Below are 218,346 nucleotides of genomic sequence, written 5' to 3'. Positions count from 1 at the left end.
AACCACCTGATCCCATACCGAACTCAGCAGTGAAACGCGTCATCGCCGATGGTAGTGTGGGGCTTCCCCATGTGAGAGTAGGTCATCGCCAAGCATTTAATTAAGTGAAAACCCCGGTCTCCATGAGATCGGGGTTTTTGCGTTATGGGCCGCGCAAGAACCGCATCAAGATTTACGCAGAACTTCCAGCTACCGCTCCTACCTCATCAAATATCAGACTCGCTTACCCAGGTGCGACATTCTGCGCCAGGCATGCTGTCGCGTAGGACGTGATCATATAGCGACAACATATTCATGCTGGCCACGAGGAGCCTCCCTGTGATGTTTTCGGACTTCTATATAGGGGTATTTAGCCGTGAACTGATGCGCAATGCACAGGTGCGTTGTGGATGCTCTGGCTAGTCTTGGTTGTGGAGATTGTGCATAACTAGCTGTTTGAAGTTATACACATGGGTAACTCATGTGGCGGAGTAGAATGTGGAACAAAGAAGAGTCATGTGATGAAAAGACAGGTGTGGATAAAAACGGATAAAAAAAGGGCCCCGATGCGATCCTTGTCTGGGGCCCTGTCACCAACATCCGTGTCAGCCGCTACACATACCTGTGCAGTCTGTGAGGTCTGCTACTGATCCTGTGTAGCCAAGTCACATCCTCTGTGAACCTCGAGAGCATAATAGCCATCCATTTAATAAGGATATATAGGAAAAAATCCTAATTTACCTCAGGCCGTGATACCGTACTGATCACGGTAGGCGCGAATTGCGTCCAGTTCTGCGGTCATGTTCCCTTGCTGTTCGAGGTACTCTGCCAGGTCATTCAGCGTGATAATGCTGATAACCGGCATGTTGTAATCACGCTCGACTTCCTGGATGGCTGAAAGTTCGCCTTTGCCTTTTTCCTGGCGGTCCAGTGCAATCAGGGTCGCAGCAGGGCTGGCTCCGGCCTGTTCGATGATCGCCATGACTTCGCGAATGGCGGTACCGGCTGTAATGACGTCATCAATGATCAGCACGCGGCCTTCAAGTGCAGCACCTACAAGGTTACCGCCTTCGCCATGATCTTTGGCTTCCTTACGGTTGAACACATAGGGAACGTCCTGGTCATATTCATTGGCCAGAGCAACACTGGTGGCTGCTGCAAGGGGAATGCCCTTGTAAGCCGGACCCAGCATGACATCGTAGTCGATACCGGCGTTGTTCAGGGCTGCTGCATAAAAGCGGCCCAGTTTGGCCAATGCCTGGCCGGAGTTGAACAGGCCGGCATTGAAAAAATAGGGGCTCTTGCGTCCGGACTTCAGAGTGAATTCGCCAAAACGGAGAACCTTTTTCTCCAGGGCAAATTCGATAAATTCACGTTGATAATCCAGCATCTTGGCCTCCGCAGCAGTAATGAAATCCGCGTAATGATACCTGCTGTGGGCCTTAAGGTGCACCTGATAGATCAGTAGAAAAATTTTAAATTCGGCACGGCTCTGGGTACAATTCGCGTTTACCTTTTCTTCCCAGGTTCGTTTCAATCACGCTCAACGGGGCTAAGACGCTATGCGTGTGATCACCTTCAATACTCAGGGTATTGAACAGGCTGCAGACAAGGGCTTTTTCGACTGGATGGTTCGCCAGGATGCCGATGTTGTCTGTCTGCAGAATCTAAAGGCCAAGGAATATCAGCTGGATGGCGATCGTTATCATCCAGAGGGTTACCATGCCTATTTCTTTGACGCCTTTGAAGACGGCTTTAGTGGGGTTGCCATCTATACCCGCCATCTGCCTAAGGCCATCATGACGGGTCTGGGCTTTGAGCAGTGTGACTTTAACGGCCGCTTTATCCAGGCTGACTTCGACAAGGTCAGTGTCAGCTCAATGACCATTCCGTCCGGTCTGCGCAGTCCTGAAGCTCAGGCGGGAAAGATGGAATATCTTGATCTGTTCATGGGGCATCTGAAAAAGACGCTGCGTAAGCGCCGAGAGTTTATTTTTGCCGGTACCTTCAATATCGCGCACCGCCCGATCGACCTTAGCAACTGGTATGTAAACCAGCGTGTATCAGGCTTTCTGGAAGAAGAGCGTGCATGGATTGAAGAAGTGCTGGGCGAGATGGATTACGTGGATGCCTTCCGCCAGGTGAACAAGGCCGAGCGCCAGTATACCTGGTGGCCGGACTATAACCGTGCCTGGACGTTGAATGAAGGTGCGCGCCTGGATTATCAGGTGACGACGGCCAATCTGCGTAAGAATGTGAAAAGTGCTCGTATCTACCGCGAAGAGCGTTTCTCTGAGCATGCTCCTCTGACGATCGATTACGACATCGATATCTGAGGTATCAGGGCTGCCGGCACCCGCCAGCAGCCCTGTACGTCCTTTTATCAGCTTTCCAGTGCCTGCTTCTGCAGCGCGACCAGTTCGTCGATACCCTTACGTGCAAGTGCCAGCATGGCGTTGAGCTCGTCCTGCGTATAGGGAGCACCTTCGGCAGTCCCCTGAACTTCGATGAAGCCACCCTGATCATTCATGATTACATTCATGTCCGTTTCTGCGGCAGAATCTTCCGGGTAGTCCAGATCCAGCACCGCTTCACCCTTGTAGATGCCTACGGAAACAGCGGCGATCATATGCTTGATCGGGTTGCCTTTCATGGCACCGTTCTTGTCTTTTTTCAGGACGGCAATGGCATCCATGAGGGCAACACAGGCGCCAGTGATGGACGCGGTGCGGGTACCGCCATCGGCCTGAATTACGTCACAGTCAATGGTGATGGTGTTTTCACCCAGCTTGTTCAGGTCCAGCGCTGCACGCAGGGAGCGACCTATCAGACGCTGAATTTCAATGGTACGGCCGGTCTGCTTGCCACGCGCCGCTTCACGGTCTGAACGGGTATTGGTGGAACGGGGCAGCATGCCGTACTCGGCAGTCACCCAGCCGGAACCGGAGCCGCGCAGGAAGCGGGGCACGCCACGATCAACGCTGGCAGTACAAATGACCTTGGTATCACCGAACTCGACCAGCACCGAGCCTTCGGCGTGACGGGTGAAGTTGCGGGTGATCTTGATCTCGCGCAGCTGATCGGGCTGCCGGCCGCTCGGGCGCATTTTGTTCAGTCCCAGGTTTTGCAGCTGTTCGGAAAAGCTCGAGCTCATGATTGTCTACCCTTTACCCTTGTGTTCTTCGGTCGGTTCACGCACGGTTGTAAACTGACTGTTAAAATATTCGCAAAGCGCAATTCTAATAGAGATCGACCGAATATGACACGAAGCATGACCGCCTTTAGCCGGCAGGAACGGCAGGAAGCCTGGGGTACACTGACCTGGGAGCTGCGTTCGGTAAACCATCGCTACCTTGAGCCGCACTTCCGCCTGCCGGAGTCCCTGCGTGACATAGAGGGCTCACTGCGTGAGCGTCTGCGCAAGGCCGTTAGTCGCGGCAAGGTCGAAGCGACGCTCAGATTCGTGCCTGAGCAGTCGAAAGAGCACCTGCAGATCGATCAGGACCGCTTGCAGGAAGTGGTTAATGCAACCAGCCAGCTGGAACAGACCGGCCTTGCCATGCAGAAAGTAAACCCGCTGGAGCTGTTGGCCTGGCCGGGTGTCATGGTGCAATCGTCGCTGGATATGGCAGTGATCAAGCAGGCGGCGATAGGCCTGTTTGCAGACGCGCTGGATGACCTGTTGCAGGGCCGTGAACGTGAAGGGGCCGAGTTGCAACAGCTGATCACACAGCGGCTGGATGCTATTGGCAATACGGTTACCGAAGTTCGCTCCCTGTTGCCGGGTATTCTGCAGGCGCAGCGGGATAATCTGAATTTGAAGCTGGCCGAGATACAAATTGAGCTCGACCCGAGCCGTCTTGAGCAGGAAGTGGTGCTCCTGGCACAGAAAGCGGATGTGGACGAAGAGCTGGACAGGCTTGAGACACATGTACAGGAGGTCCGTCGCGTACTGACACAAAAGGGTCCGGTAGGACGTCGCCTCGACTTCCTGATGCAGGAACTGAACCGTGAAGCCAATACGCTCTCGTCCAAATCGATTGTCGCCAACACCACGCGCAGTGCAGTAGAGCTGAAGGTGCTGATCGAACAGATGCGCGAGCAGATCCAGAATATCGAATGATCGAAAACGCGCTACCCGAAACAGCAACGCCCGGCACTGCCGGGCGTTTTGGTATATGAACCTGCTCAGGTTCAGAAGCGGTATTTCAGGCTAGCAGTTACGCTGCGGGATTCACCGTAGTAGCACCAGTAATCGCAGCTGGCGACATACTCTTCATCGGTCAGGTTGCTGATGTTGAGTTGGGCTGTCCACTGGCTGCCGAAATCATAGCTGGCCATCAGGTCGGCCAGGGTGTAATCCGGCACACGCAGGTCACCATCGACAGACTCGCCCACATGTCGCAGGCCTGCACCCAGTTTCAGGCCGGCCAGGTGGGTACCCTGAAAGTCATAGTCCAGCCACAGGGATGCCATATGACGCGGGATGAGGGCTGCCCGGTTATCGTCCTTGTCGCGGGCGTCCGTATAGGTATAAGCGGCTGTTACCTGCAAGGCATTGCTCAGGTAGCCGCTGGCTTCCAGTTCCAGGCCCTTTGACGTGCGTTTGCCATCCTGGCGCGCAACCGGCCCCGGAATGATGCTGTTGTTTTCCTCAATATCAAAATAGGCGGCGGAAACGTAGCCATCCCAACCCGCAGGCGCGTATTTGATGCCTGCTTCCCACTGCTGCCCTTCCAAAGGTTCATACAGGCTGCCTTCGGAGTCCGTTTGCAACTGGGGTTCAAAGGACTCGGTATAGCTCAGGTAAGGGTTCAGGCCGCTGTCAGAGAGATACATGGCACCTGCCGACCAGGTCAGGGCGGTGTCATCGGAGACCTGTTTGATCCCATTGGTCTGATCGATGTTGTCGGTCTGGGCATCATCATAGCGAACCGAGCCCAGCAGCACCCAGCGGTCATCGATACGAACCTGATCCTGGAGGTACAGTCCCAGCTGCTGTTTCTCGATATCACGCTGGATGAACTGGTCGGCGCTGACCGGTGTGTAGTGTCCGTATTCCGGATTGAACAGGTCCATCGCTTCGCCGAACGGGAAGGGGTCCGCTTCGCGACCATCGACCTGTTGGTCCTGGTAGTCGAGACCGATCAGCAGCGTATGCTCGGTACGGCCTGAGCGCCAGTTACCCACCAGGCGATTATCGAGGGCATAGCTTTCAACCTTGCCGTCACGTTGCAGGTGTCCGCGCATGCCTTGCTGCTCATCCAGTGCATAAAAGATATAGGTACTGCGCAGGTCGAGATCCAGGCGGTTGTAGCGGAAGTCCTGCTCGAACGCCCAGGTACTGTTGAACGCATGGCGCAGCTCGTAACCGATGGATGATTGCGAATGCTCGTCCTTGTCGTAACCCGGCTCGCTGTAGTTGGTTTGCGGGTCGACTTTACCGTTGGAAGTATCCAGAGTGCCGTAGGGCAGTTTGAACGCATTTGTGGGAACGCCGTCGTCCTTCTGGAAACTGGCGAGGAAGGTTAGTTGCGTTGCATCGGATACATCCCATTCAAGGCTCGGAGCAATGTAGTAACGATCGTTATAGGTATGATCCAGATCGCCATCTCGCTCCTTGTACAGTCCTACCATGCGGTAACGCAGGCTCCCGGTTTCATTGGCAGGTCCTGAACTGTCAAAACCGATTTGGCGATGGCTACGGTTCCCGGTCTGAATCTCGATTTCGTTCTGGGGCAGGGATGTCGGGCGCTTGCTGACAGCGTTGATGACGCCGCCCGGAGGTGCTTCACCGTACAGAATAGACGCCGGGCCCTTGAACACTTCAACACGCTCCAGCCCATAGGGTTCGGGCAGCCACTGGTAAAAACCGGTGCGATAGATACGCAGGCCATCCTGATAGGTGGACTGGTCAAAACCACGCACCTTGAACCAGTCGGTGTTGTTATCAGAACCATAGAGCCCTGCCAGAACACCGGCACGGTAGCGGAAGGTTTCGTCCAGCTGCTGCACGTTACGCTTTTCCAGCTCTGTTCGGCCAACGCTGGAGACGGAGCGAGGCGTTTCGAGTAGCGGCGTTTCCACTTTCAGGGCTGTAGCGCTGATCACCAGCGTATCGGATTCAATTTGAGCCTCCTCTGCCTGAGCGTAAGTGGCAAAGAGCATCAGGCTCAAGGCGGAGTGAACTGCAAGCGTCAGAGGCTTGAGTCTTGGCGTGTGTAGGGAAGCAGGTTGCATGGATCAGCCTTAGATAGTTTTGAGTCCAAATTGTGAATCTATAATCAAATGATAATTATTAGCTATAACTATCTCAATAATAATTCTGCTTTTTCTGTTTTGCCTTGGTAATAGAGCCAGGTTTATGGAGCGAGCGCACGGGGTTTTGGCTGCCGGGGGAAAGGTACTAAATGTTGGGTTTACTGAGTGTAATGGCAGCCTGAAAATCCTGGTCTACACTGCATTCAATGTCTTGAAAGCAGCAGGCCTGAGTGGCCTTGGACGGATTTAATTCTTTTCATAGCGATGCATTATATTGCAGCGCCCTATAACAGTGCATAAATGGCATTTTTCGCGTTGATTCCCGTAATTCCTCTCCTTTTCCGTGAAATTGCTGCTTTTTTATACACTTTCCGGTCTTTTTTTTGTAAACCTATTGTTAGGTATGCTAAATATTTATCCTGTATAGAGCGAAACAGCATTTGCCGTGCTTTCTTAAACGGAAGTAGTGCAATCAATTGACGATTGGAGATCTGATATGACCAAGCTGAAAAAACTGGTGGGCGCCTGCACGGTTGCAATGGCCACACTGGGTGCAACCCTCACTGCGGAAGCGGCCACCTGGCGTTACGCATTTGAGGAAGCCATCACGGACGTGCAGGGTGTGTACGCGTCCAAATTCAAGGAGTATATCGAAGCCAACTCCGATCACAGCATTCAGCTGTTTCCCTACGGTACCCTCGGTGAGTCTGCCGATATCATGGAACAGACACAGGCCGGCCTGCTGCAGTTTGTTGACCAGTCGCCCGGTTTCACCGGTTCTCTGATTCCGGAAGCACAGATCTTCTTCATTCCGTATCTGTTGCCGGAAACACACGAAGCGCTGGATCACTTCTTCCGTAACAGCAAAGCGATCAACGAAACCTTCAAGGCAACTTACGCTGAGCATGGCCTGGAACTGTTGAAGATGTTCCCGGAAGGTGAGGTTGTTATCACCACTCAGGAAGAATTCAAAAAACCGGCAGATCTGGATGGCGTGAAAGTGCGCGTCATGACCAACCCGCTGCTGGTTGAGTCCTACAAGGCATTTGGCGCTACACCGACACCGCTGCCCTGGGGTGAAGTATACGGCGGTCTGCAGACCAACATCATTCAGGGCCAGGAAAACCCGCTGTTCTGGGTAGAGTCGGCCAAGATGTATGAAGTAACCGACGTGCTGACCTTTACCGGCCACAACAACTTCACCACTGCGGTGATGGCGAACAAGAACTTCTATGATGGCCTGCCGGCTGAAGACCAGAAGCTGGTTCAGGACGCCATGGATGCCGCGTTCGACCACATCATGGAATACCAGCAGGGCCTGAGCGAGCGCTCGCTGGAGAAGATCATGGAGCAGAAGCCTGAGATGAAGGTGGTACGCCTGAGCGAAGAAGAACGGGCTCCTTTCCGTGCAGCAGCGGAAGAGGTGGAAGCCAAGTTCATCGAAATGACTGGCGACAGCGGCAAGGCGCTGCTGGAGCAGTTCAAGAAGGATCTTGAGGCCGCCAAGGCTCAGTAATGCTGCTCATCCGGGTGTCGGCCTTCGCGTCGACACCCGTTGCTCAAGGTGACATCCATGTCCGATAACCCTTCCATACGGCATGAGTCGTCATTGCCCGGCCCCCTGGGTTGGATTGATGCCTGGCTCGGACGTGCCGAAGCGCTGATGCTCGGGGCCGGTGTCCTGCTCATGGCGCTTAATACCGTGGCCAATGTGCTTGGCCGTTTTGTCTTCCAGAACAGCCTCTTTTTTACTGAAGAGGTCAACCGAATCCTGATTGTCATGATTACTTTTGCCGGTATCGGTTATGCGGCGCGTCATGGCCGGCATATTCGCATGTCGGCGGTCTTTGATGCCCTGCCTGTCGGTGCCCGTAAATGGATGATGGTATTTATCTCCTTCGTCACCGCCATGGTGATGTTTGCGCTGACAGTGTTTTCCGTCCGCTACATCGGCAGTGTTGCTGATTCCGGGCGCATCCTGCCTGCGCTGCAGATACCCGTCTGGTGGATCTTCCTCTGGGTACCGCTGGGGTTGGCGGTGACCGGAATACAGTATCTGTTTACTGCCCTGAAGAACCTGGTGGCCAAGGATGTGTACCTGTCCACTCAAGTACTGGACGGGTATGACGATGATGAAACCGAGGTCTGAGCCCGGCCTCGGCTGTACAGGAGTACTCACATGACTGCCATTATGGTCAGCACAATGATTGTGCTGTTGTTACTGGGCTTTCCCATGATGATTCCGCTGATCGTGGCGGCGTTCATCGGTTTCTATTCCATGTTCGGCGGCTTTGATCAGATGAACTTCATGATCCAGCAGTTCATGGCCGGGATTCGCCCTGCATCGCTGATCGCGGTGCCAATGTTTATTCTTGCTGCCGATATCATGACTCGAGGACACTCGGCAGACCGGCTTATTGATATGGTGATGAAGTTCATCGGCCATGTAAAAGGCGGCCTGGCGATCAGTACCGCGACCGCCTGTACCCTGTTTGGTGCCGTGTCCGGCTCGACACAGGCCACTGTAGTGGCTGTGGGTTCGCCCTTGAGACCGAAGATGCTCAAGGCCGGTTACAAGGATAACTTCGTCCTGGCGTTGATTATCAACTCCAGTGATATCGCTTTCCTGATCCCTCCCAGCATCGGCATGATCATTTATGGGGTGGTTTCCAATACCTCCATCTCTGAGCTGTTTATTGCGGGCATAGGGCCGGGTCTTCTGATTCTTGGCATGTTTGCGCTCTACAGCTACATCTATGCCCATATTCACAAGGTACCCACGGAAGAGAAAGCGACCTGGCCGGAGCGCTGGCAGGCCGTGCGCAATGCCATCTGGCCTTTGGGTTTTCCGGTCATTATTGTTGGCGGTATCTATGGCGGCATTTTCAGCCCCACTGAAGCAGCGGCTGTCTGTGTGCTTTATGCCGTGGTGCTGGAATTCATCGTATTCCGGGCGTTGAAACCGATCGAGCTGTACAAGATTGCCAAGTCTACGGGGCTGATTACCGCCGTGGTCTTCATTCTGGTGGCCGCCGGGGCTGCCTTCTCCTGGATTATTTCCTTTGCCCAGATTCCCCAGAGCATACTGGCGTCGGTGGGCCTGGCTGAGGCGAGTCCAACCGGTGTGCTGATCGCTATTTCGATCGCATTCTTTGTTGGCTGCATGTTTGTGGATCCGATTGTGGTGATACTGGTGCTGGTGCCGATTTTTGCGCCGGTGGTGGAATCGGCAGGGCTGGATCCAGTGCTGGTCGGTGTGCTGATTACCCTGCAGGTTGCAATCGGGTCTGCCACACCGCCCTTTGGCTGTGACATCTTTACAGCCATCGCAATCTTCAAGCGGCCCTACATGGAGGTGATTCGCGGAACACCGCCGTTTGTATTCATGCTGGTGCTGGCGGCAGTACTGTTGATTATGTTTCCGCAGATTGCACTCTTCCTGCGTGACCTGGCCTTTTAAGGCCGGGTTACCTGGGGACCGAACGAGGAGGGATTATGTTCAAGCGAATACTGGTGCCGGTTGATGGCTCCGTCAAGGCACTGGAAGCACTGGACAAGGCTGTCGAACTGCAAAAGCTTACCCATGCGGAAATTCTGCTGTTATGTGTCTTCAAACACCACAGCCTGTTTGAAGCGTCGCTTTCGATGGTGCGTCCTGGGGATCTGCAGATTCCGGATGATGCCCTGCGCGAGTATGCCCGTGAAGTGGTGGACTTTGCCCGCGAGCATGCGGTGAATGAGGGTGCTGAGAAACTGCGTGGTTTTGTGAAGGGCGGCAGGCCTTCGCGCGTTATCATCCGCTTTGCCCGCGAGAAGGACGCTGATCTGATCGTTATGGGCAGCCGAGGAACCTCTGGAGATGTGGACGGCATGTTGATGGGCAGTGTGTCCCAGCGCGTGGCCGGCCATGCCCACTGCCCGGTACTGGTGGTTTGATCGCCGTTCGGGCGCAAGCTATAGTGCCCGCTTTGGCTGACAGCTTCGGAACAGATTGATGACACAACTTGCCGGTACTCTCTATATTCTTTCTGCCCCCTCAGGCGCGGGCAAGACCAGCCTGGTGAAAGCGTTGCTGCAACAGGACGCAGATGTAGTTGTTTCCGTCTCCCATACCACCCGTGACATGCGTCCGGGAGAGCAGGATGGTGTCGATTACAACTTCGTCACCATGGACGCCTTTAATGCTCTGATCGAACAGGGCCAGTTCCTGGAATATGCAGAAGTGTTCGGCAACAAGTATGGTACTTCCCAGCAGTGGGTACGGGACCAGCTTGAAGCCGGGCGTGACGTGATCCTCGAGATCGATTGGCAGGGTGCCGAGCAGGTGCGTCGCTTGATGCCGGAAGCGGTAACCGTGTTCATTCTCCCGCCAAGCCGTGCGGCCCTGCGTGAGCGCCTCAACGCCCGTGGCCAGGACAGTGAAGAGATTATCGATGGCCGCATGGCTGAAGCGATCAGCGAGATGAGCCACTATCCGGAATATGACTACCTGCTGATCAACGATGATTTTGCGCAGGCACTGGATGAACTGGCCAGCCTGTTCAAAGCCCGCCGCTTGCGTCAGGGTGCACAGCAGCAAAAGCAGGCTGCGCTGCTGACGGATCTCTTGTCTGAGGTCTGAAATCTACGTACACTATTCTGTCATTTTATTGGTTCCAACCCGTTCGAGGTCGTAATGGCACGAGTCACCGTTGAAGATTGTCTGGAAAATGTTGATAACCGCTTTGAACTGGTGATGGTCGCCTCCAAGCGCGCACGCCAGATCGCTGTTGGCGGTCAGGACCCCAAGGTTGAGTGGGAAAATGACAAGCCGACCGTTGTTGCTCTGCGTGAAATCGCCGAGAACCTGCTTGATAAAAAAGACGTGCTGGATGATCAGGAACAGGCCTGATCTTTTCCTGACGACCGTAATGCGGCATCATCAGGGGTGAATGGTCGGCCATTGCCGACCTTTGATCCCAGCGGAGACGTGGATGCCGACGATAGACGCCCTTTCACATCGCCTTGAACATTATCTGGCCAATGACCAGATAGCCACTGTTCGGCGTGCCTACTTTTATGCCGAGCAGGCGCATGATGGCCAGCGACGTAAGAGTGGTGAACCCTACGTAACCCATCCCCTGGCCGTTGCCAATGTGCTGGCCGGCATGCATATGGACCATCAAAGCCTGATGGCGGCCATGCTGCATGATGTCATTGAAGATACCGAAATCGATTATGGCGGCATTGAAGGCCAGTTCGGCACGACCGTGGCCGATATCGTTGATGGCGTCTCCAAGCTGACCCACCTGGAATTCGAGACCAAGGCTGAAGCGCAAGCGGAAAACTTCCAGAAAATGGTGTTGGCCATGGCGGAAGATATTCGCGTCATTCTGGTCAAACTCGCCGACCGTCTGCATAACATGCGCACCCTGGGTGCCATGCGTCCGGACAAACAGCGCCGTATCGCCCGCGAAACCCTGGATATCTACTCACCCATCGCCGCCCGCCTGGGCATGCGCGACCTGCAGGTCGAACTCGAAGATCTGGCGTTCCAATCCTATTACCCCATGCGCGCCAAGCGTATTCGCCGTGCCGTGGTGCACGCACGCGGACAGCGCAAGGACATAATCGAGCAGGTTCGTGATTCCATGCAGGCCCGCCTCAATCAGGAAGGGCTGAGTGGCGAAGTCAGTGGACGTGAAAAACACCTGTACAGCATCTACCGCAAGATGAAAGTACAGCGTAAGGCGTTTGCAGACATCATGGATGTCTTTGCCTTCCGCGTTGTCACCGATAGTGTCGACGACTGCTACCGTATTCTGGGCGCCGTGCATAACCTGTACAAACCGGTGCCGGGCGGGTTCAAGGACTATATTGCCATTCCCAAGGCTAACGGTTACCAGTCGCTGCATACGGTGTTGTTTGGCGCACGTGGCATGACCATTGAAGTACAGATTCGCACCCGCGACATGGACGCTGTGGCCAGCCAAGGGATTGCCGAGCATAGTCACTACAAGGTGAAGGGCAGTACCGAAACGGCCATGGGTTCCTATAACCGTGCGCGCAAATGGGTGCAGGGTCTGCTGGAAATGCAGCAGAACGCCGGTGACTCCATGGAGTTCATCGAAAACGTGAAGAAGGACCTGTTCCCGGACGAGGTTTACATCTTCACGCCCAAGGGGCGTATCCTGGAGCTTCCCCGCGGCGCGACCCCGGTCGATTTCGCCTATGCCGTGCATACGGATATCGGCAACTCCTGTGTCTCCTGCCGCATCAACCGTCGTCTGGCACCCCTGTCGGAGCCGCTGCAGAGCGGCCAGACCGTTGAAGTTATCACCACCCCCCGTGCACAGCCGAACATGGCCTGGCTCAACTTTGTTGTCACAGGCAAGGCGCGCAGCAGCATCCGCCACTTCCTCAAGAGCCAGCAACGCAATGAGTCCATCGAACTGGGCCGGCGTTTGCTGGGGCAGTTCCTGAGCAACTACGGTGCATCCCTGGATGACGTTGATGGGGCTGCATTGAAGCAACTGCTGAAGGAAGCTGACTTCACCAGCCTGGATGACCTGCTGGAAGATATCGGCATGGGCAACCGCATGGCCTATGTGGTGGCACGGCGCTTGCGTCCCGAGTCGGCAGTCCAGGATGGCGAGCCCGAAGTAAACAGCAAGGGTCGCCCCATGGCGATCCGCGGCACCGAAGGCATGGTGATGCAATATGCTCGCTGCTGCCACCCGATTCCAGGGGATGCCATTATTGGTCATATCAGCAGTGGCCGTGGCCTGGTGGTGCACTGCACCGAGTGCCGCAACATCGGCTATCTGCGTGATAACCCCGAGAAAACCATCTACCTGGAATGGTCGGATCCGGAAAACAACGAAGAAGAGTTTGTGGTGGGTTTGCAGCTGGAAGTGGAATCCCAGCGTGGCATCATCGCCAACCTGGCAACGGCCGCTGCCCAGATGGGTGCCAACCTGCTCAAGATTGACAGTGGTGAACGGGATGGCCAGCTATGCAGTGTGCAGATGGAGCTGACCGTATTCAACCGTGTGCATCTGGCACGGGTTATCCGCAAACTGCGCAGCCTGACCTCCGTTAACCATATTCACCGTCAATAGAGGCCAGGCCCGCACGCCTTTGTGCGCAGTGGCGCCGGGTCAACCACCCAGTGCCAGGCCCTCCCGTCGGGGGTCCACACCGGACTCCCAGCGCCCATCAGAATGCCGACGCATCAGATGCAGGCCACTGTTCAAGTCTCTTACCTTGATGCTATGCCCTCGGGTTTCCAGGCCTGTCTTGAGGCTTTCTGCATCCGTACCCAGCTCCAGTTCGGTAACCCCGTTTCGGTTACTGATATGGCCACGCTGTAACAGAGTTTGCAGCGGCTGATCCGAGTGCAGTGCACGCAGCAAGGTCTGAGCCACATAGTTGATGATGCGGCTGCCGCCCGGAGAGCCCAGTGCCAGTACCGGCTGTCCCTTTTGATCGAACACGATGACCGGAGCCATGGAGCTGCGGGGGCGCTTGCCGGGCTGAACCCGGTTAGCGACAGGACGGCCTTCGTCCTCGGCAACAAAGGAGAAGTCGGTGAGCTGGTTGTTGAGCAGGAATCCGCCCGCCATCAGAGTCGAGCCAAAGGCCATCTCGATGCTGGTGGTCATGGATACCATATTGCCGTTGCGGTCGCGTACCACGAAGTGGCTGGTGGAAGGGCGCTCAGGTGCCTGGTCATCGCTGCGGGCCAGTTGCGCCGGATTACCGGGCTGCGCCTGCCCCATATCCTGATTCGGGTTAATCAGTCGGGAGCGCTGCTGCAGATACGCCGGGGACAGCAATCCTTCAACCGGGACCTCGACAAAGTCCGCATCTGCCAGATAGCGGGCGCGATCGGCATAGGCCAGTCGGCTGGCCTGGGTCAGCAGGTGGCTGAACTCAAGGTCCGCGCTGTCGCCGCTGGGACTCAGGTCAAAGGGTTCCAGTAACCCGATGATCTGCAGCAGCGTGACGCCACCGGAGGTGGGTGGCGGAAAACCACACACCTGCCATTGCAGGTAAGGGCGACACACAGGCTGGCGCTCCAGGGCACGGTAATCTGCCAAGTCCTGACGGCTAAGCTGACCGGGATTGTCCTTGGCCTCATCCAGTGCCGCTACAATCTGCTCACCGATAGCGCCTTCATAGAAGGCGTCCGCTCCCTCTTGGGCAAGGGTTTGCAGCGATTGCGCCAGTGCCGGGTTGCGGCGCAGGTAGCCCACCGGCAAAGGCTCACCCTCGGCGGTGAAAAAATACTCGCGAGCGGCCTGGTAGCGCCCCAGTCCCGGGTTGATGCCGCTGGCAATCAGCTGGTGCAGGCGGGGGCTGACCTCAAAGCCGGCTTCGGCCCGGGTAATCGCAGGCTGAAAAGGTGTGGCCCAGGGCAGGCTGCCATGTTGTTGATGCGCCAGCTCCAGCATCCGCAACACACCGGGAGTGCCCACGGAGCGGGCACCCACCAGCGCATCGTGCCAGCGCATGGGTGTGCCGTCTGCCTTCATGAACAGTTCGGGGGTGGCGCTTGCTGGCGCGGTCTCACGGCCATCAAAAGCCTGCAGGCGCTGCTGGTCGGCATCCCAGTACAACATGAAAGCACCGCCGCCGATGCCCGAGGACTGGGGCTCCACTAACGTCAGCATGGCTTGAATGGCGAGGGCTGCATCGACGGCGCTGCCACCCTGCTGCAACATGGCATAACCGGCTTGTGTCGCCAGCGGATGGGCACTGACAACCAGTTGCTCGCGGGCAAAAACAGATGTGGCCTGTTGCATGCCGGTGGCATGTTCGGGGGCCGGCGCTCCCTGTGCCTGACTCAGAGGTGTCAGGCTGATCATCATGGCCAGTGTGGCGCCGCTGAGCCAGCGCATCAGTCACGCTCCTGGAACTGGCCGGCAGCGCGATTTTTCACGGTGTTCTCGGGATGGAAGACGCGGCCGTTCATGTAGATATAGACGCCTTCAGGCATTGCCTGTGACAGGGCTACAGCACCACCCAGGTTGAAATGGGCGTCTGTGTCTCTGAAGCGGGCGGGCTGCATGGCGCCGGTAAGCACGATGGTGCGTCCGCTCAGGCCCTGCAGGCTCATGGCGGTCTGTACCAGGGTGTCGGTACCGTGGGTGATGACGATGTGGCGGCAGTCGTCTGCCTCAATGGCCGCACGCAGTTTTTGCCGATCCTGGTCATCCATTTCCAGGCTGTCCTTGCGCAGCACCGATTCGATGCGGTACTCGTAGCCCACTCCAGCCTGGGCCATCAGGTCGGTGGCGGCGGGGTCGCCAATGCTGTATTCACTGAGGGCATCGAAGTAAACCTTATCGATTGTGCCGCCAGCCGTCAGAATCTTGATCTGCATGATTGTATCCGTTTCCTGTAATGCCTAGGCTAGATTGTTTTAGTATGCTTGATACCGATATACAAGCCTATCCCAGCCCTGCAAGCGGAGAGAAGACCTTGTCCTTAGGAGTTTCAGTCCAGCCTTTAATCGACACCTCAGCTATCCGCCTTGTGCTGTTGCACGACCGGGACGGCAAGCTGCTGGCGTTGTTGCCGGGTGAGCAGATGCTCGACCTGACGCGTCTTGCTCAGCTGACAGGCCGTGATCTACAGCCGGTTAAAGGTGAGGATGCCAAGCGCTTTTTTGCCCAACCCGGCATGCAGACAGCGGCGGGGCTGGAAAAACTGCTGGCGCTTCCGCTGGCCCTCGATTCGGGGTGCCCTGAGGGGGCTGTGTCAGGTTATGAGCCGCATACCGGTTGGAGTTTTCAACTGACGGGGCTGCCGGCACATGAGCAGGTTGTGAAGGGTACCTTTGCACTGCCACCACAGGAGCCGCACAAGGCGGCTGCCGGTGCGGCTGATGAGGTGGTCATCACCCGAGCGGTGGAAAAATTCACCAGCCTGAGGGTAAAGCAGCGGCTGGAAGACACTCTGAGCCTGCCGGGGCTGTCCGAGTCCATGCAGCTGATCGTCAAGCTGCGCTCTGATCCCTCCGCCGGCGTGGATGATCTGGTGCCGGTGATCAAGCGCGACCCAAGCCTGTCCGCTCAGGTGATGGGCTGGGCATCCTCTCCCTACTATGCGGCACCCGGCAAGGTGCGCTCCATTGAAGATGCCATCATCCGTGTGCTGGGCTTTGATCTGGTGGTTAACCTGGCACTGGGTGTCGCCATGGGCCAGGTGCTGAAACTGCCGGACGATACCCCGCGCGGTGCGGTTTCCTACTGGGATCAGGCGATCTATACGGCGACACTGGCTGAAATGCTGGCGCAGCGGTCCACGCTGGAGCCGCGTCCGCGTCCCGGGATTGCCTACCTGGGTGGTCTGCTGCACAACTTCGGTTATCTGGTACTGGGGCATCTGTTCCCGCCGCATTTCTCGCGACTGTCACGCTATATCGAGGCCAATCCGCATCTGGAACAGCGACTGATCGAGCAGGAAGTGCTGCATGTGACGCGTGAACAGGTGGGGGGCTGGTTGCTGGATAGCTGGAAGCTGCCCAGCGAGGTGTGCACCGGTGTGCGCTATCAGCAGGAGCCGGAGCTGGCCAATGAAGAAGAGCGTATCTACGCACAACTGATCTATCAATCCAGTCGCTTGCTGCGCAGCCGCGGCCTGAGCGACGGTCCGCATACGGATTGCCCCGAGGGCTGGCCGGAAGCCCTTGGCCTCACGCCGGAGCAGGTACAGCAGTCACTGGATGAGATCTGTGCCCAGACCGAAAGCCTGGCAGAACTGTCCGGCATGTTTCACCGGGGACGCTGATCAGGCGTCCTCCAGTTCCTGCTCCAGCGCCTCCAGGGCGTCCTGCTGCTCCAGCCAGTCGGCTTCAACAGCTTCCAGTTGACGGCTGATCTCGGCCTGGCGCTGCAGCCAGGTTTTCAGCTCGTCCTTGCGGCTGTCGTCATACAGGCCCGTATCCGCCAGGGCATTCTCCACTTCACTTTGCTCGTTACCGAGCGTTTCCATCTGCTGTTCCAGCTTGCTCACGGCCTGGCGCAGCGGACGCAGCTTGGCGCGCTGCTCTGCCTGCTGGCGCTTCAGCTCCTTGCGCTCAGCGGCGCTGAGCGAGCGTGAGGCATCGGCCTTGGGTGCTTCACGGGCTTCTTCGCGCTCGCGGCTTTGTTCATCACGGCGCTGCTGTGCCAGCCAGCGATGGTAATCCTCCAGGTCGCCCTTGAACTCTTCGATGCGACCATCGGCCACAAGAACAAATTCGTCGACGGTGTTGCGCAGCAGGTGACGGTCATGGGAGACCAGAATCAGAGCGCCTTCAAACGCCTGCAGGGCCAGGGTCAGCGCCAGGCGTACTTCCAGATCTAGGTGGTTGGTCGGTTCGTCCAGCAGTAACAGGTTGGGTTTCTGCCAGGCGATCAGGGCCAGGGCGACACGCGCCTTTTCGCCACCGGAGAAGCGTCCCACCGGGTCCAGTGCATCGTCACCGTTGAAGCCGAAACTGCCCAGGAAATTGCGCAGCTCCTGATCACTGGCGTCGGGGCTGATACGCTGCAAATGGGTAAAGGGGGATGCCTGCATATCCAGCGCTTCCAGCTGGTGCTGGGCAAAGTAGCCGATGCGCAGGTGCTCACCTTCATGACGCTCACCCGCGACCAGAGGCAGATCGCCCACCAGTGTCTTGATCAGGGTGGACTTGCCGGCACCGTTGGCGCCTAGCAGGCCGATGCGGGTGCCGGGCAGCAGTGTCAGCGACTGCTGCTTGAGAATGGTGCGCTCCGGGTAGCCCAGATCTGCCTCATCCAGCGTCAGCAAGGGTGATGACAGCTTGTCACTGGTATCAAATCTGAAGCTGAAGGGGGAGTCCACATGCGCCGGTGCAATCTGCTCCATGCGCTCCAGTTCCTTGACCCGGCTCTGTGCCTGTTTGGCCTTGGATGCCTTGGCCTTGAAACGGCGTACAAACTGCTCGATCTGTTCGATACGGGCCTGCTGTTTCTCGAACGCGGCTTGTTGCTGTGACAGTTTCTCTGCACGCAGTTTCTCGAAGGCCGTGTAATTGCCCTTGTACAGCGTCAGCGTTTGATGCGCCTGGTGAACGATATGGCCGACTACGTTATCGAGGAAGTCGCGGTCATGAGAAATCAACAACAGCGTCCCGGGATACTGGCGCAGCCACTGCTCCAGCCAGATGGTCGCATCCAGGTCCAGGTGGTTGGTGGGCTCATCGAGCAGCAGCAGGTCAGACGGGCACATCAGTGCCTGCGCCAGGTTGAGCCGGATACGCCAGCCACCGGAAAAGCTGCTGACCGGACGGGCAGCATCATCGGTGGCAAAGCCCAGGCCTGCCAGCAGCTGGTGCGCGCGGGACTCAGCGGTGTAGCCATCCAGCGCATCCAGGGTAGCGTGGAGTTCGCCAATACGCTCGGCCTGATGTTCGGCTTCGGCCTGCTCAAGCTGGGCCTGGGCGGCACGCAGCTGGTGGTCGCCATCGATGACGTACTCCAGTGCGCTGCGACTGGTGCTGCCCACTTCCTGCGCCATGTGTGAGATACGCAGGCTGGCCGGCAGTTTGAGCTCGCCAGCATCCGCCTGCAACTCACCGAGCAGCAGCTTGAACAGGGAGGATTTGCCCACGCCATTGGCGCCCACAATACCGACTTTCCAGCCGGCATGAAGGGTCAGGGTGGTATCCGCTAGCAACGCCAGGGCGCCGCGGTGTAGGCTAAGGTCTTGTATCTGAATCATGGCGGGAGATAGTACCAGCATGGCACTGGAAAATCCCCTCTGGCACTATGTGTTGCGGCTCTATGGCGCAGCCGGTGTCGAAAGCAGCTGTCTGGCACTGCAGCAGCAGGGGGCCGCGGTCAATGCTCTGCTGCTGGCCTGCTGGGCGGGGCGGCAGGGTATTCCACTCACTGCCGCACGCTGGCGGCAGCTTCCGGTCAGCTGGCGTTCGGATGTGGTTGAACCGCTGCGTCAGCTGCGTTTCCGGGTACGGGAGCAACGCCAGCAGCAGCCGGAGCTGGATACCTGTTACCAGGCACTGAAACAGGCGGAGCTGGCCTGTGAGCAGGTGGAGCTCATGCAACTGCATGCTGCATTGGTCACTTTGGACTGGCAGCCGGAGGATCGTCGTGCGGTGGAAACACTGATACGTGACAATTTGGCCGCCTATTGCGACCATGCAGGGGTTGCGCAGAATACGGATCTGTTGGAAACATTGGTTCGCGCGACGCTGGAGACTCCTGACGTCGGCTGAACTTTCCCGATTACAGGTGTACTAACGCCTTGAGATGCACGCACACACACGTGAGATAAGGATTAACATGATGAAGAAAAGCATGCTGGCCATCGCACTGGGCGGCGCTCTGATCGCTGCACCGGTCGTCCAGGCCGAAACACTGGAGACCGAGCAGCAGAAATTGAGCTACAGCCTGGGTCTGATTCTGGGGGAACGTCTCCAGGCAGATGTAGATGACCTGGATATCGAGGCCTTTACTCAGGGTGTCGAGGCGATCTACAACGAAGAGACTCCTCTGCTGAACCAGGAGCAGATGGCTGAAGTAATGCAGGCTTTCCAGGCACAGAAGATGGAAGAGCAGCGTCAGGCGACCGCTAAGCTGGCGCAGGACAACCTGGACAAGGGCAAGGCCTACCAGGACGACAACGCCAAGCGTGATGGCGTTCAGGTGACCGATTCCGGTCTGCAGTACGAAGTACTGGAAGCCGGTGAAGGCGCCAGCCCTGAAGCCAGCGATACCGTCAAGGTTCACTACCGTGGCGAGCTGATCGACGGCACCCAGTTCGACAGCTCCTATGCGCGTAACGAACCGGTTTCTTTCCCGCTGGACGGCGTAATTCCTGGCTGGACCGAAGGTCTGCAGCTGATGAAGGAAGGTGGCAAGAGCCGTCTGGTGATTCCGGCTGAGCTGGCATACGGTCCGGGCGGCATGGGTAATGCCATTGGCCCGAACGAGACGCTGGTATTTGAAGTTGAGCTGCTGGAAGTAAACCCCTCTGACGAGGCGGCAGCAGAGTAATACTGCGCAGTGGAGCTGTCGGGTCCGTATTCGGCAGCTCCGCGTTTCCTGAGCAGGAAGTGTAAATTGATGAGTTTTGCAGAAGCAGGCGAGCGGATGTGCTGCTCTAGCGCAGCCAGTTCATCAGCCCGTTAGACCCTACCGCCAGCCAGCTGGCACCATCAGCACCAAACTCCACCGCAAGCACACCTGTACTGGTCGGCCCGTAGGCGGCCCGTTTGTCCAGCTTCCAGCGTCGCTGCACGCTTTGACGGTTCAGGTCCCAGAGTTCTACGACGCCATCGGCACGGCCTACCAGCAGTTGGTCACTGTTGGCTGAAAAACGGGCACTGAGATAGCTGACGCGTTTGGGGAAGAAGGTTTCATCACCGCTGAGATGGAACAGCGGCTCACCTGTACTGGTATTCCAGACCACCGCCTGATCCAGACTGCCGGAACTGAAGGCCAGACGACCATTGGGTGCCAGGGCAACAGTATCCACGGTATTGCCGAGCTCGATACGCTGCAGCTCGGTCCCGTTCTGCAGATCCCAGAAGCGGGCGACATAGTCGTCGGCACCGGTCAGGGCGTATTGCTCATCACTGCTCAGGGACAGGCTGCGAATCCGTGCCGGGTGGCGCAGGCTGGCGCGTATGCCGCCCTGGCGCACATCGAAGTACACGGCCTCATGGTTGCCCAAACCGAGCAAGGCATAATTACCATCGCGCGAGAGGACCGCATCGAGAATCTCGCCGGGTGAACTCCAGAACCCTTCTGCTGCGCCGGTGGAGACATTCCACAACACCAGGTCCTGTGGGTTGGCTGTCAGGGCGTAGCGTCCGGACGGGGAAAAATCCACCGCAGACAGCACCGAAAATTCACCGGCCCGGTGGTTCCAGTCAAACTGGCGGGCCTGCTGATTCAGGTCCCAGAGGCTGCCACCGTGGGTGACAGCACCCACCAGAGCATGACTGCCATTGGCCGACACGTCAGCGGTGTAGGCACCACTCATCTCGGTGAGCGCCAGGCTGTCAGACGCGGAGTCGGCACTGCTGCCACATCCGGTCAGCAGGCCAGCGGCCAGCAGGCAGCCGAGACAGGTGCGCATGTTCACGAGGCGTCGACCAGGTCCTTGTGTGCGGTATGAAGAATCTCGATCAGCTGGTCTTCCAAAGCAAAGCGCTCTTCCAGAACCTCACCCAGATCGGACAGGTCCAGTGACAGCTGATACAGCTGGCGCAGCGTCGGCGAGCCAAGCTGGCCGTAGCTGTCGTTGAAATCCAGTGCCTTGTCGGTGGAGGTCTGAATCATCGGCAGCAGCTGCTGTGCCTGTTCCAGGCTGCCATCGGCGAACTCGCTGCCTTCACGCAGCAGCTGTTCGTAGACCTCGAAGTGACCGGAGGACAGATAATCCATCAGCAGATCACAGAACTCGGACAGTGAACTGTTCAGGGCCGGGCCGGCTTCCTGGCCGGGAATGGCTACGAACACGGAGATCAACTGCTGACGTTCTTCCAACCAATGGTCGATGATCGTACTGACGCCACCCCAGCGTTCTTTGGCGTTACGACATTGTTCGAGCATGGTCTCTCCTCCTGGTTGCTTGAGCCTCATACTACTGCCAGCCTGAAAGGGGTGCAATACACCTTGCAGCGTGGCAGCTGAGGGGGAATGACAGGTATACTCGGGGCCTAAAGGATAGACAGGAGTGGTGACATGGGGCGTAGCGTTGTACTGACTCTGGCCATGCTGATCGGCCTGCTGTTTCAGCCGCTGATGGCGGAGGAAAAAACGGCCGAGGATTACATCAATTACATCGAACTCAAGCCGTTCGTGACCAATTTCGGTGGCCCGGGACCGGTTCGCTTTCTCAAGGCGGAAGTGACCATTCAGGTTGAAACCCAGGCGGCTCACCATGCGGTAAACGCGCACAAGGCACATATCCGCAACGATCTGGTATTTCTGTTCTCGGCGGTGAAGGAAGAGGATATCGGTTCGGTCGCGGCCCAGCAGGTACTGGCCGAAAAGGCACTGCATGCGGTGCAGCAGTTGTTGAAGGACGAGACCGGAGACACCCATGTCTCCGACCTCTTCTTCACCAGCTTTGTGACCCAGTAGCGCGGTATCAGCTGGCGACGTAGTCCGCCAGGAAATCGGCAAACGCAGGCTGTTCGGCCTGCTCCAGCGCAGCCTGTGCCTGCAGTGATTCAGCGGCGGCACGGGTGAAGCGCTCACGGGCCTCGGCGGTCAGTTGAGGCTGCAGCGTTTCCCGGTGTTGCCGGCTCAGCTGCAATACCCATTCACTGTGGCTCAAGCCACTTTCACGCAGAGCGGCCAGTACCTGTGCCGAGGGTGTCAGCGACGGGTTGGCGATCTTATCACGCTGAGCCGCAACGGCGTCGGTGTGGGCGCTGCTGCCTTCGGCGGCATCCAGTATGTCGGCAGTCTTGGCAACCTGGTCGAGGATCTTCTCGGCCAGGGTTTCGCGGCTGACTTCACCTTCACAGCTGAACAGGGTCAGGCCCGGCTCGCGACCACGGTTGACGATGCGGCTGTGGTTCTCGGTGACACGCTGGCATTCCTGATCGTCCAGATCATCGGCGCGGCCCAGCAGGCAGCTGATCAAAAATGCATTGATAAAGCGTGACTGGCTTTCATCGATCCCCAGCGGCAACAGCGGGTTGATATCCGTATTGCGCACCTCGACATATTCCACGCCACGGTGCATCAGTGCATGCACGGGTTTTTCCCCGGACTCGGTAACCCGCTTCGGGCGCACGTCACTGTAATACTCATTTTCGATCTGCAGCACATTGGTGTTGAGCTGGCGATAGTGACCATTTACTTCAACGCCGATCTCTTCGTAGGCCGGGTGTGAAGTATGGATCGCCTTGTGCAGCGAGTCGGCATAGCTGTCCAGGTGGTTGAAGCAGATGTTCAGGTCTGCCTGAGCCTTGTTGGAATAGCCCAGGTCGCTCATGCGCAGTGAGGTGGCATAAGGCAGGTACAGGGTATCGGCATCCAGCTGTTCCAGGCTGTGCTGGCGTCCGGACATGAAGGACGCGGACAGGGCGGGTGAAGCCCCGAACAGGTACAGCAACAGCCAGCCATAACGGCGGAAATTACGGATCAGGCGGAAGTAACCGGCGGAACGGAACGCCTGCAGGCTGTCGGTGTTACCTTCCAACTGCTGCCAGGCCGGCCAGAATTCATCCGGCATGGAAAAGTTGTAATGGATGCCGGCGATGGTCTGCATCATCTTGCCATAGCGGTATTTTAGGCCCTGACGGTAGACATGCTTGAGACGGCCTACGTTGGAGCTGCCGTATTCGGCGATGGGAATCGCCTCTTCGGACGGAATCTCGCAGGGCATGCTGGCACACCAGAGTTCCTCATCACCCAGCTGTTCAAAACTGAAGGCATGCAGCTGGGTCAGGAAATCCAGCGCCTCGGCCGGGCTGTTCTGAACCGGTGTAATAAATTCCAGCAGGGCTTCCGAATAATCGGTAGTAATAAAGTCATGCGTCAGCGTAGAGCCCAGGCCGCGCGGGTGCGGTGTCTGGGAGATTGCGGCATCGGCAGTGGCGCGCAGGCCTTCCTTCTCGATGCCCTGACGGGTACGGATAAGCAGGTCAGCCTGGCCCGCGCGGGTCAGGCGATCAAGTTGCTGTTCGAGGGTTGCCAGCACCGTTGTGATTCCTGTGGTTGAGCCTTAGGGGGCGCATTATACGTCCACCCCTTGGCAAATTGCATCTGCTCAGCGGCGGCGAGAACTCAGGCCAGCGGCCTGCAGCTTGTCGGCCAGTGAGCCTTTTACCGGTGCCTGCTGCGCCGGCTTGGCGGCTGCACGTCCCTTGGGCGCTTGCCCTGAGGATGGCGTTGGCTTGTCTGCGGCTGCGCCGGACTTCATGGTCAGTGAGATGCGCTTGCGCGTTTCATCCACTTCCAGAACACGGACGCGAACGATCTCGCCGCTGCTGACGATCGTGTGCGGGTCACTGACAAAACGGTCAGCCAGCTGAGAAATGTGAACCAGACCATCCTGGTGTACGCCAATATCAACAAAGGCGCCGAAATGGGTCACGTTGGTCACCACGCCTTCCAGCTCCATGCCGGGTTGCAGGTCCTTGAGTGTTTCCACGCCTTCGGCGTATTGCACCGAGCGGAACTCGGGGCGTGGATCACGGCCCGGTTTTTCCAGCTCGCTGAGCACATCGCGTACGGTATAGCTGCCGTAACCCTGGGCCTCCAGTTGCGCCGGATCCACCTGTTTCAGCTTGTCGGCCTGCTGCAGCAGCGCCTCGAGTTTGACGCCACAGCTGGTGGCAATGGCCTGTGCCAGCGGATAGCTTTCCGGGTGAACGGCAGAGTTATCCAGGGGTTCCTCGCCATCGCGGATGCGCAGGAATCCGGCGCACTGTTCGAACGCCTTGGGCCCCAAACGCGGCACCTTGAGCAGTTGACGACGGTTACGCAGAGCTCCGTGCTCATCACGCCAGGCGACGATATTGTCGGCGGTGGTACGGTTGAGACCGGCAACATGGCTCAGCAGGGCAGAAGACGCCGTGTTCACGTCGACACCCACATGGTTTACACACTGCTCGATGACGCCATCAAGGGATTCACCCAGACGGTTCTGGTCCACATCGTGCTGGTACTGACCTACGCCAATCGATTTGGGATCGATCTTGACCAGCTCTGCCAGCGGATCCTGCAGGCGACGGGCAATCGATACGGCGCCACGGATGGTGACATCGATATCCGGAAATTCCGCAGCGGCCAGCTCGGACGCAGAATAGACAGACGCACCGGCCTCGTTGACCAGCACCGCCTGTACCGCCTGAGGCACCGCCTTGCAGACGGCCTGGGCCAGCTGTTCGGTTTCACGGGAGGCGGTACCGTTGCCCACGGCGATCAGTTCGGCGCCGTGCTTCTTTGCCAGCGTTGTCAGCGTATGCAGGGACTTGTCCCACTGCTTCTGCGGCGCGTGCGGGTAGATGGTGGTGTAATCCACCAGCTTGCCGGTGGCATCAATCACCGCCACCTTAACGCCGGTTCTCAGACCGGGGTCCAGGCCGATGGTGGTTTTGGCGCCGGCCGGGGCTGCCAGCAGCAGATCGTTGAGATTACGTGCGAACACCTCAATGGCGGACTGGTCGGCCTGCTCACGCAGGAGTTTCACCAGTTCGGTTTCCAGCGAGGGGCGCATTTTTTTCTGCCAGGCCTGTTCCAGCGTTTGCTGCATCCAGCTGTCCAGTTGCGCCGAGCGCAGCTTGTGGCGTCGGGCCATCTGCTCTTCCGGCCAGCCATTGAGGCTTTCGGGCAGATGCAGACTGGCCTTGAGTACGCCTTCAGATACACCGCGCAACACGGCCAGAGCACGATGGGAAGGCACGCGGGCGATGGGCTCGGCATATTCGAAGTAGTCACGGAACTTGCTGTCCGGGTCTGCCTTGCCGCGCGAAGCACGGACCTGGAATTCACCCTGTTGCCACAGGCGCTGGCGCAGCTCGCCGGTCAGATCGGCATCTTCGCTCAGGGTTTCCAGCAGAATCTGGCGTACCCCTTCGGCCACCGCATCCGCGTCGGCAAAGCCGGCCTCGGGATTGAGGAACTGGTTCAGTTTTCCCTTGGGCAGGGCGCCCTGCTGCAGCGTTTCTTGCGCCAGAGGCTCAAGCCCTGCTTCCCGTGCTTCCTGCGCCTTGTTGCGGCGCTTGGGGCGATAGGGCAGGTACAGATCTTCCAGTCGGGCGCGGCTGTCGGCCGCGTTCAGCGCCTGCTCCAGCTCCGGTGTCAGCTGGTTCTGCTCACGCAGGCGACCCAGAATCGACTCACGTCGGCTTTCCAGGTCACGCAGCTGGCCCAGTCGTTCGTGCAGCTGGCGCAACTGGGTGTCGTCCAGCGCGCCGGTTTGCTCTTTACGATAGCGGGCAATAAAGGGAAGGGTGGCGCCCTGATCCAGCAGGGCGAGGGTGGCGGTGACCTGAGCTGGCTTGATGCTCAGCTCGGTCGCCAGTTGCTGTTCAATGGACATGGCAGCTCGTCTAGGTTCAGGGCACCTGCAGAATCTGCAGGGAATTGGTGCCGCCATGCTCGCCGATGCTGGCACCACGGGTCAAGATAACGCGATCACCGCTTTGCAGCAGCTCGCGTGCCTGCAGGCCGGCCAGTACTTCCTCATTGAGGCGCGTTTCATCGACCGCAGTGGCGTCGAAGAACATCGGCATGACACCACGGTACAGTGCCATACGGCGCATGGTGCGGTGGTTGCGGGTCAGGGCGAAGATCGGCAGGCCGGAACGGATTCGGGACATCCACAGCGGTGTGGAGCCGGATTCGGTCAGGCAGATGATCGCCTTCACGCTGTCCAGACCGTTCGCTGTATACATGGCGGCGCGGGCGATAGCTTCATCGGTGCGGGTACACAGATGATCCGGTGCCACCGGTGCCGGGCGTGACAGCTGGTGCTTTTCGGCACCCTGACAGATGCGGGTCATCGCTTCGACCACTTCGACCGGGTAATTGCCGGCAGCGGTCTCGGCGGACAGCATGACGGCATCGGTGCCATCCAGAATGGCGTTGGCCACATCGAAGACCTCGGCGCGGGTCGGCATCGGATTCTGGATCATGGTTTCCATCATCTGGGTAGCCGTGATCACCACGCGATTAAGCTGACGAGCACGTTTGATGATGTGTTTCTGTACCCCGATCAGCTCGGCATCGCCGATCTCGACGCCCAAATCTCCACGGGCAACCATAACGCCGTCGCAGGCGTTGATGATGGCATCCAGCGCTTCGGGGCTGGCCACGGTTTCGGCGCGCTCCACCTTGGCGATGATCTCGGCGCTGCTGCCAGCCGCTTCCAGCAGTTCGCGCGCGGTGTTCAGGTCATCAGCGGTACGCGGGAAAGAAACGGCGACATAATCCATCTCCAGCTCGGCCGCGACCTTGATGTCGTGTTTGTCCTTGTCGGTCAGCGCTGCGGCGCTGAGACCACCGCCCTGACGGTTGATGCCTTTGTTGTTGGACAGAGGGCCACCTACGGTGACTTCGGTTTCAATGCGGCTGCCGTTAATCTGCAGTACTTTCAGTTGTACTCGGCCGTCATCCAGCAGCAGGATATCGCCAGCGGTGCAATCTTCCGGCAGGGCCTTGTAGTCGACGCTCACGGCCTGCTGGTTGCCGCCGGTTTCATCCATGGCAGCGTCCAGCACAAAGTGATCACCGATCGCCAGCTGGATCGGACCCTCCTTGAAACGGGAGATGCGAATTTTCGGACCCTGGAGGTCGCCCAGCAGCGCCACGGATTCGCCGGTGCGACGGCAGGCTTCGCGTACCGCCTCCACACGGCGGCGGTGATCATCAGCACTGCCGTGGGAGAAGTTCAGGCGCACGGTGTTCACGCCGGCACGAATCAAGTCGTCCAGGCGGCCCGGTGCATCAGTAGAAGGACCCAGAGTCGCTACAATTTTGGTACGCTTAAGCATCAATTCTGATCTCTTGTCAGTGGAGGGTCGAACGTCTCGACTAAAGTATGGCTCCAGACACCATTTTTCAAGCGCCCAGCCCCAATCTTCCGTTGCTGTTCGGCATGGACAAGGCTGAATAATGCGCCTGGGTAAGCTACGTCGTTATCGGCCTTTGTCCCTGTTGTTGGGCGTAGTGCTGTTCCTGATCGTGATGATGCAGGTGGCTTACCTGAGCCGTCAGCAGGCACTGGAGGAACTGCAGCAACAAGCTGTTGCGAATATGGGGCGCTACGTGCTCAGCGTGCAGCAGAAACTGGACCGCTACAAGGACCTGCCTCAGGTGATGGCCAGCCATTCGCGCCTGCGTGATGCCCTGGCGGAGCCCGGGGACGCAGGGCGCATTGACCGGGCCAACCGCTATCTGCAGCAGATTACCGACGTGGTGGGAGCGACCGACAGTTATCTGATGGGGCCGGATGGCGTGACGCTGGCATCCAGCAACTGGGACAAGGAGAAAAGCTTTGTTGGCCTGAATTTCAGTTTCAGGCCCTACTTTCAGGATGCACTGGCGGGCCGTGCCGGTCGTTATTTTGCCCTGGGTACAACTTCACGCAAGCGCGGGTATTACTTCTCCTGGCCTGTACAGCAGCAGGATGAAGTAACCGGTGTTGTTGTCGTGAAAATTGACCTGCATGAAATTGAGCAGGACTGGAATGACCCGCTGCAGGACATTGCCGTGACGGACGAGGACGGGATTATCGTTATTGCGACCCGGCCCGAGTGGAAGTTCCATGCTCTGCGCCAGCTTTCACAGGTGGATTTGCAACGTATCGTCGGCAGCCTGCGTTATCTCGATCACCCGCTGGCCGCACTGGAAGTGGTGCGGCGGGAACGGCTGGAAGGCGATGCAGAGCTCATAACCTTACTCGAGGGTGAGCGTATCAGTGGCAAGGCGCTGGATGGTCTGACGACGTCTGAGTACCTGCTGGTACAACGCCCCGTACCCGGCACCGGGCTGAACGTCTCCATCATGGCACGCCTGACCTCGGTTAATGAGGCGGTGCTGCAGGCCATGGTGCTGGCGGCCTTTGTCTATATCGCGCTGGTGTTGCTGGTGCTGTTCCTGCAGGCGCGTTGGCGTATCGGCCGTGAGCGGCGCGCGTTTCAGCGTCGGGAACTGAATGCACTGGCGGAACGTGAGCGCCAGGTCAGCGCCATTATTACCAACACCCATGCCGGCCTGATTACGCTGGATAGCCAGGGCCGGGTTGAATCGGTTAACCCGACGGCGGAAAAACTGTTCGGGATCTCCGCCGAGTCGATCCGGGATTATGCCTTTACCGAGCTGATTCGACCGGAAGAGCATGAAGCCTGTGAACGCGTAATCGGCGCGGCGTCCTGCCGTGACATGCCGGAGCTGACGCTGGAGTCCAGCGGTGTGCGCGCCGACGGCAGTCATTTCCCCATCGAGTTGACCATCGGTTGCATGGCATTGGCGGGAGACCGCCACTTTATCGTCACCGTGCATGACATGACCGAGCGCAAGCAGTATGAAGATGAGCTGCAGCGTGCCCGTGAGGCGCTGGAAACCCGGGTGGAGGAGCGTACGTCGGACCTGCGCCGTACCAACGACCGTCTGCTGGAAGAGATGCAGCAGCACCGCAGCACCCAGAATGAACTGATCCAGACCGCCAAGCTGGCGGTGTTGGGGCAGCTGGCGGCAGGGATCAACCATGAACTCAACCAGCCGCTGACGGCGATCCGCAACTACGCCGACAATGCGGCCGCGTTTCTCAAATTGAACAAACCCGAGCGGGTGGAAGTGAACCTGCAGGAGATCGCCGGTCTGACCGAACGTATGGCCAAGATCATCCATCCGCTGAAGGAATTCTCGCGCCAGAGCAGCGACCAGCCGGGGCCGACTTCGCTCAAGGCTGTGCGTGACGGGGCCATGTCGATGATGTACGGGCGTCTGGACAAGTCCGGTGTTGAACTCAACTGGCCAGAGCTGAACGATATCTATGTACTGGGCGATACCCTGCGCCTGGAACAGGTGCTGGTCAATCTGCTGTCCAATGCCCTGCAGGCGATGGCGCAGAGCCCGGTCAAACGCATTGATGTGACACTGGAGCAGGCCGAAGGTCTGGTGCGCCTGAAACTGCATGACACCGGCCCCGGTATTGCCGCCGACGATATGCAGCGGGTGTTCGAGCCCTTCTTTACCACCAAGCAGCGCGGTGAAGGGCTGGGCCTGGGCCTATCGATTTCGCACCGGATCATGGAGAATCTGGGCGGACGCCTGAGCGTTGCAAACCACCCACAGGGCGGTGCCCTGTTCACCCTGGAACTGCCGGCCGTGGCTGAGCGTGAATACAAGGAGATGCCATGAGCAGTCAGCCGCTGCCCGTGATCCTGATCGACGATGAGCACCATATCCGCATGGCGGCAGGGCAGACGCTGGAGCTGGCCGGCTATGACCTGATCACCCTGGAAAAGGCTGAGCCGACGCTACAGAAGGTGAATGAGGACTGGCCAGGCGTGGTTGTCAGCGATATCAACCTGCCGGGCATGGATGGCCTGGAGCTGATGCGTCAGGTGCAGGCGATCGATCCGGACCTGCCGGTGATTCTGATTACCGGCCATGGTGATATTTCCATGGCGGTGGGTGCCATTCGCGACGGCGCCTATGACTTTATCGAGAAGCCGTTCGCATCGGAACTGCTGCTGGATGTGGTGCGTCGAGCACTGGACAAGCGCAGCCTGACGCTGGAAAACCGCCGCCTGCGTGATGAAGTGGAAGCGCAGAATGTACCGGGTCCACGCATTATCGGTAACACCCAGGCGATTCGCTCGCTGCGTCAGCTCAGTCGCTCGGTCGCGGATATGCCGGCAGATATCCTGATCCAGGCCGAAACCGGATGTGGCAAGGACCTGCTGGCGCGTTATCTGCACGAGCACGGCAAGCGCCGCGATCACAATTTCGTCGCCATCAACTGCGGCGCCGTTCCGGAAAACCTGATCGAAAGTGAGTTGTTCGGTCACGAAGCCGGTGCCTTCACCGATGCCAAGGCGCAACGGATCGGCAAATTCGAGCACGCCAACGGCGGCACCCTGTTTCTGGACGAAATCGAAAGTATGCCCATGGCGCTGCAGATCAAGCTGCTGAGAGTGCTGGAAGAGCGTGCCATCGAGCGGTTGGGATCCAATGATGTGATTCCGTTGGATCTGCGTGTGATTGCCGCCACCAAGCTGGACCTGAAGGCCGAAGCCGAGGCGGGCCGCTTCCGCGAAGACCTCTACTACCGCCTGAACGTGGTACGTCTGGATATTCCGCCGCTGCGTGAACGACGCGAAGATATCGCGCTGCTGTTCCAGCACTTTGCCCTGGTGGCTTCGTCACTGTACAACCGGGAAATTCCGCAGCTGTCTGCCGAGCGCATGCACAGCCTGATGATGCATGACTGGCCCGGCAATGTGCGGGAACTGCGTAACCTGGCCGAACGCTATGTGTTGCTGGGGGAAGGGTGTACCTTCGATTTCGACAACCGTCCGATCACCTCGGATGATCAGGCCGACAACATGACCTTGCCGGAGCAGGTGGAGCGGTTTGAAAAGATGTTGATCCACACCGAACTGGGCCGTCATGGTGGCTCGATCAAGGACACTCTGGAAAGTCTGGGGGTGCCGCGCAAGACGCTGTACGACAAGATGAAAAAGTACGGTCTGGATAAGAACGACTACAAGCAGTAGTGCTGATACCACTGGAAAGCACGCAAACAAGAAGGCCGCCCGAGGGCGGCCTTCTTGTATCTACAGTCTGGATCAGAGTTTGAAGCGGCTGAGCATCTGCTCCAGCTGCTGTGACAGCTGTTCCAGCTCGTCGGATACCCGGTTGAGGTGTTCCGAGCGCTCGGCGGTTTCCTCGGCACTGCGGCTGATCTCGGTGATGCTTTGCTCCACGCTGCTGGCCATGTCGCTCTGTTCGCGCACCGCGCTCGCCACCTGGTGGTTGAGGTCATTGATGACCCGCACTTCTTCATTGATGTTGGTGAGCGTGGTGTTGCTCTGGCGCACCTGCTCAACACCGTTACCGGCGGCTTCCAGCGCTTCCTGCATCACGGAGACCGCTTCCTTGGCGTCGTTCTGCAGCGCCACGATGATCTGGTTGATCTCTTCGGTGGAGTTATGGGTGCGAGAAGCCAGGGTACGCACTTCATCTGCTACCACAGCGAAGCCGCGTCCCTGCTCACCGGCACGAGCCGCTTCGATGGCCGCGTTCAGTGCCAGCAGGTTGGTCTGTTCGGCGATTTTCTGAATCACTTCCAGCACCGTGCCTACGTTCTGGCTCTGGCTGTCCAGCTTCTGAATCACGTCGGTTGCGCGCTCAATATTTTGCTGCAAGCGTTCGATGGCGGTAATGGCCTGCTGTGTGATCTGCGCGCCTTCGTTACTTTCCTGCAATGCCATATCGGAGGCGGACACGGTGTTCTCGGCGCTGGCCGCGACACTGCGGGTGGCGGCTTCCATCTGCTCCATGGCCGAGGCAACCGAGGTGGTCTGCATCTGCTGATGGTGAACGGCGGATGCGGAGTCGGTGGCGACACGGCTGATACGGCTGCCCGACTCTGCCAGGCGGCTAACGGTGTCGTTCACGTGTTTCATGCCGTCATGGATGTTGTCCAGCATGGAGTTGAACGCAACCGACATCTGGCCAATCTCGTCACCGGAATTGATCTGTGAACGCAGGTTCAGGTCGTTGTCGCGCTCGATGCTGTGGATGGTATCGGCCAGAGCGTTAACCGGTTTGATGACGATACGGCGCAGCAGCAGGCTGATCAGGATGATGCCGGCCACGAACAGGCCCAGTTCGATCAGCGCCACGCTGATCAGGTTCTGGTTAACCTGCTTGTCCAGCGCTTCAAAGGAATAGGTAACACGCACGGCGCCAATGACTTCGCCTTCCGGTACCTGGTGGCACAGCAGGCAGTTAGTGCCCTTGTAGTCGGACAGGGCTTTCATCGGTGTCACTACGGTGAGGCGATGGCCCTGTTCGTCGTCCAGTTCTTCGATCACGTGTTCGCCCTTCATGGCGCGTTTATCGAAGTCGTCGACCGGGTGGGAGTCATCGCTGCCGGGGCCGTAGACGTCACTGATCTGCTGGCCACGGATGATGCGGGCTTCGGTGATCGCCTCGTTGGACAGCATCTTTTGTTGCAGGGTGCTGCGGTTGGCCATGGCGCCGCTGAGCATGAGGATGTTGATACTGTCGAAGTAGGAGTCGGCGGCATCCAGAGTGGATTGGGTAACAACGTTATCGACCAGTGAAGTTTCACTGCGGTAGATAGTGGTTAGCGAGCTGATCAGGATGACCAGGAACACCACAACCAGGGACAGGTTGACCTTATGCTGAATCGAAATGGAGCTGTTCACGTTATTCCATCCTGATCTCTGAGCTGCGCTGTTAATAGGCTTGCGTTATTAAAAATGTCGTTACCAGTATACAGATCCTATGCAAAAAAAAGCTGATCTGCCACAAGAGTTTGTTTTCGCTGGATTTGGGTGGAAATCCACCCATTTGTTGTAGGTGTTTGTGTCGAAAGCCGCTGAAAACGGGCTGGGAAAAAGGCGTGAAGTATTTTTGCTGATGTGTTTTAAATAATTGATATAAAAAGGATATTTAATTTATTTAGCGCTTTTTTGTAAATTTGGCCTCAGCCTTGCTTAGTGACTCCTGTGTTTCCTGCGACCGATCACCCCCAAGAAAAAGATCGGCATGAAGGCACCAACAACAGAAATAACAGGAGAAACTTCATCATGCGCTTACTGACCGCTGCTGCTACAACTCTGGCCCTGACCCTGGGTGCTCAATTCGCTGCTGCTGCTCCTATCGAGCTGAAATTTTCCCACGTGGTGGCCGAAAATACCCCGAAAGGCCAGATGGCTCTGAAATTCCGTGATCTTGTTGCCGAGCGTATGGGCGACAAGGTTGAAGTAAAGGTGTTCCCGAACTCCCAGCTGTTTGGTGATAACAAGGTACTGGAAGCCATGCTGCTGGGCGATGTGCAGATGGCGGCACCGTCCCTGTCCAAGTTCCAGAAGTACACCAAGTCCCTGCAGGTATTCGACCTGCCGTTCCTGTTCAAGGATATGGAAGCTGTTGAGCGTTTCCAGCAGAGCGACAAGGGTCAGGAACTGCTGAACTCTCTGCGCAAGCGTGGCCTGGTGGGCCTGGGTTATCTGCATAACGGCATGAAACAGCTGTCTGCCAACGACCCGCTGCGTGTACCGGCTGACGCAGCCGGCAAGAAATTCCGCATCATGACCTCTGATGTGCTGCAGGCGCAGTTCGAGCAGGTCGATGCCGTGCCGTTGAAAAAGCCGTTCTCTGAAGTGTTCACACTGCTGCAGACCAAGGCGATCGACGGCGCTGAAAACCCCTGGTCCAACATCTACTCCAAGAAATTCCACGAAGTACAGCCATACATCACCGAAACCAACCACGGTGTGCTGGACTACCTGGTTGTGACATCTGCCGAGTTCTGGAACGGTCTGGATGATGATGTGCGTGCCGAGCTGAAAAAAGCACTGGATGAATCCATCGCTTACGGTAACTCCATCTCTGGTTAGAAAGCGGCTGAAGATCGTCAGGCGATCATCGACTCCGGTCGCAGTGAAGTTCTGCAGATCTCTGATGCCGAGCGTCAGCAGTGGGTGGAAGCCATGAAACCGGTGTGGAAAGAGTTCGAAGACGAAATCGGTGCTGACCTGATCGAAGCGGCTGTTCAGTCCAACCAGTAATTCACTGAACACAAGATCCATCAGGGGCGGTCGCACAGGCCGCTCCGCAGCAGCCCTTCGCCCGAAGGGCTGTCCGAGACCGGGAAAAAGCTATGTCTGTACGTAATCTGGTAACGCACATCGAAGAGGCGATCCTGTCGCTGCTGCTGCTGTCCATGACCCTGCTGGTATTTGCAGAAGTGGTCGCGCGCTTCGGTTTTAACGCCGGCATTCACTGGGCGCAGGAGGTCACCCTTCTGCTGTCAGCCTGGTTTGTGTTGTTCGGTGCCTCCTACGGTGTCAAAGTCGGCGCCCACATAGGTGTGGATGTCTTCGTTAAAATGCTGCCGGCCGGGGTACACCGTGGTGTGACTCTGATTGCGGTTGCGCTTTGTCTGTTCTACTGCGGCCTCTTCCTGTACGGCTCCTGGATTTACCTGGCCAAGATGAAAATGATCGGTATCGAGCTTGAGGATGTGCCCATTCCCAAGTGGACCGTGATGACGATCCTGTTGATCGGTTTTGGCCTGCTGGCGCTGCGCTTTTTGCAGCTGGGCTGGAAAGTCCTCAAGGGTGAAGCGGACGGTTTCCACTTTGCCGATGAAGCCGAAGAGAGTATGGAAATTGCCCGTGACCTCAAGGGCGATGACGGGGAGGCACGCCAATGACCACTGCCATGCTGTTTATCATCCTGTTCGGCTGCATGCTGATGGGGATGCCGATCGCGATTGCACTGGGTCTGTCCAGTGTCACCACGATCCTGCTGTTTTCCAACGATTCGCTGGCGTCGGTGGCGCTGAAGCTGTTCGAGGCTACCTCTGAGCACTACACCCTGCTGGCGATTCCCTTCTTTATTCTGTCATCCGCGTTTCTGTCCACCGGTGGTGTGGCCAAGCGCCTGATCAACTTCGCTATTGATGCCATCGGCCATGTCCGTGGCGGTCTGGCGATGGCATCAGTGATGGCCTGTATGCTGTTTGCTGCCGTGTCCGGTTCCTCGCCGGCGACTGTTGCGGCCATCGGCACCATCGTAATCGCGGGTATGGTGCGCTCCGGTTATCCGGAAGCCTTTGCCGCAGGCGTTATTGCCAACGCCGGTACTCTGGGGATTCTGATTCCGCCGTCCATCGTGATGCTGGTGTATGCTGCCGCAACCGAAGTATCGGCCTCGCGCATGTTCATGGCCGGCTTCATTCCGGGCCTGATGATGGGTCTGCTGCTGATGGTGGCGATCTACATTGCCGCGCGCATCATGAAGCTGCCGTCGCAGCCGTTCCCGGGCTTCAAGCAGCTGTTCCGTTCCGGCGGCATCGCCATGGGCGGTTTGATGCTGATCGTGATCGTACTGGGTTCCATCTACGGTGGTATCGCCTCTCCGACAGAAGCTGCAGCCGTTGCGGCCGTGTATGCCTACCTGATCGCTGTCATGGGCTATCGTGATATCGGCCCGTTGAAAGGTGTGGCCTGGCGCAATGAAGGTGAGGCCATGGGCAGCGCCGTGGCGCGTAACCTGTTTCAGGTGGTGATGGCGATTCCGCGCTCCATTTCCCACCCTGAAGTGCGCAAGGTGTTTGTGGATGCCTCCAAGGTTTCCATGATGCTGCTGTTCATCATCGCCAACGCCATGTTGTTTGCCCACGTGCTGACTACCGAGCGTATTCCGCACAACATTGCGGAAATGATCATGCAGTGGGGCCTGCCGGCCTGGGGCTTCCTGATTGTGGTTAACATTCTGCTGCTGATTGCCGGTAACTTCATGGAGCCGTCGGCGATCCTGCTGATCATGGCGCCGATCCTGTTCCCGATCGCCATGCAGCTGGGTATCGACCCGATCCACCTGGGTATCATCATGGTGGTGAACATGGAGATCGGCATGCTGACACCGCCAGTGGGGCTTAACCTGTTCGTGACCGCCGGCATAACCGGGCGCAACATGATCTGGGTAATCAAGGCCTGTCTGCCCTGGCTGGGCCTGCTGCTGTTCTTCCTGATACTGATCACCTATATACCGCAGATATCGTTGTTCCTGCCGGAGTATATCGATCAGCTGAAAGGTTACTGATCCACCACAGGAGATCCGACCTTCGTCAGCAGGATGCTGACAGAGGTGAAACCGCTGCCTTCGGGCAGCGGTTTTTTTATGTGTGGCGGTTGGCGCTATAATGCGCGTTTTCGTTCATCCGACAGAGAGTCTTTATGCTCGGAGTAATTGCAGCACTCTGGGGCTTCACCGGCATCTGCCTGCTGTTTTCCAGCGCGATCTATCGCTTGGGCGGCATGGCGCTGGAGATGCCGTTGGGCAATTTTGAGTGGTATCACTGGCTGGCGCTGGCGCTGTGTCTGGCCTTTATGGGCTTTGCCGAAGGGTATCGAGGCTTTCAGCAGAATTTCTCGCCCCGTGTGGCTGCGCGGATTCGCTATCTGAAACAGAATGTGACGCCGCTGCGAGCGGTGCTGGCACCGGTATTCTGCATGGGTTTTTTCCATGCACAGAAACGGCGCAAGATTGTCACTTACTGCCTGACCGGCGGCATTATCGGCCTGATTCTGCTGGTACGGATGCTGGAACAGCCCTGGCGTGGCATCATCGATGCCGGTGTGGTGCTGGGGTTGAGCTGGGGGATTATCTCGCTGGCGCTGTTTACCCTGCAGGCACTGACCCGACAGGAGTTCGAGTATTCACCGGAAACCCCGGACCAGCCGCGCTGAGCAACGCAGCCGGCGTTTGCGCCCCGCCACAGTGTGAGTGACGGGGCTCGCGGTCAGCCGAGGAACAGCTTGTAGGCGCTGTTGCCGGTTTCGTCGTAGTAGGTGTACCCGATCTCTTCCAGGAAGGCGACGACCTGGTCGCGCTCCGCATCTGGCACTTGCATGCCCACCAGTACACGCCCGTAGGCGGCGCCGTGGTTACGATAATGGAACATGGAAATGTTCCAGCGCCCGCCCAGTTTGCTGAGGAATTTCATCAGCGCGCCCGGACGTTCCGGGAATTCAAAGCGGTACACGACTTCGTTATCCACGCTGGTCGGAGCATGGCCACCGACCATGTAGCGCACGTGCAGCTTGGCGGTTTCGTCATCGGTCAGATCGACCACTTCATCCAGATGCTCGTGCAGCTCGCCCAGCAGTTCTTCACGGCCATCATTGTTGGGACGGATCTGAATGCCGGCAAAGACGATCGCCTGGTCGTCATCGCTGTAGCGGTAGTTGAATTCGGTGATGTTGCGCTTGCCCAGTACCTTGCAGAACTGTTTGAAGCTGCCCGGTTTTTCCGGGATCTTGGCGGCGATAATTGCTTCGCGCTGCTCGCCCAGCTCGGAACGCTCGGCAATATGGCGCAGGCGGTCGAAGTTGACGTTGGCACCGGAATTGATGGCGATCAGGGTCTGGTCGCTGATGCCTTCGCGGGCGACATATTTCTTCAGACCGGCCACACCCAGCGCACCGGCCGGCTCCGTGACCGAGCGGGTATCATCGAAGATATCCTTGATGGCGGCACAGATTTCGTCGGTGGAGACGGTGACCACCTCGTCGACGAAGTCCTTGCACACTTCCCAGGTATTTTCGCCGATCTGGGCGACGGCAACGCCATCGGCAAACAGGCCCACCTGATCCAGCACGGCACGATGGCCTTCCTGCATGGCCAGCGCCAGGCAGGCGGAGTCGGCATATTCCACGCCGATCACCTTGGTTTCCGGACGCAGGTACTTCACGTAGGCCGCGACGCCGGCAATCAGGCCGCCACCGCCCACAGGGACGAAGATGGCATCGATATGGCCGCTTTCCTGGCGCAGGATTTCCATGGCGATGGTGCCCTGGCCGGCAATCACGTCCGGATCGTCATAGGGGTGTACGTAGACCATCCCCTTTTCTTCCATCAGCTTCTCGGAGTGGCGGCGGGCATCATCAAAGGCATCCCCCACCAGTACGGCCTTGCCACCCAGGCGCTTGACGTTATTCACCTTTACGTCCGGGGTGGTTTTCGGCATCACGATGGTGGCCTTGATGCCCAGCAGACGGGCCGACAGGGCGACACCCTGGGCGTGGTTGCCGGCGGAGGCGGTAATGACGCCACGGGCCTTTTCTTCTTCGGACAGCTGCGAAATCTTGTTGTAGGCGCCACGCACCTTGAATGAGTACACCGGCTGCTCATCTTCACGTTTCAGCAGCACCCGGTTGCCCAGGCGTTCGGTCAGGCCGCGGGCCTCGTCCAGCGGTGTTTCAACAGCGGCGTCATAGACCCGTGCTTCGAGGATCTTCTTGATATATCGATGTGGCATAGGACAGGTATCTGTATCTCGGTAGGGCCGCTGCAACAGGGCCGGTGTGAGCAATGTTTCGCCAAATGGTATCGGCTACATGTGCCAGCGTCTACAAGGGCAACGGCGGGTTGCGTATAATTGCTGTTCAGTTTGAATCAGCAACGGGCACAACCATGACACAAGACGAGATGAAACAGGCGGTCGCACAGGCTGCCGTCGATCACATTCAGGGCCGCCTCGAAGATGACAGCATCATCGGTGTGGGCACCGGCTCGACCGCGAACTGTTTTATCGATGCACTGGCCAAGATCAAACACCGCTTTGCCGGTGCTGTAGCCAGCTCTGAAGCCACAGCCGAGCGTCTGCGCGGTCATGGTATCGAGGTACTGGATCTGAACTCGGTCAGCCAGATGGAGTTTTACATCGATGGCGCTGACGAGTTCGACCCGCACCTGAATCTGGTGAAGGGCGGCGGCGGAGCGCTGACCCGTGAAAAGATCGTAGCAGCCGTGGCCAAGGAGTTTGTCTGTATCGTCGATCAGAGCAAGCAGGTGGATCTGCTGGGCGCGTTCCCGCTGCCGGTGGAAGTGATTCCGATGGCGCGTTCCTATGTGGGGCGTCAGCTGGCGGCGCTGGGTGGTCAGCCGCAGTACCGTGAGGGCTTTGTCACCGATAACGGCAACATTATTCTCGACCTGCACGATCTGGAAGTGCTGGATCCCAAGGCGCTGGAAGCCCAGATCAACAATATGGTGGGTGTGGTCACCAACGGCCTGTTCGCTCGACGTGGCGCCGACATTATCCTGATGGGCACGCCCGACGGAGTGGAAACCATCCGTCACGCCTGAAGCGTTTGACTCTCAGCCTCCGCCGTATCCGCGGCGGGGGTATCTTTTTTCGGGCTTTGTATTGCGCGTATTCGGCCCGAATGTCCCCCCTGTCTCCTCCCGGTTTGGCACCGAAATGGATAGCATCAGAACGTCTTTATTTTGCTTAGCCCGGTCCGGGCCTGGGAGAGTGTCGCGGAGGAGGGTGTCAGGCCTCGGCGTTGCAGGCAGAGCCATGTAAGTACGCTAAGGCCTGTGCGGCGTGTCAGTTCAGCTGTCTTGAGGAGCGACGTGACAACAGCCCGCCAGTGGTGTGTTTACCACTGCACCACTTTGGTCAGAGCGATGCTGACCGGCATGGTGATCCACAGCAGCGCCAGGATATTGATGAAAATCCAGCCGTAGCCTGCAGGATCGCGGAAGTTTTCGTCGTGGTCAGCCATCGTCTACCCTCACTTGAAATGTTTAATTGTTGATCAAAATCAAGGTCGGCGATTATAGCCAATACGCTGGCGCTTTTATAGCCAGGTATTGGCATTGTTTTTGTAGGGAGAAAGGATTAACTCCCAAGTGCTTTCAGCCTGCGCGCAACAGACGGTAGCAATGCTCCAGTTTCAGCGGTCGACGGATCATCCAGCCAATCAGCAGGAAGATCAGTGCAGCCAGCGGCGGCAAGCTGAGCCAGAGCCCCAGATGCAGGCGAGGCGGTATCTGCAGCAGCCACTGGTGCAGCATTGCCAGCACGGCTTCAGCACCGGCACTGGCCAGCACGCCGCAGACCAGGCCGATCAACAGGAACTCCAGCAAATCCAGCCGTCGCGCCTGATCGGCCGTGACCCCCAGTGTCTGCAGCAGCGCGCTTTCAAAACGTCGCTGTTCCAGTGCCTGTAGCAGGGTAACCCCCAGCAGCATTAGACCGCAGCCCAGACTCAAGGCCAGGATCAGCGCCGAACTGTCGCCCAGACGTTGCAGCCAGCCGGCCAGCTGGTTCAGCACCTGGTCAATGTCGATCAGAGTCAGAGAGGGAAACTGTTGCAGCAGTTCACGACTGACCGCACGCTGTTCCGGCTCCAGGTGGAAACTGGTAATCCAGGTAGCCGGTGCATTTTGCAGCGCTTCCGGGTTGAAGATGATGTAGAAGTTGGGACGGAACGAGGTCCAGACCACTTCGCGGATGTTGCGAATCTCGCCTTCAACCCGCACGCCGCCGACATCGAACCCCAGCGTATCGCCCAGTTCCAGACCCAGCTCCTGCGCCATCTCCTGCTCGATGGAAATGGCACCGGTGTCACCCGGCTGCCACCACTCGCCGGCGACCAGCGGGTTATGCTCAGGGCGTTCAGCCATCCAGCTCAGGTTGAGCTCGCGTCTGAGAGTGTTGTGGTCCTGTTGCTCAGGGGTGAGCTGTGGCTTGATCGGCTCGGCGTTCAGCTCGGTCAGGCGACCACGAATCATCGGGTACAACTCGGTTTCCAGCTGACGTCCGGCAAAGAACTCGTCCACACCCTCTTTCTGCCAGGGCTGAATGTTGATCAGGAAGTAGTTGGGCGTGTCCTGCGGGAACTGTGCCTGCCACTGCTCGATCAGATCGGAGCGGCTGATCCAGACCACACTGAGCAGGGTCAGCAGCATCACCACGACCGCCGCCTGCAGGCGGTGCCATTGGCGTTGCTGGCGCAGGCGCATCAACAGGAGGCGCCCCAGCAGCAGGCGTTTGGCCAGCGGACGGGCGCAGAGCTGTAATCCGGCCTGGGCCACCCAGCCGAACAGGGCACCGCCCAGCAGCAGGAACAGCAACAGACCCAGTGCCGCCAGCGGCGCTTCCAGAAAGGCCAGCAGCGTGGCCGCCAGTAGCAGCAGCGAAGTGGCCTGCAATATCAGCGCGGTGCGATCACGCGGCGGGGCATCACCGCGCAGCAGATGGGCGACCGGAATACGGGCCAGCTGCAGAATCGGCGGTAGCCCCAGCAGGACCAGCAGAGCCAGACCCAGGGCTGCGCCACTGAACCAGCGCAACCAGTGCGCCGCCGGCAGAGCTTGCGGCAGCAGTTCGGCCAGCCATTGATAAACCGCCAGCTCCAGCACAAAACCGGTGAGTACGCCGGCCGTTGCGGTGAGCAACCAGGCCAGCAGCAGCTGGTACAAATACACTCGAATCAACTGGCCTGGTCGCAGGCCCAGGTTTAACAGAAGGGCGCTGCGCGTATGTTGGCCCAGACTGAAACGGCGCAGGGCCAGCACAATGGTCAGTGCTGACAGCAGCAATGCAATCAACGCACTGAGCTTGAGGTAGCTGAGGGCGTTGCCCAGTGCGTTGCCGGTGAGCGGTTGGTCCTTGCTCAGGGCATGCACGCGTTCGTAATCCGCCAGTGTCGGCTGCAGGGCGGTATTCAGTGCGCTTATCGCTTCGGCGGGACCGGCAAAGAGAATACGGTAGTTGGCGCGGCTGCCCGGAGCCAGCACGCCACTGGCTTCAAGGTCCTCAGCATTGACCAGAATATGGGGACTGAAGCTGCGGAAGCCGGTGCCGCGGTCGGGTGAACCGAGCAACTCACGGCTCAGATTCAGGGGCTGATAGCCAAATTCCAGCGTATCGCCCAGGCTCATCTCCAGCTGGGTCAGTACGCGTGCCTCGGCCCAGACTTCACCCGGTGCCGGAATGCCGGAGCCGGCGGGAGCGGTTGTCAGCTCACCGCGCAGCGGGTAGGGGGCCTGCAGGGCGCGGACAGACACCAGCATCAGGTTGTCGCCCTGTCCCACCATGCTGGGGAACTGAATGACCTGGGTTTGCTCCAGCCTATCCAGCGGCAGACCCTGCAGACGGTCGGGCGCGATGGGCCGGCTGCTGCTCAAGACCAGGTCAGCCCCCAAAAGGGCGGCGCTCTCACGCAGCAGGCCGCGCTCCAGGCGGTCGCCAAGTACCGCCAATAAGGTTGTCAGGGCAATGGCAATCCAGCTGGCCAGCAGCAGTGCACGCCATTCGGTGGTGCGCAGCTGTGACAGGAGCTGGCGTCCTGCCAGGCGGGTCAACAGACTCATGCGCTGACCTCCTCCAGGCGCCCGTTGTGCAGGTGTAGCCGGCGCTGGCAGCGGGCCGCCAGGTCGGTGTCATGGGTAATCAGTACCAGGGTTGTGCCCACATCCGCGTTGAGGCGGAACAGCTGTTCGATGATTTGATGTCCGGTGTCGTCATCCAGATTGCCGGTGGGCTCATCGGCGAACAGTATCTTGGGCTCGGTGGCAAAGGCGCGGGCGATGGCGACACGCTGTTGTTCACCGCCGGACAGTTGCGCCGGGTAGTGATCCAGGCGTGCGCCCAGGCCAACCTGTTCCAGCCAATGGCGCGCCTGGGCGTCGGCATCGGCGCGGCCCTGGATCTCAAGTGGCAGGCGTACGTTGTCCAGTGCATCCAGCTCGGGCAGCAGGTGAAAGGACTGGAAAATAAAACTGATCTGCTGCAGGCGCAGCTGGGCGCGGGCGGCATCGTCCAGCGTATCCAGCGGCTGGCCGTCGAACAGAATGCGGCCCTCGGTGGGTGTGTCCAGCCCGGCCAGCAGACTTAACAGAGTGGATTTGCCGGCGCCGGAGCGGCCGATGATAGCCAGACTCTCGCCCCGTTGAATTTCCAGCACCAAATCCTGGAACAGCTGCACTGATCCGGCTTGTGTCCTGAAACTTTTTGCGACATCTTGGGCCTCAATAAGCGGCTTTTCCTGGTTGAGGTGTGACATGCGATCCCTGATTTCCATTCTGTTCATGTTGCTGATGTGGGTGTCTCCCCTGCAGGCGAAAACCCTGCTGGTATTGGGGGACAGTCTGTCGGCCGCCTACGGAATCCCGGCCGAGCAGGGCTGGGTTCATCTGCTGGAGCAGGAGCTCAAACAGCGTGAGTGGGCAAACCGTGTTATCAACGCCAGCATCAGTGGTGAAACCAGCAGCGGAGGCCTGCAGCGCCTGCCACGGCTGCTCTCTGACTACCAGCCTGATCTGGTGGTGCTGGAGCTGGGGGCCAACGACGGTCTGCGCGGAACGCCCTTGAGCGTTATGGAGCAGAACCTGCGTCAGCTGGTGGAATTGAGCCGCCAGTCAGGTGCAGAGGTCATGCTGGTCGGTATACGAATCCCACCCAACTATGGACCGCAATATACGCAAAGGTTCTATTCCATTTACACCGATCTGGCACAGGAGTATCAGCTGCCGCTCGTCCCCTTCCTGCTGGAAAGAGTCGCGCTCAAGCCTCAGTTTATGCAGGCTGACGGTTTGCATCCAACCGCGGCGGCACAACCGATTCTGTTGCAGACGGTCTGGCCTCACCTCGCACCTCTGCTGCAACCAGAGGAATCCTGATACTGATCCGGGTGCCTTCACCCGGCTGGCTGTGCAGATCAAATTCGCCGTGCAGGGCGCGCACCCGCGCCTGCATGCCGAGCAGGCCAAAGCGGCGGCTATGACGCTGGTCGGCAGGATCGAACCCCTGACCGTTATCACTGATCTCTAGTTCTACACGATCATCGAGCGTATCGATATCCAGCCGTTCCAGGCGCAGGCTGACCTGTCGGCACTGGGCATGACGCTGAATATTGGTCAGTGCCTCCTGAATCAGGCGGTAGAGGGTAATGTTGTAGCGTTCACCCATCTCATTGAGTGCCCCCTTGAGGGCCAAATCCACACGGATACCCTGGCGCTCCAGCTGGCCGCCGCCGACCAGTTCGCGTAAGGCATCAACCAGACCCAGATCATCCAGCAGTGTGGGGCGCAGGGCGTGCATCAGGTCGTAGGTAACGTCGTAGATGTGGCCGGCAATGCTGTCGATGTTCTCGGCATGCTGGTGCACGCTGCTGTCGGGGTCAGGGTGGTCCTGCAGCAGCATGCGGGCATCGGTGCGGATGGCGGTCAGGCACTGGCCCAACTCATCATGCAGCTCCTGCGCCAGATGACGCCGTTCGCGTTCCTGAATATCCAGAATACGATGGGTCAGCAGCTGGTTCTCGTTGAGCTGCTCCTGCAGAGCCTGGCTGTGTTGCTGCAGGTGTTGCTGCAGCTGATGTACCTGCTGGCTTTCCAGGCGGCAACTGGTGGTGGCCTCGCGCTGACGCAGCCAGGCCAGAAACAGCAGGCTGCCCAGCGTATTGAGCACCAGCGCCAGCAGCTGTGGTCCCCAGCTCAGTTGATGCCAGAACACCGGGTAGTCATAGGCCAGCTGCCATGTCTGCTCATCCAGTTGCAGTGAAAAGGATTGCGGCAGGTAAAACAGTGGCGTGACATCCGGCGGCGAGCTCAGCACGGGGAAGGTTTTATCGCCGGCGACCAGGTTCAGTACACTGCCAGCCGGCAGATCCTGAGCATCGAGCAAATCCGACAGGGAAGCGGTCAGGCCCAGCAGATCGGCGCTATTGCCCACCGGTACATACAGACTGACGGCAGGCCCGCCCTGTTGCAGGCGATACACTTGGGAATAGCGGGGTGTGTCGGCACTGGGAGTGCTCATGACCGCGGCTCTGTGCGCCGGGCTCAGGCCAGGATCGGTGCCGGGCTGCCAGGGTGCTGGAGCCTCGCCTTCGGACAGAGCCATGATCACTGGATGATGCACCGGATTACCGCTGTCAGGGCTAACCGGGGGGAGCGTCATGGGGCTGAGGCCCTGGAGCTGGTAGCCGGGTTGGCGCCGCCGCATCTGTTTCAGAAAGGCGTCCACATCCGGTTCTTCCACCCGCTGCATCAGGTACAGCTGCTGCACGGCCGTGGACAGATTTAACAGAGCGTGCAGGTGATCCTGCAGGTGAAAGGGCAGTGGTCGGTAACGGTCAGCCAGGTGGGCAGCATGCTGCAGCACTGCTGCTTCATGGGCCAGACCTTTTTGCAGGTTCTGCTCCAGCGTCCGTACCAGTCCTTCGCGGTGCTGACTGATGCTGGCGTAATCCAGTCGCAGGATCAAAGTGCTGGTAATGACGCCCAGCAGAAGCCAGAACAATAGCGCTTTGCGGGTGGTGGGAGTGAGCATTCTGAGGCTGTCCTTGCCGACGGAAATGTCTCGATTATAAACACAAAAGGCGCCCGCAGGCGCCTTTTGAAGATCACGACAACGCTATCAGGCGTTGTAGTTTTCGTTGACGAAGTCCCAGTTGACCAGCGCCCAGAAGTTCTTCAGGTATTCCGGACGTACGTTGCGGTAGTCGATGTAGTAAGCGTGTTCCCACAGGTCGACAGTCAGCAGAGCAGTCTGGCCTTCGGTCATCGGCGTGCCAGCGTTGCTGGTGTTGACGATGTCCAGGGTGCCGTCGGCATTCTTCACCAGCCAGGTCCAGCTGGAACCGAAGTTGTTCACGGCCTTGTCGTTGAACGCTTCCTGGAAGGCTTCGAAAGAGCCCCACTTGGCAGCAATTGCGTCAGCGATCGCGCCGGTAGCTGCGCCACCACCGTTCGGAGACAGGCAGTGCCAGTAGAAGGTGTGGTTCCAAACCTGAGCAGCGTTGTTGAATACGCCACCAGCCGGAGCCGTTTTGATGATCTCTTCCAGAGACTTGCCTTCAAACTCGGTGCCCGGTACCAGACCGTTCAGCTTCACAACGTAGGTGTTGTGGTGCTTGCCGTGGTGGTATTCCAGGGTTTCCTGGGAGATGTGCGGTTCCAGTGCATCAATAGCGTACGGCAGTGCCGGCAGTTCGAAGCTCATAGTAATCCCCTATATATCTGACAGGTTCAGCATAAAACTGATTGTTGTGTATGGAGGCGTGCCTCCATGGTGACCCGATAATAGCACCGATGTTCGGCATTATCATGACACAGTTTGTGCGGGCATCAGGTGCAATCGAAACGGTATATCAGATCACCTGATACAGAGTTCATATGGGCGCAAACACAAAAAACAAGGGTCAGTCTGTTTTGGCCAGACGCTGTTGTACCAGGCACAGGGCTGCGATGGCCCGGCCCTCGGAAAACTCTTCGCGCTCGAACAGTTCCGGCAACTTGCTGAGTGGCCAGGGTATGACTTCCAGCGGTTCGGGTTCGTCGCCCTCCAGCTTGCTGGGGTAGAGGTCGCGGGCCAGCATGACTTCAAGACGGTGTCCCATGTAGTTGGGCGCGGCGGTCAGTTGGCGCACATGGGAGACTTCGCGCGCGCCGAAGCCGGCTTCTTCCTGCAGCTCGCGATTGGCTGCGGTGGCTGCGTCTTCGCCCGGGTCGATCAACCCTTTGGGCAGGGTCAGTACATATTCTTCCAGTCCGGCCGCATATTCGCGGATCAGCAGAACCTCGTCACGGCCGTTGATGGCCACGATCATGACGGCGCCCTGGCGGCCTGTTCGCAGACGCTCATACTGGCGTTCAACGCCGTTGCTGAAACGCAACTCCATGGCTTCGATGTAAAACAGCCGGCTGTTGGCGACTTTGGACAGCTTCAAAATTTCGGGCTTGGCGGTCATACTGATATATCCGGAAACTGTTGTTAGCCCTCAGAGTGTTCACTGAATATGCTTGATTGGCAAGCCATAGATACGGTCCTGCTGGATATGGACGGTACACTGCTTGATCTTCACTTCGATTCCCACTTCTGGCTGGAGCTGTTGCCCGAGCGTTATGCCCAGCACCATGGCCTTGAGCTGGAGCCGGCACGGGCCTGGCTTCACGAGCGTCTGCGCCAGGAGCAAGGCGCCTTGAGCTGGTACTGCCTGGACTTCTGGACCGAGCAGCTCAACCTGCCCATCGCCCTCCTGAAGCGTGAAATCATGGATCGCATCGGTTTTCGTCCGGGCGCCAAGGCATTTTTGCATGCCTTGAGAGCCAGTGGTCGCCGTACCCTCATCGCCACCAATGCCCACCGTGACAGTCTGGCGCTCAAGGTGGAGGTCACAGCCATTGATACCCATGTGGATCTGGTGGTTTGTTCCCATGACTTTGGCTACCCCAAGGAAGAACAGGCGTTCTGGCAGGCGCTGCAGGAAGTGGAGCCCTTTGATCCGGCCCGCACGCTGCTGGTGGATGACAGCCTGGCGGTATTGGCCTCGGCGCGGCGCTACGGGATTGCGCATCTGTTGTCGATCACCCAGCCGGACTCTACCCAGCCCGAACGCCAGATTGATGAATATCCGGCCACCAACGATTTCAGTGAGGTCATTGCAGCCCTATGAGCCATGGACACAAGCAGGCACAGAAAGAACAGGACAGTAAAAGTGTGCGTCTGGACAAGTGGCTCTGGGCGGCGCGTTTCTACAAGACCCGCGCACTGGCGAAACAGATGATTGAAGGTGGCAAGGTGCACTATGACGGGCAGCGTACCAAGTGCAGCAAGGCTGTAGAACTGGGCGCCTTGATCCGTGTGCGCCAGGGTTTTGAGGAAAAGACCGTCGAAGTGCTGGCGCTGTCTGATCAACGCAAGGGCGCCAGTGAAGCCCAGCTGCTGTATCGTGAAACCGAAGACAGTCAGCGCGCCCGTGAAGAACGTGCCATGGCGCGCAAGACTCAGGGCAGTGCACCTGATCATCGACCCAACAAGAAGAGTCGTCGTGAACTCTTGCGCATCAAGGGCAGCTGGGATTAACCGGTTGCTGTCAGGGCAGGGTGATCGAGCCCTGTTCAGACAAAGCTCTGTTCAGATAAAATAGGCGTATAGATTTTAAGCAATACCCTTTTCAGTAAAACCCTGGCAATCCGGCCAGGCTCAACACCTGTGGAAACCTGCATGAGCAACCCCGACCAGATTCAGCGCATCCTTTTTGAACAGATCGACGTCCGCGGCGTAGTCGCCGGCCTGGACGCCAGCTACCAGGAAGTGCTGGCCCGTCATGATTATCCGCCGGTCCTGCAGCGGCTGCTGGGGGAAATGCTGGCTGCAGTCAGCCTGCTCAGCATCACGCTCAAGTTCGAAGGCCGTCTGTTATTGCAGGCGCAGGGTGAAGGTAATGTATCGCTGCTGATGGCCGAGTGTAATCACCACCAGCACCTGCGTGCCATCGCGCGTTATGAAGGCGAGGTGGATGAATCGCTGGCATTTAACGAGCTGCTGAAAAAAGGGCGCATTGCCCTGACCATAGAGCCAGAACAGGGACAGCGTTACCAGGGCGTGGTGCCGCTGGAAGAAGCTACCCTGGCGGGCTGTCTGCAGGCCTATTTTGAACAGTCCGAGCAGTTGGGTACATCTATCCAGCTGACCGCGGATGGCAACCGTGCTGCTGGTCTGATGCTGCAGGTGTTGCCGGCAGAGGAAACCGGTGACGAAGACTGGTCCCGTGTCAGCATGCTGGCATCCACTCTCAGCGATGACGAGTTGCTGAACCTGGATAACGAAGCCCTGCTGTTCCGCCTGTTCCACGAGGAAACCTGCCGTCTGTATGAACCTCAGCCATTGGTGTTCCAATGTGACTGTTCCCGTGAGCGCAGTGCCGAGGCGCTGAAGTTCATGACCGAAGACGAATTGCTGGATATTCTGGAAGAACAGAATGGCCTGATTGATGTGGGCTGCCAGTTCTGTAATCAGCAGTATCATTTTGATGAAACTGATATTCGTGCCCTGTTCAGCGAGCCCGGATATTTGGACCAGGAAGGTCGTATGCATTGAGGAATCAGCAGCTTAGATAGTTGCAGCTTGCGAATAATTCCTATTTTGAATGCGGTGGGGCCGAACGGTCCCATTACGGCCCGTTTTGTGCAATAATATGCCCCCAAAATTGACCCGAACTGCGTTAACCCGAACGCAGGTGCCTTTTTGCTTTCAGGTAATAGTTTGGCGAACAGCCAAGGGAATCCAGTAATGACCAAAGAAACCGTCAATAGCGTACACGTGAATCTGACCCCGGCCGAGCTGGTTGAGAATGCGATCTCGCGTAACGAAGGTGTCCTGGCCGACACCGGAGCACTGGTTGTCACCACCGGGCAGCGCACTGGCCGCTCGCCGATGGACCGCTTCATCGTGGAAGAGCCGAGCACGGCTGACGCCATCGAGTGGGGCAACATCAACCGTCCGTTCGATGCCGACAAGTTTGATGCCCTCTGGGCGCGTGTAGAAGAATATCTGGCGGACAAGGAACATTACGTATCCAACGTACACGTGGGTTCCGATCATAACCACTACCTCGCGGTGAGCATGACCACCGAGACAGCGTGGCAGAACCTCTTTGGTCAGAACCTGTTTATCCGTCCGCATGAGTACAACCCCAAGGGTAAGGAAGAGTGGCAGATCATCAACGCTGCCGGCTTCCAGTGTGAGCCTGAGCGTGATGGCACCAACTCCGATGGCTGCGTCATCCTCAACTTTGCCAAGCGCAAGGTACTGATCGCCGGCATGCGTTACGCCGGTGAAATGAAGAAGGCAATGTTCTCCGTGCAGAACTTCCTGCTGCCGGAAAAAGACGTGCTGCCGATGCACTGCTCCGCCAACATTGGCGAAGACGGTTCCACCACTTTGTTCTTCGGTCTGTCCGGTACCGGCAAGACCACCCTGTCTGCTGACCCTGAGCGTTACCTGATCGGTGACGACGAGCATGGCTGGGGCAAGGGCGTTGTCTTCAACCTGGAAGGTGGTTGCTATGCCAAGACCATCAACCTGAGCAAGAAGAATGAGCCGATCATCTGGGATGCGATCCGTTTCGGCGCTATCGTCGAGAACGTTACTCTGGATGACAAGCGCAAGGCGGACTACAACGATACCTCTCTGACCGAGAACGGTCGTTGTGCCTACCCGCTGGATCACGTTGAGAAGCGCTCTGCCACCAACATGGGTGACGAGCCGGATTCCATCGTCTTCCTGACCTGCGACCTGACCGGCGTACTGCCGCCGGTATCCGTGCTGAGCAAGGAAGCGGCTGCATACCACTTCCTGTCCGGTTACACCGCGCTGGTTGGTTCTACCGAAATGGGTTCCGGTGGTGGCATCAAGTCCACTTTCTCCACTTGCTTCGGCGCACCTTTCTTCCCGCGTCCGGCACACGTTTATGCCGAACTGCTGATGAAGCGTATCGAAGAGTACGGCTCTCGTGTCTACCTGGTTAACACTGGCTGGACCGGTGGTTCTTACGGTACCGGCGAGCGTTTCAGCATTCCGACTACACGTGCCATTATCAGCGCCATCCAGAGCGGTGCGCTGAAAGATTGCAACACTGAACAGCTGGATGGCATCAACCTGGCGGTACCGACTGAAGTACCGGGCGTTGACGGCAAACTGCTGAACCCGCGTGAAACCTGGGCTGACAAGGCTGCCTACGATGCAGCTGCGGCTGATCTGGCGAAGCAGTTCGTCACCAACTTCACCAAGTTCGACGGTGTATCTGAAGAGATCCTGGCGGCCGGCCCGAAAGTCTGATTTCGGCCTTGGCTCCTGATCTGAAAACGCCCTGCTGATGCAGGGCGTTTTTGTTTGTGGCTCTGGTGAAAGCCGAGAAGAAATTCAGCCCGGCGGCTCAGGGTTGAGCGACAGAACGTACCAGCCAGCGCTGGCTAGACATGCGGCGCATCAGACGGCTGAGCAGCCCGATGATCACCAGGGCAAAGACAATACGGGCCCAGAGAATACCGCTCAGGTCGGCGCCGATCAGCATGACCAGCAGGGTATCCTCAATCAGACTGTGACACAGGCCCAGCAGACTGATGGAACAGAAGATGTCAGCCGGTTCTATATCGCCCCGTTCCGCTTCCCGAATCAACAGCCCGCCACCATAGGCCAGCCCCAGCGTCATGCCGATCAGAGTGATCGACAGGGCCGAGGGCGCGATGCCGATCAGCTTCAGCAATGGACGCAGCAGCCACTCCAGCAGGCGCTCTACGCCGATCAGGCGCAGTATGCGCAGGGAGGTGAGCAGTAATACGATCACCAATGCGGTCCAGGCCAGCATTTCAAGCTGGGACAGGCTCCAGCTGAGCCAGTCATCCTTCTCAGTGCTGAGCGTCCAGGGGACCGGCTCCACCATCTGAAGGCTGCCACTGAGCTGGTAACTGTGGTGCAGAATGATGCCGAACAAAAGGCCGCCGCCAACACGCATCAGCAGCTGGGGCCACAGTCGGCAGCCGGCTTTCTGGGCCACTCGCAGCTCCACCGGCAGGTTATGGGCACTCAACAGCAGGGTACCGAGAATGGTGACCTGGGCCAGCGTCCAGCCATCGGTGCCGGCAGTGGAAAAAAAGATCACCACGCCGGTGTAGATGTTGGTCAACATGGCACTGGCCCAGATCAGGCCGGCTTCAGGAGGCAGGCCCATCCAGCCCATCACGGGTGCAAACACCTGACCCAGTATCTGGGCCGCGCCCAGTTCTGTCAGGACTTTGACCACCAGGATGGCGGGGACCATGATGCGAAACAGGGTGACAATGACCTTCCAGCTGTCCGCGAGAATTTCGCGACAGCTGCGTATCAGTGCGCTGGGCATCAGCTGAGTTTCAGTTTGAAGTCGATATTGCGCAGGTAGGTGGCTTCCTGCTCCAGGTCGGCCCGCGTCAGCGGGTGGTGATCGAGCCAGCCGTCGGGGAAGCTCAGTTCGATTTTGCTGCCATCCACATTCAGTTCAAAGGCGGGCAGGCGCGCTGTGCTGCGGCTGCGGTGCATGATCACGGAAAGACGCAGCAGCAGGCACAGGTAGCGATAGGGCTCGCGCAGGCCGGCAGCCAGCTGGCGGTACTCTTCTTTGGCGAACTTGCGGCGGTGGCCGCGCACCAGGAAAGCCAGCAGCTGTTGTTCCTGCTGGGTAAAGCCGGGCAGGTCGGAGTGTTGCAGCAGGTAGGCACTGTGCTTGTGGAATTGGCTGTGCGCAACGGCCAGGCCGATTTCGTGACTTCGCGCTGCCCAGCTCAGCATCTCCTGATAATCGCTGCTTTTGAGCTGCCAGGCATCCTTGACCTGTGCCAGTGCGATCAAGGCGGTCGCTTCGACCCGAGACGCCTGTTTGCGGTCCACGTGATAGCGTTTGGCCAGCGCGTTGATGGTGCGCTCACGCACATCTTCGTGACGCAGCCGACCCGCCATGTCATAGAGGACGCCTTCACGCAGAGCGCCGTCGGAGAAGCTCATGGCTTCCACGTCCAGCGACTCGAAAATGGCGCTGAGGATGGCCACGCCTGCCGGTAAAACGGCGCGTCGCTCCGGTTTGATGCCTTCTATATCCAGCTTGTCGCTGTGACCCTGCTGAATCAGGTAATCACAGAGTTTCTTCAGCGCGTCGCGCGTAATGAATTCGGTGCTGAAGCCCAGCGACAGGCAGGCCTGACGCGCTGCCTTGACGGTGCCCGAAGCACCCACGCTGCTGTTCCAGCCCAGGCGGCGGTAGTCACGGCGGATGGACAGCAGTTCCTGCATGGCGGCGGTGCGGGCCTTGTGCATGGCGCTGGCGGTAATCTGGCCATCGGCAAAAAACTGGTCGGTGTAGCTGACACAGCCCATATGCAGGCTTTCGCAGACACGGGGCTCGAAGCGTTCGCCGATAATGAATTCGGTACTGCCGCCACCGATATCGATGACCAGGCGGCGCCCGGTGTCATCCGCTTGTGTGTGTGCCACGCCAAGATAGATCAAGCGGGCTTCTTCGCGACCGGCGATCACTTCCACCCGGGTACCCAGAAGTGCTTCGGCACGTTCGATAAACTGATCCCGATTCTGCGCCTGGCGCAGTGCATTGGTGCCGACGACACGAATCGATTGGCGCGGCAGGGCCTGTACCCGCTGGGCGAAACGGCTGAGGCAGTCGATACCGCGCTCGATTGCGGCTTCGGTCAGGTTATCTTCCTCATCCAACCCGGCGGCCAGTTGTACCTTGTCCGAAAGCACATCCAGCGTCGTCAGTTCGCCGGCGAACAGGCGTGAGACAATGATGTGAAAACTGTTCGATCCCAGGTCGATGGCGGCCAGCAGTGGCGCTTCGGCAGCGGGAACGACGGATGGATCCTGAGCATGCATCAAGCGGTATCCTCAATCTCGGGCAAACGCAATATGACCCTAAAAAATACCGGTAATAGCAGGTCCGGCGCTACCTTTTTTCATGACAAGGCTCTCTTGAATGAGCAAAAAAGGACCGAATTTGGCAGTCATTCGTAGCAGGTGTTATCATCGACCACTGTTTCTAACGCACCTGGTGCACTGGAGAATCTATTCATGAGTGAAAATATCGTCAATGTAACTGATGCCTCTTTCGAGGATGACGTGCTCAAGGCTGATGGCGCCGTACTGGTAGACTACTGGGCCGAGTGGTGCGGACCCTGCAAGATGATCGCCCCGGTGCTGGAAGAGATTGCCAAGGAATACGATGGCAAGCTCAAGGTCTGCAAGCTGAACATTGACGAGAACAACGAAACTCCGCCCAAATTCGGTATCCGTGGTATCCCCACGCTGATGCTGTTCAAGGGTGGTAACGTTGAAGCGACCAAAGTAGGCGCGCTGTCCAAATCTCAGCTGGCCGCCTTCATCGACGCGAACCTCTAAGCGTCTATACCGTTAAAACGCAGCCTCAGGGCTGCGTTTTTCGTTGTGGCGCTGGACAGCCCCCAGGTTACCTTTTATAGTAGCTTTACTTATCGGCCCGGCGTGCCATTGCCAGGGCTCCAATTGCAGTACCTGAACCTTTATTACATTCTTCCGACTAACCGTCCGGTTACCATCCGTAACCAGCCAGCTGTGGCTGCTTCCTGAAAACTATGAATCTTACCGAACTGAAACTTAAAAGCGTTCCGGAACTCCTGGAAATCGCGACCGAAATGGGCCTCGACAACATGGCCCGCTCCCGCAAGCAGGATGTCATCTTCGCGATCTTGAAGCGACATGCCAAAAGCGGTGAGGACATCTACGGCAACGGCGTACTGGAAATTTTGCAGGATGGCTTCGGCTTTCTGCGCTCTGCCGATTCTTCCTACCTGGCCGGCCCTGACGACATCTATGTATCGCCCAGTCAGATCCGTCGCTTCAATCTGCGTACCGGTGACACCATTGCCGGTAAGATTCGTCCGCCGAAGGATGGCGAGCGTTACTTCGCGCTGCTGAAGGTCAATGAGATCAACTATGACCGTCCGGAAAACGCGAAGAGCAAAATCCTGTTCGAGAACCTGACACCGCTGTTTGCGCAGGAACGTCTGCGCATGGAGATCGGTAACGGCAGTACCGAGGATTTGACCGCTCGTGTGATCGATCTGGTCTGCCCGATGGGTAAAGGCCAGCGCGCACTGATCGTGTCGCCGCCGAAAGCGGGTAAGACGCTGATGCTGCAGAACATCGCCAACAGCATCACCCGTAACAACCCCGAGTGTTACCTGATCGTGCTGCTGATTGATGAGCGTCCCGAGGAAGTAACCGAAATGCAGCGCACCGTGCGCGGCGAAGTGGTTGCGTCGACCTTCGATGAGCCGCCGTCACGTCACGTGCAGGTTGCGGAAATGGTGTTGGAAAAGGCCAAGCGTCTTACCGAGCACAAGAAGGATGTGGTGATCCTGCTCGACTCCATCACCCGTCTGGCCCGTGCCTACAACACCGTGATCCCGTCGTCCGGCAAGGTACTGACCGGTGGTGTGGACGCGCACGCACTGGAACGCCCCAAGCGTTTCTTCGGTGCGGCACGTAACATCGAAGAGGGCGGCAGCCTGACCATCATCGCTACGGCGCTGGTCGACACCGGCTCCAAGATGGACGAAGTGATCTTTGAGGAGTTCAAGGGTACCGGTAACTCCGAAGTGCACCTGGACCGCAAGGTGGCCGAGAAGCGCGTATTCCCGGCGATCAACATCCGCCGTTCCGGCACGCGTCGTGAAGATCTGCTGACCTCGGAAGAGGAGCTGCAGCGCATGTGGATTCTGCGCAAGCTGCTGGATCCGATGGAAGACACGGCAGCGACCGAGTTTGTCATCGACAAGCTGAAGGACTTCAAGACCAACGACGAGTTCTTCCTGTCGATGAAGCGCAAGTAATCCGGTGTCACCCCTGCGGTGATCCGAACCGGGTAGAAAAAGGGTAAGCTCACACTTACCCTTTTTTGTATCTGTCGGCTGGCTTCAGGTCTGCCGGCAACGAACTTCAAACCCTCTTGCCCTCAGGGCGGCCTGGCTGGAACGAACCTTCTCATGTCGACACCCAAGTACAAGGACCTGCGTGATTTTATCCAGATGCTGGAAGCACGTGGCGAACTGAAGCGGATCAGCATGCCGGTAGACCCGGTGCTGGAAATGACCGAAATCTGTGATCGCACCCTCAGGGCCGGTGGTCCGGCGCTGCTGTTCGAGAACCCCAAGGGATATGACATGCCGGTGCTGGGCAACCTGTTCGGCACGCCCGAGCGTGTAGCGCTGGGCATGGGCGAAGAGTCGGTCAAGGCACTGCGTGATGTCGGTAAACTGCTGGCCCAGCTGAAAGAACCTGAGCCGCCCAAGGGCATGAAAGATGCCTGGGACAAGCTGCCGCTGTACAAGCAGGTGCTCAATATGGGGCCCAAGCAGGTACGCAAGGCCCCCTGTCAGGAAGTGGTGATCGAAGGTGACGACGTCGATCTGAACCACATTCCGATTCAGACCTGCTGGCCCGGGGATGCCGGTCCGCTGGTCACCTGGCCACTGGTGATCACCCGTGGTCCGGAAAAGTCGCGGCAGAATCTGGGTATCTACCGCCAGCAGCTGATCGGCCGCAACAAGCTGATCATGCGCTGGCTGGCTCACCGTGGCGGAGCACTGGATTTCCGTGAGTGGAAAGCGGCGCATCCGGGCGAAAAATTCCCGGTGTCGGTGGCGCTGGGTGCAGACCCGGCCACGATCCTCGGAGCGGTGACGCCGGTGCCGGATACTCTGTCCGAGTATGCCTTTGCCGGCCTCCTGCGTGGTGGCAAAACGGAAGTGGTCAAATGTCTGGGCAACGACCTTCAGGTGCCAGCCAGTGCCGAGATTATTCTGGAAGGCTATATCGACCCCGACGAGATGGCGGACGAGGGGCCTTTTGGCGATCACACCGGCTATTACAACGAGGTGGATCGTTTCCCGGTGTTTACCGTGGAGCGCATCACGCGGCGCAAGGATGCCATCTATCACAGTACCTACACCGGCCGTCCGCCTGATGAACCGGCAGTGCTGGGCGTCGCGCTGAACGAAGTGTTCGTGCCGATTCTGCAGAAGCAGTTCCCCGAGATCGTGGATTTCTACCTGCCGCCAGAGGGCTGTTCCTACCGCATGGCGGTGGTGACGATGAAGAAGCAGTACCCCGGTCATGCCAAACGCGTGATGCTGGGTGTCTGGTCTTTCCTGCGCCAATTCATGTACACCAAGTTTGTCATAGTCTGTGATGACGATGTAAACGCACGCGATTGGCAGGATGTTATATGGGCGATTACCACGCGTATGGATCCCAAGCGGGATACGGTGATGATCGACAATACGCCGATCGACTATCTCGATTTTGCCTCCCCGGTCTCCGGTTTGGGGTCCAAAATGGGGATGGATGCCACCAACAAGTGGCAGGGCGAGACTGATCGCGAATGGGGCGAGCCCATCCAGATGGACCCGGATGTTAAAACGCGGGTCGACGAGATCTGGGACGAACTGAATATTTGTTAAACCCAACTACTCGAGCTGCGATTCTGCTCGACCAGGGAGTGATAACGTGTTTCCCGTAGAACAGAAACATTGCGACATTACCGGCTTTGAGGCCCTTAACCACGATGTGTACCGGGTGCGCCTGCGCCTGGAGGCCAGTGACAGGCAGAACGTGCATTTCCATGCCGGCCAGTATCTGGATCTGTGCCTGCCGGAAGGCAAGAAGGCGTCTTTTTCCATCGCTTCGGCACCGGATCAGGGCCGTGATCTGGAGCTGCACATCCGCGAAGTGCCGGGCAGTGAATTCAATGCCATGATCCTGAACCACCTGCGCAGCCAGTCGCAGGTGGATGTGGAGCTGCCCAAGGGCAAGGTGCATCTGGTTGAGGCCGAGCTGAAACCGGAGACCCGCTTTGTCTTCGCTGCTGCCAGCACCGGCTTTGCCCAGATCAAGAGCATGGTTGAGCACCTGCTGGCGAACCAGGTCTCCAACCCCATCGATATCTACTGGGGCGCGCGAGTGGAAGCGGACATGTACCTGGAGAAGCTGCCGCAGCAGTGGGTTTCCGAGCATGCCAATGTGCGCTTCGTACCGGTGGTGAGTGAACCGGAAAACAGCCCGGGCTGGGAAGGCCTGACCGGTCTGATGCCTAACGTGCTGGCGGATCAGCTGGAGAGCGTTGATGAACACCTGGCGGTTTACGCCTGTGGTTCACCGGGTATGGTGCATGCGCTGGTGGATCGACTCGAAGAGAAGGGTGTGAGCGAAGCTCAGATTCATTCGGACGTGTTCGCCTGGGCGCCGCGTCCGGACAAGAAAGCCTGAGCTGACTGACGTCAGACTCAAGGGATACAAAAACGGGCAGCCCAGGCTGCCCGTTTTGCTTTGTGTTTCAGCCTCAGCTGGTGGCTTTGGCTTCACCGGTATCGGCATTCGCAGCGCTTTCTTCCCTGGCCTCTTCGGCTGGCGGAAGTGGCAGTGCCGGCAGAGCGGTCGAGGTTTGCAACAGCTGACGTTTGAACAGCTGCTGCAAGCGCTCATGTTCGCCCAGATGCAGCAGCAGGCGCTGCAGTTCCTCGGCGGCTTCGCCACCGGGCTGCAGTTCCAGACTGCGTTCCAGGTGATCAATCGCCTTGCCCCAGTTCTCTAGACGCATGTTGAGGCGGCCCAGTGTCAACTCCAGTTCGGCTGAATCCGGGTTACGCTTGAGCCAGCGCTGTGCCTGCTCCAGCTGCTTGTGCGGGTCCTTGCCCTGCACCAGACCGTATAGACGCACCAGAGGCGCATCCCAGCGACGCTTGATCAGGTCCAGCAGAACACTTTCGGTCTCATGCTCGGCACCGATCGAACGCATCAGCTCAACATACTCCGCGGCCAGCTCGGGGTCGCGTTGCAGCGCCTGAGGCACGGCCTGCCAGCTGCGGCTCAGCGTACGCAGTTTTTCATCACTGTCGCTGCTGTCCTCCAGCGGCTGCAAGCATTGCTGCAGGCGGTTGCGGTGACACTGGCGTTCCAGCTCGGTGGCTGCTTCGGCTTCCACTACATGCTGCTTTTTCAGTTCCGGTAGCAGCTGGATCAGAGCCAGCCAGTCTTCCAGGCGCAGGTAAGTATCCTTCAGCATGCGCAGCACCTGAGTGTTCTTCGGTGCCCGGCGACGCAGGTTCAGCAGGTTGGCCAGGCAGGGCTCAAGCTGACCGCGCTCAAGCTGCAGCTCGGCCTGAGTCAGGCCGACCGCCACTTCCGTTTTCGGGCTGCTTTCACGCGCCTTGGCCAGCAGAGCGTCCGAGGCTTTGGTGTCGCCCTGTTCGTGGGCGGCACGGGCCGCGGCCAGGTAGTTCACTACTGGCAGGTCGGAACGCTCGGCTGCCTGGCTCAGGTAACGCTGGGCTTTCCACCAGCTGCCTTCAGACAGGGCAGCCAGACCCTTGAGGGTCTTGTTGTGGGCGACACGGCGGTTACGATTGCTGCGCCAGCTGCGCACCTTATCGCCGGGCAGACGGGCATTGCCGATCAGGTTGAGCAGCCAGTGCACCAGCGCAAAGCCGACGATCAACAGCAACAGCAGCACCCAGAGGCTGGTTTCCACTGTTGTCTGCTTGTAGGCCAGCAGGACATAGCCCGGGTCCTGCACCATCAGCTGGCCCAGCCAGGCACCGACCACGAGGAATATCAGCAGGAAGATAAACAGTTTCTTCATCGCCTTAACCCTCCTCGCGCAGTTTCTGCATCTGCTGCAGGTAAGCCTTGAGGGTGGTCAGCGAGCCGGAAATGTCTGGCAGCTCCGGTGCTACGTTGATGCCCTGGAGTTCTGTCAGACCGCGCAGCAGTGCCTGGGTATTGGCATCTTCGGCATCAAAGTGCGTGCCGATCCAGGTGTGAGCTTTTTCCAGGCTGGCGTCGTACGCCTGCTGTTTACGCTGCAGCAGGGCCATCTGGGCCTGTTCCAGCATCAGGTGCAGGTTCTGCTGCAGGAAGAAGGTCTGTTCCGGTGACATCAGCGGTTTGACCGGCTCATCATGATGCTGGATCACGATCAGCTGCTCAAACTTGTCCACGGCCTGGTTCCAGCTGGCCTTGATATCCTGCCCCCAGGTTTCTTCCACGCTTTCCGGAGTAATGTCTTCCAGCAGTGATGGCAGCTTGCGCTTGTCGGTAATCGGGGTGACACGCAGGTTGTCGACCTGTCGGTTCAGGGCTGACAGTTTCAGGAACATGCCCTCGGAATCCAGCTTGGGCACGGCTTCCAGTGCGGCGATATCCTCTGCCAATGCCTTGCGCACATCGTAGAGGGTGACGTCGTCGGTTTCGCGCAGGATCTGGTCGGCCGACTTGAGCAGGTTAAGCGCGCCATTGGCGGTCTGCTCCATCAATACGCGCTGGTTGGCCAGGCGCAGCAGGTATTCCACTTCAGCCATGAGCCAGTCCTTGCGGCTGACTTCGGCGGTGGCCGTGACCTGCTGAATGCTGCGGGTCAGGCGATCCTGCAGCTGGTCGATATTGGCCTTGTCTGCTTCAGCCTGCGCCTGCAGCTGGCCCAGTTGCTGGCTGACGCTGGCCAGGGTTTCTGCCGTATCAGCGCGGCCGTTGGCCAGTGCGGTTTCGACCTGCTGCGAGATCTGGCTCTGCTGCTGGCTGCTGGATTGTTTCAGCTGCCAGCCTTCCCAGAACAGGTAGCCTCCGCCACCGAGTGCGACCAGTGACAGGGCCAGGGCCAGTTTGCCGGGCCAGGTGGCACCCTGACGGGCAGGCTGTTCGGGCTGGGACTCTGCTTTGGCGGGTTCAGCGGCCGGTGGAGGAGTCGTCTCGGCCTTTGCAGGCTCGGCTGCTTCGGTTGCCGCCTTGTCTGTCGCGGCGTCCGGCTTGCTTTCCGGGGCCGGCGCATCGGTTGCAGAGGCGTTTTCACTGTCCTGAGCCGAGGCAGTATCGGGCGTGGTGTCTTCAGGCAGCGAAGAGTTGGTGTCCTTATCCTGTTGATCGTTGCGCTTGTCTTTCATGCCGTATTCCGGTTGTCATGCGGGTAGCAGTGTATTGACCATGGACGTGTCGTCCGGTCCTGAGGCTACCCGGATTCGGTTGAATCCCAGCGAACGGGCCAGCTCGGCAAGGCGGGCACTGGGAACGATGACGGTTGTATCAGTCAGGCGGTTATTGAAGGTTGCGCACAGCGTCAGCAGATTACGCAGTGCCTGACCACTGGTAATCAGCATAGCCGATAAGGGCTGTGCATAAATAGTACTTTGGATAAGCCCTGGCGGGTATTCGGGACAGCCGCGGCGATAGATATGGGCATAGTCGACGCGGGCACCACGCTGTTGCAGTGTCTGTGCCAGGAGGTCGCGTCCGCCTTCCGCGCGTAAAATCAGTACGCGCGCGTCATCCATCTGCTGCATGCTGGGGTCGGCCAGCAGGGTTTCAGAGTCATAACCGCCGGCTGCGTGCCAGGCATCAAAGCCGAGCTGTTGCAGGGTATCGGCGGTTTGCTTGCCAATACCGACCCAGCGTACGCCTAAAGGCAGCTGTGGCCAGTAGTCGTCAATCCAGTCGGCGCCAATGCGGGCGGCGTTGGGGCTGACGAAAATCACATCGCGGTAGAGGTCCAGATCGAGAATGCAGGCCTTGCACTGCTGGAAGTCGGCGCCATCTGCAGCGGTGGTGGACAAAATTTCCAGCAGTGGCAAGGGTACCGGCTCGGCACCCAGTTGGCGCAGCAGTTCGATCTGGTTAGCGGCCTGGTGTTCGGGGCGGGTGACCAGCACCCGTTGCCCGGCCAGTGGCAGGGAGGGCTCAGCCACGCTCGCTGTACACCTCGCGCAGAATTTCATCGGCACCGGCGCCGAGCAGGCGGTCGGCCAGGGTGATTCCCATGGCTTCTGCTTCGGCGCGCGGACCGCGAATCTCGTCACGCAGCACACGGGTACCATCCGGGCGGCCGACCAGACCACGCAGGTAGAGCTCTTCACCTGCCTCATCTAGTACGGCGTAGCAGCCGATCGGGACCTGGCAGCCGCCTTCCAGGCGACGGTTGAGGGCGCGCTCGGCCAGTACACGACTGGCGGTATCGGCGTGGTGCAGCGGTTTCAGCAGCTCAATCAGTTCAGCGTCGTCATTGCGGCACTCGATGCCGACGGCGCCCTGGCCTCCGGCGGGCAGGCTCTCTTCCGGTGTGATCTCCTGACGAATACGTTCATTCAGTTCAAGGCGCATCAGTCCGGCGGTGGCCAGGATGATGGCATCGTACTGGCCTTCGTCCAGCTTGCGCAGGCGGGTCTGTACATTGCCGCGCAGGAAGTTTACCTGCAGGTCGGGGCGACGCTCGCGAATCTGTACTTCGCGGCGCAGGGACGAGGTGCCGACAATGGCGCCTTCGGGCAGCTCGTCCAGGTTGTTGTACTGGTTGCTGACAAAGGCATCGGTCGGGCGTTCGCGTTCGCAGATCACCGGCAGGCCCAGGCCTTCCGGGAACTCCATGGGCACGTCTTTCATTGAGTGCACGGCGATATCGGCACTGCCGTCGAGCAGGGCGTTTTCCAGTTCTTTTACAAACAGGCCCTTGCCGCCGATTTTGGCCAGGGGCGTATCGAGAATCTTGTCGCCGCGGGATTCGATCTTGAGCAGCTCGACCTGGATTCCCGGATGGTGCCGTTCCAGTTCGGCCTTGACGTACTCGGCCTGCCAGAGGGCCAGCAGACTGCGACGGGTAGCGATGCGAATGGTGCAGGACATGAACTCTCCTTGGGCAAGCGTCAACTCGACAAGCGGGAAAATAAAGCCAAGTGTACCAGATCGCTGCAGATAACGGCCAAGCGTGCCCAGGCACAAGACTGATACAGGGCAGGGTTGTTATAATCGTCGTCAAACAGACAGGGCCGCAGCGGTGGCCGCATCAGTAGCAGGAGATTCCCGGCATGAGCCAGACAACCAATCAGCAGTGGGGCGGCCGTTTTAATGAGCCGACCGACGCATTCGTAGCCCGTTTTACCGCATCCGTCGATTTCGACCAGCGCCTGTACAAGCAGGATATCCAGGGCTCGGTGGCGCACGCGCGCATGCTGGCCAAGGTGGGTGTGCTGACTGAAGACGAGCGTGATGCCATCATCCGCGGTCTGGGCGAGATCCGGGTTGAAATCGAGCGCGGAGAGTTCGACTGGTCCGTCGAGCTGGAAGATGTGCATATGAACATCGAAGCGGCGCTGACCAAGAAGATCGGCATTACCGGCAAGAAGCTGCACACCGGCCGTTCCCGTAACGATCAGGTCGCCACCGACATCCGTCTCTACATGCGTGACGAGATCGATCAGGTGCTGGCCGAAATCAGCCGCCTGCAGGATGGTCTGCTGGGTCTGGCCGAGCAGGAAGCCGACACCATCATGCCGGGCTTTACTCATCTGCAGACGGCCCAGCCGGTCACCTTTGGTCACCATCTGCTGGCCTGGTTCGAGATGCTGAGCCGTGACTACGAACGCTTCGCCGACTGCCGCAAACGTGTCAACGTGATGCCGCTGGGCGCTGCTGCGCTGGCCGGTACCACTTATCCGATCGACCGCGCCTACACGGCTGAGCTGCTGCAGTTTGATGCCCCGGCTGGTAATTCCCTGGATGCGGTGTCCGACCGTGACTTCGGTATCGAGTTCTGTGCCGCTGCCAGTGTGCTGCTGATGCACATGACACGCATGTCGGAAGAGCTGGTGCTCTGGACCTCGGCCCAGTTCAACTTTATCAACCTGCCGGACCGCTTCTGCACCGGTTCTTCCATCATGCCGCAGAAGAAGAATCCGGACGTGCCGGAGCTGGTGCGTGGCAAGAGCGGCCGTGTGTACGGTCACCTGATGTCACTGCTGACCCTGATGAAGTCCCAGCCGCTGGCCTATAACAAGGACAACCAGGAAGACAAGGAACCGCTGTTCGACGCCGTGGATACGGTGAAGGGCTGTCTGCGTGCGTTCGGTGACATGGTGCCGGCGATTGAGTCGCGCAAGGACGAGATGCGTGAAGCGGCCCGTCGTGGCTTCTCCACCGCGACTGATCTGGCTGACTACCTGGTGCGCAAGGGTGTGGCCTTCCGTGATGCCCATGAAATCGTGGGTCTGTCCGTGGCCTACGGCATCAAGACCGGCAAGGATCTGTCCGACATGACGCTGGAAGAGCTGCAGCAGTTCTCCGACACCATCGAGCAGGATGTGTTCGAGGTGCTGACGCTGGAAGGTTCGGTGGCGGCACGTAACCATATCGGCGGTACTGCACCGGACCAGGTGCGTGCAGCGGTGATTCGCGGCCGTGATCTGCTGGCGGCTCGCGCAGACTGATTGAGCGTACTGAACGGCGGGTTCCCGCCAGGTATGAAAAAGCCGCCCTCGGGCGGCTTTTCTGTATCTGCAGCCGTTAGCGCAGGGTGATATCCACCATCAGGTCACCGGCAATAGCTTCCAGTGCCTGCTGCAGCTCGTCCGGGTCCAGGTCGGCCGGGGCCAGCAGCTCTGCTTCCGCCTTGAACAGCTCTTCAGCCGACATGGAGCCGGATGTCAGCTCGGTGCTCAGGCGTTCCACGTTGATATGGCGTGCTGCCAATGCCTGGGAAATTTCGCGCACGATGCCGGGCTTGTCGTGACCGACCAGCTCCAGGGTCATCGGCTGCAGGCTTTCGAGCGCAGGGGTTTCCTCGCTGCGCTCGGCGGTAACTTTCAGGCCCTGAGTGCTAAGTGCTTCCAGAGCGGCAATCAGTGCGTCGGCTTCGGCGGTCGGGACCTGGGTGATCAGGATGCCGGCGAACTTGCCGCCCAGGCGTGACATGCCGGACTCCAGCCAGTTACCCTGATGGTCGGCGATGGTGCGTGACAATAAACCAACCAGGCCGGGTTTGTCCGGGCCGATAATAGTGAGAACCAGGGATGTCATCATAACGCGCAGCCTCTTCCGCTATCTTCATTGGGTTTCTATAAGGGAATGTATCTCAGATGCTGGCCATTATCACCGCTCTCTGGCCTGTTTTTGCCTTGTTGCTGCTGGGACACCTGGCGCGACGCTTTGATTTTCCCGGCGAGGGCTTTTGGGCGCCGGCGGAAAAAGCGACCTACTATGTGTTCTTTCCGGCGCTGCTGGTCAGCCGTCTTGCCCAGTCTGAGCTGACCGGAGGGGCGTCATTGTCACTGGTGGCAGCGGTACTGCTGTTGCTGGGTGCCGGAGTGCTGGTCTGTTTGTTGCTGAAGCCTGTTCTGGGTTTGTCTGCAGCCGCCTATACCTCCTTTTTTCAGGGCGCAATGCGTTTCAATACCTATGTGGCGCTGGCGGCAACGGCTGCACTCTATGGCGATGCCGGCATCGTTTATGCGGCGATTATCACGGCGGTGATGATTCCGCTGCTGAACCTGTTGTGTGTGCTGGCGTTTTCATCGTTGGCAACGCAGGGGGCAGGCGTCCGTCGTGTACTGCGTACGCTGGCAACCAATCCGCTGATTTTGTCCTGCCTGTTGGGGATTGCACTGAGCTTGAGTGGGTTGGGTTTGCCGGTCTGGGTTGGCAGTGTGCTGGACCTGCTGGCACGTATGGCCTTGCCCCTGGGGCTGCTGGCAGTAGGGGCGGGGTTGAGTGTGCGCAGTCTGCACGGCTCCTGGCGTGTATTGGGTTGGTCCAGTGGCATCAAGCTGCTGCTGTTCCCCCTGTTGGCACTGGGGGCGGCAGGGATGATGGAGCTGGATACGCTGGCGACTCAGGTACTACTGCTGTTTGCTGCGGTACCAACCGCCACATCTGCGTACATCCTCGCGCGCCAGTTAGGCGGAGATGCCGACTTGATGGCTGCCATTATTACCCTGCAAACCTTATTAGCCATGCTAAGCCTGCCGTTGGTACTGGTTTTGGTGGTCTAATAGTCGTTAAATGCCGACATCTTAAGCTGAGGTTCGCTTTGTTTTTCTGGGATTTAGCGAAAGTTCTAAAAAAATGCGGATAAGATCAGGAAAAAGCGCTATTTGGGGTTGAAAAAAAACGGCTCTGTGAAACACTAGGGTTCGTTACGCTTTTTTCAGCTGTTTCAACGGCTAACCATAATAATCGGACAAAGAACTTTTAATGCTATGAATAAAAGCCCTGATCTGGTGTTGGTACTCGTAGTCGCATTTGTAGTCGGTGCAGTGATGACCGGAATTTCGCAAAGTGACCTGCAATTGGCATCAATGGTTCAGCAGGCGTTTAATAGCTGATTCCATAACAGGCATTATCCGTTACTACCGCATTCAGGGGCACATCCCAGGGCTCCAGGGGTAACGCGTCTCTTCTCTGCAGCTCGTGGGCCAGGCCAACCAGGCGAGGGCCTCTCAGGCGCTTTTCTGCCAGCTTGAATGCAAAGGTTCGATCATAGTATCCCCCTCCCATGCCCAGGCGACCGCCTCCGGGTGAAAAGGCAACCAGTGGCATCAATACCAGATCCAGTGCAAATGCCGGGCGTCGAGGCTGGCCTGTGGGCACAGGTTCGCTGATGCGATAGCGGTTCAGTCGCATCGGTGTTTTTCGCGTATAGGGTGTAAACCAGAGACGGTTGTGACGTACCGGGTGCAGTACGGGCAGATACAGGTGCTGACGCTGACGTCGGCATAAAGCAATGATGGGGCGGGTATCGATTTCGCCGTCGTTGGGCAGGTAGAGTGCGATGTGACGGGCGCGTCTGAACCAGATTTGGCGGCTCAGTTGCTGTGCCAGTTGCCTGCCGGCCAGTTGTTGTTGGCTGCGGCTGAGCGCTCGGCGCTGCTGACGTATTTCACGGCGGAGTGCTTTACGGTCCTGCATCATGGTAAGGAGGCTTCCCAGAGTGCCGGTGTCGGTCGTGGCCCTGAACCCTAAGGTTCAGAGTGGAAGTGGTCACAGACAAATCAGGCTTTCCGTCACGCGGACATGCGCACATCATCTGTTGAACACTGCCTGGGTATTGCTTATCGGCTCGAGGGACTTGACCAACTATCGAACACTCCAGGAACCTGAATCCCATTATACGCGTCCGTGCTTCAATGTCAGCCCTTGAAATTCTGTCGAAGTTTGCTAGGGGTGTCTCTATGCTTTTGTTATATAAAAGCTTTTCAGGAGGATGAAGAGTTTTCATGTCGCTTGGCATTGCTGCTCAAGCTATGATCAATCTTCTGTCCCAGGCGGCGCAGATTGGTTTCAATATTCTGGCGCTGCTGCTCGTGGTTCTTGATCAGCTCATGTGACATATTCAAGGCGGCCATGACAGCGATCCGCTCCAGTCCGATGATTTTGCCGGACTGACGAATCTCCTGCATTTTCTGGTTCAGGTAGTCGGCCGAGGCCAGCAGCTCCGCTTCTGCGCCATCGGGGCAGCTGATGGTGTATTCCTTGTCCAGCAGCTTGACTGTTACCGTACGTGCATCCGCGCTCATGAATTCTGCTCCAGTGCCTTGAGTCGCTGTATCATGCCTTCAACCTTGCCGCGGGTTTGATCGTTGAGCTGCACCAGCTGCGCACGCTCCTCTCGCAGTTGCTGGTTTTGCTGTCGCAACTGTTCATTGTCTCTTTCCAGCTGCTCGACATGATCCAGCAGCTGATCAATCTTGTGCTCAAGGGCGTTGAAATAGTGCTCGCTCATACCCGTTCCTACATCCTAACCTGTCGACTATAAACAGCTGCTTGAGCAGGGTCAATTGACGGCAGATGGCTCTGCCTATGGTGAGATGCTAGCATAGGGAAGCATATTATGCCGGCTTATGTCGGCCTCAACCCGCCACCCCAAGAAACGACCCGGATGCTGCACATGACAGAAGAACAATCGACCTCCGTTGAACTCCCGGACTTCGATGTCCTGGCTGACCTGCTGGTAGAAGAGGGAGCCTTGACCCTGTCACCGGCCGAACTGCACGGCATGCTTGCCGGTCAGGTTGCAGCAGGTGCGCGTTTTGATCCTGCGGGTCTGCTGCAGCGTATACAAACCCTGTTCGACATTGAGCCATTCCGCAACGAGGCCGCCCGACGTGGTGCCATGCAGGTCTATATGGCCATCCTGCAGCAGTTCCAGGCGCCTGACTTCAGCTTTGAGCTGATGTTGCCGGATGATGATCAGCCTCTGTCGATTCGCGCTGAATCCCTGGGGGTCTGGTGCAGCGGTTTTCTCAGCGGTTTTGGCATGCAGGAACAGACGGGGTCGGGTGGGCTCTCAGTAGAAGGACAGGAAACCCTGCGTGATCTGGCTCAAATCGTTCAAATCAGCACCGAGGCGGATGCCGAGGGTGATGAAGATGAAGCCAATTTGATGGAAGTGCAGGAGTATGTGCGTATGGCTGCGCTGCTCATCTTCAGTGAATGCAATGAGCCTGACGCCAAGGCCGAAGCCCCTGCTTCCGGCGAGCCTCCCATTCTGCACTAAACAGGAAATAGCATGAAAATTGCCCAGGATGAATTTGCCCGCCGCCGGGCTCAGCTGCTGGCGGCTGTGCCGGCAAATGCCGCAATTCTGGTTGCAGCGGCAAGTCTGAAAACCCGAAATCGTGATGCGGAATACGCTTTTCGTCAGGACAGCGACTTTTATTACCTGACCGGCTTCAACGAGCCGGACGCCTTGTTACTGCTGTTGCCGGGTCGTGCCGAAGGTGAAACGGTAATCTTCTGCCCGCCCCGTGATCCGCAGATGGAAATCTGGACCGGCTATCGCGCCGGCCCGGACGGCTGTGTGCGCGACTTTGGCATGGATCAGGCGTTCGAGCTGAAGCAGATCGAGACAGAGCTGCCGGAGCTGCTGGACGGTCGTCTGCGCCTTTATTACGCCCTGGGGCAGGATGAGACACTGGATACACGGGTACGTGGTTGGGTTAACCAGGTGCGTGCCAAGGCGCGTCAGGGTGCCGAGCCGCCCCGCGAGCTGGTGCAGTTGGAAACGCTGCTGCATGAACAGCGCCTGTTCAAAAGCGAAGCCGAAATGGCGCTGATGCGCCGTGCCGGTGAAATCTCGGCTGCTGCCCACGTACAGGCGATGCAGGTATGCCGCCCGGGTATGGGTGAGTACCAGCTGGAAGCCGAGATTACAGCCCACTGCATGCGTGAAGGTGCGCGCTTTCAGGCGTATTCACCCATCGTGGGGGGCGGTGCCAATGGCTGTGTTCTGCATTACATCGACAATATGGACCTGCTGCAGGACGGCGACCTGGTGTTGATTGATGCCGGCTGCGAGCTGGACAACTATGCCAGTGATATTACCCGTACCTTCCCGGTTAACGGACGTTTCTCGCGTCATCAGGCTGAACTCTATCAGCTGGTGCTGGATACCCAGCTGGCGTGCATTGATGCTATTCGCCCCGGTGTGCCCTGGAACGATATCCATGAGCTGTCCGTGCGTATTCTGACTGAAGGCCTGATGCGTCTGGGGCTGCTCCAGGGAGAGGTTGATACGCTGATCGAAGAGGGTGCGTATCGCCGTTTCTACATGCACCGTGTCGGGCACTGGCTGGGCATGGATGTGCATGATGTGGGTGAATATAAACAGAAGGGCGACTGGCGACCGCTGGAACCGGGCATGGTCATGACCGTTGAGCCGGGCTTGTATGTGGCACCGGATGACGAAAGCGTCGAGCCTCACTGGCGGGGGATCGGTATTCGCATCGAAGATGATGTGGTGGTCACCGAGCAAGGCTGTGAAGTACTGACGGAAGCAGTGCCCAAGCAGATTGCCGATATCGAAGCACTGATGGCCGGAGCCTGACGGGAGAAGAACATGCAGGGGTACGATCTGGTGATTATCGGCGGCGGCATGGTCGGCGCCAGTCTTGCAGCGGCGCTGCTGCCGCTGGCCGAGTCCTTGCAGCTGCGCATGGCGCTTATAGAAGCTCAGCCGTTACCGGATGACGGCCAGAGTGAACCCCGCTTTGTACCCAGCTATGATGCCCGCTCGACAGCGCTGGCTCAGGGGGTACGCACCCTGTACAAGCGTATGGGGATCTGGTCTGCCTTGAGCGAGCACCTGACTCCCATCGACACCATTCATGTATCCGAGCGTGGCCGCTTTGGCACCACGCGCCTGCGTGCTGAAGAAGAATCCGTGCCGGCGCTTGGCTACGTGGTGGAAAATCACTGGCTGGGTCAGGTGTTGATCAGTCATTTGCAGCAGCACCGCAGTGAATACCTGGATTTGATCAGCCCCGCTGAAGTCACGGGACTATCGCCCATCGAAGGGGGACAGCAGGTCGAGCTGCAGGTCAATGGCGAAACCCGAACGCTGCAGGCACAGCTGGTCGTGATGGCTGATGGTGGACGCTCTGCCCTGCGCGAGCGTATCGGTATCCACTACAGCGAAAAGGCGTACGGCCAGCATGCGTTGGTGGCCAATGTCTCGCTGGATCGAAGTCATGACAATATCGCCTATGAGCGTTTTACCGAAGGCGGCCCCATTGCGCTGCTGCCGGGAGAAGCGTTGAACGGACGCCCGCGCTGTGGGCTGGTCTGGACGTTGTCGGACGAAGCGCTGGACGAGGTGCTGGCACTGGATGATGCGGCCTTTCTGCAACGCCTGCAGCAGACGTTCGGTTTTCGTGCCGGGCGCTTTGTGGCTGTCGGTGAGCGTTTTCACTATCCATTGAAACTGGCGCTGGCACAGGAACAGGTGCGTTCGGGTCTGGTCGTACTGGGTAATGCGGCGCATGCGCTGCACCCGATTGCCGGTCAGGGGTATAACCTGGCCCTGCGCGGTGTGGTGGCGCTGGCCGATCTGATTATCGAGCGTCGCCGGGCCGGGTTGGCACTGGGCGATATTGAAGGACTGAGCCGCTTCGTGCAGGAGCGTCAGCAGGATCAGCAGCGTACCATCGGTTTCAGTGATCTGACCCTGAGGGCCTTTACCAGCGACAACAGCCTATTGCGGTTAGGGCGTGGTGCCGGTCTGCAGCTGCTGGATGTCTGTCCTGCACTGAAAACCGTCTTTGCCAGGGCAGCCATGGGGCTGGACCAACCGGCGGCGCGGCTGCGCTGAATATGCCAATCACGGGATAAGTTGATGAATCAGAACACAGACTATGATCTGGTGGTGGTGGGTGCCGGCATGGTTGGCCTGGCACTGGCTCTGGGTGTTGCCCGTACGGGGCTGCGCGTGGCCTTGCTGGAACAGCGCCCCGGAGACCCGGTCGATTGGCTTGAGGCTGTGGCGGAACGCGGCAGCAATGAGTACGAAAACCGGGTCAGTGCGCTTAACCTGGCATCGGTACAGCTGCTGAAAAACCTGGGTGCCTGGGACGCTATTACGGCATCAGGTCGGGCCTGTGATTATACCGATATGCAGGTCTGGGACGGTGAGGGCAGTGGTTCCATCCATTTCAGTGCGGATGCTCTGCACGAGGACTGCCTCGGCTATATCGTCGAAAATGCCGTTATTCATGCCGGTCTACTGCAGGCGTTACAGCAGCATGAGCATCTGGAATTGATGACGGGCACCCGTGTGCGTGCCCTGTCAGCACCCGCCGCCGCTGGTCAGCGAGAGCTGGAACTGGAGGATGGGCGCCTGCTGCAGGCCCGTCTGGTGGTCGCGGCGGATGGTGCCCTGTCGCAGATTCGCAAACTGGCAGGTATCCCTGCCACCGAATGGGATTATGGCCACCATGCTTTGGTGACCAGCGTCTGGACCGAACAAAGCCATGCTCACTGCTGCTGGCAGCGTTTCACCGAGGACGGCCCGTTGGCCTTCCTGCCACTGACCAGCACCGAGGCGAATGTGTCGTCGATTGTCTGGTCGACCTCGCCGGCGCATGGCCGTGACTTGATGGCACTGTCCGATAGCGAGTTCCTCACCGCCCTGGGTCGCGCTTTTGAAAATCGTCTGGGTGAGGTGACTGCCTGTACCGAGCGGCAGCTGATCCCCCTGCGTCAACGTCATGCCCACCGTTATGTAGAGCCGGGACTTGCGTTGATCGGGGATGCGGCGCACACCATCCATCCGCTGGCCGGTCAGGGCGTGAACCTGGGCTTCATGGATGCCGCTGCATTAGTGGATGTGCTCTGTCGTGCCGAGGCTCGCGGTGAATCCATTGCCGACCTGGCTGTGTTGCGCCGCTTCCAACGCCAGCGCCGCAGCAGCAATCTGGGCATGGCCGCGACCATGGAAGGCTTCCGGCGCCTGTTTGCGCCTCAGCCGGCACCGGTGCGATTGCTGCGCAGCTGTGGCATGAACCTGATGGATCGGCTGGAGCCGGTAAAGCAGCATCTGGTGCTGCAGGCCATGGGGCTATCCGGCGAACAACCGCCATTGGCGCGGCGCCCGCGGGTGTGAGCGGCGGCTAAAGATTGAACTGGGGCGCAAATGCCGATACATTGTCATCCCTTTTTTTGTGTTAACCGGTTGCAACATGGCTTAGGCTTAAGCTTCGGAACACCGCCTGTAGATGAGTTTGCCGATGGTACATAAGACTGCACTTCATGCACAACATCAGGCGCTGGGCGCCAAACTGGTAGACTTCAGCGGCTGGGACATGCCGCTGCACTATGGCTCCCAGGTTGAGGAGCACCACAAGGTTCGGCAGAGCGCCGGCATGTTCGATGTTTCCCATATGACCATTGTCGATGTGGCCGGTGCCCAGGCGCGCAGCTTCCTGCGTCACCTGCTGGCCAATGACGTCGCGCGTCTGGAGAAAAAGGGCAAGGCCCTTTATACCGGCATGCTGAACGAGCAGGGCGGTGTCATCGATGACCTTATCGTATACCTGATGACCGAACCCGGCGCGTCCGGCGAATGGTATCGTCTGGTTGTGAACTGCGGTACCCGTGACAAGGATCTGCGCTGGATGGCCGATCAGGCCCTGCGCTTCGATGTCACCCTGACTGAACAGCCGGAACTGGCCATGGTCGCCATTCAGGGCCCCAAGGCGCGTCAGCGCGTGGAACAGGTAGTCAGTGAATCCCGCGCCCGTCTGATCTCTGAACTCAAGCCCTTCTTTGGCCAGGAATCCGAAGGCTGGTTTATCGCCCGCACCGGCTATACTGGCGAAGATGGTCTGGAAATCATGCTGCCCGAAGATGAAGTTGTCGATTTCTGGCATCAGTTGCACGAGGCGGGTGTTGCGCCCTGCGGTCTGGGGGCACGTGATACCCTGCGTCTGGAAGCGGGCATGAATCTCTACGGCACCGATATGGATGAGAGCGTGTCACCGCTGGAAGCCGCCATGGGCTGGACGCTGGCACTGGAGCCGGCAGATCGCCAGTTTGTTGGCCGTGAAGCCGTTGAAAAAATGAAAGCAGAAGGTGCACCGCGACGTCTTGTCGGTCTGGTTCTGACCGAACGAGGTGTTCTGCGCGGTCATCAGAAGGTGATTGTCGAAGGCGCAGGCGAAGGTGAAATCACCAGTGGCAGTTTCTCGCCCACGCTGGGTCACTCCATTGCACTGGCGCGTGTACCGGCCGGTACAGCGGATACAGCGGAAGTTGAAATGCGTGGCAAGCGTGTTCCGGTCAAGGTTGTCCGCCCGCCTTTCGTCCGTCATGGCGAAAAAGTATTTTCCTGAACCTGTCAGATAGGAAACCGAGATGAGCAACGTCCCGAACGAACTGAAATATGTAGCCAGCCACGAGTGGATCCGTGAAGAGGGTGAAGGTGTGGTCGTAGTCGGTATCACCGACCATGCACAGGACCTGCTCGGTGATGTGGTATTTGTTGAGCTGCCGGATGTGGGCGCCGAGATGAGCGCTGGCGACGATGCGGGTGTAGTGGAGTCGGTTAAGGCGGCTTCTGATATCTACGCGCCGCTGAGTGGTGAAGTCGTTGCCGTCAACGAAGATCTGGAAGATGCGCCGGAAATGGTGAACTCAGATCCCTATGGCGATGGCTGGTTCTTCAAAATCAAGCTGAGCGATACCGCCGAGCTTGAAGACCTGCTGGATGCGGACGGTTATGCCGCCCATTGCGAAGCGGAAAGCTGATCGGCCCAGCCGTATCAAACCCCTGTACTGTCCCGGCTTTTGCCGGGACAGTCATTTCAGAACATAGATAGAGCACAATGAACCTCAAACCCCTTACTCTCAAATCAGGTGCGGACCGGCGCCTGCGTGCTGGCCACCTGTGGGTCTACAGCAACGAAGTTGATACCCGTGTAACGCCCCTGAAGGATTTTGAGCCGGGCGAACAGGTGGTTGTGCAAACCTCATCCGGCAAGGCGCTGGGTATCGCGACGCTGAACCCGAATACGCTTATCTGCGGCCGTATCATCAGTCGTGATCTCAAGCACCCGTTGGACCGCTCCCTGCTGGTGCATCGTTTCAACGTAGCGAAGTCGCTACGTGAACAGTGCTTCGATCAGCCCTGCTACCGTGTCGTATTTGGTGATGCCGATGGCCTGCCGGGTCTGGTGGTGGATCGCTTCTACGATATCTTTGTGGTGCAGATCTCCACGGCCGGTATGGAGTTGATGCAGGACGCCATTATCGATGCGCTCAACAAGGTGTTCCAGCCGCAGGCAATCGTGCTGCGTAATGACGGCAAAATGCGTGCAACCGAAGGTCTGGAAACCTTTGTCGAGGTGGTACAGGGCGAAGTACCGGAGCTGGCGCCGTTGAACGAAAATGGCGTCGACCTGGTGGCTCCCATCCTGACCGGACAGAAAACCGGCTGGTTCTACGACCACCGCGAAAACCGCGCCCGTATGCAGACACTGGTGAAGGGCAAGCGCGTACTGGACCTGTTCAGCTACGTGGGTGGCTGGGGTGCCCAGGCGCTGGCTGCCGGTGCCAGCGAGGTAGTCTGTGTGGATGCATCGGTGACGGCACTGGAAGTGGCGGCAGAGAATGCGCGCATCAACAACGGCGAAACCCGTTTCCGTGGTCTCCAGGGCGATGCCTTTGACCTGTGCAAGGCGCTGGTAGCCGACAAGGAGCGCTTCGATGTTGTGGTTGTTGACCCGCCCGCGTTTATTGCCCGTCGCAAGGATATCCGCAACGGTGAGCGTGCCTATGCCCGCATCAACAACCTGGCCATGCGTCTGCTGAACAAGGACGGTACGCTGATCTCGGCGTCCTGCTCCATGCATCTGGGCAAAGACCGTCTGGTCGATATTCTGCGTGCCAACAGCCGTGAGCTGGACCGCAGTGCGCAGATCTTTGCGCAGGGCAGCCAGGGCTCGGATCATCCGATTCATCCGGCGATTCCCGAGACTGAATACCTCAAAGCCTATTTCCTGCGTGTGCTACCCTCGATCTGAGCCAGTACACCTTGCCAAGCCGATAGAAGGAGAGAGCAGATGGATTACCTGACACTGGGCCGCTCCGACCTCAAGGTCAGCCGTATCGCCCTGGGCACCATGACCTTCGGACGCCAGAACAGCGAAGCCGAAGCCTTTGAGCAGCTGGACTATGCGCTGGAGCGCGGGGTCAACCTGATCGATGCGGCGGAGATGTATCCGGTACCGACGGCCCCCGAATACCAGGGGCGTACTGAAGCCTATATCGGCAACTGGATGCACCAGCGCGGCAATCGTGACAAGGTTATCCTTGCCACCAAGGCGACGGGTCCGGGTGACATGGTCAGCTATCTGCGCCCGAATATCCGCCATGATGCCGCGAATCTGCGCCAGGCGGTGGAGGGTAGTCTGAAGCGATTGCAGACGGATTATATCGACCTCTACCAGCTGCACTGGCCGGATCGCAGCACCAACTACTTCGGTCAGCTGGGCTATCAGCATAACCCTGACAGTCAGGGCACGCCGCTGGCGGAAACTCTGGCAGTGCTGGGCGAGCTGGTTGCCGAGGGCAAGATACGTCATATCGGCCTGTCCAACGAAACTCCCTGGGGTACCATGAAATTCCTGCAGCTGGCCGAGCAGCTGGGCCTGCCCAGAATCCTGTCGGTACAGAATCCCTACAGCCTGCTTAACCGCAGCGCTGAAGTGGGGCTGGCGGAAGTCATGCTGCGTGAAGACGTGGGGCTGCTGGCCTACTCGCCGCTGGGCTTTGGTGTGCTCAGTGGCAAGTATGCCGCGGGTGCCCGTCCCGAAGGCTCGCGCCTGGCGCTTTTCCCCGAGTATCGCCGTTACCTGACCGAGCAGGGGCTGGCAGCCACCGAGTGCTATCTGCACCTGGCGGCGGAACATGGTCTGAACCCGGCGCAAATGGCGCTGGCCTACGTGAACAGCCGCCCCTTCCTGGGCAGTAACATCATCGGTGCGACCAATCTGGAGCAGCTCAAGACCAACATCGATTCAGTGGATGTGAGTCTGTCTCCGGAGCTTCTGGCCAAGATCGAAGAAGTGCATCAGCGCTACCCCAACCCCTGCCCCTAGGCTTCCTCGCGCGCCCGTGTACATTCGAGTACGCGGGCGCGCGCCTCCTTTGCCATACTCAAGGCAGTCTTCGCAACGGAAGGAGAGTGCCGACATGCAACAACAGCAAGTACAGGATCTGATGCAGCCCGTACCCAACCCCTTGCGGGTGGATATGCCGCTGGCCGAGGCGGTGGATCTGATTCTGCAATCCGGTCAGATCGGTTTGCCGGTGGTCGATATCGGACGCCAGGTGTGCGGTTTTCTGTCCGAGCATGATTGCATCGATTATCTGGTCAGTGGCAGTTACCACTGCGATAGCCGTGCCAAGGTGGGGGAGATGATGTTTCCCGAGCCGCTGTGTACCTCGCCGCACGAAAGCATCATCGATCTGGTGCAGAAGATGGGTGGTAACAAGCCCAAAACCTGGCCTGTGGTAAAAGACGGCCAGCTGGTCGGAGTGATCAGCCGGCGTCAGATCATGCAGGCGTTGAACGCCACCATGAAAGGCTGTCGTTCACGCGTCTGAGGCAGGCATCAGGTCGAGAATCTGCCAGCCGCGTGCCTGGGCAGTTGCACGCAGGCGATCATCCGGATTGGTGGCGACCGGGTTATCCACAGCTTCCAGAAGCGGCAGGTCATTGTTGGAGTCGCTGTAGAACCAGCTGTCTTTCAGGCTGTGGCCCGTTTGTTCCAGCCAGGCATTCAGGCGCGTGACCTTGCCTTCACGGAAACAGGGAGTGCCTGCAACCTTGCCGGTGAACAGGCCATCGATCTGCTCGGGGTCGGTGGCCAGCATGTCATCCACACCCAGACGCCTGGCGATGGGGGCCGTCACAAACCGGTTGGTGGCCGTGATGATCAGCAGGAAGTCACCCTGCTCGCGGTGCTGCTTCAATAGCGCTTCGGCCTTGGGCAGGATGATCGGCTCAATGCACTCGGTCATGAACTCGGCGTGCCAGGCATTCAGCTGTTCGGGGGTGTGCTGGGCCAGCGGGTTAAGGGCGAAATTGAGAAATTCGTGAATATCCATCTCGCCGCGCAGGTAATCTTCGTAAAAGCGGTCGTTGGCAGCGCGGTACTCATGCTCGTCGACAACACCCTTTTTACATAGAAACTCGCCCCAGGCGTGGTCGCTGTCGCCGCCGATCAGGGTATGGTCCAGGTCGAAAATCGCAAGACTCACCGCTATTCCTCACTTTTCTGGGCCCGTTTTGTCGGGCGGATAAATGCGCAAGCATAGACTTCAGGGGGTAGCCACGCAACGCCGGATACTGCATGCTATTTGCCAGACGCAGGATCTGTGGAACAATAAAACCCAATAACCTTTACAGATCGGGATCAGAATTGTGATTGATGCAGATGGATTCAGACCGAACGTCGGAATCATTCTGGTTAATTCGCAGGGTCAGGTTCTTTGGGCAAGACGCATAGGGCAAAACGCCTGGCAGTTCCCGCAAGGTGGTATACAGTCAAACGAAACGCCCGAACAGGCGATGTATCGCGAACTCGGTGAAGAGGTCGGACTGTCGCCCGCGGATGTGGAAATCCTGGCGGTAACGCGCGGATGGCTGCGCTATCGTCTGCCTAAACGTATGATCCGGCGCCACTCGCACCCTGTGTGCGTGGGCCAGAAACAGAAATGGTTCCTGTTGCGCATGCTCAGTGATGACAGCGCTGTCAGGATAGACGGCACCGACTCGCCAGAATTCGACGGCTGGGAGTGGGTAAGCTATTGGTATCCCTTGGGGCAAGTGGTGTCCTTCAAGCGCGAGGTATACCGCAAGGCAATGAAGGAACTCTCACCCCGGCTGTCGCGCTTGTCGATAGCAAGGTGACCTGAACAGGAGCAAGCCATGAGTATGCTCAGCGTGCTGCGCAAAATCGTACAGGAGGTCAGTGCCGCTCCGGATCTGGAGTCGGTGCTGGACTTGATTGTACGGCGTATTCAGCGCGCCATGCGTACTCAGGTATGTTCCATTTTCCTGTTTGACCCCGTACATCAGCGCTATGTCTTGCGGGCCACCCAGGGCTTGAATCAGGAAGCGGTGGGCAAGGTGAGCCTGTCCATGACCGAGGGTATCGTCGGTCAGGTCGGCAAGCGTGCCGAGCCGATCAACCTGGAAGATGCGTCCCGCCACCCCGCATTTCACTACCTCCAGGCTACCGGTGAGGAGCGTTTCCACGCCTTCCTCGGGGTACCGATCATTCATCATCGCTCCGTTCTGGGGGTGCTGGTGGTGCAGCAGATGGAGCATCGTCGTTTCGACGAGAGTGAAGAAGCGTTCATGGTCACGCTGTCGGCACAGCTGGCCGGTATCATCGCCCATGCCGAGGCGACAGGGTCCGTTAACATGGAACCGGTTGCCTCCCCGGATAAAACGGGTACCGAGAAGGTGCCGCCGGTGGTGGTGCATGACAAGCGTTTCAACGGTGTGGCTGCTGCGCCGGGGGTGGCGATTGGCGAGGTAGTCATTGCCACTGTGACGGCCGAGCTGGAAACCGTGCCGGACAAGCCCGCCCGTGGTGTCGAGCGAGAGCTGGAAGACTTTCAGGCCGCGCTGGAGTCGGTACGGGATGATCTGTCGACGCTGGGCAAAAGCCTGGCGCAGCGTTTACGCCCGGAGGAGCAGGCGCTCTTCGATGTCTACCTGCGCATGCTGGATGACACGGCATTGCGCGGTGAGATTGAAAAACGCATCCATCAGGGGCAGTGGGCGCAAGGCGCCCTGCGGGATGTGATTCTGGCGCAGGTACAGCAGTTCAGCCGCATGGAAGATGCCTATCTGCGTGAACGTGCCACCGATGTGCGCGACCTGGGTCGGCGCATTCTCAGTTATTTGCAGGAGAGTGCCGGTCCGGTGCAAATGGAATGTCCGGACAACGCCATCCTGATTGCCGATGAGCTGTCACCGGCCATGCTGGGCATGGTGCCTGAGGAAAAACTGGCCGGCCTGATTGCGGTCAGCGGCTCGGGCAACTCCCATGCGGCCATTATGGCGCGCTCCATCGGCATTCCCACTGTGATGGGGGTGGTCGATCTGCCGTTCACCCGCCTGGAAGGGCGCAAGGTGATCGTCGACGGCTACAGTGGTCGTGTCTATGTAAATCCCTCCGATCAGTTGCTGGAAGCGTTCGAGCGTGTCATCCGTGATGAGCAGGCGGTAGCGGCCGGTCTGGAGGGGCTCAAGGATCTGCCCGCCGAAACCACAGACGGCTACCGCATGCCGCTCTGGGTGAATACCGGTCTGGTGGCGGATGTAACCCGTTCGCTGGATCGCGGTGCCGAGGGCATCGGTCTTTACCGTACCGAAATCCCCTTCATGATCCGTGACTTCTTCCCCAGTGAGCAGGAGCAGCTGCAGAGCTATCGCAACCAGCTGGAAGCTTTTGCGCCACGCCCGGTGACCATGCGTACGCTGGATATCGGCGGCGACAAGGCGCTGCCGTATTTCCCGATAGAAGAAGACAACCCCTTCCTGGGCTGGCGTGGCATACGTGTGACCCTGGACCATCCGGAAATCTTTCTGGTGCAGGTGCGGGCCATGCTGCGTGCCTCCGAGGGCTTGAATAATCTGCGCATCATGCTGCCGATGGTCACCAGTCTGCACGAGGTAGAAGAGGCGCTGCGCCAGATCGACCGTGCCGTTGAAGAGTTGCAGGACGAAGGCTATCAGGTGAGCCGTCCGCCGGTGGGCGTGATGGTGGAAGTCCCTGCGGCGGTGTACCAGGTGCGCCGCTTTGCCCGTCTGGTGGACTTTATCTCGGTCGGTTCCAATGACCTGACCCAGTACATTCTGGCGGTGGATCGTAACAATCCGCGTGTGGCAGGACTCTATGCTGCCTATCACCCGGCCGTACTGCGTGCGCTGCAGTATATTGCCCGCGAAACACGACGTGAGGGCAAGCCGGTGTCCATCTGCGGTGAAATGGCGGCGGACCCGGGCGGTGCGCTGCTGCTGATGGCGATGGGCTATGAAGTACTGTCCATGAATGCCAATAACCTGCCGCGGGTTAAATCGGCTATTCGTGGTGTCAGTCTGGTTCGGGCTCAGTCATTGCTGAGCCGTGTACTGCGCATGGCGGATGCCGAAGAGATCCATCAATATCTGCGTGAAACCCTCAAGGGGCTGGGGCTGGGTCAGTTGACCCGTCCGCATCTGCCTAATCAGCAATAATCCGCTTCGACCAGAAGGGGGCGCTGCAATTGATAGCGGCGGCGCCCGCTTATGCTGGCATCCGCCGTATAACTTTCCTCAACGAACAGCAGGCGACCACTGCGGTGTTGCAGCAGCAGGCTGCTGGCGCGGGTGCCGTAGTCGGCTGACTGGATGAAACAGGACGAGAGCAGTCGCTCGCGTTCCAGCGACAGGCCGGTATCAGGCAGGTATGCATCCTTTGGTCGGCTGGTTTCATGCAACAGATGCAGCAGTGACTCCGGCTGAGGCAGGCCTTGCGCCAGTTGCTGCTGCAGACAGGCACGTGCCCTCAGCGTTTTTGGCCAGGGGGTATCCAGCAGGGCGTTGCTCAAGCCAAACACGCCGGCGCCAAGCCGTTGGCAGCGCTGGCCGATGTTGCTGTAGTGGTACCAGCCGGTTGTATCCCTCAGCAGCAGGTTAAAGCCGGCGTAGTCCCTGGCCTCCAGCTGGTTGCAGAAGTCGGGAGCGGTCAGTGGTGAGTTGACAAAGTCGGCCACCAGATTGCCCCGCGAGCGGGCGTTTTCCGGTTTCGGCAGACGCAGGTTGCGGTGGTTGGTGACCAGTACAAAGCGGTTGTTGTCACCCAGTGCCATCCAGCTGCCGCCGGCCTCCAGGTCGCGGCCGCCCAGTAGCGGCTGGTCATGCCAGACGCTCAGTGCTGCTGTGGGGCGGGCATGGAATTCATCACGGTTGCCGACCAGAATCAGGGGCCAGTCGGGGTGGGCATTGAGGGCAAAGGTGGCCAGACACATGAGGTTTCATCTACCGGTTTGAGGCTCTAAGATAGCCGCTTTCCTGTGCGGATGGAATTAGCATGTTAACAACTCTGCTCCTCTATGTGGTGCTGGGCGCGTTTGCGGGTGTGGTGGCCGGTCTGTTTGGTATCGGTGGCGGGCTGCTGATTGTGCCGGTGCTGATCTTCTCGTTTGAGCTACAGGGCGTATCGCCTGACGTACTGACGCATATGGCGGTTGCGACCTCGCTGGCAACCATCGTGGTCACTTCAATCAGTTCGGTGCGTGCGCATCACAAGCATGGTGCGGTGCGTTGGGAGCTGTTCAAGCCTCTTGCCATCGGCATTCTGGCGGGCGCGGTATTGGGTGTGAACACCGCTGTTCAGTTACCGGGTGGTGTACTGCAGATTGCGCTGGGGGTGTTTGCCCTGCTGGTTGCGGTGCAGATGGCACTGAATTTCAAGCCCGGTGCCGGTGATCAGACGCCTTCGCGTGTTGAGTTGGGTCTTTCGGGTGGCTTTATCGGCTGGGCGTCATCCATCTTCGGGATCGGTGGCGGTACCCTAAGCGTGCCTTACCTGAGCTGGCGCCGCGTGGTGATGCAGCAGGCAGTGGCAACCTCGGCTGCCTGCGGCCTTCCGATCGCTCTCATGGGGGCGCTGACCAATATTTGGCTGGGCTGGGGGGAACCTGAGCTGCCGCAATGGAGTCTGGGGTATGTCTACCTGCCGGCATTTGCCGGTATTGTCCTGGCCAGCTCCTTCACTGCGCCCCTGGGTGCGCGTCTGGCTCACCGCTTGTCGCAGCCGATGTTGAAAAAGGTGTTTGCGGTGTTTCTGGTGGTAGTGGCCGGACGTTTTATTTTCTCCAACCTGGGATAAGTTTGCATGTGGGTACATGATATCGATCCGCTGGCGCTGGAACTGGGGCCGGTACAGATTCACTGGTACGGGCTGATGTACCTGATCGGCTTTGCCGCGGCCTGGTGGCTGGGTAATTATCGGGCGCGCAAGCCGGGCTCCGGCTGGACGGAGCAGCAGGTGTCCGATCTGGTGTTCTGGGGCGCCGTGGGTGTGATCCTGGGTGGTCGTGCCGGCTATGTGCTGTTCTACAACTTTGATTACTTCCTGCAGGACCCGCTCTGGCTGTTTGCGGTCTGGCAAGGTGGCATGTCGTTCCATGGCGGTCTCTTGGGTGTGCTGGTGGTGCTGGCGGTGTTTGCCCATCGCAACCGCAAGTCCTTCTTTGAAATCGGCGACTTTGTGGCACCGTTGGTGCCCATTGGTCTGGGGGCGGGGCGTCTGGGTAATTTTATCGGCGGTGAGGTCTGGGGGCGTGCTACCGATGTGCCCTGGGCGGTGATCTTCCCGCGTGCGGGCGATAACCTGCCGCGCCATCCGTCACAGCTGTATGAAATGCTGCTGGAGGGTGTTGTGCTGTTTGCACTGCTCTGGTGGTACTCCGCCAAGCCGCGACCACGCATGGCTGTGTCGGGTCTCTTTTTGCTCGGGTATGGCAGTTTCCGCTCACTGGTAGAGCTGGTGCGTGAGCCGGATGGGCATCTGGGCTTTATCGCCTTTGATTGGCTCACCATGGGTCAGCTGCTGTCCTTGCCAATGGTAGCGTTGGGCGCACTGTTGATCTGGCTGGCGTATCGTCGACAGAACTCTGTGAGCGGATAAGAGCCGGCTTTAACGGCTTTGGCTGGCGTGGCAGGAGCTGGTCGCCACATTCCTCCTTCACTGCGACCCGCTTTGCGCCATCCCTGGCGGCAGACGGTCGCAGGCAAGGAGTAATGCCGCACCCGGGCGCAGCTCTGGTCTCTGAGCTGAGTGAAGCATAGAATAAACCCTATTTGTTTTTAGAACGGGGCGGCTATGCGGCAGTATCTGGACCTGATGCAGGACATCATTGATAACGGAGTGGATAAGGGCGATCGCACGGGCACGGGTACACGCTCGCTGTTTGGGCGTCAGCTGCGCTTCGATCTGTCGGAAGGCTTTCCGCTGCTGACCACCAAAAAAGTGCACCTCAAGTCGGTGATCTATGAGCTGCTCTGGTTCCTCTCCGGCAGCACCGATAACACCTGGTTGCAGGAACGCGGCGTGCGGATCTGGAATGAGTGGGCACTGGAAGACGGTGATCTGGGGCCGATCTACGGCAAGCAGTGGCGCTCCTGGGCGTGCCCGGATGGTTCCACCATTGATCAGATCAGTCAGGTGGTGGAGCAGATCAAGCGTACGCCCAATTCGCGTCGTCTGATTGTGAGCGGCTGGAATCCGGCTGATCTGCCGGATGAGCGCATCAGCCCGCAGGACAATGTACGCCAGGGCAAGGCAGCGCTGCCCCCTTGCCATACGCTGTTCCAGTTTTATGTGGCGAACGGCAAGTTGAGCTGTCAGCTGTATCAGCGCAGTGCCGACTATTTCCTTGGGGTGCCTTTCAATATCGCCTCCTATTCACTGCTGACTCATATGATTGCGCAGCAGTGCGATCTGGAGGTGGGTGATTTCGTTCACACCTTTGGTGATCTGCACCTCTATGCCAATCACTTGAACGACCCCTCCATTGTGCAGGAACAGTTGTCGCGTACTCCCAAGGCGCTGCCGCAGCTCAAGTTGCGTCGTCGTCCGGCGGACCTGTTCAGCTATGAATACGATGACTTTGAGGTGGTCGGGTATGACCCGGATCCGGTCATCCGTGCCCCTATTGCCATCTGAGATAAGGAGACAGCATGCGCCTGGCCATGATTGCGGCCCAGTCCCTCAATCGAGTGATTGGCATTAACAACAAATTGCCCTGGTATCTGCCGGGGGATCTCAAGTATTTCAAGCAGGTTACCCTGGGCAAGCCCATCGTGATGGGTCGCAAGACCTTCGAGTCCATCGGCAAACCTCTGCCTGGCCGCACCAATATCGTCATTACCCGTGATACCGAGTGGAATCATCCCGGTGTGCGCGTGGTGCACGGCCTGGACGAAGGGGTCGAGCTGGCAGAAAGCCTGGCGTTGATTGATGGCGTGGAAGAGACGGTTGTGATCGGTGGTGCGGAAATCTATGCACTCTGTCTGCCGCGTGCGGATCGCCTTTATCTGACACAGGTACATGCAGAAGTAGAAGGTGATGCCTTTTTCCCGCCGCTGGATGCAACTGAATGGCAGGAAGTCGGGCGTGATGATTTCAAGGCGGAAGGGCCTAATCCCTATGATTACAGCTTTATCGTGATGGACCGCGCTGGAGCTGCTGATGCTGGATAAGCTGCTGCAGGTACTCGCCGATGGCGCCTTTCATTCCGGTAGTGCCATCGGGCGTGAGCTGGGGATGAGTCGCAGTGCCGTATGGAAGCACATGCGTCGCCTGGAAGAGCTGGGGGTTGAGCTCTACAGCGTCAAGGGGCGTGGCTACCGTATCCCGGGTGGGCTGGACCTGCTGGATGCCACCCGTCTGCAGGCGAGCCTGCAGGATATTCCGGGTTTGGCAGAGACGGAGGTGGTCACGGAGATCGACTCGACCAATGTGCGGGCGCTGGAGCGTTTGCAGCAGGGTGTGCCGGGCGGTTTGTATGTGGCGGAGTTCCAGCATGGCGGTCGTGGCCGTCGCGGGCGCCAATGGCTCAGCCCGCTGGCGTCCAGTCTCTGCTTCAGTCTGGCCTGGCGCTTCAACTCCGGGGCGGCTGCGCTGGAAGGTCTGAGTCTGGCAGTGGGAGTTGCATTGCAGCGTGCCTTGCGGCGCCTTGAAGTGCCGGATGTCTGTCTCAAGTGGCCCAATGATCTGTTGGTCGATCAGGCCAAGTTGTCCGGTATTTTGATTGAATTGAGCGGCGATGCCGCCGGTGAGTGTCAGGTCGCCATCGGTGTGGGGTTGAATGTACGCCTGCCAGATGCTTTGCTGGAAGAGCTGGACCAGCCGGCAACGGATTTGAGTCGGCTGGGTTTTACTGGCAGTCGCACGGAATTGCTGGCAGCCCTGGTCGCAGAGCTTGTGACCGTGCTGGAGTCGTTTGAGCGAGGCGGGTTTGCTCCTTTGCGGCCGGATTGGGAAGCGGTAAATGCTTTTGCCGGACGCGAAGTGCGGCTGACATCGGGCAGTCACAGCTACGAAGGTGTGTGTGTCGGGGTGACCGATCAGGGCGGTTTGCGTTTGCAGACGGCGGCGGGGGAAGAAGTCTTCCATGGAGGAGAAATGAGTGTCCGTATCCACGAGCCGGCTTGAGCTGGATGCCGGAAATACCTTCATCAAATGGCGTTTGCGTCAGGCAGGTGTAACCCTGCAATCGGGGCGCTGGCTGACGGCCGAATTTAACGCAGACTGCCTGCGTCAATGCGCTCATTCTCCCGCATCTGTCTGGTTGGGCTCCGTTGCCGGGGCTGCATTGAATCAGCGGCTGGCAGCGGCCGTGCGTGAATGCTGGGGTGTTGAGCTGCAGCAGGCGTTCACTCAGGCGCAATGTGCAGGGGTAAGTAACAGCTACTCGGATCCGAGCCGTATGGGGGTAGATCGCTGGCTGGCGATGCTGGCGGCCTGGCAGCATACACGGGGTGCCTGTTGTGTCGTCGATGCCGGCAGTGCCATTACCGTGGATGTACTGGATGACCGAGGGGAGCATCAAGGTGGCTATATCCTGCCGGGGTTGCGGCTGATGCAGACATCCCTGCTTGGGCGTACCGCCGAAATCAAGGTGGAGGATGCGCTTGAGCGTGTTGCCTTGAGCCCGGGGCGCAGTACCGAGGAAGCTGTTTCACACGGTGCCCATCTGCTCATGCTGGCGCTGGCCGAGCGGGTTGATAAAGGATTGCCGGGTCAGAAGGGTTCCTTGCCGGTATTGGTAACGGGCGGGGATGCCGAAGCGCTCCTGCCTTATCTGTCTCAGGCGCAACACCATCCAGACCTGGTGCTGGATGGCTTGCAATGGACACTGGGGTGAAATGATGCTGCGCTGGCTGGCTCTGCTGCTGTTATTGGGAAATGCGTTGCTGCTGTTCTGGTATGGGCAGCAGCGGCAACTGGCGGAGCCGGCGCCTGAGGCGACACTGAAAAATCTGCACCTGCTGCATGAGCTGGATCGTTCGGCGCAGCTGCAGCCCCGTGAATTGCAGTGCTATCGCCTGGGTGTGTTCATGTCGGAGTCGGAGCTGCAGCGCGCGCGCGGTCTGCTGGCAGACAAGGGGTTTGTGATCGAGCGTCAGGATGCGCAATCAGCGGTGATTGGCTATCACCTGAGGGTGAGCGTGCCGGCTGACGCTGAAGCGCGTATCCAGTTACTCGATGAGCTGGCATTGGCCGGCTGGGTGCCGCAAACGGATGCCGGTGATTTTGTGCTGGGGCCCTTTGTCGGAGATGAGGCACAACAGGCTGCGCGAACCGAACGGCAGGCATTGATGGCCGTTCTGGATGTGGATGTGCGACAGGTGCCGATTCCCGATCCGGATCCCGGTCATGATCTGCTTGTCAGCATTCCGGCGGGTGATGAACTGGACGATGTTTTGCGCCAGTTGTTGCTGTCCGGATGGCCGGGCATAAAAATTGAAAAAAAATCCTGCGAGGGGGTTGCACGCCCCTAATGGGATCAGTAAGATACGCACCACTTCGACAGGCAAGGCCGGTATAGCTCAGTTGGTAGAGCAACTGACTTGTAATCAGTAGGTCCGGGGTTCGACTCCTCGTGCCGGCACCATGTCTGAAGAAGGTTTGAAAGGCTGGTGGGGTTCCCGAGTGGCCAAAGGGATCAGACTGTAAATCTGACGCGCAAGCTTCGGTGGTTCGAATCCACCTCCCACCACCATCTCCGTTTCAGCGGGTATGGTATAGTGGCTATTACCTCAGCCTTCCAAGCTGAAGAGGCGGGTTCGATTCCCGCTACCCGCTCCAAACGGGGCAAAGGAAAACGCGTTATGCTCATGTAGCTCAGGGGTAGAGCACACCCTTGGTAAGGGTGAGGTCGGCGGTTCAAATCCGCCCATGAGCTCCAGTTTTGATGAAGGGTAGATATAGTGATATATCTACCCTTTGTTGTATTTGGCGTCTTTGAAAACGACTTGATCAGGTTGACCTTGCCATGGCTAAACAATCATTTGAACGTAACAAGCCCCACGTTAACGTTGGTACTATCGGCCACGTTGACCACGGTAAAACTACTCTGACTGCCGCACTGACTCGCGTATGTGCAGAAGTATGGGGCGGCGCTGCCGTTGCCTTCGACGGCATCGATAACGCTCCGGAAGAGCGTGAGCGTGGTATCACCATCTCTACTTCCCACGTAGAGTACGAATCTCCGACTCGTCACTACGCGCACGTAGACTGCCCGGGACACGCCGACTACGTTAAGAACATGATCACCGGTGCTGCCCAGATGGACGGCGCGATCCTGGTATGTTCTGCTGCTGACGGCCCCATGCCGCAGACACGTGAGCACATCCTGCTGTCTCGTCAGGTTGGCGTACCGTACATCGTTGTGTTCCTGAACAAAGCAGACATGGTCGACGACGAAGAGCTGCTGGAGCTGGTTGAAATGGAAGTTCGCGAACTTCTGGAAGAGTACGACTTCCCGGGTGACGACACTCCGATCATCGTTGGTTCTGCTCTGCAGGCGCTGAACGGTGAAGATCCGGAAAACTTCGGCCAGGCTGCTGTTAAGAAGCTGGTTGAGACTCTGGACGAGTACATCCCTGAGCCGGAGCGTGCCGTTGATCAGCCGTTCCTGATGCCGATCGAGGACGTATTCTCTATCTCTGGTCGTGGTACCGTAGTAACCGGTCGTATCGAGCGTGGTATCCTGAACGTTGGTGACGAAATCGAAATCGTCGGCATCAAGGACACTACCAAGACTACTTGTACTGGTGTTGAGATGTTCCGCAAGCTGCTGGACCAGGGTCGTGCAGGCGAGAACGTTGGTGCGCTGCTGCGTGGTACCAAGCGTGACGAAGTTGAGCGTGGTCAGGTACTGGCCAAGCCGGCATCCATCACTCCGCACACTCAGTTCGAAGGCGAAGTTTACGTGCTGAGCAAGGAAGAAGGTGGCCGTCATACTCCGTTCTTCAAAGGCTATCGTCCGCAGTTCTACTTCCGTACCACTGACATCACTGGTGCGTGTGAGCTGCCGGAAGGCGTTGAAATGGTAATGCCGGGTGACAACATCCAGATGTCTGTTACCCTGATCAACCCGATCGCGATGGAAGAAGGTCTGCGCTTCGCCATCCGTGAAGGTGGTCGTACCGTGGGTGCCGGCGTGGTATCCAAAATTATCGAATAAAAATCGATAATTACCTGTTGCATACAGGTGGGGAGGCGCCTATAATGTGCCTCCCTGTTACGCAACAGGCCAGTGGCTCAATTGGCAGAGCAGCGGTCTCCAAAACCGCAGGTTGGGGGTTCGAGTCCCTCCTGGCCTGCCATCTTCAATCGAAGATGGTGTCACATCAAAGCGCAAGCTTTTCAATTGCCGAGGCTCCTAGCGTGAACTCTAAAGTGACGTCCGAAGGATCTAAGCTCGATGGCCTGAAGTGGGTTGTCGTTGTAGCACTGGTTGCGGCCGGTGTGGTAGGAAACTCCGTGTTTGCAGGTGAGTCTTTGCTGTACCGTGTTTTGGCGCTGGTTGCGCTGGCACTGGTTGCGGGCTTTGTGGCGCTGCAGACAGCAAAAGGTAAGGCTTTCTTCCAGTTGTTTAAGGAAGCCAAGAATGAGATTCGCAGAGTGGTCTGGCCAACGCGTCAGGAAACCCTGCAAACAACCGCTATCGTAGTTTTGACTGTGCTGCTGGTCGGTCTGGCGCTCTGGGGTCTTGATACCCTGTTGGGTTGGCTGGTGTCCGGCGCTATTGGTTAAGAGGTGTAAGTAAGCATGGACATGGACAAGAAGCGTTGGTATGTCGTGCATGCCTACTCCGGCTATGAAAAGCGCGTCATGAACAGCCTCAAGGAACGGATCGAGCTGCACAGCATGCAGGATCTGTTCGGTGAAGTGCTGGTGCCGACTGAAGAAGTTGTTGAGATTCGTGACGGCAAAAAGCGCAAGTCAGAGCGCAAGTTTTACCCCGGTTACGTGTTGGTGAACATGGTCATGAATGATGAGACCTGGCACCTGGTGAAGAATACCCCGCGCGTAATGGGCTTTATCGGTGGTACCGCAGACAAGCCGGCCCCGATTACCAAAAAGGAAGCGGACGAAATTTTGCAGCGCGTCGAAAGCGGTGCAGACAAGCCGCGTCCCAAGACTGTTTTCGAACCCGGCGAGATGGTGCGCGTCATCGATGGTCCTTTTGCCGACTTCAACGGCGTTGTCGAAGAAGTCAACTACGAAAAGAACCGTCTGCAGGTGGCTGTGCTCATCTTCGGGCGCTCGACTCCGGTCGAGCTGGAATTTACTCAGGTCGAAAAGGGCTGAGTTTGGTAGCAAAGCCGCCGTCAGGCGGTTTTGCCGTTGTAAACATGGGGAGCCCTTGCGGCGTTTGAACCCATAAGGAGTAGCTTAATGGCTAAGAAAATCAATGCTTACATCAAGCTGCAGGTAAAAGCGGGTCAGGCTAACCCTAGTCCCCCCGTAGGTCCTGCTCTGGGTCAGCACGGTGTTAACATCATGGAGTTCTGTAAAGCGTTCAACGCACAGACTCAAGGTATGGAACCGGGTCTGCCGGTGCCGGTTGTTATCACTGTATACAGCGACCGTAGCTTTACCTTTATCACCAAGACTCCGCCGGCGTCCATCCTGCTGAAAAAAGCAGCTGGTCTGAAGAGCGGTTCTTCTCGTCCGAACACTGAGAAAGTGGGTACCGTTACTCGCGCTCAGCTGGAAGAGATTGCAACAACCAAGATGCCGGATCTGACTGCGGCTGACATGGATGCGGCTGTTCGCACCATCGCTGGTAGCGCTCGCTCCATGGGTCTTGAAGTGGAGGGTGTAGAGTAATGGCTAAGCTGACCAAGCGCCAGAAGGCGATCCGTGAGAAGGTTGAGAGCGGCAAGCTTTACCCGCTGACAGATGCTGTTGCACTGCTGGGTGAGATCTCTTCAGTCAAGTTCACCGAGTCTGTTGACGTTGCTGTGAACCTGGGTGTTGATCCGCGTAAATCCGACCAGGTTGTACGTGGTTCTACAGTACTGCCGAACGGTACAGGCAAAGATGTACGTGTTGCTGTGTTTGCTCAGGGTGACAACGCTGAGAAAGCAAAAGCGGCAGGTGCTGACGTTGTTGGCTTTGAAGACCTGGCTGAACAGGTTAAAGCCGGCAACCTGGATTTTGACGTAGTGATTGCGACTCCTGACGCTATGCGTGTTGTCGGTCAGCTGGGTCAGATCCTGGGTCCGCGTGGCCTGATGCCGAACCCGAAAGTCGGTACCGTTACTCCGGACGTGACCACTGCAGTAAACAACGCCAAAGCAGGTCAGGTGCGTTTCCGTACTGACAAGAACGGTATCGTTCACTGCTCCGTTGGCAAGCTGGGCTTCGAAGGCAAGGCTATCCAGGAAAACCTGGAAGCACTGCTGGCGGACCTGAAGAAGCTGAAACCGGCTTCTGCCAAGGGCGTTTACGTGAAGAAAGTGACCCTGTCCACTACCATGGGCCCGGGTCTGTCCGTTGATCAGAGCTCTCTGAGCTTCTAATCAGCGCAAAGGTTTTTTGAGGGTCTTCGTGACCTGTAATACAGAGGCGAAGGCCGTCAAAGACCGCAGGTGATGTTGTTACCTCGGTGGCGGCATCTTAATGGAAACACCAGCCTGCGCAGACGGTGAGATTCACGCGAATCAAAAACCACCGTACTCAGAAGCCCCGCAAGGGGTGGTTGGTAAACAGTCGAAAGACTAAATCCAGGAGTAAATCGTGGCATTAGGACTCGAAGACAAAAAAGCGATCGTCGCTGAAGTCCAGGAAGCTGCCAAGTCTGCTCTGTCTGCAGTAGTTGCCGATTCTCGCGGTGTAACTGTAGAAGACATGACTGCTCTGCGTAAAGAAGCCCGTGCAAACGGCGTATGGCTGAAAGTCGTACGTAACACTCTGGCTCGCCGCGCAGTTGAAGGCACTGACTACGCATGTCTGCAGGACAGCTTTGTCGGTCCGACCATCATCGCATTCTCCACCGAGCACCCGGGTGCCGGTGCGCGTATCCTCAAGGATTTCGCGAAAGATAACGAGCAGTTCGAACTGAAAACTGCTGCGTTTGAAGGTGAAGTGGTCGACATCGCCATGCTGGCAAGCCTGCCGACTTACGACGAAGCAATCGCCAAGCTGATGAGCGTTCTGAAAGAAGCATCTGCTGGCAAGCTGGTTCGTACTATTGCGGCTATTCGCGACCAGAAAGAGCAAGCTGCCTAAGACGTGTTCTTGGCGGTTTATTGAAAGTTTTAACGAGCTATCGCTCTACCCAATTATCAGGATTTGAATCATGTCTCTGACTCACGAAGATATCATCAACGCTGTTGCTGAAATGTCTGTAAAAGACGTTGTTGCTCTGATCGAAGCAATGGAAGAAAAATTCGGTGTTACCGCTGCTGCTGCTGTTGTAGCTGGCGCTGCTGGTGGCGACGCTGGTGCTGCTGAAGAACAGTCTGAGTTCGACGTTGTTCTGACCGCTGCTGGCGACAAGAAAGTTAACGTCATCAAGGCTGTTCGCGGCGCAACCGGTCTGGGCCTGAAAGAAGCCAAAGAACTGGTTGATGGCGCTCCGTCTACCATCAAGGAAGGCGCAGAAAAAGCTGAAGCTGAAGAGCTGAAGAAAGCTCTGGAAGAAGCTGGCGCGACTGTCGAACTGAAGTAATCGCGTTGATGCGCAAAAAGCGGCTTAAAACTGCTTAAAAAGCGTATGGCTGGTGGCGAAGCGCCACCGGCCTTTTTCCGTTATTTATAGACAGCAAATAAATAATGGCTACACAGCCCATCGCAGGCATGCGACGGACTGGCTTCTCAACCTGGGTGCAGATGCTGGGGAACACTGATGGCTTATTCATATACTGAGAAGAAACGCATTCGCAAGAATTTCGCAAAGTTGCGGCAGGTAATGGATGTGCCATACCTGTTGGCGACTCAGCTCGACTCCTATCGCCGCTTCCTGCAGGACGGCAGCGCTGGCGAGGGTCGTCGCGACGAGGGCTTGCACGCTGCGTTTAATTCCGTATTTCCAATTGTCTCTTACTCTGGCAACGCAGCCCTGGAGTACGCCGGCTACCGTCTGGGCGAACCCGTATTCGACGTGAAAGAGTGTCAACAGCGTGGTATCACCTACGCCGCACCTCTGCGCGTCAAAGTGCGCCTGGTGATCTATGATCGCGATTCATCTACCAAAGCGGTCAAGGACATCAAGGAGCAGGAAGTCTACATGGGCGAAATGCCCCTGATGACTGAAAACGGTACCTTCGTTGTTAACGGTACCGAACGTGTAATCGTATCTCAGCTGCACCGCTCTCCGGGTGTGTTCTTCGACCACGACAAGGGCAAGACACATTCTTCCGGCAAACTGCTGTACTCCGCGCGTATCATTCCTTACCGCGGTTCCTGGTTGGACTTCGAGTTCGACCCGAAAGACAGCCTGTTTGTCCGTATCGACCGTCGTCGTAAGCTGCCGGCAACTATTCTGCTGCGCGCGCTGGGCTACGAAGCTGAAGAGATTCTGGAAACCTTCTTCCACACCACTGGCTGGACGCTGGAAGGGGAAAACATCTGGATGGACCTGATTCCGGAACGTCTGCGTGGCGAGACCATGTCGTTCGAAATCAAGGATCCGGATGGTAATGTGATCGTGGAAGCGGGTCGTCGTATCACGCCGCGTCACATTCGTCAGATGGCCAAGGCCGGTATGCAGCAGCTGGATGTTCCGGCTGAGTACCTGATCGGCAAGGCGCTGGCACGTAACCTGATGGACCCGACCACAGGTGAACTGATCGCCAACTGTAACGCCGAAATCACTGAAGAGATGATCGGCAAGATGCAGGTGCTGGGCATTGATCGCATCGAGACGCTGTATACCAACGACCTGGATTGTGGTGCGTTTGTATCTGACACTCTGCGTATCGACCCGACCCGCAACCAGTTGGAAGCACTGGTCGAAATCTACCGCATGATGCGCCCGGGCGAGCCGCCCACCAAGGAATCTGCGGAAGCGCTGTTCGAGAACCTGTTCTTCTCTGACGAGCGTTACGACCTGTCAGCTGTAGGCCGCATGAAGTTCAACCGTCGCCTGGGTCGCGACGAAGTCACCGGTTCCGGCATCCTCGACAAGGATGACATCCTGGACGTGATGAAGACCCTGATCGACATCCGTAACGGTAAAGGCACCGTCGACGATATCGACCACCTGGGTAACCGTCGTATCCGTTCCGTTGGCGAAATGGCCGAGAACCAGTTCCGTGTCGGTCTGGTCCGTGTTGAGCGTGCCGTCCGTGAACGTCTGTCCATGGCCGAGTCCGACAACCTGATGCCGCAGGACCTGATCAATGCCAAGCCGGTGGCTGCGGCGATCAAGGAATTCTTCGGTTCTTCTCAGCTGTCCCAGTTCATGGACCAGAACAACCCGCTGTCCGAGGTTACACACAAGCGTCGTGTATCCGCACTGGGCCCGGGTGGTCTGACCCGTGAGCGTGCCGGCTTTGAGGTGCGAGACGTACACCCGACTCACTACGGTCGTGTATGTCCGATCGAGACCCCTGAAGGTCCGAACATCGGTCTGATCAACTCGCTGGCAGTATTTGCACGCACCAACGATTACGGCTTCCTGGAAACGCCGTACCGTCGTGTTGTTGATGGTCAGGTGACTGACGATATCGACTACCTGTCTGCGATCGAAGAGAACAAGTACGTTATCGCCCAGGCCTCTGCGACCATGGATGATGACGGCCGTCTGACCGACGACCTGGTAACCGTGCGTCACTTGAACGAAACCACGGTAATGCCGCCGGAGCGCGTACAGTACATGGACGTGTCCGCACGTCAGGTTGTATCTGTGGCTGCGTCCCTGATCCCGTTCCTGGAACACGATGACGCCAACCGCGCATTGATGGGTTCCAACATGCAGCGTCAGGCTGTACCGACACTGCGCGCCGAAAAGCCGCTGGTGGGTACCGGCATCGAGCGCAACGTGGCACAGGACTCCGGTGTGTGTGTGGTTGCCCGTCGTGGCGGTGTTATCGAGTCTGTCGATGCGGCGCGTATCGTCGTACGCGTCCATGATGACGAAGTACAGGCCGGTGAAGCGGGTGTAGATATCTACAACCTGACCAAATACGTGCGTTCCAACCAGAACACCTGCATCAACCAGCGTTCCATCGTGAACCCGGGTGAAACCGTGCAGCGTGGTGACGTCATGGCCGACGGTCCGTCTGTCGATCTGGGCGAGCTGGCTCTGGGTCAGAACATGCGCATCGCGTTCATGCCGTGGAACGGCTACAACTTCGAGGACTCCATCCTCATCTCCGAGCGTGTGGTTCAGGAAGACCGTTTCACCACGATCCACATTCAGGAACTGACCTGTGTGGCGCGTGACACCAAGCTGGGTCCGGAAGAGATCACCTCCGATATTCCCAACGTGGGCGAGTCTGCGCTGGCGAAGCTGGATGAAGCCGGCATCGTGCATATCGGTGCTGAAGTGGGTCCGGGCGACATCCTGGTCGGCAAGGTAACACCCAAGGGTGAAACCCAGCTGACACCGGAAGAAAAACTGCTGCGCGCCATCTTCGGTGAGAAGGCGTCCGACGTTAAGGACACCTCTCTGCGCGTCAAGACCGGTACCGTTGGTAAAGTTATCGACGTTCAGGTCTTCACCCGTGATGGTGTACAGAAAGACGAGCGTGCGCTGTCTATCGAGAAGTCCGAGCTGGATGGTATCCGCAAGGACCTCAACGAAGAGTTCCGCATTGTCGAGCAGGCAACCTTCGAGCGTCTGGGACGCAAGCTGGTCGGTCTGAATGCTGAAGGTGGTGCTGGCCTGAAGAAAGGCGAAGCCATCACTGAAGACTTCCTGGCCGATCTGAAGAAGTCTGACTGGTTCAAGATCCGCGTCGCCGACGAAAGCGTCAGCGAAGAGCTGGAACTGGCCAAGAAGCAGCTGGAAGAGCGTCGTGCCAACCTCGACAAGCGCTTCGAAGACAAGAAGAGCAAGCTGCAGACCGGCGATGATCTGGCACCGGGCGTGCTGAAGATCGTCAAGGTGTATGTTGCCACCAAGCGTCGCGTACAGCCGGGTGACAAGATGGCAGGTCGTCACGGTAACAAGGGTGTTATCTCCGTGATCATGCCGGTTGAAGACATGCCGTACGATGCCCATGGCGAGCCGGTGGATATCGTCCTCAACCCGCTGGGTGTACCGTCCCGTATGAACGTGGGTCAGATCCTCGAGACTCACTTCGGTATGGCGGCAACAGGCCTGGGTCGCAAGGTAAATGCGCTGCTGGAACAGGAGCAGGCCAAGGCCGAGAAGGTCAAGTCACTGCGCGAATTCCTGGGACAGATCTACAATGATGATCACGGCGGTCTGACTGCCGGTCGTCAGGAAGATCTGGACAGCTTCAGCGATGACGACATCCTGGAACTGGCGGCTAACCTGCGTAAGGGTGTACCTCTGGCAACGCCGGTATTTGACGGTGCCAAAGAGAGCGAAATCAAGGCGCTGCTGCGTCTGGCGGATATGGACGACAGTGGTCAGTTCACCCTGTTCGACGGCCGCACCGGTGATCGCTTCGACCGCCAGGTAACCGTGGGTTACATGTACATGCTGAAGTTGAACCACCTGGTCGACGACAAGATGCACGCACGTTCCACTGGCTCCTACAGCCTGGTTACCCAGCAGCCGCTGGGTGGTAAGGCGCAGTTCGGTGGTCAGCGCTTCGGTGAGATGGAGGTCTGGGCACTGGAAGCCTACGGTGCCGCCTACACCCTGCAGGAAATGCTGACGGTCAAGTCGGACGACGTGAACGGTCGTACCAAGATGTACAAGAACATCGTGGATGGCGATCACCGTATGGAACCGGGCATGCCGGAATCGTTCAACGTGTTGATCAAGGAAATCCGCTCGCTCGGTATCGATATCGAGCTGGAAAGCGAATAAGTCCTGAATGATCACCAGCCGGGGCCCCTTGAAGATTCGAGGGGCCTTCGGCGCAGAGAACTCCGCGAGGAGCTATAGACAATGAAAGATTTGCTGAATCTGCTGAAGAACCAGGGACAGTCCGAAGAGTTCGACTCTATTCGCGTATCCCTGGCGTCACCGGACATGATCCGTTCCTGGTCCTACGGTGAAGTTAAAAAGCCGGAAACCATCAACTACCGTACCTTCAAGCCGGAGCGTGACGGCCTGTTCTGTGCCAAGATCTTTGGCCCGGTGAAGGACTACGAGTGTCTGTGCGGCAAGTACAAGCGCATGAAGCACCGTGGTGTCATCTGTGAGAAGTGTGGCGTTGAAGTGACCCAGACCAAAGTGCGTCGTGAGCGCATGGGTCACATCGAGCTGGCCTCTCCGGTTGCTCACATCTGGTTCCTGAAGTCACTGCCGTCTCGTATCGGCCTGATGCTGGATATGACCCTGCGTGATATCGAGCGTGTGCTGTACTTCGAATCCTTCGTCGTAATCGATCCGGGCATGACCACCCTTGAGCGTGGTCAGCTGCTGAACGACGAACAGTACTTCGAAGCACTGGAAGAATTTGGTGATGACTTCGACGCCCGTATGGGTGCTGAAGCGGTTAAGGAGCTGCTGTCTTCCATCGAGCTGGATGAAGAATGCCAGCAGCTGCGTGAAGAACTGCCGCAGACCAACTCCGAAACCAAAATCAAGAAGCTGTCCAAGCGCCTGAAGCTGCTGGAAGCCTTCCACAAGTCCGGCAATGATCCTGCCTGGATGATCATGGAAGTGCTGCCGGTTCTGCCGCCGGACCTGCGTCCGCTGGTACCGCTGGATGGTGGTCGTTTCGCGACTTCGGATCTGAACGATCTGTACCGCCGTGTAATCAACCGTAACAACCGTCTGAAGCGTCTGCTGGACCTGAACGCACCGGATATCATCGTGCGCAACGAGAAGCGCATGCTGCAGGAATCCGTCGATGCGCTGCTGGATAACGGCCGTCGCGGTCGTGCCATCACCGGTTCCAACAAGCGCCCGCTGAAATCCCTGGCTGACATGATCAAGGGTAAGCAGGGTCGTTTCCGTCAGAACCTGCTCGGTAAGCGTGTTGACTACTCCGGCCGTTCCGTAATCGTGGTAGGCCCGTACCTGCGTCTGCACCAGTGCGGTCTGCCCAAGAAAATGGCGCTGGAGCTGTTCAAGCCGTTCATCTTCTCCAAGCTTGAGCTGCGTGGTCACGCGACTACCATCAAGGCTGCCAAGAAGATGGTTGAGCGTGAAGAGCCTCTGGTATGGGATATCCTCGACGAAGTGATTCGTGAGCACCCGGTTCTGCTGAACCGTGCACCGACACTGCACCGTCTGGGTATCCAGGCATTTGAGCCGGTACTGATTGAAGGTAAGGCAATCCAGCTGCACCCGCTGGTGTGTGCTGCGTACAACGCCGACTTTGACGGTGACCAGATGGCGGTACACGTACCGCTGACCCTGGAAGCCCAGCTCGAAGCCCGTGCCCTGATGATGTCCACCAACAACATCCTGTCACCGGCCAACGGCGAACCGATCATCGTACCGTCTCAGGACGTGGTACTGGGTCTGTACTACATGACCCGTGAGCGCGTGAATGCCAAGGGTGAAGGCATGGTCTTCTCCGACATTCGCGAAGTTCAGCGTGCGCATGGCGCCGGTCAGGTTCACCTGCAGGCACGTATCAAGGTGCGTATCCCTGAAGTGATCCGTGACATCGAAGGTAATGTTGAAGAGCGCTATGGTCTGCAGGACACCACTGTCGGCCGTGCCATGCTGTTCGATATCGTACCTGATGGCCTGCCGTTCTCCCTGGTTGACCAGGCGATGAAGAAGAAGGCGATTTCTCGCCTGCTGAACGAGGCCTACCGTCGTTGTGGTCTGAAAGATACCGTTATCTTTGCCGACCAGCTGATGTACATGGGCTTCCGTCAGGCGACCATGTCCGGTGCCTCTATCGGTGTGAACGACTTCGAGATCCCGGCCGAGAAGGTCAACATCATCGCTGAAGCTGATGCGGAAGTGAAAGAGATCGAACGTCAGTTCGCCGACGGCCTGGTAACTCAGGGCGAGAAGTACAACAAGGTTATCGACATCTGGTCCCGCGCCAACGAACTGCTGGCGAAGAAGATGATGGACAACCTGAAGGTTGAAACCGTCGTCAACGCCGATGGCGAAGAAGTCGAGCAGGAGTCCTTCAACTCCGTTTACATGATGGCCGACTCCGGTGCGCGTGGTAGTGCCGCCCAGATTCGTCAGCTGTCCGGTATGCGTGGTCTGATGGCGAAGCCGGATGGCTCCATCATCGAAACGCCGATCGTGGCGAACTTCCGTGAAGGTCTGAACGTACTGCAGTACTTCATCTCGACCCACGGTGCTCGTAAGGGTCTGGCGGATACCGCACTGAAGACCGCGAACTCCGGTTACCTGACGCGTCGTCTGGTAGACGTAGCGCAGGACGTGGTTATCACCGAAGAAGACTGTGGTACCGAGCGCGGCGTAGTGGTTCAGCCGATGATCGAGGGTGGCGACGTAATCGTAACCCTGGGTGAGCGTGTACTGGGTCGTGTTGTAGCCGAAGACGTGCTCAACCCGTCCGAGACCGAGACTCTGATTCCGGCCGGTACCCTGATCGATGAAGCCTGGGTACACCGTCTGGAAAATGACGAAGACTACAGCGGTATCGACGAGATTCTGGTGCGCTCTGCGATCACCTGTGAATCCCAGCACGGTATCTGCTCCAACTGTTACGGCCGCGACCTGGGTCGTGGACACCTGGTCAACCGTGGTGAAGCGGTCGGCGTTATCGCTGCCCAGTCCATCGGTGAGCCGGGTACACAGCTGACCATGCGTACCTTCCACATCGGTGGTGCGGCATCTCGAGCTGCAGCCGTTGACAGCATTCAGGTCAAGAACGGCGGTGAAATCCGTCTGCACAACCTGAAATATGTAGAGCGTACGGATGGCAACCTGGTTGCGACCTCCCGTTCCGGTGAAGTCGGTGTGACCGACGAACACGGTCGTGAGCGTGAACGCTACAAGCTGCCGTACGGTGCCCTGATCAAGGTGCGTGATGGTTCCAAGGTTGATGCCGGTGCCGTCGTTGCCAACTGGGACCCGCATACTCACCCGATCGTCACCGAGGTGGCAGGTAAGGTCGAATTCGCGGGCATGGAAGATGGTATTACCATCAAGCGTCAGACAGATGAGCTGACCGGTCTGTCCACTATCGAGATTCTGGATGCCAAGGATCGTCCTGCCGCTGGCAAGGATATCCGTCCGATGATCAAACTGGTGGATGCCAACGGTAACGATGTCTTCCACCCGGGTACCGAAATGCCTGCGCAGTACCTGCTGCCGGCTAAAGCGATCGTTAACCTGAACGACCGCGCCGAGGTACAGATCGGTGACATCCTGGCGCGTATTCCGCAGGAAGGCTCGGTCAACAAGGACATCACCGGTGGTCTGCCGCGCGTAGCGGACCTGTTTGAAGCACGTAAGCCGAAAGAGTCTGCCGTACTGGCAGAGATCTCCGGTGCTGTCAGCTTCGGCAAGGAAACCAAGGGCAAGCGTCGTATCGTGCTGAGCCCGACCGATGGTGCTGATCCGTATGAGATCATGATCCAGAAGTGGCGTAACCTGAACGTGTTCGAAGGCGAAACCGTGGAGAAGGGTGAAGTCCTGTCCGACGGTCCGTCCAACGCACACGACATCCTGCGCATTCTGGGTGTGGAAGAGCTGGCCAAGTACATCGTCAGCGAGATCCAGGAGGTTTACCGCCTCCAGGGTGTAGCCATCAACGACAAGCACATCGAAGTTATTGTGCGTCAGATGCTGCGCAAGGCCGAGATTCTGGATGCCGGCGATTCCCAGTTCATCCCGGGTGACCAGGTTGAATACCAGGCAATCGTTGAAGAAAACCAGCGTCTGGAAGCCGAAGGCAAGATCCCGTGCAAGTTCGAACGTGTACTGCTGGGTATCACCAAGGCCTCCCTGGCAACCGAGTCCTTCATCTCCGCGGCCTCCTTCCAGGAGACAACCCGCGTACTGACCGAAGGTGCGGTAACCGGCAAGCAGGACTTCCTGCGTGGTCTGAAAGAAAACGTTGTTGTGGGTCGTCTGATTCCGGCTGGTACCGGTTTGGCATACCACAGCGAACGCAAGCGTAAACGTCAGTCGGCGACTGAAAGTGTCAGCGTGAGTGCCGAAGAGGTACAACAGGCGCTGACCGAGGCTCTGAACGCCTCCATGTCGCCAGACGCTGAGTAATTATTGCTCAAAAATTGACGTATGGGGCCGGAATTGATTAAAATTCCGGCCCTTTCGTGCTGGATATAGAATCCGGCGTTAAATGGTGCTTAAAAACCAATCGTGGAGTTTGCTTAAATGGCAACAATCAACCAGTTGGTACGCAAGCCGCGTAAGCGCAAGGTACAGCAGAGCGACGTTCGTGCGCTTCAGGCATGTCCGCAGCGTCGCGGTGTATGTACCCGTGTTTATACGACTACTCCGAAGAAGCCGAACTCGGCTCTGCGTAAAGTATGTCGTGTGCGTCTGACCAACGGCTTCGAAGTGTCTTCCTACATCGGTGGTGAAGGCCACAACCTGCAGGAACACTCCGTAGTACTGATCCGTGGCGGTCGAGTAAAAGACCTTCCGGGTGTGCGTTACCACACTGTTCGTGGTTCTCTGGACTGCTCCGGTGTTAACGACCGTAAACAGGGTCGTTCCAAGTACGGTACCAAGCGTCCTAAGTCCTAATCCCGTCGCTCCGACGGTGAAGCTGTTCCAGCCGGTGGCCATCTAGGGTTACGCAGCTGTTAAAGCAAGACCGAAAGACGATAAGAGTAAGGGCGGATGTGAATACATACCGCATTATCCTGAAGACCTTAAACATTTTTTAGAGGGCTTATCCATGCCAAGAAGACGCGTCGCTGCGAAGCGCGAAATCCTGCCGGATCCTAAATTCGGTAACATTACACTGGCAAAATTCATCAACCACCTGATGGTACACGGCAAGAAGTCTGTTGCTGAACGTATCGTATACGGTGCGATGGATAAAGTTGAAGAACGCACCAAGCAGGATCCGCTGGAGCTGTTCGAAAAAGCACTGGAAACAGTACAGCCGATGGTTGAGGTTAAATCTCGCCGTGTAGGTGGTGCTACCTACCAGGTACCTGTTGAAGTACGTCCCTCTCGTCGTATGGCTCTGGCCATGCGCTGGCTCGTAGATGCTGCTCGTAAGCGTGGTGAAAAATCCATGGCTCTGCGTCTCGCCGGTGAGCTGGTTGACGCTTCTGAAGGACGTGGTGCTGCTGTCAAGAAACGTGAAGACGTGCATCGTATGGCTGAAGCCAACAAGGCTTTCGCTCACTATCGCTTCTAAAATTCAGAGGAATTGAGTCGTGGCTCGAACTACACCCCTCGCGCGCTACCGTAATATCGGTATCTGCGCGCACGTTGACGCCGGCAAGACTACCACCACTGAACGTGTTCTGTTCTACACAGGCCGTAGCCACAAGATGGGTGAAACCCATGATGGTGCATCTACGACTGACTGGATGGAGCAGGAACAGGAGCGTGGTATCACTATCACCTCTGCCGCTGTAACCTGCTTCTGGAGTGGTATGCAGCAGCAGTTCGAGGAACACCGTGTCAACATCATCGACACCCCGGGGCACGTTGACTTCACTATCGAAGTAGAACGTTCTCTGCGTGTATTGGACGGTGCTGTAGTGGTTCTGTGTGCCTCTTCAGGCGTACAACCGCAGACCGAGACTGTATGGCGTCAGGCCAACAAGTACGAAGTTCCCCGCATGGTGTTCGTCAACAAGATGGACCGTGCCGGCGCCAACTTCTACATGGTTGAAGAGCAGCTGAAGAAGCGTCTGAACGCCGTACCTGTGCCGATCAACCTGCCGATCGGTGCGGAAGACGAGTTCAAGGGCGTCGTTGACCTGCTGCGCGGCAAGGCGATCCTGTGGAACGAAGAAGACATGGGTATGACCTTCGAAGAAGGCGACATCCCGGCCGACATGCAGGACAAGGTTGATCAGTACTACGAACAGATGGTTGAAGCAGCTGCTGAAGCCTCTGAAGAACTGATGGACAAGTACCTGGAAGAAGGCGAACTGTCTGTTGAAGAGATCAAGGCTGGTCTGCGTGCCCGTACCCTGAACAACGAAATCATCCTGATGCAGGCTGGTTCCGCGTTCAAGAACAAGGGTGTACAGGCGGTTCTGGATGCGGTTATCGAATATCTGCCGTCTCCGACCGAGGTTAAGGCGATCGAAGGTACTCTGGATGACGCGGCTGAAACCGTTGAAACCCGTGAAGCCGATGATGATGCTCCGTTCGCGGCGCTGGCATTCAAGATCGCGACTGACCCGTTCGTAGGTACTCTGACCTTCGTACGTGTCTACTCCGGTGTTCTGCAGTCTGGCGACAGCGTTTACAACTCTGTTAAACAGAAGAAAGAGCGCATCGGTCGTATGGTGCAGATGCACGCCAATAGTCGTGAAGAGATCAAGGAAGTGCGTGCCGGTGACATCGCTGCCATGATCGGTCTGAAGGACGTTACTACCGGTGATACTCTGTGCGACCTTGATCAGAAGATCGTTCTGGAACGTATGGAATTTCCGGATCCGGTAATCTCCGTTGCTGTGGAGCCGAAATCCAAGGCTGACCAGGAAAAAATGGGTGTTGCGCTGGGTAAACTGGCTCAGGAAGACCCGTCTTTCCGCGTTGAAACTGACGAAGAAACCGGCCAGACCATCATCTCCGGCATGGGTGAGCTGCACCTGGACATCATCGTTGACCGCATGAAACGCGAGTTCAAGGTTGAAGCTAACATCGGTAAGCCTCAGGTTGCCTACCGTGAAAAGATCCGTCAGGCCGTTGTTGCAAACCACAAGTTTGCGCGTCAGTCCGGTGGTCGTGGTCAGTACGGTCACGTAGTGATCGAATTCACCCCGAGCGAAGACGAAGGTCTGGAGTTCGTGAACGAGATCGTAGGTGGTGCTATTCCGAAGGAATACATCCCGGCGGTTCAGAAGGGCGTTGAAGAGCAGATGAAGAACGGTGTTATCGCCGGCTATCCGCTCATCGGCCTGAAGGCACGTTTGTACGACGGTTCCTTCCACGAAGTTGACTCCAATGAGATGGCGTTTAAAATCGCGGCATCTCAGGCGCTCAAAAAGTATGCGCAGGAAGCTAGTCCGTGTCTGCTTGAACCGATGATGAAAGTTGAAGTTGTTACCCCTGAAGAGTACATGGGTGACGTTATGGGTGACCTGAACCGTCGTCGTGGTCTGGTACAGGGCATGGAAGACAGCACTTCCGGTAAGGTTATCAACGCTGAAGTACCGCTGGGTGAGATGTTCGGTTACGCTACCGACCTGCGCTCCGCGTCTCAGGGTCGTGCGACCTATTCTATGGAGTTTAAAGGCTATGCCGAAGCTCCGCAGAATATTGCTGATGCCGTTATCAAACAGAACTGATAAGCCAAATACTGAATCAAGAGGATTTAATCGTGGCTAAACAATCATTTGAACGCAACAAGCCCCACGTTAACGTTGGTACTATCGGCCACGTTGACCACGGTAAAACTACTCTGACTGCCGCACTGACTCGCGTATGTGCAGAAGTATGGGGCGGCGCTGCCGTTGCCTTCGACGGCATCGATAACGCTCCGGAAGAGCGTGAGCGTGGTATCACCATCTCTACTTCTCACGTAGAGTACGAATCTCCGACTCGTCACTACGCGCACGTAGACTGCCCGGGACACGCCGACTACGTTAAGAACATGATCACCGGTGCTGCCCAGATGGACGGCGCGATCCTGGTATGTTCTGCTGCTGACGGCCCCATGCCGCAGACACGTGAGCACATCCTGCTGTCTCGTCAGGTTGGCGTACCGTACATCGTTGTGTTCCTGAACAAAGCAGACATGGTCGACGACGAAGAGCTGCTGGAACTGGTTGAAATGGAAGTTCGCGAACTTCTGGAAGAGTACGACTTCCCGGGTGACGACACTCCGATCATCGTAGGTTCTGCTCTGCAGGCGCTGAACGGTGAAGATCCGGAAAACTTCGGCCAGGCTGCTGTTAAGAAGCTGGTTGAGACTCTGGACGAGTACATCCCTGAGCCGGAGCGTGCCGTTGATCAGCCGTTCCTGATGCCGATCGAGGACGTATTCTCTATCTCCGGTCGTGGTACCGTAGTAACCGGTCGTATCGAGCGTGGTATCCTGAACGTTGGTGACGAAATCGAAATCGTCGGCATCAAGGACACTACCAAGACTACTTGTACTGGTGTTGAGATGTTCCGCAAGCTGCTGGACCAGGGTCGTGCAGGCGAGAACGTTGGTGCGCTGCTGCGTGGTACCAAGCGTGACGAAGTTGAGCGTGGTCAGGTACTGGCCAAGCCGGCATCCATCACTCCGCACACTCAGTTCGAAGGCGAAGTTTACGTACTGAGCAAGGAAGAAGGCGGCCGTCATACTCCGTTCTTCAAAGGCTACCGTCCGCAGTTCTACTTCCGTACCACTGACATCACTGGTGCCTGTGAACTGCCGGAAGGCGTTGAAATGGTAATGCCGGGTGACAACATCCAGATGACTGTTACCCTGATCAACCCGATCGCGATGGAAGAAGGTCTGCGCTTCGCCATCCGTGAAGGTGGTCGTACCGTCGGCGCTGGCGTTGTATCCAAAATCATCGCGTAATCTACGTGTTTGATTGATTGAAAAAGCCCTCTTCGGAGGGCTTTTTTGTGCCTGGCGAAAAATGAACCAGAAAAGTGGTTAAAAATTAAACTTTCAGTTGACGCTGCAGGCGCCTCTGAGTAAAATTTGCGTCCCCTTCATCCGAGGGGAGGTCGGCTATTGCCGTAAAAAAACTTACAGGAAATGCGTGATCAGAATGCAGAACCAAAAAATCAGAATTCGTCTGAAGGCTTTTGATCATCGCCTGATCGACTCGTCCGCTCTGGAGATCGTTGAGACTGCCAAGCGTACAGGTGCTCAGGTGCGTGGTCCGATCCCACTTCCTACTCGCAAAGAGCGTTACACCGTTCTGATCTCTCCGCACGTTAACAAAGACGCGCGTGATCAGTACGAAATTCGTACGCACAAGCGTGTTCTGGACATCGTTGAGCCGACAGAAAAAACTGTCGACGCACTGATGAAGCTGGATCTCGCTGCGGGTGTTGAAGTGCAGATCAGCCTCGGCTAATACGCACTGCGCAGAATTATTCAATTAATGAAGCGCTATTTGTGGAATGCGCCTGAAAAGGGCAGCCATAGCGGGTGACAGCCCCGTACACAACTGGCAAGAGGTAAAAACATGTCTGTAGGACTTATCGGACGTAAAGCGGGTATGACCCGTGTCTTCACAGAAGATGGCGTGTCCGTGCCAGTCACCGTCATCGAGATGGAACCGAACCGTGTAACCAACGTCAAGACTGTCGAAAAAGACGGTTACGCTGCGGTACAGGTGACTACTGGTAGCAAAAAGGCTAACCGCCTGAGCAAGCCGGAAGCAGGTCACTTTGCCAAGGCTGGCGTAGAAGCCGGTCGCGGTTTGTGGGAGTTCCGTGTGAATGGTGACGAGGAAATCAACGTCGGCGACGCGCTGACAGTTGAGCGCTTCGAAGCAGGTCAGAAGATCGACGTTACTGGTCAATCTAAAGGTAAAGGTTTCCAGGGTGGCGTTAAGCGCTGGAACTTCTCTACTCAGGATATGACTCACGGTAACTCTATCTCTCACCGTGCTCCGGGTTCCATTGGTCAGTGCCAGACCCCGGGTCGTGTCTTCAAAGGTAAAAAGATGGCCGGTCACATGGGTGCCGAGCGTTGCACAGTACAGACTCTGGAAGTCGTACGTGTTGATGCTGAGCGTAACCTGCTGATCGTCAAGGGAGCAATCCCGGGCGCCACTGGCGGCGATGTCATCGTTAAACCTGCTGTTAAAGCACGCGCCTAAGGAGGTTTGCCATGAATCTGAATCTGACTGGAGCCACTGGATCGGTTGAAGTATCCGATCTGGCATTTGGCAAAGAGTTTAATGAAACGCTTGTGCACCAGGTTGTTACTGCCTACATGGCAGCTGGCCGCCAGGGTAGCAAAGCGCAGAAAAACCGTTCCGCAGTATCTGGTGGTGGCGCTAAGCCGTTCCGTCAGAAAGGTACCGGTCGTGCCCGTGCGGGTACTAGCCGTTCACCGCTGTGGCGTGCGGGTGGTGTAACCTTCGCTGCTCAGCCGCGTTCTTTCGCTCAGAAAGTAAACAAGAAGATGTACCGCGCTGCCATGCGTTGCATCCTGTCTGAGCTGGTACGTCAGGAGCGCCTGGTTGTCGTAGAAGACTTCCAGCTGGAAGCACCGAAAACCAAGCAGTTCGTAGCCAAGCTTGACGAGTACAAGCTGGATAACGCTCTGCTGATCACCGAAAACGTCGAGCAGAATCTGTATCTGGCTGCACGCAACGTTCCGCATGTGGACGTACGTGATGCTGCTGGTATCGACCCGGTTAGCCTGGTTGGTTTCGAGAAGGTCCTGGTGACAGTTCCTGCTCTGAAGAAAATTGAGGAGGTGCTGGCATGAACCCGGAACGCATTTATAAAGTGCTGCTCGGACCGCACATCTCTGAAAAAGCCACCATCGTTGCTGAAGGCAGCGAGCAGGTAGTATTCCGTGTGGCTTCAGACGCAACCAAGCCGGAAATCAAAGAAGCCGTTGAGCAGCTGTTCAACGTCAAGGTTGCAGGCGTCAACGTTCTGAATATCAAAGGCAAGACCAAGCGCACCATGCGTGGCATGGGCAAGCGCAACGATGTTCGTAAAGCGTATGTTCGTCTGGCCGAAGGTTCTGAAATCGATTTCCTGGCGGGCGAATAAGAGGGGTTGAACCATGGCAGTTATTAAAGCGAAGCCGACCTCTGCTGGACGTCGTCATCTCGTCAAGGTGGTCAGCGAAGGTCTGCATAAAGGCAAGCCTTATGCGCCGCTGCTGGAAAAAAACAGCAAGAGCGGTGGTCGTAACAACAATGGTCGCATCACGACTCGTCACATCGGTGGCGGTCACAAGCACCATTACCGTGTAATCGACTTCCGTCGCAACAAGGATGGTATCCCGGCTCTGATCGAGCGTGTGGAATACGATCCTAACCGTTCCGCGCACATCGCCCTGGTGAAGTACGCTGACGGTGAACGTCGTTACATCATCGCGCCGAAAGGTCTGGAAGCTGGTGCTCGCATCATCTCCGGCGAAGATGCCGACATCAAGATCGGTAACACGTTGCCGCTGCGCAACGTACCGCTCGGTAGCACCGTTCACTGTGTTGAGCTGAAGCCTGGTAAAGGTGCTCAGCTGGCACGTTCAGCAGGTGCTTCCGCACAGCTGGTAGCCCGTGAGGGTACTTACGCTACTCTGCGTCTGCGTTCTGGTGAAACCCGTAAGGTTCTGGCTGAATGCCGTGCCACTCTGGGTGAAGTCAGCAACTCTGAGCACAGCCTGCGTCGACTGGGTAAAGCTGGTGCTAGCCGCTGGCGTGGTGTTCGTCCGACCGTTCGCGGTGCGGCGATGAACCCGGTTGATCACCCGCATGGTGGTGGTGAGGGTCGCAGCTCTGGTGGTCGTCACCCGGTTACTCCGTGGGGCGTACCGACCAAGGGTCACAAGACTCGCAAGAACAAGCGTACCGATAAACTGATCGTACGCCGTCGTAAGGCTAAATAAGAGGAATCAGCTGTGCCACGTTCACTGAAGAAAGGTCCATTTATCGACCTTCACCTGCTGAAGAAGGTAGAGGCTGCAATCGAAGCTAACGAACGTCGTCCGATCAAGACCTGGTCACGTCGTTCTACGGTTTTCCCGCAGTTTGTGGGACTGACTATTGCAGTACATAACGGTCGTCAGCATGTTCCGGTATTCATTACCGAAGACATGGTCGGCCATAAACTCGGCGAGTTCGCTGCGACACGTACATACCGCGGTCATGCAGCCGACAAGAAGGCCAAGAAGAAGTAAGGGGGTAGATGATGGAAGTTATCGCCAAGCACACAGGTGCTCGCATCTCCGCCCAGAAGGCCCGACTGGTCGCTGATCAGATCCGCGGTAAGTCTGTGGGCGAAGCTCTGAATATCCTGGCGTTCAGCACCAAAAAGGGTGCACACCTGGTTAAGAAAGTACTCGAGTCTGCTATCGCGAATGCGGAGCACAACGAAGGTGCTGACATCGATGAGCTGCACGTTTCTGCTATCTTCGTTGACGAAGGTATGACCATGAAGCGCATCCAGCCGCGTGCCAAGGGCCGCGCTGATCGCATCCTGAAACGTTCGTCACATATCACCGTCAAGGTGTCCGACTAACGGCTGATTGCTAGGAGATTTCAATATGGGTCAGAAAGTCAATCCGACCGGTATTCGCCTTGGCGTCGTCAAGGACCATGCGTCTGTATGGTATGCCGACAAAGCGGAATACTCAGCGAAGCTGCTGAATGACCTTCAGGTGCGTAAGTACCTGGATGAGCAGCTCAAAAATGCATCTGTAAGCCGCATCGAAATCGAGCGTCCGGCCCAGAATGCCAAGATCACCATCTACACGGCGCGTCCGGGTATCGTGATCGGCAAGAAAGGTGAAGACGTCGAGAAGCTGCGCAACGCTGTTTCCCAGATGATGGGTGTGCCTGTTCACATCAACATCGAAGAAGTGCGTAAGCCGGATCTGGATGCGAAACTGGTTGCACAGGGCGTTGCCAGCCAGCTGGAACGTCGTGTCATGTTCCGTCGTGCGATGAAGCGCGCGGTTCAGAACGCGATGCGTCAGGGCGCCAAGGGCATCAAAATTCAGTTGGGCGGTCGTCTCGGTGGTGCCGAGATCGCGCGTACTGAATGGTACCGTGAAGGTCGTGTACCGCTGCACACTCTGCGTGCGGACATCGATTACGCTACCTACGAAGCCCACACCACTTACGGTGTGATTGGCGTAAAAGTCTGGATCTTCAAGGGTGAGATCCTCGGTGGTATCGAACAGGTACGTGCCGAGAAGAACGCACCCAAGAAGAAAGGTAAGTGAGGTAGACGTCAATGCTGCAACCGAAACGACTGAAATACCGCAAGGTAATGAAAGGTCGCAACCGCGGCCTGGCACAGCGCGGCAGCAAGGTCAGCTTTGGTGAATTTGCACTGAAAGCGACCGGGCGCGGCCGAATCACTGCGCGCCAGATCGAAGCTGCTCGTCGTACCATGACTCGTCACGTAAAGCGTGGTGGTAAAATCTGGATCCGTGTCTTCCCGGACAAGCCGATCACAGGTAAGCCGCTGGAAGTACGTATGGGTAAAGGTAAGGGTAGCGTTGAATACTGGGTTGCCCAGATTCAGCCTGGCAAGGTCCTGTTCGAAATGAGCGGTGTACCTGAAGAGCTCGCCGCTGAAGCCTTTGCGCTGGCTGCTGCAAAGCTGCCGGTTTCTACAACTTTTGTTAAACGGACGGTGATGTAATGAAAGCTACAGAACTGCGTGACAAGTCCGTTGAGGAGCTTCAGCAGGCTCTGCTGGGTCTTCTGAAGGACCAGTTCAACCTGCGTATGCAGAAGGCGACTGGCCAGCTGGCACAGACTCACCTGCTGGGTCAGGTTCGTCGCGACATCGCTCGCGTTAAGACAGTACTGAACGAAAAGCAGGTGGCTAAATGAGCGCGGAAAAACGTACTCGGACTGTGACCGGTAAGGTCGTCAGTGACAAGATGGATAAAACCATCACTGTTCTGGTTGAGCGTAAAGAGAAGCACCCGATTTACGGTAAATTCGTTAAGCGCTCCACCAAACTGCATGCTCACGATGAGAAGAATGAGTGTCAGATGGGTGACCTGGTGACTATCGCCGAATCCCGTCCGCTGTCCAAGACCAAAACTTGGTCTTTGATTCGCATTGAAGAGCGTGCAGCAAAGGTGTAAACTTACGCACCTTTGCTCCATTACGCCAATTCACCGTGGCTGTTTAAGGCGGTTGCGGTGATGGTTTATACAGTTTGTGGAGTAGACCATGATTCAGACTGAAACGATGCTTGATGTTGCTGACAACAGCGGCGCCAAGCGAGTGCAGTGTATTAAGGTCCTGGGTGGTTCTCACCGCCGCTACGCCTCTGTTGGCGATGTCATCAAGGTGACTGTCAAGGAAGCGATTCCGCGTGGCAAGGTGAAGAAAGGTCAGGTTCTTAAGGCTGTCGTAGTACGTACCCGTAAAGGTGTTCGTCGTCCGGACGGTTCACTGATCCGCTTTGATACTAACTCTGCGGTTCTGCTGAACGCGAACGATGCCCCGATCGGTACTCGTATCTTCGGCCCAGTAACGCGTGAGCTTCGTAATGAGAAGTTCATGAAGATCATTTCCCTGGCGCCTGAAGTGCTGTAAAGACTCTGTTTTCATAACAGATTCTGTAAAAACGCCACTCCCGTAATGGGTTTGGCGTTTTTGAGCATGAGAGGGTAGCAGGAAAGATTAAGGTAAAATAATGCGTAAGATTCGTCGCGACGATGAAGTCATCGTTATCGCAGGTAAAGACAAGGGCAAGCGCGGCAAGGTTGTGCGCGTATTGCAGAACGATCGCCTGATCGTTTCCGGCATCAACATGATCAAGAAGCACCAGAAGCCGAACCCTATGCTGGGTCAGCAGGGTGGTATCGTTGAGAAGGAAGCGGCCATCGCTACTTCTAACGTTGCCATCTTCAACGCTCAGACTGGCAAGGGTGATCGCGTGGGCTTCAAGCTGCTGGAAGACGGCACCAAAGTCCGCTTCTACAAGTCCACCGGCGAAACCATCGTTGGTGATAAGTAAGGAGATTGGTGCAAATGTCTAGATTGAAAGCGCTTTACGCAAACGAAGTTAAGCAGCAGCTGAAAGACGAGCTGAACTGCCCGAACGTCATGGCCGTTCCTCGCGTTACCAAAGTAACCCTGAACATGGGTGTTGGTGAAGCACTGGGCGACAAGAAACAGCTGGAAAATGCTGTTGCTGATATGACCGCTATCGCTGGTCAGAAGCCGATCGTTACCAAAGCACGCAAATCCATCGCGGGCTTTAAAGTACGTGAAGGCTGGCCGATCGGTTGTAAAGTCACCCTGCGTGGCGAACGTATGTGGGAATTCCTGGATCGTCTGGTAGACGTTTCTATCCCGCGTATCCGCGACTTCCGTGGCCTGAACCCGAAATCTTTCGATGGCCGTGGTAACTACAGCATGGGCGTTAAAGAGCAGATCATCTTCCCGGAAATCGACTACGACAAAGTCGACAAGCTGCGTGGTTTGGATATCACCATTACCACCACCGCGAAGAACAACGACGAAGGTCGTGCTCTGCTGGCTGCGCTGCAGTTCCCGTTCAAGAAATAAGAAGGGTTGAATAATGGCTAAGGTTTCAATGATTCAGCGTGAGCTCAAGCGCGAGAAGCTGGCAGCAAAGTTTGCCACCAAGCGTGCTGAACTCAAGGCAATTATCACAAGCCCGAACAGCTCTGAAGATGATGTTTGGGAAGCACAGGTCGCGCTGCAGAAGCTGCCGCGTGATGCTAGCCCGGTGCGTAAGCAGCGTCGCTGCCAGGTTACTGGTCGCCCGCACGCTGTATATCGCAAGTTCGGACTTTGCCGCAACAAGCTGCGTGAAGCAGCGATGCGTGGCGATGTCCCGGGCCTGAAAAAGGCGAGCTGGTAATCCGGCTCGCAAATGGTAAGCACGGTGGTCTGGGCAGGAAACTGCTACCGCATCGAGCTGCACTCAAGAGGACGTTAATAGCATGAGTATGCAAGACACCCTCGCGGATATGTTTACCCGTATCCGCAACGGCCACATGGCTGAAAAAGCCCATGTTGCCATGCCGTCTTCCAAACAGAAAGTTGCCATCGCAGCTGTTCTGAAAGAAGAAGGCTACATCGCTGACTTCGCCGTTGAAGGTGACGTCAAGCCGGTTCTGTCTGTCGAGCTGAAGTACTTCGAAGGCAAGCCGGTAATCGAAGAGATCAAGCGCGTAAGCCGTCCGTCTCTGCGTATCTACAAGAACGCATCGGAACTGCCGAAAGTCGCTGATGGTCTGGGTATCGCCATCATCTCTACCAGCAAAGGCGTCATGACTGATCGCGCTGCTCGCAAGGCAGGCATCGGTGGTGAAGTGGTCTGCACGGTCTTCTAAGAGGTATTCCAATGTCACGTATTGCGAAGAAACCCGTAGCAGTCCCGGCTGGCGTTGAGATCAAGCTGGCTGGCCAGTCTCTGACCGTTAAGGGCAAGCAGGGCGAATTGAGCCTTGATCTGCACCCGGTTGTGACTGCTGAACAGTCTGAAGGTCAGCTGGTTTTCGCTCCGCGCGATGGCGCCAAGCAGTCTATGGCACTGACTGGTACCACCCGTGCGCTGGTGAACAACATGGTGGTTGGTGTAAGTGAAGGCTTTTCCAAGACCCTGAATCTGCTGGGTGTTGGTTATCGTGCCCAGGCTAAGGGCAAGGTTCTGAACCTGACGCTTGGCTTCTCTCACCCGATCGATTACGAACTGCCCGAAGGCGTTACTGCCGAGACCCCTAACAACACTACTGTTGTTATCCGTGGTGCTGATAAGCAACGCGTAGGTCAGGTGGCTGCAGAAGTTCGCGCATTCCGTCCGCCGGAGCCCTACAAGGGTAAGGGTGTTCGTTATGAAGACGAATATGTACGCCGTAAAGAGGCTAAGAAGAAGTAAGGCAGGGTCATGAACGTTAAGAAACAAGCTCGTGTTCGTCGTGCGCGTCGTGTGCGCATGCAGATGCGTGAGCAGGGCGCCGTTCGTTTGTGCGTCAATCGCTCTCCGCGTCACATTTACGCGCAGGTTATCTCTGCTGACGGCAGCCAGGTTCTGGCCTCTGCGTCCACAGTAGAAAAGGATCTGCGTGAAGGTGCTACCGGTAACATCGAAGCAGCCAAGAAAGTGGGTGCTCTGATCGCCAGCCGTGCTAAAGAAGCCGGCGTATCCAAGGTAGCGTTTGACCGCTCCGGTTTTAAATACCACGGTCGTGTTGCAGCTCTTGCTGATGCTGCTCGCGAAGGCGGCCTGGAATTCTAAAGGTTTCTATTATGGCAAATCACGAACAGAAAGACGGTGAACTGCAAGAGAAGCTGGTTCAGGTTAACCGCGTCGCCAAAGTGGTAAAAGGCGGTCGAATCTTCGGTTTCACAGCACTGACTGTCGTAGGTGACGGTAACGGTCGCGTCGGCTTCGGTCGCGGTAAAGCACGCGAAGTACCTGTTGCTATCCAGAAAGCGATGGAGCAGGCTCGCCGTAACATGATCAGCGTACAGCTGAACGGCCACACTCTGCAGTACCCGGTGAAAGCCCGTCACGGTGCTTCCAAGGTATACATGCAGCCCGCATCTGAAGGTACTGGTGTTATCGCCGGTGGCGCGATGCGTGCTGTACTGGAACTGGCAGGTGTCCACAACGTACTGGCGAAGTGCTACGGCTCTACCAACCCGGTAAACGTAGTGCGTGCAACCATCAACGGTCTGAAGCAGATGTCTGCGCCGGAAGATGTTGCGGCCAAGCGTGGCAAGTCCGTTGAAGAGATTCTGGAGAGCTAAACGATGGCCAAGACTATCAAGGTAACTCAGACTCGCAGCACCATCGGTCGTCTGCCGAAGCACATCCAGACTGTTAAAGGTCTGGGTCTGCGTCGTATCGGCCACACCGTTGAGCTGGAAGATACTCCGGCTGTGCGCGGCATGATCAACAAAGTCAACTACATGGTTAATGTAGAAGGCGAATAAGAGGAGTCACCCAATGCGTCTGAATTCTCTGCGCCCGGGCGCCGGTTCCAAACACGCTCCCAAGCGTGTAGGTCGTGGTATCGGCTCCGGTCTGGGTAAAACTTGTGGCCGTGGCCACAAGGGTCAGAAGTCCCGTTCTGGCGGTAGTGTAAAACCGGGTTTTGAAGGCGGTCAGATGCCGATTCAGCGTCGTCTGCCGAAGTTTGGCTTCACTTCCCGTCAAGCGCGTTACGTTGCTGAGGTTCGTCTGAACGAACTGGCAGCTGCTGGTGTCGACACTGTTGACCTGGCTGCGCTGAAACAGGCTGATATCATTCGTGAAGAGATCAAATCTGCACGTGTGATTCTGTCTGGTGAGATCACAAAAGCAGTCACCGTTAAAGGTCTGAAAGTGACCAAAGGTGCACAGGCTGCGATCGAAGCTGCTGGCGGAAAAGTCGAGGCGTAAATGGCTAAGCAAGGACAAGTACCGGCGGGCATGCAGAGCGGTCTGAAAGAGCTTTGGGCTCGACTCAGATTTGTTCTGCTGGCGATCATTGTTTACCGGATCGGGGCGCATATCCCCGTACCTGGTATCAACCCGGATCGCCTTGCTGCGCTGTTTGATCAGAATCAGGGGACGATCCTTAGTCTCTTCAATATGTTTTCGGGTGGCGCTCTGGAACGCATGTCGATCCTGGCGCTGGGTATCATGCCCTACATCTCTGCCTCTATCATTATGCAGTTGATGACCGTTGTGAGCCCGCAACTGGAGCAGTTGAAGAAGGAAGGAGAGGCCGGTCGCCGCAAAATCAGTCAGTACACGCGCTACGGCACGGTCATACTGGCAACCTTGCAGGCACTGGGTATGTCGGTTGGCCTGGCCAACCAGGGTGTGGCTTTCGCAGCCGACTTCAGCTTCTACTTCGTTGCTGTCGTGACTCTGGTAGCCGGTGCAGTATTCCTGATGTGGCTGGGTGAGCAGATCACCGAGCATGGCATCGGTAACGGCATCTCTATTCTGATCTTTGCCGGTATTGTGGCCGGGTTGCCAAGTGCAATCGGCCAGTCCTTTGAAGCAGCGCGTCAGGGTGACCTGAATATCCTGGCGCTGCTGGCGATTGCGGTACTCGCAATCGCGACTGTGGGCTTTGTAGTGTTTATGGAACGTGGCCAGCGCCGCATCACCATCAACTATGCGAAGCGTCAGCAGGGCCGTCGTGTCTATGCTGCCCAGTCCAGCCATCTGCCGCTGAAGGTCAATATGGCGGGTGTTATTCCGCCGATCTTCGCGTCCAGTATTCTGCTGTTCCCGGCGTCTGTAGGCCAATGGTTTGGTCAGTCAGAAGGCATGGAATGGTTGCAGGATGTGGCTCTGGCCCTTGGGCCGGGACAGCCGTTGTACATTCTGCTGTTCGCAACCGCGATTGTATTTTTCTGCTACTTCTACACGGCAATTGTTTTCAATCCGCGTGACGTAGCAGACAACCTGAAAAAATCAGGTGCCTTTATTCCAGGGATCCGTCCCGGTGATCAGTCAGCACGATACATTGATACCGTGCTCAGCCGTCTGACTCTGTTTGGCGCGCTGTATATCACAGCCGTTTCGCTGATGCCCCAGTTCCTGGTGGTAGCGTGGAACGTACCCTTCTACTTCGGTGGCACCTCGCTGCTGATCGTAGTGGTGGTAGTGATGGACTTTATGGCTCAGGTGCAGTCACATCTGATGTCACACCAGTACGAATCACTGATGAAGAAATCGAATCTTAAAGGCGGCGCAGGACTGCTGCGCTAAGCCTAATGAGGTGGATCATGAAAGTACGTGCATCTGTTAAAAAGATTTGCCGTAACTGCAAGATCGTACGTCGCAACGGTTCCGTGCGCGTGATCTGCAAAGTGGAGCCCCGTCACAAGCAGCGCCAGGGTTAATCCACAGCTGGCCGGGAGTGGAGGTGCGTAGCCTTGATTTATTTTTGATCAGGGTGTAGTATTGCGCGCCTTCCACGAACTAAAGAATGACTGGTTCTGGTGAGCATCTCCCAGAACTCTTAATATGGAGTACATTGAATGGCCCGTATAGCTGGCGTCAATATTCCTGACAATAAGCATGCGGTAATTTCTCTGACTTACATTTTCGGGATTGGCCGCACGACTGCCAAACAGATCTGTGAAGCTACCGGCATCGCGCCGAGCACAAAGATCGCAGAACTGTCTGAAGAGCAGCTCGATAATGTTCGTGGTGAAATTGCCAAGTTGACTGTCGAAGGCGATCTGCGCCGTGAAGTCAACATGAACATCAAGCGTCTTATGGACCTCGGTTGCTACCGTGGCCTGCGTCACCGTCGTAACCTGCCGGTACGTGGTCAGCGCAGCAAAACGAATGCGCGCACCCGTAAAGGCCCGCGCAAGCCGATCCGTAAGTAAGCGATAGGAATTTCCGAATATGGCTAAGCCAGGTAATCGCACTCGTAAAAAGGTTAAAAAGCAGGTAGCGGATGGCCTCGCGCACATCCACGCCTCTTTTAACAACACTATCATCACCATTACCGATCGCCAGGGTAACGCTCTGAGCTGGGCAACTTCCGGTGGTTCAGGCTTCCGTGGTTCTCGTAAGAGCACACCGTTTGCTGCACAGGTTGCAGCTGAGCGTGCCGGTCAGGCAGCTCTGGAATACGGTCTGAAAAACCTCGACGTGTTTGTGAAGGGCCCGGGGCCGGGTCGTGAGTCTGCAGTTCGTGCACTGAACGGCTGCGGCTACAAGATCACAAATATCACGGACGTGACACCGATTCCGCACAACGGTTGTCGTCCGCCGAAGAAGCGTCGCGTTTAATCTGGAGACGGTAATATGGCTCGTTATCTTGGACCTAAGTGCAAGCTGTCCCGTCGTGAAGGCACCGATCTCTTCCTGAAGAGTGGTGTCCGCGCGCTTGACAGCAAGTGCAAAGCAGAAACAGTACCCGGTGTTCACGGTGCCCGTCGCGGTCGCCTGTCTGAATACGGTCTGCAGCTGCGTGAAAAACAGAAAGTACGTCGTATCTACGGCGTCCTGGAACGTCAGTTCCGTGGTTACTACAAAGAAGCAGCCCGTCGTAAGGGCTCAACAGGTGAAAACCTGCTGCAGCTTCTCGAAGGCCGCCTGGACAACGTTGTATACCGCATGGGTTATGGTTCTACCCGTGCCGAAGCACGTCAGGTTGTTTCCCATCGTCAGATCACTGTTAATGGTCAGGTTGTGAATGTTCCTTCCTACCAGGTACAGCCTGGCGACGTAGTAGCAGTTCGCGAAAAAGCCAAAAACCAGCTGCGTATCAAACACGCTCTGGAACTGGCTGCTCAGCGTGCTCCGGTTGAGTGGGTTGAAGTTGACTCTGCGAAGATGGAAGGGACTTACAAAGCCCTGCCGGAACGCAGTGATCTGTCAGCCGACATCAACGAGCACCTGATCGTCGAGCTCTACTCGAAGTAATTTTGAACTCTTGACTGGTGGAACTATGCAGCGTTCAGTAAACGAGTTTCTATACCCACGTCACATTGACGTACAGGAGATCAGCAAGACTCGCGCTAAGGTGACTCTCGAGCCGCTTGAGCGTGGGTTCGGCCACACTCTGGGCAATGCGCTGCGCCGTATCCTGCTCTCCTCCATGCCGGGATGTGCTATCTCGGAAGTGGAGATTGAAGGTGTACTGCACGAGTACAGCAGCATCGAGGGTGTTCAGGAGGATGTCATTGAGATCCTGTTGAACCTCAAAGGTGTTGCGGTTGCTCTGCATAACGGTGACGAAGCGCTCCTGACTCTTTCCAAGTCAGAAGCCGGAGCTGTGACCGCTGGTGATATCCAGCTGAATCAGGACGTCGAGGTTGCTAACCCCGACCACGTGATTGCACACCTGAACCCGGGTTCTACGCTTAACATGCAGCTGCGTGTAACGCGTGGTCGTGGCTACGTGCCTGCCGATGCGCGCACCAGCGACGAAGACGAAACTCGTGCCATTGGTCGCCTGCAGCTGGATGCCAGCTACAGTCCTGTTCTGCGCGTGTCCTATGCAGTTGAAAGTGCACGTGTAGAGCAGCGTACAGACCTGGATAAACTGGTGATCGATATTGAGTCTAACGGCACAATCGATCCCGAAGAGTGTATCCGTCGTGCAGCTACCATTCTGCAGCAGCAGCTGGTGGTCTTCGTAGACCTGGAAGATGCTGGTGAGCAGACCCGTTCTGAGCCGGATGAGCCGGAGATCGATCCTGTTCTTCTGCGTCCGGTTGACGATCTGGAGCTGACTGTACGTTCCGCGAACTGTCTGAAAGCAGAGCAGATCTACTACATTGGTGACCTGATTCAGCGCACCGAAGTAGAACTGCTGAAGACTCCTAACTTGGGCAAGAAGTCTCTGACTGAGATCAAAGACGTGCTGGCATCCAAAGGCCTGTCTCTGGGCATGCGCCTGGAAAATTGGCCGCCGGCCAGCCTGAAAGGCGACGATAAAGTCGCGTCTTGAGTCTGACTTCCAGCCCTAAGTTGCAAAGGATTTAGAAAATGCGTCATCGTAAATCTGGTCGACACTTAAATCGTACAAGTGCGCACCGCAAAGCGATGTTCAAGAACATGGCAGTCTCTCTGTTCGAGCACGAGCTGATCAAGACCACTCTGCCGAAAGCGAAAGAACTGCGCCGTTTTGCTGAGCCGCTGATTACTCTGGCCAAGACTGACTCGGTTGCTAACCGTCGTCTGGCGTTCTCCCGTACCCGCAGCAACGAAGCTGTAGGTAAACTGTTCAACGAGCTGGGCCCGCGTTACGCGGCTCGTCCTGGCGGTTACGTTCGCATTCTGAAATGTGGCTACCGTGCTGGCGACAAAGCCCCGATGGCTTACGTTGAGCTGGTTGATCGTCCTGCTGGTCAGGCTGTAGTTGAAGAAACTTCTGAAGATTAATTTCTTTAGCAGTTAACAAAAAACCCGGTGCCGCAAGGTCCCGGGTTTTTTTGTGTCTGCAGATCAGAGGAAGTGCCTGGCCATGCAGGGATGGAGAGGAGCATGCTGCTACATGCTCCATTCCCGGCAGGTTTACAGCATGGGTTTCAGGAAGCGTCCGGTATGGGATTGCTCGATGGCGGCGACCTGTTCCGGTGTACCGGTGGCAATGATTTCACCGCCACCACTGCCGCCCTCAGGGCCAAGATCCACAATCCAGTCGGCTGTCTTGATCACATCCAGGTTATGCTCAATGACCACGATGGTGTTGCCGTGTTCGCGCAAGCGATCCAACACATTGAGCAGCTGCTGAATATCGTAAAAGTGCAGGCCGGTTGTCGGCTCGTCCAGAATATAGAGTGTCTTGCCGGTATCGCGCTTGCTGAGCTCACGTGCAAGTTTCACACGCTGGGCTTCACCGCCTGACAGCGTTGTTGCTGCCTGGCCCAGACGAATATAACTCAGACCCACATCGATCAATGTTTGCAGGCGACGTGAGAGCGCCGGGATGGCATCAAAGAATTCACGCGCATCCTCGACGGTCATATCCAGCACCTCATCGATGCTCTTGCCCTTGTAGAGCACATCGAGAGTTTCGCGGTTGTAACGTTTGCCCTTACATACATCACAGGGTACATACACATCCGGCAGGAAGTGCATTTCCACCTTGATGACGCCATCGCCCTGACAGGCTTCACAGCGTCCACCCTTCACGTTAAAGCTGAAGCGCCCCGGTTTATAGCCACGCGAGCGAGCCTCCTGTGTGCCGGCAAAGAGTTCACGTATGGGGGTGAAGATTCCGGTGTAGGTGGCCGGGTTTGAACGTGGTGTGCGGCCAATCGGGCTCTGGTCGATATCAATGACCTTATCGAGCTGTTCCAGCCCTTCAATACCGTCATGGGGAGCGGCATCCAGCGTCGTGGCATGGTTCAGCACCGTTGCCGTGACCGGATAGAGCGTGCTGTTGATCAAGGTTGACTTGCCCGAGCCTGATACACCGGTAATGCAGGTCAGCAGGCCCAGCGGGATTTCCAGATCCACGTTTTTAAGGTTGTTACCGGTGGCGCCGGTGAGCTTGAGAACGCGTTCGTCATCTTTCGGCTTACGTTGGGGTGGTACTGCAATCTCACGTGTACCGCTGAGGTACTGGCCGGTAACCGAGTCAGGCGTGTCCATGATGGTTTGCGGTGTGCCTGCGGCAATCACCTGGCCGCCGTGTACGCCTGCGCCCGGGCCGATATCGATCAGATAGTCAGCCATGCGGATGGCATCTTCATCATGCTCAACCACAATTACGGTGTTACCCAGGTCACGCAGGTGTTCGAGGGTATGCAAGAGGCGTTCATTATCACGTTGGTGCAGGCCGATTGAAGGTTCGTCGAGCACATACATAACGCCGACCAGACCAGCACCAATTTGGCTGGCCAGGCGGATACGCTGGGCCTCGCCACCGGAGAGAGTTTCAGCGCTGCGTTCCAGGGACAGGTAATCCAGCCCCACATTGACCAGGAACGTCAGGCGCTCACGAATCTCTTTCAGGATCTTCTCGGCAATCTCACCCTGTTTGCCGCTGAGTGTGAGCTGTTCAAAATAATCCCGTGCCTGGCCAATAGGCATGCGTACCACATCGGCGATGGTGCGTTGATCAATAAAGACATGGCGTGCATCAGGGCGCAAACGGCTGCCATCACAGCTGGGGCATGCATGCATATTGAGATACTTGGCCAGATCATCACGAACGGTATCGGATTCCGTCTCACGATAACGGCGCTCAAGGTTGTTGATCACGCCTTCAAAGGGGTGTTCTTTTTTAACCTTGTCACCGCGATCATTGCGGTAATAAAAGGCGACATCGTCATTGCCGGAACCATGCAGCACAACACTCTGGTGTTCACTGGACAGTTGTTCGTATGGCGTGTCCAGATCAAAGCCATAATGCTGAGAGACTGCCTGCAGCTGCTGGAAGTAATACAGGCTGCGCTTGTCCCAGCCGCGGATGGCGCCCTGTGCCAGGGTCAGTGTCGGGTCCTGGATCAGCTTGCGCGGGTCAAAGTATTGCTTCACACCGAGGCCGTCGCACGAAGGACAGGCGCCGTGTGGGTTGTTGAACGAGAACAGGCGCGGTTCCAGTTCCTGGATGCTGTGACCACAGGTAGGGCAGGCAAAGCGGGCCGAGAACACCATCTCTTCCAGCCCGTCTTCCATCGGGATTACTCGCGCGATGCCGTCGGTGAGCTCCAGTGCTGTTTCAAAAGACTCGGCCAGACGTGTCTGCAGGTCATCACGGACCTTGATGCGGTCAACGACGACTTCAATGTCGTGCTTCTTGTTCTTGTCCAGCGTTGGTGCATCATCCAGATCAACTACCAGGCCGTCGATGCGTGCGCGGACAAAGCCCTGGCTGCGCAACTGGTCGAGCAGATGCAGGTGCTCACCCTTGCGTCCTTGAATGACAGGCGCCAGCAGCATCACCTTGCTGCCTTCGGGTAGCGCCAATACCTGATCAACCATCTGGCTGATGGTTTGCGCCGCCAGTGGAAGGTCGTGCTCCGGGCAGCGAGGCTCACCGGCACGGGCAAACAGCAGACGCAGGTAGTCGTAGATTTCAGTGATGGTGCCCACGGTTGAGCGCGGGTTATGAGAGGTCGACTTCTGTTCAATGGAAATGGCCGGTGACAGGCCTTCGATGTGGTCCACATCGGGCTTTTCCATCATCGACAGGAACTGGCGAGCGTAGGTGGACAGGGACTCAACATAGCGCCTCTGGCCTTCCGCGTAGAGCGTATCAAAGGCGAGAGAAGACTTGCCCGAGCCGGACAGGCCGGTGATCACGATCAGTTTGTCGCGGGGAATATCGAGGTCCACATTCTTCAGGTTGTGGGTGCGCGCACCCCGTACCAGAATCTTGTCCATTAGTGCTCCGCTGTCGCTGGCAAAAGAACCATTATAGAGCTTTGGCAGCGGGGGCTAAACCGCACTTATAGACTCTCGGGTATGGGGGCAATCAGCCTTACTATGACAACCGACGGTATGTTATTCTGGACGTTTGAATCCAGCGGCAGGATGCCTGCAGAGACGAACACCTGAAACGGGAGAGAACTAAATGGCGCGTGGTATTAACAAGGTCATTCTTGTCGGCAACCTGGGGGGCGACCCCGAGGTGCGTTACATGCCTAATGGCAATGCGGTCACCAACGTAACGCTGGCGACCAGCGATAGTTGGAAGGACAAGCAGACTGGTCAGATGCAGGAACGCACGGAATGGCACCGGGTTGTGTTCTTCAACCGACTGGCCGAGATTGCCGGTGAATACCTGCGCAAGGGTTCCAAGGTTTACGTTGAAGGTGCATTGCGTACCCGTAAATGGCAGGGCCAGGACGGTCAGGACCGTTACACCACTGAAATCGTTGCCAGCGAAATGCAGATGCTGGATAGCCGTGGCGGCGGCGGTGGTGATGCCGGTTATGGCCAGGGCGGAGACATGGGCTATGGCCAGCCGCAGCAGCAGGCTCCGCGTCGCCAGCCCCAGCAGCCTCCTCAGCAGCCGCAGCAGCAGGCGCCTCAGGCTCCGCAGCAGCCGGCACAGGGCTTTGACGACTTCGACGACGATATCCCGTTCTAAGCAACCTCGCTGTTGCTACACGTCGCGCTAGAAGCCCCGCATTGCGGGGCTTTTTCGTTAGTGCTCAACGGACCATGCGCGCTTGCCGCCAGATATTGATGCGGCCGCTCAGTAGGAAAAATACCAGCACGCCCAGTGCATACAGCATCTGCTCACCCAGCAGCATCAATACCAGTCCACACAGCAGGGTTGCCAGCAGGGCCATCCAGCGGGCCCAGCCCCGCAGCAGTACGCAACCCGCGGCCATGCTTAACAGGTAAACCAGAATGAAGTTACCGTTGGCGTAGCGCATCAGCTCTTCGATGCTCAGGCCCCAGCTCCAGCCTGCCAGGGCGCAGACGGCACAGGCAAAGACGACCAGGTTGAAGGCACGAGCCGGGACGCCGTGCCGGTTACGCTGTGCCAGCGATGCCGGCAGTTTGCCTTCATCTGCCAGACTCCAGAGCAGGCGGGCAAAACCCTGCAGATAAATATTGATGGATGCGAAGCAGGCCAGGTAACCGATGGCGGCTGCCAGCCAGCGCCAGTGTTCACCCCAGAGCAGAGCGACCAGCTGGGGCAGCGAGGTGGTGTTGCTTTGGTGATCACCATAGGTGCCAAAATTGACCACAGCGAGGGAGCAGGCCCAGTACACAGCGCCCGCCAGCAACACTCCAAGCAGCAGGGCCAGCGGGAAATCGCGTTGGGGGTTTTTGAACTCTTCACCCATATGGGTGAAGGCTTCCAGGCCGACAAAACACCAGAACATCAGCGCCAGGGCAGCGGGAATGGCGGACCACTGGGTACCGCTGATTGGCATGAGATCCGCCGTGTTGTCAGTAAGATCGCCAAGCCACCAGAAGGATGCCACCGTGGTGATGATAATCAGGGCAATGGCCGTCTGGACTTGGCCCGAGGCGCGGGCAGGCTTTTGCCCCAACACCAGCATCAGGCCCAGTGTCAGCAGCTGGATGGCCATATCACCGGTGGGTGTGATCGGTGCGATGGCGTACCAGAAACCGCTGGTCATTTTCAGCGCTGCCGGCAGCCCCACGGGGATTACGGCCAGAAACAGCAATGCCACGCTGCGCTCCATGGACAGGCCAAAGGCGCGGCCGATCAGTGAGGGCGCACCGCCGGCATGGGGGTACTGCTGTCCCAGTTTGGCGAACGTGAAGGCTACTGGCAGCACCAGCAGTGTCAGCAGGGGCCAGGCCCAGAGCGATGCCTCACCGGCCATTGCTGCGGCTGCCGCCGGAACCACAAAGATACCGGTGCCCAGGAGAGAGGTGGTTAGCAGGCCGATGCCCTGCAGCAGGCTTAATTCCCTGTTCAAGCGACTCATGGCAGTCATTCCAGACAGGCTCCCCGTTGAGGTTGCGGGAGCGGGTGATATTCAGTCAGAGGCGCATAGCCTACGCGCCCCGGCTGCTGGAAGGAGCTGTCAGAGCGCCGGCAATGAGCTGCACTTTGCCGGAAAATCGCGGCATAATGCAGCCGATGGCCAGGCTCGACTATCGCAGCTCAAAACGGCAGTCATTCAGGGTGCTCAGGGATAAGGAACGATCAGTTGGACAAGTTCGATCAGCAAATTCTGGCGTTGTTGCGCAATGATGCCCGCATGGCGGTTACGGCGATTGCTCGGCAGGTGAGTCTGTCACGTACGGCGGTGAGTGACAGGATTCGTCAGATGGAAGAGCGAGGCATTATTCGTGGTTATCACGCCGATGTCAGCGATGGTGAGCCCCCTGCAGTACGTGCCTTTCTGGAGCTGTTCTACAATGAGAGCCGCTGCGAAACCTATGTGGATAAAATCCGTGCCTTTCCCGAGGTGAAGCGCTGCTGTGGCATCAGTGGTGATACCGATATGCTGATCTATCTGGAAACGGCCAGCATGGAACGGTTGATCGAAATTCGGGCGGCCATTGAGGGTTTCCATAAGATGGTGCGCGTGAAAACCCATATCGTCATGAAAGAGTGGGATATGTAGCTGGGTGTGTGGCTCTATGCCGACACAGGTCATCAAATGATGTGACACAACCCCATGTTTGTCAGGGGCTTTTTCGTTTCTGAAAGGCAACTTTTTGCAGTGCAGCAGGTGTGCAGGGCAGATGAATAGGGTATGCTCGAAGTAACCTTACATCCGTTTTATTGCCAGCAGTGTCAGTTTGAGTTCAAGCCAAATGGTAGCCAGCGCTTATACAACCTCAGCTAAGGTCCTGGTCCTCGGGGCCGCCGGTCAGGTCGGCCATGCACTGGTCGAACTGCTTGAAAAGTCTCCGGGTATAGAGCCGATCGGCTTCACACGTCGTCAGATGGATATCACATCCGCGGATGCTGTTCGTCAGCAGCTGGAAAAGCATCTGCCGGATTACGTGGTCAACTGTGCTGGTTTCAACCGTGTGGATGCTGCCGAGCGCCAGGTTGATGAGGCGTTTGCCGTCAACCGTGATGGCCCTGCCAATTTGGCGACCGCCTGTGCGGCATTGAGTATTCCTTTACTCCATCTCTCATCCGATTATGTCTTCGATGGCCACTATGCCAGTGGTTACAGTGAAGGTGATGATCCGGCACCGCTGGGCACCTACGGCCGCAGCAAGTGGGAAGGGGAAGAAAAGGTACGCCAGCTGCAGCCGCAGCACCTGATTCTGCGCGTGAGCTGGATTTTCAGCGCACGGGGGCACAACTTCCTGTTGCGCATGCTGGAACAGGCGAGGCAGGAAAAAGAGATCGAAGCTGCTGATGACCGCCGCGGCTGTCCTACATCTGCCGATGATGTGGCCCGGGTCATTCTGGCGATTTTGCGTCAGCTGACCTGTGGTATCGATGTCTGGGGGACCTACCATTATTGTGGTGCCGAAATCACTACGCGGTATGGATTCAGTGAAGCGATTCTGGCGGCGGTACGTCAGTACGAAGAGCTGGAAGTGGAAACGCTTAAGGCGGTATCGACCGCGGACCTGCACCCATTGGCGGAACGGCCCGCTTCATCGGTACTCAAGTGCCGCAAGCTCCTGTCGACCTTTGGCATCCGACAGCGCCCCTGGCGCTCGGAGCTGCAGCGGGTCATTCGCGAAATCTATGGCGAGTCCTGAGACCCGCCATACCTCTACTCAATCACTTACAGACCCAGCGTGGGTGAGCGCGTAATGGCGACGGCCAGCACATAGCCAACACTGGCGAGTGCGGCCAGCAGGGCCAGGCTGCGCGTGCGCAGGTTGCGACCACGCTTGAGGGCAACGGTACCAAAACCGATATAGGCCAGCAGTCCGACCACCTTGGCGGTGAGCCAGTGATGGGTCAGCGGATATTGCGAGATAATCAGCATCAGGCCAATGGCACTCAGTAGCAAGAGCGTGTCGATGACATGCGGGGCAACTCTGAGCCAGCGCGCCTTGAGCGCACCCGGCCAGGCATACATGCACAGGGCTCTGATCATGAACAGCGTAATGCTCAGGCCCACCAGTGTCAGGTGGGTATGCTTCAGCATGAGGTAAGTATTCACTTGTGCGTCTATCCCTATAATCGTGGTCGTGTTGTGGCCTGAACCTGCGGCTGGCGCCGTATGTCCGGGGCAGCTCAATACGCAAGCACTATAACGGCCCGGCGAGGTGTTTTGAATCATATTGCGACAAACTTCGTTCGGGTGGGCGGACTGCAAAGCGGCGCATAACAGGGTAAAATGTGCGCTTTTACCAGTCAGAGACGTTAAGCGCGCGCATGAACGCAGACAAACAGGCCCAAGACCCTTTTCAGTCCATCCGCCCCTACCGGGACAATGAAGTCGAGGCGGTACTGCAGCGTCTGATACGGGATGACGAGTGCATCTCGGCATTGACCCGCTATCAGTTTCCGCGAGCTTCTGGCCCCCTGGGCTGGCTGCTTAAGCCCATGGTGCGTATTGCCGTGGCTGCGCGTGTCGGTGATATCGAGGATGTACACGGCTTCCAGATGATGGTGGCTGATTACATGCAGAAGATGATCGCCCGCACCACAACGCGCGTGAGCTGCTCGGGGCTGGAACGTCTGGATCCCAATGAGTCCTACCTGTTTGTGTCCAATCACCGGGATATCGCCATGGACCCGGCGTTCGTCAACTGGGTGCGTCATCAGGGTGGCATGTCTACCGTGCGCATTGCCATCGGGGATAACCTGCTGCGCAAACCCTACGTATCTGACCTGATGCGCCTCAACAAGAGCTTTATCGTCAACCGCTCGGCCAAGGGGCGTGAGATGATGACGGCACTGACGCAGTTGTCGTCCTATATCGATCACAGTGTCTGCAATGGCCACTCGGTATGGATTGCCCAGCGTGAAGGGCGTGCGAAAGACGGTAACGATCAGACCGACCCGGCGCTGATGAAGATGTTCTACATGTCACATCGCAAACAGCGCAGCCTGTCGGAAATGGTGGGTCGCCTGAATATCGTGCCCGTGGCGATCTCCTATGAACTGGACCCCTGTGATGCACTCAAGGCGGAAGAGCTGGCGGCGGTTGCCCTGCATGGGGCCTACGAAAAATCCGAATTTGAAGATATTGCCAGCATCGTGCGGGGTATCACCGGTAACAAGGGCGCTGTGCATGTCGGCTTCGGTGAGCCTCTGCAGGGTGAGTTCGAGTCTCCCGAAGCACTGGCCGAAGAGATTGATCGCCAAATCTACCTTAACTACCGTCTGCACCCGAGCAATCTGGCCGCAGCGGGCGAAAATGTTACCCCGGAGCAGCAGGCGGCCTTTGATCAGCGCATGAATGCGGTGAGCGATGAAGCCCGTCCTTTCCTGCAGGCCATGTATGCCAATCCGGTGCGCAACTATCATCAGGCACAGCAGGAGGCTTCATGAGTCAGCTTACCCATTTGAACGCCCATGGCGAGGCCCGCATGGTGGATGTCAGCGAAAAGGCTGTCACCGTCCGTGAAGCCACGGCCAGTGGCTGGGTTGAAATGAAGCCGGAAACGCTGGCGCTGATTCAGGATGGCGGGCACCCCAAGGGTGATGTGTTGGCTGTTGCCCGCATTGCCGGTATTCAGGCCGCCAAGAAAACCTCTGATCTGATTCCGCTGTGCCACCCCCTGATGCTCAGCTCGGTGAAGGTTGAGCTGACGCCGGAGCCGGAGTTGAACCGGGTGTCGATTGAGGCGCGTTGTCGCCTCAGTGCCCAGACCGGTGTGGAGATGGAAGCCTTGACGGCTGTGAGCGTGGCGGCACTGACCCTGTATGACATGTGCAAGGCGGTGGACAAGGGCATGCGCATCAGTGGTATCGAGCTGGTGGAAAAAACCGGTGGCAAAAGTGGCGACTGGCGCCGTGAGGACAACGCATGAAAGTGATTTATTTTGCCCGCGTGCGTGAGCAGCTGGGGGTGGATGAAGAAACTCTAACCTGTCCGGCGGGCGTGTCTACCCTGGCCGAACTGGTTGACTGGCTGGCTGCCGAGCGCGGTGCGCCCTGGGATAAGGTGCTGCAGGCGCCCGACCTGATCTGCGCAGTGAATCAGGAGGTGGTTGATCGTCAGGTGGCCGTGTCTGATCAGGATGAAGTGGCTTTCTTCCCGCCGGTAACAGGAGGTTGATGTGAGTGCCACCAACGCTGCACCCAAGGCATCACCCTTGCTGTTTCTGCGCTCGCTGCTCTATTACGCGGGCTTTTACCCGGTCACGATGGTGTTCTCGCTGATCTGTTTGATCATCGGTCCGCTGCTGCCATTTCGGACGCGCTTCAAGTTCCTGACCCTCATCAACTATTTCTATATTGCCTGGCTGCGTATCTGCTGTGGTGTCAAAGTGCGGGTTACGGGACGCGAGAATTTGCCGGCCGAGGGCAGTTATGTGGTGATCGCCAACCATCAGAGCGAATGGGAAACCCTCTACTTTCAGCTGCTGATTCGCCCACAGGCGGTGGTGCTCAAGCGCGAGCTGCTGCGTATTCCCCTGTTTGGCTGGGCGCTGGCGCTGTTGAAGCCGATCGCACTGGATCGCAGCAAGCGCCGCGGTGCACTCAAGCAGTTGCTGGAACAGGGCAAGGCCCGGCTGGCGGACGGCATTCCCTTGTTGATCTTCCCGCAGGGAACGCGACTGCCGGTAGGTAAACTGGGCAAGCTGAACAAGGGCGGCGCCATGCTGGCGGTCAGCAGTGAAGTACCGATTGTGCCGGTGGCCCATAATGCTGGCCTGTATTGGCCCGGCAAGTCCTTCATCAAGTACCCGGGCACGGTTGAAGTGGCGGTCGGGCCGGCGATTGCGACTCAGGGGCGTACGGTCGATGAGGTCCACAGTGAAAGTACTGCCTGGCTTGAAGCAGCGATGAAGCAACAGGGCAGTCTCGATTAGATCTGTTTGGTTCAGGCACAAAAAAACCGCTCACTGAGCGGTTTTTTTATGGCCGACCGGCAGGGCCGGTCGTACAAGTATCTCGCTTAGCCTTCAAATTTCTCGAACACCAGAGTGGAGTTGGTGCCGCCGAAGCCGAAGCTGTTGGACATGACGCGCTTGAGGTCTACGCCATCCTTGCGCTCGGTGACAACCGGCATGCCTTCGGCTTCCGGGTCCAGCTCTTCGATGTTGGCAGATGCACAGATGAAGTTATTCTGCTGCATCAGGATCGAGTAGATCGCTTCCTGTACACCAGTGGCGCCCAGAGAGTGACCTGTCAGGGACTTGGTAGAGCTGACCGGCGGCATGTCATCACCGAAGGTCTGCTTCATCGCTTTCAGCTCCTGGATGTCACCGGCCGGAGTGGAGGTGCCGTGGGAGTTGATGTAGTCGATGTCGCCGTCAACAGTGCTCATGGCTTGTTGCATGCAGCGGATGGCGCCTTCACCGGACGGGGCAACCATGTCGTAGCCGTCGGAAGTAGCACCGTAGCCCACCAGCTCGGCATAGATCTTGGCACCACGCGCCTTGGCGTGTTCCAGGTCTTCCAGTACCAGCATGCCGGCACCACCTGCGATGACGAAGCCATCACGGTTGGCGTCGTAGGCGCGGGAGGCTTTTTCCGGTGTTTCGTTGTACTTGCTGGACAGGGCGCCCATGGCATCGAACATGACGCTCAGGGACCAGTGCAGTTCTTCACCGCCACCGGCGAAAATTACGTCCTGTTTACCCAGCTGAATCTGCTCCATTGCGTTACCGATGCAGTGTGCGCTGGTGGCACAGGCAGAGGTTATGGAGTAGTTCACGCCCTTGATCTTGAACGGAGTGGCCAGACAGGCAGACACTGTAGAGCCCATGGTACGGGTCACGCGGTAAGGACCGACGCGGCGCACACCCTTGCTGCGCAGGATATCGGCGGTTTCCACGATATCGGCAGACGAAGCGCCACCGGAGCCCGCGATCAGGCCGGTGCGTACATTGGATACCTGGTCTTCACTCAGGCCGGAATCTTCGATGGCCTGCTTCATCGCCAGGTAGGTGTAGGCAGAAGCGTTGCCCATGAAACGGCGCAGCTTGCGGTCAATCAGGCTGTCCAGATCGATATCGATGCTGCCCGCTACCTGACTGCGGAAGCCCAGCTCTTTGTATTCCGGCTGGAACTTGATGCCGGAACGGCCCAGTTTCAGTGATTCCAGGACGGTTTCCTGGTCATTACCCAGGCAGGAAACGATTCCCATACCGGTCACTACGACGCGTCGCATGTGTAGCCTCTCTTCAACTCGTTCAGAACTATCAGTCTTATTATAAGGTAGTCAGACGGGGCCCGCTCGCAGCAGGCCCTGCATCAGAAGTTATCAGTCTGCTTGAACAGACCCACACGCAGATCCTTTGCGGTGTAGATGACACGGCCATCCACGGCCACAGTACCGTCAGCAATACCCATTACCAGCTTGCGCTCGATAACGCGCTTCAACTGGATATGGTAGGTCACTTTCTTGGCTTCAGGCAGTACCTGGCCGGTGAACTTCACCTCGCCGGAGCCCAGTGCACGACCGCGGCCTTCATTGCCACGCCAGCCCAGGAAGAAACCAACCAGCTGCCACATGGCATCCAGGCCCAGGCAGCCAGGCATCACCGGGTCGCCCGGGAAGTGGCATTCGAAGAACCAGAGGTCCGGACGGATATCCAGTTCGGCAATGATTTCGCCCTTGCCGTACTCGCCGCCGTCTGTGTTGATCTCAAGGATACGATCAAGCATCAGCATGTTGCCAATCGGCAGCTGTGCGTTGCCGGGGCCAAACATTTCGCCGTGGCCGCACTGCAGCAGTTGCTCGCGTTCAAATGAAGAAGGTCGTGTCATAAGAAACCGTTATTCCAGAGGCATTTCATCAATATTTCCGCGATTATACCGGTTTGCACCCCTTCAGGCACGAGCTGCGTCATGTATTTTGCTCATTCGCTGTACGGGATACCGGGCGTTTCTGATCGCCTGAAGGCGGGGTCGGGAAAAATTGATGCTGTTAACGAATAGGACAGCAAGTGGGCAGGCAGGTTCAGACGGGGCCAGCAGATCGCTGTACCCCGCTCGTGAAGCAGGCTTACTGGGTGCGATCCAGTGCCTGTTCGGTCAGTGTGATCAGGGTGTCACGGAAGGAGGTGGCCGGCAGTGCATCAAGAGCGCTGACCGCCTTATCCAGCTCGGCGCGTGCCTGATCACGGGTGTAGTCGATGGCACCGGTGCGCTGAACAATCTCCAGAACCGGCTCCAGGTCGTCCAGGCCGCCTTCGCGGATGGCGCGACGAATCAGTTTGCGATCATCTTCGCTGCCAACGCGCATGGCATAGATCAGCGGTAGAGTGGCTTTACCCTCGGCCAGATCATCACCCACGTTCTTGCCCATGGTGTCGCTGTCTGACAGGTAATCCAGCAGGTCGTCCACGATCTGGAAGGCGATACCCAGGTGGCGGCCATACAGACGCAGGGCTTCACGTTCTTCGGCAGGGGCATCCGCCAGGATGGCACCCACTTCGGTTGCCGCCTCGAACAGCATGGCTGTCTTGCCCAGAATCACCTGCATGTAGGAATCTTCGCTGGTGTCCGGGTTACGCTGGTTCAGCAGCTGCAGGACTTCGCCTTCGGCGATCACGGTGGTGGCGTTGGAGATTACCTGCATGATTTCCATGCGGCCGATATCCACCATCATCTGGAAGGAGCGGGAGTAGAGGAAGTCGCCGACCAGTACGCTGGGCGCATTGCCCCACTTGGCATTGGCGGTCGCGTTACCGCGGCGCAGTTCGGAGTTGTCCACCACATCGTCGTGCAGCAGAGTCGCGGTGTGGATAAATTCGATCACCGCGGCCAGTGGAATGTGCTGTTCGCCCTTGTAACCGCAAGCGTTGGCACTGAGCAGAACCAGCAGAGGGCGCAGGCGCTTGCCACCACCGGCAACAATATGATGGCCTATTTTCTCCACCAGAGGCACGTTGGAGCCCAGATGGTTGAGAATGTAATCGGTAACGGCATCGAACTGTGGCTCAATGGCCGAGTTTAGCTGGTGTGGCTGCATGGACGGGTTCTGTATGTGGACTGAACACCCGCCGCATGCTAGGCGGCAGGGTCTGGGGTGTCAAGTCAGCCCCGTGGAAGGCCCGTTATTACGGCAGGATAAAGTCACCTGGCCGGTTGCGGGGAGGTGGCGTTTGCAGTACAATTTCGCGCCTTAAACCTGTCCATCGACGCTCCCTACCATAGGGTGCCAGAATCCACCGCGGTTTCGGCCATTAGAAGTAGGTTTCGTATCCAGTAGCCGGGCAGGTTAAATCTTGGAGAAAAGCATGTTCGCAGTAATCGTAAGCGGCGGTAAGCAGTACCGTGTGCAGGAAGGTCAGACTCTGAAACTGGAGAAACTGACTGCTGACGCTGGTTCCAGCATTGAATTCGATCGTGTGCTGCTGGTCGGCAATGGCGACGACATCAAAGTTGGTGCGCCGGTTGTAGATGGTGCCAAAGTGGCTGCAGAAGTTGTTGGTCACGGCCGCGGCGAAAAGGTCAACATCATCAAGTTCCGTCGTCGTAAGCACCACATGAAGCGTCAGGGTCACCGTCAGTGGTTCACTGAAGTGAAAATCACTGGTATCAGTGCCTGATTAACCGAACTTAGGAGATAGAAGAATGGCTCATAAGAAGGCTGGTGGTTCAACGCGTAACGGACGCGACTCAGAATCGAAACGCCTCGGCGTTAAGCGTTTTGGTGGTCAGGCTGTTACCGCTGGCAACATCCTGATGCGTCAGCGTGGCACCAAGTTCCACGCTGGTGAGAACGTAGGTCTGGGTAAAGATCACACTCTGTTCGCTAAAGCGGATGGCGTGGTCAAGTTCGAGACCAAAGGTCCTCACAACCGTAAATTCATCAGCGTCGTACCTGCCTAAGGCATTTGCACGCTGTATCAAAAAGCTCCGCCCAGGCGGAGCTTTTTTCGTTATGAGCCCAGTGTCGTTGACGCCGGGTTCGCTCCCCCGAGGTATACTGTGCCAGGGGTTATGTATTTTAAGTGTTGGAGGTAGCGATGAAATTTGTCGATGAGGCAACCATTACGGTGGAAGCCGGCAAGGGGGGCAACGGGTGCCTTAGCTTCCGGCGCGAGAAATACATCCCCAAAGGCGGCCCGGACGGTGGCGATGGTGGTGATGGCGGTTCTGTATTTGTAGAAGCGGATGAGTCGCTTAACACGCTGATCGATTATCGCTTTACCCGTCGCTTTAAGGCGGAAAGCGGTGAAGCGGGCAGTGGGCGCAACTGTACCGGTTCCAAGGGTGAAGATCTGGTGCTGAAACTGCCGGTGGGTACCACTGTCGTCGACGTGGATACCAACGAGGTGTTGGCAGACCTCACTCACGTGGGTCAGCGCGAGAAGATCGCCCAGGGTGGCTGGCATGGTCTGGGTAACACGCGCTTCAAGAGCAGTGTGAACCGTACCCCGCGCCAGACCACCAAAGGCAGTGAAGGTGAATTGCGTCAGCTGCGTCTTGAGCTGAAGGTACTGGCGGATGTCGGTTTGCTGGGCCTTCCCAATGCGGGCAAGTCGACCCTGATCCGTTCCATCTCGGCTGCACGTCCGAAAGTGGCGGACTACCCGTTCACCACGCTGGTTCCTAACCTGGGTGTTGTACGTACCGAAGCGCACCGCAGCTTCGTGGTGGCTGATATTCCGGGCATCATTGAAGGCGCGGCCGAGGGTGCCGGTTTGGGCATTCGCTTCCTCAAGCATCTGGCCCGTAACCGCGTGTTGCTGCACCTGGTAGACATGGCGCCCTGGGACGAGAAAACCCCGGCGGAAGCCGCGCTGACGGCTGTGCGAGAGCTGGAAAAATTCAGCCCTACGCTGGCCGAGCAGCCGCGCTGGTTGCTGCTCAACAAGCTGGACCTGCTGCCGGAAGAGGAGCAGGAAGAGGCCTGTCAGGCCGTGATTGATGCACTGGGCTGGGAAGGCCCGCTGTATCGTATCTCGGCGCTGAACAAGAGCGGTTTGACGCCGCTGGTACACGATCTTCAGGAGTATCTGGATGCCCGTGCCGAAGCGGTGGCGGAAGAACCGGAGCTGCTGGAAGAAGAGCGTCGTATCCGTGCCATTATCGATGAAGAGGCGCGTGAGAACCTGCGTCGTCTGAAAGCGGAAATGCGCGCGCGACGCGAAGCGGAAGATGATCTGGATGATGATGACTTCGATGACGATGATTACGACATCGAAGTGGAGTATGTGCGCTGACGGAGTGTGACAAGTGACAGCGGGACGCAAGGGCTTGGCCCAGCCTGGGCGCTGGGTGGTGAAGATTGGTAGTGCGCTGTTGACCAATGATGGTCAGGGGCTCGACCAGAACGCAATTGCCGGCTGGGTTGACCAGCTGGTGGAGCTGACCCGTCGCGGGGTCGAGGTGATCCTCGTCTCCTCGGGTTCAGTGGCCGAGGGCATGACCCGGCTGGGCTGGTCCGAGCGACCGCGTGAGATCTACCGCCTGCAGGCCGCCGCCGCTGTCGGTCAGATGGGGCTGGTACAGGCCTATGAAGCCAACTTCCGTCGTCATGGCATGCACACCGCTCAGGTGCTGTTGACCCATGACGACATGTCCAACCGCAAGCGTTATCTCAATGCGCGTTCAACCCTGCGTACCCTGATCGAAATGGGTGTGGTGGCGGTGGTCAACGAGAATGACACCGTGGTCACCAGTGAAATCCGTTTCGGTGACAATGACACCCTGGGTGCGCTGGTCGCCAACGCGGTGGAAGCGGATGCGCTGATTCTGCTGACCGACCAGAACGGCCTCTACACGGCCGACCCACGCAATAACCCTGATGCTGAATTGATCACCGAAGCCATGGCGGGCGAAGAGCGTCTGGATGCCATGGCCGGTGGTGGTGGCAAGCTGGGGCGTGGCGGTATGGCGACCAAGGTGCGGGCGGCCAAACTGGCGGCGCGCTCAGGTGCGGTCACGGTGATTGCCAGTGGGCGTGAGCCGGATGTGCTGCTGAAGCTGCATTCAGCCGAGCAGGTCGGCACCCTGTTGTTACCTGAGCGTGAGCCCATGGCGGCACGCAAGCAGTGGATTGCCGGTCATTTGCAGGCACGTGGCACGCTGGTGCTGGATGCCGGTGCAGTTAAAGCACTGGTGGAAGGTGGCAAGAGCCTGTTGCCCGCGGGTGTGCGTTCGGTCAGCGGTGACTTCTCCCGTGGCGAGATGGTGATCATGATGGATGAATCCGGGCGTGTGATAGCCCGTGGTCTGGCCAACTATGGTGCCGTGGACGCCGATAAAATCATAGGTCGCCCCAGTAGCGTGATTGAAGAACAGTTGGGCTTTATGGGAGAGGAAGAGTTGGTGCACCGGGATAATCTTATCCTGGCCTGATTCGCCCTCGGCAAACGACAGACACAAAAAAACCGGCAGATGCCGGTTTTTTTATGCTTGCCTGAGCGGCTTATGCCATCGCTTTGATGCGGGCGTTCAGACGGCTCTTGGTGCGGGCGATCTTGTTCTTGTGGAAGATGCCTTTGTTCACAGAGCTATCCAGTACCGGCTGAGCGGCCTTGAATGCTTCCTGAGCTGCAGCCTGGTCACCGCTATCGATAGCAGCGAAAACTTTTTTCATGTACGTGCGCGCCATGGAGCGCAGGCTAGCGTTGTGCTGACGACGCTTCTCCGCCTGACGAGCGCGTTTTTTGGATCCTGCGGAATTAGCCACGATCCGGCTCCTTTAGGTAATTAGTTGATCAAAAACGGCGATGGAGTGCCGAAAAATTAGACGCGACATTATTCATGCCAGACGCCAGAATGTCAACTAAATGACCAGTTATCACGCGGAGTTTTGTCTGTTTAGTAAACAGGGATATGATCTGCGCTCATTTTACGGAAGGCGGTCGGGGAGGCCTAGTGGCGGACGAGCAAAAAACGGAAGGGGGCGGTCTGCTCCGTTCCAGCGCGATGGTTGGCATCATGACCCTGATATCGCGAGTGCTGGGGCTGGTGCGCGATGTGGTTATTGCCGGCTACTTTGGTGCCAGTGGCAGTGCCGACGCCTTCTTTGTCGCCTTCAAGATTCCCAACTTCCTTCGCCGCCTCTTTGCCGAGGGTGCGTTCTCGCAGGCGTTTGTGCCGGTGTTGTCCGAGTATCGCACCCAGCGGGATCTGGCGGCCGTGCAGGAGCTGGTGCACCGGGTGTCCGGTGCGTTGGGCTCAGTGCTCATTCTGATTACCCTGATAGCCGTATTGGGTGCGCCGGTGCTGGCGGCGCTGTTTGCGCCCGGCTTCTACATGCAAGACAGTGAGAAGTTCGCGCTGGCGTCGGACATGCTGCGAATCACCTTCCCCTATCTGTTGTTGATCTCACTGACGGCCTTTTGTGGCGCCATTCTCAACAGCTACGGCCGCTTTGCCGTTCCTGCCTTTACGCCGGTATTGCTCAACCTCTGTCTGATCGGCTCCGCGGTGCTGCTCAGTCCGCTGCTGGAAACGCCGATCATGGCGCTGGCCTGGGGGGTATTGATGGCCGGTACGGTACAGCTGCTGTTCCAGTTGCCGTTTCTGGCGCGCATGAAACTGATGCCAATCCCCAAATCCGGATTCAAGGACGAGGGTGTGCGCCGCATTCTCAAGCTGATGCTACCGGCGTTGTTCGGTGTGTCGGTGGCGCAGATCAACCTGTTGCTGGATACGGTGTTGGCCTCCTTCCTGCAGACCGGCAGTGTGTCCTGGCTGTACTACTCAGACCGGTTGTCCGAGTTGCCACTGGGGGTATTCGGGATTGCCATCGCCACGGTGATCCTGCCCAGCCTGTCGCGTAATCATGCCGGCAAGGACCCGGAGCGCTTTGCCCGTACGCTGGACTGGGCCATGCGCATGGTGCTGCTGATCGGTCTGCCGGCGGCGCTGGCGCTGGCGGTACTGGCGGAGCCCTTGATTGCGACCCTGTTCCACTACGGCGAGATGACCGACTTCGATGTGCAGATGGCGGCGTTGAGTCTGCGTGCCTATGCCTTTGGCCTGCTCGCGTTCATGCTGATCAAGGTGCTGGCGCCGGGATACTTCTCGCGTCAGGACACCAAAACGCCGGTGAGAATTGCCGTCAAGGCGATGTTGGCCAATATGGTGTTCAACCTTATTCTGATCTGGCCGCTGGCTCATGCCGGGCTGGCGCTGGCGACCTCGCTGTCGGCGTTCATGAATGCCGGCTGGTTGCTGCACGGATTGATTCGCGAAGGCGTGTTCCGTTGGCAGCCGGGCTGGGGCATGACACTGGTGCGTCTGTCGGCGTCGGCTGGTGCGATGGTAGCGGTTCTGTTGGCCATTCAGTCCCAGTTGGATGACTGGCTGCAGGCGGGGCTCTGGGTGCGAGTGCAGTGGATGGCGCTGCTGGTTGTAGCCGGTGGCGGCTCCTATGTGCTGATGCAGCTGTTGCTGGGGTTGCGGCCACGTCATTTGCGCGGTTGAGCACTTTCTGAGCGGTACTCGTGACAGGCTGAGTACGGTATACTTCGCAGTCCACATTCTGGCGCTGGTTCAGCAACTGCATGGAACTGATACGAGGCTTACATAATCTGCGTGACCGACACCGTGGCTGCGTAGCGACGATCGGCAACTTCGATGGCGTACATCTGGGCCACCGCAAGGTGTTGGCGCAGGTGAAAGCGAAGGCGGCTGCACTGGGATTGCCCAGTGTTGCGATCATCTTTGAACCCCAGCCAAGGGAGTTCTTTGGTGGTGACAGCGTGCCGCCGCGCCTGACGCGTTTTGACGAGAAGGTACGCCTGCTCGCCGCCGAAGGGGTGGATCGTGTCCTGTGCCTGACATTCAATGCCCGCCTGCGCCAGATGTCGGCAGCTGAATTTGTCGATGAGTTGCTGCTGAAAGGCCTGGCGGTCCAGCATTTCGTGGTTGGCGACGACTTCCGTTTTGGCTGTGATCGCAAGGGCGATTTCAACATGCTGATCGAAGCCGGCAAACGCCACGGCTTCAGTGTCGAACATACCGCGACCTTCATGCTGGACGGCGACCGTGTCAGCAGTACCCGGATTCGTCAGGCGCTGCTGAACAAGGACTTTGCTCTGGCCGAGCGTCTGCTGGGTTGGCGTTATGCCGTCACCGGCCGCGTCATGCACGGCCAGAAACTGGGGCGCCAGCTGGGCGTGCCGACGGCCAATGTGCGCATGCACCGTTATCCTTGCCCCCTGCGCGGCGTCTTTGCCGTCCATGCCCTGCTGGGTGGCGAGCGACTTCAAGGTGTGTGTAACGTGGGGATGCGGCCCACGGTAAATGGCCGCCAGCCGGTGCTGGAAGTCCATTTGTTGAATTACAGCGGAGAGGAGATCTATGGCCGCCTGATGCGGGTCGAGTTTCTCCACTTCATCCGGGACGAGCGCGCCTTCGACGGCATCGACGCGCTCAAGACCCAGATCGAAACCGATATTGACCATGTCCGTGCCTGGTTTGACCAGGCGGCTCGAGACTGACTGACCTCAGGAAGCGACCTGTTATGACCGATTACAAAGCCACACTGAACCTGCCGGAAACGGCCTTCCCGATGCGCGGCAACCTGCCCAAGCGTGAGCCGGGCTGGCTGGAGCACTGGGACAAGATCGACCTCTACGGCCAGCTGCGTGCTGAGGGCAAGGGGCGCAAGAGCTTCATCCTGCACGACGGCCCTCCCTACGCCAACGGCAATATTCATATCGGTCATGCGGTGAACAAGGTGATCAAGGACATGATCATCAAATCCAAGACCCTGAGCGGCTTTGATGCGCCCTACGTGCCGGGCTGGGACTGTCATGGTCTGCCCATCGAGCACAAGGTCGAGACCCTGATCGGCAAGGCCGGTGACAAGGTGCCTTACCGTGAATTCCGTCAGAAGTGCCGTGAGTACGCCGCCGAGCAGGTGGCCGGTCAGAAAGCCGACTTCATCCGTCTGGGTATCCAGGGTGACTGGGACAATCCCTACCTGACCATGAACTTCGACACCGAAGCCAACATCGTCCGTGCACTGGGCAAGATCATCGAGAATGGTCACCTGGTGAAGGGCTACAAGCCGGTGTACTGGAGCGTGGTCGGTCAGTCTGCGCTGGCAGAAGCCGAAGTGGAATATCAGGACAAGACCTCCACCGCCATCGACGTGCGTTTCACCTTTGTCGATCAGGACAAGGTACTGGCACTGTTCGACACGGCTGCCGGTGAAGCGCCGGTCTCCGTTGTGATCTGGACCACCACTCCCTGGACCATTCCGGCCAACCAGGCTGTCTCCCTGAATGGCGAGCTGGACTACGCGCTGGTTGAAGCCCACACCGAGCAGGGCGTTGACCGCATGGTGCTGGCCGCTGAAATGGTCGACGACATCATGGCGCGCTGGGGTGTGGACAAGTACGACGTACTGGCGACCTGCAACGGCAGCGCGCTGGAACTGCTGCAGCTCAAGCACCCGGTCTACGACAAGCAGGTGCCCCTGATCCTGGGTGATCACGTCACTACCGACGCCGGTACCGGTGCCGTACACACGGCGCCCGATCACGGTATGGAAGACTTTGTGGTGGGTCAGGAATATGGTCTGAGCACCCTGAACCTGGTGCAGGCCAACGGTACCTACACCGATGCGGCAGGCGAGTTTGCCGGTGTCCACGTGTACAAGGCTGACGGCCCTGTGTGCGAAGCACTGGAACGTGAAGGCAAACTGGTTCACCTGAAGCGTTTCCAGCACAGCTACCCGCACTGCTGGCGCACCAAGACTCCGCTGATCTACCGCGCCACGCCGCAGTGGTTCGTGTCCATGGAAGCCAAGGGGCTGAAGAGCTCGGCAATGGATGCCATCAAGGGCGTGCAGTGGTTCCCCGAGTGGGGCCAGAACCGTATCGAGTCCATGGTTGATCAGAGCCCGGACTGGTGTGTTTCCCGTCAGCGTACCTGGGGTGTGCCGATCACCGTGTTCACCCACAAGCAGACCGGTGAACTGCACCCGAATACCGCGGCCCTGATCGAACAGGTGGCCGAGAAGATCGAAGAAGGCGGCATCGATGCCTGGTTCGAGCTGGATGCAGCTGAATTGCTGGGTGTCGAAGCCGGTGAATACGACAAGGTCACCGATACCCTGGACGTCTGGTTCGACTCCGGTGTGACTCATCATGCCGTTCTGCGTCAGCGCGAAGGCCTGAGCTTCCCGGCGGACATGTACCTGGAAGGTTCCGACCAGCACCGCGGCTGGTTCCAGTCCTCTCTGAAAACGTCCATCGCCATCAATGGCTGTGCGCCGTACAAGCAGGTGCTGACCCACGGCTTCACCGTGGACGAGAAGGGCTACAAAATGTCCAAGTCGCTGGGCAACGTGATCGCGCCTCAGGAAGTGACCGACAGCCTGGGTGCCGACATCCTGCGCCTGTGGGTGGCATCGACCGATTACTCTGGCGAGATGGCCGTGTCCAAGCAGATCCTGCAGCGTACAGCCGACAGCTACCGTCGTATCCGTAACACCTCCCGCTTCCTGCTGGCCAACCTGAACGGGTTTGATCCGGCTGAGCACATGGTCGATGCTGCAGACATGCTGGCGCTGGACCGCTGGGCGGTGGATGCAGCAGCCCAGCTGCAGAAGAAAGTCGTTGCGGCCTACGACAGCTACCGTTTCCTCGATGTGTACCAGCAGGTTCACCACTTCTGCGTGCAGGAGCTGGGTGGTTTCTACCTGGATATCATCAAGGACCGTCAGTACACCACCAAGCCGGACTCGCTGGCGCGTCGTTCCTGCCAGACCGCACTGTTCCACATCGCTCAGGCGCTGGTGCGCTGGGTTGCGCCGATCCTCAGCTTCACCGCTGAAGAGATCTACGCGGCACTGCCGGGCGAGCACCGTGACTCCATCCTGCTGACCACCTGGTACGAGGATCTGTTCGAACTGGCTGAAGACGAGCCGTTCGGCAGCGACTTCTGGCAGCGTGTGATGGCGGTTAAAGGCGCGGTCAACAAGTGTCTGGAAGATGCCCGTAACGAAAAACTGGTGAAAGCCTCCCTGGCGGCAGAAGCAACACTGTATGTGGACGCTGACCTGCACGCCGATCTGGCACGTCTGGGTGACGAATTGCGCTTCGTGCTGATCACCTCTGAAGCCAACCTGAAGCCGCTGTCCGAGGCTGGCGATGCCCGTGCCACTGACGTGGAAGGCCTGAAGGTGGCGGTTGTTGCCTCTGAACACGCCAAGTGTGGCCGTTGCTGGCACCACCGCGAAGATGTGGGCAGCCACAGCGAGCACGAAGAACTGTGCGGCCGCTGTGTCACCAATGTGGAAGGTGAGGGCGAACAGCGCGAATTTGCCTGATGACAATCGCCACTTCCCCCACGACTGGAGCCAGCGCCCTGCGCTGGCTCTGGCTGACTCTGGTGGTACTGGTGCTGGACCTGGGAACCAAGTTCCTGGCCGACACCCTGCTGACCTACGCTGACCCGGTGCCCCTGCTGCCGGTATTTGATCTGACCCTGCTCTATAACACAGGTGCTGCCTTCAGCTTCCTGGCCTCACATGATGGCTGGCAACGCTGGCTGTTTGTCGCCATCGCGGTGGGCATGAGCCTGTTCCTGCTGCACTGGATGTGGCGCACACCCAGGGCGCAGAAAGCTTTGGGAATTGGCCTGGCACTGGTGCTGGGCGGTGCTCTGGGCAACCTGTTTGATCGTACCGTGCATGGGTATGTGGTGGATTTCATCTCCCTGCACTGGGGTGGGTACTACTTCCCGGCATTCAATATTGCGGACAGTGCCATTACCCTTGGCACCCTGTTGCTGCTGCTGGACATGTTCCGGCCCGGTACAGGCTCCTCAAAAGACTAGGTATACAGATAGATGACAGATGTAGCTATCGGGCCGGGCACGGCCATTACGCTGAACTTTGCGATCAAGCTGGAAGACGGCCAGATCATCGACAGCAACTTCGATGCCGAGCCGGCCCGTTTTGAATTTGGTGATGGCAACATCCCCGAAGGCTTTGAACAGGCATTGCTGGGGCTGAAAACCGGTGAGCATGTTGAACTGACCATCGCACCCGAGCGCGGTTTTGGCATGCACAATCCGAGCAATATCCAGATCATGCCACGCAGCCAGTTCAAGGATATGGAGCTGGAGCCGGGTCTGGTGGTGTCCTTCCAGGAACCCGGTGGTGAACTCCCCGGCATGATCACCGATTTCAACGACGACAAGGTCACCGTGGACTTCAACCATCCGCTGGCCGGCAAAACCCTGATCTTTGAAGTAGACGTCAAGGCGGTCGAAGCCGCTTGACGGTTGCGTAAAAAATGACCAGTCTCTAAGGGTGAGGTCAAGGAATGACCACTAATCCACCCATTCATGAAACAGGGATGAATCATGAGCGTCTGCTTGTTCTTTGCTCCTGCCAGGCAGCAGGGGCTGAGCTTGGTAGAGTTGATGGTAGTTGTTGCTGTTCTGGCAATAGTCATTGCCGTTGCTCCAGGCTCTTTTATATCACTTGTCGAAAGCAACCGGCAGGATACAGCCCAGAATGAAATCACATCGCTACTTAACCTGGTACGGTCAACGGCAATTAGCAGTAACAGCCGTGTAACCTTATGTCGCACCGGTAATTTGCAGCAATGCTCGGGAGATATCCGTATAGGCAACCAGCGCTGGCAGGGCGCCATAGCATTTATTGACTTAAATCAGGATAGAACTGTTGGTGCTCAGGAAACTGTACTCCGCGTTGCTACTTTTGATGATCCCGTGCGCATAATTTGGAACCGGGGAGATTCACTGGTGTATCAGCCTGATGGCTCTGTGCTAGGTGGCTCCAATGGCACGTTTACGATCACCACACCCGGCAGTTCATATTCGAATCTTGTCGTTGTATCGCTACCAGGGCGCATTCGCATTGCTTCAACAGGCAGCTAGTACGCGAAGCTGGTGAATGTTTATCTTCAGACGAAAAGGGGGTGAAATGTCTGATTATGTAATCGTAGGGGCTGGCGTCATCGGTTTGATGACGGCACGTTTTCTGGCGCAGGGTGGCGCCAAGGTTAAACTGATCGAACGCGGTACCAGTGCGCGCGAGGCGTCCTGGGCCGGTGGCGGGATCGTCTCGCCCTTGTACCCCTGGCGCTACCAGGACGCCGTGACCTCACTGGCGCTCTGGTCCCAGAGCAGTTACGTGCATCTGGCGCAGGAGTTGCTGGCCGAAACCGGTTGCGACCCTGAGTTGCGCCAGAAAGGCATGCTGATGCTGGATGTGAAGCCGGAAGAAGAAGCGGTGGCACTGGATTGGGCACGCCGCTACCACCGCCCGCTGACCAAGGTTGGCGCCGACTTTATCTACCGCACCGAGGAACATCTGGCGCCGGGGTTCGAGTCCGCCATCTGGATGCCGGAAGTTGCCAGTATCCGTAACCCGCGTCTGGGTCAGGCATTGCGTGAAAGCGTGCGCAAACACCCCAATATTACCCTGTGTGAAGACAGCGAAGTCACCGGCTTCAGCCTCTTTGGCGAGCGCGTGCTGGGTGTTAAAACCACACGTGGCGAGCACCAGGGTGGTGAAACCATTCTGGCCGGTGGTGCCTGGAGTGGTGAACTGCTGGCGCAGCTGAACCTGGGCCTGCCGGTAGAACCCGTGCGTGGCCAGATGATGGTGTTCAAGGCGGCACCGGGCGTGGTTGACCGCGTAGTGATGCTGGAAGGTCGCTATGTGATTCCGCGCAATGATGGTCGTGTACTGGTGGGCAGTACGCTGGAACATGTCGGTTTCGACAAATCCACCACCGAAGAGGCCAGCCGCAGCCTGTTCGACACCGCTACCCGTATCGTACCGGAACTGGCTGATTATGAAGTGGAACATCACTGGGCCGGATTGCGCCCGGGCTCTCCGGAAGGTGTCCCCTTTATCGGCGCTGTACCGGGCTGGCAGGGCCTGCATTTGAACACCGGCCACTACCGTAACGGGCTGGTGCTGGCGCCGGCATCGACGCGCTTGATGGCCGATCTGCTGCTGGGGCGTTCACCCGTGGTCGATCCTGATGCATACTCTCCTGCTGGACGTTTAACCGCATGCTGAGAGACGCAGGAGATCAATGAGCACACCGATACGGGTCCTGATGGCCCAGTTGAACCTGCTGGTGGGGGATATCCCCGGTAACACTGGCCGTATTATCGAGACCGCGCTTGAGGCACGGGATCGCCACCAGGCAGATCTCGTGCTTTTCCCCGAGCTGGCCCTGAGCGGTTACCCGCCGGAAGACCTGCTGCTGCGTCCCAGCCTGGAACTGCGTATCGAGCAGGCTCTGGAGCGTATCAAGCAGGAAGTGAGCGGCGTAACGCTGGTGCTGGGTTATCCGCGCTACCGTGATGGCGCGCTCTACAACATGGCCGGCGTGATCCGGGACGGTGAGCTGATCTGCGAATATGCCAAGCAGTGTCTGCCCAACTACCAGGTGTTTGATGAGCAGCGCTACTTTGTCGCCGGCGATCAGCCCTGCGTGTTTGAGCATCAGGGCGCACGTATCGGTCTGAGCATCTGCGAGGATATCTGGCACTCCGCTCCTACCGAGCAACTGGCGGACGCGGGTGTGGATCTGGTGTTGAGTCTGAATGCCTCGCCCTATCATATCGGCAAGGCGACCCAGCGTGCCGAAGTGGTAGCACAACGTGCCCGGCAGGTGGGCGCACCCGTGGTGTACCTGAACCAGACCGGTGCCCAGGACGAACTGGTCTTTGATGGCAACTCCCTGCTGCTGTCGGCCGAGGGCGAAACCCTGTTCCGCGGTGCTCATTGTGATGAAGGCCTCTACCTGGCCAGCTTTGATACGGCATCCGGCAAGCTGGCCTCTGAGCAAGCCAGCATCGAAGAACCCACGGCCGACGCCAGTGTGTATCAGGCGCTGGTGATGGGCGTACGTGATTATGTAAACAAGAATGGCTTCAAGGGCGTGGTACTGGGCCTGTCCGGCGGTATCGACTCGGCACTGAGTGTGGCCGTGGCGGTGGATGCGCTGGGCGCTGACCGTGTCGAAGCGGTGATGATGCCGTTCCGTTATACCTCTTCCATGAGTGTGGAAGATGCCGAGGCAGAAGCTCGCGCGCTGGGTATTGCCTACGATGTGATCTCCATTGAGCCGCTGTACGACAGCTTCATGCAGCAGCTGCAGGGGCAACTGGCCGGATACGCACCGGATACCACCGAAGAGAACCTGCAGGCACGCTGCCGTGGCGTGCTGCTGATGGCGATCTCCAACAAGAAGGGCTATCTGGTGCTGACAACCGGCAACAAGAGCGAAATGGCGGTCGGCTATTCCACCCTGTACGGTGACATGGCCGGTGGCTTCGATGTGCTCAAGGATATTCCCAAAACCCTGGTGTACCAGCTGTCGCGCTACCGCAATACGCTGTCGCCGGTGATTCCGCAGCGCGTCATCGACCGTCCGCCTTCTGCCGAGCTGGCGCCGGATCAGACCGATCAGGACAGCCTGCCGGACTACGATGTGCTGGACCGCATTCTGGAGCTCTACGTGGAGCGCGATTACTCCGCCCAGGCAATCATCGACGAGGGCTTTGAACCCGCCGATGTGAACCGGGTGCTGCGATTGGTCGATATCAACGAGTACAAGCGCCGCCAGGCACCGATCGGCCCGCGTGTGACCCAGCGTGGCTTTGGTCGTGACCGCCGCTATCCGATTACGTCAGGCTGGAAGGCCGGTATCTGACCGCCAGGCGCTTGCCTGCTCTGCAATAAATAAACCCGGCTATTTAGCCGGGTTTTTTGTTATCCAGAACGGTCTCGTTAGAGCGCGGTGTAGTCCATCACCAGTTCCGGCAGCAGCAGGCTGAGCTGGGGTACAAACGTGACCAGCAGCACCATGGGCAGGTGGCCCAGCAACAGGAACTTCAGGGTCGGCTTCAGGTACTGATCCAATGACAGCTTGCTGACACCTCCAGCCATATAGAGCATAGGGGCACAGGGCGGCGAGACATTACCCAGCCCCAGGTTTACACCCACTACAGCGGCAAAATGGATCGGGTCTATACCCAGTTGCTGAATCACCGGCAGGAAAATCACCGCGGCCAGCACACTGCCGGAGATGTCATCGACGATCATGCCGATCAGCAGCAACATGATGTTGATCAGAAAGAGGATGACGTACTTGTTATCGGAGATCTGCAGCAGCGACTCGGCCAGTTCCTTGGGCACCTGCTCCAGAATCATGGTGCGACTCATGATGAACAGGAAAAACAGTACCGCCATAATGGAGCCGGTCATGGTGACCGCCTTGATGGTGGCACTGCCAAAGGTCTTCAGCGTCAGCCCGCGATAGATGAACAGACCAACCGGAATGGCATAGAGCACCGCGATGGCAGCAGCCTCGGTGGGGGTGGCAATACCACTGTAAATGGCGCCTAGAATCAGCAGCGGCATCAGCAGCGCAAAGCCGGCACTGCCAGCGGATTTCATCACGCCTTTGGTGGCGGCGGCCAGCGGCAGAGGGGCATCGACCTTGATCTGGTCGTTGTCCTTGAGAAACCAGAAGTTCAGGCCGCAATACACCAGTGTCAGCAGAATGCCCGGGATGATGGTTGACAGGAACGCCGCACCGACAGAAATGCCACCGGTGATGGAAAAAACGATCATCGGAATACTGGGCGGAATCATCAGGGCCAGCACCGAGGAGCAGGCAACCAGTGCCGTGGCATGCCCGGCCGGGTAGCCTTCTCGAACCATGCGCGGAATCATCACCTGGCCAATGGCCGCAATAGCGGCTGATGAGCTGCCGGAGATGGCGCCGAACAGGGCGCAGGTAAGAACGGTGACAGCACCCAGGCCGCCCTTGATACGGCCGACAATGGAGTTGACGAAGTTCAGCAAGCGCTCCGAAATACCGCCTTCAGCCATCAGGATTCCGGCATAGATAAACAGTGGCAGAGCCAGAAGGGCAAAACCACTGGCGGTTTTGAAACCGTGGGGAATCAGGAAGGAAATGTTGTTATCGGTGAGGAAGGCAAACAGCAGAGCGCCGATGCCAAATGAAAAGGCGACGGGTACTTGGGCCAGCAGCAGCACCACAATCACGGCCATGGCAATCAGGAACAGAGTCATCCTTTGGGACCTCCCGAAGCTTGGTGGTCCAGGTGACGCAATTCACGCCATGTGCGGACGGCCTGAGTCAGGAAGCAGATGGTCATCATGCTGAAGCCAACAATCATGCTGGCGCTCCAGAAGCCTTTCGGCCAGCGCAGATAGATACTGCTGCGTCCTTTTTCAATCACGAAAAATGCGTACTTGCAGGCAAAGTAGCCAAAAATTAGTGCAGCAATCAGGCAAACGATCAAACTGGCCAGCTCGATCAGCTTAAGCTTCCAGGGATCTTTCACCAGCAGCGAGACGATGCCACCGGAGATATGTTCACGGGTCAGGCTGGCATAGCCCATCCCCAGAAAATAGACCCAGACGCCCAGCAGTATCGCCAGTTCTTCAATACCGGCAAAGGGTGAGTCCAGGAAGTAACGCATGATGACCTGAGCAAACATCAGGCCCGCCAGCCCTAAGCCGGCCAGGAACATGAGGAATTTATAGCTGCTCAGCAGCAGGTGGGTGAAGGTGTTGAGTTTGACCGACACCACCTCCACATCGGCGGATGCCGTCATGGCAGATGAAGATTGTTGCATGGGGGGTAGCCTCCCGAAGAGCACTGGCTGCCACAGGATCGTGGCAGCCTTAACACAGGGACAGATCAGTTGATGGCGGCAATCTTGCGCATCATGTCCATGATGTCGGTTCCGACGACATCTTCCATGTAGGGCCATTCGTTGGCGTAGAGGCTGTCCTTGGCTTTCTGCAGCTGGGTCGGCGTCAGCTCGACGACATCAATACCGTGTTCACGCACCTTGGCCAGATAATCTTCATCAATGCTGCGTGCCTTGTCCCAGACCACATTCAGTGTGGCATCCGCGGCAGCCCGGATGTCCTTGCGTTCCTGCTCCGGCAGATCATCCCACCAGTCCTTGTTGACCAGCCAGAAGGCATGCTCGAAATAATCCCGGGTTAGCACGTAGCTTTCCAGTACATCACGCATCTGCCAGATCTCGACCGCAGGACCAAAGGCACGGCCGTCGACGGTGCCCAGCTGAAGTGCGGTGTACAGTTCAGAGAACGGCATGGGAACTGCGCTGAAGCCCAGATTGTTAAAGCGTTCGACGGCGAGCGGGGTGGGTACGACTCGCATCTTGATGCCCTTGGCATCTTCGGGGAAGTTGGTCGGTACCTTGCCGACACCCTTGCGGATGGTAATGGAGCCAAATCCGGCCGGGATAATACCCAGTGACACCAGGTCATTCTCTTCCAGAATCTGGTTGTACACATCGACCATGGGGCCACCGGGGCCGTACACTTCGCGTGCTTTTTCCCAGCTGTCCACAACATACCCCAGCCAGGTCAGATCAAGACGCGGGTCGAACTCTGAGGCACCATAGGTGATTGTCATCGGAATGGCGCCCTGCATGGTTTGCTCGAACAGGGAGGTCCAGTCACCCAGGTCTCCACCGGGGTGATACTCAACGTCATAATCCGGGTTTTGGGCGTCCAGCTCGGTGATAAACTGTTCGGAAGTGGCGTGGAAAATGTGATCGGTATTCATGGCCTGCGCCAGGATGAAGCTGTCATCGGCCTGTGCGGTTGAGGCCAGTGGCAGGCTGACGGCGGCTGCCAGAGTGCAGGATTTGAAAAGCGCGGAAAGCTTGGGCTTGATAGTCATTGTGACCCCCAGTGTTGTTGTTATGTGTGGTCATCACACCCTCTGAAAAGCAGTGCCTGTGCCGAGGGTGTTGAAGCAGTCTGCGGGTCACAATTTGTTAATTAAATTCCTATTTGTTTATTTAAAGATAAGCGTTTGCTTACCTTTAAAGTTGCTTCGGACTGAATGCGGCCCAGGGTGTCCAGATAGGTCTCCAAAACCAGGTTGGGGCGGGCGCCTTTGCGTGAAATAGCGGCGAATGGCGTGATGTAGTGCAGGTCTTCAGGGGTCAGGGCACGCATACGTTTCTCACTGACCCAGCGGGCCGCAAAATGCTCGGGCAGAAAGCCGATATAGGCGCCGGTCATGATCAGGAAAGCCACGCCTTCGCGGTCTGTCGCCGTCGCGGTGCCGTTGAGCACCTGGTAATGGCGTTTGATCTCCGCACTCTGCGCATAGGCAGGTACCACGGCGTCCCAATTCGCCAGCTGCTCAATGCTGACATTCGCGCTCTGAAACAAGGGGTGCTCATTGCTGCAGTACAGGTATGAGGTTTCGTCGTAGAGCGGCAGGTAGTTCAGGCCTGCCAGTGCGCGATGATGCGGCACCATGCCCACGTGCAGGCGGCCGTCCAGAACGGCCAGCTCGATCTCGTTGGGTGGGCTCATGCGAATATTGATATTCACATCCGGGCCAATTTTCTTCAGATGGGACAGGGCATGGGTGATATGCATGCGTGGCATGGTCACCAGATTGTCGGTAATGCCGATGTTCAGCTCGCCCTTGAGGTGGGCATGCAGAGAGTTGACCTGGGTTTTGAACTCCTCCAGTGAAGTGAGAAGCTGCAGGGTAAACTCGTACACCTGGCGGCCTTCATCAGTCAGTGAGAAGCCGGAACGCCCGCGCTGACACAGCTTGAATCCCATCCGCACTTCCAGATCCGCCATGGCGATACTGATCGCTGCACGGCTGATATTCAGCTCGACCTCGGCAGCGGAAAACCCGCCGGATTCCACCACTGCGCGGAAAATTCTCAGCATGCGCAGATCTACATCGCTGAGCTGTCCCTTGAACTCTGATCCCTTCATACAGCCACCAAAGTTAAATAAATACTTAATTGAGGGTTAGTGTTTTTAGATTTATTTAACTGATGTTGGGTTGCAAAGTCTACATCCGGTGGCGACAGCCTGATGCTCAGACCCTGTACGACGCCACAGAATAACAATACAGAACCGGATTCGGTCAGGAGTGCCCCATGAGCCAATACACACCGGCGTTTCTCGAAGCGCACTGGATGCCTTTCAGTGCCAACCGTGAATTCAAGCAAAACCCGCGCATGATCGTTGCTGCCGAAGGCAACTATTACACCGACAGCGAAGGCCGCAAGATTTTTGATGGCCTGTCCGGTCTCTGGACCTGCGGTGCCGGCCATAACCGCCCTGAAATCAGCGAAGCGGTGGCCAAGCAGCTGAACACGCTGGACTACGCGCCGGCTTTTCAGTTCGGGCACCCGCTTTCGTTCGAGTTGGCCAACCGCATCAAGGAGCTGACCCCTGAAGGCCTGAACCACGTGTTCTTTACCGGCTCAGGCTCCGAGTCTGCGGATACGTCGCTGAAAATCGCCCGTGCCTATTGGCGCAAGAAAGGCATGCCGACCAAAACCAAATTAATTGGCCGTGCCAAGGGTTACCACGGTGTTAACTTCGGTGGCATCAGTGTTGGCGGTATCGGCCCCAACCGTTCGCTCTATGGTCAGGCCGTGGATGCGGACCATCTGGGTCATACCCTGAAAGCGGAAAACGCCTTTACCCAGGGCATGCCGGAGCGTGGTGCAGATCAGGCCGATGAGCTGCTGGAGCTGATCGCCCTGCATGATGCCTCCAACATCGCCGCTGTGATTGTGGAGCCGATGGCCGGTTCTGCCGGGGTTATTCCGCCGCCCAAAGGTTATCTGCAGCGCCTGCGTGAGATCTGTGATCAGCACCAGATTCTGCTGATTTTTGATGAAGTCATTACCGGTTTCGGGCGCATGGGGTCCTGGACCGGTGCCGAAGAGTTCGGCGTTACCCCGGACATCATGAACGTCGCCAAGCAGCTCACCAACGGCGCGGTGCCCATGGGCGCGGTGATCGTGAAAGACGAACTCTACGACTGCTTTATGGAGCAGGGTGGACCGGAATATATGGTCGAGCTGCCGCATGGCTACACCTACTCCGCCCATCCGGTGGCTTGTGCGGCTGCACTGGCGTCACTGGATCTGCTGGAACGCGACCAGCTGATTCCGCGCGTGAAACAGATCTCGCCGTTGTTCGCAGAATCGCTACATGCCCTGAAAGGTGCGCCCTGTGTGCAGGATATCCGCAACTACGGCCTGGCGGGTGGCATCACGCTGGAGCATGCACCAGGCGAGCCGGCTCTGCGTCCTTACCTGGTGGCGATGAAGATGTGGCAGAAAGGCTTCTATGTCCGTTATGGCGGCGACACCATCCAACTGGGCCTGCCCTTTACAGTGGAAGCAGACGAGATCGACCGACTGATCAATGCGCTGGGCGACACCCTGCACGAACTGCGCTGATTAACCGACTTTAACGATAAGAAACGACGAGGAAACACCATGACAGCACTGGTTGGACACCTGATTAATGGCGAAGTACGCAGCGACGCGGCGCGTACCCAGGACGTATTCAATCCGGCAACGGGCGCGGCTACGCGCCAGGTTGCCCTGGCCGGCAAAGACACGGTAGAAGAAGCCATTGCCGCCGCTGAAGCTGCATTCCCGGCCTGGCGCAACACTCCGCCGCTGAAGCGCGCCCGCATCATGTTCCGCTTCAAGGAACTGCTGGAGCAGCACAGCGAAGAGATCTGTCGCATGATCGGTGAAGAGCACGGCAAAATTTCCCATGACGCTGCCGGTGAACTGCAGCGCGGCATCGAGAACGTGGAATACGCCTGTGGTGCTCCGCAGTTGCTGAAAGGTGAGCACAGCAAGAACGTGGGCCCGGACATCGACTCCTGGAGTGAATTCCAGCCACTGGGTGTCGTTGCCGGTATCACACCGTTCAACTTCCCGGCCATGGTGCCGCTGTGGATGTATCCCATGGCGCTGGTGTGCGGTAACTGCTTCGTGCTCAAGCCGTCCGAACGTGATCCGAGTTCGGTACTGTTTATTGCCCAATTGTTGCAGGAAGCAGGCTTGCCGGATGGTGTGCTGAACGTGGTCAACGGCGACAAGGAAGCGGTGGATACGCTGCTCACCGATGAGCGTATCAAGGCAGTGAGTTTCGTTGGTTCCACCCCGATTGCCGAGTACATCTACAGCACCGCCAACGCCCATGGCAAACGCTGTCAGGCGCTGGGCGGTGCCAAGAACCACGCCATCATCATGCCGGATGCGGATATGGATAACGCGGTGAACCAGTTGCTGGGCGCAGCGTTCGGTTCATCCGGTGAGCGTTGCATGGCACTGTCGGTTGCTGTTGCCGTGGGCGACCAGGCCGCCGACGCTCTGATCGAAAAGATGCAGACGGCCATGCAGGGGCTGAAAGTGGGTGCTTACTCCGACAGCAGCAATGATTTTGGCCCGGTGATTACCGGTGCCCACCGTGACAAGGTGAATGGCTATATCACCAGTGCAGTGGAGCAGGGTGCAACGCTGGTGGTGGATGGTCGTAACCCCGAGGTTGCCGGACATGAAGACGGTTTCTTTGTCGGAGGGACACTGATCGACCGTGTGACTCCGGAGATGACCAGCTATCAGGAAGAGATCTTCGGCCCCGTGCTGCAGGTGGTGCGTGTCAACAGCATGCAGGAAGCGATGGCGTTGATTGATGATCATGAGTACGGCAACGGCACCTGCATCTTCACCCGTGACGGTGAAGCGGCACGCTACTTCTCCGACAACATCCAGGTCGGCATGGTCGGCATCAATGTACCGCTGCCGGTGCCGGTGGCCTACCATAGCTTTGGTGGCTGGAAGCGTTCCCTGTTCGGTGATCTGCACGCCTATGGGCCGGATGCCGTGCGCTTTTACACCAAGCGTAAAACCATCACCCAGCGCTGGCCTTCGGCCGGTGTACGCGAAGGTGCATCCTTCGCCTTTCCCAGCTAAGCCGGCTATTCACTAGCCTTTTTGCCCGGACCTGTTCGGGCTTTTTTATGTCTTATAGGTGCGGTCGATAACACCGGCACAATAAAAAAGGGCCTGCAGATGCAGGCCCTTTTCAGTATCAAAATGTCGGCGGAGCTTAGCGATCGGTTTTCTGTACCGTCTCGTCTTCGTCGTCAAACACACCGAAGGTCATGCGGCTGAACCAGGAACGCTCTTCCTGCTTGGCTTCTTCAGCCTCGGCTTCGGCAGCGTCTGCACGTTGACGGTCGGCCAGCGGAATCGGGCGGGCCGGTTCAGCCGGCTCGTCGCCACCCAGCAGACCAAAGGTGGCGGTCTGCAGCAGGGTTGCGCTGCGTTGTTTGAACGGGCGGATCTTGTAGTCCGGGAAGTTCAGCTGCAGTACGTCCAGAGAGTTCTTGGCCAGGTCATCCATGCCCAGTTCGGTGTAGGCTTCTGCCATGATCGCCAGCGCATCGGGCACCGCCGGGGTTTCCTGCAGGTTTTCCACCACATAGCGACCACGGTTGGCTGCCGCCACCCAGGCCTGACGTTTCATGTAGTACGCCGCCACATGCACCTCGTAGGCCGCCAGACGGTTTTTCAGGAACTGCATGCGCTTCTGGGCATCCGGCGCGTATTCGCTGTCCGGGTAGCGGGTCAGCAGGGTGGAGAAGCTTTCAAAGGAATCCAGAGCAGCACCGGGGTCGCGCTGGCTGACATCGATGGGCAGGTACTGGGCAATAAAGGAACGGTCCTGCTCGAACGCCGTTAGGCCTTTCAGGTAGTAGGCGTAATCGATGTTGTCATGGTTCGGGTGCAAACGGATGAAGCGGTCGGCTGCGGCACTGGCAGAAGCCGGTTCATAGTTGCGGAAATAGGCGTAGATCAGCTCCAGCTGTGCCTGCTCGGAGTAACGGCCAAACGGGTAGCGCGCTTCCAGCAGCTGCAGTTTCTCGATTGCCAGGTCATAGTTGTCGGATTCAAGTGCGCTCAGCGCTTCTTCGTACAACTCCTGTTCCGGCACATCCGGGGCCACCTTCTCGTCGCCGCCAAACCAGGAGCAGGCGGAAAGCAGGCTAAAGAGCACTAGGGTGGCTAGGACTTTCAAGGGTCGCATGTTAATCATTCCTGATACTGGAGCCGGATTCGGCGTGAGTGGCCTGATTCGGTTATACTGGCCTGAGAATTCCGGTCTATTTAACCATAACCGGAGCCCATGCCCAAACCTCCGCCGACGAAGAAATCACAGATGTCAGAACTGCTAGAACTCGATGTGCACGTCCCGGCCGAGATGTTCGGTATGCGCCTGGATCAGGCCGCTGCCCAGCTCTTTCCGGACTACTCCCGCTCCCGTATCCAGAACTGGATCAAGGACGGTACGCTCAAGGTCGATGGCGAAGCCAAACGCCCCCGTGACAAGCTCAACGGCGGCGAGGCGATCAGTGTGCGCACCGAGCTGCCGCGTATCGAGGAGCACGCAGGCGAAGCGATTCCGCTGGAAATCGTGCACGAAGATGACGACATTCTGGTGATCAACAAGCCGGCCGGCCTGGTGGTACACCCAGCGGCGGGTCATGACAGCGGCACGTTGATGAATGCCCTGCTGCACCACTGCCCGGATATCGACCAGGTGCCCCGTGCCGGTATCGTGCACCGTCTGGACAAGGACACCACCGGCTTGATGGTAGTGGCCAAGACCATTGCGGCCCAGACCGAGCTGGTCTCCCAGCTGCAGGAGCGCAGCATGGGGCGTGAGTATGAGGCGGTGGTGAATGGCGTGATGACCGGTGGCGGCTGCGTCGATGAGCCGCTGGGTCGCCATTCCAAGAACCGTCAGAAAATGGCCGTGGTCGGTTTGGGCAAGGAAGCGGTGACCCATTACCGTGTGCTGGAAAAATTCCGTGCCCACACCCATATTCGTCTCAAGCTGGAAACGGGCCGTACTCACCAGATCCGTGTCCACATGGCGCATATTAATTATCCGCTGGTGGGCGACCAGACCTACGGTGGCCGTTTCCGTCTGCCCAAGGGCTGTAGCCCGGCGATGCAAAAGGTAATGCGCAACTTCCGCCGTCAGGCGCTGCACGCCAAAAAACTGGAACTCTGGCATCCGGGAACGGGTGAGCTGGTGTCCTGGGAGGTCGACCTGCCCGAGGACATGCAACAGCTGCTCAGCGTCCTGAAACGTGATGCCGAAGATTACGATTACGAGCTATGAAACTGATCCGTCCGCAACAGCCGCTGGCACCCGGCGTACAGGCATTGAGCACCACCCGCGAGGGAGGCGTCAGTGTCGAGCCCTGGCACAGTCTCAATCTGGGTGATCATGTCGATGATGACCCCAAGGCCGTGGCCGAAAACCGGCGCCGCCTGCAGGCCGAGCTGGGCATTGCCCAGCCGCAGTGGCTGACGCAGGTACACGGTGTTGCGGTGGTGGAAGCGCGCAGCGATGGCCTGGTGCGTGAAGCCGATGCCTGCTGGACGCGCACGCCGGGAGTGGTCTGCACGGTGATGACCGCCGATTGCCTGCCGGTGCTGTTTGCCTCCAATGATGGTGCTCAGGTAGCTGCGGCTCATGCCGGCTGGCGCGGACTGCTCAACGGCGTGCTGGAAGCGACGCTGGCCAGCTTTGATGATCCGGCCGAGGTGAATGCCTGGTTCGGGCCGGCGATTGGGCCTCTGGCGTTTGAAGTGGGGCCGGAAGTGCGTGCTGCCTTTATGGCACGGGATGCCGAGGCCGAAGCTGCTTTCAAACCCTCACCGACTCATGACGACCGCTGGCTGGCGGATCTGTACCTGCTGGCGCAGCAGCGCCTTGAGGCCGCGGGCATTCAGTCGGTCAGTGGCGGAGAGCATTGCACCTTCACCGAACAGCAGGATTTCTTCTCCTACCGCCGTGATGGTCGCACCGGCCGCATGGCCAGTCTGATCTGGATCGAGCCGGCATAAAAAAGGCCCGGCCTCTTCAGTAGAGAACCGGGCCCTGTCTGCCAAAGTCATTCAGCATCAGTAACGCCAGTGGCGATCACGCTCATGGCGGTCACGTTTATGCCAATGCTTGTGCTGCTTGTGCTGCTTGTAACGCTTCTTGTAGTGCTTGTTATGAAAGTGGCCATGCCGGTCGGGCTTGTCATAGCGTTTAACCAGAATCGTACGTCGACCTTCCGGGTAGTAATGCCGTTCAATCACCTGCACACGGCGGTGGCGGTCATGGCGGTAGCGGTCTCGATCCGAGTGTCGATAGCGGTCGGAATAACGGTGGCGGTCTGAACCACCCTCCGCGCCAATGGCCGCACCGACTGCCGCGCCGATTCCTGAGCCGACCACTGCGCCATCACGCCCACCCAGTTCTGAACCAACGGCACTGCCGATAGCACCGCCAATGGCAGCACCGAGAATGGCTTCGCCGTTCAGATCGCGTGCCATGGCAGAGGCAGGCAGCAGGGCCGCCAACACCAGTGTCAGAATATATCTGTTCATAGGACTCTCCTCGTTATTTTACGGTCGATCGTCCCAGTCCGGCCGTTGGGTACAGTCCCATAAGACACCCGGGCAGCTGAATTCAATCTTAAATTCAGCGCAGGGCCCTGCTTGCCAGAGGTAAAGTTATGTAAAGCCGAATCAGCAGCGGCCTTTTTTGGCCTGCCCCGGCGGGCAGAAGCTGGAGTGGTTGCGTCGCTCGCGGCGATAACCGTCATGATAGCGGCGATCATCACGGTCGTAGTAACGGCGGTCCCGGCCGTCATCGTGGTCGCGGGTATTCACGGAGGTGCCCACAGCCGCACCTATGCCGGAGCCGACGACAGCGTCTTCACGCCCGCCCAGTTCGGCACCCACGGCACCGCCCAGAGCACCACCAATGGCACCGCCAATGGCTGAGTCGATTGTCAGGTCATCTGCTGAGGCAAAATCGGGCAGCAGTGCCAGCGTAGCAATCGCGATGGTCATCTTGTTCATATCAATCCTCCTGCCCACAGGGGCGTTTCATGGGTATATGAGACACCAGTGCAACTGAATCTGATCTGAAAATGCGCAGGAGAAGGCGTGCGTTGAGGAGCGGGGAAGCTGCAGAAAAACAAAACGGGGGCTGCCCGTGCTGGACAACCCCCGTTTGCGGTTAGCGGGTGAATCAGGCGCCGATGATGCCGCCGTCTTCACGCTGTACCACCATGATGGTGGAACGCGGTTTGCTGTTGCCGCCCGCCGGGAAGTGCGACGGTGCGCCTTTCTCGCCCGGGTGCTGCACGCCGATGAAGACGCTGCGCTGGTCCGGCGAGAAGGTCAGGCCAGTAATTTCACAGGCGATGGGGCCGGTAGCAAAACGACGGATTTCGCCGCTTTCCGGGTCGGCACAGAGCATCTGGTTGTTGCCCATGCCGGCAAACTCACCTTCGTTGCTGTACTTGCCATCGGTCTGGATCCACAGGCGACCGGTCTTGTCGAAACCGATACCGTCCGGGCTGTTGAACATGTTGTCGGCGTTGATGTTATCGCTGCCGGCGTACAGGCCTTCAGCCACGGTCGGGTTACCGGCGATGGCGAACAGGTCCCAGTCAAAGCGGCTGTCGGTGTGGTCACCGTTGTGCGGCCACCAGCGCAGGATCTGGCCATAGTTGTTCTTGGCACGCGGGTTGGGGCCACCTACCGGCTGGCCTTCCTTGCCACGGTTCTTGTTGTTGGTCAGGGTGCAGAACACGGCCTTGTTGTCCGGGTGTACGGCAACCCATTCCGGGCGGTCCATGGTAGTCGCGCCCACCTGAGTGGCGGCTTCACGGGCGAAGATCAGCACTTCCGCCTGGTCGGCAAAGCCGTTGGCAGCGGTCAGGCCGTTCTTGCCGTGGGTCAGCTCGACCCATTCACCCTGACCCTTGATCTCGCCATCGTTGGCGCTGAAACGGGCCACATACAGGGTGCCTTCTTCCAGCAGGTCGCGGTTGGCGGCCTTGTCGTTGGCGTTGTATTTAGCCTTGGAGACGAACTTGTACAGGTGCTCGCCGCGCTCGTCATCGCCCAGGTACACGACCACGTGGCCGTTGTTGTCGATGGTCAGGGCAGCATTCTCATGCTTGAAACGGCCCAGTGCGGTACGTTTTTTCGGCGTGGCGTTCGGGTCCATCGGGTCGATCTCGACGACCCAGCCGAAACGGTGCGGTTCGTTCGGGTGTTTGGCCAGATCAAAACGTTCGTCATGGCGGTACCACTGGTAGCCACGGTTACCGGCCTTGAGGCCATAACGTTTGTCACGGGCCGGCAGGTCCACTTCATCCTCGGCGGAACCGAAGTATTTGTGGAAGTTTTCCTCACAGGTGAGGTAGGTGCCCCAGGGCGTTTCGCCGTTGGCGCAGTTGTTGAACGTACCCAGCGCACGGGTGCCCTTGGCATCGGCCGCAGTCTTCACCAGCGCATGGCCGGCCACCGGGCCGGTCAGTTCCATCGGTGTGTAGGCGGTGATACGGCGGTTGTAATCGGAGGCCGGATCAACCTGCCACTCGCCCTTGGCGTTACGGCGGATTTCGAAGATGGAGACACCGTGGGCCGCCTGAGATTTCTTTACTTCGTCAGCGGTCAGGTCCTGCTGGCCACCGTGGGCAAACAGGTACTCGTAGTTGGTGTATTCGTTGTTTACGGCCAGCAGCGCGCGATCTTCGGACAGCGGGAACAGGCTCATGCCGTCGGTGTTGTCTCCGAACTGGCCGGCCTGGGCAGCGGCGTTCTGGGTACCGGATTCATCAAACGCCGGAGCGCCCTTGATGATCGGGTCGCCCCAGGAGATCAGTGGCTTGGCCACATAGCCTTCGGGCACAACAAAGCTGTCGGCAGTGCTGGCGGCAACGGCCTTGAAGCCCATCAGTTTGCTGGATTCAGAGCGGGTCGCAGCCGCTACAGCCTGAGCCAGCGGGCTGGCGGCCAGGAACAGTCCCATGGCAGCGGCACCGCCACGCAGGAAGTTACGACGGCTGACGCCCTTGGCCGTCATACGGTCGAAATCAGTCTGTTCCAGTTCCGGATGGTCTTCGGGGTCAAAGCGGTCGTTCTGGTTCATGGTCGGGTCCTGTAATGAGTATGGCAAAACAAACAGAACAGCTTTGTATCAGTATGACATGACAGGAATACGACAATCCGGTGTTGAATCAGTTGATGCTAATTTAATCAGCCCGGTGACTTGAAGCATTCGTGAATGCCCCTATCTATAGTGGTAACAGAAACTGCCGATCCGTCTGACTGCGTGTGTCGGACCCACGGCACAGAGAGATCCACAGGAGACCTCATGCGACCCGACAAATTCACCTCACGACTTGCGCGGAGGCGACAGCGTGGACAACCTCAATGTGGAAGAACGCCCGTCAGGCGTTGGATAAATATTGTATCGATATGACCGAGCGGCCGAGCCCGGCAAGCTGGACCCGGTGATCGGCCGTGACGACGAAATCCGTCGTACCATCCAGGTCCTGCAGCGTCGCACCAAGAACAACCCGGTACTGATCGGTGAGCCCGGTGTGGGTAACACCGCCATCGTTGAAGGGCTGGCGCAGCGACTGTTGGACGGTGAATACGAACCGGGTCGAGAGATCGTGGTGGATGTGGAAGCCGGGGGGAGGGGTACCTGCAGGTAATGATGGCCTGAGCCACCCCTTTACTAAATAAGAGACCTGCCGGGAAACTGGTGGGCCTTTTTGTTGTTGCAGGTCCGGGATTTCGCCCTCGTGGGCTTCCGCAATTCAGCTGCTGATCACGATTGAGCAGCGATGCTAGTCTCTTACAGAGCTAATACGAAGGAATGTTTATGAAAAAGATACTAGTTATTTAGTACGTTTTCTGATTGCAAAGCTGTTTACTTTTATTTTCCTGGCGATGGCGTTGGTAATGATATTCTCACTGGGTAACACAATTGTTTCCTGAGCTCTATCGGGTGACGATATCATGCAGCTTTTTTTGAAGGGCGTAAATACGGGGATTATCGCTCTGGCTGTTTTCGAACTTGCGCTTGTCATTAATAAGGAGTATTCCGGGGAAGAGGAAAGTGAAAATGCAGTCGAAAGCCTAAGACGAACAATTCCACGCTTCATCGGTACAGTCTGCATCGTCTTATCGCTGGAGGGGCTGATCATGGTAATTAAATACAATCAGTTGGAGCTGGCGGGAAATCTTTATTACCCGGTTTCCAATATTGCCAGTACAGCTCTCCTGTTGGCTTTATTGGGTGTTTTTTTTGCATTTGACAAGAAAAACAATTTATATTTTTTTGAGATAATAAATTTTATGTTTGGGTAGTGAATACATAAAATGTATCTCAATGATAAACCACACATTCAGCTTGTTCTGGTATCTGAATCCCTGTTTTACTTAAGTTGAGTGATCAGTCTGGTGCAGGCTGACTTATCGTGCTGGTGTGGATAACAGAGAATGCCGTGCAGGCTGATGGCAGGCACGTTAGCGCTCAGCATGTGATGAAGCAGCATCAGGATCATTATCGCAAACGGTCAGGCAGAGGCTATAGGGTTTAACACACATCGCCTGCAGCAAATCAGTATGGAGAAAAAGTAATGAGCCGCAGTGTGGGGGGGGGGGATTTATATGGCGGTGGATTGCTTTATTAAATATTAATAAGTTTTCTTACTGTGACAATAAAATCACCGGGTGTAGAAAATGTTTCTGAAGCCCGGTGATGAAGTTGAATTTAATAGAATAGGAATATAATGCGATAATAAAATTGATATAGCCTTTAAATTTTGGTGGTTATCTTTGTTTAGTGTCCAATCAGCTTAATAAGCTTCTCTGGTACAGGAATTTTTAGATACAGCTCAGGGTCATATGGGTCATTATCGCCCTTTAAACTCATGAAGAATTTATAAACCACCTCAGGGCCAGGCTTTTCTTCACCAATATAAACAAATATGTTTCTTATGCTTTCACTTATTGTGCTGAACTCCAGAATCCTGATACCGGGCATGAAGTCAGTGCTATAGCGCTGAATGGGAGATGTGTCATTAACATCTAAACCATTTACAATGATCTGAAAGGTTAAAGAAAAATCATCCTTGGTATCATTTTTTAGCATTTCGCTAGCAAAAGTATTTAACTTTACTTGCATATTTTCTTGAAAGCCGAGAAATCCCTGGTATGAGGTTTCAAATTCAGTTGTTGAACCTTGCCCGTGGGGGAGGTGATGTCCAACTTCATCACTTAGATAAAGTTGTATTACTTTATACTGATTATTGGACCTGGGATATTGAGCTGTATATACCCTTATGGCATATACTCCATGAGGTAAGTCTTCAACACCTTCATCAGGAAGGGAAAGTGCCTCTTGAAAATCCTTGGAGTAGGAAATAGCAGAACTGTTTCCAGTGATGTCATAGGCAAACGATACATTAGATAATATGATCGATAAAAAAATCATTGCTGTTCTTGTGGTTAAGCCCAATTTATTTCCTCCTTGAATTTTTCATTTCTTGAGATCACTTCAACCATATTGTCGATGCTATGAGTGCATAGACGGTACTTTGCTCTTTTTATAAACGAAAATCTCAATCCTGAGCAACTTGGATTGTCATTAATAGTGATTCGATTGTTAATAATATGTGCGCCGGTCCCAGTAGAGACCATATCGCCCTCAGATCTTAAATGAATAGCTTTGTTATGCTCATCAATATAAGTACGTATACCGTTGGTATTGTTTTCCAGTTGTCTGCTTTGATAAGCAATCCCCCAAAAACCTCCTGTGACCGAGTTGTACATACCCGGAGAGTTGAAAGTTACAACTGGTAAGGCGGTTTGAACTGCAGAGGCATAGGAAGCTAACCCTCCCCCAAGTGAATGCCCGGTCAGAGTTAAGGGACGCATGTGAGCTAGTTCGTATGCCTTTCTACAGGAAAACCTTGCTTGCCAGGCCTGTTTTGGTGGTAAGCCAACAGTTATACGAAGGTCACTCGGAACATCATGCAAGACTTGGTCTGTACCACGAATAGCAAGGACAAATTCTTCATGATTCTTGTGAAAAATAGCCGCGAAGAAACCTACAGAGGGGTAATTGAAAAACCTGATTAGTCCCCAGCCATCTACTCTTGGGTTGTCGCTGTACACAGCTTGGCTGCAAAGAGCCAATTCATAAATTGATGCCATTTCAGAAATCCTTTTCTGTATGAGCTGAAACGATAGACCATCGCTGATTGTCAACGTGTCGTGTTGGTAGGCCAGAACAAAAGCAAACTGGCAAGGAGGTCAAGTCTCTCTTCCTAGAGTGAAATTCATTCCTTTTGCATCTATCCATGATGCCTATGGCATCATGAAGGCCTTTTATCCTTGATGCAACGGTCAAACGTTTCGATACAAATAGATCATAAAATAAACGATGATCTGTTGTTTTTAAGAGACGATGACCATCGTTGATTAAACTTTGAAATGCGCTTGCGCGTTCATGAGCTAGCCCTATAGCAATGGATTGTTGAAAACTACAACAATCACGCCGTGAATCAGTTGATGCTAATTTAATCAGTCGGGTGACTTGAAGCATTCGTGAATGCCCCTATCTATAGTGGTAACAGAAACTGCCGATCCGTCTGACTGCGTGTGTCGGACCCACGGCACAGAGAGATCCACAGGAGACCTCATGCGACCCGACAAATTTACCTCACGACTTCAAGAGGCCTTGTCCGATGCCCAGTCGTTGGCGATCGGCAAGGACCACAACATGATGGAGCCGATCCACCTGCTGGCAGCTTTCCTGCAACAGCAGAACGGTTCCGTTGCACCCCTGTTGCGCCAGGCCGGTGCCGACCGCATGACACTCACCGCCAAGGTGGGTGAAGCGCTGGACAAGCTGCCGGTAGTGAGCAGCCCGGATGGGGAAATCCGTCTGTCCCAGAACATGGCGCGTCTGTTCAACCTGACCGACAAGCTGGCGCAGCAGCGTGGCGACCAGTACATCGCCAGCGAGCTGATCCTGCTGGCCATGCTGGATGACAAAAGCGATGCCGGTAAGGTGCTGAAAGACTGCGGCGTGAATCGCCAGTCACTGGAAAACGCCATCAACAACATGCGTGGAGGCGACAGCGTGGACGACCCCAATGCGGAAGAAACCCGTCAGGCGTTGGATAAATACTGCATCGACATGACCGAGCGCGCCGAGTCCGGCAAGCTGGACCCGGTGATCGGCCGTGACGACGAGATCCGCCGTACCATCCAGGTACTGCAGCGTCGTACCAAGAACAACCCGGTGCTGATCGGTGAGCCCGGTGTGGGTAAAACCGCCATCGTTGAAGGGCTGGCGCAGCGTATTGTTAACGGCGAAGTGCCCGAAGGCCTCAAGCGCAAGAAAGTGCTGTCGCTGGACATGGGCGCACTGATTGCCGGTGCCAAGTTCCGCGGTGAGTTCGAGGAGCGCCTGAAAGCGGTGCTGAACGAGCTGGCCAAGCAGGAAGGACAGATCATTCTGTTCATCGACGAGCTGCACACCATGGTTGGCGCCGGTAAGGGCGAGGGTGCCATGGATGCGGGCAACATGCTCAAGCCGGCACTGGCCCGTGGCGAGCTGCACTGCGTGGGTGCTACCACGCTGGATGAATACCGCCAGTACGTCGAGAAAGATGCTGCCCTGGAACGTCGTTTCCAGAAGGTGATCGTGGACGAGCCGTCTGAAGAAGACACCATCGCCATCCTGCGTGGCCTCAAGGAACGCTACGAGATTCACCACGGCGTGGATATCACCGACTCTGCCATTATCGCAGCGGCCAAACTGAGTCAGCGCTACATCACCGACCGTCAGCTGCCGGACAAGGCGATCGACCTGGTGGACGAAGCCGGTTCCCGTATCCGCATGGAGATGGACTCCAAGCCGGAAGAGATGGACCGTCTCGACCGTCGTCTGATCCAGCTGAAGATGGAACGCGAAGCGCTAAAGAAAGAGAAAGACGAAGCCACGCGCAAGCGTCTGGCCGAGCTGGAACAGACCATCAGCACGCTGGAGAAAGAGTACGCCGACTTCGAAGAGGTGTGGAAGGCTGAAAAAGCCAGCGTACAGGGCTCGCAGCAGATCAAGGAACAGCTGGATCAGGCCCGTGTCGAGATGGAGCAGGCCCGTCGTGCCGGTGATCTGGCCAAGATGTCCGAGCTGCAGTACGGCAAGATTCCGGAGCTGGAAAAACAGGTTCAGGCGGCCGACAGCAGTGCTCAGCAGGTGGAAGAACATCAGCTGCTGCGCAACAAGGTAACTGAAGAAGAAGTGGCTGAAGTCGTGTCCCGCTGGACCGGCATTCCGGTCAACAAGATGCTGGAAGGCGAACGCGAAAAACTGCTGCGTATGGAAGAAGCGCTGCACAAACGCGTGGTAGGCCAGAGCGAAGCGGTGGTGGCCGTGTCCAACGCCGTGCGCCGTTCCCGCGCCGGTCTGTCGGACCCCAACCGTCCCAACGGTTCTTTCCTGTTCCTGGGCCCGACCGGGGTGGGTAAAACCGAGCTGTGTAAAACTCTGGCCAGCTTCCTGTTTGATACCGAGGAAGCGCTGGTGCGCATCGATATGTCCGAGTTCATGGAGAAACACTCGGTCGCGCGTCTGATCGGTGCACCTCCGGGCTACGTGGGTTACGAAGAGGGCGGTTACCTGACCGAAGCCGTGCGCCGCAAGCCATACTCGGTATTGCTGCTGGATGAGGTGGAAAAAGCGCACCCGGATGTGTTCAACATCCTGTTGCAGGTGCTGGAAGATGGTCGCCTGACCGATGGTCAGGGCCGTACCGTGGACTTCCGCAACACCATCGTGGTGATGACCTCTAACCTGGGGTCTGATCTGATCCAGAACTACAGCGATGATGACGACTACAACCTGATGAAGTCGGCGGTGATGGAAGCCGTGGGCACCCACTTCCGTCCCGAGGTGATCAACCGTATCGACGAGGTGGTGGTGTTCCACAGCCTGCGTAAGGAACAGGTGGCCGGTATTGCCGAGATCCAGCTGGAACGTCTGCGTCGTCGTCTGGCCGAGCGTGAGCTGACCATCAAGCTGACCAGCACTGCCATGGATAAGCTGGTGGAAGTGGGCTTCGAGCCGATTTACGGTGCCCGCCCGCTGAAGCGTGCCATTCAGCAGTGGATCGAGAACCCGCTGGCGCAGCGGCTGCTGGCTGGTGAGTATGAGCCGGAGACTGAAATTGTGGTGGATGTTGAAGCAGGGGAATTCGTGTTCCGTTAATGCGCAGCTGACTTTTCCACCTGCTTGAACGAAAGAGCCTGCCGGGGAACCGGTGGGCTCTTTTTGTTTAGCGCTTTGGCCTGGAGTAACTGAACTATACTCAGACCGTTGAATATCACTCGAAAGAGAGGTGGGTCATGTCCAGATTAAAAACCATGTGCGTGACGGCGCTGTTAGCGTCAACGCTGTCGGCAACCGCTTTGGCAGGCCACTGCCCCATGGACGGCAAAGCGATAGAAAACGGACTCGCCAACATCAAGGTCAGCGATGAGGTACGCACTCAGGTAATGCAGCTGCACGATGAAGGTATGGCTGCGCACAAGGCTGGTGATCACTCGGGAGCCGAGAAGAAACTCGCCGAGGCGATGCGGATGTTATTGAACGCCAGTGCCATGTAAGTAATGCCTAGTGTCAGAGCAAAAGCCTGCTGAGAGATCAGTGGGCTTTTTCTTTTTTTAAGTCAGGTTCCGCCTGACGGCGGGTTACTTTTCTTTGTTTGCCCAAAGAAACGTAACCAAAAGAAAGGGCACCCCCGCGAAGCAGGCCTTCGGCTGCCCTGCGCTTCTCGTCCAGTCGGGGTGGCTGAATAACTCGGCGCTTCGCGCCTCAAACATTTCAGCCACTGACCCCGACTGGCCTGCGATGCTCGGCTGCTCAGAGGGGGGGTATGGGGTGCCGGGTTTGGAGTTGGGGATTTTACTTAGGTTGGGTGGTCAGCCACAGAGTCACTGGCTATAGTGTTGGGAATGGATGACAGGGAGTACCGTGCTGAATATGGGTTCGAGCACGGTTGCGGTCAGCATGTAATGAAGGAGTATTAGGGATGGTTTCACCTCTTCACGTTTTACCTCTAATGGTCTTCTCTTTGCCTGTGCCGGTCGTACCCGCTGAACGGAGCTCTGTCGGGCGGATATACCTTTTTGTTGGTTTTATGAAAATTAAAACCTTATCTATCAATGGCTTGCGCGGTAGAGAAGGAATTAAAAGGTATACCCGCTAATAATTATTATGAGGTCGCAGACCTCATTAACAGACTTTTATGAATCCAAACAAGGACGGATCCATGAATTCACCAAATTACGAAGAAGTTGAAAAACAGTTCTTTCTACTCATGGAGTGCCTTCCAATATCGTTTGGTTATAACTTGCCGCCAAATCTAAGACTCCGCTATATCAATCTTCTTTCAGAAATCGGCGACTTTCCAAAACGTATCAAGAGGTTTCAGGCGACTCTGTCTGGCGAGAAGTATGAGAAGCCTGATTGGGTACAACGTTCATCCGCTTTTCCAAAAAAACCTTCAGCAGACTTCCGTGGGCTTGATAATGTATTTGAAGCAATGCAGCATTCATTGCCTTACAAATATATAGATGAGCTTCCTGACAAATATCGTATTCCATACTGCAAAATTCTTGAGCAGCATGCTCATCTCCAATTAAAGTCATCACGGCTTGAGAAGGTGCTTAAAAAGAAAGGATTTTTGTGATGAATCTAATATGAAAGCTTTAGATTATTTCATTATTGCCTCCAGTTTTTCATAAAAAATCATTTAAATCGTTCGCTTCAAGTACTGGGACCTAAAAAGCTACGCTTTTTCGTTTATTGAATTCGGCGTTATAATCCAAGGTTGTTTTTTTAAAAATTTAATGAAGAGAACAGAATGTACGATAGTGAAGTAGTTGAGTATGCAAAAGAGCAAGAGAATATTATCTCTAAGCTTGAATATCGGGTGCACGAGCACGAAGATGGGCGCTCTAAAAATCGTCAAGACTTGATGCGTGACTATGCAAGAGTACTATACTCATCATCTTTTAGGCGTTTGCAAGGCAAGATGCAATTGCTAGGTATAGATGCTAATAAGTTTAATAGAAATCGCCTAACTCATAGTTTGGAAGTGGCACAAATTGCTCGATCTATCGCATATGACCTCGACCTAAAACATACAGTTGTCTCTGAAACCGCATCACTAGCCCATGATATTGGGAATCCTCCCTTTGGGCACTATGGAGAAGTAGTGCTTAATGAATTGAGTGCAGGGTGCGGTGGTTATGAAGGGAATGCCCAAGCCTTCCGAATTCTAAGAACTTTAGAAAAGAAGCATTATGCATATCAGGGGTTAAACCTAAATATAAGAACTCTTTTGGCTATAACTAAGTACTTTTTTAATAAGAAGCAAAATAATAAAAAGTTCTTATATGATGATGATTATAACTTTTTAAAAAATGAAATAGAAAATAGAGGAGTAGCAGTCAGTAAGAGTATCGACGCCGAAATCATGGATCTATCTGACGAAATTGCTTATGCAGCACATGATCTAGAGGATGCTCTTAGTTTTGGCATGATCAGTTTAGGTGAAATAGTTCATGAGTTTAGTATTAGCGACAAATTTAAAGATGCATACCCGGCTATGGCTTGGATTGCGAAAGATGCGCAAAATGTGGCAATGAAAGCTAGCCGAAGTGGTACATCGGAAGAGTATGCAATTGTTCTTAAGAAGGAATTAACGTCTAAAATTGTTAATACACTATGTTCAGATATTGGTTTGGTTGGTGGGGTTTTAGGTTACAAGAAACATGGAAAGCTGGCTGAAGGACTGAAGAAACTTTTGTTCAAAGCAATACTCCGAAAGAAAGATATTCAACTATACGAGCGTCGAGGTGAGCAAGTTATTCGTGGTTTGTTTCAGGTATATTCTGATGAAAGATACAATAAAGAAAATATATTGCTACCGCCAGAACTGCGATCGATTAATGATTGCAAAACTCGTCTAGTTACTGACTATATCTCAGGGATGATGGACTCATACGCTGTACAAGAGTATGAAAAATACTTTGGTAAGGGTAGTGCAGATAGGTTTTACTTTAAGTAGATCTTGCTTATAACAAGTACTTGTAGTTGCCCACAAGCGGGGTGGGGCCTCCGCTGCTACGCAGCTCCGGCCCCTAAGCTAGGTGTTAGTAATAATTAAATCGGAGGGTGGAGAGTGGGTAAGCCAAGACTATTTATAGCTTCTTCTGCGGAAAGCTTAAAGATAGCTGAAGCTGTCAATGTAAATCTTGATCATGATTTTGAGGTGACGATTTGGAAAAATGGAACGTTCAAGCTTTCGTCCACTGCGATAGATGATTTGGTTGAAAAATCTTCGGCCGTAGATTTTGCACTGTTTATATTTGCGCCAGACGATGTTGCCTCAATACGAAGCAGAAAGGAGCATGTTGTCAGAGACAACGTAATATTTGAAATGGGCCTTTTTGTTGGTGCAATTGGTAAATCTAGGTCCTTCATCCTTAAGCCTAGGGATATTGATATGCATCTTCCGACGGACCTCCTAGGAGTGACTCCTGCCGATTACAATGCTGGTCGTTCTGATGGCGACTTAGTTTCCGCAACAAACCGAGCCTGCTCATTGCTTAAAGCTGAAGCAGATCGGCTTGGAGTTATAAATCATGCAAGCTTGTCAAAATCACAAAAAATAATAGCAAATCCAGCTAACTACGAACTTAAAGTCGAAGATTATAAGATTCTCGCGGTATGCCTAGAAAGCCATACCGCGAATCCAACAGGCCAAACCTACTCAAGTATTTCCAATAATTTTCGTGGGAATAACAGTGCATTGACCCAGATTTCCTTGATTAAACTAGAACGGATGGGTCTTGTTGATAAAACCATAGAATTAGATGAGCAATGGGGTAACGACTACTACGCCTACTCCATTACAGAGCTCGGTGTCGATACGCTTCTGAAAAATGAAGATCAACTTAGACCTAGGGCCCCTGTAGATGACTTTGATGACGAAGTACCGTTCTAATGCTAACAGTTGGGTGAAGCCGGTCAGTGTAGTTCCCCCGGTTTAGTGGACTTGGCTACACGTTGCGAAGTGCAACCAATCAGATATGGAAAATCTCATGAAAGGGAAATGCTTGTGCGGTTCTATTGAGGTTGTTGTGGATACCCACGCTAAAGTTGGGCTCTGCCACTGTTCTATGTGCAGACGTTGGTCTGGCGGTCCCATGTTTGCTGTTCATTGTGGTCCTAACGTCGAGTTCAAAGGAAGCGAGCCAGCAACCTATCAGTCCTCCGATTGGGCGCAGCGCGGTTTTTGCTCCCAGTGTGGGACACATCTCTTCTATCATCTGTTGCCCAATAATGAATACATCCTGCCTGCTGGACTATTCCAGGATGAGCAGTTCGAACTGGAGAGTCAGATCTTCATTGATGAGAAGCCTTCGTTTTACGAGTTGAAGAACCAGACCAGGAATATGACAGGGCAAGAAGTCTTCGAGCTGTTTGCGTCAAAGGATTAACACTGCTTGATCTATTGTTGCAGTTCAGCATCTACATTTTCGTCAAGATTAGTAACCAAGTGAGGCCCAGTTGGTTAACCCAGTAGTATTTGCTGGTTGCCCTGGCTCAGGGAAAAATGCAGTCATTGATTCGTTGAACCCCCTTTGGCATCAGTACGTAATACACGCCAGAAGTTGGGTGTAAAGGCATCCAGCCATGTGTTAACGTTCAAGGCAGTGAGCTACCTTGGAATTATAAGGGGCTGAGTAATCTACTTTAATTATAAGGGGGCAAAGCCCCCTTATATTTTTAGATTTTGTGTGCGAAAAATATGATATTGATGTTTTAGGTTTACCTCATTGGGAAAATATTTAATTATTCAGCATGGAATTATTATAATTATTCCAATAAAATTATTTGGCTCTATTTCTTTTCCATACATATTAAAAGACCAAAAGCTAAAAAGGCTGCTATAATTTCAAACTGATATTTAAAAAAATCAGGAGTTAGTAATAACAAGCAGGATGTAGCACCTAAAGCCATTATCCCCCCTATTAATCTTCTCGGAAAAACAGGGATATATTTGTAAGAAACGAATGAAAAAAAAGTTCCTATTAAACCGATAATAATGTAAATCATATTTTTAATATTCGTCTAATGTCAAGTATGTTCCATTGAACGAGTATTGCGGACCAATCCCGCCATTTACCTCAATGAATGTCATTATATCCACATCGCCAGCATTATATTTTCGGATGTTGTTAATTATGTACTTACGCACGCGAGAACCAATAACAAGACTGACAGTGGCACTTATACCAGTATTTGCTGTTTTATTATCCTGAACTTTCTTCGGCATTTTTTTTCCAACTAGGAAAACAATGGCTGAGGTAATAGCACCCGCTACAGCATTTGCAAACATATATTGCTTACTTGTGGCGTCATTAGCATTATCAGCGGTCAGTGGGGTACACACTATGGTATGAAGTCTAATCGGCCGTGTATCTCCATGCTTCATGCTTTGAATAGTGCGTCGAAGCATTTTCATTGAAGCTACTTGAGCTGCTGCATTGATCCGAGGGTTTTCCGAATAGGTCGTGTTATTTACGAGGTGTTCCCTAAATTCTTTAGCAGGGTAATCCAATACGAAAACAGTTCCTTTTGTGTATTCGTTTCTAAACTCTTGCTTAATCAATCCCATGTTCTAGGCTCCTTCCTATTATGATTGAATGCGAACCATAGTGGCTTTATAAATGCTGGTCAATATGTGGTCATAAAGCTACACTACACTTGGTATTTATTTTGAATTTATATCTCTTATCGCTAACACTTTAGGTGAACTACAACCATTCCCCTTGTATTTCCTCGGACTCGTAGGTTTTGAATCTGCTGCTGCAGAATACGCTTAATTTGGTATCAAGCTTAGTTCCAGCCTGATGTATATATACGACACTATTTATATCGTCCGAGTTAAGGGCATTGTTGTTAAGCAGATAGAAGCAGGACGATATCCACGCTCCTTTGCTACCCACCGTCAGCATGTGAAGCTCGTTAAGAGCATTGTTGAAGCTAAAGAGGCTAAGGACGATTTGGTTGCCTGTCCCAAGTGCGGCAGTGATATGGTGCTACGAGAGGCCAAGCGAGGTGAGAACAAAGGTCAGCAGCTCTGGGGCTGCTCGAAGTTTCCTTCGTGCTGTGGGGTGATCAAAGCAGGTTGATTTGTTGTGCCGATATTTCGCAAGCTCCCCGCTCTTGATTCACGCACTGCCAAGGATGGGTAATGAAGAAAATTGTTACGCTGTTATGCGTTGTAATAATCGCATACCCGCTATATGTGATGTCATCGGTCTATCTCTATTCGTTCGAGTCCGCTGATGCGAAGGCAGATGCTGCGATTGTATTGGGGGCCGCTGTTTGGGGTGGCGATCCCTCGCCTGTATTTGAAGAAAGAATTAAGCACTCAATCAAACTGCACAGGGAAAGTCAGGTATCTACGCTTATCTTTACCGGAGGTGTGGGAGATGGTGACACGCAGTCAGAAGCAGCGGTGGCAAGGGCGTATGCGATCAACCAGGGTATTCCTGCGGACCAAATCCTGATTGAAGACAAATCGACCATTACGCGTGAAAACCTGATATTTGCCAAGGAGCTTTTGTCCTTACACCAGATTGAGACTGTACTGCTGGTGAGTGACCCTCTTCATATGAAACGTGCGATGACGATGGCTGAGGATATCGGCCTGGATGCCTTGCCATCACCTACAACGACCAGTCGCTACAAGAGTTTCAGCTCAAAGGCGAAAATGCTTCTATCTGAAAGTTACTATTTCATCGGTTATCAACTCGGTAAGCTGACGCGCTAGTCTTTGGCACTGAATAAGGAGATCAACGTGCAACTGTTCGAAACGGAAAGGCTGAGCGTCAGGCCCTTCACCCATGAAGATGTCCCTGCACTGACAGAGATACTCAGCGACCCGGAGGTGATGAAGTACTCACTTCGTGGTGTTTGTGATGAGAAGGCTACGCGCCAATTCGTCGACTGGTGCCTCCAATGTTACGAATCCTATGGCGTAGGGCCTTGGGCGCTGGTTGAGAAGGGAACAGGTACATTGATTGGCTTCTGCGGCGTAGGCCCTGAGCTGGTGGGTGATGTAGAAGAAACCAACCTGGGTTATCGGTTGGCGCAACAATACTGGAATCAGGGTTTTGCCACTGAGGCGGCGCAGGGTGTTATGCGATATGCCTTTGAGCAAAAGCACTCCGATTCGGTAGTGGTGATTATCGAACCTGAGCATGTGGCGTCCGTTCGTGTCACTGAAAAATCGGGGTTCAGGGATTACAGCATGCAAGAGTTTCACGGCAGGCCTGTGCGAATTTATCGTATGTATTTTGAAGAGTGGCGACGTGAAAGCTTTCGGGGCTGAGATAGTTGGATTGTCTGCGCGCTACTGTTTGTATTAGGAATTGAAGTGAAGAAAGTTTTAGTGAGTGCCTGCCTGTTGGGCAATAAAGTCCGGTATGACGCTGGCAGTCTCTCGGTCGAGCATGCTGTGCTGGCCAAATGGCAGGCAGAGGGGCGGCTGGTTTCGGTATGTCCTGAAGTTGATGCAGGCATGAGCATTCCTCGAAGGCCTGCGGAAATTTTCCAGGGTCAGGGGGCCAGTGTTCTGAATGGCGAAGCTGATGTGATCGAAAAAGACGGTGACATTGTTTCCGATTATTTTACCAAGGGTGCGTCTATCGCCTTGGCATTGTGCGAGAAGCTCAACATCGAGGTCGCCATACTGGCAGAGTCCAGCCCGTCGTGCGGTAGTTCATTTATCTATGATGGCAGCTTTACCGGTAACCGTATTGCGGGTGAGGGGGTTACAGCAGCTCTGCTGCGACAGCATGGTATTCAGGTTTTCAGTCAGCATGAAATCGCTGATGTTTGTCAGTTGATTGAGGCTGCAGGCGAGTAGTGTGCCACCCCTGATAAAGGCGGAAGCTGCAGATCTTTGTCCCTCCCCACAGAACCGAATAGACTTACAGCCACACACATCAACGGACACCCTTTATGAGCCAGCAACAGCCCAACAACCCTCTGCACGGACTGACCCTGGAGAAGATTCTCACCCGGCTGGTCGAACACTATGGCTGGGATGGCCTCTACGATGAGATCAATGTGAACTGCTTCTACAACGAGCCGTCGATCAAATCGTCACTGAAGTTCCTGCGCAAAACCCAGTGGGCGCGAGATAAGGTGGAAGCGCTTTATCTGCAGACCTTCAACTGATTGCTGGTATGGCTGATATGCAGATCGAGATTTTTGCAGAGCAATACCGCCAGGCGTTGATTGCGCTCTGGACAGAATGTGGGCTGGTAGTGCCGCAGAATGACCCCAACAAGGATATCGACCGCAAGCTTCAGGTAGGGGCCGATCTGTTCCTGCTGGGCGTGCTGGATGGCGAAGTGGTTGCGTCGGTGATGGGCGGTTATGAAGGTCATCGCGGCTGGATCAATTACCTGGCGGTAAAGCCTTCGCATCAGCGCAAGGGCTATGGGCAGGCGATGATGGCAGCGGTGGAAACTCGGCTGCGCGAGAAAGGCTGTCCCAAGATTAACCTTCAGGTGCGCAGCACCAATACGGCGGTAATCGCTTTCTACGATGCGCTGGGTTACGGCAACGATAATGTGGTGGGGCTGGGCAAACGGCTGGAGTTGGATCGGTGACTGATGATGGTTTGCAGGCCACTGAAATCAGTTCGGCTGATCCTTTGTATCAGGCCGCGTTGATGCTGCGCCATGAACTGTTTTTTGCCGCGCATGGGCTGCCCGCAAGCGTGGTACAGGATGCCGTCGAGAGCCAAAGCGTCCACATGGCGATAGCGGACGCGGGTGAGTTGATTGCCTATGGTCGCTTAACCGAGGTGGAACCGCAGAGCTATCAGGTCTCGCAAATGGTGGTGTCGCCGCAGTACCAAAGTCAGGGCTATGGTTCCCGGTTGCTCTATGCATTGGTGTGCCATGCCCTGCGAAAGGGTGCGCAGGAGGTTTTCCTCAATGCACGCCTCACGGCCACGGCCTTGTACCGCAAGCAGGGTTTTCTGCCCCAGGGTGAAGCCTTCGCATCGCCGCGTACCGGGGTGGAGCACATTCGGATGTTGTACTCTGGCGATACGGAATCCATTTAAGCTGCTGCCAGCGCGCAGGTGCTTGAGCCTGTGCCAAACTGGTTGTTGTCCAACGCTGGCCATTGCCGCTTATCACACTCAAGGATCGACATGCGCATGAACCCTCAAGTTGCTTCGACGTTAACGCTTCTGCTGGCCCTTGCTCTGCCTGCACAGGCCATTGCCGCCGCAGAGCCGGTCAATAATCCTGTGATTGAGCCGGTCGCTGGCTCGGAAACATCGCCTGCACGTTATGTGAATGTGACGGTGGAGATTCAGGGGCTGGATGAGTCGGTGGTGTTGCTGAAAGACGCAGCGGGTTCGCTGGCGGAGACCATGGAAGCCTTGAAGGAGCGCAAGGGGGAACTGAGTTCTGAAGATCTGGCCCGTATCGAGCGTATTGCCAGCAGTATGGAAGCCGTGACAGCGCGGATTGATCACACCCTGGATAATGCCGGGAACAATATCGAGAAGGCCAGGGCACCCACGGTGAGCCTGGTGTCGGATATTGTGAAGGAAACCAAAGTAGAAGCGATCGATCCGGTGATTGTCTCCGTGCAGGAAACGGTGGCAGCGTCGATCAGCCAGGTTAAGTGGGGGCTGATCTATGTAGGCATCCTGCTGTTGGTCGGGCTGTCGGTATTCGGCTTCTTCATGTTCAAATCGCTGATGCAGATCCGTGATATCACCGCCAGTGCTCGTGATGCCTTCTCCCGTGGCGAGTTTACCTTTCGTTTGAAAGACCAGGCCCAGCCTGCGCTGGGGGCCGAACCTGCCGACCCGCCTGGGCCTGTGGATAAACCAACCCCTTCTGAGTGAGGCTGACAGGCCTGTTGATGAATATACCGATTAAAGACACCTCTATTGACGTTGCCTGCTCGAACTGCAAAGCCTGTTGTTGCCGTCTGGAGGTGTTGCTTATCTGCGATGCACCCGTGCCGGAAAAATTCATCTCGCGGGATGAGTACGGCGGCGAGACGATGCTGAGGCTGGACGATGGCTGGTGTGCCGCCTTGGACAGGGACACCTTCATGTGCACGATTTACGAAAACCGGCCCTGGATTTGCCGTGAATTCGAGATGGGCTCCTACGAGTGCATTGAGGAGCGCACCGCCTGCCTGTAAGCCCGCTTTCAAACGCGCTGGATGGGAATTTGTTAACATCGGCGTAACACCGGTCATCATCGTGATAAGGCCGGGCTCACAAGATCAGGATCTGTTTTGGATAATAATGATGTTTTGCGCCGCCTGCGGTATGCGTTTGATTTTAAAGATCATGCAATGGTCGACATATTCGCGCAGGCGGACCATAGCGTAACGGGCAAGCAGGTCAGCGGTTGGCTCAAAAAAGACGACGATGCGCAGTTCATCAAAATGAGCGATAAAGAGCTGGCCATATTCCTGAACGGCTTGATCAACCTGAAGCGTGGCAAACGGGAAGGCGAACAGCCCGAGCCGGAAGAAAGACTTAGCAACAACATGATCTTCCAAAAGCTGCGCATTGCCCTGAATTTGAAAGCGGAAGAGATCATCGAAATCTGTAAGCTGGCGCAGTTTGGCTTGAGCAAACCCGAACTAAGTTCGTTTTTCCGCAAGCCCGGTGCCCGTAACTACCGCGTGTGCAAGGATCAGATTCTCCGCTACTTCCTGATGGGGCTGCAGATTCATTTGCGCCCGTCTGACCCTGAGTCGAAATCATAGAGGAGGTGCGTTGGCTCAAACCCGTGTTCCTGTCTCAAGCTTCAATGTGACGCTTTAATTTCTTCAGTTTTTCACCATCCGAGGTTCGAATGAACGTAGAGAAAGCAAAAAAGCGAATAGCGAAAAAGATCAACCGGGGCTTTAAGGGATATCCACTGGTATCCCTTGCCTATTTCGGTGAAACACCTGAGCAGGCAACGGAGGTTGCCATCCAGTACATTGAGGAAGAAGGCGCAGAACCCCAGGAGCAGCGTTTCACATCGAAAACGGATGTGCGGGAAGACGAGAGCATCCAAACGGTTCTGTTGAAAATCATAGAAAGAGCCAACGCAAACAGTGTGACTGAAGTGGAGGGTGTGGCGCCCCTTTAACCCCTCTTTAATCCTCTTGCCTGCAGCGATGACGGCCTTGTCGGGCGTCGTCCTCTGGCGTGCCTCCTGATATACCCAGGTTTGTCTCACGGCGAGGCTTCGCTAGACTGTGCTTCTAACAGGCCACCAGTGCCGGTCAATGCTCAGAAAGGTACGCCCATGACGAACAGCAAACAGGGTGCGAGCCAGCATTATGCGGTTTGCCCCCACGACTGCCCCTCCACCTGCGCTCTGCAGGTTGAAAAGCTCGACTCACAGCGCATTGGCCGTATCCACGGCAGCAAGCACAACGACTATACCGACGGCGTGATCTGCGCCAAGGTGGCGCGCTATGCCGAGCGGGTTCATCATCCTGAGCGATTGAGCACGCCGCTGAAGCGGGTGGGTGACAAGGGTGTTGGCCTGGCTGCATTCGAGCCAATCAGCTGGGACGAGGCGCTGGATACCATTGCTGAGCGTTTCCAGGCGATAACGGATGAACAGGGCGCTGAAGCTATCTGGCCCTATTTTTATGCCGGCACTATGGGCTGGGCTCAGCGAGGGGCGGCCCATCGGTTGCGTCATGCGTTGGGCTATTCCGGGCAGAAGGAAACCATCTGCATTGCCATCGCTCAGGCGGGCTGGAAAGCCGGTTTTGGTGAGGTACGCGGTGTCGATGCCAGGGAGATTGAGCAGAGTGAATTGATTCTGGTGTGGGGCGGTAACCCGGTGCATACCCAGATCAATGTGATGACACACATTGCCAAGGCCCGTAAACGCGGGGCCAAGCTGGTGGTGATCGACCCTTACGAGACACCCACCGCCAAGCAGGCCGATCTGCATATCAAGCTGCGTCCCGGTACCGACGGTGCGTTGGCCAGTGCCATGATGCATCAGATTCTGGCGGATGACCTGGAAGATAAGGACTACCTCGACAAGCACACCGATTTTAATGCCGAGCTGCGCGAGCACCTGAGCACCCGCACACCGGAATGGGCGGCGAATATCACCGGTTTGAGTGTGGATGAGATAATCGAGTTTGCCCGTCTTTATGGCCGTACTCAGCGCAGCTTCATCCGGGTGGGTTATGGTTTCAGTCGTTCCCGTAATGGCGCATCCAATATGCATGCGGTTTGCTGCCTGCCGGCGCTGACCGGTGCCTGGCAATATCCGGGCGGCGGCGCGCTTTACTCCAACAGCGGCTTGTACCGGGATCTGGACCGCTCGCCGTTGCATGGCCTTGAGCTGCTCAACCCCAAAGTGCGTATGCTCGATATGTCACGTATTGGCCCGGTACTGACGGGTGATCCGCGTGACCTTGGCGAAGGGCCGCCGGTCAAGGCGCTGTTTATTCAGAATACTAACCCCATGGCCGTTGCTCCCGAGTCGGCCAAGGTGCGAGAAGGCTTTGAACGTGATGATCTGTTCGTGGTGGTACACGAGCAGATGATGACCGAAACCGCCGCCATGGCCGATATTGTGCTGCCGGCTACCACTTTCCTGGAACATGACGATATCTATACCGCCAGCGGCCATACCTACCTTCAGGTCAGCAAGGCGATCATTGAGCCTTATGCCGACTGTCGCAGCAACCACTGGGTGGTGTGCGAGCTGGCCAAGCGGTTAGGTGTTCAGCATCCGCTGTTTGAAGTTGAAGCGCTGGAGTTGGTGGATCAGGCGCTGGCCAAGGGCGGCCTGCCCAGTGCTGACGAGATCCATCAGCAACAGGGCCTGGACTGTGCGCTGGATTTCGATACCGCACATTTCCTCAATGGGTTTGGCCATGCTGACAAGCGCTTCCACTTCAAAGCGGACTGGGTGGCTCTGGGGGATAGCGAAGGGCGTTTGCCGTCGCTGCCGGACCATGCGCCCTTGATCGATAACGCCGACGATGACCATCCGTTCAGGCTGGTAACGGCACCGGCCCGCACCTTTCTTAACTCCACGTTCACCGAAACACCTGGGTCGCAACGCAAGGAGAAAAAGCCGCGCGTATTACTGCATCCGCGCGATGCACGAGGCATCGGCGTCGTTGAGGATGACATCCTGTGCATGGGCAACGACCATGGCCAGGTGCGCGTACATGTATCCCTGTTTGAAGGGGTACAACCGGGTGTGGTGATTGTCGAAGGTATCTGGCCCAACAGTGCCTTTATTGGCGGTCAGGGTATCAACACACTGACCAGTGCCGAACCGGCGGCGCCGGCAGGCGGTGCCGTGTTTCACGATACCCGCGTGTGGCTTAAAGCGGGCTAAAGCCAGGCACCACTGGTGGCGCTATCCACTTTTCCACAACTGGCCTACTATAGAGTCAGTTTGCCTAAGTAGTGGAGGTCGTCGCCAGAATATGACAAAGCCCGATCAGTATGATCATTTGGTTCATATCGAAACCCATGCGGAATTGCGTCTCTATGAGCTGATTCCCAATGTGGTCTGGGTGTTCGATCTGGACAAGCACGGCTGGTGGTGGGGCAACTCCGCAGCCGTGGAGTTCTGGGGGCTGGACTGCCTGCAGCAACTGATCGACAAGGACTTGTCTGGCGATACCCAGGGCGCGCGTGATCGTACCTTGCAAACCTTTGAGCTGGCAGCCAAAGACGGCCTCACCGTGGACCCCTGGACCACCTACCCCAACGGCAAGCCCAAAACGCTGCTGATGATGCACCGTGCCGTACTCCTGGGGCCGGAAAAACATCGCGGCATCATCGCCTACATTAATGAACAGGTGAACCTGGGTGAACAGCCGGAGAACCTGTTGCTGATGGAGGCGATGCGCTACACCCGCGTACCGGCCACCACCTTTACCCTTGAGGGTCAGCCTGTGGTGGAAAACCCGGCGGCCACCGATGCCTATAACTTTCTCCATGAACAGGGCAAAGCCCAGAGCGACTGTGCCTTTGTGGCCCGCTTTGCCGATCCGGACGAGGGGCGCGAGCGACTCAAGAAGATTCAGGCGGGTGAAGAAGGGCGCTGTGATTACATCATGCAGACCAGTGAAGGGCCACGCCGGCACAGTCTGGACATTCGCCGTACCCGCCATCCGCTGAATGGCGACTTTCTGTTTCTGGTGGTGGAGTACGACTTTACCGAGCTGTACCACGCGCTGGATGAAGTGGAAGCCGCCCGTGCCAAGCTGCACGACATCGCCATGAAAGATGCCCTGACCGGCGTCCATAGCCTGCACTATATGCAGGAAGCGGCCAAAACCGAAATCGCCCATGCCGAGCGCAATGGCCAGACCCTGTGGCTGATGTTTATCGATCTGGATGGCTTCAAGTCCGTGAACGATACCCTGGGCCATAGTGCCGGTGATGAAGTGCTGTGCGAAGTGGCGCAACGGCTGCAATCGGTGATCCGCTCGGAAGACCTGCTGGCGCGAATTGGCGGCGATGAATACGTGGTACTCCTGTCCCATGATCATAAGGAAGCGGATACCACCTCGGTGGCAAGCCGCATTCTGGAAGTGCTGCAGGAGCCGATTCAGGTTGTGGATACCCAGGCCTGTGTCAGTGCCAGTATCGGCATCGCCCGTTATCCACAGGATGGCGCGGACCTTGAGGCGCTGCTGAAAGCAGCCGACGCGGCCATGTACCTGGTCAAGAAAGGCGGCAAAAACGATTTTGTCTATGTGCAGAATCAGACGGGGACCCGGTAAGCCGGTTTCCGTCCATGGCGTCAGGCGTTATCCTGTCCCGCATCCAACTGGATCTACATCCTCGCTCACCTTTTCAGGACCGCTCTCCCATGTCTCGACTGTTTGAAGAAATTGATAGCCAGGCCACTCCCTTGGGGCAGGTCTCCCTGCGCCGCCGCACCATTCCGGCACTGGGAAATCGAGATATCTATGAAGTGAAACTGGGTGACGAGTTTCTGATGTCGAGCATGTTCGTTGCGGCAGAAGAGGCACTGTCGACGCTGGGGCTGGCGGCCGTGCAAGGCGAGTCCCTCAGTGTCGTGGTCGGTGGTCTTGGGCTGGGTTATACCGCCGTTGCCGCGCTGAATGATGAGCGTATCGCTGAGCTGCTGGTGGTCGATGCGCTGGAAACCGTGATCGGCTGGCATCGTGATGAGCTGGTGCCTCTTGGCAAAACGCTAAATGCCGACTCGCGTAATCGCTACGTACTGGGCAGTTTCTTTGATCTTGCCACGGACCCGCAGACCGGCTTTGATCCCGAGCAGGCGGGCAAAACCTTCGATGCCATCCTGCTGGATATCGACCACTCGCCCAGCGAGTACCTGAACCCGGCCAATGCCAGCTTCTACACTACGGAAAATCTGTCTCTGATGGCGCAGCAACTCAGACCCCAGGGTGTGTTCGCCATGTGGTCGCAGAACCTGCCCGACGCTGAATTTGAAGCGCTGTTGAAAACCGTATTTACCCGTGTTGAGTCCCATGTGGTGACCTTCGATAACCCCTTCCAGGGCGGTGAAGCCACCAACTCGGTATATGTGTGCGTGAAGTGATCCGTCAGAACCAGCATTGAGGTGTGGGCCAAGCCATAAGGGTTGGCCCTTTTAAGGACATTCAGAACAGCTTGCCCAGCATACCTTTAGCCATATCGCCAACGGCGCCACCCAGCAGATCACCACCTTCGCTGTTGCCATCAATCAACTCAGGAATCATCTGCGCCAGGCCTTCCGCCGCAGTGTCTTCGCCCAGTCCCAGCTGGCCGGCAAATTCTGATACCTGGTCATTGCCCAGTACGTCCATCAGGGTCGAGGGCGATATCGCTTCGTTGTCACCTCCGCCAAGCCAGGAACTGGCCAGGTCTGCCAGACCACCGCCACTGGTGAATTGACCAACCAGTGCACTCAAATCCAGTTCGCCCCCTTCAGTGGGCAATAAATTTTGCAATGCAGCAACCACGCTGCCGGTATCCAGTTGTTCACCAGTGCCGCCCAGTTTGCTGATAAACAGCTGCGCGGCCATATTGATCAGGCTCATGTTGTACCTCTCGAGATTCATTGGCTGGAGAGAACAGGCCCGGGCCGAATGGCTCCAAGGCCCGGGGGTGGGTGTTATCAGAGCTTGGCCATTTCTTCGTCGAAGAAGCTGGCTGCCGCATCGGTAAAATCGAAGGTTTCGCGGATGTATTTAAGGGTGTCGAGCTCAGTATCGGTAACGCCCTGGCCATCATTGGCCGATTTCAGCAGGTCTGCAGCTTCATCCTTGGAAATCTTGCCCTCGCCGCGGCCGGTGGTGTGAGCCTTGGCCAGTTCGAGCAGTTCTTTCTCATACTTTTTGCCATCAATGCTTACATACGCCATGGTATTTTCCCTTTCTCAGTAGTCCTGAAACGTGCGCACGGATTGTGTGATCCGGGTGTTCGTTTTTTGAACACCGTCTTTGAATTTAGACCAGCTTGATGAAAGTGCTATAACGCAGGTGCAAAAAAATAGTTCCGGCCCGCTTACAAATCTTTTACATACTCTCTACATCCATCTGACCAACGCCTTCATTGCCCGGCCTAGAGTGCAGCTGACACGGGGTTTATTACTATCACGCTGCAAAGGAGTCGGATCATGAGTCCTCTCAATATTTTCAAACGCATTCTGGCTGCCGGCCTGTTGTTGTGCGCGCCCTTTTTGGCGCAGGCACAGGAAGTAGAGCTGGACCTTAGTCTGGCAACGCCGGTCATGGCCGCTGATACGACGCAAAAAGCCTATATCAAACTGTCTCTGGATGGTTTTGAGCTGGCAGGGCGCAGCGAACGCACGCCAGCTAATGTGGCCATTGTGCTCGACCGTTCCGGTTCCATGGGTGGTGACAAGATTCGCCATGCACGTGAAGCGGCGATCATGGCGATTCAGCGACTGGATGAACGGGATATCCTGTCGGTGGTGGCCTATGATTCTCAGGTTGATGTCGTGGTGCCGGCCACCCGGCTAGTGGACAGAGAACCGGTCTATCGGGCCATTCGCCGTATCCATGCGCGCGGTAATACGGCACTCTTTGCCGGTGTCAGCAAGGGTGGGCAGGAACTGCGCAAGTTCATTGATCGCAACCGGGTCAATCGTGTCATCCTTCTATCTGATGGTCTGGCCAATGTGGGGCCCCATTCGCCCTCTGAGCTGGGGCGTCTGGGTCAGTCTCTGGCGGCGGAGGGTATCAGTGTTACCACGATCGGACTGGGACTGGGGTACAACGAAGACCTGATGACACAGCTGGCAGGCATGAGTGATGGCAACCATGCCTTTGTCGAGAATGCCTCCGACCTGGCACGGGTGTTCCAGTATGAATTCGGCGATGTGCTCTCGGTGGTGGCCCAGGACCTGGTGATCGAGATTCGTTGTCTCAATGGTGTCAGGCCGCTGCGTCTGTTGGGACGTGAGGCCGAAGTGGTCGGTGATCGTGTACGCACGCGCCTTAATCAGCTTTACAGTGAGCAGGAAAAGTATCTTGTGCTGGAAGTGGAAGTACCGGCCCAAAGCGCGGGCACTGAACTGGAGTTGGCACAGGTACAGGTCGACTATGCCAATCTGGCGACTCGGCGTGCGTCGCAACTGGATGGACGGGTGCTGGCCAGCTTCAGCGCATCTGAAGTTGAAGTGCAGGCCGCGGTGGATAAGCCAGCACTGGAGTCTGCAGTCGAGCAGGTCGCCAACGAATACAGTCGAGAAGCTGTAGAGCGTCGTGACCGTGGGGATGTAGACGGTGCTCGCCAGCTGCTGGAAAAAAGCGCGGCCTATCTGGGTTCCCAGGCCGAAGCCCTGGCGTCGCCCGCGTTGAAAGCCCAGGAAAAGGAAGCACTCCAGGATGCGGATACGCTATCCTCGGAAGAGGACTGGACCCGCCAGCGCAAGGAGCTGCGCGAGAAACAGTACAAGCGCGCCACCCAACAAAGTTATTGAGCGCTGGCCCGGTGTGGTCCTGAACGACACCGGGCCTGGCTGCATTCGGGAGTGCCATGAAATACCGCGCCACCCTGTTATTGATTCTGCTGGTGTTGCTGCCGTTGTTGTTGCTGGGTTGGTTGGGTTACCGCCTGCAGCAGAACGAGCAGCAACTGGTCGGGTTGCAGCTGCAGAAGCTGGTCGAGCAGCAGCTGGAGTCGGTGGACCAGCAGCTCCAGCGTCACTTTCAGCAACTGGAAACCCTGTTGCAACGGCAGGGTATGGATCTCTACCGTCGGGCCGATCCTGATTACCCTGCCGATGCACTGAGAACGTTCATCAAGCGATCCGCGCAGGTACAACAGCTGTTTGTGCTGGATCAGTCTGATCAACGCCAGTTTCCACCTCGGAATGAACCCTTGAGTCGGGAAGAGCAACGTCTGGTGGAGCGTCTCCAGCCACTGTGGCAGTCGCCGGGCCTGCTACGACCCAAGGATGCGGACCCTCAAACAGTGTCACCATCCCCGGCTGCGGCCAGTGACACTCCTGCAGCCAAGCGTTCCGATGATTACTTTGTCAGCGGTCAGCTGGCGCAACGGGCACCTGCCGAACTGGTCGATAACCTGAGTGATTATGCCAGCGAGGCCGATGCCGATGCGGCTGAACCCCCGGCCGCCAGTCTGGCCAAGGCCGAGCCACGCCAGAATGCACGCGCGGCGGAGCAGGCCGAGGCGGCATCCGATATGTCTGTTGAGAGCGAAGCTGATATCACTGACAGCGGTTGGATCGCCTGGTATGTGGATGCGCGCCTGATACATATTTATTGGTGGCGTGACCCCCAGGGCCGCACGTTGGGCTTTGTGCTCAATGATGCACGCCTGCTGTCAGACCTGATTAACCGTTTGCCTGATGCCGGGGCTGGGCGTGACGCACTGGGCGACGCACAGATTCAACTGCTCGATAGCCAGGCCAATACGCTGTACCGCTGGGGTGATTACCAGGAAAAAGGCGCGCCGCTGCGCAGCCTGGGTTTGAGTCACCCACTGGGCAGCTGGAGCCTGGAATACCACGCCCCGGCCCTGCAGGGCGGTGGGCCGCCAGCCTGGCTGACGCTAACCCTCCCGCTTGTCTTACTCGGCCTGGGGTTGGTGGGGCTGGGCTATCTGTTTTATCGCGAACATCGCCGGGAAGTGCAGCTGGCAGCACAGCGGGTGAACTTCGTGAACCAGGTTTCCCATGAACTGAAAACACCGCTCACCAATGTGCGACTCTATGCCGAAATGCTGGAACAACGCCTGGACGGTGATGACGACCCGTCCGTGGGGCGCTACCTGGGTGTCATCAGTAATGAAAGCCAGCGCCTGTCCCGTTTGATCGATAATGTGCTGAGCTTGTCACGATTGCAGCGCCGGCAGCTGACATTGTCATTGGAATGTCAGGACCCCGACCAACAGATCGCACGCATTCTGGAAACCTTTTCGCCATTGCTTCGGCAACGTTTAATCGAACCCGAGTTCGCCCCCGGTATTGGTCAAAGCCTCCGGTATGATCCGGCCCTGTTGGAGCAGGTCCTCAACAACCTGCTCAGTAATTGTGAGAAATACGCCCCCGACAGCGGTGCGTTACGCATCGCCAGCTGGCTGGAGGGGAGCCAGCTATGTGTGTCCGTGCAGGACCAGGGGCCGGGTATTGCCGCATCTGAGCGGGCGAGGGTATTCGAGCCCTTCTATCGTTGCAGTAACCGCCTGACCGACGGCATCACCGGTACGGGAATCGGGCTGGGGCTGGCGCGCGATCTCGCCCGTGCCCATGGCGGTGATCTGGTCTTGCTGGCGAGCGAGAAAGGCACCCATTTTGAGATACGACTGGAGACACAGGCATGAAAATCTTGATCGCCGAGGATGATCTCAATATTCGCCTGGGCCTGCGTGATCTGCTGGAAGCTGAAGGCTACGACTGTCTGGAGGCCGCAGATGGCGAGCAGGCCTGGGCGCTGTATCAGGAAAAGATAGCCGCGCAAACAGGCCCTGCACTGGTTTTACTCGACATCATGATGCCCAAGCTGGATGGCTACGCCCTTTGCCGCCGTATTCGCCAGCAGGATCAGCAGCTGCCGGTGATCTTTATTACCGCAAAATCGGAAGAGATCGATCAGGTGCTGGGGCTGGAACTGGGTGCGGATGATTACATCAAGAAACCTTTCGGCAGCCGTGAGGTGGTGGCACGCATCCATGCGGTCACACGCCGCTGTCTGGCACAGACGGCTACGGAGTCGGCGCAATCGGGCTTTCAGATGCGCGATCTGCGGGTGTTTCCGGATCAGCTGCGTGCCGAGCGGGCAGGGCAGAAGATCGACCTGAGTCTGCGCGACCTGAGCATTCTGCAGCTGCTGCACCGCAACCCCGGCCGGGTGCTGAGCCGGGATGAACTCTTTGATGAGTGCTGGGGGCGTCAATATCTGCCCAGCAGTCGCACCCTTGATCAGCACATCTCCAAACTGCGCAAGGCGGTGGAGCTTGACCCCCAGTCGCCTCAGATTATTCAGACGGTGCATGGTATGGGGTATCGCTATGATGGTTAGACCACCCCTGGTGGAGGAAGGTGCCCATGCAGCCCGAGAATGAATTTGTTCAGAACCTTCACGAAGTCTTTGCCCTGTTCGGGCCTGTCCGTGCCCGGCGCATGTTTGGCGGTTATGGCATCTATCACGATGGCCTGATGTTCGCGCTGGTGGCTGATAATATGCTTTATCTCAAAACCGATAATCTATCCCGAGCAGCGTTTGAAGCTCAGGGGCTTACCCCGTTTGAATATGTGAAAAACGGCAAGCCGATTAAAATGTCCTACTACCTGGCACCGGACGAAATCTTTGAAGATGCAGAAGTGGCGCGCGAGTGGGCGTCGTTGGCCTATGCGGCGGCCTTGAGAGGGCGCAAATCCTGAGCCGTCTGCCTGTCAGGAGGCAGAGGCTTGCTGATCGAAACCACAGGGATGTAACACCAGGATGCTGAAAACTCTCGCCATTGAAAACTACCGCTCCATTTTAAAGCTCACTTTACCGATGGGGCAGGTGACCCTGATTACCGGGCCCAACGGCAGTGGCAAATCCAACCTCTACAAGGCGCTGCGTCTGCTGGCCCAGGTGGGTCGGGGCGGCGTAGTGAATGCACTGGCTGCGGATGGTGGGCTGGACTCCGTCTTCTGGGCCGGCCCGGAGAAAATCAGTGCGCGTATGCGTCGGGGTGAGGTGCCGGTGCAGGGCGGGCCGCGTCAGCAGGTGAAGCGTCTGCGCATGGGCTTTGCCGGTGATGATTATGGCTATGCGATCTCGTTGGGACTGCCGGAGCCTGTTCCTCGGTCGGTATTTAATCTGGACCCGGAAATCAAACGCGAAGGCATCTGGTACGGCGAATTCTATCGTCCTGCCAGTCTGTTGGTGGATCGTAAGGGGCCTGCTGTACGGGTGCGGGACGGACGCCAATGGCAGGTGGCAGCGCAGCACCTGCCGGGGTTCGATTCCCTGTTTGATCAGGTCGCTGATGTCCAGAGCACACCGGAGGTGTTTCAGCTGCGCGAAAACATTCGCCGCTGGCGCTTCTACGACCATTTCCGTACCGACCGTGATGCTCCGGCTCGCCAGCCCCAGTTGGGTACACGTACGCCGGTGTTACATCATGATGGCCGGGATCTGGCTGCGGCGATTCAAACGATTCGTGAAATCGGCGATGAAGCCGCTCTGGATGAAGCGATCAGCTATGCCTTTCCGGGCGCTTACCTGCGAGTGCGCCGTGAAGATGATGGCCGTTTCTTTCTGGAGCTGCAGCAGGAAGGATTGCTCAGGCCTCTGGCGGTATCGGAACTCTCGGATGGCACCCTCAGGTATATTCTCTGGGTCGCGGCCCTGCTGACGCCAAGGCCGCCGGAATTGATGGTGCTGAATGAACCGGAGACCAGTCTGCATCCGGACCTGCTGCCGGCATTGGGGCGACTTATTCTGCAGGCATCCGAACACTGCCAGGTCTGGGTGGTGTCTCATGCCTCACGTCTTATTGCCACGCTGGAGCAAAGCGAGAGCTGCTGTTCGATTCAGCTGGACAAGGAACTGGGTGAGACCCGTGCGGCGAATCTGGGCCAGTTTGATATACCTGCCTGGTACTGGCCGGACTAGCGGGTTCTCAGCCCTTGGCGATCATGCTCAACAGTTTATCGAGGGGCATGGGCTTGCCGAACATATAGCCCTGGCCATAGGTGACACCGGCGCTGATCAATTCCTGGTTTTGCATGTTGTTCTCAATTCCCTCGGCGACCACTCGTGCATCGATCTTGCGAGCAATATCAACAATATGCGGGATCAAAGTCGCGCGAATGGAGCCGGCTTCCATTTCGCTAATGAAACTGCGGTCAATTTTCAGTGTGTGGCAGCTGTATTCCTGAATCTGGCGCAGGTTGGAGTAGCCGGTACCGAAATCATCAATGGCGATCTCGAAACCGTTTTCGCTCAACAGCGAAAGGGTTTGCCCGGCTGCCCGGCTGGTCAGTTTTTCGTTTTCGGTGACTTCTACCACAAAGCGGCATTGCTGGCGCTTCAAGTCCGGATGTTCAAGCAGCTCCAGAATGGCACCCGATTCGATGTCCTGTGGATAAAAGTTGATATTGATTTTGAAGCCGTCAGGCAGCCCATCACAGGCGTCAATGTCCTGCAAAGTGCGCTGAATGATGGCGCGGGTAAAGGGCCAGGTATTGTTGTGTTCGGCGATGAGGGGGATGAACTCGTCCGGGTACAGGTCGCCTTTGGCATCCTTGTAGCGTGCCAGCACTTCGCAGCCAATCACCTTGCCGTTGCTGATTTCGACAATGGGTTGATACAGGCAATAAAAGGCACCCTGATGCAGGCCGCGCGTGATACGGGCCTGTGTGGAACGGTAATAGCGAAGAAAGTGGCCACCGGCTAGCCAGCAGAACACAAATGCCAGTACGGCAATGACCTGCCAGCCCAACAAAACCAGGCGATACTGATCGCTGAAGTGGTCATTGGACGCTGCCACTGTCAGGCAATAAGGGATGCGGTTGCTGCATTCCTCAAGTAAAAAGTCAGTGTTTGCAGTACTGTTTTCGGCTTCCACCAAGGGACCCGCCAGTGGGGTAAGAGAGCCATTGCTGTTGGCGAAGGATATTTTCCAGAAGACTTGTCCGGTAATGAGGGAGTCAAGAAAGTCACGGTGGATAACTGCATTGAAGTGCTCAAGTTGTACCACAATGGCATAGACTTCAAAGTCAGTCAGGATAATGGGCATATTGATCCAGACTTTGGCTCCCAGCTTACCAATGAAATCCGGATTGTGATTATGCACCGGTGTGTTCAGGTGACCCATGCCTGTGGTGCATATCAGGCGGTCGCCCTGAAGAAAGCCGATATCCTTGATGTGCTGGGACAGAAAGACAACCTGTCGCATCTGGTGCAGTGCCTGTTCGTCACAGCTTTTGATCGGTTTGCTTTCCAGCTGGTTCAGTGTGGTCAGTACTTCCCGGGATATTTCATCAACCTGTGCAAAGCCCGTTGCAATTTGCTGGTGTAGATAGGCTTCGTAATCTTTTTTGAGCAGGGCGACGGCGGTGCAGTAGATCAGCAGTGCAATCAGTGCTGCCAGCGCAGCAACGGCAAGCTTATCCAAACCTGAAACGTCTCCGTGCTTCACGAAAGTCTCCCTCTAGAGGTGTCGTCTTGCCATTGACTGGAAGATACTGACAAGTAGTGCCAGTTAAAGAGTGTAGTTCAATAAATGCTGTTGCCAAAATGCAACACAATCTTATGGAAGAGGTAGGAACAATATGCCGAATATCCGCGATCATATTCCCGCTAACCTGCCGCAGGAGGTGTTCACGGACCTTGTGAGCATGCCTGGCTGTCGCATCGAGCGTATTCTGTCCCGCGGGCAAACCTCACCCGAGAGTGGCTGGTATGACCAGGATGAACATGAGTGGGTGTTGTTGCTTGAGGGCGCGAGCGAGCTGACCTTTGAGGATGGAGAGGTGGTGCGCCTGGGGCCCGGCGATTACCTCAATATTCCCGCGCATCGGCGCCATCGCGTCAGCTGGACCGATCCTGAACAGACCAGTGTGTGGCTGGCGGTATTCTATGGTTAAGCGTGCGGGAAGCCCGGAGCGGGAATCTGCACTTACAGGCCGTTTAAACGCCTGTTTTTTGCCCCGAAACAAGGGCTGGGGGTTCAGTCAGACGCTAGTTTGTGGGACAGTGTGCTCAGTTAAAGCGTTGTTCGGACAAACAGCTATCGATGAGTAAACTCAATATTCTGGTCGTGGATGATGCCCGCTTCATTCGTGAGCGTGTGACATCCATGGTTCGGGAATCTTTTCCCGACTTTACCGTCATGGCGGTTGAAAATGGCACCCAGGCCATTCGCGCCATGCAGCAGAAACAGTTCAACCTGATTCTCTGCGACTGGGAAATGCCCGAAACGAGCGGCCTGGATGTGCTGCAGTGGTGCCGTGCCCAGGATGCCTATAAACAGACACCCTTTCTGATGGTAACCAGTCGTGGTGAGCGTGAATATGTGCTCAAGGCGATCCAGTCGGGCGTTAACGACTATCTGGGCAAGCCGTTTACCCGTGAACAGCTGGTACAGAAAATGGTCAAGGCGCTGAGCAAGCGACAGCAGCTCAGTCCCGAGCAGCAGGCCCGTGCCAAGGCGATGCTGGATGATGATCAGAAGGCCAAGCCGCAGTCGGCTCCTGCCAAATCCATGGCCAAGCCCAAAGGGCTGGCGCAGCTGCGCAACAGCAAACAGACCTTCCGCTGTGCCATCAAGGATCTCAACCTGCGCGAAGTCAAAGTCGTGATCAAGAATGAAGGCGCCTTCCCGCAGGTGCTGGAGCAGGTTGTGGTGGATATCGAGCAGCTGTCCGGTGACAGCGTGGCCCGTATCAACGGCTTTGTCACCTCGGTGCAGGCCACCGAGCAGAAGCTGGATGCCGCCTACGTGGATGTGCTGGTCAGCTTTATGGATGAGGACCCGGATAAAATGGCTCATCTGTCCAAATACATTGCCAGTGTCCGCTGATGAATATTCTTGCCCGGCTCCGTGTCCCTCTGGTTCTGGCTGTGCTGCTGGGGGGCTGTGCCGCACCTCCGCCACCACCGCCTGAGCCGAAACAGGAACTGACCGTGACGCCGCTGTCGCTGCGACCTCTAATGCCGGTCGCCGCCACCCGGACCACGGACGCACTGGCTCAGGAGCTGGTGAATCACTACCTGCAAGGCCCGCACTATCGCATGTCGCTGCCACTGGTGCTGGCGCAGCAGTATCAATCTCTGGGTGCAGCACCGGTCAGTGACCCGCGTCGTCTGATGGTGCTCTACCGACAGGGCAATAACTGGGGCAGCCTGGCGGTGACCGCGGCACAGGGCAGCATCATGAACGCCTTCCGTGTGCAGCGTGAGGGTGAAACCGCCTACGCACTGGTGTTCAAGCGTGTACGCATCTGTCTCAATGCCGGCGCTGACCAGCCTCCGCGCTGGCAGGGTGGGCGCTGGATGTTCTCGCAGACGCGGCCGGGCCGCTTCGAGTGCAGTGGCCAGACACGGGGCTCGCTGTTCCAGTTGGGCTCAGGCCTGCCAGGACTGCTGGGGCCGTATGTCGAGGCCGGTGATACCGTGTTGTACGGGCGCAACTGGAATGAGCTGCGCACCCTGGCGACACGTCTGGTACAACGCTTCCCGCATCTGGATGTGCCCCGCATCCAATAATTGAATCGGTACCCTTTATGCTCAGTTACCAGCACGGCTTCCATGCCGGCAACTTTGCAGATGTGCACAAGCATCTGCTGCTCACCCTTTTGCTGCAGTCACTTAATCGCAAGGCCAAACCCTGGAGCTATCTGGAAACCCACGGTGGCCGGGCGCGTTATGATCTGGAAGGCGAGCAGGCACTGAAAACCGGGGAGTACCGTGACGGCATCGCGCGGCTCTGGCAGCAGTCGGCGCCGGAGGCGGTACAGCCCTATCTGGAACAGGTTGCGGCGGTTAACGACCAGCAGCTGCTGGCCTACCCGGGCTCGCCTCTGATGGCGGCTCAAATGGGGCGGGACAAGGATGTGATCAGTGTGATGGAGCTGCACCCGGCCGAAGCCGATGCATTGAAAAATGTGTTCCGGGGTGACGAGCGGGTCAACGTGCATCATCGTGATGGTTATGAGGGTGTACTGTCGCTGCTGCCACCCAAGCCCAACCGTGGTGTCGTGCTGATCGACCCGGCGTTTGAGGTGAAGCAGGAATATCGCGATCTGGTGAAGTTCATCACTAAGGCGTACAAGCGCTGGCCCAACGGCTGTTATGCCATCTGGTACCCGTTGTTACCGGCAGGACTCTGGCAGCAGATGAAACGGGATCTGGCAGCGACGGGGATTCGCAAGATTCTCTGTTCCGAGCTGGATATCCGTGCGTCAGAGGGTGAGCGGGGCATGTATGGCAGCGGAATGCTGGTGATCAATCCACCCTGGCAGCTGGATGAAACCCTGGCCGAGGTATCGCCCTGGCTGGCGCAGCAGCTGGAAGTGGAGAAGGGCAGCGGGAGCTGGCGTCTGGACTGGCTGGTACCTGAATAAGGCCCAGCCATTCTGGAAGAGGCGTGCTTAGTAGAGCGCCTTTTCGTCACGTACCACGTCGACCAGCAGCTCCAGGAAGAGACGGTCGGCGTCGCTGTGTTCAATCGGAATCTTGACGTTGGTGGTTGAGGTCAGTTCCTCGGCGATCAGGACTTCCGCGTTCTCTTCATTGAAGTGTTTACGGGCAATCTCCAGTGCCTTTTCACTGATATCCGGCTCCACCAGAACTTTGCGAATAAAGCGCAACAGTTCGTTGATCACGCGCTCCTTGTTTTTAATCTCGGCAATACTCATGTCGTGCTCTCCGGCGCAGAATCTTTAATCGCTTCTACTATACCGCCAATACTTGGGTACGCCCAGTCTCTAACCTTGGTTGTAAATGGCCGTTTCACGCGGTGTAGGCGGTTGATCGAAGGTTGTCAAGGTGCGAGAATGGAAGGCTATTTGTTTTCTAGGCTTGCGGTGGTAGGAAATCCCGAGACCGCGGGTGGTTTTAAGCGCTACCCGGCTTAAGTCTCAGACAGGTCTGTCAGGTAAGAAGATCCTCGCCTGGCCAGCACCCGAACACGTGCCAGTAAACAGAATCCCGCGTTTTGCAGGAACCGTGGTAGCGACAACATCAGACCGCGGAAGGCCGTGTTCATCGTTGCAGAAACGCTGAAACTGTAAGTCATCGGCAGGGTGCCGATGCTGATAGAGGGTACAACAGTGGAATTACTTTCAGGCGCAGAAATGGTGGTACGCGCCCTCCGAGACGAGGGTGTTAAGTACATCTACGGCTATCCGGGCGGCTCGTTGCTACATGTATACGACGCTCTGTTCCAGCAGGAAGATGTACAGCACGTTCTGGTGCGCCATGAGCAAGCTGCAACTCACATGGCGGATGCTTATGCGCGTGCTACCGGCAAGGCCGGCGTCGCGCTGGTGACATCCGGCCCGGGTGCAACCAATGCCGTAACCGGCATCGCGACTGCATTTATGGACTCCATCCCGATGGTGGTGATTACCGGTCAGGTCATGAGTCACCTGATTGGTGAAGATGCGTTCCAGGAAACTGACATGCTGGGCATCTCTCGCCCGGTGGTGAAGCACAACTTCAGTGTGCAGCGTCCAGAGGATATCCCGTCGATCGTACGCAAGGCGTTCCATATCGCCGAGAGCGGTCGTCCGGGTCCGGTCGTGATCGATGTTCCCAAGGACATGACCACGCCGACCGAGCGTTATCCGTATGAATATCCGAAGCAGGTGAAAATGCGTTCCTATACGCCGATCACCCGCGGTCATACCGGTCAGATCAAGAAGGCCACCGACCTGCTGCTGAACGCCAAGCGTCCGGTTATCTACACCGGTGGCGGCGTCATCATGGGTGATGCCAGCACCGAGCTGACTGAGCTGTCACGTCTGCTCAACTTCCCGGTCACCAATACCCTGATGGGTCTGGGTGGTTTCCCGGGTACGGATCGTCAGTTCATCGGCATGCTGGGCATGCACGGCAGCTACGAAGCCAACATGGCGATGCACCACGCGGATCTGATTCTGGCAGTGGGTGCGCGTTTTGATGACCGTGTGACCAACGCCTGTGACAAGTTCTGTCCTACGGCCAAGGTCGTGCACATCGATATCGATCCGGCGTCCATCTCCAAGACCATTCAGGCGGATATCCCCATCGTGGGCCCGGCCAAGGTGGTACTGGAAGAGATGATCCAGCTGGTCAAAGGCAGCAAGAAGCAGCCGGATGCGGATGCACTTCATGCCTGGTGGCAGCAGATCGACGAATGGCGTCAGCGCCATGGCGGCCGTTTCCGCACCGATGACTCCGAGCTGATGAAACCTCAGCAGGTTATCGAGATGCTGAGCAAGGTCACCAACGGCGATGCGTTCGTAACGTCGGACGTAGGTCAGCACCAGATGTTCGCGGCGCAGTACTACAAGTTCAACAAGCCGAACCGCTGGATCAATTCCGGTGGTCTGGGCACCATGGGCTTTGGTCTGCCGGCCGCCATGGGTGTGAAGATGAACTTCCCGGATGACGACGTCGCTTGTGTGACCGGTGAAGGCAGCATCCAGATGAACATTCAGGAACTCTCCACCTGTAATCAGTACGATCTGCCGGTGAAGATTCTCTGTCTCAACAACCAGTCGCTGGGCATGGTACGTCAGTGGCAGGACATGAACTACGAGTCCCGTCACTCTCAGTCCTACATGAAGTCCCTGCCGGACTTCGTCAAGCTGGTTGAGTCCTACGGCCATGTGGGCATGAAGGTCGACAAGTATTCCGACCTGGAAGGCGCCATGCGTGAAGCCTTCGCACTCAAGGATCGCCTGGTGTTCATGGATATCGCGGTCGACCCGTTCGAGCACGTATATCCGATGCAGGTACCCCGTGGGTCCATGCGTGACATGTGGCTGAGCAAGACAGAGAGGACCTGAGCATGCGCCATATCATATCCGTCCTGATGGAGAACGAACCGGGTGCGTTGTCACGCGTGGTAGGTCTGTTCTCCCAGCGTAACTACAACATCGAGTCACTCACCGTGGCACCGACCGAAGACGCGACCCTGTCCCGTCTGACCGTCACCACCATCGGTAATGACCGTGTCGTCGAGCAGATCACCAAGCAGCTGAACAAGCTGATTGACGTGGTGAAAGTGGTCGACCTCTCAGAAGGCGAGCACATCGAGCGTGAAGTGATGATGATCAAGCTGAAGGCCAGTGGCCAGATGCGTGCGGAGATCAAGCGTACCTGCGATATCTTCCGTGGTCAGATCATCGACGTGACCCCGACGACTTACACCGTGCAGCTGGTAGGCGCATCCGACAAGCTGGATGCCTTCATCAGTGCGCTGGGCAGCGCTTCCATTCTGGAAGTGGTGCGCTCCGGTGTGTGTGGTATCGCACGTGGCGAGAAAGTGCTGAGCCTCTAAGGCATCACATTTTAGTCACAAAAAAACCGCTGCCCGTGTAAACGGCCAGCGGTTTTTTGTTGCCTGTTGTTCGGGTCAGTTGCTGTCCATGCTGTTGCGCTTTTCCTGACGCCATAGGATAAAGCCGGCAATCAACACGGCGACACTGACCAGTCCCACGATAATGGTTGCCAGCGCATTGATCTCGGGGCTGACCCCAAGACGCACGCTGGAGTACACCACCATTGGCAGGGTCGTCGCGCCGGGGCCGGACACGAAACTGGCGACGACCAGGTCATCCAGCGACAGGGTAAACGCCAGTAGCCAGCCGGCCACCAGTGCCGGTGCAATGATCGGCAGGGTGATGGTGAAGAACACCTTCAGCGGGCGTGCGCCCAGATCCAGTGCCGCTTCTTCCAGCGACAGATCCATGTGTGCCAGCCGGCTCTGCACCACGACTGCCACATAGGCCATGGCGAAGGTGGTATGGGCGATGACGATGGTGTTCATGCCACGTCCCGCTGGCCAGCCAATGACAGTTTCCATGGCGACAAACAACAGCAGCAGTGACAGGCCGATGATCACCTCCGGCATCACCAGTGGCGCCGTGACCATCACTTCCAGCGAACCGCGGCCGCGAAAGCGACGGAATCGTACCAGCGCCAGGGCCGCCAGCGTGCCCAGCACGACCGACAGGCTGGCGGTGAGTGCGGCGATCTGCACACTGAGCCAGGCGGCACCGAGCAGCTGGTCGTTCTGCAGCAACTCGCCATACCACTTGGTACTGAAACCACTCCAGACCGTCACCAGCCGGCTCTCGTTGAACGAGTAGACGATCAGGCTGGCAATTGGAATGTAGAGAAAGGCATAACCGAACAGCAGGATGCTGATCAGCAGAGGCATACGTCGCTTCATGTGCTGGCCTCCTCGGCACGGCGCTCAAAGTGGCGCAGCAGCACAAAGGGCAGTATCAGCGCGACCAGCAGCAATGCGGCCAGTGAAGAGGCCAGTGGCCAGTCCTTGTTGCTGAAGAACTCGGTCCACATCAGTTTGCCCAGCATCAGCGTATTCGGTCCGCCCAGCAGGTCTGGGATAACGAACTCGCCCATTACCGGGATAAATACCAGCATGGAGCCGGCCAATACGCCCGGCATCGACAGCGGCAGGGTAATCAGCAGGAACTGCTTCCACGGGCGGCAGCCCAGGTCAGCAGCGGCTTCCAGCAGGGTCAGGTCGAGCCGGATCAGGGTGGCGTACAGCGGCAACACCACAAACGGCAGGTAGTTGTAGACCACGCCTATGTAGACCGCGATCGGGGTATGCATGATCTCCAGTGGACTGTCGATCAGCCCCATGCCCATCAGCAGATTGTTGAGCAGGCCGTTGGTCTTGAGAATGCCGATCCAGGCGTAGATGCGGATCAGGAACGAGGTCCAGAACGGCAGGATAATCAGCATCAGCAGAGGCAGGCGCCAGTGTACCGGTGAACGGGCAATGGCATAGGCCATGGGATAGCCGATCAGCAGGCAGAACAGTGTGGAGATGCCGGCCACCTTGAGCGAGCCCCAAAGGGCACTCAGGTAAAGCGAATCCTCCAGCAGAAGCTGGTAGTTGCTGAAGTTGATCACCAGCGTGACAAAGCCGTCCTCGATTTCACGAATCAGGTCCATGTAGGGCGGCTGTGCCAGTGTCGGTTCGGACAGGCTGATCTTGAGCACGAACAGGAACGGCAGCAGGAAGAACAGGGCCAGCCAGAACCAGGGAACGGCGATGATCAGGTTACGTGCCGGCGGCAGTCCGGGTTTCAGCTTCATTCAGTCAGTACCCCGCAGCTGTTGGCAGACCAGCCCAGTGTCACCTCTTCATCCCAGGTCAGCGGCTGTTCGGCCAGCGCCTGTACGTTGGGCTGGGTAAACTGCACCCATTTTCCGCCCGGCAGCTGCACATGGTAGATGGAGACATCGCCCAGGTAGGCGATCTCCTTGATCTGGCCGCGCAGCTGGTTGGGGGCCTCTTCATCAAAGTCTTTCAATACCCGGACTTTCTCCGGGCGCAACGCCAGGGTCACGGCCATACCGGGGACCAGGGGCTGACTGTGACGTACCTGCAGCAGGCTGTCCGCCTCGTCGCACTGGACCAGTACCTGGTCGTCATCCTGCTGCACCACATAGCCGTCAAACAGGTTGACCGAGCCAATGAAGCTGGCGGCATAGCGCGTGGACGGGAATTCATACAGGCGGCGCGGCGGGTCGACCTGTTCGATGCGGCCCTCGTGCATCAGCGCAATGCGTGATGACATGGTCATCGCTTCTTCCTGATCGTGGGTCACGACCACGAAGGTAATGCCCAGGCGCTCCTGAATATTGACCAGCTCAAACTGGGTCTGCTCGCGCAGCTTTTTATCCAGAGCGCCCAGAGGCTCATCCAGCAGCAGGATTTTCGGATGCTTGGCCAGTGAACGTGCCAGTGCCACACGCTGGCGCTGGCCGCCGGACAGCTGATGCGGTTTGCGCTTGGCCAGTTGTTCGATCTGGACCAGTGACAGCAGTTCGGCAACCCGGTCCTGACGTTCGGACTTGGCCATGCCTTCCTGCTTGAGACCGAAGGCGATGTTGTCGGCCACATTCATATGCGGAAACAGGGCGTAGGACTGGAACATCATGTTGACCGGTCGCTCATAGGGCGGGATGTTGGTCACATCCTGGCCATCAATGAAGATCTGGCCACTGGTCGGGGTTTCAAAGCCGGCCAGCATGCGCAGCAGGGTGGTTTTACCACAGCCCGAAGAGCCCAGGAGCGAAAAGAACTCTCCCTGGTGGATATGCAGGCTGATATCGTCGACAGCATAAAAGGCGCCAAACCGTTTGGTGACGTTCTCAATGCGGACAATGGGCTCCTCTTCAGGGGCCTGCCAGGGTTCTTCGGGCTTGAACTGACGTACGCGATTCATCGTAGCGTGTTTCTCCCATCACAGGCCGCCGCTGCGACCTGCCAAAAAATATGCCCCTGAAGTCAGGGGCAAGGTGTTTCGGTTTAAGGGCTTATTGGCCGGTTTTGACTCGGGTCCAGCTTCGATTCATGTCGCGAAGCTGGCGCTCAGCGGGTGTTTTGATCACGATGAGCTTTTCCCGTGTTTGTGCCGGCGGGTAAATTCCCGGGTCCATACGAATCTCTTCGTCGACCAGGTCGGTCGCCGCTGCATTAGCGTTGGCATAGGCGACATAGTTGGTAATTGGCGCGATGACTTCAGGCTGCATCAGGTAATTGATGAAGCGATGTGCCGCATCCGGGTTAGGGGCATCCTTGGGAATGACCATTACATCGGTCCAGACAACCGCGCCCTCGGACGGGACTGCATAGGCCACTTCGACACCATTGCCGGCTTCAGAGGCACGGTCACGTGCCTGCAGTACGTCGCCGGAGTAGCCGTGCGCCACACAGAGATCGCCGTTGGCCAGGTCATTGATGTACTGCGAGCTGTGGAAGTAGCGAATGTACGGACGCACAGCCTGCACCGTATTGGCAGCCGCTTCGATGGCTGCCTTGCTGAAGTCAGCAGTGTCCTGCCCCCGGTAGGCGCTGGCCGCGATGAATACTTCGGTGGCGTCGTCCATCAGGCTGACACCACAGCCTTCCAGCTTGGCGACAATCTTGGGATCAAACACCAGGCGCCAGGTATCCAGAGGCATCTCATCACCGAGAATTTCGCGTACCTTTTTCACGTTGTAGCCAATACCGGTGGTGCCCCACATATAAGGCACCAGGTGCTGGTTGCCGGCATCGATATCGGCCAGTGATTGCAGAATCACCGGGTCAATATTGTCCAGATTGCTCAGCTTGTCCTTGTTCAGTGGCTGGTACAGACCGGCCGTGATATGGCGGTCGGCAAAGGGGCGCGCCGTAGGAAAGGCCAAATCATAACCACTGCGGCCTGCCAATAGCTTGGCTTCCAGCACTTCGTTGGAGTCATAGACATCGTAGATAACCTTGATGCCGGTCTCCTGCTCGAACTGTGCGACGGTGTCTTCGGCAATGTAATCCGACCAGTTATATACGTGCAGCTCTTCAGCGTTGCTGAGTGTGGCAGTCGTCAGCAGCAGGGAAGGGAATAAGTATTTGAATCCGCTAGAAACTTTTTTCATCGCCAAGGATCTCCGGCAACGCTGTGGATGGTTGGGGACGGGACGGCCCCAAGAGATGCGGCTGCGAATGCAGCAGGTGCAGTACAAAGCGAGAATATGGAGCAAAAAACCGTCAAAAAAAAGTATTTTTTGCACCGCCAAATAAACTTTTTCACGCGACTTTGCGGTGGGTTTGCAGGCGCGGAATGCACGCTTGCCAGTACCCTGAATCGCGATCCATACACTGCCCCCGATAGCAGGGGCAGTGTTGGCAACCCGAGACTGTTACTGACCGGTTTTAACACGAGTCCAGCTGCGGTTCAGGGCGCGAATTTCACGCTCTGAAGGCGTTGGGGTTTCCCGCAGCTTGGCCTGGGTGTTGGCCGGCGGGTAGATACCCGGGTCATTGCGGATCTCTTCATCCACCAGTTCGGTGGCGGCACGGTTGGCGTTGGCGTATGCCACGTAGTCGGTGATCGGTGCAATCACGTCCGGCTTCAGCAGGTAGTTGATGAAGGCGTGCGCCGGGCCCGGGTTGGGGGCATCAGCGGGGATCGCCATCACATCGGTCCACACCAGCGCGCCTTCAGACGGAACGGCATAGGCAATTTCGACACCGTTGCCGGCTTCGGCAGCACGGTCACGGGCCTGGAGTACATCACCGGAGTAGCCGTGGGCCACACAGATATCGCCGTTGGCAAGGTCATTGATGTACTGGGAGCTGTGGAAATAGCGAATGTGGGGGCGCACGGCGGCGACGGTTTCGCTGGCGCCGGCAATGCCTGCCTTGCTGAAGTCATCGGCGTCAGCGCCACGGTAGATGTTGGCCGCAACCAGCACTTCGGTGGGGTCGTCCATCAGGGTTACACCACAGCTGGCCAGTTTGGCGACGATTTCCGGGTCGAACAGCAGGCGCCAGGTATCCTTGGGCATGTCATCACCCAGCACTTCCCGTACTTTCTCGACGTTGTAGCCGATGCCGCTGGAACCCCACATGTAAGGCACCAGGTGTGCATTTTCCGCATCGATGCTGGCCAGGGATTTCATGATCACCGGGTCCAGGTTATCCAGGCCTTCCAGCTGGCTCTTGTCCAGTGGCTGGTACAGGTCGGCCTTGATGTGACGCTCGGCAAAGGGGCGGGCGGTGGGGAAAATCAGATCATAACCACTGCGGCCGGCCAGGAGTTTGGCTTCCATGACTTCGTTGGCATCGTAGACGTCGTAGACCACATCGATACCGGTTGCCTTCTCGAAGTTCTCAATGGTGTCTTCGGCGATATAGTCGGACCAGTTATAGATGTGCAGCTCTTGTGCGGCACTGGCGGTGGCGCCGGTCAGGAGCAGAGAGGGCAGCAGGGTTTGGAACAGTTTTTTCATCGCCACAGGTCTCCGGCAATGCAGGGTGAGTGGTGGGAGCAGGGTTCTCTCTCCCGAGCGAAAGCAGCCGCGAACACGGCAGACGGTTAAACCGCGAAATATGAAACAAAAAAGGCTCAAAAAAAAGCCTTTTGGCACAGTATAGAAGAACTTTTTTGCACTGCGGCGGAAAGCTCCATTCCCCGGCTAATGGCGTACCCTTTGGTCTATAGTGTTGTGAACCCAGTCAGTGAGGATGTGCGACATGTGTGACCTGAAAAGCTGTAACACGTCTACGGATACACGCCCTTTGCCCAAGGCCAGCTCTGAGCAGCGGCGTCAGTTCCTCAAGGGCATGCTCAGTTTGCCGCTGGCCGTCGTGCTGGCCGACCCGCTGCTGGCACAGGCGGCCGGTGATAGAACCCAGGCGGTACAGCGCACACTTAGCGGTGGCGCCCAAGTCGGTGCGCACCTGGCGATGCCCAAGGGCGAGGGCCCTTTCCCGGCGGTGGTTTTGATTCATGAGTGGTGGGGGCTGAATGACCAAATCAAGGCTGTGGCCGCCGATCTGGCTGAACAGGGCTTCATCGCGCTGGCCGTCGACCTCTACGGCGGTGGCGTGGGCACCACCCGTGACGAAGCCATGGCGCTGAAAAACGGGGTGAATGAAGGGGTGGCAACCGAAACGATGGTGGGCTGGATTGGTTGGCTGCGAAATCATGAACGCTGCACCGGCAAGGTCGGCACCCTGGGCTGGTGCTTTGGCGGTGGCTGGTCACTGGATGCGTCCCTGGCGGTCCCGGTGGATGCCACCATCATTTATTACGGCAATGTGCGTCGTACGCCAGAACAGCTGGCCGCGCTGAAGAGTCCGGTACTGGGCCACTTTGGTACTTTGGACAAGAGCATCGATGAAGCAATGGTGGGCAGTTTCGAGCGTGCCATGGCGGCTGCAGGCAAAACCGACCTCAGGGTGCACTGGTATGTGGCCGATCATGCCTTCGCCAACCCGACCGGAGCGCGCTATGACGAAGAGAACGCGGCCCTGGCGTGGTCGCGCTCCCTGTCATTCCTGTATCAGCACTTGAGCGGCTGATCCCGGTAACCGGTTTAGAAGGGAAACAGCAGCGGCGTCAGTACCAGCGTCAGTGCCAGTGCCAATAGCTGCAGGGGGATACCTACGCGGGCAAAATCGGCGAATCGGTAGTTGCCCGCTGTGAGCACCAGTGTATTCACCGGTGAGGCGATGGGCGTGGCAAAGGCGGTTGAGGCCGCTATGGCCACCGATATCATCACCGGCTCGGGGTTTACGCCTAGAAGCTGGGCTGTGCTTAGCGCCACCGGTGCTACGAGCACGGTCGTCGCGGTATTGGAGATGAACTGGCTGAGCACCGAGGTTACCAGGAACAGGCTGGCGCAGAGCATCAGCGGACTGCTGTCCCCGATCAGGTTGACCAGGTGTTGCACCAGGTAATCCAGCGCGCCGCTGCGCTCCATCGCCAGGGCCATGGGGAGCATGCCGGCAATGAGAATCAGGCTGGTGGCGTTGAGTGAGCGATAGGCTTCGGTTAGGTTGACGCAGCCGCTCAGGATCATCGCCAAAGCCGCCAGCAAAATGGCGCTGAGGTTGTCCAGCCAGCCGCTGGTCATGCAGACCAGCATGGCACCCAGAATGCCCAGTGCGACGGGCGCACGGCTGCCGTGGGTGGGGACTTCCTCCAGTTCCGGCGGCGTATTCAGTACTACCAGGTCGCGGCTGCGGTTCAGGTTGCGAATCTGCTCCCAGCTGCCGGCCAGCAGCAGCGTGTCGCCCGCTTCCAGTTCAGTGCTGGCAAAGTGCAGGTCGATCAGCTCCTGATTGCGGCGGATACCGATCACGCTCAAACCCAGGCGCTCACGCAAGCGAACCTGTTTTACCGTTTTGCCACAGAGCTTGGATTCCGGCGGCACCAATACTTCGGCCAGACCGGCATTTTTTTCCAGGCGAGCAATCTCGCTGGCGGGGCAATCCAGACAGATCAAAGACTGCTCCGTACAGAGGCGTTCAATCTGGGCGTCATCCGCGTATACCAGCATCTGGTCACGGTAACGCATGCGGGTGTTGGCCAGGACCGGAATCAGGCTGGGTAGCCAGCCGCCGCTGCGCGCTATGGCGATCACGGTAACTTCATATTCGGATCTCAGCGCCGCTTCTGCAGGTGTCTTCTGTGCCAAGGGGCTGCCGGGGCGCACTTCCAGTTTATGCAGCTGGCGCGACAGGTCGTAGCGGGTATAAAGGGTGCGCAGCCCCGGACTTTCCTGTTCACTGGCAGTGGCCTGATGCTGCGGCAATAAGCGTCGCGCAACCAGTATCAGATAGGCCATTCCCACCACCAGAATGGCGAACCCGATCGGGGTAAAGTCAAAGAAGCCAAAGGGCTCCAGTCCGGAACTGCGCATCTGGCCACTGACAATCAGGTTGGGCGGGGTACCGATCAGGGTCAGCATGCCGCCGATCAGGGCGGCGAAGGCCAGTGGCATCAGTAACCGCGGGGGCGCAAATCCTGAGCGCCGTGACAGGCTCATCACTACAGGCAACAGCAGGGCGACCGCACCGGTTGAACTCATAAAGGCTGACAGCAGCGCCACCACCGGCAGCAGGAACAGCAGCAGCCGGGTTTCACTGTCACCGCCGACTTTCAGTAGCCAGCTGCCGGTGGCGCTGGCAATGCCGGTTCGCAGCAGGCCTTCGCCGACCACGAACAGCGCCGCAATCATGACGACCACGGGCTCACCGAAGCCGGATACGGCCTCTGCCGGCGTGATGATACCGCTGAGTGCCAGGCTGACGACGACCAGCAGCGCGACCAGATCCATACGGATGCGATCGCTCAGGAATAGCACAATGGTGATGCCGAGCAGAACGAAAACAGTCAACATGTCCGTTGTCATGAGGGCTCCTCTCCGAGGGCAACAGGGCTTGAAGCGTCCGGGTCCAACAGTGACCAGAAGGCGTTAATAATAGGGGAACGCAGCTTGCGCTCCTGGGCAAACAAACCGATTTCGTAAGGTTCCAGTGCCGGTTCCGTGGCCAAGACTTCAACGCGATCCGACAGGGGGCTGTTATCCAGCACGATCTGGGGCACCACACCGATGCCAAAGCCCAGGCTGACCATGCTGACGATGGCTTCATTACCTGTTACCTGGGCATAGATATCCGGCTGGATCTGCTGGTTGGCAAACCACTGGTTGATCCGCTCGCGGGAAACCCCGCTCTCGGGCAGGATCATCGGCCGCCTTCGCCAGTCGGCTTCGCTGAATTCCATATGCACCGGCGCGATAAACAGCAGAGGCGTGCGGTCCATTGGTCGAAACGCGATACCGGACGGGAGTTGGCCGGGGCGTGCAGCGATGGATATCTCTTCACGGCCGCTTTGCACCCGTGCTACCGCATGCTCAGGGTCGCCGGTATGCAGTTTGATTTCCACGCGCGGGTAGAGTTTGCGGAAGCGGCTCAGCAGTGAGTACAGAAAGCTGTAACTGGCCGTAACCGAGCAATAGACGCTGATCTCGCCGTGCAGCTCATCGGCACTTTCCAGCAGTGAATTACGTACCTGTTCCCATTGCTGTAATGCGTCACGGGCATACTGGGCAAAACGGGTACCCTCGGCGGTCAGCTGCACACTGCGATTGTCACGCAGGAACAGTGCGACGCCCAGATCATCTTCCAGCTGCTTGATGGCGCGGCTCAGCGTCGATGGGCTGACATGGCAAGCCTCACTGCTGCGGCCGAAGTGCAGGGTCTCGGTCAGATTGAGAAAGAGGCGAAGGGCGCGGGTATCCATGTATTTCACTTTATGCAATGTTGTATTGCAAATATATCATTTTACGCAACAAGATTGATCCCTTAATCTAGCCACCATTGCTATAGTCACTGCGGCCAAGGGCTGCTGCGACAACAGCACCCGAATCATTCAATTTAAGTCAAAGGATCAGAACCATGCAGGTTTACTACGATAAAGACTGTGATCTTTCCATCATCCAGGGCAAGAAAGTTTCCATCATCGGTTACGGTTCTCAGGGCCACGCGCACGCGTGCAACCTGAAAGACTCCGGTGTAGACGTTACTGTTGGTCTGCGTGCCGGTTCTTCTTCCCGTGCCAAAGCTGAAGCGCATGGTCTGAAAGTTGCTGACGTAGCTGACGCTGTTGCATCTGCTGACCTGGTTATGATCCTGACTCCGGACGAATTTCAGGGCCAGCTGTACAAGTCCGAGATCGAGCCGAACATCAAGCAGGGCGCTACCCTGGCATTCGCTCACGGTTTCTCCATCCACTACAACCAGGTTGAGCCGCGCGCTGATCTGGATGTAATCATGGTTGCACCGAAAGCACCGGGCCACACTGTACGTTCCGAGTTCGTAAAAGGCGGCGGTATCCCTGACCTGATCGCGATCTTCCGTGACGTTTCCGGCAATGCTAAAGAAGTTGCTCTGTCCTACGCCATGGGCGTTGGTGGTGGCCGTTCAGGTATCATCGAAACGACCTTCAAGGACGAGACTGAAACCGACCTGTTCGGTGAGCAGGCTGTTCTGTGTGGTGGTGCTGTTGAGCTGGTTAAAATGGGCTTCGAAACCCTGACCGAAGCGGGCTACGCTCCGGAAATGGCTTACTTCGAGTGTCTGCACGAGCTGAAGCTGATTGTCGACCTGATGTACGAAGGCGGCATCGCGAACATGAACTACTCCATCTCCAACAACGCTGAATACGGCGAGTACGTAACCGGCCCTGAGGTGATCAACGAGCAGTCTCGTGAAGCCATGCGTAACGCTCTGAAGCGCATCCAGGACGGTGAATACGCCAAGATGTTCATCTCTGAAGGCCAGACCAACTACCCGTCCATGACGGCCCGTCGTCGCAACAACGCTGCTCACCCGATCGAACAGACCGGTGAAAAACTGCGTGCGATGATGCCGTGGATCGCAGCTAACAAGCTGGTCGACAAGGAAAAGAACTGATCCGGTTTTAACCTGATTCAGTAAGCCCTGCCGGTGCAAGCCTGCGGGGCTTTTTTATGCCCGTTTTGTGTGCGGTCTGCATCAAAAGAGTGCATTTCATTCCGTTTGAAGTGTCGCAGATCTGACATTTTCCCGTAATATTTTAATTCCATACTCCGCGCAGGGTTATGGCATGTTGTCTGCATGGTTTTACCTGAGGCTCAAAGGGGGTACTTACTTTGGGTAGGCTAGGGGCTGCCAAAGTTGAACACCCACAAGAGCTATTTATTGATCCAGGTCGTGGACCTGAATTTGTCGGGTTGCATTCGGTTTTGAACGCGCTAACTATCAGATGACTAATAAAAATAACATCTGACAGTGCGTATCGGCTTAAAGCTGACCGGATGCAGTTGCGTACTGTCTCAAGTCAAGGATGCATACAATGAGTGAAATTGACTTTTCTGCTCTGAGTGAACAGGCGAAAGCCTATGCCGGCTTTGAAGCCGAAGACGAAGCGCTGCTGGTTGCCGAAGCTGCGCGACTGGAACCCCACCTGGAGCGCATAACCGATGCGTTCTACACCGAGCTACAAACGATTCCTGAAGCCGTTCCTTTCCTGGAAGGTCGTATCGACGCGCTGAAAACCACCCACGCTGCCTGGCTGCGTAAAATCTTTCACGGCCCTTATGACGCTGACTTTGCGGCCTATATGCATCAGGTTGGTGTTGTGCACGTGCAAGTGAAGCTGCCGGAAAAATTCATGACCAGCGGTATCGGCCTGATCAACAAGCATCTGATTCCCTTGCTGCCGGAAATGTATCCCGGTGATGCCTTGCGCATCGGTGCCTTGCTGAAAGCCTTGAACGCGGCGACCAGCTATTGTTTGTTGATTATGCTGGAATCCTACCGTGGCCATGAGCTGGAACGCTTCATGGAAGTCACCGGTATCAGCCGAGTGCTGTACAACAATTTGTCAGCTGCCTATCGCAGTGCACGGGGGCAGGCAGCTTAATAATTAAAAGTGACCTGAAGTACACGTACCTACAGTAGAAGTCGGTTTACATGGCGCGGCAGACGACTGGGCTTAGTACAAGCCTGCTGGTGATCAAAGTATTGGTGAGTGCCTTTGTCTAATATCGGCTACATACCCGCCAGGCGGAAAAGTAATAATTGGGAAACGCAGGATGCGAGCAATCGACTTTACTGAACTGAACCAGCAGGCAAAGCTGTTTGCCGGTTTTGAACAGGATGATGAAACACTTCTTAATGCGGTGTGTGCCGAGCTGGTGCCACACCTGGATCAGGTCACCGAGGCGTTCTACGCCGAGTTGATGCAGATCGAAGAAGCCAAGCCCTTTCTCGATGGGCGTCTGGATGCGCTCAAGGCGACCCATCGGAAATGGCTGGAAAAAATATTCACCGGCCCCTACAACGAAGACTTCGCAGCCTATATGCACCAGGTGGGTGTTGTGCATGTGCAGGTTCGATTGCCGGAAAAATTCATGGCCAGTGGCATCGGGCTGATTGGTAAGCACCTGATGCCGGTACTGGCACAGTCCTATCAGGATGATACCGCCAAACTCTCGCAAGTCATGCGAGCAGTAAATGGTGTCACAACTTACTGTCTGATTATCATGCAAACCTCCTATCGTGAACATGAGCTGGAACGCTTCATGGAAGTCACCGGTATCAGTGAAGCACTCTATGCCAACCTGGCCGCGGCCTATCGCGAGAAAAATGGTGTGTCGGCAGAGTAAAACAGATTGGCCGCTTTAAGGGCGGCCAACAGGCAGAATTATTAGAAATCCTTGATGTTTCTAAAACCCATGCGAAAATGGCGGCTTTTGCAGGCCTTTATCATGGCTGCATGACACTTTTATGATCAAGGATGCCCCCATGAGCCAGGTAGATTTCGTCGCCCTTTGCCAGCGCAGTAAAGTCTGTTCCGGTTTTGATGCTGAAGATGAGCAGTTGCTGTTGACTGATGGCCACAAGCTTTTGCCCCATCTGCCCAAGGTGACCGAACAGTTCTACGCTGAGCTGCAGCAGATCCCCGCTGCTGCGCCCTTTCTCGAAGGCCGTGTTGATGCGCTGAAAGCCACTCACCTTGCCTGGCTGGAGAGTGTCTTCAGTGGCCCTTATGACGAGCATTTCGCTGCCCGCATGCACCGCGTTGGTGAGGTTCACGTGCAGGTCAAACTGCCGGTGGAGTTCATGTCCAGCGGTACCTTGCTGATCAAAAAGCACCTGGTGCCTATCCTCACCCATGTTTACTCCGACGATGCCGTCAAGCTGGGCCAGATGATGAAAGCCGTAAATGCCGTTACCGGCTTTTGCCTGATCGTGATGCAGGAGTCCTACCAGAGCTCACTGCTGGCGCAGGAACTGGATAAATTCATGGCCATTACCGGTATCAGCCGTGCACTGTTCAATAACCTGGCATCTGCTTACGGTGATACCAAGGACGACGCAGCGGCCTGATGTTTGGGCTAGGCTGCTTTGGTCGAGTAGAATGCACCATCAGTGTTTAGACAGAGGGGTATGACATGACCGACCAACCGCAGGAGCCTGAAGCCGTTTCATCCGAATCGAGCGACGCAGGTGCGACCGGGGGACGCCGGCGACGCGGGGTTTACTTGTTGCCCAACCTGTTCACCACCGGCGCACTTTTCTCCGGCTTTTATGCTGTCGTGGCTGGCATGAATGGCCAGTTCGAGGCCGCTGCCATCGCCATCTTTGTGGCCATGCTGCTGGATGGTCTGGATGGCCGTGTTGCCCGTATGACCAATACACAGAGTGAATTTGGTGCCGAGTACGACTCACTCGCCGATATGGTATCTTTCGGTGTTGCGCCGGCGCTGCTGGCATACAGCTGGGCGTTGGGTGACCTGGGCAAGCTGGGATTCTTTGCAGCCTTTGTCTACGCGGCAGGGGGAGCATTGAGGCTTGCGCGTTTCAACACCCAGATAGGTTCGGTGGACAAGCGTTACTTTATTGGCCTGCCCAGCCCTGCTGCTGCAGCTACGGTTGCAGGGCTTGTATGGGTATGCGACGAATTCCAGTTGTCAGTGGCGGGCCTGGAAGTCCTGATTGCAGGGTTTGTCGCCGTTTGCGGCATTCTGATGGTTAGCAATACACTGTACTACAGCTTCAAGGATGTGGATTTCCGCGGCAAGGTGCCGTTCTGGATTCTGGCGCTGATTGTGCTGGCGGTAGGTGTTATCTCCATCAGTACGTCAGTTTCACTCTGGCTTTTGTTCCTGTTGTATACGGCCTCGGGGCCACTGCTGTGGAGCTGGCGCAAAATGCGTCATCGCGGTTGATTCGAAAGCAGGCTCAGGCCTGCTTTTTTGTGTCTGCTCCTTGCTGTGGGGGAACCTGAGGCTCAGTAGGAATCTAAACTTTCACAGAGTCAGCAAGCAGGGGGCAGTCATGTTGATAGGTAAACCCAGGGATGTTCGCGCATCCGAAATTACTCCGGAGTCGATTTACCGGCAGCGTCGCCAGTTCATCAAGGGGCTGGCCGCAGGCAGTGCGATGCTTATGAGTGGACAGGCGTCGGCCCTGGCCCGTTATGCATTGGATGATGAGCAGCAGCGCTACCCGGGACCGGACTGGTTACAACAGAAGCTCCGGGCTGCAGGCAAGTCCGGCGAGTTTTCCACAGCTGAAAAGCTCACCCCCTACGAGCATGTCACGGGCTATAACAACTTTTACGAATTTGGCCTCGGCAAGGAGGACCCCAAGGCCCGTGCTCAGGGTTTGAAAACAGACCCCTGGAGTGTGGAAATCAGTGGCGAAGTACATAAGCCGGGCACCTATCAGCTGGAAGATATTCTCAAAGGCGTAGACCTGGAAGAGCGAATCTATCGCCTGCGCTGCGTGGAAGCCTGGTCGATGGTTATCCCCTGGGTGGGGTTTCCGCTGGCAGACCTGTTGAAGCGCTTCGACCCCAAGGGAAATGCGCGCTATGTGGCGTTCACCACCCTGGAAGACCCTCAGCAGATGCCGGGACAGCGTTCGCGCTTTGGCACCATCGACTGGCCCTATGTCGAGGGACTGCGCATGGATGAAGCCATGCACCCGCTGACGTTGCTGGCGGTCGGCGTCTATGGTGACGCTCTGCCTCCTCAGAACGGTGCACCCCTGCGTCTGGTAGTGCCCTGGAAATATGGCTTCAAGAGCATCAAGTCGATTGTTCGTATTCACCTCAGTGAAGAGATGCCACCGACCAGCTGGAATCGCACGGCACCTCAGGAATACGGTTTTTATGCCAATGTGAACCCGGCGGTGGATCACCCGCGCTGGAGCCAATCGACTGAACGCCGCCTGCCGTCGTCCCTGTTCAGTCCCAATATCATCGATACGCAACCGTTTAACGGTTACGCCGATCAGGTGGCTCATTTGTACAAGGGCATGGATCTGCGCAAATGGTATTAAGTATCGCGGCGCTCCATCGTCATCCGGTTGGGCGCTGGTGTTTCTGGTCACTGTTGTTTTTTGGCAGCCTTATACCGCTGGGCTGGATCAGCTGGCAGGCGGTTCAGCAGCAGTTGGGGCCGGATCCTGCTCAGGTGGTGGTGACCTTTCTGGGTATATGGGCGCTCAGATATCTGTGGATAACCTTGGCGGTGACACCGGCCAGACGGTTGCTGGGTGTTAACTGGTTGCAGCGATATCGGCGCATGCTGGGGCTTTATGCACTGTTTTATGCCAGCCTGCATCTGCTGGCGGTCGCTACCTTCATCCTGGGATGGCGGCCTGACTTGTTACTGCGAGAGTTGACCGAACGGCCCTATATCATCGTTGGCTTTATCGCCTGGCTTCTGCTGCTGCCGCTGGGGACAACCTCAACGCAGGGCTGGCAGAAACGGCTGGGCAAACGCTGGAAAAAGCTGCATTGGCTGGTATATCCGATCTCCCTGCTGGTGCTTTTGCATTTCGCATGGCTGATCCGAGCCGGTTATCTGGAAGTACTGATTTATGCCTTGATACTGGCGTTCCTGCTGGGGTATCGCCTATACCTCAAGATGAGGTGAGTATCATGTCCGATAAACCCACATTCTGGCAGACACTGATGAGTGTGCTGGCCAGTTTTCTCGGTGTTCAATCCGAACGCAACCGGCAGCGCGATTTTCGCACAGGCCGGCCTCTGCATTACATCCTCACGGGGCTGCTGATGGCGGCCCTGTTCGTCATTGTGGTGATTCTGCTGGTGCGCTGGGCGTTAAGTCTGGCAGGTGCCTGATAGCCTGCAATCAAACTTGCGCTTTCAGATCCCCTGCTATACTCGACTTAACCGGATCACCTGTGAGGGAGCACGATGAGCCTTCCTCGGGGTTAACACGGGGAGGCCTGAGGATGGGAAGGACAATAATAAAAACCATCGTTTCAGGGTTAGCATTGGCGCTGTACTCGGGGGCTGTGTCCGCAGAGTGGGAAGTCAATCTGACGCCTGGCGTAACGGATATAAGCAGTTCGGTTTTCGACCTGCACATGACGATCTTCTGGATCTGCGTTGCCATCGCCCTGGTGGTGTTCGGTGTCATGTTCTGGTCCATCTTTCATCACCGCAAATCACGCGGTGCTCAAGCACACCACTTTCATGAAAACACGCTGGTTGAAGTGATCTGGACGGTCATCCCGATCCTGATTCTTGTCGCCATGGCGGTGCCAGCCACAGCGACGCTGGTGGAAATGTACGACACCGATGAAGCCGAGCTGGACGTGCAAATCACCGGCTACCAGTGGAAGTGGCGCTATGACTACCTTGATCAGGACCTGAACTTCTTCAGTAACCTGTCGACCCCCCGTGAACAGATCAGCAACGAAGCCGATAAGCAGGAGCACTACCTGCTGGAAGTCGATCGTCACCTGGTGCTGCCGGTCGATACCAAAATCCGTTTCCTGCTCACCTCCAATGATGTTATCCACAGCTGGTGGGTGCCGGCATTGGCAGTGAAAAAAGACGCCATACCGGGGTTCATCAATGAAGCCTGGGCGGTGATCAATGAGCCGGGGATTTACCGTGGCCAGTGTGCCGAGCTGTGCGGCAAGGATCATGGCTTCATGCCGGTGGTCGTTGAGGCAGTCAGCAAGGACGAGTTCCAGCAATGGCTGGCGCAGGCTCAAGCGGAGAAACAGGCTGAAGCCGCCGCTGCCGAGCGGACCTGGACGCTGGATGAACTGATGCAGCAGGGCGAGCAAGTGTATGTCCGCGCCTGTGCTGCCTGCCATCTGCCCAACGGTGAGGGTGTACCCGGTGCCTTCCCGGCGCTGAAGGGCAGCCCGATTGCGATGGGCGATGTGGCTGCGCACATCGACATTGTCCTCAACGGCAAAAGTGGTACGGCCATGCAGGCCTTCCGCGATCAGCTCAGCGCCACCGAGCTGGCGGCCGTGATTACCTACGAGCGTAATGCCTGGGGCAATAGTTTGGGCGAGGCCGTATCGCCGGCCCAGATCGCACGGCTGCTGGAGCCGTCAACAGGGGAGGCTGAGCAATGAGCACGCTGGATACGACTCTGGAGCAGGACACGCATGCCCATCATGGGCCAGCCAAGGGCCTGGGCCGCTGGTTGTTCACGACCAACCATAAAGACATCGGTTCCATGTACCTCTGGTTCAGTCTGCTGATGTTCTTCATTGGCGGCTGCATGGCGTTGATGATCCGCGCCGAGCTGTTTCAGCCGGGGCTGCAGCTGGTTGAACCGGGCTTTTTTAACCAGATGACCACCATGCATGGCCTGATCATGGTGTTCGGTGCCGTGATGCCGGCTTTTGTGGGTCTGGCCAACTGGATGGTGCCTATGATGATTGGCGCACCGGATATGGCTTTGCCAAGGATGAACAACTGGAGCTTCTGGATTCTGCCGTTTGCCTTCGCCATGTTGATCTCCACCCTGTTCATGGACGGCGGGGCACCCAACTTCGGCTGGACGTTCTATGCGCCTCTGTCGACTACTTATGCGCCGCCCAGCGTGACCTACTTTATTTTTGCTATCCACATGATGGGCATCAGCTCGATCATGGGGGCGATCAACATTATCGCGACCATCCTCAACCTGCGTGCGCCGGGCATGACCATGATGAAACTGCCCCTGTTCTGCTGGACCTGGCTGATCACGGCATTTTTGCTGATTGCTGTTATGCCTGTGCTGGCAGGGGTGGTGACCATGATGCTGATGGATATCCACTTCGGAACCAGCTTTTTTGATGCCGGTGGCGGTGGTGACCCGGTGCTGTTCCAGCATGTGTTCTGGTTCTTTGGTCACCCTGAGGTGTACATCATGATTCTGCCGGCGTTCGGCATTATCAGTCAGATCATCCCCACCTTTGCCCGCAAGCGCCTGTTCGGTTATGCCTCTATGGTGTATGCGACGGCATCCATTGCGATCCTGTCATTCCTGGTCTGGGCGCACCACATGTTCACCGTTGGCATTCCCTTGGCCGGTGAGCTGTTCTTCATGTTTGCCACCATGCTGATCGCTGTGCCCACCGGGGTGAAGGTGTTCAACTGGGTAGCGACCATGTTCCGCGGCTCCATGACCTTTGAAACACCGATGCTGTTTGCCCTGGCTTTTGTGGTGCTTTTCACCATTGGCGGCTTCTCGGGCCTGATGCTCGCCATCGCGCCGGTGGACTTCCAGTATCACGATACCTACTTCGTGGTGGCACACTTCCACTATGTGCTGGTGCCGGGCGCGGTGTTCTCCATCATGGCCGGGGCCTATTACTGGTTGCCCAAGTGGACCGGGCACATGCTGGATGAGCGCATGGGCAAGCTGCATTTCTGGCTCAGCTTCATTGGCGTCAACATCACCTTTTTCCCCATGCATTTCATCGGCCTGGCCGGCATGCCGCGTCGCATACCGGACTATGCGCTGCAATTTGCCGACTTCAATATGGTGGCGACTGTAGGGGCATTCATTTTCGGTCTCTCGCAGCTGGTATTCCTGTGGAATGTGATTGCCTGTGTTCGGGGTGGTCGCAAGGCTGAAGCGCGTGCCTGGGAGGGTGCGGAAGGGCTGGAGTGGGAAGTGCCTTCACCGGCGCCGTACCATACCTTTAGTGAGCCGCCCAAACTGCCGGAGTCACTGCGATGAGCACTCAAGAGGCCAATCGTCGACTGGTGCGCCGCCTGGTGATGGGAGCGGTACTGATGTTTGGCTTCGGTTTCGCCATGGTGCCCCTGTATGACGTGTTCTGTAAAGTGACCGGACTGAACGGGAAAATCACCAATACCGGGCCGGTGGCCGTGGCCCCTGCGGATACCAGTCGCTCGGTGAAAGTACGATTGATCGCCGTTCATAACGAAGGCATGCCCTGGGAGTTCAGTCCAAAGGATGGGGTGCTTAGAGTGAACCCCGGTGAAATGAAGCAGACCGCTTTTATGGCAACTAACCCCACGGGTCGTCGAATGGTGGCCCAGGCGGTGCCCTCAGTCGCCCCGGCTGAAGCCGCCGAGTACCTGCACAAGGTGAACTGTTTCTGTTTCGAGCAGCAGCCGTTGATGGCCGGTGAATCGGTCGAAATGCCGTTGCTGTTCGTGATTGACAAGAAACTGCCCGAGCATATCCGCTCGCTGACGCTGTCCTACACCCTGTTCGATATATCGCCCGAGGTGAGTGCAGCCGATCAGACCAATAAGGAGCAACGCTTATGAGCAGCTCAACCTATTACGTACCCGAACAGAGTCGCTGGCCGATTCTGGCGTCAATTGCGTTGTTCCTGCTGGCCTTCGGTGCGGGGACCTTGATGAACGCCCTCAGTGCGGACGGCGGAGGTGGTCTGGGGCTGGCGCTGTTGCTGGCCGGAGCCTTGATGATGGGGCTGATTCTGGTGGGATGGTTCGGCAATGTTATCCGTGAAAGCCGGGGCGGGCTCTATTCCTCGCAGATGGACCGGTCCTTCCGTTGGGGAATGAGCTGGTTCATCTTTTCCGAAGTCATGTTCTTCGCGGCCTTTTTCGGAGCCCTGTTCTACGTACGCGTATTGGCCGTACCTTGGCTGGGCGGGGAAGGGGACAAGGGTGTGAGCCAGATGCTCTGGCCCGAATTCACCGCCCAGTGGCCCTTGTTCAACCCGCCGGATGCCGAACGCTTTCCCGGACCTGATGCCGTCATCAGCCCCTGGCATATTCCACTGCTAAATACCTGTCTGCTGATTACCTCCAGTTTCACCCTGACATTTGCCCACAAGGCCCTGCTGAAAGATGAGTTGATGCAGGTGCGCCGCTGGATGTTCCTGACCATTGTGCTGGGGCTGATCTTTCTGGGCTTTCAGATCTACGAATATGTCGAGGCCTACCATGATCTGGGCCTGACTCTGGAAGCCGGTATATATGGCGCCACCTTCTTTATTCTGACCGGGTTTCATGGTCTGCATGTGACCCTGGGAACGCTGATGCTGATCATCATCCTCGGGCGTGTCGTGCTGGGGCATTTCGACTCCCGTCAGCATTTCGGTTTTGAAGCAGTTGCCTGGTATTGGCACTTTGTAGATGTGGTCTGGATTGGCCTGTTCCTGTTTGTCTATGTCCTCTAGCCACTACCAGGGAGCATGAGAGTGCAGTTGACCGGTGTTGAAACCATAAATCAGCAGCAAAATCAGTAGCGCGCTGAGCATGACACGCCAAAGCAGCCGGTTGGCGGTGCGGCCGTCACCGGCGGGATATCTCAGCAGCGACCAAAGACTGCTGAACAGGGCGATCACAATCGCAATAAACAGTACCAGAATCAGAATGCGCAGCATGGGAGGTCTCCTTGACTGACAAGGTCAGTAAAGCGGATAGCCGGCGCCGATTCAAATGGCTGCGCCTCGGGCTTTGGCTTCTGGGTGTTCCTTTGCTGCTGGCACTGGGCAGTTGGCAGTTGCAGCGAGCTGAGCAAAAACAGGTTTGGCTGGAACAACTGGAGCAGTCTCCGGCGACTACCCCTGAAGTGGCATTGCAGCGACTTGAAGCCAGTGACTGGGTCCCGGTGCGTTTTGATCTGGAGCTAATGCCACTCAAGGTGTTCCTGCTGGATAACCGAACCCATGAAGGCAAGGCGGGGTATGAGGTCGTTATTCCGGTACGTGTCGATGAGGGGCCATTCTGGCTGGGCAGTCTGGGGTGGGTGGCCGCCCCGCCACGGCGGGATGAGCTGCCTGAGATCAACCTTAAGCGGCAGTGGCTATTGGCTGAAGCCGTTCTGTCGCGGCCACTGGAGTCGCTAACGCTGACCGGGACCCAGTTTGAAGAGGGATGGCCAAGGCGCATCCAGTCACTGGATATGGAACAGATTCGCAGCTCCTTGGCACTGTCGGTTGAACCCTTGGTGCTGCATCTGAAAACGGCCGTCAGTGATTCGATTATGCCACGTGCACACATCTATACCGGTATCCCGCCCCAGCGCCACACCGGCTACGCCGTACAGTGGTTCGGGCTGGCGCTGGCGCTGATTATCTGGCTGGTATGGGCCGGTCTGAAAGAACGCAGAGGGAGAGCAGCTGATGTCTAACCGCAGTGTGTTTTGGTCCATTTGGCTGGTGGCGCTGGTGCCGGTAATCCTGGCGATCCTGATGTGGGTAACGGGCATCGGTATTCCTGATGGACGGGTAAACAAGGGTGAGCTGGTTGATCCCGCATTGCCTCTGGTGCAATGGGGCGGTGACCCTGAGCAGCATACGGGGCACTGGTCCTTGCTGCTGGTTCCTCAAGGCATCTGTGACTCTGTCTGCGAAGAAGAGCTGGAGGTTTTGAAGCGTGTACATGATGCACTGGGACGTGAGTCGGATCGTGTGCGAGTGATGCCGGCAAAAGAGCTGGAAATCGGCGCGGGTATCTGGGTGATCGACCCCTTGGGCAATCTGGTCTTGCGCCATCCACTGAGTTTTGAGGGCAAGGCCTTGCTGGGTGATATGAAGCGCCTGTTGAAAGCATCGAGGTTGGGCTGATGAAAGTTTCTATGCGAATCGTCAATCTTGCCATCGGCCTTGCGCTGATCGTTGTCTTGCTGGGTGGTTGGACAAGGCTCAATGATGCAGGGCTGGGGTGTCCGGACTGGCCCGGTTGTTATGGCACCTGGGTGTTACCTGATGATCACGCCGAGCTGGCCGTCGCGCACCCCGATGCTCTCATTGATTTGCGCAAGGGCTGGATCGAAATGATTCACCGCTATGCAGCAGGCCTGCTGGGACTATTGGTGCTGGTGTTGGCAACCCTGGCGATAAAGAACAGACGTGAACACGGGTACCCGGTCAGTCTGTCGTTGGGGTTGCTGGTGCTGGTGATTGCCCAAGGCATTTTTGGCATGTGGACGGTTACGCTGCAGCTGCTGCCGATCATTGTGACGCTGCATCTTCTGGGTGGGCTGACAACCCTGTCGTTGCTGGTTGTACTGCGACAAAGGCTGAAGCGAGTAGTGGCTGGCGAGAAGGTAGCGACAGCCCCCCATCCCTGGGTAAGAATCATGCTGGCTGCATTGTTCCTGCAGCTGGCGCTGGGTGGCTGGACCAGTACCAACTACGCAGGCTGGGCATGCAGCGACTGGCTCTATTGTCATCAGAGTGATCATCCCGGCTACGACTTTTCCAGTGGCCTGAATCCGGTCATGGCGGTGGGGCCCAACTATGAGGGCGGCTTATTGCCCGCGGATGCTCGAGCAGCCATTCAAGTCACTCACCGGGGCGGGGCAGTGCTGCTCATACTGATATCAGTTTTGGCTACCCGGCAGCTGTGGCAGAACAGCAGGCTCAAAACAACATTGTCGGTGTATTGGCTTGCACTGATTACCCAGGCCTTACTGGGTATTGCCAATGTTATCTGGATGTTGCCGCTGGGACTGGCGGTGGCCCACCATGCCGGTGCAGTTGCCGTACTGCTCGCCTTATTGCAGTTGAGTGCGCAGGCTCGAGTTGCGCATCAGGAGGTGAAACATGACTACGCTATCGCTCACTGACGGCCGAACAGGCTCTACATCCTGGCGGGATTATCTGGCGCTTTGCAAATTACGGGTTGTAGCCGTGATGCTGATTACGCTGGTGGTTGGTTTCTGTCTGGCAACGTCTGCTGCTCCCGATGTCTGGCTACTTGTCCTGACGTCACTTGGGGTAGGGCTGGCGGCTGCCTCTGCCGCTGCGGTTAATCACGTACTGGATGCCAGTATCGATTGCCGCATGGCCAGAACGGCCCGTCGCCCCTTGCCTCAAGGACGAGTCAGCCAACGAAACGCCCTTATATTTGCTGCCGTATTGGGATGCCTGGGGATCACCCTGCTTAATCTGGCAGTTAATGCAGTCACGGCATGGCTGACACTGGCATCACTGATTGGATATGCCGGTATCTATACAGCAATTCTCAAACGGGCCACGCCTCAGAATATTGTCATTGGCGGTGTTGCAGGGGCTGCACCGCCTTTGCTGGGGTGGACGGCAGTGACAGGGAGTGTGGATTTCCAGGGGCTGTTATTGATGTTGATAATTTTCGCCTGGACTCCCCCTCATTTCTGGGCGCTGTGTATAGCCCGACGGGATGACTACGCCCGCGCAGGTGTGCCCATGCTGCCCAACACCCATGGGGTGGCGTATACCCACACCCAAATACTGCTGTACACACTGCTGACCATTCTGGCGACGTTGTTGCCCTTTTTGACAGGGATGAGTGGCTGGTTGTATCTGGTGGGTGTGACGCTGATTAACCTGCGTTTGCTGCAGTGGGCACTGATTCTAAAGCGCTCAAGTGACGCCAGTATCCCGATGAAAATGTTTCGTTACAGCATTGTGTACATAATGGTGTTGTTTGCCATACTTCTTGTAGACCATTATTGGCCTGCGTTCGTATAACCCAACGGAGATAAACACAATCAACGAAAGGACTCGGTCTCTGACCAAATAAATATAAACATGTAGCCCGGTGCGAGTCCGGACTGCAAGGAGGATAGTAATATGTTCCTGCAGCACATGATGGGTGTGTTCTATCACCCAAAACAGGAATGGCGCTCGATTCGAAATGAGCACTATTCTGCAATGCACATCTTTCTGGCCCAGATAAGTGTCCTTGCGGCAATTCCGGCCATATCACTCTTTATTGGTACTACACAGATAGGCTGGAGCCTGGGGGGCGGCGAGTTTGTCCAATTGAGTGTTGCCAGTGCCTTGCCAGCCGCTTTGGCCTTTTATGTTGCCATGTGGGTAGCAGTCGGGTTCATTGCCTGGTCGATCCACTGGATGGAAAAGACCTACGGCGGCAACGTTACCTATGAAGAGTGCCTGGCGCTTACGACCTTTACAGCAACACCTCTTTTCCTGTCCGGCCTTGCCGGTCTTTACCCCATGCTCTGGTTTAACGTGATCGTGGGCATGATCGCTTTGAGTTATACCGTCTATCTTCTTTACACCGGTGTACCGGAGATCATGCAGATTCCTGAAGACCGTGCATTCTTCTTCTCAACCTCCATCCTGACCGTTGGTTTGTGTGTACTGGTTGGCTTGATTGCTACAACCGTCATTCTGTGGAGCACCTTAGTGCCGCTGAGCTATACCGGTGCCTGACGCGATTGCTGGTTAACATGAATAGACGGGCACCCTTGTGGGTGCCCGTTGTTATGAGGAGAGTATGAAGAGAGAAGGGTACGAAGAGGGCACTTCTATCCAGGTTTTTTAACCACCCTGTAAGTCTGTTTCACCTTTTTGAAATTATTTTACACAAAACAGTTGACGCCCCATCTTATGTGTGTAGAATTCGCCTCCTCGCTTGAGACGACAGGGTTCACGGAACACTGAACGGCTTAGGAGAGAAGGAGATAAGCTCTTGAAATCATTTAGATTTCTGATGTAGAATTTGCCTCCTTGGTTTTAACCGCTTCGTTGTTTAAGTGCTTCGGCACTGAAACAAAAAACGAAAAAAACGGTTGACACCGAATGAGGATGCGGTAAGATACGCGCCTCGCTTGAGACAACAGGTTCTGCCACGCGGCAGGTTGCTCAAGCCCGCTCTTTAACAAATTGATCAGGTAATATGTGTGGGCGCTTGTCAGGATTGAGCACACAAAGCTTAATCAAGGCAAG

The 218,346-nt window shown here is 56.8% G+C and carries 224 protein-coding genes, 5 tRNA genes, 1 rRNA gene, 1 other RNA gene and 1 pseudogene; 170 read left to right on the top strand and 62 right to left on the bottom strand.

The features are described 5' to 3' along the window. Positions 1 to 94 (top strand): 5S ribosomal RNA (rrf, locus tag BW956_RS18370); the annotation flags it as partial. 627 nt (positions 95 to 721) lie between these two features. On the opposite strand, the gene pyrE is transcribed toward rrf, so the two are convergent. After that, positions 722 to 1,369 (bottom strand): orotate phosphoribosyltransferase, encoded by a 648-nt coding sequence (gene pyrE / locus BW956_RS18365; RefSeq protein ID WP_010321508.1) that lies wholly within the window; start codon positions 1,367 to 1,369, stop codon positions 722 to 724. Positions 1,370 to 1,541: 172 nt separating this feature from the next. Between pyrE and BW956_RS18360 the strand changes: the two genes are divergently transcribed. Then, a complete protein-coding gene (locus BW956_RS18360) occupies positions 1,542 to 2,315 on the top strand; it encodes an exodeoxyribonuclease III (protein WP_010321509.1) in 774 nt (257 codons plus the stop codon). Between the two features lie 47 nt (positions 2,316 to 2,362). On the opposite strand, the gene rph is transcribed toward BW956_RS18360, so the two are convergent. Then, positions 2,363 to 3,133, bottom strand: a complete 771-nt coding sequence (rph, locus tag BW956_RS18355) for a ribonuclease PH (RefSeq protein ID WP_272941688.1) — start codon at positions 3,131 to 3,133, stop codon at positions 2,363 to 2,365. Between the two features lie 105 nt (positions 3,134 to 3,238). Here rph and BW956_RS18350 point away from each other — a divergent pair, with 105 nt between their 5' ends. Continuing rightward, entirely contained in the window at positions 3,239 to 4,102 is an 864-nt protein-coding gene (locus tag BW956_RS18350) for a YicC/YloC family endoribonuclease (protein WP_076465061.1), read from the top strand. Positions 4,103 to 4,173: 71 nt separating this feature from the next. On the opposite strand, the gene BW956_RS18345 is transcribed toward BW956_RS18350, so the two are convergent. Beyond that, positions 4,174 to 6,147: a TonB-dependent siderophore receptor gene (locus BW956_RS18345; RefSeq protein WP_076465059.1), complete on the bottom strand. Its 1,974-nt coding sequence runs from the start codon at positions 6,145 to 6,147 to the stop codon at positions 4,174 to 4,176. Between the two features lie 589 nt (positions 6,148 to 6,736). Between BW956_RS18345 and BW956_RS18340 the strand changes: the two genes are divergently transcribed. The 7 genes from BW956_RS18340 (at position 6,737) to spoT (ending at position 13,340) form a co-directional block, all read left to right on the top strand. After that, entirely contained in the window at positions 6,737 to 7,756 is a 1,020-nt protein-coding gene (locus tag BW956_RS18340) for a TRAP transporter substrate-binding protein (RefSeq protein ID WP_139327228.1), read from the top strand. Positions 7,757 to 7,813: 57 nt separating this feature from the next. Next, entirely contained in the window at positions 7,814 to 8,389 is a 576-nt protein-coding gene (locus tag BW956_RS18335) for a TRAP transporter small permease (RefSeq protein WP_010321514.1), read from the top strand. Between the two features lie 30 nt (positions 8,390 to 8,419). Next, complete coding sequence (locus BW956_RS18330) at positions 8,420 to 9,700, top strand: TRAP transporter large permease (protein ID WP_076465057.1); 1,281 nt, start codon at positions 8,420 to 8,422, stop codon at positions 9,698 to 9,700. A 35-nt stretch (positions 9,701 to 9,735) separates the two neighbouring features. Further along, positions 9,736 to 10,176, top strand: coding sequence for a universal stress protein (locus tag BW956_RS18325; protein WP_076465055.1), 441 nt, complete (start codon positions 9,736 to 9,738; stop codon positions 10,174 to 10,176). Positions 10,177 to 10,234: 58 nt separating this feature from the next. Then, positions 10,235 to 10,861: a guanylate kinase gene (gene gmk, locus BW956_RS18320; protein ID WP_076465052.1), complete on the top strand. Its 627-nt coding sequence runs from the start codon at positions 10,235 to 10,237 to the stop codon at positions 10,859 to 10,861. A gap of 54 nt (positions 10,862 to 10,915) precedes the next feature. Continuing rightward, positions 10,916 to 11,131, top strand: coding sequence for a DNA-directed RNA polymerase subunit omega (gene rpoZ / locus BW956_RS18315; RefSeq protein WP_010321518.1), 216 nt, complete (start codon positions 10,916 to 10,918; stop codon positions 11,129 to 11,131). 82 nt (positions 11,132 to 11,213) lie between these two features. Continuing rightward, positions 11,214 to 13,340, top strand: a complete 2,127-nt coding sequence (gene spoT / locus BW956_RS18310; RefSeq protein ID WP_076465049.1) for a bifunctional GTP diphosphokinase/guanosine-3',5'-bis pyrophosphate 3'-pyrophosphohydrolase — start codon at positions 11,214 to 11,216, stop codon at positions 13,338 to 13,340. A 39-nt stretch (positions 13,341 to 13,379) separates the two neighbouring features. Here spoT and ggt read toward each other — a convergent pair whose 3' ends face one another. Both ggt and BW956_RS18300 read right to left on the bottom strand, forming a co-directional pair. Next, the gene (gene ggt, locus BW956_RS18305) at positions 13,380 to 15,122 is read right to left on the bottom strand and encodes a gamma-glutamyltransferase (protein WP_076465046.1); all 1,743 of its coding nucleotides are present in this window, start codon (positions 15,120 to 15,122) and stop codon (positions 13,380 to 13,382) included. After that, complete coding sequence (locus BW956_RS18300; protein WP_076465043.1) at positions 15,122 to 15,607, bottom strand: asparaginase domain-containing protein; 486 nt, start codon at positions 15,605 to 15,607, stop codon at positions 15,122 to 15,124. Before BW956_RS18300 ends, ggt begins: the two co-directional genes overlap by 1 nt. Positions 15,608 to 15,705: 98 nt before the next feature. On the opposite strand from BW956_RS18300, the gene BW956_RS18295 reads away from it, so the two are divergent. Beyond that, a complete protein-coding gene (locus tag BW956_RS18295; protein ID WP_076465091.1) occupies positions 15,706 to 17,016 on the top strand; it encodes an aminoacyl-tRNA deacylase and HDOD domain-containing protein in 1,311 nt (436 codons plus the stop codon). Here BW956_RS18295 and BW956_RS18290 read toward each other — a convergent pair whose 3' ends face one another. Beyond that, a complete protein-coding gene (locus BW956_RS18290; RefSeq protein ID WP_244894390.1) occupies positions 17,017 to 18,975 on the bottom strand; it encodes an ATP-binding cassette domain-containing protein in 1,959 nt (652 codons plus the stop codon). Here BW956_RS18290 and BW956_RS18285 point away from each other — a divergent pair. Both BW956_RS18285 and BW956_RS18280 read left to right on the top strand, forming a co-directional pair. Next, entirely contained in the window at positions 18,974 to 19,468 is a 495-nt protein-coding gene (locus BW956_RS18285; protein ID WP_076465041.1) for a TIGR02444 family protein, read from the top strand. The genes BW956_RS18290 and BW956_RS18285 overlap by 2 nt on opposite strands. A gap of 70 nt (positions 19,469 to 19,538) precedes the next feature. Further along, complete coding sequence (locus BW956_RS18280; protein ID WP_010321525.1) at positions 19,539 to 20,249, top strand: BamJ family beta-barrel-assembly machinery protein; 711 nt, start codon at positions 19,539 to 19,541, stop codon at positions 20,247 to 20,249. 106 nt (positions 20,250 to 20,355) lie between these two features. On the opposite strand, the gene BW956_RS18275 is transcribed toward BW956_RS18280, so the two are convergent. Both BW956_RS18275 and BW956_RS18270 read right to left on the bottom strand, forming a co-directional pair. Continuing rightward, positions 20,356 to 21,336, bottom strand: coding sequence for a WD40 repeat domain-containing protein (locus BW956_RS18275; protein WP_076465039.1), 981 nt, complete (start codon positions 21,334 to 21,336; stop codon positions 20,356 to 20,358). Between the two features lie 2 nt (positions 21,337 to 21,338). After that, positions 21,339 to 21,812 carry an Rsd/AlgQ family anti-sigma factor gene (locus BW956_RS18270; protein WP_010321527.1) on the bottom strand — a complete coding sequence of 158 codons (474 nt, stop codon included), beginning with the start codon at positions 21,810 to 21,812 and terminating at the stop codon, positions 21,339 to 21,341. Positions 21,813 to 21,944: 132 nt separating this feature from the next. Between BW956_RS18270 and BW956_RS18265 the strand changes: the two genes are divergently transcribed. Further along, complete coding sequence (locus tag BW956_RS18265) at positions 21,945 to 22,346, top strand: flagellar basal body-associated FliL family protein (RefSeq protein WP_010321528.1); 402 nt, start codon at positions 21,945 to 21,947, stop codon at positions 22,344 to 22,346. A 7-nt stretch (positions 22,347 to 22,353) separates the two neighbouring features. Here the strand turns inward: BW956_RS18265 and gshA are convergent, their stop codons facing one another. The 3 genes from gshA to pyk form a co-directional block, all read right to left on the bottom strand. After that, on the bottom strand, positions 22,354 to 23,916 hold the full coding sequence (gshA, locus tag BW956_RS18260; protein ID WP_076465036.1) for a glutamate--cysteine ligase: 1,563 nt from the start codon (positions 23,914 to 23,916) through the stop codon (positions 22,354 to 22,356). A 69-nt stretch (positions 23,917 to 23,985) separates the two neighbouring features. After that, entirely contained in the window at positions 23,986 to 26,262 is a 2,277-nt protein-coding gene (locus tag BW956_RS18255; RefSeq protein WP_076465034.1) for a Tex family protein, read from the bottom strand. Positions 26,263 to 26,278: 16 nt separating this feature from the next. Then, positions 26,279 to 27,715, bottom strand: coding sequence for a pyruvate kinase (gene pyk, locus BW956_RS18250; protein WP_010321531.1), 1,437 nt, complete (start codon positions 27,713 to 27,715; stop codon positions 26,279 to 26,281). A gap of 121 nt (positions 27,716 to 27,836) precedes the next feature. On the opposite strand from pyk, the gene BW956_RS18245 reads away from it, so the two are divergent. Continuing rightward, positions 27,837 to 30,086 (top strand): ATP-binding protein, encoded by a 2,250-nt coding sequence (locus BW956_RS18245; protein WP_076465032.1) that lies wholly within the window; start codon positions 27,837 to 27,839, stop codon positions 30,084 to 30,086. Further along, on the top strand, positions 30,083 to 31,447 hold the full coding sequence (locus BW956_RS18240) for a sigma-54-dependent transcriptional regulator (RefSeq protein ID WP_076465029.1): 1,365 nt from the start codon (positions 30,083 to 30,085) through the stop codon (positions 31,445 to 31,447). The genes BW956_RS18245 and BW956_RS18240 overlap by 4 nt, the downstream gene beginning before the upstream one ends. Before the next feature lie 72 nt (positions 31,448 to 31,519). Here BW956_RS18240 and BW956_RS18235 read toward each other — a convergent pair whose 3' ends face one another. Further along, entirely contained in the window at positions 31,520 to 33,127 is a 1,608-nt protein-coding gene (locus BW956_RS18235; RefSeq protein WP_076465026.1) for a methyl-accepting chemotaxis protein, read from the bottom strand. Positions 33,128 to 33,511: 384 nt separating this feature from the next. Between BW956_RS18235 and BW956_RS18230 the strand changes: the two genes are divergently transcribed. The 4 genes from BW956_RS18230 (at position 33,512) to BW956_RS18215 (ending at position 37,183) form a co-directional block, all read left to right on the top strand. Beyond that, positions 33,512 to 34,324, top strand: a complete 813-nt coding sequence (locus tag BW956_RS18230; RefSeq protein WP_276327839.1) for a DctP family TRAP transporter solute-binding subunit — start codon at positions 33,512 to 33,514, stop codon at positions 34,322 to 34,324. A gap of 263 nt (positions 34,325 to 34,587) precedes the next feature. Continuing rightward, a complete protein-coding gene (locus BW956_RS18225; protein ID WP_076465023.1) occupies positions 34,588 to 35,142 on the top strand; it encodes a TRAP transporter small permease in 555 nt (184 codons plus the stop codon). After that, the gene (locus tag BW956_RS18220) at positions 35,139 to 36,536 is read left to right on the top strand and encodes a TRAP transporter large permease (RefSeq protein WP_076465020.1); all 1,398 of its coding nucleotides are present in this window, start codon (positions 35,139 to 35,141) and stop codon (positions 36,534 to 36,536) included. The genes BW956_RS18225 and BW956_RS18220 overlap by 4 nt, the downstream gene beginning before the upstream one ends. Before the next feature lie 134 nt (positions 36,537 to 36,670). Beyond that, positions 36,671 to 37,183 (top strand): hypothetical protein, encoded by a 513-nt coding sequence (locus tag BW956_RS18215; protein ID WP_010321538.1) that lies wholly within the window; start codon positions 36,671 to 36,673, stop codon positions 37,181 to 37,183. A gap of 53 nt (positions 37,184 to 37,236) precedes the next feature. On the opposite strand, the gene ilvA is transcribed toward BW956_RS18215, so the two are convergent. Continuing rightward, positions 37,237 to 38,754, bottom strand: a complete 1,518-nt coding sequence (gene ilvA, locus BW956_RS18210) for a threonine ammonia-lyase, biosynthetic (RefSeq protein ID WP_076465017.1) — start codon at positions 38,752 to 38,754, stop codon at positions 37,237 to 37,239. Positions 38,755 to 38,909: 155 nt separating this feature from the next. Here ilvA and rpiA point away from each other — a divergent pair, with 155 nt between their 5' ends. After that, positions 38,910 to 39,584, top strand: coding sequence for a ribose-5-phosphate isomerase RpiA (rpiA, locus tag BW956_RS18205; protein ID WP_076465086.1), 675 nt, complete (start codon positions 38,910 to 38,912; stop codon positions 39,582 to 39,584). A gap of 296 nt (positions 39,585 to 39,880) precedes the next feature. Here the strand turns inward: rpiA and BW956_RS22790 are convergent, their stop codons facing one another. The 3 genes from BW956_RS22790 to BW956_RS18195 form a co-directional block, all read right to left on the bottom strand. Further along, entirely contained in the window at positions 39,881 to 40,006 is a 126-nt protein-coding gene (locus BW956_RS22790; protein WP_272941689.1) for a hypothetical protein, read from the bottom strand. A 133-nt stretch (positions 40,007 to 40,139) separates the two neighbouring features. Beyond that, complete coding sequence (locus BW956_RS18200; RefSeq protein WP_076465014.1) at positions 40,140 to 42,602, bottom strand: ABC transporter permease; 2,463 nt, start codon at positions 42,600 to 42,602, stop codon at positions 40,140 to 40,142. After that, positions 42,599 to 43,216, bottom strand: coding sequence for an ABC transporter ATP-binding protein (locus BW956_RS18195; RefSeq protein WP_338066357.1), 618 nt, complete (start codon positions 43,214 to 43,216; stop codon positions 42,599 to 42,601). Before BW956_RS18195 ends, BW956_RS18200 begins: the two co-directional genes overlap by 4 nt. A 76-nt stretch (positions 43,217 to 43,292) precedes the next feature. Between BW956_RS18195 and BW956_RS18190 the strand changes: the two genes are divergently transcribed. Further along, complete coding sequence (locus BW956_RS18190) at positions 43,293 to 43,910, top strand: arylesterase (protein WP_029510900.1); 618 nt, start codon at positions 43,293 to 43,295, stop codon at positions 43,908 to 43,910. On the opposite strand, the gene BW956_RS18185 is transcribed toward BW956_RS18190, so the two are convergent. From BW956_RS18185 to nudE, 3 genes are all read right to left on the bottom strand, one after another. Beyond that, positions 43,807 to 45,564 carry an ATP-binding protein gene (locus tag BW956_RS18185; protein ID WP_010321544.1) on the bottom strand — a complete coding sequence of 586 codons (1,758 nt, stop codon included), beginning with the start codon at positions 45,562 to 45,564 and terminating at the stop codon, positions 43,807 to 43,809. The two genes, BW956_RS18190 and BW956_RS18185, sit on opposite strands and share 104 nt — an antisense overlap. Positions 45,565 to 45,651: 87 nt before the next feature. Continuing rightward, positions 45,652 to 46,236 (bottom strand): Fe-Mn family superoxide dismutase, encoded by a 585-nt coding sequence (locus BW956_RS18180; protein ID WP_010321545.1) that lies wholly within the window; start codon positions 46,234 to 46,236, stop codon positions 45,652 to 45,654. Positions 46,237 to 46,435: 199 nt separating this feature from the next. Then, positions 46,436 to 46,984 carry an ADP compounds hydrolase NudE gene (nudE, locus tag BW956_RS18175; protein WP_076465008.1) on the bottom strand — a complete coding sequence of 183 codons (549 nt, stop codon included), beginning with the start codon at positions 46,982 to 46,984 and terminating at the stop codon, positions 46,436 to 46,438. A 48-nt stretch (positions 46,985 to 47,032) separates the two neighbouring features. On the opposite strand from nudE, the gene yrfG reads away from it, so the two are divergent. From yrfG to BW956_RS18155, 4 genes are all read left to right on the top strand, one after another. Next, the gene (gene yrfG / locus BW956_RS18170) at positions 47,033 to 47,689 is read left to right on the top strand and encodes a GMP/IMP nucleotidase (RefSeq protein ID WP_076465005.1); all 657 of its coding nucleotides are present in this window, start codon (positions 47,033 to 47,035) and stop codon (positions 47,687 to 47,689) included. Then, positions 47,686 to 48,099: a ribosome-associated heat shock protein Hsp15 gene (hslR, locus tag BW956_RS18165; RefSeq protein ID WP_010321548.1), complete on the top strand. Its 414-nt coding sequence runs from the start codon at positions 47,686 to 47,688 to the stop codon at positions 48,097 to 48,099. The genes yrfG and hslR overlap by 4 nt, the downstream gene beginning before the upstream one ends. A gap of 141 nt (positions 48,100 to 48,240) precedes the next feature. Further along, positions 48,241 to 49,116 (top strand): Hsp33 family molecular chaperone HslO, encoded by an 876-nt coding sequence (gene hslO / locus BW956_RS18160; RefSeq protein WP_076465003.1) that lies wholly within the window; start codon positions 48,241 to 48,243, stop codon positions 49,114 to 49,116. 192 nt (positions 49,117 to 49,308) lie between these two features. Next, entirely contained in the window at positions 49,309 to 50,856 is a 1,548-nt protein-coding gene (locus tag BW956_RS18155) for a phosphoenolpyruvate carboxykinase (protein ID WP_010321550.1), read from the top strand. A 97-nt stretch (positions 50,857 to 50,953) separates the two neighbouring features. Here the strand turns inward: BW956_RS18155 and BW956_RS18150 are convergent, their stop codons facing one another. Both BW956_RS18150 and ppx read right to left on the bottom strand, forming a co-directional pair. Next, positions 50,954 to 51,916 (bottom strand): hypothetical protein, encoded by a 963-nt coding sequence (locus BW956_RS18150; protein ID WP_076465000.1) that lies wholly within the window; start codon positions 51,914 to 51,916, stop codon positions 50,954 to 50,956. Next, positions 51,916 to 53,436 carry an exopolyphosphatase gene (gene ppx, locus BW956_RS18145; protein WP_076464997.1) on the bottom strand — a complete coding sequence of 507 codons (1,521 nt, stop codon included), beginning with the start codon at positions 53,434 to 53,436 and terminating at the stop codon, positions 51,916 to 51,918. Before ppx ends, BW956_RS18150 begins: the two co-directional genes overlap by 1 nt. Positions 53,437 to 53,631: 195 nt before the next feature. Between ppx and trxA the strand changes: the two genes are divergently transcribed. The 4 genes from trxA (at position 53,632) to BW956_RS18125 (ending at position 57,864) form a co-directional block, all read left to right on the top strand. After that, positions 53,632 to 53,958, top strand: a complete 327-nt coding sequence (gene trxA, locus BW956_RS18140; protein ID WP_010321553.1) for a thioredoxin TrxA — start codon at positions 53,632 to 53,634, stop codon at positions 53,956 to 53,958. Positions 53,959 to 54,170: 212 nt separating this feature from the next. Next, positions 54,171 to 55,430: a transcription termination factor Rho gene (gene rho, locus BW956_RS18135; RefSeq protein ID WP_010321554.1), complete on the top strand. Its 1,260-nt coding sequence runs from the start codon at positions 54,171 to 54,173 to the stop codon at positions 55,428 to 55,430. Between the two features lie 153 nt (positions 55,431 to 55,583). Beyond that, complete coding sequence (ubiD, locus tag BW956_RS18130; RefSeq protein WP_076464994.1) at positions 55,584 to 57,059, top strand: 4-hydroxy-3-polyprenylbenzoate decarboxylase; 1,476 nt, start codon at positions 55,584 to 55,586, stop codon at positions 57,057 to 57,059. Between the two features lie 46 nt (positions 57,060 to 57,105). Next, entirely contained in the window at positions 57,106 to 57,864 is a 759-nt protein-coding gene (locus tag BW956_RS18125) for an NAD(P)H-flavin reductase (RefSeq protein WP_076464991.1), read from the top strand. A 73-nt stretch (positions 57,865 to 57,937) separates the two neighbouring features. Here BW956_RS18125 and BW956_RS18120 read toward each other — a convergent pair whose 3' ends face one another. The 4 genes from BW956_RS18120 to hemC are packed head-to-tail and all read right to left on the bottom strand — an operon-like array spanning position 57,938 to position 62,262. Continuing rightward, the gene (locus BW956_RS18120) at positions 57,938 to 59,236 is read right to left on the bottom strand and encodes a heme biosynthesis HemY N-terminal domain-containing protein (protein ID WP_010321557.1); all 1,299 of its coding nucleotides are present in this window, start codon (positions 59,234 to 59,236) and stop codon (positions 57,938 to 57,940) included. Positions 59,237 to 59,240: 4 nt separating this feature from the next. Then, positions 59,241 to 60,533, bottom strand: coding sequence for a uroporphyrinogen-III C-methyltransferase (locus tag BW956_RS18115; RefSeq protein ID WP_076464988.1), 1,293 nt, complete (start codon positions 60,531 to 60,533; stop codon positions 59,241 to 59,243). Positions 60,534 to 60,548: 15 nt separating this feature from the next. Then, positions 60,549 to 61,331 carry a uroporphyrinogen-III synthase gene (locus tag BW956_RS18110; RefSeq protein ID WP_083703136.1) on the bottom strand — a complete coding sequence of 261 codons (783 nt, stop codon included), beginning with the start codon at positions 61,329 to 61,331 and terminating at the stop codon, positions 60,549 to 60,551. After that, entirely contained in the window at positions 61,324 to 62,262 is a 939-nt protein-coding gene (gene hemC / locus BW956_RS18105) for a hydroxymethylbilane synthase (protein ID WP_076464982.1), read from the bottom strand. The genes BW956_RS18110 and hemC overlap by 8 nt, the downstream gene beginning before the upstream one ends. A 182-nt stretch (positions 62,263 to 62,444) precedes the next feature. Here hemC and argH point away from each other — a divergent pair, with 182 nt between their 5' ends. Then, positions 62,445 to 63,842, top strand: coding sequence for an argininosuccinate lyase (gene argH, locus BW956_RS18100; RefSeq protein WP_010321561.1), 1,398 nt, complete (start codon positions 62,445 to 62,447; stop codon positions 63,840 to 63,842). 76 nt (positions 63,843 to 63,918) lie between these two features. Here argH and BW956_RS18095 read toward each other — a convergent pair whose 3' ends face one another. Further along, entirely contained in the window at positions 63,919 to 64,434 is a 516-nt protein-coding gene (locus BW956_RS18095) for a glycine cleavage system transcriptional repressor (protein WP_083703135.1), read from the bottom strand. Positions 64,435 to 64,490: 56 nt separating this feature from the next. Here BW956_RS18095 and BW956_RS18090 point away from each other — a divergent pair, with 56 nt between their 5' ends. Both BW956_RS18090 and BW956_RS22785 read left to right on the top strand, forming a co-directional pair. After that, a complete protein-coding gene (locus BW956_RS18090) occupies positions 64,491 to 65,402 on the top strand; it encodes an AEC family transporter (RefSeq protein ID WP_076464980.1) in 912 nt (303 codons plus the stop codon). Between the two features lie 207 nt (positions 65,403 to 65,609). Beyond that, entirely contained in the window at positions 65,610 to 65,735 is a 126-nt protein-coding gene (locus tag BW956_RS22785; RefSeq protein ID WP_272941690.1) for a hypothetical protein, read from the top strand. On the opposite strand, the gene BW956_RS18085 is transcribed toward BW956_RS22785, so the two are convergent. The 4 genes from BW956_RS18085 to BW956_RS18070 form a co-directional block, all read right to left on the bottom strand. Further along, a complete protein-coding gene (locus tag BW956_RS18085; protein ID WP_076464977.1) occupies positions 65,725 to 66,321 on the bottom strand; it encodes a 5-formyltetrahydrofolate cyclo-ligase in 597 nt (198 codons plus the stop codon). The two genes, BW956_RS22785 and BW956_RS18085, sit on opposite strands and share 11 nt — an antisense overlap. A 7-nt stretch (positions 66,322 to 66,328) precedes the next feature. Further along, a non-coding RNA gene (gene ssrS / locus BW956_RS18080) (6S RNA) lies at positions 66,329 to 66,508 on the bottom strand. A gap of 97 nt (positions 66,509 to 66,605) precedes the next feature. Continuing rightward, positions 66,606 to 66,926, bottom strand: a complete 321-nt coding sequence (locus BW956_RS18075; protein WP_010321565.1) for a cell division protein ZapA — start codon at positions 66,924 to 66,926, stop codon at positions 66,606 to 66,608. Beyond that, entirely contained in the window at positions 66,923 to 67,132 is a 210-nt protein-coding gene (locus BW956_RS18070; RefSeq protein WP_010321566.1) for a TIGR02449 family protein, read from the bottom strand. Before BW956_RS18070 ends, BW956_RS18075 begins: the two co-directional genes overlap by 4 nt. A 165-nt stretch (positions 67,133 to 67,297) precedes the next feature. Here BW956_RS18070 and BW956_RS18065 point away from each other — a divergent pair, with 165 nt between their 5' ends. From BW956_RS18065 to BW956_RS18025, 9 genes are all read left to right on the top strand, one after another. Then, entirely contained in the window at positions 67,298 to 67,906 is a 609-nt protein-coding gene (locus tag BW956_RS18065) for a UPF0149 family protein (protein ID WP_076465082.1), read from the top strand. 12 nt (positions 67,907 to 67,918) lie between these two features. Further along, the gene (gene pepP, locus BW956_RS18060; RefSeq protein ID WP_076464974.1) at positions 67,919 to 69,235 is read left to right on the top strand and encodes a Xaa-Pro aminopeptidase; all 1,317 of its coding nucleotides are present in this window, start codon (positions 67,919 to 67,921) and stop codon (positions 69,233 to 69,235) included. 12 nt (positions 69,236 to 69,247) lie between these two features. Continuing rightward, the gene (ubiH, locus tag BW956_RS18055; protein ID WP_076464971.1) at positions 69,248 to 70,498 is read left to right on the top strand and encodes a 2-octaprenyl-6-methoxyphenyl hydroxylase; all 1,251 of its coding nucleotides are present in this window, start codon (positions 69,248 to 69,250) and stop codon (positions 70,496 to 70,498) included. Positions 70,499 to 70,522: 24 nt separating this feature from the next. Next, positions 70,523 to 71,788: a UbiH/UbiF/VisC/COQ6 family ubiquinone biosynthesis hydroxylase gene (locus tag BW956_RS18050; protein ID WP_076464968.1), complete on the top strand. Its 1,266-nt coding sequence runs from the start codon at positions 70,523 to 70,525 to the stop codon at positions 71,786 to 71,788. Positions 71,789 to 71,912: 124 nt separating this feature from the next. Further along, positions 71,913 to 73,016 carry a glycine cleavage system aminomethyltransferase GcvT gene (gene gcvT, locus BW956_RS18045; protein ID WP_076464965.1) on the top strand — a complete coding sequence of 368 codons (1,104 nt, stop codon included), beginning with the start codon at positions 71,913 to 71,915 and terminating at the stop codon, positions 73,014 to 73,016. A gap of 22 nt (positions 73,017 to 73,038) precedes the next feature. Beyond that, entirely contained in the window at positions 73,039 to 73,431 is a 393-nt protein-coding gene (gene gcvH, locus BW956_RS18040; protein ID WP_010321572.1) for a glycine cleavage system protein GcvH, read from the top strand. A gap of 77 nt (positions 73,432 to 73,508) precedes the next feature. Further along, positions 73,509 to 74,705, top strand: coding sequence for a class I SAM-dependent rRNA methyltransferase (locus tag BW956_RS18035; RefSeq protein ID WP_076464962.1), 1,197 nt, complete (start codon positions 73,509 to 73,511; stop codon positions 74,703 to 74,705). Positions 74,706 to 74,744: 39 nt separating this feature from the next. After that, positions 74,745 to 75,782: an NADP(H)-dependent aldo-keto reductase gene (locus BW956_RS18030; protein WP_010321574.1), complete on the top strand. Its 1,038-nt coding sequence runs from the start codon at positions 74,745 to 74,747 to the stop codon at positions 75,780 to 75,782. A gap of 94 nt (positions 75,783 to 75,876) precedes the next feature. Continuing rightward, a complete protein-coding gene (locus tag BW956_RS18025; protein ID WP_010321575.1) occupies positions 75,877 to 76,290 on the top strand; it encodes a CBS domain-containing protein in 414 nt (137 codons plus the stop codon). Here the strand turns inward: BW956_RS18025 and BW956_RS18020 are convergent. Then, positions 76,279 to 76,947 carry a histidinol-phosphatase gene (locus BW956_RS18020; RefSeq protein WP_076464960.1) on the bottom strand — a complete coding sequence of 223 codons (669 nt, stop codon included), beginning with the start codon at positions 76,945 to 76,947 and terminating at the stop codon, positions 76,279 to 76,281. The two genes, BW956_RS18025 and BW956_RS18020, sit on opposite strands and share 12 nt — an antisense overlap. A 163-nt stretch (positions 76,948 to 77,110) precedes the next feature. Between BW956_RS18020 and BW956_RS18015 the strand changes: the two genes are divergently transcribed. Beyond that, positions 77,111 to 77,599 carry an RNA pyrophosphohydrolase gene (locus BW956_RS18015; protein WP_010321577.1) on the top strand — a complete coding sequence of 163 codons (489 nt, stop codon included), beginning with the start codon at positions 77,111 to 77,113 and terminating at the stop codon, positions 77,597 to 77,599. A gap of 24 nt (positions 77,600 to 77,623) precedes the next feature. Further along, positions 77,624 to 79,939 carry a phosphoenolpyruvate--protein phosphotransferase gene (gene ptsP / locus BW956_RS18010; protein WP_076465079.1) on the top strand — a complete coding sequence of 772 codons (2,316 nt, stop codon included), beginning with the start codon at positions 77,624 to 77,626 and terminating at the stop codon, positions 79,937 to 79,939. Here ptsP and BW956_RS18005 read toward each other — a convergent pair. Then, positions 79,930 to 80,712 carry an NRDE family protein gene (locus BW956_RS18005; protein WP_076464956.1) on the bottom strand — a complete coding sequence of 261 codons (783 nt, stop codon included), beginning with the start codon at positions 80,710 to 80,712 and terminating at the stop codon, positions 79,930 to 79,932. The genes ptsP and BW956_RS18005 overlap by 10 nt on opposite strands. 62 nt (positions 80,713 to 80,774) lie before the next feature. Between BW956_RS18005 and BW956_RS18000 the strand changes: the two genes are divergently transcribed. The 53 genes from BW956_RS18000 (at position 80,775) to rplQ (ending at position 118,455) form a co-directional block, all read left to right on the top strand. Beyond that, positions 80,775 to 81,575, top strand: coding sequence for a sulfite exporter TauE/SafE family protein (locus BW956_RS18000; protein WP_083703134.1), 801 nt, complete (start codon positions 80,775 to 80,777; stop codon positions 81,573 to 81,575). 6 nt (positions 81,576 to 81,581) lie between these two features. Next, complete coding sequence (gene lgt / locus BW956_RS17995) at positions 81,582 to 82,376, top strand: prolipoprotein diacylglyceryl transferase (protein ID WP_076464950.1); 795 nt, start codon at positions 81,582 to 81,584, stop codon at positions 82,374 to 82,376. Positions 82,377 to 82,571: 195 nt separating this feature from the next. Further along, on the top strand, positions 82,572 to 83,414 hold the full coding sequence (locus tag BW956_RS17990; protein WP_076464947.1) for a thymidylate synthase: 843 nt from the start codon (positions 82,572 to 82,574) through the stop codon (positions 83,412 to 83,414). A gap of 14 nt (positions 83,415 to 83,428) precedes the next feature. Beyond that, a complete protein-coding gene (locus BW956_RS17985; protein WP_076464944.1) occupies positions 83,429 to 83,950 on the top strand; it encodes a dihydrofolate reductase in 522 nt (173 codons plus the stop codon). Continuing rightward, positions 83,940 to 84,905 (top strand): bifunctional biotin--[acetyl-CoA-carboxylase] ligase/biotin operon repressor BirA, encoded by a 966-nt coding sequence (gene birA / locus BW956_RS17980; RefSeq protein ID WP_076464942.1) that lies wholly within the window; start codon positions 83,940 to 83,942, stop codon positions 84,903 to 84,905. The genes BW956_RS17985 and birA overlap by 11 nt, the downstream gene beginning before the upstream one ends. Further along, the gene (locus BW956_RS17975; protein ID WP_076464939.1) at positions 84,880 to 85,617 is read left to right on the top strand and encodes a type III pantothenate kinase; all 738 of its coding nucleotides are present in this window, start codon (positions 84,880 to 84,882) and stop codon (positions 85,615 to 85,617) included. The genes birA and BW956_RS17975 overlap by 26 nt, the downstream gene beginning before the upstream one ends. Beyond that, entirely contained in the window at positions 85,592 to 86,254 is a 663-nt protein-coding gene (locus tag BW956_RS17970; protein ID WP_139327227.1) for a hypothetical protein, read from the top strand. The genes BW956_RS17975 and BW956_RS17970 overlap by 26 nt, the downstream gene beginning before the upstream one ends. Before the next feature lie 37 nt (positions 86,255 to 86,291). Continuing rightward, positions 86,292 to 86,367: transfer RNA gene (locus tag BW956_RS17965), tRNA-Thr, on the top strand. A 24-nt stretch (positions 86,368 to 86,391) separates the two neighbouring features. Beyond that, positions 86,392 to 86,475: transfer RNA gene (locus BW956_RS17960), tRNA-Tyr, on the top strand. 11 nt (positions 86,476 to 86,486) lie between these two features. Continuing rightward, positions 86,487 to 86,561, top strand: a tRNA-Gly gene (locus BW956_RS17955). A 25-nt stretch (positions 86,562 to 86,586) separates the two neighbouring features. Further along, positions 86,587 to 86,661 (top strand) — tRNA-Thr (locus BW956_RS17950). A gap of 87 nt (positions 86,662 to 86,748) precedes the next feature. Further along, the gene (tuf, locus tag BW956_RS17945) at positions 86,749 to 87,942 is read left to right on the top strand and encodes an elongation factor Tu (RefSeq protein WP_076464933.1); all 1,194 of its coding nucleotides are present in this window, start codon (positions 86,749 to 86,751) and stop codon (positions 87,940 to 87,942) included. A gap of 66 nt (positions 87,943 to 88,008) precedes the next feature. Further along, positions 88,009 to 88,084: transfer RNA gene (locus BW956_RS17940), tRNA-Trp, on the top strand. A 61-nt stretch (positions 88,085 to 88,145) separates the two neighbouring features. Further along, the gene (secE, locus tag BW956_RS17935) at positions 88,146 to 88,514 is read left to right on the top strand and encodes a preprotein translocase subunit SecE (RefSeq protein ID WP_010325533.1); all 369 of its coding nucleotides are present in this window, start codon (positions 88,146 to 88,148) and stop codon (positions 88,512 to 88,514) included. A gap of 15 nt (positions 88,515 to 88,529) precedes the next feature. Further along, positions 88,530 to 89,072, top strand: coding sequence for a transcription termination/antitermination protein NusG (nusG, locus tag BW956_RS17930; protein ID WP_175612037.1), 543 nt, complete (start codon positions 88,530 to 88,532; stop codon positions 89,070 to 89,072). A gap of 87 nt (positions 89,073 to 89,159) precedes the next feature. Next, positions 89,160 to 89,594 carry a 50S ribosomal protein L11 gene (gene rplK / locus BW956_RS17925; protein WP_010325531.1) on the top strand — a complete coding sequence of 145 codons (435 nt, stop codon included), beginning with the start codon at positions 89,160 to 89,162 and terminating at the stop codon, positions 89,592 to 89,594. After that, positions 89,594 to 90,289, top strand: coding sequence for a 50S ribosomal protein L1 (rplA, locus tag BW956_RS17920; protein ID WP_010325530.1), 696 nt, complete (start codon positions 89,594 to 89,596; stop codon positions 90,287 to 90,289). Before rplK ends, rplA begins: the two co-directional genes overlap by 1 nt. 217 nt (positions 90,290 to 90,506) lie before the next feature. Continuing rightward, positions 90,507 to 90,998 (top strand): 50S ribosomal protein L10, encoded by a 492-nt coding sequence (rplJ, locus tag BW956_RS17915; RefSeq protein WP_076464930.1) that lies wholly within the window; start codon positions 90,507 to 90,509, stop codon positions 90,996 to 90,998. Between the two features lie 70 nt (positions 90,999 to 91,068). Further along, complete coding sequence (gene rplL, locus BW956_RS17910; protein ID WP_076464927.1) at positions 91,069 to 91,440, top strand: 50S ribosomal protein L7/L12; 372 nt, start codon at positions 91,069 to 91,071, stop codon at positions 91,438 to 91,440. Positions 91,441 to 91,617: 177 nt separating this feature from the next. Next, positions 91,618 to 95,718 carry a DNA-directed RNA polymerase subunit beta gene (rpoB, locus tag BW956_RS17905; protein ID WP_076464924.1) on the top strand — a complete coding sequence of 1,367 codons (4,101 nt, stop codon included), beginning with the start codon at positions 91,618 to 91,620 and terminating at the stop codon, positions 95,716 to 95,718. A gap of 81 nt (positions 95,719 to 95,799) precedes the next feature. After that, positions 95,800 to 100,026 carry a DNA-directed RNA polymerase subunit beta' gene (gene rpoC / locus BW956_RS17900; RefSeq protein ID WP_010325526.1) on the top strand — a complete coding sequence of 1,409 codons (4,227 nt, stop codon included), beginning with the start codon at positions 95,800 to 95,802 and terminating at the stop codon, positions 100,024 to 100,026. A gap of 117 nt (positions 100,027 to 100,143) precedes the next feature. Next, complete coding sequence (gene rpsL / locus BW956_RS17895) at positions 100,144 to 100,518, top strand: 30S ribosomal protein S12 (RefSeq protein ID WP_010325525.1); 375 nt, start codon at positions 100,144 to 100,146, stop codon at positions 100,516 to 100,518. 154 nt (positions 100,519 to 100,672) lie between these two features. Further along, a complete protein-coding gene (rpsG, locus tag BW956_RS17890) occupies positions 100,673 to 101,143 on the top strand; it encodes a 30S ribosomal protein S7 (protein ID WP_010325524.1) in 471 nt (156 codons plus the stop codon). Positions 101,144 to 101,162: 19 nt separating this feature from the next. Continuing rightward, positions 101,163 to 103,256 carry an elongation factor G gene (gene fusA / locus BW956_RS17885; protein WP_076464921.1) on the top strand — a complete coding sequence of 698 codons (2,094 nt, stop codon included), beginning with the start codon at positions 101,163 to 101,165 and terminating at the stop codon, positions 103,254 to 103,256. Positions 103,257 to 103,288: 32 nt separating this feature from the next. Beyond that, the gene (gene tuf / locus BW956_RS17880; RefSeq protein ID WP_076464918.1) at positions 103,289 to 104,482 is read left to right on the top strand and encodes an elongation factor Tu; all 1,194 of its coding nucleotides are present in this window, start codon (positions 103,289 to 103,291) and stop codon (positions 104,480 to 104,482) included. A 196-nt stretch (positions 104,483 to 104,678) separates the two neighbouring features. After that, complete coding sequence (gene rpsJ, locus BW956_RS17875) at positions 104,679 to 104,990, top strand: 30S ribosomal protein S10 (protein WP_010324105.1); 312 nt, start codon at positions 104,679 to 104,681, stop codon at positions 104,988 to 104,990. A 111-nt stretch (positions 104,991 to 105,101) separates the two neighbouring features. Further along, complete coding sequence (rplC, locus tag BW956_RS17870) at positions 105,102 to 105,740, top strand: 50S ribosomal protein L3 (RefSeq protein WP_010324104.1); 639 nt, start codon at positions 105,102 to 105,104, stop codon at positions 105,738 to 105,740. Positions 105,741 to 105,751: 11 nt separating this feature from the next. Next, positions 105,752 to 106,357 carry a 50S ribosomal protein L4 gene (gene rplD, locus BW956_RS17865; RefSeq protein ID WP_010324103.1) on the top strand — a complete coding sequence of 202 codons (606 nt, stop codon included), beginning with the start codon at positions 105,752 to 105,754 and terminating at the stop codon, positions 106,355 to 106,357. Further along, positions 106,354 to 106,650: a 50S ribosomal protein L23 gene (gene rplW, locus BW956_RS17860; RefSeq protein WP_010324102.1), complete on the top strand. Its 297-nt coding sequence runs from the start codon at positions 106,354 to 106,356 to the stop codon at positions 106,648 to 106,650. Before rplD ends, rplW begins: the two co-directional genes overlap by 4 nt. 13 nt (positions 106,651 to 106,663) lie before the next feature. Beyond that, positions 106,664 to 107,491: a 50S ribosomal protein L2 gene (gene rplB, locus BW956_RS17855; RefSeq protein ID WP_076464915.1), complete on the top strand. Its 828-nt coding sequence runs from the start codon at positions 106,664 to 106,666 to the stop codon at positions 107,489 to 107,491. 12 nt (positions 107,492 to 107,503) lie between these two features. After that, positions 107,504 to 107,782 carry a 30S ribosomal protein S19 gene (gene rpsS / locus BW956_RS17850; RefSeq protein WP_010324100.1) on the top strand — a complete coding sequence of 93 codons (279 nt, stop codon included), beginning with the start codon at positions 107,504 to 107,506 and terminating at the stop codon, positions 107,780 to 107,782. 8 nt (positions 107,783 to 107,790) lie between these two features. Then, positions 107,791 to 108,123, top strand: a complete 333-nt coding sequence (gene rplV, locus BW956_RS17845; RefSeq protein ID WP_471777529.1) for a 50S ribosomal protein L22 — start codon at positions 107,791 to 107,793, stop codon at positions 108,121 to 108,123. Positions 108,124 to 108,148: 25 nt separating this feature from the next. Then, positions 108,149 to 108,829, top strand: a complete 681-nt coding sequence (rpsC, locus tag BW956_RS17840) for a 30S ribosomal protein S3 (protein WP_076464912.1) — start codon at positions 108,149 to 108,151, stop codon at positions 108,827 to 108,829. Between the two features lie 11 nt (positions 108,830 to 108,840). Further along, positions 108,841 to 109,254, top strand: coding sequence for a 50S ribosomal protein L16 (rplP, locus tag BW956_RS17835; RefSeq protein ID WP_010324097.1), 414 nt, complete (start codon positions 108,841 to 108,843; stop codon positions 109,252 to 109,254). Next, positions 109,254 to 109,448, top strand: a complete 195-nt coding sequence (gene rpmC / locus BW956_RS17830) for a 50S ribosomal protein L29 (RefSeq protein WP_010324096.1) — start codon at positions 109,254 to 109,256, stop codon at positions 109,446 to 109,448. The genes rplP and rpmC overlap by 1 nt, the downstream gene beginning before the upstream one ends. Continuing rightward, complete coding sequence (gene rpsQ / locus BW956_RS17825; RefSeq protein ID WP_010324095.1) at positions 109,445 to 109,708, top strand: 30S ribosomal protein S17; 264 nt, start codon at positions 109,445 to 109,447, stop codon at positions 109,706 to 109,708. Before rpmC ends, rpsQ begins: the two co-directional genes overlap by 4 nt. Before the next feature lie 88 nt (positions 109,709 to 109,796). After that, entirely contained in the window at positions 109,797 to 110,165 is a 369-nt protein-coding gene (rplN, locus tag BW956_RS17820; RefSeq protein WP_010324094.1) for a 50S ribosomal protein L14, read from the top strand. Positions 110,166 to 110,265: 100 nt separating this feature from the next. Next, positions 110,266 to 110,589, top strand: coding sequence for a 50S ribosomal protein L24 (gene rplX, locus BW956_RS17815; RefSeq protein WP_010324093.1), 324 nt, complete (start codon positions 110,266 to 110,268; stop codon positions 110,587 to 110,589). A 14-nt stretch (positions 110,590 to 110,603) separates the two neighbouring features. Next, entirely contained in the window at positions 110,604 to 111,143 is a 540-nt protein-coding gene (gene rplE, locus BW956_RS17810) for a 50S ribosomal protein L5 (protein ID WP_076464909.1), read from the top strand. Between the two features lie 13 nt (positions 111,144 to 111,156). Then, a complete protein-coding gene (gene rpsN / locus BW956_RS17805; RefSeq protein ID WP_010324091.1) occupies positions 111,157 to 111,462 on the top strand; it encodes a 30S ribosomal protein S14 in 306 nt (101 codons plus the stop codon). A gap of 82 nt (positions 111,463 to 111,544) precedes the next feature. Next, a complete protein-coding gene (gene rpsH, locus BW956_RS17800; protein ID WP_010324090.1) occupies positions 111,545 to 111,937 on the top strand; it encodes a 30S ribosomal protein S8 in 393 nt (130 codons plus the stop codon). Between the two features lie 11 nt (positions 111,938 to 111,948). Beyond that, positions 111,949 to 112,482 carry a 50S ribosomal protein L6 gene (gene rplF / locus BW956_RS17795; protein WP_076464906.1) on the top strand — a complete coding sequence of 178 codons (534 nt, stop codon included), beginning with the start codon at positions 111,949 to 111,951 and terminating at the stop codon, positions 112,480 to 112,482. Positions 112,483 to 112,491: 9 nt separating this feature from the next. After that, positions 112,492 to 112,842, top strand: a complete 351-nt coding sequence (rplR, locus tag BW956_RS17790) for a 50S ribosomal protein L18 (RefSeq protein ID WP_010324088.1) — start codon at positions 112,492 to 112,494, stop codon at positions 112,840 to 112,842. Positions 112,843 to 112,853: 11 nt separating this feature from the next. Beyond that, a complete protein-coding gene (rpsE, locus tag BW956_RS17785; RefSeq protein WP_010324087.1) occupies positions 112,854 to 113,357 on the top strand; it encodes a 30S ribosomal protein S5 in 504 nt (167 codons plus the stop codon). 3 nt (positions 113,358 to 113,360) lie between these two features. Beyond that, positions 113,361 to 113,543 (top strand): 50S ribosomal protein L30, encoded by a 183-nt coding sequence (gene rpmD / locus BW956_RS17780; protein WP_010324086.1) that lies wholly within the window; start codon positions 113,361 to 113,363, stop codon positions 113,541 to 113,543. A gap of 13 nt (positions 113,544 to 113,556) precedes the next feature. Next, complete coding sequence (rplO, locus tag BW956_RS17775) at positions 113,557 to 113,991, top strand: 50S ribosomal protein L15 (RefSeq protein WP_010324085.1); 435 nt, start codon at positions 113,557 to 113,559, stop codon at positions 113,989 to 113,991. Next, positions 113,992 to 115,317, top strand: a complete 1,326-nt coding sequence (secY, locus tag BW956_RS17770; RefSeq protein WP_029511213.1) for a preprotein translocase subunit SecY — start codon at positions 113,992 to 113,994, stop codon at positions 115,315 to 115,317. Between the two features lie 17 nt (positions 115,318 to 115,334). Continuing rightward, complete coding sequence (gene rpmJ, locus BW956_RS17765) at positions 115,335 to 115,451, top strand: 50S ribosomal protein L36 (RefSeq protein ID WP_007021200.1); 117 nt, start codon at positions 115,335 to 115,337, stop codon at positions 115,449 to 115,451. A 138-nt stretch (positions 115,452 to 115,589) separates the two neighbouring features. Next, complete coding sequence (gene rpsM / locus BW956_RS17760) at positions 115,590 to 115,946, top strand: 30S ribosomal protein S13 (protein WP_010324083.1); 357 nt, start codon at positions 115,590 to 115,592, stop codon at positions 115,944 to 115,946. Positions 115,947 to 115,965: 19 nt separating this feature from the next. After that, on the top strand, positions 115,966 to 116,355 hold the full coding sequence (gene rpsK / locus BW956_RS17755) for a 30S ribosomal protein S11 (protein WP_010324082.1): 390 nt from the start codon (positions 115,966 to 115,968) through the stop codon (positions 116,353 to 116,355). A gap of 15 nt (positions 116,356 to 116,370) precedes the next feature. Further along, positions 116,371 to 116,991 carry a 30S ribosomal protein S4 gene (gene rpsD / locus BW956_RS17750; RefSeq protein WP_010324081.1) on the top strand — a complete coding sequence of 207 codons (621 nt, stop codon included), beginning with the start codon at positions 116,371 to 116,373 and terminating at the stop codon, positions 116,989 to 116,991. A gap of 25 nt (positions 116,992 to 117,016) precedes the next feature. After that, positions 117,017 to 118,021 carry a DNA-directed RNA polymerase subunit alpha gene (locus BW956_RS17745; protein ID WP_010324080.1) on the top strand — a complete coding sequence of 335 codons (1,005 nt, stop codon included), beginning with the start codon at positions 117,017 to 117,019 and terminating at the stop codon, positions 118,019 to 118,021. 38 nt (positions 118,022 to 118,059) lie between these two features. Next, positions 118,060 to 118,455: a 50S ribosomal protein L17 gene (gene rplQ, locus BW956_RS17740; protein WP_010324079.1), complete on the top strand. Its 396-nt coding sequence runs from the start codon at positions 118,060 to 118,062 to the stop codon at positions 118,453 to 118,455. 132 nt (positions 118,456 to 118,587) lie between these two features. On the opposite strand, the gene uvrA is transcribed toward rplQ, so the two are convergent. Further along, positions 118,588 to 121,407 (bottom strand): excinuclease ABC subunit UvrA, encoded by a 2,820-nt coding sequence (gene uvrA, locus BW956_RS17735; RefSeq protein WP_076464903.1) that lies wholly within the window; start codon positions 121,405 to 121,407, stop codon positions 118,588 to 118,590. Positions 121,408 to 121,597: 190 nt separating this feature from the next. On the opposite strand from uvrA, the gene ssb reads away from it, so the two are divergent. Next, positions 121,598 to 122,116, top strand: coding sequence for a single-stranded DNA-binding protein (ssb, locus tag BW956_RS17730; protein WP_010324077.1), 519 nt, complete (start codon positions 121,598 to 121,600; stop codon positions 122,114 to 122,116). A gap of 64 nt (positions 122,117 to 122,180) precedes the next feature. Here the strand turns inward: ssb and yjeH are convergent, their stop codons facing one another. Next, positions 122,181 to 123,440: an L-methionine/branched-chain amino acid transporter gene (gene yjeH, locus BW956_RS17725; RefSeq protein ID WP_076464900.1), complete on the bottom strand. Its 1,260-nt coding sequence runs from the start codon at positions 123,438 to 123,440 to the stop codon at positions 122,181 to 122,183. 225 nt (positions 123,441 to 123,665) lie between these two features. On the opposite strand from yjeH, the gene BW956_RS17715 reads away from it, so the two are divergent. Then, complete coding sequence (locus BW956_RS17715) at positions 123,666 to 124,085, top strand: Lrp/AsnC family transcriptional regulator (RefSeq protein ID WP_076464894.1); 420 nt, start codon at positions 123,666 to 123,668, stop codon at positions 124,083 to 124,085. A 178-nt stretch (positions 124,086 to 124,263) separates the two neighbouring features. Further along, positions 124,264 to 125,190, top strand: a complete 927-nt coding sequence (rfbD, locus tag BW956_RS17710; RefSeq protein WP_244894389.1) for a dTDP-4-dehydrorhamnose reductase — start codon at positions 124,264 to 124,266, stop codon at positions 125,188 to 125,190. Positions 125,191 to 125,216: 26 nt separating this feature from the next. Here rfbD and BW956_RS17705 read toward each other — a convergent pair whose 3' ends face one another. Next, the gene (locus BW956_RS17705) at positions 125,217 to 125,600 is read right to left on the bottom strand and encodes a SirB2 family protein (RefSeq protein ID WP_010324073.1); all 384 of its coding nucleotides are present in this window, start codon (positions 125,598 to 125,600) and stop codon (positions 125,217 to 125,219) included. A gap of 215 nt (positions 125,601 to 125,815) precedes the next feature. On the opposite strand from BW956_RS17705, the gene BW956_RS17700 reads away from it, so the two are divergent. Genes BW956_RS17700 through BW956_RS17685 form a run of 4 tightly spaced genes read left to right on the top strand, consistent with a single transcriptional unit; the run spans position 125,816 to position 128,424 of the window. After that, positions 125,816 to 126,937, top strand: coding sequence for a 1-acyl-sn-glycerol-3-phosphate acyltransferase (locus tag BW956_RS17700; RefSeq protein ID WP_076464887.1), 1,122 nt, complete (start codon positions 125,816 to 125,818; stop codon positions 126,935 to 126,937). Continuing rightward, on the top strand, positions 126,934 to 127,419 hold the full coding sequence (gene moaC, locus BW956_RS17695) for a cyclic pyranopterin monophosphate synthase MoaC (RefSeq protein ID WP_076464884.1): 486 nt from the start codon (positions 126,934 to 126,936) through the stop codon (positions 127,417 to 127,419). The genes BW956_RS17700 and moaC overlap by 4 nt, the downstream gene beginning before the upstream one ends. Beyond that, positions 127,416 to 127,667: a molybdopterin converting factor subunit 1 gene (moaD, locus tag BW956_RS17690; RefSeq protein ID WP_076464882.1), complete on the top strand. Its 252-nt coding sequence runs from the start codon at positions 127,416 to 127,418 to the stop codon at positions 127,665 to 127,667. The genes moaC and moaD overlap by 4 nt, the downstream gene beginning before the upstream one ends. Before the next feature lies 1 nt (position 127,668). Beyond that, positions 127,669 to 128,424, top strand: a complete 756-nt coding sequence (locus tag BW956_RS17685) for a lysophospholipid acyltransferase family protein (protein WP_076464879.1) — start codon at positions 127,669 to 127,671, stop codon at positions 128,422 to 128,424. An 86-nt stretch (positions 128,425 to 128,510) separates the two neighbouring features. Here BW956_RS17685 and fabB read toward each other — a convergent pair whose 3' ends face one another. From fabB to ispB, 3 genes are all read right to left on the bottom strand, one after another. Then, complete coding sequence (fabB, locus tag BW956_RS17680; protein WP_076464876.1) at positions 128,511 to 129,728, bottom strand: beta-ketoacyl-ACP synthase I; 1,218 nt, start codon at positions 129,726 to 129,728, stop codon at positions 128,511 to 128,513. Between the two features lie 83 nt (positions 129,729 to 129,811). Continuing rightward, complete coding sequence (gene fabA, locus BW956_RS17675; protein ID WP_010321685.1) at positions 129,812 to 130,327, bottom strand: 3-hydroxyacyl-[acyl-carrier-protein] dehydratase FabA; 516 nt, start codon at positions 130,325 to 130,327, stop codon at positions 129,812 to 129,814. A 238-nt stretch (positions 130,328 to 130,565) separates the two neighbouring features. Continuing rightward, positions 130,566 to 131,534 (bottom strand): octaprenyl diphosphate synthase, encoded by a 969-nt coding sequence (gene ispB, locus BW956_RS17670; RefSeq protein ID WP_076464873.1) that lies wholly within the window; start codon positions 131,532 to 131,534, stop codon positions 130,566 to 130,568. 268 nt (positions 131,535 to 131,802) lie between these two features. Between ispB and rplU the strand changes: the two genes are divergently transcribed. From rplU to proB, 4 genes are all read left to right on the top strand, one after another. Further along, positions 131,803 to 132,114, top strand: a complete 312-nt coding sequence (gene rplU, locus BW956_RS17665; RefSeq protein ID WP_010321683.1) for a 50S ribosomal protein L21 — start codon at positions 131,803 to 131,805, stop codon at positions 132,112 to 132,114. Between the two features lie 25 nt (positions 132,115 to 132,139). Further along, entirely contained in the window at positions 132,140 to 132,397 is a 258-nt protein-coding gene (rpmA, locus tag BW956_RS17660) for a 50S ribosomal protein L27 (protein ID WP_010321682.1), read from the top strand. A gap of 137 nt (positions 132,398 to 132,534) precedes the next feature. Further along, positions 132,535 to 133,734, top strand: coding sequence for an Obg family GTPase CgtA (gene cgtA, locus BW956_RS17655; RefSeq protein WP_076464870.1), 1,200 nt, complete (start codon positions 132,535 to 132,537; stop codon positions 133,732 to 133,734). Between the two features lie 13 nt (positions 133,735 to 133,747). Further along, positions 133,748 to 134,872 (top strand): glutamate 5-kinase, encoded by a 1,125-nt coding sequence (gene proB / locus BW956_RS17650; RefSeq protein ID WP_010321680.1) that lies wholly within the window; start codon positions 133,748 to 133,750, stop codon positions 134,870 to 134,872. A 70-nt stretch (positions 134,873 to 134,942) separates the two neighbouring features. Here the strand turns inward: proB and rpsT are convergent, their stop codons facing one another. Then, on the bottom strand, positions 134,943 to 135,206 hold the full coding sequence (gene rpsT, locus BW956_RS17645) for a 30S ribosomal protein S20 (RefSeq protein WP_010321679.1): 264 nt from the start codon (positions 135,204 to 135,206) through the stop codon (positions 134,943 to 134,945). Positions 135,207 to 135,445: 239 nt separating this feature from the next. Here rpsT and murJ point away from each other — a divergent pair, with 239 nt between their 5' ends. The 8 genes from murJ to BW956_RS17605 all read left to right on the top strand — a co-directional run bounded on the left by murJ (position 135,446) and on the right by BW956_RS17605 (position 145,188). Then, the gene (murJ, locus tag BW956_RS17640) at positions 135,446 to 136,951 is read left to right on the top strand and encodes a murein biosynthesis integral membrane protein MurJ (RefSeq protein WP_244894391.1); all 1,506 of its coding nucleotides are present in this window, start codon (positions 135,446 to 135,448) and stop codon (positions 136,949 to 136,951) included. An 80-nt stretch (positions 136,952 to 137,031) separates the two neighbouring features. Next, positions 137,032 to 137,970, top strand: coding sequence for a bifunctional riboflavin kinase/FAD synthetase (gene ribF / locus BW956_RS17635; protein WP_076464864.1), 939 nt, complete (start codon positions 137,032 to 137,034; stop codon positions 137,968 to 137,970). Between the two features lie 23 nt (positions 137,971 to 137,993). Next, positions 137,994 to 140,810, top strand: a complete 2,817-nt coding sequence (gene ileS / locus BW956_RS17630; RefSeq protein WP_076464861.1) for an isoleucine--tRNA ligase — start codon at positions 137,994 to 137,996, stop codon at positions 140,808 to 140,810. Continuing rightward, positions 140,810 to 141,319, top strand: a complete 510-nt coding sequence (gene lspA / locus BW956_RS17625) for a signal peptidase II (RefSeq protein WP_076464858.1) — start codon at positions 140,810 to 140,812, stop codon at positions 141,317 to 141,319. Before ileS ends, lspA begins: the two co-directional genes overlap by 1 nt. A 12-nt stretch (positions 141,320 to 141,331) precedes the next feature. Further along, a complete protein-coding gene (locus tag BW956_RS17620; protein WP_010321674.1) occupies positions 141,332 to 141,766 on the top strand; it encodes an FKBP-type peptidyl-prolyl cis-trans isomerase in 435 nt (144 codons plus the stop codon). Positions 141,767 to 141,850: 84 nt separating this feature from the next. Next, on the top strand, positions 141,851 to 142,390 hold the full coding sequence (locus BW956_RS17615; RefSeq protein WP_076464855.1) for a GspH/FimT family pseudopilin: 540 nt from the start codon (positions 141,851 to 141,853) through the stop codon (positions 142,388 to 142,390). A gap of 46 nt (positions 142,391 to 142,436) precedes the next feature. Further along, positions 142,437 to 143,543 carry a glycine oxidase ThiO gene (gene thiO, locus BW956_RS17610; RefSeq protein WP_076464853.1) on the top strand — a complete coding sequence of 369 codons (1,107 nt, stop codon included), beginning with the start codon at positions 142,437 to 142,439 and terminating at the stop codon, positions 143,541 to 143,543. Positions 143,544 to 143,559: 16 nt separating this feature from the next. Further along, positions 143,560 to 145,188 carry an NAD+ synthase gene (locus BW956_RS17605; RefSeq protein ID WP_076464850.1) on the top strand — a complete coding sequence of 543 codons (1,629 nt, stop codon included), beginning with the start codon at positions 143,560 to 143,562 and terminating at the stop codon, positions 145,186 to 145,188. 77 nt (positions 145,189 to 145,265) lie between these two features. Here BW956_RS17605 and BW956_RS17600 read toward each other — a convergent pair whose 3' ends face one another. The 4 genes from BW956_RS17600 to BW956_RS17585 form a co-directional block, all read right to left on the bottom strand. Further along, positions 145,266 to 146,576, bottom strand: coding sequence for a TRAP transporter large permease (locus tag BW956_RS17600; RefSeq protein ID WP_076464847.1), 1,311 nt, complete (start codon positions 146,574 to 146,576; stop codon positions 145,266 to 145,268). Further along, entirely contained in the window at positions 146,573 to 147,145 is a 573-nt protein-coding gene (locus BW956_RS17595; RefSeq protein ID WP_076464845.1) for a TRAP transporter small permease, read from the bottom strand. Before BW956_RS17595 ends, BW956_RS17600 begins: the two co-directional genes overlap by 4 nt. A gap of 65 nt (positions 147,146 to 147,210) precedes the next feature. Continuing rightward, positions 147,211 to 148,230, bottom strand: a complete 1,020-nt coding sequence (dctP, locus tag BW956_RS17590) for a TRAP transporter substrate-binding protein DctP (protein WP_076464842.1) — start codon at positions 148,228 to 148,230, stop codon at positions 147,211 to 147,213. 101 nt (positions 148,231 to 148,331) lie between these two features. After that, entirely contained in the window at positions 148,332 to 149,297 is a 966-nt protein-coding gene (locus BW956_RS17585; protein ID WP_076464839.1) for a LysR family transcriptional regulator, read from the bottom strand. A 167-nt stretch (positions 149,298 to 149,464) separates the two neighbouring features. Between BW956_RS17585 and aptA the strand changes: the two genes are divergently transcribed. Beyond that, complete coding sequence (gene aptA, locus BW956_RS17580; RefSeq protein WP_010321666.1) at positions 149,465 to 150,784, top strand: omega-aminotransferase AptA; 1,320 nt, start codon at positions 149,465 to 149,467, stop codon at positions 150,782 to 150,784. 39 nt (positions 150,785 to 150,823) lie between these two features. Next, positions 150,824 to 152,317, top strand: a complete 1,494-nt coding sequence (locus tag BW956_RS17575) for a CoA-acylating methylmalonate-semialdehyde dehydrogenase (RefSeq protein ID WP_010321665.1) — start codon at positions 150,824 to 150,826, stop codon at positions 152,315 to 152,317. Positions 152,318 to 152,453: 136 nt separating this feature from the next. Here the strand turns inward: BW956_RS17575 and BW956_RS17570 are convergent, their stop codons facing one another. After that, positions 152,454 to 153,434: an outer membrane protein assembly factor BamD gene (locus BW956_RS17570; RefSeq protein ID WP_010321664.1), complete on the bottom strand. Its 981-nt coding sequence runs from the start codon at positions 153,432 to 153,434 to the stop codon at positions 152,454 to 152,456. A 132-nt stretch (positions 153,435 to 153,566) separates the two neighbouring features. Between BW956_RS17570 and rluD the strand changes: the two genes are divergently transcribed. Both rluD and pgeF read left to right on the top strand, forming a co-directional pair. Then, positions 153,567 to 154,535: a 23S rRNA pseudouridine(1911/1915/1917) synthase RluD gene (gene rluD / locus BW956_RS17565; protein WP_076464836.1), complete on the top strand. Its 969-nt coding sequence runs from the start codon at positions 153,567 to 153,569 to the stop codon at positions 154,533 to 154,535. Continuing rightward, positions 154,532 to 155,266, top strand: coding sequence for a peptidoglycan editing factor PgeF (gene pgeF, locus BW956_RS17560; protein ID WP_076464833.1), 735 nt, complete (start codon positions 154,532 to 154,534; stop codon positions 155,264 to 155,266). The genes rluD and pgeF overlap by 4 nt, the downstream gene beginning before the upstream one ends. Positions 155,267 to 155,323: 57 nt before the next feature. Here the strand turns inward: pgeF and BW956_RS17555 are convergent, their stop codons facing one another. The 3 genes from BW956_RS17555 to BW956_RS17545 form a co-directional block, all read right to left on the bottom strand. Next, positions 155,324 to 155,797, bottom strand: a complete 474-nt coding sequence (locus BW956_RS17555; RefSeq protein WP_076464831.1) for a glycine zipper domain-containing protein — start codon at positions 155,795 to 155,797, stop codon at positions 155,324 to 155,326. A 141-nt stretch (positions 155,798 to 155,938) separates the two neighbouring features. Beyond that, entirely contained in the window at positions 155,939 to 156,274 is a 336-nt protein-coding gene (locus BW956_RS17550) for a hypothetical protein (RefSeq protein WP_076464828.1), read from the bottom strand. 172 nt (positions 156,275 to 156,446) lie between these two features. After that, entirely contained in the window at positions 156,447 to 158,360 is a 1,914-nt protein-coding gene (locus BW956_RS17545; RefSeq protein ID WP_076464825.1) for a PhoX family protein, read from the bottom strand. 253 nt (positions 158,361 to 158,613) lie between these two features. On the opposite strand from BW956_RS17545, the pseudogene BW956_RS17540 reads away from it, so the two are divergent. Together BW956_RS17540 and BW956_RS17535 are read left to right on the top strand one after the other, a co-directional pair. Beyond that, a pseudogene (locus BW956_RS17540) lies at positions 158,614 to 158,880 on the top strand (type VI secretion system ATPase TssH); the annotation flags it as partial. A gap of 358 nt (positions 158,881 to 159,238) precedes the next feature. After that, positions 159,239 to 159,589: a hypothetical protein gene (locus BW956_RS17535; RefSeq protein WP_217695150.1), complete on the top strand. Its 351-nt coding sequence runs from the start codon at positions 159,239 to 159,241 to the stop codon at positions 159,587 to 159,589. A gap of 475 nt (positions 159,590 to 160,064) precedes the next feature. Here the strand turns inward: BW956_RS17535 and BW956_RS17530 are convergent, their stop codons facing one another. Next, the gene (locus BW956_RS17530; RefSeq protein WP_139327226.1) at positions 160,065 to 160,742 is read right to left on the bottom strand and encodes a hypothetical protein; all 678 of its coding nucleotides are present in this window, start codon (positions 160,740 to 160,742) and stop codon (positions 160,065 to 160,067) included. Then, the gene (locus BW956_RS17525) at positions 160,733 to 161,440 is read right to left on the bottom strand and encodes a Tle-like phospholipase domain-containing protein (RefSeq protein WP_076464819.1); all 708 of its coding nucleotides are present in this window, start codon (positions 161,438 to 161,440) and stop codon (positions 160,733 to 160,735) included. Before BW956_RS17525 ends, BW956_RS17530 begins: the two co-directional genes overlap by 10 nt. A gap of 487 nt (positions 161,441 to 161,927) precedes the next feature. Here BW956_RS17525 and clpB point away from each other — a divergent pair, with 487 nt between their 5' ends. From clpB to BW956_RS17495, 6 genes are all read left to right on the top strand, one after another. After that, positions 161,928 to 164,504, top strand: coding sequence for an ATP-dependent chaperone ClpB (gene clpB, locus BW956_RS17520; protein WP_076464816.1), 2,577 nt, complete (start codon positions 161,928 to 161,930; stop codon positions 164,502 to 164,504). A gap of 137 nt (positions 164,505 to 164,641) precedes the next feature. Then, positions 164,642 to 164,902, top strand: coding sequence for a hypothetical protein (locus BW956_RS17515; protein ID WP_076464813.1), 261 nt, complete (start codon positions 164,642 to 164,644; stop codon positions 164,900 to 164,902). Positions 164,903 to 165,567: 665 nt separating this feature from the next. Then, on the top strand, positions 165,568 to 165,987 hold the full coding sequence (locus BW956_RS17510; protein ID WP_076464810.1) for a hypothetical protein: 420 nt from the start codon (positions 165,568 to 165,570) through the stop codon (positions 165,985 to 165,987). Between the two features lie 174 nt (positions 165,988 to 166,161). Further along, positions 166,162 to 167,370, top strand: a complete 1,209-nt coding sequence (locus tag BW956_RS17505; protein ID WP_076464807.1) for a deoxyguanosinetriphosphate triphosphohydrolase family protein — start codon at positions 166,162 to 166,164, stop codon at positions 167,368 to 167,370. Positions 167,371 to 167,484: 114 nt separating this feature from the next. Beyond that, complete coding sequence (locus BW956_RS17500) at positions 167,485 to 168,309, top strand: TIR domain-containing protein (protein ID WP_076464804.1); 825 nt, start codon at positions 167,485 to 167,487, stop codon at positions 168,307 to 168,309. 85 nt (positions 168,310 to 168,394) lie between these two features. Further along, positions 168,395 to 168,805 carry a GFA family protein gene (locus tag BW956_RS17495; protein ID WP_338066356.1) on the top strand — a complete coding sequence of 137 codons (411 nt, stop codon included), beginning with the start codon at positions 168,395 to 168,397 and terminating at the stop codon, positions 168,803 to 168,805. Positions 168,806 to 169,428: 623 nt separating this feature from the next. Here BW956_RS17495 and BW956_RS17490 read toward each other — a convergent pair. Beyond that, entirely contained in the window at positions 169,429 to 169,986 is a 558-nt protein-coding gene (locus BW956_RS17490) for a hypothetical protein (RefSeq protein WP_076464798.1), read from the bottom strand. 579 nt (positions 169,987 to 170,565) lie between these two features. On the opposite strand from BW956_RS17490, the gene BW956_RS17480 reads away from it, so the two are divergent. From BW956_RS17480 to BW956_RS17420, 13 genes are all read left to right on the top strand, one after another. Then, complete coding sequence (locus BW956_RS17480; protein WP_076464795.1) at positions 170,566 to 171,147, top strand: YdcF family protein; 582 nt, start codon at positions 170,566 to 170,568, stop codon at positions 171,145 to 171,147. 27 nt (positions 171,148 to 171,174) lie between these two features. Continuing rightward, positions 171,175 to 171,708 (top strand): GNAT family N-acetyltransferase, encoded by a 534-nt coding sequence (locus BW956_RS17475; protein WP_076464793.1) that lies wholly within the window; start codon positions 171,175 to 171,177, stop codon positions 171,706 to 171,708. Between the two features lie 45 nt (positions 171,709 to 171,753). Then, positions 171,754 to 172,245 (top strand): 2-thiouracil desulfurase family protein, encoded by a 492-nt coding sequence (locus tag BW956_RS17470; protein ID WP_083703133.1) that lies wholly within the window; start codon positions 171,754 to 171,756, stop codon positions 172,243 to 172,245. A gap of 95 nt (positions 172,246 to 172,340) precedes the next feature. Continuing rightward, the gene (locus tag BW956_RS17465) at positions 172,341 to 172,559 is read left to right on the top strand and encodes a VF530 family protein (protein WP_010321648.1); all 219 of its coding nucleotides are present in this window, start codon (positions 172,341 to 172,343) and stop codon (positions 172,557 to 172,559) included. Positions 172,560 to 172,567: 8 nt separating this feature from the next. Beyond that, a complete protein-coding gene (locus tag BW956_RS17460; protein ID WP_083703132.1) occupies positions 172,568 to 172,996 on the top strand; it encodes a GNAT family acetyltransferase in 429 nt (142 codons plus the stop codon). Beyond that, positions 172,993 to 173,457, top strand: a complete 465-nt coding sequence (locus BW956_RS17455) for a GNAT family N-acetyltransferase (protein ID WP_083703131.1) — start codon at positions 172,993 to 172,995, stop codon at positions 173,455 to 173,457. Before BW956_RS17460 ends, BW956_RS17455 begins: the two co-directional genes overlap by 4 nt. Before the next feature lie 96 nt (positions 173,458 to 173,553). Continuing rightward, positions 173,554 to 174,255, top strand: a complete 702-nt coding sequence (locus BW956_RS17450) for a hypothetical protein (RefSeq protein WP_139327225.1) — start codon at positions 173,554 to 173,556, stop codon at positions 174,253 to 174,255. 17 nt (positions 174,256 to 174,272) lie between these two features. After that, complete coding sequence (locus BW956_RS17445) at positions 174,273 to 174,560, top strand: YkgJ family cysteine cluster protein (protein ID WP_076465071.1); 288 nt, start codon at positions 174,273 to 174,275, stop codon at positions 174,558 to 174,560. 96 nt (positions 174,561 to 174,656) lie between these two features. Then, positions 174,657 to 175,136 (top strand): YehS family protein, encoded by a 480-nt coding sequence (locus tag BW956_RS17440; protein WP_076464784.1) that lies wholly within the window; start codon positions 174,657 to 174,659, stop codon positions 175,134 to 175,136. A gap of 89 nt (positions 175,137 to 175,225) precedes the next feature. Beyond that, positions 175,226 to 175,507: a hypothetical protein gene (locus tag BW956_RS17435; protein ID WP_076464781.1), complete on the top strand. Its 282-nt coding sequence runs from the start codon at positions 175,226 to 175,228 to the stop codon at positions 175,505 to 175,507. Between the two features lie 159 nt (positions 175,508 to 175,666). Continuing rightward, positions 175,667 to 177,742 carry a molybdopterin-dependent oxidoreductase gene (locus BW956_RS17430; protein ID WP_076464778.1) on the top strand — a complete coding sequence of 692 codons (2,076 nt, stop codon included), beginning with the start codon at positions 175,667 to 175,669 and terminating at the stop codon, positions 177,740 to 177,742. Positions 177,743 to 177,833: 91 nt separating this feature from the next. Further along, the gene (locus BW956_RS17425; RefSeq protein ID WP_076464775.1) at positions 177,834 to 179,141 is read left to right on the top strand and encodes a GGDEF domain-containing protein; all 1,308 of its coding nucleotides are present in this window, start codon (positions 177,834 to 177,836) and stop codon (positions 179,139 to 179,141) included. A gap of 89 nt (positions 179,142 to 179,230) precedes the next feature. After that, entirely contained in the window at positions 179,231 to 179,950 is a 720-nt protein-coding gene (locus tag BW956_RS17420; RefSeq protein ID WP_076464772.1) for a polyamine aminopropyltransferase, read from the top strand. A gap of 61 nt (positions 179,951 to 180,011) precedes the next feature. On the opposite strand, the gene BW956_RS17415 is transcribed toward BW956_RS17420, so the two are convergent. Together BW956_RS17415 and BW956_RS17410 are read right to left on the bottom strand one after the other, a co-directional pair. Further along, positions 180,012 to 180,431 carry a YidB family protein gene (locus BW956_RS17415; protein ID WP_076464769.1) on the bottom strand — a complete coding sequence of 140 codons (420 nt, stop codon included), beginning with the start codon at positions 180,429 to 180,431 and terminating at the stop codon, positions 180,012 to 180,014. Between the two features lie 77 nt (positions 180,432 to 180,508). Then, positions 180,509 to 180,754 carry a hypothetical protein gene (locus BW956_RS17410; protein ID WP_076464767.1) on the bottom strand — a complete coding sequence of 82 codons (246 nt, stop codon included), beginning with the start codon at positions 180,752 to 180,754 and terminating at the stop codon, positions 180,509 to 180,511. Positions 180,755 to 181,009: 255 nt separating this feature from the next. On the opposite strand from BW956_RS17410, the gene BW956_RS17405 reads away from it, so the two are divergent. The 5 genes from BW956_RS17405 to BW956_RS17385 all read left to right on the top strand — a co-directional run bounded on the left by BW956_RS17405 (position 181,010) and on the right by BW956_RS17385 (position 186,488). Continuing rightward, positions 181,010 to 182,338, top strand: coding sequence for a vWA domain-containing protein (locus BW956_RS17405; protein ID WP_083703130.1), 1,329 nt, complete (start codon positions 181,010 to 181,012; stop codon positions 182,336 to 182,338). 56 nt (positions 182,339 to 182,394) lie between these two features. After that, positions 182,395 to 184,203: a sensor histidine kinase gene (locus BW956_RS17400; protein WP_076464764.1), complete on the top strand. Its 1,809-nt coding sequence runs from the start codon at positions 182,395 to 182,397 to the stop codon at positions 184,201 to 184,203. Continuing rightward, the gene (locus BW956_RS17395; protein ID WP_076464761.1) at positions 184,200 to 184,901 is read left to right on the top strand and encodes a response regulator transcription factor; all 702 of its coding nucleotides are present in this window, start codon (positions 184,200 to 184,202) and stop codon (positions 184,899 to 184,901) included. Before BW956_RS17400 ends, BW956_RS17395 begins: the two co-directional genes overlap by 4 nt. A 26-nt stretch (positions 184,902 to 184,927) precedes the next feature. Further along, positions 184,928 to 185,263, top strand: coding sequence for a TfoX/Sxy family protein (locus tag BW956_RS17390; protein ID WP_076464758.1), 336 nt, complete (start codon positions 184,928 to 184,930; stop codon positions 185,261 to 185,263). Between the two features lie 61 nt (positions 185,264 to 185,324). Beyond that, a complete protein-coding gene (locus BW956_RS17385; RefSeq protein WP_010321633.1) occupies positions 185,325 to 186,488 on the top strand; it encodes an AAA family ATPase in 1,164 nt (387 codons plus the stop codon). Between the two features lie 7 nt (positions 186,489 to 186,495). Here the strand turns inward: BW956_RS17385 and BW956_RS17380 are convergent, their stop codons facing one another. Continuing rightward, entirely contained in the window at positions 186,496 to 188,016 is a 1,521-nt protein-coding gene (locus BW956_RS17380; RefSeq protein WP_083703129.1) for an EAL domain-containing protein, read from the bottom strand. A 133-nt stretch (positions 188,017 to 188,149) separates the two neighbouring features. Between BW956_RS17380 and BW956_RS17375 the strand changes: the two genes are divergently transcribed. The 4 genes from BW956_RS17375 (at position 188,150) to BW956_RS17360 (ending at position 190,942) form a co-directional block, all read left to right on the top strand. After that, positions 188,150 to 188,464, top strand: a complete 315-nt coding sequence (locus tag BW956_RS17375; RefSeq protein WP_076464752.1) for a cupin domain-containing protein — start codon at positions 188,150 to 188,152, stop codon at positions 188,462 to 188,464. A 149-nt stretch (positions 188,465 to 188,613) separates the two neighbouring features. Then, complete coding sequence (locus BW956_RS17370; RefSeq protein ID WP_076464749.1) at positions 188,614 to 189,399, top strand: response regulator; 786 nt, start codon at positions 188,614 to 188,616, stop codon at positions 189,397 to 189,399. After that, positions 189,399 to 190,085, top strand: coding sequence for a hypothetical protein (locus BW956_RS17365; protein WP_076464746.1), 687 nt, complete (start codon positions 189,399 to 189,401; stop codon positions 190,083 to 190,085). The genes BW956_RS17370 and BW956_RS17365 overlap by 1 nt, the downstream gene beginning before the upstream one ends. Before the next feature lie 17 nt (positions 190,086 to 190,102). Next, complete coding sequence (locus BW956_RS17360) at positions 190,103 to 190,942, top strand: 23S rRNA (adenine(2030)-N(6))-methyltransferase RlmJ (protein WP_010321629.1); 840 nt, start codon at positions 190,103 to 190,105, stop codon at positions 190,940 to 190,942. 27 nt (positions 190,943 to 190,969) lie between these two features. On the opposite strand, the gene BW956_RS17355 is transcribed toward BW956_RS17360, so the two are convergent. Beyond that, positions 190,970 to 191,236 (bottom strand): hypothetical protein, encoded by a 267-nt coding sequence (locus BW956_RS17355; protein WP_010321628.1) that lies wholly within the window; start codon positions 191,234 to 191,236, stop codon positions 190,970 to 190,972. 414 nt (positions 191,237 to 191,650) lie between these two features. On the opposite strand from BW956_RS17355, the gene BW956_RS17350 reads away from it, so the two are divergent. Together BW956_RS17350 and ilvN are read left to right on the top strand one after the other, a co-directional pair. Next, positions 191,651 to 193,372 (top strand): acetolactate synthase 3 large subunit, encoded by a 1,722-nt coding sequence (locus BW956_RS17350; RefSeq protein ID WP_076465067.1) that lies wholly within the window; start codon positions 191,651 to 191,653, stop codon positions 193,370 to 193,372. 2 nt (positions 193,373 to 193,374) lie between these two features. Next, the gene (gene ilvN / locus BW956_RS17345) at positions 193,375 to 193,866 is read left to right on the top strand and encodes an acetolactate synthase small subunit (RefSeq protein ID WP_010321626.1); all 492 of its coding nucleotides are present in this window, start codon (positions 193,375 to 193,377) and stop codon (positions 193,864 to 193,866) included. Between the two features lie 75 nt (positions 193,867 to 193,941). On the opposite strand, the gene BW956_RS17340 is transcribed toward ilvN, so the two are convergent. The 5 genes from BW956_RS17340 to BW956_RS17320 form a co-directional block, all read right to left on the bottom strand. Next, on the bottom strand, positions 193,942 to 194,760 hold the full coding sequence (locus BW956_RS17340; protein ID WP_010321625.1) for an ABC transporter permease subunit: 819 nt from the start codon (positions 194,758 to 194,760) through the stop codon (positions 193,942 to 193,944). Further along, positions 194,757 to 195,659: an ABC transporter permease subunit gene (locus BW956_RS17335; protein ID WP_010321624.1), complete on the bottom strand. Its 903-nt coding sequence runs from the start codon at positions 195,657 to 195,659 to the stop codon at positions 194,757 to 194,759. Before BW956_RS17335 ends, BW956_RS17340 begins: the two co-directional genes overlap by 4 nt. After that, entirely contained in the window at positions 195,656 to 196,795 is a 1,140-nt protein-coding gene (locus BW956_RS17330) for an ABC transporter ATP-binding protein (RefSeq protein ID WP_010321623.1), read from the bottom strand. Before BW956_RS17330 ends, BW956_RS17335 begins: the two co-directional genes overlap by 4 nt. Positions 196,796 to 196,886: 91 nt before the next feature. Beyond that, positions 196,887 to 197,987, bottom strand: coding sequence for a polyamine ABC transporter substrate-binding protein (locus BW956_RS17325; RefSeq protein ID WP_076464743.1), 1,101 nt, complete (start codon positions 197,985 to 197,987; stop codon positions 196,887 to 196,889). A gap of 264 nt (positions 197,988 to 198,251) precedes the next feature. After that, complete coding sequence (locus BW956_RS17320) at positions 198,252 to 199,343, bottom strand: polyamine ABC transporter substrate-binding protein (RefSeq protein ID WP_076464740.1); 1,092 nt, start codon at positions 199,341 to 199,343, stop codon at positions 198,252 to 198,254. Positions 199,344 to 199,587: 244 nt separating this feature from the next. Here BW956_RS17320 and BW956_RS17315 point away from each other — a divergent pair, with 244 nt between their 5' ends. Further along, positions 199,588 to 200,418, top strand: a complete 831-nt coding sequence (locus BW956_RS17315) for a dienelactone hydrolase family protein (RefSeq protein WP_076464737.1) — start codon at positions 199,588 to 199,590, stop codon at positions 200,416 to 200,418. A gap of 14 nt (positions 200,419 to 200,432) precedes the next feature. Here the strand turns inward: BW956_RS17315 and BW956_RS17310 are convergent, their stop codons facing one another. Then, positions 200,433 to 202,253 (bottom strand): SLC13 family permease, encoded by a 1,821-nt coding sequence (locus BW956_RS17310; protein ID WP_076464734.1) that lies wholly within the window; start codon positions 202,251 to 202,253, stop codon positions 200,433 to 200,435. Next, a complete protein-coding gene (gene ilvY, locus BW956_RS17305; protein ID WP_010321618.1) occupies positions 202,250 to 203,146 on the bottom strand; it encodes an HTH-type transcriptional activator IlvY in 897 nt (298 codons plus the stop codon). The genes BW956_RS17310 and ilvY overlap by 4 nt, the downstream gene beginning before the upstream one ends. A gap of 146 nt (positions 203,147 to 203,292) precedes the next feature. Here ilvY and ilvC point away from each other — a divergent pair, with 146 nt between their 5' ends. The 12 genes from ilvC to BW956_RS17245 all read left to right on the top strand — a co-directional run bounded on the left by ilvC (position 203,293) and on the right by BW956_RS17245 (position 213,843). After that, positions 203,293 to 204,318, top strand: a complete 1,026-nt coding sequence (ilvC, locus tag BW956_RS17300) for a ketol-acid reductoisomerase (protein ID WP_272941691.1) — start codon at positions 203,293 to 203,295, stop codon at positions 204,316 to 204,318. 421 nt (positions 204,319 to 204,739) lie between these two features. Then, the gene (locus tag BW956_RS17295) at positions 204,740 to 205,309 is read left to right on the top strand and encodes a protoglobin domain-containing protein (RefSeq protein WP_076464731.1); all 570 of its coding nucleotides are present in this window, start codon (positions 204,740 to 204,742) and stop codon (positions 205,307 to 205,309) included. A gap of 172 nt (positions 205,310 to 205,481) precedes the next feature. After that, a complete protein-coding gene (locus BW956_RS17290) occupies positions 205,482 to 206,054 on the top strand; it encodes a protoglobin family protein (protein ID WP_076464728.1) in 573 nt (190 codons plus the stop codon). Positions 206,055 to 206,193: 139 nt separating this feature from the next. Further along, positions 206,194 to 206,778 carry a protoglobin domain-containing protein gene (locus tag BW956_RS17285; RefSeq protein ID WP_076464725.1) on the top strand — a complete coding sequence of 195 codons (585 nt, stop codon included), beginning with the start codon at positions 206,194 to 206,196 and terminating at the stop codon, positions 206,776 to 206,778. A 65-nt stretch (positions 206,779 to 206,843) separates the two neighbouring features. Beyond that, entirely contained in the window at positions 206,844 to 207,620 is a 777-nt protein-coding gene (pssA, locus tag BW956_RS17280) for a CDP-diacylglycerol--serine O-phosphatidyltransferase (RefSeq protein ID WP_076464723.1), read from the top strand. A gap of 109 nt (positions 207,621 to 207,729) precedes the next feature. Further along, positions 207,730 to 208,737 (top strand): protein-methionine-sulfoxide reductase catalytic subunit MsrP, encoded by a 1,008-nt coding sequence (gene msrP, locus BW956_RS17275; protein WP_076464720.1) that lies wholly within the window; start codon positions 207,730 to 207,732, stop codon positions 208,735 to 208,737. Beyond that, positions 208,728 to 209,336 carry a protein-methionine-sulfoxide reductase heme-binding subunit MsrQ gene (locus BW956_RS17270; protein WP_076464717.1) on the top strand — a complete coding sequence of 203 codons (609 nt, stop codon included), beginning with the start codon at positions 208,728 to 208,730 and terminating at the stop codon, positions 209,334 to 209,336. The genes msrP and BW956_RS17270 overlap by 10 nt, the downstream gene beginning before the upstream one ends. Positions 209,337 to 209,341: 5 nt before the next feature. Continuing rightward, positions 209,342 to 209,545, top strand: a complete 204-nt coding sequence (locus BW956_RS17265; protein ID WP_010321600.1) for a DUF2970 domain-containing protein — start codon at positions 209,342 to 209,344, stop codon at positions 209,543 to 209,545. A 113-nt stretch (positions 209,546 to 209,658) separates the two neighbouring features. Then, positions 209,659 to 210,804: a cytochrome c oxidase subunit II gene (gene coxB, locus BW956_RS17260; RefSeq protein WP_217695148.1), complete on the top strand. Its 1,146-nt coding sequence runs from the start codon at positions 209,659 to 209,661 to the stop codon at positions 210,802 to 210,804. Beyond that, positions 210,801 to 212,402, top strand: a complete 1,602-nt coding sequence (gene ctaD, locus BW956_RS17255; RefSeq protein WP_010321597.1) for a cytochrome c oxidase subunit I — start codon at positions 210,801 to 210,803, stop codon at positions 212,400 to 212,402. Before coxB ends, ctaD begins: the two co-directional genes overlap by 4 nt. Continuing rightward, entirely contained in the window at positions 212,399 to 212,962 is a 564-nt protein-coding gene (locus BW956_RS17250; protein WP_076464714.1) for a cytochrome c oxidase assembly protein, read from the top strand. The genes ctaD and BW956_RS17250 overlap by 4 nt, the downstream gene beginning before the upstream one ends. After that, positions 212,959 to 213,843, top strand: a complete 885-nt coding sequence (locus tag BW956_RS17245; protein ID WP_010321595.1) for a cytochrome c oxidase subunit 3 — start codon at positions 212,959 to 212,961, stop codon at positions 213,841 to 213,843. Before BW956_RS17250 ends, BW956_RS17245 begins: the two co-directional genes overlap by 4 nt. Positions 213,844 to 213,846: 3 nt before the next feature. On the opposite strand, the gene BW956_RS17240 is transcribed toward BW956_RS17245, so the two are convergent. Continuing rightward, on the bottom strand, positions 213,847 to 214,050 hold the full coding sequence (locus BW956_RS17240; protein ID WP_076464712.1) for a DUF2909 domain-containing protein: 204 nt from the start codon (positions 214,048 to 214,050) through the stop codon (positions 213,847 to 213,849). Between the two features lie 11 nt (positions 214,051 to 214,061). On the opposite strand from BW956_RS17240, the gene BW956_RS17235 reads away from it, so the two are divergent. From BW956_RS17235 to BW956_RS17215, 5 genes are all read left to right on the top strand, one after another. Beyond that, positions 214,062 to 214,799 carry an SURF1 family protein gene (locus tag BW956_RS17235; protein ID WP_076464709.1) on the top strand — a complete coding sequence of 246 codons (738 nt, stop codon included), beginning with the start codon at positions 214,062 to 214,064 and terminating at the stop codon, positions 214,797 to 214,799. Next, entirely contained in the window at positions 214,792 to 215,235 is a 444-nt protein-coding gene (locus BW956_RS17230) for a hypothetical protein (RefSeq protein ID WP_076464706.1), read from the top strand. The genes BW956_RS17235 and BW956_RS17230 overlap by 8 nt, the downstream gene beginning before the upstream one ends. Beyond that, positions 215,235 to 216,239, top strand: coding sequence for a COX15/CtaA family protein (locus tag BW956_RS17225; protein ID WP_076464704.1), 1,005 nt, complete (start codon positions 215,235 to 215,237; stop codon positions 216,237 to 216,239). The genes BW956_RS17230 and BW956_RS17225 overlap by 1 nt, the downstream gene beginning before the upstream one ends. Then, positions 216,217 to 217,122, top strand: coding sequence for a heme o synthase (cyoE, locus tag BW956_RS17220; protein ID WP_076464702.1), 906 nt, complete (start codon positions 216,217 to 216,219; stop codon positions 217,120 to 217,122). Before BW956_RS17225 ends, cyoE begins: the two co-directional genes overlap by 23 nt. 102 nt (positions 217,123 to 217,224) lie before the next feature. After that, positions 217,225 to 217,830, top strand: coding sequence for a Yip1 family protein (locus BW956_RS17215; RefSeq protein WP_010321589.1), 606 nt, complete (start codon positions 217,225 to 217,227; stop codon positions 217,828 to 217,830). Positions 217,831 to 218,346: the final 516 nt, after the last annotated feature.

Origin of the sequence: Marinobacterium stanieri (assembly GCF_900155945.1) — a bacterium.
Taxonomy (GTDB): Bacteria; Pseudomonadota; Gammaproteobacteria; order Pseudomonadales; family Balneatricaceae; genus Marinobacterium; species Marinobacterium stanieri.
This window is presented reverse-complemented; position numbering and strand designations above follow the sequence as displayed.

Excerpts from the sequence above, each read along its gene's own strand:
- pyrE (WP_010321508.1), bottom strand. The coding sequence starts at position 1,369 with ATGCTGGATTATCAACGTGAATTTATCGAATTTGCCCTGGAGAAAAAG.
- BW956_RS18360 (WP_010321509.1), top strand. The coding sequence starts at position 1,542 with ATGCGTGTGATCACCTTCAATACTCAGGGTATTGAACAGGCTGCAGAC.
- rph (WP_272941688.1), bottom strand. The coding sequence starts at position 3,133 with ATGAGCTCGAGCTTTTCCGAACAGCTGCAAAACCTGGGACTGAACAAA.
- BW956_RS18350 (WP_076465061.1), top strand. The coding sequence starts at position 3,239 with ATGACACGAAGCATGACCGCCTTTAGCCGGCAGGAACGGCAGGAAGCC.
- BW956_RS18345 (WP_076465059.1), bottom strand. The coding sequence starts at position 6,147 with ATGCTCTTTGCCACTTACGCTCAGGCAGAGGAGGCTCAAATTGAATCC.
- BW956_RS18340 (WP_139327228.1), top strand. The coding sequence starts at position 6,737 with ATGACCAAGCTGAAAAAACTGGTGGGCGCCTGCACGGTTGCAATGGCC.
- BW956_RS18335 (WP_010321514.1), top strand. The coding sequence starts at position 7,814 with ATGTCCGATAACCCTTCCATACGGCATGAGTCGTCATTGCCCGGCCCC.
- BW956_RS18330 (WP_076465057.1), top strand. The coding sequence starts at position 8,420 with ATGACTGCCATTATGGTCAGCACAATGATTGTGCTGTTGTTACTGGGC.
- BW956_RS18325 (WP_076465055.1), top strand. The coding sequence starts at position 9,736 with ATGTTCAAGCGAATACTGGTGCCGGTTGATGGCTCCGTCAAGGCACTG.
- gmk (WP_076465052.1), top strand. The coding sequence starts at position 10,235 with ATGACACAACTTGCCGGTACTCTCTATATTCTTTCTGCCCCCTCAGGC.
- rpoZ (WP_010321518.1), top strand. The coding sequence starts at position 10,916 with ATGGCACGAGTCACCGTTGAAGATTGTCTGGAAAATGTTGATAACCGC.
- spoT (WP_076465049.1), top strand. The coding sequence starts at position 11,214 with ATGCCGACGATAGACGCCCTTTCACATCGCCTTGAACATTATCTGGCC.
- ggt (WP_076465046.1), bottom strand. The coding sequence starts at position 15,122 with ATGCGCTGGCTCAGCGGCGCCACACTGGCCATGATGATCAGCCTGACA.
- BW956_RS18300 (WP_076465043.1), bottom strand. The coding sequence starts at position 15,607 with ATGCAGATCAAGATTCTGACGGCTGGCGGCACAATCGATAAGGTTTAC.
- BW956_RS18285 (WP_076465041.1), top strand. The coding sequence starts at position 18,974 with ATGGCACTGGAAAATCCCCTCTGGCACTATGTGTTGCGGCTCTATGGC.
- BW956_RS18290 (WP_244894390.1), bottom strand. The coding sequence starts at position 18,975 with ATGCTGGTACTATCTCCCGCCATGATTCAGATACAAGACCTTAGCCTA.
- BW956_RS18280 (WP_010321525.1), top strand. The coding sequence starts at position 19,539 with ATGAAGAAAAGCATGCTGGCCATCGCACTGGGCGGCGCTCTGATCGCT.
- BW956_RS18275 (WP_076465039.1), bottom strand. The coding sequence starts at position 21,336 with ATGCGCACCTGTCTCGGCTGCCTGCTGGCCGCTGGCCTGCTGACCGGA.
- BW956_RS18270 (WP_010321527.1), bottom strand. The coding sequence starts at position 21,812 with ATGCTCGAACAATGTCGTAACGCCAAAGAACGCTGGGGTGGCGTCAGT.
- BW956_RS18265 (WP_010321528.1), top strand. The coding sequence starts at position 21,945 with ATGGGGCGTAGCGTTGTACTGACTCTGGCCATGCTGATCGGCCTGCTG.
- BW956_RS18255 (WP_076465034.1), bottom strand. The coding sequence starts at position 26,262 with ATGTCCATTGAACAGCAACTGGCGACCGAGCTGAGCATCAAGCCAGCT.
- pyk (WP_010321531.1), bottom strand. The coding sequence starts at position 27,715 with ATGCTTAAGCGTACCAAAATTGTAGCGACTCTGGGTCCTTCTACTGAT.
- BW956_RS18245 (WP_076465032.1), top strand. The coding sequence starts at position 27,837 with ATGCGCCTGGGTAAGCTACGTCGTTATCGGCCTTTGTCCCTGTTGTTG.
- BW956_RS18240 (WP_076465029.1), top strand. The coding sequence starts at position 30,083 with ATGAGCAGTCAGCCGCTGCCCGTGATCCTGATCGACGATGAGCACCAT.
- BW956_RS18230 (WP_276327839.1), top strand. The coding sequence starts at position 33,512 with ATGCGCTTACTGACCGCTGCTGCTACAACTCTGGCCCTGACCCTGGGT.
- BW956_RS18225 (WP_076465023.1), top strand. The coding sequence starts at position 34,588 with ATGTCTGTACGTAATCTGGTAACGCACATCGAAGAGGCGATCCTGTCG.
- BW956_RS18220 (WP_076465020.1), top strand. The coding sequence starts at position 35,139 with ATGACCACTGCCATGCTGTTTATCATCCTGTTCGGCTGCATGCTGATG.
- BW956_RS18215 (WP_010321538.1), top strand. The coding sequence starts at position 36,671 with ATGCTCGGAGTAATTGCAGCACTCTGGGGCTTCACCGGCATCTGCCTG.
- ilvA (WP_076465017.1), bottom strand. The coding sequence starts at position 38,754 with ATGCCACATCGATATATCAAGAAGATCCTCGAAGCACGGGTCTATGAC.
- rpiA (WP_076465086.1), top strand. The coding sequence starts at position 38,910 with ATGACACAAGACGAGATGAAACAGGCGGTCGCACAGGCTGCCGTCGAT.
- BW956_RS22790 (WP_272941689.1), bottom strand. The coding sequence starts at position 40,006 with ATGGCTGACCACGACGAAAACTTCCGCGATCCTGCAGGCTACGGCTGG.
- BW956_RS18200 (WP_076465014.1), bottom strand. The coding sequence starts at position 42,602 with ATGAGTCTGTTGACCCGCCTGGCAGGACGCCAGCTCCTGTCACAGCTG.
- BW956_RS18190 (WP_029510900.1), top strand. The coding sequence starts at position 43,293 with ATGCGATCCCTGATTTCCATTCTGTTCATGTTGCTGATGTGGGTGTCT.
- BW956_RS18185 (WP_010321544.1), bottom strand. The coding sequence starts at position 45,564 with ATGCTCACTCCCACCACCCGCAAAGCGCTATTGTTCTGGCTTCTGCTG.
- BW956_RS18180 (WP_010321545.1), bottom strand. The coding sequence starts at position 46,236 with ATGAGCTTCGAACTGCCGGCACTGCCGTACGCTATTGATGCACTGGAA.
- nudE (WP_076465008.1), bottom strand. The coding sequence starts at position 46,984 with ATGACCGCCAAGCCCGAAATTTTGAAGCTGTCCAAAGTCGCCAACAGC.
- yrfG (WP_076465005.1), top strand. The coding sequence starts at position 47,033 with ATGCTTGATTGGCAAGCCATAGATACGGTCCTGCTGGATATGGACGGT.
- hslR (WP_010321548.1), top strand. The coding sequence starts at position 47,686 with ATGAGCCATGGACACAAGCAGGCACAGAAAGAACAGGACAGTAAAAGT.
- hslO (WP_076465003.1), top strand. The coding sequence starts at position 48,241 with ATGAGCAACCCCGACCAGATTCAGCGCATCCTTTTTGAACAGATCGAC.
- BW956_RS18155 (WP_010321550.1), top strand. The coding sequence starts at position 49,309 with ATGACCAAAGAAACCGTCAATAGCGTACACGTGAATCTGACCCCGGCC.
- BW956_RS18150 (WP_076465000.1), bottom strand. The coding sequence starts at position 51,916 with ATGCCCAGCGCACTGATACGCAGCTGTCGCGAAATTCTCGCGGACAGC.
- ppx (WP_076464997.1), bottom strand. The coding sequence starts at position 53,436 with ATGCATGCTCAGGATCCATCCGTCGTTCCCGCTGCCGAAGCGCCACTG.
- trxA (WP_010321553.1), top strand. The coding sequence starts at position 53,632 with ATGAGTGAAAATATCGTCAATGTAACTGATGCCTCTTTCGAGGATGAC.
- rho (WP_010321554.1), top strand. The coding sequence starts at position 54,171 with ATGAATCTTACCGAACTGAAACTTAAAAGCGTTCCGGAACTCCTGGAA.
- ubiD (WP_076464994.1), top strand. The coding sequence starts at position 55,584 with ATGTCGACACCCAAGTACAAGGACCTGCGTGATTTTATCCAGATGCTG.
- BW956_RS18120 (WP_010321557.1), bottom strand. The coding sequence starts at position 59,236 with ATGAAGAAACTGTTTATCTTCCTGCTGATATTCCTCGTGGTCGGTGCC.
- BW956_RS18115 (WP_076464988.1), bottom strand. The coding sequence starts at position 60,533 with ATGAAAGACAAGCGCAACGATCAACAGGATAAGGACACCAACTCTTCG.
- hemC (WP_076464982.1), bottom strand. The coding sequence starts at position 62,262 with ATGTCCTGCACCATTCGCATCGCTACCCGTCGCAGTCTGCTGGCCCTC.
- argH (WP_010321561.1), top strand. The coding sequence starts at position 62,445 with ATGAGCCAGACAACCAATCAGCAGTGGGGCGGCCGTTTTAATGAGCCG.
- BW956_RS18095 (WP_083703135.1), bottom strand. The coding sequence starts at position 64,434 with ATGATGACATCCCTGGTTCTCACTATTATCGGCCCGGACAAACCCGGC.
- BW956_RS18090 (WP_076464980.1), top strand. The coding sequence starts at position 64,491 with ATGCTGGCCATTATCACCGCTCTCTGGCCTGTTTTTGCCTTGTTGCTG.
- BW956_RS22785 (WP_272941690.1), top strand. The coding sequence starts at position 65,610 with ATGAATAAAAGCCCTGATCTGGTGTTGGTACTCGTAGTCGCATTTGTA.
- BW956_RS18085 (WP_076464977.1), bottom strand. The coding sequence starts at position 66,321 with ATGATGCAGGACCGTAAAGCACTCCGCCGTGAAATACGTCAGCAGCGC.
- BW956_RS18075 (WP_010321565.1), bottom strand. The coding sequence starts at position 66,926 with ATGAGCGCGGATGCACGTACGGTAACAGTCAAGCTGCTGGACAAGGAA.
- BW956_RS18070 (WP_010321566.1), bottom strand. The coding sequence starts at position 67,132 with ATGAGCGAGCACTATTTCAACGCCCTTGAGCACAAGATTGATCAGCTG.
- BW956_RS18065 (WP_076465082.1), top strand. The coding sequence starts at position 67,298 with ATGACAGAAGAACAATCGACCTCCGTTGAACTCCCGGACTTCGATGTC.
- pepP (WP_076464974.1), top strand. The coding sequence starts at position 67,919 with ATGAAAATTGCCCAGGATGAATTTGCCCGCCGCCGGGCTCAGCTGCTG.
- ubiH (WP_076464971.1), top strand. The coding sequence starts at position 69,248 with ATGCAGGGGTACGATCTGGTGATTATCGGCGGCGGCATGGTCGGCGCC.
- BW956_RS18050 (WP_076464968.1), top strand. The coding sequence starts at position 70,523 with ATGAATCAGAACACAGACTATGATCTGGTGGTGGTGGGTGCCGGCATG.
- gcvT (WP_076464965.1), top strand. The coding sequence starts at position 71,913 with ATGGTACATAAGACTGCACTTCATGCACAACATCAGGCGCTGGGCGCC.
- gcvH (WP_010321572.1), top strand. The coding sequence starts at position 73,039 with ATGAGCAACGTCCCGAACGAACTGAAATATGTAGCCAGCCACGAGTGG.
- BW956_RS18035 (WP_076464962.1), top strand. The coding sequence starts at position 73,509 with ATGAACCTCAAACCCCTTACTCTCAAATCAGGTGCGGACCGGCGCCTG.
- BW956_RS18030 (WP_010321574.1), top strand. The coding sequence starts at position 74,745 with ATGGATTACCTGACACTGGGCCGCTCCGACCTCAAGGTCAGCCGTATC.
- BW956_RS18025 (WP_010321575.1), top strand. The coding sequence starts at position 75,877 with ATGCAACAACAGCAAGTACAGGATCTGATGCAGCCCGTACCCAACCCC.
- ptsP (WP_076465079.1), top strand. The coding sequence starts at position 77,624 with ATGCTCAGCGTGCTGCGCAAAATCGTACAGGAGGTCAGTGCCGCTCCG.
- BW956_RS18005 (WP_076464956.1), bottom strand. The coding sequence starts at position 80,712 with ATGTGTCTGGCCACCTTTGCCCTCAATGCCCACCCCGACTGGCCCCTG.
- BW956_RS18000 (WP_083703134.1), top strand. The coding sequence starts at position 80,775 with ATGTTAACAACTCTGCTCCTCTATGTGGTGCTGGGCGCGTTTGCGGGT.
- lgt (WP_076464950.1), top strand. The coding sequence starts at position 81,582 with ATGTGGGTACATGATATCGATCCGCTGGCGCTGGAACTGGGGCCGGTA.
- BW956_RS17990 (WP_076464947.1), top strand. The coding sequence starts at position 82,572 with ATGCGGCAGTATCTGGACCTGATGCAGGACATCATTGATAACGGAGTG.
- BW956_RS17985 (WP_076464944.1), top strand. The coding sequence starts at position 83,429 with ATGCGCCTGGCCATGATTGCGGCCCAGTCCCTCAATCGAGTGATTGGC.
- birA (WP_076464942.1), top strand. The coding sequence starts at position 83,940 with ATGCTGGATAAGCTGCTGCAGGTACTCGCCGATGGCGCCTTTCATTCC.
- BW956_RS17970 (WP_139327227.1), top strand. The coding sequence starts at position 85,592 with ATGGCTTGCAATGGACACTGGGGTGAAATGATGCTGCGCTGGCTGGCT.
- tuf (WP_076464933.1), top strand. The coding sequence starts at position 86,749 with ATGGCTAAACAATCATTTGAACGTAACAAGCCCCACGTTAACGTTGGT.
- nusG (WP_175612037.1), top strand. The coding sequence starts at position 88,530 with ATGGACATGGACAAGAAGCGTTGGTATGTCGTGCATGCCTACTCCGGC.
- rplK (WP_010325531.1), top strand. The coding sequence starts at position 89,160 with ATGGCTAAGAAAATCAATGCTTACATCAAGCTGCAGGTAAAAGCGGGT.
- rplA (WP_010325530.1), top strand. The coding sequence starts at position 89,594 with ATGGCTAAGCTGACCAAGCGCCAGAAGGCGATCCGTGAGAAGGTTGAG.
- rplL (WP_076464927.1), top strand. The coding sequence starts at position 91,069 with ATGTCTCTGACTCACGAAGATATCATCAACGCTGTTGCTGAAATGTCT.
- rpoB (WP_076464924.1), top strand. The coding sequence starts at position 91,618 with ATGGCTTATTCATATACTGAGAAGAAACGCATTCGCAAGAATTTCGCA.
- rpoC (WP_010325526.1), top strand. The coding sequence starts at position 95,800 with ATGAAAGATTTGCTGAATCTGCTGAAGAACCAGGGACAGTCCGAAGAG.
- rpsL (WP_010325525.1), top strand. The coding sequence starts at position 100,144 with ATGGCAACAATCAACCAGTTGGTACGCAAGCCGCGTAAGCGCAAGGTA.
- rpsG (WP_010325524.1), top strand. The coding sequence starts at position 100,673 with ATGCCAAGAAGACGCGTCGCTGCGAAGCGCGAAATCCTGCCGGATCCT.
- rpsJ (WP_010324105.1), top strand. The coding sequence starts at position 104,679 with ATGCAGAACCAAAAAATCAGAATTCGTCTGAAGGCTTTTGATCATCGC.
- rplC (WP_010324104.1), top strand. The coding sequence starts at position 105,102 with ATGTCTGTAGGACTTATCGGACGTAAAGCGGGTATGACCCGTGTCTTC.
- rplD (WP_010324103.1), top strand. The coding sequence starts at position 105,752 with ATGAATCTGAATCTGACTGGAGCCACTGGATCGGTTGAAGTATCCGAT.
- rplW (WP_010324102.1), top strand. The coding sequence starts at position 106,354 with ATGAACCCGGAACGCATTTATAAAGTGCTGCTCGGACCGCACATCTCT.
- rplB (WP_076464915.1), top strand. The coding sequence starts at position 106,664 with ATGGCAGTTATTAAAGCGAAGCCGACCTCTGCTGGACGTCGTCATCTC.
- rplV (WP_471777529.1), top strand. The coding sequence starts at position 107,791 with ATGATGGAAGTTATCGCCAAGCACACAGGTGCTCGCATCTCCGCCCAG.
- rpsC (WP_076464912.1), top strand. The coding sequence starts at position 108,149 with ATGGGTCAGAAAGTCAATCCGACCGGTATTCGCCTTGGCGTCGTCAAG.
- rplP (WP_010324097.1), top strand. The coding sequence starts at position 108,841 with ATGCTGCAACCGAAACGACTGAAATACCGCAAGGTAATGAAAGGTCGC.
- rpmC (WP_010324096.1), top strand. The coding sequence starts at position 109,254 with ATGAAAGCTACAGAACTGCGTGACAAGTCCGTTGAGGAGCTTCAGCAG.
- rpsQ (WP_010324095.1), top strand. The coding sequence starts at position 109,445 with ATGAGCGCGGAAAAACGTACTCGGACTGTGACCGGTAAGGTCGTCAGT.
- rplN (WP_010324094.1), top strand. The coding sequence starts at position 109,797 with ATGATTCAGACTGAAACGATGCTTGATGTTGCTGACAACAGCGGCGCC.
- rplX (WP_010324093.1), top strand. The coding sequence starts at position 110,266 with ATGCGTAAGATTCGTCGCGACGATGAAGTCATCGTTATCGCAGGTAAA.
- rplE (WP_076464909.1), top strand. The coding sequence starts at position 110,604 with ATGTCTAGATTGAAAGCGCTTTACGCAAACGAAGTTAAGCAGCAGCTG.
- rpsN (WP_010324091.1), top strand. The coding sequence starts at position 111,157 with ATGGCTAAGGTTTCAATGATTCAGCGTGAGCTCAAGCGCGAGAAGCTG.
- rpsH (WP_010324090.1), top strand. The coding sequence starts at position 111,545 with ATGAGTATGCAAGACACCCTCGCGGATATGTTTACCCGTATCCGCAAC.
- rplF (WP_076464906.1), top strand. The coding sequence starts at position 111,949 with ATGTCACGTATTGCGAAGAAACCCGTAGCAGTCCCGGCTGGCGTTGAG.
- rplR (WP_010324088.1), top strand. The coding sequence starts at position 112,492 with ATGAACGTTAAGAAACAAGCTCGTGTTCGTCGTGCGCGTCGTGTGCGC.
- rpsE (WP_010324087.1), top strand. The coding sequence starts at position 112,854 with ATGGCAAATCACGAACAGAAAGACGGTGAACTGCAAGAGAAGCTGGTT.
- rpmD (WP_010324086.1), top strand. The coding sequence starts at position 113,361 with ATGGCCAAGACTATCAAGGTAACTCAGACTCGCAGCACCATCGGTCGT.
- rplO (WP_010324085.1), top strand. The coding sequence starts at position 113,557 with ATGCGTCTGAATTCTCTGCGCCCGGGCGCCGGTTCCAAACACGCTCCC.
- secY (WP_029511213.1), top strand. The coding sequence starts at position 113,992 with ATGGCTAAGCAAGGACAAGTACCGGCGGGCATGCAGAGCGGTCTGAAA.
- rpmJ (WP_007021200.1), top strand. The coding sequence starts at position 115,335 with ATGAAAGTACGTGCATCTGTTAAAAAGATTTGCCGTAACTGCAAGATC.
- rpsM (WP_010324083.1), top strand. The coding sequence starts at position 115,590 with ATGGCCCGTATAGCTGGCGTCAATATTCCTGACAATAAGCATGCGGTA.
- rpsK (WP_010324082.1), top strand. The coding sequence starts at position 115,966 with ATGGCTAAGCCAGGTAATCGCACTCGTAAAAAGGTTAAAAAGCAGGTA.
- rpsD (WP_010324081.1), top strand. The coding sequence starts at position 116,371 with ATGGCTCGTTATCTTGGACCTAAGTGCAAGCTGTCCCGTCGTGAAGGC.
- BW956_RS17745 (WP_010324080.1), top strand. The coding sequence starts at position 117,017 with ATGCAGCGTTCAGTAAACGAGTTTCTATACCCACGTCACATTGACGTA.
- rplQ (WP_010324079.1), top strand. The coding sequence starts at position 118,060 with ATGCGTCATCGTAAATCTGGTCGACACTTAAATCGTACAAGTGCGCAC.
- uvrA (WP_076464903.1), bottom strand. The coding sequence starts at position 121,407 with ATGGACAAGATTCTGGTACGGGGTGCGCGCACCCACAACCTGAAGAAT.
- ssb (WP_010324077.1), top strand. The coding sequence starts at position 121,598 with ATGGCGCGTGGTATTAACAAGGTCATTCTTGTCGGCAACCTGGGGGGC.
- yjeH (WP_076464900.1), bottom strand. The coding sequence starts at position 123,440 with ATGAGTCGCTTGAACAGGGAATTAAGCCTGCTGCAGGGCATCGGCCTG.
- BW956_RS17700 (WP_076464887.1), top strand. The coding sequence starts at position 125,816 with ATGAACGCAGACAAACAGGCCCAAGACCCTTTTCAGTCCATCCGCCCC.
- moaC (WP_076464884.1), top strand. The coding sequence starts at position 126,934 with ATGAGTCAGCTTACCCATTTGAACGCCCATGGCGAGGCCCGCATGGTG.
- moaD (WP_076464882.1), top strand. The coding sequence starts at position 127,416 with ATGAAAGTGATTTATTTTGCCCGCGTGCGTGAGCAGCTGGGGGTGGAT.
- fabB (WP_076464876.1), bottom strand. The coding sequence starts at position 129,728 with ATGCGACGCGTCGTAGTGACCGGTATGGGAATCGTTTCCTGCCTGGGT.
- fabA (WP_010321685.1), bottom strand. The coding sequence starts at position 130,327 with ATGACACGACCTTCTTCATTTGAACGCGAGCAACTGCTGCAGTGCGGC.
- ispB (WP_076464873.1), bottom strand. The coding sequence starts at position 131,534 with ATGCAGCCACACCAGCTAAACTCGGCCATTGAGCCACAGTTCGATGCC.
- rplU (WP_010321683.1), top strand. The coding sequence starts at position 131,803 with ATGTTCGCAGTAATCGTAAGCGGCGGTAAGCAGTACCGTGTGCAGGAA.
- rpmA (WP_010321682.1), top strand. The coding sequence starts at position 132,140 with ATGGCTCATAAGAAGGCTGGTGGTTCAACGCGTAACGGACGCGACTCA.
- cgtA (WP_076464870.1), top strand. The coding sequence starts at position 132,535 with ATGAAATTTGTCGATGAGGCAACCATTACGGTGGAAGCCGGCAAGGGG.
- murJ (WP_244894391.1), top strand. The coding sequence starts at position 135,446 with ATGGTTGGCATCATGACCCTGATATCGCGAGTGCTGGGGCTGGTGCGC.
- ribF (WP_076464864.1), top strand. The coding sequence starts at position 137,032 with ATGGAACTGATACGAGGCTTACATAATCTGCGTGACCGACACCGTGGC.
- ileS (WP_076464861.1), top strand. The coding sequence starts at position 137,994 with ATGACCGATTACAAAGCCACACTGAACCTGCCGGAAACGGCCTTCCCG.
- lspA (WP_076464858.1), top strand. The coding sequence starts at position 140,810 with ATGACAATCGCCACTTCCCCCACGACTGGAGCCAGCGCCCTGCGCTGG.
- BW956_RS17620 (WP_010321674.1), top strand. The coding sequence starts at position 141,332 with ATGACAGATGTAGCTATCGGGCCGGGCACGGCCATTACGCTGAACTTT.
- BW956_RS17615 (WP_076464855.1), top strand. The coding sequence starts at position 141,851 with ATGAGCGTCTGCTTGTTCTTTGCTCCTGCCAGGCAGCAGGGGCTGAGC.
- thiO (WP_076464853.1), top strand. The coding sequence starts at position 142,437 with ATGTCTGATTATGTAATCGTAGGGGCTGGCGTCATCGGTTTGATGACG.
- BW956_RS17605 (WP_076464850.1), top strand. The coding sequence starts at position 143,560 with ATGAGCACACCGATACGGGTCCTGATGGCCCAGTTGAACCTGCTGGTG.
- BW956_RS17600 (WP_076464847.1), bottom strand. The coding sequence starts at position 146,576 with ATGACTCTGTTCCTGATTGCCATGGCCGTGATTGTGGTGCTGCTGCTG.
- BW956_RS17595 (WP_076464845.1), bottom strand. The coding sequence starts at position 147,145 with ATGCAACAATCTTCATCTGCCATGACGGCATCCGCCGATGTGGAGGTG.
- dctP (WP_076464842.1), bottom strand. The coding sequence starts at position 148,230 with ATGACTATCAAGCCCAAGCTTTCCGCGCTTTTCAAATCCTGCACTCTG.
- BW956_RS17585 (WP_076464839.1), bottom strand. The coding sequence starts at position 149,297 with ATGAAGGGATCAGAGTTCAAGGGACAGCTCAGCGATGTAGATCTGCGC.
- aptA (WP_010321666.1), top strand. The coding sequence starts at position 149,465 with ATGAGCCAATACACACCGGCGTTTCTCGAAGCGCACTGGATGCCTTTC.
- BW956_RS17575 (WP_010321665.1), top strand. The coding sequence starts at position 150,824 with ATGACAGCACTGGTTGGACACCTGATTAATGGCGAAGTACGCAGCGAC.
- BW956_RS17570 (WP_010321664.1), bottom strand. The coding sequence starts at position 153,434 with ATGCGACCCTTGAAAGTCCTAGCCACCCTAGTGCTCTTTAGCCTGCTT.
- rluD (WP_076464836.1), top strand. The coding sequence starts at position 153,567 with ATGTCAGAACTGCTAGAACTCGATGTGCACGTCCCGGCCGAGATGTTC.
- pgeF (WP_076464833.1), top strand. The coding sequence starts at position 154,532 with ATGAAACTGATCCGTCCGCAACAGCCGCTGGCACCCGGCGTACAGGCA.
- BW956_RS17555 (WP_076464831.1), bottom strand. The coding sequence starts at position 155,797 with ATGAACAGATATATTCTGACACTGGTGTTGGCGGCCCTGCTGCCTGCC.
- BW956_RS17550 (WP_076464828.1), bottom strand. The coding sequence starts at position 156,274 with ATGAACAAGATGACCATCGCGATTGCTACGCTGGCACTGCTGCCCGAT.
- BW956_RS17545 (WP_076464825.1), bottom strand. The coding sequence starts at position 158,360 with ATGAACCAGAACGACCGCTTTGACCCCGAAGACCATCCGGAACTGGAA.
- BW956_RS17535 (WP_217695150.1), top strand. The coding sequence starts at position 159,239 with ATGCAGCTTTTTTTGAAGGGCGTAAATACGGGGATTATCGCTCTGGCT.
- BW956_RS17525 (WP_076464819.1), bottom strand. The coding sequence starts at position 161,440 with ATGGCATCAATTTATGAATTGGCTCTTTGCAGCCAAGCTGTGTACAGC.
- clpB (WP_076464816.1), top strand. The coding sequence starts at position 161,928 with ATGCGACCCGACAAATTTACCTCACGACTTCAAGAGGCCTTGTCCGAT.
- BW956_RS17515 (WP_076464813.1), top strand. The coding sequence starts at position 164,642 with ATGTCCAGATTAAAAACCATGTGCGTGACGGCGCTGTTAGCGTCAACG.
- BW956_RS17510 (WP_076464810.1), top strand. The coding sequence starts at position 165,568 with ATGAATTCACCAAATTACGAAGAAGTTGAAAAACAGTTCTTTCTACTC.
- BW956_RS17505 (WP_076464807.1), top strand. The coding sequence starts at position 166,162 with ATGTACGATAGTGAAGTAGTTGAGTATGCAAAAGAGCAAGAGAATATT.
- BW956_RS17495 (WP_338066356.1), top strand. The coding sequence starts at position 168,395 with ATGGAAAATCTCATGAAAGGGAAATGCTTGTGCGGTTCTATTGAGGTT.
- BW956_RS17490 (WP_076464798.1), bottom strand. The coding sequence starts at position 169,986 with ATGGGATTGATTAAGCAAGAGTTTAGAAACGAATACACAAAAGGAACT.
- BW956_RS17480 (WP_076464795.1), top strand. The coding sequence starts at position 170,566 with ATGAAGAAAATTGTTACGCTGTTATGCGTTGTAATAATCGCATACCCG.
- BW956_RS17465 (WP_010321648.1), top strand. The coding sequence starts at position 172,341 with ATGAGCCAGCAACAGCCCAACAACCCTCTGCACGGACTGACCCTGGAG.
- BW956_RS17460 (WP_083703132.1), top strand. The coding sequence starts at position 172,568 with ATGGCTGATATGCAGATCGAGATTTTTGCAGAGCAATACCGCCAGGCG.
- BW956_RS17450 (WP_139327225.1), top strand. The coding sequence starts at position 173,554 with ATGAACCCTCAAGTTGCTTCGACGTTAACGCTTCTGCTGGCCCTTGCT.
- BW956_RS17445 (WP_076465071.1), top strand. The coding sequence starts at position 174,273 with ATGAATATACCGATTAAAGACACCTCTATTGACGTTGCCTGCTCGAAC.
- BW956_RS17435 (WP_076464781.1), top strand. The coding sequence starts at position 175,226 with ATGAACGTAGAGAAAGCAAAAAAGCGAATAGCGAAAAAGATCAACCGG.
- BW956_RS17430 (WP_076464778.1), top strand. The coding sequence starts at position 175,667 with ATGACGAACAGCAAACAGGGTGCGAGCCAGCATTATGCGGTTTGCCCC.
- BW956_RS17425 (WP_076464775.1), top strand. The coding sequence starts at position 177,834 with ATGACAAAGCCCGATCAGTATGATCATTTGGTTCATATCGAAACCCAT.
- BW956_RS17420 (WP_076464772.1), top strand. The coding sequence starts at position 179,231 with ATGTCTCGACTGTTTGAAGAAATTGATAGCCAGGCCACTCCCTTGGGG.
- BW956_RS17415 (WP_076464769.1), bottom strand. The coding sequence starts at position 180,431 with ATGAGCCTGATCAATATGGCCGCGCAGCTGTTTATCAGCAAACTGGGC.
- BW956_RS17410 (WP_076464767.1), bottom strand. The coding sequence starts at position 180,754 with ATGGCGTATGTAAGCATTGATGGCAAAAAGTATGAGAAAGAACTGCTC.
- BW956_RS17405 (WP_083703130.1), top strand. The coding sequence starts at position 181,010 with ATGAGTCCTCTCAATATTTTCAAACGCATTCTGGCTGCCGGCCTGTTG.
- BW956_RS17400 (WP_076464764.1), top strand. The coding sequence starts at position 182,395 with ATGAAATACCGCGCCACCCTGTTATTGATTCTGCTGGTGTTGCTGCCG.
- BW956_RS17395 (WP_076464761.1), top strand. The coding sequence starts at position 184,200 with ATGAAAATCTTGATCGCCGAGGATGATCTCAATATTCGCCTGGGCCTG.
- BW956_RS17390 (WP_076464758.1), top strand. The coding sequence starts at position 184,928 with ATGCAGCCCGAGAATGAATTTGTTCAGAACCTTCACGAAGTCTTTGCC.
- BW956_RS17385 (WP_010321633.1), top strand. The coding sequence starts at position 185,325 with ATGCTGAAAACTCTCGCCATTGAAAACTACCGCTCCATTTTAAAGCTC.
- BW956_RS17375 (WP_076464752.1), top strand. The coding sequence starts at position 188,150 with ATGCCGAATATCCGCGATCATATTCCCGCTAACCTGCCGCAGGAGGTG.
- BW956_RS17370 (WP_076464749.1), top strand. The coding sequence starts at position 188,614 with ATGAGTAAACTCAATATTCTGGTCGTGGATGATGCCCGCTTCATTCGT.
- BW956_RS17365 (WP_076464746.1), top strand. The coding sequence starts at position 189,399 with ATGAATATTCTTGCCCGGCTCCGTGTCCCTCTGGTTCTGGCTGTGCTG.
- BW956_RS17360 (WP_010321629.1), top strand. The coding sequence starts at position 190,103 with ATGCTCAGTTACCAGCACGGCTTCCATGCCGGCAACTTTGCAGATGTG.
- BW956_RS17355 (WP_010321628.1), bottom strand. The coding sequence starts at position 191,236 with ATGAGTATTGCCGAGATTAAAAACAAGGAGCGCGTGATCAACGAACTG.
- ilvN (WP_010321626.1), top strand. The coding sequence starts at position 193,375 with ATGCGCCATATCATATCCGTCCTGATGGAGAACGAACCGGGTGCGTTG.
- BW956_RS17340 (WP_010321625.1), bottom strand. The coding sequence starts at position 194,760 with ATGAAGCGACGTATGCCTCTGCTGATCAGCATCCTGCTGTTCGGTTAT.
- BW956_RS17335 (WP_010321624.1), bottom strand. The coding sequence starts at position 195,659 with ATGAAGCTGAAACCCGGACTGCCGCCGGCACGTAACCTGATCATCGCC.
- BW956_RS17330 (WP_010321623.1), bottom strand. The coding sequence starts at position 196,795 with ATGAATCGCGTACGTCAGTTCAAGCCCGAAGAACCCTGGCAGGCCCCT.
- BW956_RS17325 (WP_076464743.1), bottom strand. The coding sequence starts at position 197,987 with ATGAAAAAAGTTTCTAGCGGATTCAAATACTTATTCCCTTCCCTGCTG.
- BW956_RS17320 (WP_076464740.1), bottom strand. The coding sequence starts at position 199,343 with ATGAAAAAACTGTTCCAAACCCTGCTGCCCTCTCTGCTCCTGACCGGC.
- BW956_RS17315 (WP_076464737.1), top strand. The coding sequence starts at position 199,588 with ATGTGTGACCTGAAAAGCTGTAACACGTCTACGGATACACGCCCTTTG.
- BW956_RS17310 (WP_076464734.1), bottom strand. The coding sequence starts at position 202,253 with ATGACAACGGACATGTTGACTGTTTTCGTTCTGCTCGGCATCACCATT.
- ilvY (WP_010321618.1), bottom strand. The coding sequence starts at position 203,146 with ATGGATACCCGCGCCCTTCGCCTCTTTCTCAATCTGACCGAGACCCTG.
- BW956_RS17295 (WP_076464731.1), top strand. The coding sequence starts at position 204,740 with ATGAGTGAAATTGACTTTTCTGCTCTGAGTGAACAGGCGAAAGCCTAT.
- BW956_RS17290 (WP_076464728.1), top strand. The coding sequence starts at position 205,482 with ATGCGAGCAATCGACTTTACTGAACTGAACCAGCAGGCAAAGCTGTTT.
- BW956_RS17285 (WP_076464725.1), top strand. The coding sequence starts at position 206,194 with ATGAGCCAGGTAGATTTCGTCGCCCTTTGCCAGCGCAGTAAAGTCTGT.
- pssA (WP_076464723.1), top strand. The coding sequence starts at position 206,844 with ATGACCGACCAACCGCAGGAGCCTGAAGCCGTTTCATCCGAATCGAGC.
- msrP (WP_076464720.1), top strand. The coding sequence starts at position 207,730 with ATGTTGATAGGTAAACCCAGGGATGTTCGCGCATCCGAAATTACTCCG.
- BW956_RS17270 (WP_076464717.1), top strand. The coding sequence starts at position 208,728 with ATGGTATTAAGTATCGCGGCGCTCCATCGTCATCCGGTTGGGCGCTGG.
- BW956_RS17265 (WP_010321600.1), top strand. The coding sequence starts at position 209,342 with ATGTCCGATAAACCCACATTCTGGCAGACACTGATGAGTGTGCTGGCC.
- coxB (WP_217695148.1), top strand. The coding sequence starts at position 209,659 with ATGGGAAGGACAATAATAAAAACCATCGTTTCAGGGTTAGCATTGGCG.
- ctaD (WP_010321597.1), top strand. The coding sequence starts at position 210,801 with ATGAGCACGCTGGATACGACTCTGGAGCAGGACACGCATGCCCATCAT.
- BW956_RS17250 (WP_076464714.1), top strand. The coding sequence starts at position 212,399 with ATGAGCACTCAAGAGGCCAATCGTCGACTGGTGCGCCGCCTGGTGATG.
- BW956_RS17245 (WP_010321595.1), top strand. The coding sequence starts at position 212,959 with ATGAGCAGCTCAACCTATTACGTACCCGAACAGAGTCGCTGGCCGATT.
- BW956_RS17240 (WP_076464712.1), bottom strand. The coding sequence starts at position 214,050 with ATGCTGCGCATTCTGATTCTGGTACTGTTTATTGCGATTGTGATCGCC.
- BW956_RS17230 (WP_076464706.1), top strand. The coding sequence starts at position 214,792 with ATGTCTAACCGCAGTGTGTTTTGGTCCATTTGGCTGGTGGCGCTGGTG.
- BW956_RS17225 (WP_076464704.1), top strand. The coding sequence starts at position 215,235 with ATGAAAGTTTCTATGCGAATCGTCAATCTTGCCATCGGCCTTGCGCTG.
- cyoE (WP_076464702.1), top strand. The coding sequence starts at position 216,217 with ATGACTACGCTATCGCTCACTGACGGCCGAACAGGCTCTACATCCTGG.
- BW956_RS17215 (WP_010321589.1), top strand. The coding sequence starts at position 217,225 with ATGTTCCTGCAGCACATGATGGGTGTGTTCTATCACCCAAAACAGGAA.